The following is a 226,414-nucleotide window of genomic DNA, read 5'->3' as shown; positions in this document are numbered from 1 at the left end:
CACTCCGCCAAGGTGTACGGCAAGGCGGCCGTCGGCGCACCGCCGATGTCGGTCCCGCACCTCGACACGCGCGTCGTCGACGGCGAGACGAGCCTGCTGTTCGGGCCGTACGCGGGCTTCAGCCCGAAGTACCTCAAGACCGGCAGCTACACCGACATGTTCGAGACGATCAAGGTCCACAACCTGTGGCCGATGATCCGCGCCGGCCTCGCCAACCTCGGCCTCGTCGGCTACCTCGCGGGCGAGGTGTTCGCCTCGCGCAGCCAGCGCATGGAGGCGCTGCGCGAGTTCATGCCCGATGCCAAGGATGAGGACTGGCGCCTCATCACGGCCGGGCAGAGGGTGCAGGTCATGAAGCGCGACCCCGAGAAGGGCGGCGTGCTGCAGTTCGGCACCGAAGTCGTGACGGGCGCCGACGGCACGATCGCCGGCCTCCTGGGCGCCTCACCCGGCGCCTCCACCGCCGTGCACATCATGCTCACCATCCTCGAGCGGTGCTTCCCCGAGCGCATGGAGGCCTGGCGGCCGACGGTGCTCCAGCTCATCCCCAGCTACGGCACCAAGCTGAACGACGACCCGCAGGCGGCGCGCGACGTGCTCGACCGCACGGCGCGCACGCTGCAGCTGGTCGAGGTGCCGGAGCCCGCGCTCCCGGGCCTTGCGGTGAGCGCCGCGCCCTAGGAGGGCGGTCCCATGGCAGTGATGGATGTCGTGCAGGCGGCGCCCCGCTCCGTCAGCATCGTCGCGAGCGGTCCTCGCGGCGCGCTGCTGCGCGACGCGATCGCCGACGAGCCCGGTCTGCGGCTCGGCGCGATCGCGGGTCGCTTCACCGACCTCGTCGTCGAGGCCGCGTTCCCCGGGGACGTCGTCGTGCTCGCCGAAGAGCCCGGCAGGCAGCTCTTCGCGCACGCCGTGACCGCGGCGGCGGCCGGCGCCGTCGTCGTCGCCCACGCCGACGTCGACGAGCAGCTCCGCGAGGCCCTCGAGCACCTCGGCGTCGTCGTGCTGCCGCTCTCCGAGCCGGCCGACGCGGTCGCGCGCCGCATCGTCGAGACGCCGCCCACCAGGCCCCGCGGGCACGGCTTCCGCTCCGGGATCGCAGGAGACGTGCAGCGGCCGCGGCTGTCGGCCGGCGAGCGCCGGGCGCTCGCCCACTACGTGCAGGGCCTCACGACCGTGCAGGTCGCGGCCGAGATGGGCGTCGGGTACGAGACCGCGAAGACGTTCCTGCGCCGGGTGCGCGCGAAGTACGCGGCGATCGACCGCCCGGCCGGCAAGCGCAGCGAGCTCATCGTGCGCGCCGAAGAGGATGGCATCCTCTAGTCGTGGCGAAGCTCTACTTCCGGTACGGCGCGATGAACTCGGGCAAGTCGACCGGCCTCCTGCAGGCCGCGTTCAACTACGAGGAGCGCGGCCAGCGGGTGCTGCTCGCGAAGCCCGCGACCGACACCAAGGGCGAGCGCGACGTCGTCTCGCGGCTCGGCGTGACGCGCGCCGTCGACTTCCTCGTCGGCGCCGACGAGTCGGTGATCGAGGCGTTCGAGGCAGCCGCCTCCGAGGACGAGGCGCCCGTGGCATGCCTGCTCGTCGACGAGGCCCAGTTCTTCGCGCCATGGCAGGTCGACGAGCTGCTGCGGATCGCCGTCGAGCGCGGCGTGCCCGTGCTCGCCTACGGCATCCGCACCGACTTCCTCACCCACGCCTTCCCCGGGTCGGCGCGGCTGCTCGAGCTCGCGCATTCGCTCGAGGAGCTCAAGACCATCTGCCGCTGCGGCCGCAAGGCGATGTTCAACGGCCGTCGCATCGGTGACGGATTCGTCTTCGACGGCGACCAGGTCGCCATCGACGGCGAGGCGGTCACTTACGAGTCGCTGTGCGCGACGTGCTACCTGCAGGAGTCGGGCGGCCGGCTCGGCTCGTAGCTGGAGGGGCGCTCCGCTCCGCTCGCAGCTCGAGGAGCGCGCCGCTCCGCTCGCAGGTCGAGGAGCGCGCCGGCGGAGCCGGCTCGCGTCACGAGACCGACGTGGTCGCGTCCGGCGAAGCGGTGCTTCGCCGGGAGAAACGTCGCGGGTGACAGCGGCATCTGCACGGCTCGCGACCGCTCCGCGGTCGCTCGAACCGTCAGATCCCGTATGAACCTACGGTCCAAATCCTGCCAGGACAGCCCCTACAGACGACGAAAGGGCCCTTGCTTGCGCAAGGACCCTTTCGGCATCTGTCGGGGTGACAGGATTTGAACCTGCGACCTCGTCGTCCCGAACGACGCGCGCTACCAAGCTGCGCCACACCCCGGTGCTGCTCCGCGGGCCGACGCCCTGAGCAACCGCACCAGTCTACCCGATGTCGCGGGGCACGAGCGACACGACGACCGCCTCGGGGGGCGTGCCGAGCCGGAAGGGCGCGAAGATCGACGCCCCGATGCCCTGCGAGACGTTGAGCGGCACCGTGCGCCCGCCGTGCGACCACGCGGTGAGCCCGGAGGCCTGCTCGCGCGGGATGTCGCAGTTCGTGACGATCGCGTGCCCGCCCGGCACCCGCACCTGCCCGCCGTGCGTGTGGCCGGCGAGGATCGCATCCGCCCCGAGGTCGACGAAGGCGTTGAGGATGCGCTGGTACGGCGCGTGCGCGACCCCGAGCGTGACGCGCGGGCCGTCGCCGAGCTCGCGGCGCATGCGCGAGATCGCCGTCTCCGTCTCGTCGAGCCGATCCCAGTGCCGGTGGGGGTCGTGCACGCCGAAGCCCGCGACCGTGGTGCCGCGCACCTCGAACGCGCGGGCGGTGTTGTTGAGGCTCAGCCAGCCGAGCTCCTCGAAGGCGCGCTCGAGGCCGGCGGTGTCGAGCCGGGTCACCTCACTCTCGCCCGAGAGCGTCGAGGGGCCGCCGAAGTAGCGCAGCGGATTCTTCGCCTCGGGGCCGTACACGTCGTTGGAGCCGTGCACGAAGAAGCCCGGGATCCCACGGAAGACGCGCAGCGCATCCGCGAGCACCGGGAGCGCCGCCGCGTGCCCGAGGCTGTCGCCGGTGTTGACGATGAGGTCTGGCTCGACGGCGGCGAGGCCCTCGAGCCAGTCGAGCTTGGCCGACTGCCACGGCGCGAGGTGGATGTCGGCGAGGTGCAGCACGGTGATCGGGCGCGCGCCCGACGGCAGCACCCGCAGGGTCTCGTTGCGGATGCGGAAGGCACGCGGCTCGATCGCGGTCGCGTAGGCGGCGACAGCGGCGCCGGCGGCGAGGATGCCGCCGGCGACCGCGCCGAGCGCCCGGCTAGCAGCCAGGGTCGCCTCCGCCGGCGTTCGTGCCGACCACGACCGAGATCGGGTCATCGGGTCCGCCGGGGGAGCCCGGCTCCGGGTTCTGCGCGAGCACGCGGCACACGTTCGCCTCGCCGTGGTCCTGCCAGGTCACCTGCACGAGATCCGCGTTGAACCCCGCATCCGTCAGCGCCGTCCGCGCGTCGCCGAGGGACTTCGCCCGGACGTCGGGCCAGGTCTGCGCGCTCTCTGGCGGTGCCGTCTCCTGCGGCTGCGCGTCCGGGTTGAGCGCACCGTTGGAGGGGTACAGGATGATCGGCGTCTGCGTCGTCACGAGCGAGCCCGCACCGGGTGCCGTGTACTCGACGAGGCCCTCGGCCTGCACGCCGTCGATCGCGTCGGCGACCTGCACCTCGAAGCCCGCACCCTCGAGCGTCGCCGTGGCCTGCTCGATCGACTGGCCCGCGACGTTCGGCAGCTCCGAGGCGTTGCCGCGCAGCGTCTCCTGGTCGGGCGTGAGGAACTGGCCGCCGGGGTAGCGGGCGATCGCCTCGGCCATCGCCGTCCGGAAGATCGTCGACCGGACGTTCCACCGCGACTCGAGCGACTGGTTGCCGACGATGTTGCCGACCCACACCGACGTCGCGACGGTCGGGCTCGCGCCGTTGACCCACGTCTGCACGACGCCGTTCGTCGTGCCGGTCTTCGAGATCACGGGCGTGTCGCCCGGCGGGTTGTTGAGCGGGTTGCGGTTGGTCACCGTCTCGAGCACGAGCTGCATGACCGACGCCACCTCCGGCGTGATCGCCTGCTGGCACTGCTGGCCGGGAGGCGCGATCTCGCTGCCGTCGCGGGCGACGATGCGGTCGATCGCGATCGGCTCGCAGTGCACGCCGCCATTCGCGATCGTCGCGAAGGCCGAGGCCATGCCCATCGGGGTCACGTTCGAGCCCGAGCCGATGACGGCCGGCGCGAAGATCTCCCAGTCGCCGCCGTTCGCCGGGGTCGTGCCCATCCGCGCCGCGGTGTCGTGGATGTCGCACAGGTCGAGCTGGCTCGCCATCTGCACGACGCCGGTGTTGACCGAGTTCACCATGATCTCGGTCGGCGTCATGCGGGTGTACTGGTTGCCCTCGTTGTTCTGCAGCTGGTAGCGCTCCGAGATGAGGCCCGTGCACGAGGCCTTGAACGTGCCCTGCGGGTAGTCGTCGACGCTCGCGTCGAGCTGCTCGTTCACGGAGTGGCCGTCGATGATCCACTGCGCGAGCGTGAAGATCTTGAAGCCCGAGCCCGGCTGGAACCCGCCGGAGCGGCCGTGCGCGTAGTCGGCGTTGAAGTTGATGCTCGTCGCCGTCGGCGGGGCGTTCTCGGTGGGGGAGTAGTCCTTGTTCTGCACCATCGCGAGGATGCGGCCGGTGCCGACCTCGAGCTGCGTCACCGCCGCGCCCGACTGCCATCGGGTCTCGGTGTTGGGCACGAGCTCGTCGACGGATGCCTGCACCGCGTCGTTGAGGTCGAGGTCGATCGACGTGTAGATGCGCAGGCCGCCCTCGAACAGCGCCGCCCGGTTGTCGGCCTGCGATGCCCCGAGGATGTAGGCGCCGTCCTCGGTGCCGTCGATCGTGTCGTTCTGCAGCACGCGCTGCACGTAGTCGCAGAAGAAGCGGGTGGACTCGTACCCGGCGATGCAGCCGTTGCGCGCGGGCTGGATGTCGACGAACTCCTCGTCGACCGGGATGGCGAGCGCCGCATCCCGTTCCTCGGCCGTGATGAAGCCCTCGTTCGCCATCGCGCGGATGATCACATCGCGGCGCTCCTGGTTGCGCTCCCAGTTGTCGGGCTTGAAGAGGTTGCGCGTCGAGGGGTTCTGCACGGTGGCGATGAGCGCCGCCGACTCGGCGATCGAGAGCTCGGAGGCGGGCTTGTTGAAGATGCGCTGCGCGCCCGACTCGATGCCGTAGACGTTGCCGCCGAAGTTGGCGATGTTCAGGTAGGCGAGGACGACCTCGTTCTTCGTGTAGCGCTGCTCGAGGCCGATCGCGAGGCGCATCTCGGCGAGCTTGCGCTGGTACGACTCGGAGTACTGCGCCGCGCACGTCTCGGCCGCGGCCTCGTCGTCCGACAGGCACGCGTCGATCGCGATCTGCTGCCGCACGAGCTGCATCGTCAGCGTCGAGGCGCCCGAGTCGCCGCCCACGCCGAGCTGCGACATCGCCGCGCGCACGACCGACGGGGCGTCGACGCCGCCGTGCTGGTAGAAGCGGCGGTCCTCGCCCGCGACCAGCGCATCCACCGCCGTGCGAGGCACGTCGGACCACTCCAGCACCTGGCGGTCCTGCGCGTAGAACTGCGCGATCTCGACGGGCTTGCCGTCGCGGAGGCCGTAGATGCGGTTGCGCTCCGACTGCTGGTCGATCTGCGCGTACGACGGCAGGCTCTCGAAGAGGTCGAGGCCGCTGTTCGCGGTGCTGCTGGCGACGGCGAGGGCGGGCGTGAGCGTGGCGGAGACGAGCACTCCGGCGATCACGCTGAGCCCGAGGAGCCCGGCGAGCGAGCCGAGCAGGCTCCCTGGCTTGTGACGTGTGGCGGCCATAGCATACGAGGGTACGGGAACAACCTATGAGGGCAGGGACGACAGACTGATGCCGAAGACCACCTGGGAGTACGCGACGACGCCGCTGCTCATCCACCGCGAGACCGCCATCCTCAACACATGGGGCGGTGACGGCTGGGAGCTGGTGCACGTCGCGAACGGTCCCGAGGGCGGGCTCGTCGCGTTCCTCAAGCGCCCCGTCGAGGGCTCGGCCGAGTGAGCGTCGCGGACCGCCTCGCCGAGCTCGGGCTGACCCTGCCGGCGGTCGTGCCGCCGGTCGCCTCCTACGTGCCGGCCGTCTCGCACGACGGTCTCGCCTTCACCTCCGGGCAGCTGCCGATGGTCGACGGCGCGATGCCGCGCACCGGCAAGGTGGGCGCCGAGGTGTCGCCCGAGGACGCCTACGCCGACGCGCGCCGGTGCGCGCTCAACGCGCTCGCGGCGCTCGACGCCGAGATCGGCTCGCTCGACCGCATCACCCGCATCGTCAAGGTCGTCGGATTCGTCGCCTCGGCCGAGGGCTTCACCGGCCAGCCGGGCGTCGTCAACGGCGCGAGCGACCTGCTCGGCGAGGTCTTCGGCGACGCCGGCCGGCACGCGCGCAGCGCCGTCGGCGTGGCCGAGCTGCCGCTCGGCGCACCGGTCGAGGTCGAGCTCGTCGTCGCGTACGCGTAGCGAGCTTCGCCGGTCGAGGAGCGCGCGCCGCAGGCGCACGCGTCACGAGCTGTCCGCTGCTCACAGCGACGGATCGGTCTCGAGACGCGTCCTGGCTGCGCCCGGGCGCTCCTCGACCGGCGGAGGGGGCGCGCGCTCCTCGGCGGGCGGAGGCTACGCCCCGCGGAACTGCTGCTGGATCGCGTCGACCACGCCCTGGTCGGCGAGCGTCGTCGTGTCGCCGAGCGCACGGCCCTCAGCGAGGTCGCGCAGCAGTCGCCGCATGATCTTCCCCGAGCGGGTCTTCGGCAGATCCGGCACGATGAACACCTGTCGCGGCCGGGCGATGGCGCCGATGTCCTTCGCGACGTGCTCGCGCAGGATCTGCTCGGCCTCCTCGATCGTGTGGTCGCGCGACGCCGACTGCTTCAGGATCACGAACGCGACGACCGCCTGGCCCGTGGTCGCATCCGTCGCCCCCACCACCGCCGCCTCGGCGACCCCGTCGTGCGCGACGAGGGACGACTCGATCTCGGCCGTCGAGAGCCGGTGGCCCGAGACGTTCATGACGTCGTCGACGCGGCCGAGCAGCCAGATCTCGCCGTCCTCGTCCTTGCGGGCGCCGTCGCCGGCGAAGTACTTGTCGCCGAACTTCTCCCAATAGGTCTCGCGGTAGCGCTCCTCGTCGCCCCAGATGCCGCGCAGCATCGACGGCCACGGCTCGGTCGCGACGAGCAGCCCGCCGTCGCCGTCGGCGACCGGCTGCCCGGAGTCGTCGAGCACGTCGACCTCGATCCCCGGGATCGGCACCTGCGCGCTGCCCGGCTTGAGCGTCGTGACGGCGGCGAGCGCGGAGATCATGATCGCGCCGGTCTCGGTCTGCCACCACGTGTCGACCACGGGCGTCGTGCCGCCGCCGATGACCTCTCGGTACCAGACCCACGCCTCGGGGTTGATCGGCTCACCCACCGTGCCGAGCACCCGCAGGCTCGAGAGGTCGCTCGACTGCGTGTGCTGGCGGCCGAGCTTCATGAAGGTGCGGATGGCCGTCGGGGCCGTGTAGAAGGTCGTCACGCCGTAGCGCTCGATGATCTGCCAGGGCCGCTCGGGGGTCGGGGTGTCGAACGTGCCCTCGTGCATCACCTGCGTGGTGCCGTTGGCCATCGGCCCGTAGACGATGTAGCTGTGGCCGGTCACCCAGCCGATGTCGGCCGTGCACCAGTAGACATCGGACTCGGGCTTGAGGTCGAAGACGTGACGGTGCGTGAACGACGTCTGGGTGAGGTAGCCGGCGCTCGTGTGCAGGATGCCCTTCGGGCGGCCCGTGGTGCCCGACGTATAGAGGATGAACAGCGGGTGCTCGGCGGGGAAGGCCTGCGCGACGTGCTCGGCGGGAGCCGCCGCCATCGCCTCGTGGTACCAGGTGTCGCGGGAGTCGTCCCAGTCGATCTCGTTCTCGCCGCGCTTGACGACGAGCACGTTGCGCACGCCGTGGCCCGGCTCGCGGAGCGCCTCGTCGACCGTGGGCTTGAGCGGGAAGACCTTGCCCTTGCGCCACGCGCCGTCGGTCGTGATGACGAGGGTCGCGCCGGCGTCGTCGATGCGGCCGCGCAGGTTGGAGGGGCTGAAGCCGCCGAAGACCGCGGTGTGCACCGCGCCGATGCGGGCGCACGCGAGCATCGCGGCGATCGCCTCGGGCAGCATCGGCAGGTAGATCGCGACGCGGTCGCCGGCCCTGACCCCGAGGCCCTCGAGCACGTTCGCGAGGCGCTTGACCTCGGCGGTCATGTCGGCGTACGTGAGGGTGCGGCGGTCGCCGGGCTCGCCCTCCCAGTGGAAGGCGACGCGATCGCCGTTGCCGGCGTCGACGTGCCGGTCGAGGCAGTTGACCGCCACGTTGAGGGTGCCGTCGTGGAACCACTTCGCGTGCGGCGGCTGCCAGTCGAGCACCTCGGTGAAGGGCGTCTCCCACTGCAGCTCGCGCGCCTGCTCGGCCCAGAAGCCGAGGCGATCCTGCTTGGCCCGGTCGTAGAGCTCGTCGCTGGTGGCCGATGCGCCGCGCAGCTCCTGCGGCGGGGCGAAGCGGCGCGTCTCGGTGAGCAGGTGATCGATGTGATCGGACACGTGGTTCCTCCAGACTTCCTCGTCGCGTCGAGCCTACCCACGCGGGCTGTCAGATTGCGTCGTGTTGCATCTCACCGGGTGAGAGCTTCCCGCCTACCATGGGCGGTGTCGGCCACGCCGACGTGAGCAGGTGCACGGCGGATCCCCCATCCGCCCCTCCTGCGGCGGCGCCCCCTCCCCCCAGGCGGGCGCCGCCATCCCCAGCCTCGCCGGCCTGGGCCGCGCTGGCCTGCGAGGGGGCCTCGCCCCGTCGCTCTCCACAGGCCGTTGCGCCGCTGCCGCGGCACGTGAGCGCGGCGCCGTACGGTGCCCGCCATGGCAGGAGGGGCGCACGCGGCGCTGGGGCGATCGACGGGGATCCCGTTCGTCGCCGGCGCGACGCGCGGCCATGCCGCGGTCGGCGGTGCTCCGGCACGCACCCGGGCCGACGGCGGTGCACTGCGCGAGTTCGCCGAGCTCGCGCCGCTCGTGGCGGAGGCGGCGGTCACGGATGTGTTCGTCACAGCCGGGCAGGTGTGGGTCGACCGGGGCGCGGGCCCGGAGCGCGCACCGCTCCGGCTGGACGCCGGGCGTGCGCGCGAGCTCGCCGTCGCGCTCGTCGCCGCGGGCGGACGCCACGTCGACGAGGCGACACCGGCCGTCGACGTGCGGCTGCACGACGGCATCCGCGTGCACGCGGTGCTGCCGCCGGTCGCCGTCGCGGGCGCGCAGCTGTCCATCCGGCTGCCGCGGGTCGCCGCGCTCTCGCTCGACGAGCTCGACGACGCGGGCGCATTCGACGCGGTCCCGCTCGAGCGCGTGCGCGCGCTCGTCGAGCGGCGGGCGAACGTGCTCGTCGCGGGCGCCGGCGGCTCGGGCAAGACGACGCTGCTCGGCGCGATGCTGTCCGACGCTGCGCCCGGGGAGCGCATCGTGACGATCGAGGACGTCGCCGAGCTGCGCATCCGCCACCCCCACGTCGTGGCGCTCGAGGCACGGCAGGCGAACGCCGAGGGCGCCGGCGCGATCGGCCTCGAGCAGCTCGTGCGCGAGGCGCTGCGCATGCGGCCCGACCGGCTCGTGCTCGGGGAGTGCCGCGGCGCCGAGGTGCGCGAGCTGCTCTCGGCGCTCAACACCGGGCACGACGGCGGGGCCGGCACGCTGCACGCGAACTCGCTCGACGACGTGCCCGCGCGCCTCGAGGCGCTCGGCGCGCTCGCGGGACTCAGCCCGGCGGCGCTCGCACGGCAGGCGGTGAGCGCGATCGACGCGGTGCTGCACCTCGAACGGCACGCGGGACCGGACGGGCCGGTGCGGCGGGTCGCCGCGATCGGCGAGCTCGCGCTCTCGGGCGACCGGCTCGTGGTGCGGACGGCGTGAGCGTGACGTGGCGGCGCGGCTCCGCCGCCGCGCGCGCGGTCGAGTCGCGGACGGACGTGGCGAGGGCGGCCGCGACGCGTGAGGACGATGCCGCGGCGACCGTCCACCGGGTGGCGGCGCTCGTCGCGGGCGGGCTCCCGCTCGAGCGCGCGTGGGCGGTGCTCGGCACGGATGCGGGCGCGGTCGCCGAGCGCGCCGGTGGCGCGCTCGTCACGGCGGTGCTCGACGTCGCCCGGCGCACGGGCGCGCCGATGGCGCCGACCCTCGAGCGGCTCGCGGGGCTGCTGCGCGAGCAGGCGGCGCAGCGGCGCGCGCTCCAGACGGCGCTCGCCGGGCCCAAGGCGACCGCCCGGCTCGTCATGGTGCTGCCGGTCGTCGGCCTCGGCTTCGGCCTCGCGCTCGGGCTCGACGTGCTCGGCGCGGCGCTCGGCGGCGGGCTCGGCACGATGTCGGTGCTGGCCGGCGCTGCGCTGCTCGTGGCGGCCTGGGCGTGGTCGCGGGCGATCGTCCGTCGAGCCGCGCGCGGCGACCCGGCTCCAGGCATCGCGCTCGACCTCGTGGCGGTGGCGCTCGCGGGCGGGGGCGCGGCGGATCGCGCGCGCGCCGTGGCGGCATCTGCGCTCGCCGATGCGGGCGTCGTCGCGGGTGGCTGGGACGAGGTCGACGCGGCGCTCGATCTGGCGCGCCGCGCCGGCGTGCCAGTGCGCGGGCTGCTGCTCGCGGAGGCGACCGCGGCGCGCATGCGGGCGAGGCTGGACGGCGAGGCGCGCGCGCAGCGCGCGGCCGTGCAGCTCGCGCTGCCGCTCGGCGCGTGCGTGCTGCCAGCCTTCTCGCTGCTCGTGATCGTGCCGCTCGTCGTCTCGATGCTCGAGGGCGCGCTGACGCCGCTGGGTTGAGGGATGGACCCCGGCGGATCCCCCGCGACGCGCGCTACAGTGCGGCCATGCGGAACATCTTCAGCGCGGTCGTCAACTGGTGCACGGCGCTGTTCGCGTCCGCGACGGGGGCGCCGCACGCGATCGTCGCGACCGACGGCGTCGAGCCCTCACCGTCGCCTGCGGCCGAGCAGCCCCGCACGGCGTCCTCCGCGCCGTCCCCGGCGAGGCCGGAGCCCGCGCCCGAGCGCTGAGCGCCGCGACCGTCGAGCCGCGTCATCCACAGGCAGCGTCCGCCGTCGCGCGCGCGACGGCCTCGCTCCCGCACGCTGGGCCTCCCAACGAGAGGAGGCGAGCATGCGGATGCTCGAGAGGCTGGTGCACGAGGAGGACGGCGCGGCGACCGCCGAGTACGTCATCGCGACGATGGCGGCGGTGGGCTTCGCCGGGCTGCTGGTGGTGATCCTGCGCTCCGACGAGGTGCGCGGGATCCTCACCGACATGGTGCAGCGCGCGCTGTCGGTGCAGTAGGCGCCGATGCGCCGTCGCAGCTGCGACCGTCGTGGCGAGCTCGGGGCGGTGACCGCCGAGCTCGCCGCGGCGCTGCCTGCCGCCGTGCTCGCGATCGGCATCGCCATCGGCGCCGTCGCCGCGGCGGCGACGCAGGTGGCGCTCGAGCAGACCGCCGGAGCCGCGGCACGGGCGGCGGGGCGCGGCGACGATCCGGCGGCCTACGTCGACGGCGCGGCGCTGCGCATCGAGGTGCAGGGGGAGCTCGTGTGCGCGGTGGTGTCGAGAGACGTGCTGCACGGCGCCCTGACGCTCGTCGCTCGCAGCTGCGCGCACGGAGGCGGGCGGTGATCGAGGCGGGGTCTCGTGACGGCAGCGGCCCTGCGGGCCGCGGCCTCCTCGACCGACGGAGTGGGCTCCCCGACCGACGGAGTGGGGTGCTGCACTGCCGGGTCGGCGCCCGCAGATGGGCGGACGAGCGGGGTGCGGGGGCGGCGCTCGCGCTCGCGGTCGCCACCGGGGCGCTGCTGCTCGCGCTGCTCGTCGTGGGCGCCGGCACCGCCGCGATCGCGCAGGCACGGGCGGCGGCCGCCGCCGATGCAGCCGCCCTGGCCGCCGCCGACGCGGTCTCCGGGTACGCCGACGGGAGCCCGTGCGGGCTCGCGCAAGCGGTGGCGACGGCGAGCGGCGCGGCGCTCGCGGCGTGCCGGATCGACGGGCTCGACGCGCGCGTGACGGCCACCGTCCCGGTCGGGCCGCTCGCCGCATCCGTCACCGTCAGGGCGGGCCCGCCGCCGTGAACCGAGCCGCCGCCGCGCAGGCTGACCGCAATGGCTCTATGTGTATTGTGTCGACTCGTGGCCCGGTCGGGCCCCGTGATCGGTGTGCCGCAGACGGCCCGATCAGCAACCAGCATGAGAAGCAGTGAGCGTGAGCATGGGCAAGAAGCTCGTCATCGTGGAGTCCCCGGCGAAGGGCAAGACGATCGAGCGGTACCTGGGCGATGAGTACCAGGTGCTGGCGTCGGTCGGGCACATCCGCGACCTGGTGAGCCCGCGCGACCTGCCGGCCGACCTCAAGAAGGGCGCCTACGGCAAGTTCGCCGTCGACGTCGACAACGGCTTCGCCCCGTACTACGTCGTGAGCGACGAGAAGAAGAAGACCGTCGCCGAGCTCAAGCGCGCGCTCAAGGACGCCGACGAGCTCATCCTCGCAACCGATGAGGACCGCGAGGGCGAGGCCATCGCGTGGCACCTCCTCGAGGTGCTCAAGCCCAAGGTGCCGGTGAAGCGGATGGTGTTCCACGAGATCACCGAGGACGCCATCCAGCAGGCCAAGGACCAGATGCGCGAGCTCAACATGCCGCTCGTCGACGCGCAGGAGACCCGCCGCATCCTCGACCGCCTCTACGGCTACGAGGTCAGCCCGGTGCTGTGGCGCAAGGTGCGGCAGGGCCTGAGCGCCGGCCGCGTGCAGTCGCCGACCGCGCGCCTCATCGTCGACCGCGAGCGCGAGCGCATGGCGTTCATCCCCGCCGACTACTGGAGCCTCACGGCGCAGTTCGAGGCCGAGGGCTCGCGCTTCGGCGCGCGCATGGTGCGGCTCGACGGCGCGCGCGTCGCGACCGGCAGCGACTTCGACGACCGCGGTCAGATCAAGGGCGTGCGCACGATCCTCGACGCGGCCGCCGCGGAGTCGCTCGCGACCGAGCTCGAGCAGAGCGCCTTCCGCGTCTCGGGCGTCGAGTCGAAGCCCTACCGCCGCCGCCCCTCCGCGCCGTTCACGACCTCGACGCTGCAGCAGGAGGCGGGCCGCAAGCTCAAGCTCTCGGCGAAGCAGACGATGTCGGTCGCGCAGTCGCTCTACGAGCAGGGCTACATCACCTACATGCGCACCGACTCGCCCTCGCTGTCGAAGCAGGCCATCGCTGCCGCCCGCGCGCAGGCGACCGCCCTCTACGGCAAGGACTCCATCCCGCAGGCCGCGCGCCACTACGCGGGCAAGTCGAAGTCGGCGCAGGAGGCGCACGAGGCGATCCGCCCGTCGGGCGAGAACTTCCGCACGCCGGCCGAGGTGCGCAGCGCCCTCACGCCCAACGAGCAGCGCGTGTACGAGCTCATCTGGAAGCGCACCGTCGCGAGCCAGATGATCGACGCGACCGGGCAGACCGCGACCATCACCATCGCGAGCGAGAAGACGTCGCGCGGCGTGGCCGAGTTCACCGCATCCGGGACCGTCATCACCGAGCCCGGCTTCCTGCAGGCGTACGAGGAGTCGAAGGACCAGTCGCGCTACGCCGACGAGCAGGCGGCGGATGCGTCGGCCGACGAGTCGAGGCTGCCGGACGTCAAGGAGGGCGGCGCGGTCGGCCTCGCCGAGCTCGAGCGCAAGGAGCACGTCACGACGCCCCCGCCGCGCTACACCGAGGCGAGCCTCGTGAAGGCGCTCGAGGAGCTCGAGATCGGCCGCCCCTCGACGTACGCGTCGATCATCGACACGATCGTGCGGCGCGGCTTCGTCACGCAGCGCGGCGGCGCGCTCGTGCCGAACTGGATCGCGTTCTCGACCATCAAGCTGCTCGAGGACAACCTGGGCGACTACGTCGACTACGACTTCACCGCCGAGATGCTCGCCGACCTCGACCGCATCGCCGACGGCGAGCTCGACCGCAAGGAGTGGCTGCAGCGCTTCTACTTCGGCGCCGACGACCGGCCGGGACTGAAATCGACCGTCGAGAACCTCGGCGACATCGACGCGCGCGCGGTGAACTCGATCCCCGTCGCCGACGGCGTCACGCTGCGGGTCGGCCAGTACGGGCCGTACCTCGAGGGCGAGGGCGCCGACGGCGAGGTCAAGCGCGCCAACATCCCCGAGGACCTCACGCCCGACCAGCTCACGCCCGAGAAGGCGCAGGAGCTCTTCGCCGCCGAGCCCGTGCAGGATCGCGTGCTCGGACCCCACCCCGAGACGGGGCTCGACGTCGTCGTGAAGAACGGCCGCTTCGGCCCGTACATCGAGGAGGCCCTCCCGGTCGAGCTCGACGACGAGGGCAAGCCGGTCGCGCCGAAGAAGGGCAAGACCGCGCCCAAGCCGCGCCGCGCGTCCCTCTTCAAGTCGATGGAGCCCGAGTCGGTCGACCTCGAGACGGCGCTCAAGCTGCTGAGCCTGCCGCGCGTCGTGGGCGTCGACCCCGAGTCGGGCGAGGAGATCACCGCCCGGCCCGGCCGCTACGGGCCGTTCCTGTCGAAGGGCACCGACACGCGGTCGCTCGACGACGAGGAGCAGATCTTCGCCATCACGCTCGAGCAGGCGCTCGAGAAGTTCGCGCAGCCGAAGTACGGCGCCCGGAAGGCCGCGACGGCGCTCAAGGAGTTCGACGCCGACCCCGTCTCGGGCAAGCCCGTCAAGGTGCGCGACGGCCGCTTCGGCCCCTACGTGACCGACGGCGAGACGAACGCGACGATCCCGCGCGGCGAGGACGTCGAGGCGATCACGTTCGAGCGCGCGATCGAGCTGCTGCAGATCAAGCGCGAGAAGGGGCCGGCGAAGAAGCCCGCGCGCAAGCCCGCCGCCAAGAAGCCCGCGGCGAAGAAGCCCGCCGCGAAGAAGGCGCCGGCGCGGAAGCCCGCGGCCAAGAAGACGCCGCCCGCCGAGGCATGAGCGACGCGGGGACTCCCGGCGCCTTCATCACCCTCGAGGGCGGCGACGGCTCGGGCAAGACCACGCAGGCGGCGCTGCTGCAGGGGTGGCTCGAGCGCGAGGGGCGCACCGTCGTGCGCACGCGCGAGCCCGGCGGCACGCCGCTCGGCGTCGAGATCCGCCGGCTCGTGCAGCACACCGAGGGCCACATCGCGCCGCGCGCCGAGGCGCTGCTCTACGCCGCCGACCGCGCCCACCACGTCGCGACCCTCGTGCGCCCGGCGCTCGAGCGGGGCGAGGTCGTGCTGCAGGACCGCTACCTCGACTCGTCCGTCGCCTACCAGGGCGCCGGCCGCGAGCTCGACCCGCAGCAGGTGCGCGACCTCTCGCTCTGGGCGGTCGACGGGCTGCTGCCGCACCTGACGATCCTGCTCGACCTCGATCCGGCCGCCGGTCGCGCGCGGATGGCCGAGCGGGCCGACGCGCCGTACGACCGCCTCGAGGAGACCGGGCTCGACTTCGCCGAGCGCGTGCGCGCCGCATACCTCGACCTCGCGGCCGCTGAGCGCGACCGCTTCGCCATCGTCGACGCATCCGCCGACCCCGACGCGGTGCACGCGAGCGTGGTGTCGCACGTGCGTGCGATGCTCGACGCGCGGCGCTGAGCGCCGAGTGCTGACGGGCGGATGCGGACGGTGGAGGAGCGCATGACGGGCGGCTGGAGCGGGATCGTCGGCCAGGCTGACGCCGTCGCGCAGCTGCAGCGCGCGGCGAGCGCCGACGCCGGCGCGGACGCCGGGGGCGCGATGACGCACGCGTGGCTGCTCACGGGACCGCCGGGCTCCGGGCGCTCGAACCTCGCGTACGCGTTCGCCACGGCGCTGCTCTCGCCCCCCGACGGCATCGACCCCGAGGTCGCGACGCTCGTCGAGGCGCGCACGCACCCCGATCTCGTGACGCTCTCGACCGAGGGCGTGCTCATCACGATCGCGCAGGCGCGCGCCGTCGTGCAGCGCGCTTCGCTCGCGCCCTCGACCGCGCGCTACCGCGTCGTGGTGGTCGAGGACGCCGATCGCATGGCCGAGCGCACGTCGAACGCGCTGCTCAAGGCGCTCGAGGAGCCGCCGCCCGAGACGGTGTGGATCCTGTGCGCGCCGAGCGAGGCCGACCTGCTGCCGACGATCCGCTCGCGGGTGCGCACGCTCACGCTGCAGGTGCCCGATCCCGCCGAGGTCGCCCGGCTGCTCGTCGAGCGCGACGGGGTGGATGCGGCGGTCGCCGAGCGCGCCGCCCGCGAGGCGCAGAGCCACATCGGCATGGCGCGCCGGCTCGCGACGAGCGACGAGGCGCGCGCCCGCCGGGCCGAGACCCTCGACATCGCCATGCGCGTGTCGACCGCGTCCTCCGCGGTGCTCGCCGCCGCCCGCTACGTCGAGATCGCGACCGCCGACGCGGATGCGCTCTCGGCCGAGCGCGACGAGGCCGAGCGGGCGCAAGCGCTGCACCAGCTGGGCATCGAGCCCGGCGGCACGGTGCCGCCGCAGCTCAAGCGGCAGATCAAGGAGCTCGAGGACGCGCAGAAGCAGCGCGCGAAGCGCGGCATGCGCGACGGCGTCGACCGCATCCTCGTCGACCTGCTCTCGCTCTACCGCGACATCCTCATGACGCAGCTCGGCGCCGGCCGCGAGCTCGTGAACGAGGCGATGCGGCCCACCGTGCAGGCGGCCGCCGACTACCTGCGGCGGGCCGACGTCATCGACGTGCTCGACGCGATCCGGCTCGCGCGCGAGCGCATCGAGGCGAACGTGCCGCCGCTGCTCGCGCTCGAGGCGATGCTCGTGCGCGCCGCTCGCGCGGCGCAGCGCCGCTGACGACTCGTCCGTCACGGCCCGTGCTGGGCGAGCGCTGGGCGAGCCGCCGTAGCCTGGAGGCATGCATCGCACCCGTCGCGGCCTGGCCGCCGCCGCAGCCCTCGCCGTGACCGCGCTCGCCCTCACCGGCTGCATCCTCCCGCCGCCCGGGAACGCCGTGACGCCGGGCGACCCGGGCGCGCAGGGCGAGCCGCAGTGGGCGCCGACGGGCGAGCAGGTCGACGCGGAGCTCGCGCCGTTCTTCGGCCAGCAGGTCGACTGGAGCGACTGCGGCGCCAACTGGTGCGGCACGGTCACCGCCCCGATGGACTGGGACGACCCATCCGCCGACAGCATCGAGCTCGCGGTCACGGTCGCCCCGGCGACGGGGGAGCGCCGCGGCGCGATCTTCTACAACCCGGGCGGGCCGGGCGCATCCGGCGTCGAGTATGTGCGCGACTTCGGCGACTACCTGCTCGCGCCCGTCGTGCGCGAGCACTACGACCTCGTGGGCTTCGACCCCCGCGGCGTCGGCGCCTCGACCCCCATCAGCTGCTACGACGACCCGGCCGAGCTCTACGACTGGCTGTGGGAGATCCCACCGGGCCCGGCGCCGGAGCCGCTGAGCGACGCGGACCTCGAGCAGCAGCTCGAGTCGTCGCAGTGGTTCGCCGACGCGTGCCTCGAGCACACCGGCGCCTTCCTCGAGTTCGTCGGCACCGAGCAGGTCGCCGCCGACCTCGACCTGCTGCGGGCCCTCATGGGCGAGCAGCAGCTGCACTACCTCGGCGTCTCCTACGGCACGCTCATCGGCTCGACCTACGCCGACCTCTTCCCCGAGCATGTGGGGCGCATGGTGCTCGACGCGGCGGTCGCCCCCGACGCGACCGATGTCGAGGGCACGCTGCACCAGGCGGCCGGCTTCGAGCTCGCCTACGGCAACTTCGTCGCCGACTGCCTGCGCCAGCGCGACTGCCCGTTCGACGGGGATGCGGCGAGCGCGCTCGCCGAGACGCGCGCGCTCATCGACCGCGTCGACGCCGACCCGATCGCGGTGCGCGACGGCCGGCAGCTCGGCTCGAGCGCGCTCTTCATCGCGATCGCCGCGAACCTCTACAGCGACTTCCAGTGGCCGACGCTGCGGCAGATCCTCTCCGACGTCTCCGCCGGCAGCGGCGAGAGCGCCTTCGCAGCGGCCGACGACTACTACGGCATCAACCCCGACGGCACGTTCGCCGACAACTCGCTCGAGGCGCTCATCGCGGTCAACTGCCTCGACCAGCCCTCGGTAACGGACTTCGACGAGGTGCGCGCGAACGCCGAGCAGATCATGGCCGCGGCCCCGACGCTCGGCCCCGACTTCGTCGGCCTCAGCTCGTGCGCCGCGTGGCCGTTCGAGGCGACGCGCACGCCCCACGAGATCACGGCCCCCGGCGCCGATCCGATCATCGTGATCGGCGGCCTCAACGACCCCGCGACGTCGTACCAGCAGGCGGTCGACCTCGCCGGGATGCTGGAATCGGGCGTGCTCATCTCGGTCGACGCCGAGGGGCACGGGCAGTACAACAGCGGCAACGGCTGCGTCGACGGCCCCGTGAACCAGTACTTCCTCACCGGCACGGCCCCGACCGGCGACCTCGACTGCTGAGGGCGGCGCGGCGCCGACGCTCGCTCAGCCGTCGGCGCCGCGCCCCCACACCCAGTCGGCGACCTCGGGGATGTCGATGCCGTGCTCGCGCGTGTGCGCCTTCGCGCGGTCGCGCGCCTCGACGAGCTCCTGCCGCACGCCGGCGTGCGATTCGGCGAGCCCCGCCCGGTCGAGCACGGCGATCGCGAGCGTGTAGCGGTCGAGGCCGTTCATCATCACCATGTCGAACGGGGTCGTCGTCGTGCCGCGCTCGAGGAAGCCGTGCACGTGCAGCTGGTCGTGGCCGGCGCGCCGGTAGGTGAGGCGGTGGATGGTCCACGGATAGCCGTGGTACGCGAATACCACGGGCTTGTCACGCGTGAAGATGCGGTCGTACTCCGCATCCGGCAGCCCGTGCGGGTGCTGGTCGGCCTGCTGCAGCCGCCCGAGGTCGACGACGTTGACGACCCGCAGCGAGAGCTCGGGCACGCGCTCGCGCAGCAGCCACGCGGCGGCGAGCGCCTCGTGCGTCGGGACGTCCCCGGCGGCCGCGAGCACCGCATCCACCGGCCGCTCCTCGGTCTCGGTGCCCGCCCACTCGAGCACGCCCAGTCCGCGCTCGCAGTGCGCCTGCGCCTCGGCCATCGTGAGCCACTGCGGCGACGGGTGCTTGCCCGCGACGATCACGTTGATGTGGCCGACCGAGCGCAGGCAGTGGTCGGCGGTCGACAGGAGCGTGTTCGCGTCGAACGGCAGCACGACGCGCACGATCTCGGGGCTCTTGTTGAGCGCCACGTCGATGAAGCCCGGGTCCTGGTGGCTGAAGCCGTTGTGGTCCTGCCGCCACACGTGGCTCGAGAGCAGGATGTTGAGGCTCGCGACCGGCTCGCGCCACGGCACGTGCGAGGCCGACTCGAGCCACTTCGCGTGCTGGCCGAGCATCGAGTCGACGATGTGCGCGAAGGCCTCGTAGGTCGTGAACAGGCCGTGGCGGCCCGTGAGCAGGTAGCCCTCGAGCAGCCCCTGGCAGAGGTGCTCGCTCAGCACCTCGAGCACGCGCCCGGTCGGCGCGAGGTGCTCGTCGATCGGCAGCGTCTCGGCGTTCCACTGCTTCGCGGTGGCCTCGTAGACGGCGGGAGCGAGGCGGTTGGATGCGGTCTCGTCGGGCCCGAGGATGCGGAAGGTGTGCGGGTTGTCGCGCAGCACGTCGGCGAGCCACTCGCCGAGCGCGGCGGTGGCGCTCGACTGCTCGGCGCCGCGCGCCTGCGGGTCGACCGCGCGGGCGTGCGCGGCGGTGTCCGCGAGCGCGAGGTCGCGGCGCAGCAGCCCGCCGTTGGCCACCGGGGTCGCGCTCATCCGCAGGTCGCCCTCGGGGGCGCCCGCGGTCACGATCGATCGGGGCGCACCGGTCTCGTCGAAGAGCTCGTCGGGGCGGTACGAGTGCAGCCACTGCTCGAGCAGCTCGCGGTGCGCGTCGTCCTCGCGCACCCGCTCCAACGGCACCTGGTGCGAGCGCCACGTGCCCTCGACGGGCAGGCCGTCGACCTCGGCGGGGCACGTCCAGCCCTTGGGGCTGCGCAGCACGAGCATCGGCCACGCGGGCCGCCCGCGGAGGGTCCCCTCGACCGCGGCGGCCTTGATCGCTGCGATGCGGTCGAGCGCGTCGTCGAGGGCCTCCGCGAAGCGCGCGTGCGAGACGGCGTGCTCCTCGCCGCGCTCGCCGACCGTGACGAGGATCGGGTCGTGCCCGTAGCCGCGCATGAGCGCGAGCAGCTCTTCCTCCGGGATGCGCGCGAGCAGCGTCGGGTTCGCGATCTTCCAGCCGTTGAGGTGCAGGATCGGCAGCACGACGCCGTCGGCCGCGGGGTTGAGCAGCTTGTTCGCGTGCCAGCTCGCGGCGAGCGGACCCGTCTCTGCCTCGCCGTCGCCGATGACGCACGCGACGAGCAGGTCGGGGTCGTCGAGCGCGGAGCCGTACGCGTGCGCGAGCGAGTAGCCGAGCTCGCCGCCCTCGTTGATCGAGCCCGGAGTCTCCGGTGCCGCGTGGCTCGGGATCCCGCCGGGGAAGGAGAACTGGCGGAAGAGCCGCTGCATCCCGCGCTCCGACCGCTCGATGTCGGGGAACCGCTCCGTGTAGGTGCCCTCGAGCCAGGCGCACGCGACACCGCTCGGGCCGCCGTGGCCCGGGCCCATGATGAACAGCGTGCGCTGCTGGCGCTCGCGGATGACGCGGTTCAGGTGCCCGTAGACGAAGTTGAGGCCGGGCGTCGTGCCCCAGTGCCCGAGCAGCCGCCGCTTGATGTGCTCGGGCGCGAGGGGCTCGCGCAGCAGCGGGTTGTCGAGCAGGTAGATCTGCCCGATGCTGAGGTAGTTCGCCGCTCGCCACCACGCGTCCACCTGCTCGAGTGCCGCCTCGGTCGCCGGTCGCTCCGCGCGCTGCCATCCTGTCGCCGTCATGCCCCGAGCCTGGCGGCGCGGTGCGGGATGGGTCAAGCGCGGCGGATGCGCGGGCTCGCGGCGCTGCGCGCGTCGCCGCCTGCGGTGCGCGGCACGGTCGCCGCAGCGCGCACCGATGCGCTATGATCGTTGATCGTGCCTCGGCACGCCGCCTTAGCTCAGTCGGCAGAGCGATTCACTCGTAATGAATAGGTCCGGAGTTCGATTCTCCGAGGCGGCACCAGCAGAGAACGACCCCTGATCCGGCTTCGTGAGAAGCACCGGTCAGGGGTCGTTTCGTCGTCAGCGCCACTGACGAGCCATGGTCGCGGCACGCGGGGCACGCGGGGCGCCGGACGCAGACCCTCGCCGGCTTCACTCGCGGGAGTGCTCCTCAGCGATCCGACGCAGCGCCTCGCCGGAGACGGTGGTGTGCCAGGTGGGAGCGTGCGAGAACGAGCCTGAGCGGCGCACCGTCCTGCGCGCGATCGCTTCGAGGTCGACCGTCTCCGGGTCGACGCCGATCGCCCGCAGCGCGGGGATGAGGCTGTGGTCGACCGCTTCCTCGCGGGTCCGGTGGTGCGACATGGCGGCGCTCGGGCTGGATGCGAGGCGCGGCTGCGGCTACAGCGCGCGCTCCCACGTGCCGTCGAGCAGCATGAGCACGACGCGGTCGTCGTGCGAGTCGCGCTCGGCGAGCCGGATGTAGACGAGCGAATGCGTCGCAGTGAGGCGCTCGACGCCGACGGCCGAGGCGGCGGCCCAGGTCGGCAGCGAGGCGGCGGTGACCGCCTCGTGGTTGAGCTCGAGCAGGAGCTCCTCGATCTGCGCATCGGTGTAGCGGACGTTCGGGGCGTGGCTGGTGGCCATGCCTGAAGGTTAGCCGCGCTGGCTAGCCTTTCCCAGGCCCCACTTCTCGCGTCGTACGCTGGCCCCATGACCTCTGGGCTCCTCATCGTCGACGTGCAGAACGACTTCACCGAGGGCGGCGCCCTCGGGACGCAGGGCGGCGCGGCCGTCGCCGCGGCCATCACCGAGCACCTCCGCACCCACCGCTACGCGCTCGTCGCGGCGAGCCGCGACTGGCACGATGCCGAGGGCGACAACGGCGGGCACTTCGCGGCCGGGGAGCCCGACTTCGTCGACACGTGGCCCGCCCACTGCGTCGCCGGCACGCCGGGAGCGGAGTACCACCCGGCGCTCGACGCGCTCGCGATCGACGTCCACATCAAGAAGGGGCAGGGGAAGCCTGCCTACTCGGCCTTCGAGGGCACGACCGACGACGGGGAGACGCTCGCCGAGGTGCTCGAGGAGCAGGAGATCGACCAGCTCGACGTCGTCGGCATCGCGACGGACTACTGCGTGAAGGCGTCGGCGCTCGACGCGGCGCTCGCGGGGATCTCGGTGCGCGTCATCGACCGGCTCACCTCGGCGGTGTCGCCCGAGACGCGGGCGACCGCCCTCGACGAGCTGCGCGACGCGGGGGTCGAGGTCGTCACCGCATGACGGGGTGAGGAGGCCGGGGTGCACTCCGACGCATCCGATTGCATTCTCTTAGCCAGTGACAAGTAGTCTGTCTGCATGACTTCGTCGCCGGCCTCCGCATCCACCCGTTTCCGCGTGCCCGTCTGGCTGCGCGTGCTGCTGCCCGTGCTGCTCATCCTCGGGTGGCTCGCGGCCGCCGGCGTCGGCGGACCGACATTCGGCAAGCTCTCGACCGTGGTCTCGAACGATCAGTCGAGCTTCCTGCCCGCGAGCGCGGAGTCGACCACCGTGCAGGATGCGCTGCCGGAGTTCCTCGGGGCCGACGAGGTCCCCGCGATCGTCGTGGTCGCCGCCGACCGCGACCTGACCGAAGCGGAGCTCGCCGACCTCGACGCGCTGCAGCAGCAGATCGCCGAGCTCGACGGCGTCGTCGAGACGTCGCCGCTCGTGCCGAGCGAGGACGGCGAGGCGGTGCAGATCGTCGCCCTGCTCGACAGCTCGGGCGAGGTCGCCGACGACGTCGAGCGGCTGCGCGCGCTCATCGCGGATGCGGGACTCGGCGACGAGCTGCAGGCTGCGGTCACGGGGCCGGCCGGCTTCAGCGCCGACATCGGCGAGGCCTTCGCGGGCATCGACGGCATCCTGCTGCTCGTGGCGCTCGCGGCCGTGCTCGTCATCCTCATCATCGTCTACCGCTCGCCGCTGCTGCCGCTGCTCGTGCTGTTCACCTCGGTCGCGGCGCTCTGCCTCGCGATCCTCATCGTCTTCGAGCTCGCGAAGGCCGACGTGCTGACGCTCAGCGGCCAGACGCAGGGCATCCTCTTCATCCTCGTCGTCGGCGCCGCGACCGACTACGGCTTGCTCTACACGGCGCGCTTCCGCGAGGCGCTCGGCCAGACGCGCTCCCGCTGGCAGGCGACGCTCGCGGCGCTCAAGGGCTCCACCGAGCCGATCGTCGCCTCGGGCGGCACCGTCATCGCCGGCCTGCTCTGCCTGCTGCTGAGCGACCTCGTCTCCAACCAGCAGCTCGGTCCCGTCGCCGCGATCGGCATCGCGTGCGCGATCGTCGCGGGCCTCACCCTGCTGCCGGCGCTGCTGCTGGCGTTCGGCCGCGTCGCCTTCTGGCCGGTCGCGCCGACGCCCGAGCGCCCGCGCGTGAAGCCCGACGGCAAGGGCCTGTGGGGAGCGGTGTCGCGCCTCGTCGAGCGCCGCACGCGGACCGTGTGGATCGTCACCGCGCTCGTGCTCGGCCTCGGTGCCCTCGGCGTCACGCAGCTCCAGGCCGAGGGCGTCCCCTCGAGCGAGTTCGTCGTCGGCGAGTCGCAGGCGCGCGACGGCCAGGCGCTGCTCTCCGAGCACTACCCGGGCGGCTCGGGCACGCCTACGCAGGTGCTCGCGCCCGAGGGCGACCTCGACGAGGTGGCCGAGGCGCTCGCCGACGTCGACGGCGTCGACGGCGTGGCGGTCGTGAGCGAGGACTCGCCCTCGGGCACCATCCCGCTCCCCGTCGATCCGCGCTCGCCCTTCGCGGCCGCCGAGCCGACGGTCGTCGACGGCCTCGTGCTCGTGCAGGCGACGCTCGCCGACGCGCCCGACTCCGACGCGGCGCAGGAGACCGTGCGGCAGATCCGGGATGCGGTGCACCCGATCGCGCCCGAGGTCGCGGTGGGCGGCACCACCGCCATCGCCATCGACACCAACGTCGCGTCGAGCCACGACCGCGCGCTCATCATCCCGATCGTGCTCGTGGTGATCTCGCTCATCCTCATGGCGCTGCTGCGCTCGATCGTCGCGGCGCTCATGCTGCTCGTCACGACCGTGCTCTCGTACTACACGGCGCTCGGCGTCGGTGCCCTGATCCTGCAGGCGATGGGGATCCCCGAGATGGATCCGGCCGTGCCGCTGTTCGCCTTCGTCTTCCTCGTCGCGCTCGGCGTCGACTACAACATCTTCCTCATGACCCGCGTGCGGGAGGAGGTGGGGCGCCTCGGCCACCGCGAGGGGGTGCTCCGGGGCCTTCGCGTCACGGGCGGCGTCATCACCTCGGCCGGCGTCGTGCTCGCGGCGACCTTCGCCGCGCTCGGGGTCATCCCGGTGCTGTTCCTGCTGCAGCTCGCGATCATCGTCGCGCTCGGCGTGCTCATCGACACGACCCTCGTGCGCTCGCTGCTCGTGCCGGCGCTCGCGCTCGAGATCGGGCCGAAGACCTGGTGGCCGTCGAAGCTCGCGCGCGAGCGGCGCTAGCGTCCACCGATCGCGCGCACCTCGCGCGGCGACTTGCCTCCCGGTGTATGACGGTATTACGGTAATACGTGATCGAGGAGGTCGGCATGACGCTGGAACGACGGGCCGCGCCGCTGCGCGAGCAGGCGGTGGAGGCGATCCGCGCATCGATCGTGCGCGGCGAGCTGCAGCCGGGAGCGCGCATCACGGAGAAGGCGGTCGAGCAGCGCCTGGGCGTCAGTCGCACGGTGGTTCGCGAGGCGCTGCGCCAGCTCGAGAGCGAGCGCCTCATCCGCATCCAGGCCGGCAGCGGCCCCGTGGTCGCCGAGCTCACCGCCGACGAGGCTCGTCAGCTCTACGAGGTGCGCGCGGCGCTCGAGGCAGCAGCCGCGCGCCTGGCGGCCAAGCGCGCGGACACTCAGCGCATCGGCGCCTTGCAGCAGGCGTTCGCGCGCATCGGCGACGAGCCGCCCGCGACGCTTGAGGAGCTCCTCGAGGTCAAGAACGACTTCTACGACGCGCTGATCGCGGCGAGCCACAACGCCATCATCGGCGAGCAGCTCGCCAACGTGCAGGCCCGCATCAGTCAGCTGCGTGCGGTCACGCTCTCCTCGCCGGATCGCCACCGAGCGATGCGCGCCGAGCTCGCGGCCGTGGTCGACGCCATTGCCCGCGGCGACGTGGACTCCGCCTACGACCTTTCCGTCGCTCACGTGATGGCCGCATCCGCGATCGCGCTCAAGCACCTCGACGACCGCGAGGAGGTCAGTGCATGAGCGCCACCCTGTTCCTCGGCCTCGGTCGGATGGGCGCCCCGATGGCGCGTCTGCACGCCGCGGCCTTCGCGACCCGCGTCTTCGACGTCTTCCCCGCGGCGGCCGAGGCCGTCGCGGCCGACTCCGCCGCTGAGGCGCTGAGCGACCTGGCCGACATCGGCGACGACGTAGCGTCGGTCATCCTCATGCTGCCGACCTCGCACCATGTTGAGGAGGTGCTGCGCGGCAACGCTGGTCTCCTCGCGCGGCTGCCGCGGGGCGCGCTCGTCATCGACATGGGCTCGAGCGAGCCGGCGAGCACCCGCACTCTCGCCGCCGAGGCCGCCGCGCTCGGCATCGATTACGTCGACGCCCCGGTCTCCGGCGGCATCGCCAAGGCCGAGACGGGCTCGCTCACGGTCATGGTCGGGGGCACGGCGGATGCGGTGGCGCGCGCGATGCCGCACGTGCGCACCGTCGGCTCGTCGATCGTGCACGTCGGCCCGGCAGGTGCCGGGCACGCGGCGAAGGCGCTCAACAACCTCGTGAGCGCCACGAACATCGCCGCCGCGACTGAGGCGGTGACGGTTGCGAAGCACTTCGGCATCGAGCCCGCCGCGATGGTCGAGGTGCTCAACGCCTCCACCGGTATGAGTCAGGCGACGCGGGTGAAGTTCCCCGACCATATCCTGCCCGGCACCTACGCGTCGCGGTTCGCCTACGACCTGATGCTGAAGGACATGGGCATCGCGCGACGCATGGCCGACGAGGTCGGCTACGCGCCGGTCACCGGTGCCGCCTTTGACGCGCTCAGCTCGGGGCGCGTCGGCCTCGGCGACGACCCAGACCACACCGAGATCGCCCGCGTCTACGCGCAGGCGACCGGCATCTCCATTGACGAAGGGACCGCAGCATGACCACCACGACCATCGACCCGCAGGACTACATCGACGACATGGCCCGCAAGCGCGGCTACGTGCTCGACTACCACAAGGTCATGGCCAAGCAGGACTTCCCCGTGCTGCAGGCGGCGAATCACATGGTCTCCGCGGCGTACCTCGACCAGCGCACGCTCGACCGCAAGACCAAGGAGCTCATCTTCATCGTCTCGCTCACGGTGATGCGGGCGTCGAAGGGTCACATCCAGTCGCACATCCGCGTCGCGCTCGACCTGGGTCTGACGCCCACCGAGATCCTGGAGGCGATCGAGATCGCGCTGCCGGAGGCTGGCATCGTGGCGTTCCAGACCGGCTTCGAGGCATGGCGCGAGGTGATCGGCGCCGACGGCATCGAGCCGACGGTCGCCGTGCACGAGGGCGGCTCCGGCTCAGGCGAGTGACGCCTGCCGCGCCGAGACTGGAGACGATCGCATGACGACGCAGCGCCCCTGGGAGATCGTGACCGTGCGCCACGGCACGCGCGAGACGCGGCGGAGCGAGGTGTTCCTCAACTACCCGTTCTACGGCGAGGAGGACGGCCCGTTCACGCTCGACTACTTCCTGTGGGTGCTGCGCCGCGGCGACGAGGCGATCGTCGTCGACACCGGCTACTCCGAGCGCGGCGGCACGTCGCGCGGGCGCGCGGTGCTCATCGACCCGCTCGAGGCCCTGCGTCGCCTCGGCATCGATCCTGCATCCGGCGTGCCCGTCGTCGTCACGCACGCACACTACGACCACATCGGCAACCTCGGCGCCTTCACAGCGTCCCCCGTGCACATCGCGCAGGCCGAGCTCGACTTCTGGGTCAGCGACATCGCGACCAGGCCGCTGTTCTCGCACTTCGGCGACCCGGACGAGGTCGACGAGCTGCGTCGCATCGAGGCCGAGGGGCGGTTGCGGCCGTTCACGGGCTCGGCGCGCATCGTCGACGGCGTCGAGCTCATCGAGGTCGGCGGGCATACGCCCGGCCAGGCGATGGTGTCGGTGCGCACGAGCGAGGGCGTCGTCCTCATCGCTAGCGATGCCGCGCATTTCGTCGAGGAGCTCGAGCGCGACATGCCGTTCGTCTCCATGGCTGACGTGCCACAGTCATACCGGGTGCTCGACCGCATCCGGGAGACGGATGCCGTGCATGTGCTGACCGGGCACGACGCGGGCACGCTCGACGCGCTCGAGCCGCTGGGCGACCCGCTGCCCGGGCTCGCCGGCGTCATCGGCAGGCAGCCGTGACGCTGCCCGCCAACCTCGCAGCGGCCTGCCGCGACGACATGCGGCTCCGCACCGCGGCACGCGGCGCCGACGTGACGCTCGCGCTCGCTGACGAGCGTGGCGCGCAGGCAATCCGCGTGCGCGACGGCGAGATCCTCGCCGGCGGCGAGCCCGCGTTCACGCTGCGACTCGGTGACGCCGAGTGGGCGGCGCTGCTCGAGGACGCTCCAGAGCCGGGCTGGCAGCACGTGCTGCCGATGCTGCGCGACGGCCGCGCGCGGGTCGACGGCGACGCGCTCGCCTTCGATCAGCACCTGCACCTCGTGCGGCGACTCGTCGAAGCGCTGCGGCCCGCATGCGCGGGTGCTCCGCGACATCCGCGCCCGCTCTCGCTGCGAGGCGAGTACGTGCGCATCGACGGACCGCTGGGCACCTCCGACGTCTACGTCGAGCGGGCGGGGGAGGGGCCGCAGCTGCTGTGCCTCGCGACCGCCGGCAGCGATTCGAGCCAGTACCACGGGCTCGTCACCGACACCGACCTCACCGACCGCTTCGAGCTCGTCGCCGTCGACCTGCCGTGGCACGGCAAGTCCACGCCGGTCGCCGGCGTCGATCCGGCGGGCTACCGGCTCGACCCCGAGGCATACACGCGCACCATCGTCGCGATCGCCGACGCGGCCGGGCTCGAGCGGCCGATCCTCGTCGGCCCGTCGATGGCCGGCGCGGCCGTAGTGCGGGCCATCGCCACGCATCCGAGCCGGTTCCGCGGAGCCGTCTCCTGCCAGGCAGGGCCGAGCGTGCGGGGTCGCCGCACCGCCGCTCTGCGCTCGCCGCTCGTCAACCAAGCGCTCCACGTGCCCGAGTGGACGTACGGCCTCATGAACCCCGCTTCGCCCATCGAGCATCGCGACCGGGTGTGGTGGGGGTACTCGAGCGGCGCCTTCGGCGTCTACGAGGCCGACATCGCCGGCTACGAGCAGTGGGATCTCGACGAGGTCGTCCACCTGCTCGACGCCGACAGCCCGCACATCGCGGTGCTCTCCGGGGCCTTCGACACGAGCGTGCCGCCGGAGCAGTCCCGAGCGCTCGCCGACCGCATCCCGAACGCATCGTTCGAGCTCATGCCCGAGCTCGGGCACTTCCCGCACGCCGAGGATCCGGCATGCTTCGCCCGATACCTTGAGCGAGGCGTCGCGCGCATTCTCTCTGCCCGCTAGACCCCGCTTCGTATACGATTACGACATCCCCCGACGAAGGAGTCCCACAATGAGTGCGACCACTGCGACCATCGAGACCCAGGTGCTCGACGGCGTCCACGGCCAGCTGTTCATCGGCGGCGAGTGGATCGACGGCGAGCAGGGCACGATCGACGTGCGCGATCCCGCGACGGGCGAGGTCATCAAGCAGATCGCGAACGGCTCGGTCGCCGACGGCGTGCGGGCGCTCGACGCCGCCGTCGCGGCGCAGGAGGAGTGGGCTCGCACCCCCGCGCGCGTGCGCGGCGAGATCCTGCGCAAGACCTTCGACCTGCTGCAGGAGCGCAAGGAGGAGTTCGCGCTCCTCATGACGATGGAGATGGGCAAGCCCCTCGCCGAGGCCCGCGGGGAGGTCGCCTACGGCGGCGAGTTCCTGCGCTGGTTCTCGGAGGAGGCGGTGCGCATCGACGGCCGCTACACGATGACCCCCGAGGGCACCGGTCAGATGATCGTGACGCACCGCCCCGTGGGCCCGTGCTTCCTCATCACGCCGTGGAACTTCCCGCTCGCGATGGCCACGCGCAAGCTCGGCCCGGCGCTCGCCGCCGGCTGCACCGCCGTCGTCAAGCCCGCGACGCTCACGCCGCTCACGACGCTCGCCCTCGTGGCGCTGCTCGAGGAGGCCGGGCTTCCGAAGGGCGTCGTCAACGTCATCACGACGAAGTCGACCGGCGCGCTCTCCGAGACGCTGCTGGCCGACCCGCGCCTGCGCAAGGTCTCGTTCACCGGCTCGACGCCCGTCGGCGTGAGCCTGCTGAAGCAGGCCGCCGACAACGTGCTGAAGTCGTCGATGGAACTCGGCGGCAACGCCCCGTTCGTCGTGTTCGACGACGCCGACCTCGACAAGGCCGTGGAGGGCGCGCTGCTCGCGAAGTTCCGCAACATCGGCCAGGCGTGCACCGCGGCCAACCGCTTCATCGTGCACGAGTCGGTCGCCGACGAGTTCGCCCAGCGAGTGGGGGATGCCGTCAAGGCCATGAAGATCGGCCGCGGCACCGAGGAGGGCGTCACGATCGGGCCGCTCGTCGAGGACAAGGCCGTCGACAACGCCGTGCGGCTCGTCGAGTCGGCGGTCGCCGACGGCGCCACGCTCGTCACCGGCGGCAAGGCGATCGAGGGCCCGGGCTCGTTCTTCGAGCCCACGGTGCTCGACGGCGTCGACGCCTCGATGGCCGTCTCGATCGAGGAGATCTTCGGCCCGGTCGTCGCGATCCAGCGCTTCTCGACCGAGGAGGAGGCCGTGCGCCTCGCGAACGCCACCGAGTACGGCCTCGTCGGCTACGTCTTCACCGAGGACACGAAGCGCGGCCAGCGCATGATCGACCTGATCGACACGGGCATGATGGGCCTCAACGTCGGCGTCGTCTCGAACGCCGCCGGCCCCTTCGGCGGCGTCAAGCAGTCGGGCCTCGGGCGCGAGGGCGGCGCCGAGGGCATCCACGAGTACCTCGAGACGAAGTACACGCTCATGCCGAACCCGTTCGCGTGAGCCGCCGCCGCCGTTGATCGTCGCTTCGCCGCCTCACATCGAGGCGGCGAAGCGCTTCAGGTTGTCGCGCAGCCAGACGCTCTCCGGGGCGGTGTCCGTGCGGGTCCCCCAGATGGCGGAGATCGAGAACCGCGGGGTCTCGATCGGCACGGGGCTCGTGGCCAGCCCGGTCGTTGCCGCCAGCGCTCTGGCCGCGTGCTCGGGGATCGTCGCGACCGCCGGCACCGAGCGCAGCAGCGGTGCGAGCCCCGCGAAGTGGCTGATCGTGCAGAGCGCCTTCCTGGCGTGGCCGAGCGAGGCGAGCCGCTCGTCCACCCACCCACGCTGGAGGTCGAACGCGACGCGCACGTGGTGCCCCTCGAGGTACTGCTGGCGGCTGATCGTCCGGACCCCGAGCGCGTCCGCGTCGAAGAGGCACAGGTAGCCGCCGGAGAACAGCGACTCCGACTGGAACGATGCCGCCCTCTCAGCCGGCGACAGGCACACGACGGTGTCGATGCGACGATCCTCCAGCGCCTGGCGCCAGCGAGCGCTGCTGGTCTGGTGGATGGCGAAGTCGACCGCCCAGCCCTGCGCGAGCCGCTCTCGCACGAGCCACGGCCCGAGCACCATCTCGAGGTCGTCGGACATCGCCAGGTGGAACACGTGCTGCGAGCGGTGCGGATCGAACGCCACATCCTCGAAGATGAGGTCGACGAGGGAGGCGAGGGTCGGCCCCACGCGCGACGAGATCGCGAGCGCCTTCGACGTCGGCACCATGCTGCTGCGCTCCCGCACGAACAGCGGGTCGTCGAACAGCCTCCGGAGGCGCGCGAGCGCGGCGCTCACGGCGCTCTGGCTGAGGTTCAGCTTGACCGCCGTCCGCGTCACATGGCGCTCCTGGCAGAGCACCTGGAAGACGACGAGCAGGTTCAGGTCGACGCGGCGGAGATCGACGGTGTTCATAGTGCCCATGATACGTATCGATGCGGCAGGACGGTATTACCGTATGACGATAGCGTGGCCTCATTGCCTGCTCCGTGGACGAGGGAGATCACCATGCAGCACACCACGTTCGACCAGCCTCCGATCGATCAGCGCCAGCCGCGTGAGCTGAGCCGGGGCGACCGGCGCAAGCGCATGCTCGCCGTCGGCATCGGCAACTTCATGGAGTGGTTCGACTTCGCGATCTACGGCTACTTCGCCGCCATCATCGGCGCGCAGTTCTTCCCCTCGGGCGATGCGACCGCCGAGATGCTCTCCGCGCTCGCCGTCTTCGCTGTCGGCTTCGTCTCCCGCCCGGTCGGCGCGCTCATCCTCGGGCCGATGGGCGATCGACTCGGTCGGCGCGCGGTGCTCATCATCACCGTCATGGGTATGGGCATCATCACCGCGCTCATCGGCCTCGTGCCGTCGTACGCCGCCATCGGGATCCTCGCCCCCATCGCCATCGTCGCGCTGCGGCTGCTGCAGGGCATGATGGTCGGCGGCGAGTGGACGAGCGCTGCGGCGTACATCGGCGAGAGCGCGCCTGCTCACCGCCGCGGCCTGTACGCGAGCGTGGTGACCGCCACCGCCGGCCTCGCGTTCCTCGTGGGCACTCTGACGGCAGTCGTGCTCACCGCGACCATGGATGCCGACGCGCTCTCTGCCTGGGGCTGGCGCGTACCCTTCATCGCCTCGTTCCTGATGGCGGTCGTGGCGGTCTACATCCGCCGCAAGCTCGAGGACACCCCGGTCTACGAGGAGCTCGAGCGCAAGCGGAAGGAGGGCTCGGTCGAGCCGACCACTGCGGGGGAGAAGGGCAAGGCGTTCGTGCTCACCCTCGCGTTCGCCGGCATCTTCGGCGTGAGCCTCTACTACCTGGTCACCTATACGAACAACTACCTCACCGGCGCGGTCGGCATGGAGCGCTTCGACGCGCTGTGGTCGACGGCGGTCGTGATGGTACTGTACGTCGCGTTCAACCCGCTCATGGGAATCGCGGCCGACCGTTGGGGCCGACGGCCGGTCAACCTCGCCGGTGTCATCGGCCTGATCGTCTGGGCTGTGCCCGCCTTCTTGCTGATGAGTGTCGGCAACCCGTGGCTCGTGATCGTCGCACTCGTGCCGTTCGCGCTCTGCGTCGCCGCGGTCGCCGTCACCAACAACGTGCTGCTCGTCGAGGTCTTCCCGGCCTCGGTGCGCGCCACCGGCTCGGCGATCGGCTACAACGTCGCCTACGCGCTGCTCGCAGGCCCCGGTCCGTTCATCGCCGCGACGCTCGTGGCGGTCACCGGCCTGCTGGTCTCGCCCGCGTTCTATGTGATCGCGGTCGGCATCGTGGCGCTCGCCGTGCTGTGGCCGCTGCTGCCGGAGACCAAGGGCCGCGACATCTCGCGCGGCTGATCGACGAGACGAGGAGCACGCATGTACAAGGTCGCAGTCGTTCAGGCAGCCGCCGTCCCGTTCGACGCCGATGCGGCGACGCGCAGGTCCGAGCAGCTGATCGCCGAAGTGGGTGCCGCGGGCGCCGAGCTCGCGGTCTTCCCCGAGGCGTTCATCGGCGGCTACCCGAAGGGCACCTCCTTCGGCACCGCCATCGGGATCCGCACCGAGCCGGGGCGCGCGGAGTACGAGCGCTACGTCGGTGGATCGGTGACGCTCGACGGCCCCGAAGTGGCCCGTCTGGCGGCGGCGTCGGCCGAGCACGGCGTACACGTCGTCATGGGCGTCATCGAGCGGCTCGGCAACACGCTCTACTGCACCGCCCTGATGATCTCGCCAGAGGGCGGCGTGGTCGGCAAGCACCGCAAGCTCATGCCGACCGGCTCCGAGCGCCTCGTCTGGGGCTTCGGCGATGGCTCGACGCTCGACACCATGGACACCCCGGGCGGCCGGGTGGGCACGGTGCTGTGCTGGGAGAACTACATGCCGCTGCTGCGGCAGGCGATGTACGCGAAGGGAGTGCAGATCTACTGCGCCCCGACCGCGGACGACCGGCCCACGTGGCAGTCGACGATGCAGCACATCGCCATCGAGGGGCGCACGTTCGTGCTCTCGAGCTGCCAGGTGATCACGAGGGACGCGTTCCCCGACGACCACCCGGTCGAGCACGCCGTGCCCGGCGGCGACACCCTGATGCGCGGCGGCAGCGTCATCATCGCGCCGTCCGGCGAAGTGCTCGCCGGACCGGTCTTCGACGAGGAGACGATCCTCTACGCCGAGCTCGACATGGGCGCCAAGACGAGGTCGCACCTCGACTTCGACGCCGTCGGGCACTACTCGCGACCGGACGTCTTCACGCTCACGGTCAACGAGGCCCCTGCAGACTCGGTGCGCTTCGTCCGCTGAGCTCGACCCGACCGAGGGGCGCGCGCCGCACGGCGCGCGCCCCTCGTCGCTACTCGGCGGGCGCGAGCAGCTGGTGCGCCGCGAGCTCGCGGTAGAGCGGCGACGACGTGAGCAGCTCGTCGTGCGTGCCCGTCGCGAGCACCCGCCCGCCGTCGAGCACGATGATCTGGTCGGCGTCGACGACCGTCGCGAGCCGGTGCGCGATCACGAGGGTCGTGCGGCCCTCGCTCGCCACGTCGAGCGCGACCTTGAGCGCGGCCTCGTTGCGGGCGTCGAGGTTGGCCGTCGACTCGTCGAGCAGCAGGATGGGCGTCGCGGCGAGCAACGCGCGGGCGATCGCGAGCCGCTGGCGCTCGCCGCCCGAGAGCAGCACGCCGCCCTCGCCGACCTCGGCGCGCAGGCCCTGCGCCGAGCGGCTCGCGAGCCCGCCGAGGTTGACCGACTCGAGGGCCTCGAGCAGCTGCTCGTCGCTCGCGGTCGGTGCGCCGAGCCGCAGGTTGTCGCGCAGCGAGCCGGCGAGCACCGGCGCATCCTGCTCGACGTAGCCGATGAGCGAGCGCAGGGATGCGCGCTCGGCGTCGCGCACATCGGTGCCGCCCACGAGCACGCGGCCGCCGGTCGCGTCGTAGAAGCGCTCGATGAGCGCGAACGTCGTCGACTTGCCCGCGCCGGAGGGGCCGACGAGCGCGGTGCGGGTGCCGGCCGGCACCGAGAACGAGACGCCGTCGAGGACGGTCCGCTGCTCGTCGTCGCCGGGGTAGGCGAACGAGACGTCCTCGAAGGCGACCATCGGCGCTCCGGGGACGGGCGAGACCGCGGCCCCCGCATCCGCCTCGTCCTCGCTCGGCAGGCGCACGATCTCCTGGATGCGGCCGAGGGCGCCGAGGGCGACGCTCACCGCCGCGACCGCGCCTGCGAGCTGGGCGAGCGGCATCACCATGAGGAACAGGAACAGCAGGAAGCCGACGAGCTGCGAGATGGCGATCTCGCCTGTCGCCACCCGGAGGCCCCCGACGCCGAGGACGACGAGGAACGCGAGCTGCATCGCGACGCCGAAGATCGGCACGACGAGCGCCGAGATGCGGGCGACCCGCACACCCGCGCCGAAGGCGCCCTCGGCGCGCTCGCCGATCGCGGCGACCTCGCGGTCGGTGGCACCGGCGGCGCGCACGGTGCGCACCGCGCTGATGGCGCGCTCGAGGGCGCTCGTGAGGTGGCCGACCTGCTCCTGGGCGGCGCCCGAGGCGCGCGTGAGCATCGGCATGACGGCGAGCATCGCGCCGATCGCGACCGCGAGCACGAGCACCGTGAGCCCCAGCAGCAGCGGGTCGATGATGAGCATCGCGATGACGGCGCCGACGAGCGTCAGCACTCCGCCGACCGACTCGACGAGGCCCTGGGTGAGCACCGCGCGCAGGAGGGTCGTGTCGCTGCCGACGCGGCTCACGAGGTCGCCGACGCGCCGCTGGTCGAACTCGGAGATCGGCAGCCGCAGCATCCGCGCGACGAGCGTGCGGCGCGTGCGCAGCACGACGTGCTCGCCGAGGACCTGCAGGAGGAAGTGCTGCAGTCCGTCGAGCAGCGCGCCGACGATCACCACGACGAGCAGCAGCCACGGCAGCCACTCGAGCGGGCGCGCCTGCTCGACGCGCGCGATGAGCTCCTGCGCCATCGCGGGCTGGGCGAGCGCGAACGCGGCGCCGACGACCGACAGCACGATCGCGCCGACGAGCAGCCCCTTCTTCGGGAAGAGGTAGGGGAGCAGCTCCCTGACGCTGGCCCGCGGGCCGTCGTCGTCGCGTCGCCTGCCGAAGATCGCTCGTCGCTCGCTCATCTCTCGCTTCCTGCTCCGTGTGCACTGCGCCGCGGCGCGCACCCCGGGAGGGGCGGTCGCGCGTCAGGCGTACTCCTCCATTCTCCCGCGTCGCTCGGGAGCCGTCGCACCGGGCCGCGCGCCGCCGCGGATCGCTCGGAGCGCCCAGAGGATCGTCACGAGGTCGACCGCCTCCTGGGCGAGCGCGCCGATCGTCGCCGGGATCGCGCCGAGGGCGGCGATCACCATGAGCGCGACGCTGATGACGATGCCGATCCAGATGCTCTGGAGCGCGATCCGCTTCGTGTCCCGCCCGATGCGCACCGCGTCGACCGTGCGCGAGAGGTCGTCGATCGTGATGACGACGTCCGCGGACTCGCTCGCGGCCGTCGCACCCTTCGCGCCCATCGCGACGCCGACATCCGCCGCTGCGAGCACGGGCGCGTCGTTGACCCCGTCGCCCACCATGAGCACGGGCCGATGCGGCAGCGCCCGCACCGCCTCGACCTTGTCGCCCGGGAGGCACTCGGCCCGCACGGTCTCGATGCCGAGCTCGTCGGCGACGTGCCGCGCGGTGGGCCATGCGTCGCCGGTGAGCATGACCGTCTCGCGCGTGCCCGCCGCGTGCAGCGCGGCGATCGTCGCCGCCGCGTTCTCGCGCACGGGGTCGCGCGCCACGATGCTGCCGGCGAACCGCCCGTCGATGGCGACGTAGATGGCGAGCTCGCCCCGCGCGAGCTCGGTCTCGTGCGCGTCGGGCGCGTGCTCGCGCACGAAGGCGAGCTTGCCGATCACGACCTGCTGCCCGTCGATCGCCGCCTCGACGCCGAAGGTCGCGCGCTCCGACGCGCGGCTCGCGGGCCGCAGCGCCAGCCCGCGGTCGCGCGCAGCGCTCATGATCGACGCGGCGAGCACGTGGGAGGAGTACTGCTCGGCCGAGGCGGCGAGGGTGAGGAGCGTCGCCGGGTCGACGCCGGGCTCCGCGCGCACCGCGTCGACGGTCGGCGTGCCGGTGGTGAGCGTGCCGGTCTTGTCGAACACGGCGGTGCGCGCGGCGGCGAGCTGCTCGAGCACCCCGCCGCCCTTGACGATGATGCCGCGGCGCGCCGCCCGGCTCATGCCGCCCATGAACGCCACGGGCGCGGCGATGAGCAGCGGGCAGGGGGTCGCCACCACGAGCACCTCGGCGAAGCGCACCGGGTCGCCCGTCGCCCACCAGGCGAGGCCCGCGATCAGCAGCGCGACCGCCGTGAACGGCACCGCGTAGCGGTCGGCGAGCCGCACGACGGGGGCGCGGCTCTCCGCGGCCTCCTCGACGAGCGCGACGATGCGCTGGTACTGGCTGTCTGCCGCGGTCGCGGTGGCGCGGATGCGCACGGCCGCCTCGGCGTTGACCGAGCCGCTGAGCAGGTCGTCGCCCTCGTGCACCTCGACCGGGAGGCTCTCTCCCGTGAGCGACGACTGGTCGAGCGCCGTGCTGCCGCTCAGCAGCACCGCGTCGACCGGCACGATCTCGGAGGGCCGCAGCAGCAGCTCATCGCCCACCCGCACGTCGGTCGCGGGGATGTCCTCGACCGCGTCGCCGTCCACCACGCGGTGGGCGAGCTGGGGCGCGCGCTCGAGGAGCGCCGTCAGCTCGCGGCGCGCCCTGCCGGCGGCGTAGTCCTCGAGCGCTTCGCCGCCGGTGAGCATGAGCACGATGAGGAGGGTCGCGACGTACTCGCCCACGAGGATGGTCGCGACGATCGCCGTGACCGCCAGCACGTCGAGCCCCCAGTGGCCGCGCAGCAGGTCGCGCAGCATGCCCCAGCCCTGCATCGCGGCGACGACGACGCCCCAGCCCGTGCAGAGCCACTGCGCGACCTCGGGCATCCCCGCGATCCCGAAGGCGGCGCTCGCGACGCCGATGACGAGCGTGATGGCGACGAGGGGGTAGCGTCTGGCATTCGCGCGGACCCACAGCATGCCTCCATCCTGGCGAGCGCGGGAGCGGAAGGCCAGCGCGAGGCGAGCCTCCGCGAGCGCGGGGGACGCGCCCGTCGCGGATCGCGGTGCGGCGCGTGTGGGCGGCACGCAGTAGCGTTGTCTCCCGTGCCGACCACCGCATCCGCCCCGGTCATCGAAGCCAAGGGGCTCACCAAGCGCTACGGCGACTTCACCGCCGTCGACGGGATCGACTTCGCGATCGAGCCGGGGGAGGCGTTCGGCTTCCTCGGCCCCAACGGCGCGGGCAAGTCGACGACGATGCGGATGATCGCGGCCACCTCGACCCGCACCTCCGGCGAGCTCGCGGTGCTGGGCTTCGACCCGGAGAGCCACGGGCCCGAGATCCGGGCGCAGCTCGGCATCGTCCCGCAGGCGGACCAGCTCGACGAGGAGCTGCGGGTCATCGACAACCTCATCGTCTACGGCCGCTACTTCGGCCTCCCGCTGCCGTACGTCAAGCGCCGCGCCGAGGAGCTGCTGGAGTTCGCGCAGCTCACCGAGAAGCGCAAGGCCCGCGTCGACGGCCTGTCGGGCGGCATGAAGCGACGCCTGACGATCGCCCGCGGGCTCATCAACGCCCCCAAGGCGATGCTGCTCGACGAGCCGACGACCGGGCTCGACCCGCAGGCGCGCCACGTGCTGTGGGATCGGCTGTTCCGGCTGAAGGAGGAGGGCACGACGCTCGTGCTCACCACGCACTACATGGACGAGGCCGAGCAGCTGTGCGACCGGCTCGTCGTGGTCGACCAGGGCACGATCGTCGCCGAGGGCAGCCCGTCCTCGCTCATCCGGCAGTACTCCACGCGCGAGGTGCTCGAGGTGCGCTTCGGCTCGGCGCGCAACGAGGAGGCCGCGGCCGCCATCCAGGGCATCGGCGAGCGCATCGAGGTGCTGCCCGACCGCGTGCTCGTCTACGCCGACGACGGCGAGGGCGCCATGTCTGCCGTGCACGACCGCGGTCTGAACCCGATCACGAGCCTCGTGCGCCGCTCGAGCCTCGAGGACGTCTTCCTCCGGCTCACCGGCCGCAGCCTGATCGACTGAGCCGATGAGCATCGCAGCGCAGCGCGACCGGGTCGCCGACGAGGGAGGCGTCGACCACGGCGCCGTCGCGCGCCGAGCGCGGGTCTGGGGCTGGTGGTTCGTCGCCGAGCACCGCATCCGCGCCATGCGCGCGTACGTCGCCTCGTGGGTCGCGATCGGCGTCGGCTCGCCGTTCCTCTTCCTGCTCGGGCTCGGCCTCGGCCTCGGGCTGCTCGTGGATGCGAACCAGGGCGCCCAGGGCGTCGACGGCGTGCCCTACCTCGTCTTCATCGCGCCGGCCCTGTCGATGGCGACCGCGATGCAGACGGCCGCGCAGGAGAACACCTACGGCGTCTTCGGCGGCTTCAAGTGGTTCCCGATGTTCTTCGCCATGAACGGCACCCCGATCGGGCCCGCGCACATCGCCGTCGGCTTCCAGGTCTCGGTGCTCGTGCGCGTGCTGCTGCCGCTCGTGGCGTTCTCGGCCGTCATGATCGTCTTCGGGATCGGCACCGCGACGGGTGCGCTGCTGCTGATCCCGATCGGGCTGCTGCTGGCGACCGCAGCCGGCTTCGCCGTCATGGCGTGGGTGTCGACCCAGACCGAGGACCGCGGCCAGCTGTCGTTCGTCGAGCGCTTCGTGGTCGTGCCGCTCACGCTCTTCTCGGGCACCTACTTCCCGCTCGAGACGCTGCCGGCGTTCCTGCACTGGATCGGCTGGATCTCGCCGCTGTGGCACGCGGCCGAGCTCGGCCGCAGCGCCCTCTACGGCGCCGAGCTGCCGCCGGTGATGCTGCTCGTGCACCTCGGCTACCTCGTGCTCGTGGCGCTCGTCGCGTGCCTGCTCTCCATCCGCACCTTCCGACGGAGGCTCGACAAGTGACCGAGCTGCGCACACCTGAGCTCCTCGAAGCGCCCGCCCCGACGGTCCGCGGGCCGCTGCGCGGCATCTACGCCGGCAACACGCGCTCGGTGTTCCTGCGCGGCCTGCACGTGATGGCGCGCACCAACTGGGTGGTCGTGCTGACCGGCTTCTTCGAGCCCGTCTTCTACCTGCTGTCGATGGGCGTCGGCCTCGGCGCGCTCATCGGCACCGTGGAGTTCTACGGCGTCGACGTCGAGTACGCCGCCTACATCGCGCCCGCCCTCATGGCGGTGAGCGCGATGAACGGCGCCGTCTACGACTCCACGATGAACGTCTTCTTCAAGATGAACTTCGCGAAGCTCTACCAGCAGATGCTCTCGACGTCCCTCGGCCCGCTCGATGTCGCGCTGGGGGAGATCCTGCTCGCGCTCTTCCGCGGTCTGCTCTACGCGTGCGGGTTCATGCTCGTGACGACGATGATGGGCCTCAACCTCTCGTGGACGGCCGTGCTCGCCATCCCGGCGGCGCTCGTCATCGCCTTCGGGTTCGCCTCCTTCGGCATGGCGATCACGAGCTACATGAAGACCTTCCAGCACCTCGACTACGTGTACTTCCTGATGATGCCGATGTTCCTGCTCTCGGCGACGTTCTTCCCGATCGAGGTCTACCCGCAGGGCCTGCAATGGGTGATCCAGGCGATGCCGCTGTGGCACGGCGTCGACATGATCCGGCAGCTCACGACGGGGCTCATCCAGCCCTCGATCGGCATCCACCTGCTGTACTTCGCGGCCATGATCGTGCTCGGCCTGTGGTTCACCACGACGCGGCTCCGCGCGCTGTTCCTGCGGTGACGCTCCGCTGACCTCCAGGAGCCCTGCGTAGCGTGGGCGCATGGCTCGCGTGCTCATCTTCGCCCCCGCTCCCATGCTCACCGTGACGATCGAGGAGGTGCGCGGCGAGCCCGACGTCCACCTCCACGTGGGCGGGCAGGGCGTCTGGCAGGCGCGGATGCTCGTGGCGCTCGGCGTGGAGGTCGCGCTCGCGTGCACGGTCACCGGGGAGATCGGGGCGGTCGCGCGGCAGCTGCTCGAGCGGGAGGGCTTCGTCGTCGCGGCGATCGAGCGCGAGGGCATCAGCCCCGCGTACGTGCACGATCGGCGCGGGGGCGAGCGCGTGGCGGTCGTCGAGGCGCAGGGCGAGCCGCTCTCGCGGCACACGCTCGACTCGCTCTACTCGACCGTGCTGCGCGAGACGGCCGATGCGGATCTCGTCATCCTCTCCGGTCCCGAGGGCGACTCGCTCCTGCCGGCCGACGTCTATCGACGGCTCGCGAACGACGTGCGGGAGCTCGGCAAGCCCGTGCTCGTGGACCTCGCGGGCGACCGGCTCGAAGCGGCGCTCGACGGCGGGGTCGACGTGCTCAAGGTGAGCCACGAGGAGCTCGTCGCCGACGGCCGCGTCGAGGACGGCGACGACGAGCAGCAGCTGCTCGACGCGGCACGCGCGCTCGCCCGCGAGGGCATCGCGCTCGTGGCGATCACGCGAGCCGAGGAAGGCTCGATCGTCGTCGGCGAGCACGGAGCCTGGCGCGTCGCCGCGCCCGAGCTCGAGCCGGTCGACACGAGCGGCGCGGGGGATTCCTACACCGCGGGCATCGCGGCCGTCCTCGCGAGCGGCGGCGACCACGACGAGGCGGTGCGCCTGGGCGCCGCCGCGGGCGCGGTCAACGCGACGCGGCGCGGCCTCGGCACCGGCGACGCCGAGGCGATCCGCGCGATCGCCGAGCGGGTCGAGCTGCATCGGCTCGGCGACCACGACGAGGAGGACTGATGCGCGCACTGATCACGAACGACGACGGCATCGACTCGCCGGGGCTCGCGGCGCTCGCCGCCGTCGCGGCCGACGCGGGGCTCGAGGTGGTGATCGCGGCGCCGGCGCACGAGCACTCCGGCGCGAGCGCGTCCATCATCGCCACGCAGGGCACCGCGGTCACCGCGGCGGGCGGCAAGGGCACGGTGCGCTCCGAGCGCCGCGCGATCGCCGGCTTCGAGGGCGAGGCCTACGCGGTGCACGCGGCGCCGGCCCTCATCACGCTCCTCGCGCTGCACGGCTCGTTCGGCGAGACGCCCGACGTCGTGCTCAGCGGCATCAACCGCGGCGCGAACGTCGGCGGCGCGATCATGCACTCGGGCACCGTCGGCGCCGCGCTCACCGCGGGGCAGGGCGGCGTGCGGGCGCTCGCCGTCTCGCTCGACGTCGGGCTCGTCGAAGCGGACGAGCAGCACTGGGGCACCGCCGGCGCGGTCGCCCGCACCGCTCTCGCGACGCTGCTTGGCGCGCCCGCGGGCGCCGTGCTCAACCTCAACGTCCCGAACGTGCCCGACGCCCAGGGGCTCGAGCTCGTCGAGGCGCACCTCGCGCCGTTCGGCATCGTGCAGACGACGCTCACCGAGGTCGCGGGCGATGAGGTGCGGTTGTCCATCCGCGAGCACCGCGCCGACGACGCGCCCGGCAGCGACATGGAGCGGCTCGCCGCGGGGCACGCGACCATCACGCGCGTGCGCACCATCGCCGACCGCACGGTCTGACGACGAGCGGCCGGCCGCCCTCCTCGGGCGACCGGCCGCAGCATCCGTCGAGAGCGCTCAGCGCTCCATGTCGAGATCCTTCGTCTCCTTCGAGAGGAGCAGGGCGATGAGCGTCAGCGCGCCCGCGCCCGCGAGGTAGACGCCGACCCAGAAGACGCTGCCGCCGCCGGCGGTCCACAGCGCCACCGCGATGAACGGCGCGACCGCGGCGCCGAGGATCGACGACACGTTGTAGCTCACGCCCGAGCCGGTGTAGCGCACGTTGGTCGGGAAGAGCTCGGGCAGCAGGGCCCCCATCGGCCCGAACGTGAAGCCCATGAGCGACATGCCGAGGATGAGCCACAGCATGACGCCGAAGAAGCCGCCGCCGGTGAGCGGTACCCACAGCAGGCCGAACGCCATGATCGCGAGCGTCACCCAGATCAGGGTGTTCCGGCGGCCGAAGCGGTCGGCGAGCGGGCCGGAGACCATCGTGAAGATGCCGAAGAAGACGACGCCGACGATGAGCATGAGCACGAACGTCGTGTACGAGTAGCCGAGGCCCGGCACCTCCGCGTCGACCGGAGCCCGGCCGTACGTGAGCGAGAACGCCGTCATCAGGTAGAAGAGCACGTAGGTCGCGAGCATGAAGAAGGTGCCGAGGATGAGCTCCTTCCAGTAGTCGCGGAAGACGGTCGCGAGCGGCATGCGCTGGATGGTGCCGGTCGTCTTCGCCTTCTCGAACGACGTCGACTCGACGAGCTTCAGGCGCACGTAGAGGCCCACGATCACCATGACGGCCGAGAAGAGGAACGGGATGCGCCAGCCCCACTCGAGGAACGCCTCGGAGGGCATCGACGGGTCGTCGCTCGGCAGGAGCGCCGCGATGAGCAGGAAGAGGCCGTTGGCGATGATGAAGCCGATCGGCGCGCCGAGCTGCGGGAACGTGCCGTACCAGGCGCGCTTGCCGACCGGGGCGTTCTCGGTCGCGACGAGCGCCGCGCCCGACCACTCGCCGCCGAGCGCGAAGCCCTGCGCGAGGCGCATGAGCACGAGCAGCGCCGCGGCGATCCAGCCGACCTGGCCGTAGGTGGGCAGCACGCCGATGAGGAACGTCGCGATGCCCATCGTGAGCAGGGCGCCGACGAGCGTGATCTTGCGGCCGTGCTTGTCGCCGAGGTGGCCGAACACGACCGAGCCGATCGGGCGGGCGACCATCGCGGCGCCGAACGCGGCGAACGACGCGAGCAGGGCGGTCGTCTCGTCGCCGGTGGGGAAGAAGAGGTGCGGGAACACCAGCACGGCGGCGGTCGCGTAGACGTAGAAGTCGTAGAACTCGATCGTCGTGCCGATGAGGCTCGCGAAGATGACGCGGCCGCGCGAGTTGGCGGGCTGCTGCTGCGACGACGCTGCGGTCGCCTGGCTTGCGGAGAGGGACATGCTGCTTCCTGGTGGAGGATCGCGCGCGTCGGGTGCGGATGTGCTGCGCGCGGAGGGTTCGGCGCGCTCGTGACGCGCCGGCCGCGTCGGAGTCAGCTTCGGCTCCTGGGGGACGACACTCCAGTGTACCCGCCGGGCCGTGCGGCCCCGGGGTCGCATCCGCCGGAGACGACGCATCCGCCCGGCCACCATGGGTCGGGCGGATGCGTGGGGACGCGTCAGCCGTGCAGCGAGCGCAGCGCGAGGGCGGCCTCGACGACCGCCTCGGCGGCCTCGCGCCCCTTGTCCTCCTTGGAGCCCGGCAGGCCCGCGCGGTCGATGCCCTGCTGCTCGTCGTCGAGGGTGAGCACGCCGAAGCCCACGGGCTTGCCGGTGCGCACCGCGACATCCGTCAGCCCCATCGTGGCCGCCTCGGAGACGTACTCGAAGTGCGGCGTGCCGCCGCGGATGATGACCCCGAGCGCGACCGCGCCGTCGAAGCCCGCCTCGAGCGCGGCCTGCGCCACGACCGGCAGCTCGAACGAGCCCGGCACCGGCAGCTCGGTCACGTCGGCGCCCATCTCGGCGAGCGCGCGGCGCGCGCCCTCGAGCAGCCCGGTGGCGATCCGCTCGTGCCAGCGGCCGTGCACGACCGCGATCCGCAGCCCGCTCGCGTCCAGCCCGGAACCCTCCGGGCGTCCCTCTCCTGCCATGGCTCAGCCCTCTCCCTGCTCGTCGTTCTGCGTGATGCGGTCGGGCAGGCGGTGGCCCATCCGGTCGCGCTTGGCCGCGAGGTACTGCTCGTTGTGAGCGCCGACGCCCACGAGCAGCGGCACGAGCTCGCTCACCTCGATGCCGTGCTGCTCGAGCGCCTCGCGCTTGAGCGGGTTGTTCGAGAGCAGCTTGATGGAGCGCATCCCGCGCTCGCGGATGATCGCCGCGGCGGCGCCGTACTCACGGGCGTCGGCCGGCAGGCCGAGCGCGAGGTTGGCGTCGAGCGTGTCGAGGCCGTCCTCCTGCAGGCGGTAGGCGCGCAGCTTGTTGATCAGCCCGATGCCACGGCCCTCGTGGCCCCGCAGGTAGACGACCATGCCGCCGCCGGCCTGCTGGATCTGCTGCATCGCGTCGTCGAGCTGCGGGCCGCATTCGCACTTGAGCGAGTGCAGCGCCTCGCCGGTGAGGCACTCGGAGTGCACGCGCACGAGCGCGCCGTCGCTGAGCTCGTCGCCGGCGATGATCGCCACGTGGTCGGCGCCCGTCTGGCGGTCGCGGTACGCGGCGATGCGGAAGGTGCCGTAGCGGGTGGGCACGTCGGTCTCGACCTCGAACGAGACCCGCGCCGACTCCTCGTTGTCGCCGCCGCACGCCGTGGGCAGCCCGTCGGCGTCGAGGTAGTCGATGAGGTCGGCGATGGTGATCACGGGCAGATCGTGCTCCTCGCCGAAGGCGATGAGGGAGGGGAGGCGGCGCATCTCGCCGCTGTCCTCCACGAGCTCGCCGATGACGCCGACCGGCTCGAGCCCGGCGAGCTGCATGAGCTCGACCGCGGCCTCGGTGTGGCCGGCGCGGGCGCGCACGCCGCCCTCGACGGCGCGCAGCGGCACGATGTGGCCGGGGCGACGGAGGCTCTCGGGGGTGGAGGCCGGGTCGCCGAGCACGCGCAGGGTGTGCGCGCGGTCGTCGGCCGAGATGCCGGTGCTGGTGCGGTCGGCCGCGTCGACGGTGATCGTGTACGCGGTCTGCCGGGTGTCCTCGTTCTCGAGCACCATGAGCGGCAGGCCGAGCTCGTCGGCCCGTTCGGCGGTGAGCGGCGCGCACAGGTAGCCGGAGGTGTGGCGCACCATGAAGGCCACCCATTCCGCGCTCGCCAGCTGCGCCGACATGATCAGGTCGCCCTCGTTCTCGCGCCCCTCGTCGTCGACGACGATGACGGGCTTCCGGTCGCGCAGCGCCTTCAGTGCCACGTCGATGGTGGTGATGCTCATCGCTTGTCCTCCAGCTGCAGCATGCGCTCGACGTGGCGAGCGACGATGTCGGTCTCGATGTTGACGCGGTCGCCGACCGCGCGGAAGCCGAGGGTTGTGGTGGCGAGCGTCTCGGGGATCAGCGAGACCTCGAACCACTGCTCGGCCTCGTCGGGCTCGCTCACGGCCGAGACGGTGAGCGAGATGCCGTCGACGGCGATCGAGCCCTTGCGGACGACGAGGTGCGCGAGTGCGGGGTCGAGCGCGAAGCGCACCGTGCGCTGGCCGTCGCCGTCCACGACGGAGAGCACCCGGGCGGTGCCGTCGATGTGCCCCTGCACGATGTGGCCGCCGAGCCGGTCGCCGACGGCGGCCGCGCGCTCGAGGTTGACGCGATCGCCCGGGCGGCGGTCGCCGAGCGTGGACATGTCGACCGAGACCTGCATGACATCGGCGGTGAACGCATCCGCCGTCTGCTCGACCACCGTCAGGCACAGCCCGTTCACGGCGATCGAGTCGCCGTGGGATGCGTCGCTGACGGCCAGCGGGCCGCGCACGGTCAGGCGGTACGCGTCGCCGCCCTGCTCGGTCGTGTGGGGCTCGAACGAGACGATCTCGCCGAGCTCTTCGATGATGCCGGTGAACATCACTGCTCGCTCTCTGTCGTGGCCTCGACCAGCAGGTCTCGGCCGAGCTGCTCGAGCCGCGTCACCGCGAGGCGGCGCTGCTCGTCGATGGTGCTGACGCCGATGGCGTCGAGCGCGGTGCGCGGCCCCCCGAGGAGGGTCGGCGCGAGGTAGATGGTGAAGCGGTCGGCGAGCCCGGCGCGGATGAACGCGCTCGCGAGCGTCGGCCCGCCCTCGACGTAGAGGGTCTGGATGCCGTCGCCGGCGAGGTCGGCGAGCTCGCGCTCGAGCTCGTGCCCGGCCGTGCGCAGGCCCCGCGGGTGGCTGCGGAGCGCCGCGTCTGCGGGGATGGCGCGCTCGCCGAAGACGACGGGGACGGGCTGCGGCGCGTCGTCGATGCCCTCGATGCGGGCGGTGAGGCGCGGGTCGTCGGCGAGGACGGTGCCGGTGCCGACGGCGATCGCGTCGTGGGCGCTGCGCTCGCGGTGCACGTGGGCGCGGGCCTCGGGGCCGGTGATCCACTGGCTCGTGCCGTCGGCGGCGGCGGCGCGGCCGTCGAGGGACTGGGCCCACTTGACGGTCACGCGCGGCCGGCCGGTGCGCTGCACGAACAGCCAGTCGGCGATGAGGGCCTCCGCCTCGGCCTCGTCGGTGCGGGCGACGTCGACGCCGCCCTCGCGCAGCCGCTCGGCGCCGTTGCTCGAGGCCTCGCCGGGGTCGGCCGCGCCGTAGACGACGCGCGCGACACCCGCGTCGAGCAGCGCGACCGCGCACGGACCGGTGCGGCCGGTGTGGTTGCAGGGCTCGAGGGTGACGACCGCGGTCGCTCCGGCGGCGCCGCCGGAGGCGAGCTGCGAGAGCGCGTCGACCTCGGCGTGGGCGGTGCCGGCGCCGCGGTGCCAGCCCTCGGCGAGGGTGCGGCCGTCGGGGGAGAGGATGACCGCGCCGACCTGCGGGTTGACGCCGCGCGGACCGCGCAGGGCGAGCTCCCGCGCACGCGCCATCGCGGCGCGCTCAGCGGCGGTGATCTCCGACATCCGTTCCTCTCCGAACGCGCGCGGGGATCAGCGGGGTCGCGTGCGACCCCACGTGCGCCTCCCCTCCGGACTCTCACCGTCGGTGCTGGAATTCCACCAGCTCAGCCGATCGACCGCCTCGGACGAGACGGGCTCACGGGTCGCGGACTCTCACCGCCGGTTCAGACTTGCACTGACCCCGGGCACGTTGCACTGCCACCATACAACTGCGCGATCTCGCCGGGCATTCCCGACCATCCGCCCGCCCGGGGGTGGTCACGACGCGCCGTGTCGCGGCGCGGGCGCGCGGCGCGTCGTGACCACCCCAGGCGCCGACCACGGCGCGTCGTGACCACCCACGCGGCGGATGCGGTGGCGCGCGACGGTCCCGGAGCGGTTCCCCTCGAGCGGTTCCCTCGAGCGGGCCGTCGGGCGGGCGGTCGGGTCGGGTGCGTGGGCGCGCGCTCAGTCGAGCGGCGGCCAGGGGCGCGCGTCCGCGGGCGTACCGCCGGCGACGCGCACCGCGTGGTGCTGCAGCACCCGCTCGCCGCGATGCTCGGCCTCGCGCGTGCCGAGGTAGGTGAAGCCGGCCGCCTTCGCGACCCGCATCGAGGCGAGGTTGCCGTCGTAGCAGGCCCAATGCACCTCGGGCCACGTCAGGCAGCCCTCGGCGTGCCCGACCACCGTGCGCAGCGCATCCGACATGAGGCCCTTGCCCTGGGCGTCGGGGTGCAGCCAGAAGCCGACCTCGCCGATCTGCGTGCGCAGGCCGATCACGCCCGCGAGCGGGCCGCGCAGCGACTCGCGGATCGCCCACACGCGCTCCTCGTGCTCGCCGCGCCAGCCGGCGGGCGCGAACTCGCGCACGAAGGCCTCGGCGTCGGCGCGCGCGTACGGCCACGGCGCGTCGAGCCAGCGGCCGACCTGCGGTGCCGAGCACGCCTCGAGCACGCGGTCGACGTCGTCCTCGCGGAGCGCCGTCAGCACGACCTTGCGGCCCATCACCGGCAGCATCGGGCCCGCGAGCGGCCGATCCGCGTCGGCGCTCATCGCAGCCCCATCGCCTCCAGCGCGCGCCCGAGCGTCGCGTCGGCCACCTCGGCCGCGCGGTCGGCGTTGGCCGCGAGCAGCCGGTCGAGCTCGCCGCGGTCGGCGAGCAGCTCGAGGGTGCGCTCCCGCACCGGTGCGAGCTCGGCGACCACCGCATCCGCCACCGCCGTCTTGAACACGCCGTAGCCCTGGCCGGCGAACTCGGCCTCGAGCGATGCGACCGGCGTGCCCGTCATCGCGCTCAGGATGTCGAGCAGGTTGGTGACGCCCGGCTTCTCGGCCTTGTCGGCGCGGATCGAGCCCTCGGTGTCGGTGACGGCCGAGCGGATCTTCTTCGCGGTCTTGGCCGGCTCGTCGAGCAGCCAGACGATGCCCTTGTCGTTGTCGGCCGACTTCGACATCTTCGCGGTCGGCTGCTGCAGGTCGTAGATGCGCGCGCCGTCGGCGAGGATCTGCGGCTTCGGCACCGTGAACGTCGCGCCGAAGCGCTTGTTGAAGCGCTCGGCGAGGTCGCGGGTGAGCTCGACGTGCTGCTTCTGGTCGTCGCCGACCGGCACGATCTCGGCGTCGTAGAGCAGGATGTCGGCGGCCATCAGGATGGGGTAGGTGAACAGGCCCACCGAGGCCGACTCCTGCCCGCCCTTGGCGGTCTTGTCCTTGAACTGCGTCATGCGGCTCGCCTCGCCGAAGCCCGTGATGGTGCCGAGCAGCCACGCGAGCTGCGCGTGCGCGGCGACGTGCGACTGCACGTAGAGGCACGAGCGATCGGGGTCGATACCGCCGGCGATGTACTGCGCGGCGAGCGTGCGCACCTGCTCGCGCAGCACGTCGGGCGGCTGCGGCACGGTGATCGCGTGCAGGTCGACGATGGAGAAGAAGGCGTCGTAGTCGCTCTGCATCGCGCGCCACTGCTGGAGCGCGCCGATGTAGTTGCCGAGGTGGAGCGAGCCCGAGGAGGGCTGCATCCCCGAGTAGAGGCGGGGGTTGGCCATGGATGCGTTCCTCGTAGGTGTGGTCACAGGTCGTAGTCGACGATGACGGGAGCGTGGTCCGACCACCGGGTGTCCCACGCGCTCGCGCGCTCGACGCGGTAGTCGCGGGCGGTGCTCGCGAGCGCCGGGGAGGCCATGTGGTAGTCGATGCGCCAGCCCACGTCGTTGTCGAACGCCTTCCCGCGCTGCGACCACCACGTGTAGGGGCCGTCCTGGTCGGGATGCGCGGCGCGGCCGACGTCGACCCAGCCGTGCCCGCGGCCCCGCACGCCGTCGACGCCCGTCACCATGCCGGTGCCGAAGAAGCGGTCGAGGTGGCTGCGCTCCTCGGGCAGGAAGCCGGCGTTCTTCTGGTTGCCCTTCCAGTTCTTGATGTCGAGGGGCGTGTGGCCGACGTTGAAGTCGCCCATCACCACGACGTGGTCGGTGTGCGCGCGCAGCTGCGGCAGGCGCTTGCCCATCGACTGGAGGAACCGGAACTTGTCGTCCTGCTTGGGCGTGCCGACCTCGCCGCCGGAGTGCACGTACGCCGAGACGACCGTCAGCAGCGTCTCGCCGTGCAGGAAGTCGGCCTCGAGCCAGCGGCCCTTCGTGTCGAAGGTCTTGAGCCCGATGTCGGTGCGGTGCTCGATCGACGGCTCGCGCGAGAGCACGGCGACGCCGGCGCGGCCCTTCGCCGTCGCGGGGTCATGCAGCACGTGCCAGCCCGGCACGAGCGGCAGCAGGTCCTCGTCGAGCGCGCGCACCTCCTGCAGCGCGACGACGTCGAAGTCGCCTGCTTCGAGCCACTCGCCCATGCCCTTGCGGAACGCGGCGCGCACGCCGTTGACGTTGACGGAGGCGATGCGGACCATGCCACCGAGCCTACCGAGCGCCGCCGACGCCTCCTGCCTCGCCCGCCGTCCGCCCGTCGGTCGAGGAGCGCGCGCCGCAGGCGCACGCGTCACGAGACCCGCTTCTCAGCGGATGCGCTTCGCGAGCCGCTTGTGCAGCCGCACCTGATCGTCGCCCGCGCGCTCGCTCGCGTGCAGCTCGTCGAGCAGCTCCTGCGCCTTCTCGGGGCTGAGGCGCGCATCGATGCCGCCTGCCTGCACGAGGCGCGTGTAGGCGCGGCCGGTCGGTCCGACCGCGACGAAGGCGAGCACGAGCAGCAGGATCTGCATGATGAAGCCGAACCAGATGAGGATGATGACCGGCGCCGCGACGCCGGCGAGCAGCGGGTTGTTCTCGACCGCGCCGAACAGCAGCGTCGCGACCTGCTTGAGCACGAAGAACGCGACCGCGCACGCGAGGGCTGCGGGCACGACCTGCTTCGCCGGGAGCCGCAGCCGGCCGCCGAAGCGGTACAGCAGCAGCACGATCGTCGTGTCGAGCGCGAGCTGCACGAGGATGCCGATGACGGCGGCGGCCCAGCCGAGCCCCACCGCCTCCACGAGCGCCGTGGCGACGACCTGCACGCCGGCCGAGACGACCACGAGCAGCCCGATGCCGACCGCGACGCCGAGGTCGCCGAGCTTGAGCAGCACGAAGCTCGCCTTCGGGTCGTCGAGCTCGAACATCGCGCGGAAGCCCTCGCGGCTCACGCCGATCCACGCGATCGCCGTGAACACGATCGACACCGCCGCGATCGCGCCGGCCCAGCCGACGATCGCCGAGCCGGTGAGGGAGTCGACGTCGATCGCGGCGCCCTCGCCGATGAGGCCCGGCACCGAGCGCGAGATCGACTCGATCACCGCATCGCGCAGCTGCACGTTGCCGCCGAGCACGGCCATGAAGATCGCGAAGGCGACGAAGAGCGCGGCGAAGATCGACAGGAACGCCTGCAGCGTCATGCCCTGCGAGAGCACCGGGCCGTTCGTCGCGCCGTAGCGCTGCCAGGCGCGCACGGGTCTCCACTGCTGCACCCGCTCGATGAGCTGCTTCACGAGGACCCCTCTGCTGCGATGGCGACGGTTCGGCGGCCCAGCGTAGTGTGGCCGCATGAGTGCGCTCTCAGGAGTCGGAGTCGGTCGCGGCATCGCCGTCGCGAAGGTCCTGCGGATGCCGGAGCCCCTCGCGCCGCCGAGCGACGAGCCGCTCGAGGCCGACGCCGCCGCCGAGCACGAGCGGGTGCGCGAGGCGCTCGCGGCGGTCGCGGCCGATCTCGACGCGCGGGCAGCCGCTGCCGGCGGCGACGCGCAAGCGGTGCTCGAGGCGGCGTCGCTCATGGCGCAGGACCCGGCGATCCTCGACGACGTGCGCACGCGTCTCGACGGCGGGGCGAACGCCGAGCGCGCGACATGGGACGCGTACGCCGCGTTCCGCGACATGCTCACCGCGATGGGCGGCTACATGGCCGAGCGCGCGACCGACCTCGACGACGTCGCGCAGCGCGTCGTCGCGCGGCTGCGGGGGGTCCCCGCACCCGGCGTGCCCGTCTCCGACGAGCCCTTCATCCTCGTCGCGCGCGACCTCGCGCCCGCCGACACCGCGACGCTCGACCTCGACAAGACGCTCGCCCTCGTCACGCAGGACGGCGGCCCGACCTCCCACACGGCGATCCTCGCGCGCTCGAAGTCGCTCCCGGCGGTCGTCGGCGTCGTGGGCCTGCTCGCGGCCGCCGCAGACGGGCAGCGCGCGATCGTGGACGCGAAGGCCGGCACCGTCGTGCTCGACCCCGACGACGCATCCGTCGCCGCCGCCCGTGCCGAGCGCGAGATGCGCCTCGCCGCCGCATCCGCCCCCGTGACGCCCGGGGCGCTCGCCGACGGCACGCCGGTGCCGCTCATGGCCAACGTCGGCAGCGCGAAGGACGCGCCCGCTGCGGTCGAGGCGGGGGCGGAGGGCGTGGGGCTGTTCCGCACCGAGTTCCTCTTCCTCGGCGCCTCGACGGCACCGACGGTCGAGCAGCAGACCGCGGCGTACACGGATGTGCTGCGCGCGTTCCCGGGGAAGAAGGTCGTCGTGCGCGTGCTCGACGCCGGGGCCGACAAGCCGCTCGCGTTCCTGAACGACGCGCACGAGGAGAACCCGGCGCTGGGTCTGCGCGGCATCCGCGCGCTGCGGGCGAGCGAGCAGATCCTGCGCGACCAGCTGACCGCGCTCGCGGCGGCGCAGGAGGCCACCGACGCCGACCTGTTCGTGATGGCGCCGATGATCGCCGATCGCGAGGAGACCGAGTACTTCGTGCGGCTCGGGCGCGAGATGGGCCTGCGCAGCGTCGGCGCGATGGCCGAGGTGCCGTCGATCGCGGTGCTCGCCGACCAGGTGCTCGAGGTCGCCGACTTCGTCTCGATCGGCACGAACGACCTCACGCAGTACACGATGGCCGCCGACCGGCAGCTCGGCTCCGTCGCCGCGCTGCAGGATCCCTGGCATCCTGCCGTGCTGCGGCTCGTCAAGATGCTGGGGGATGCGGGGGCCGCGGCGGGCAAGCCCGTGGGCGTGTGCGGCGAGGCCGCCGCCGACCCGGCGCTCGCGGTCGTGCTCGTCGGGCTCGGGGTCACGTCGCTGTCGATGAGCGCGTCGGCGATCGCCGACGTGCGCGCCGAGCTGCTCACGGTGACGCGCGAGGAGGCGCGCGAGCGCGCAGCCCGCGCGCTCGCGGCGTCGTCCGCCGCCGCGGCGCGAGCCGCGGCCGCGGCGCGCTGACCCTGCTCCTCCTGCCCGCTCCGGCGGTGGCCCAGGGCTAGGGAGTGCGGCCAGCCGCGCGCGCGAGCGCGACGGCGAACTCCCTGGCGCGCTCGCGCTCGCCCTCGACTGGCAGCACGACGTGCTCCCGCGCGACGGCCCGCACCTGCGCGCGCAGCCGCCGCCGAGCCCGCGAGCGCCTCGCCGCCCCGACCGCGCCGCCGATGAGCGCGCCGAGGAGCCCGAGCACGATGCCGAGCAGCACGCCGCCGAGCAGCCCGACGAGCGGCACCGGCCAGCCGTCGAGCCACGTCTCCGTCTCCGCGACCTGCGGGATCGCCGGCGCGACCATGTCCCACAGCGGCAGCACGAGCGGCAGCAGCAGCCAGACCCCGCTCACGACCGCGACGATGAGCACGAGCCACTGGATCGCCGCGAGCAGCGGCCACCACCAGGAGGCGCGCGCGCCGAGGTCGGTGCGGGCGACCGCCCGGTCGAGCTCCGCCGGGAGCGCCTCGAGCGCATCCGCCGCATGCTCGCGGATCGCCGCCGACCAGCCGGCGCCGAGCCCCTCGGCGGCCGTCTCTGCGTAGGCGCGCACCGCGAGGCCGGCCTGCGCGCGCTGCGCCGCGGTCATCGGTGGCAGGCTCGTGCGGTGCACGTCGGCCTCGCGGCCGCGCTCGCGCCCGAACGCGAGGTGCAGGCGCCGCAGCGGATCGGGCGCGAGCCGCAGCATCCACGCCGTGAGCGGCCAGCCCGTCACCTGTCCCGCTCGCTTGCGGTACGAGCCCGCGACGGCGGCCGCGACGGCGTCGACGCCCGCAGCCGCGGCGAGCCCGCGCTCGAGCGCCTGCGCGTCCGCGCCCCGCAGCCGGCCCGGCGCACCCGCGGGCTCGAGCCGGGCGGCGACCGATCGCACGTCGGCGGTGAGCCGCTGCGACGCCGCCTGCCGCTCGGCGGCGAACGCGGCGATCCGCTGCCGCAGCGCGTCGATGCCCGTGCCCTCGGTCGCCGAGACCGCGAGCACCTGCACCCGCTCGAGCCCGTCGCGGCGCAGCAGCCCCTGCAGCGAGTCGACGACGTGGGGCACCTCGGCCGCGGGCAGTCGATCGACCTGGTTGAGCACGGCCGCGGTGACGGATGCGTGGGCCGCGAGCGGCGCGATGAACTCGCGGTGGATCACGGCGTCGGCGTACTTCTGCGGGTCGACGACCCAGACGAGCACGTCGACCTGCCCCGCGAGCCGCTCGGCGATCGCGCGGTGCTCGATCGCGACCGAGTCGAAGTCGGGCAGGTCGAGCAGGATGAGCGAGAGCTCCTGCGGCCGCCCGCGCGCATCGGTCGCGAACGGACGCTCGATCACCCGGCGGTCGTGCACCTGCAGCCAGTCGAGCAGGGCGGATGCGCCGCGCGGGTCCCAGACCGCGGCGAGCGGCACGGCGGTGGTCGGCCGCCGCACGTGCGTGCGCGCGATCGGCTCGCCGACGAGCGCGTTCATGAGCGACGACTTGCCCGATCCCGTCGCGCCGAAGAAGCCGACGACGGTGTGCTCGCTCGAGAGGGAGCGGCGCTCGCCGGCGCGCTCGAGGATGCGCCGCACGTGCTCGAGGTCGGCCTCCGGCACGCGGCCGGCGCCGAGCTCCGCCGCCTCGTGGAGCGCGCCGAGCAGGTGGTCCACCGCGGGCGCGCTCACCGCAGCGGCTCCTGCGGACCGTCGCCCGGGACGGCGCCGATGCCGGCACCGCCCGCCGCCACCTCGGCCATCGCCGCCTCGAGCCGCCTCGCCGCCTCCCGGAGCGTCTCGCCGTCGGCGCCCGCCTCGACGGGCGCGAGCAGCGCATCCCAGCGCCCCGCCTGCTCGCGCAGCAGCGCGTGCACGCGCGCGTCGAGGTCGTCGCGGGCCTGCGCGGCCAGGCGACGCACCGCATCCTCGCCGAAGATCGTCTCGAGCAGCTTCTGCCCGACGACCGCCGAGCCGCCCGCGATCGCGAGCTCGCCGCCGGTGAGGCCGCCGGTCGAGGCGAACACGACGACCATGAGCGCGACCGTGATGACGTTGAGCCCGAGCGACATCACGCGCGCCTTCGTGCGCTTGCCCGCCGCCTGCTCGCCGATCAGCTCGACGAGCGCCTGCTGCCACTCGCGGACGAGCCGGGCGGCGTGCTCGGAGACGTCGGGGGAGGGATGCGCGAGATCGGCGCCGTCGGTGAGGGCGCGGCCGACCGCGGAGTGGCGCACGCGCGCCCACGCGTCCGACGCCGCTCGGCCCGCCTCGTCGAGCATCACGGCGTGCAGGCCCGTCTCGATCTCGTGCTCGACCTCGATCGGCGGTGCGGGCCTGCCCTGGAACCACGCGGTCACGCGGTCGCGGGTGCGCGAGAACCACGACTCGAGCGTGCGGAAGACGTCGGAGGTGCCCACGAAGTCCTGCCAGCGCGCGAGCACCTCGCCGCGCAGCAGCACGCCGTCGCGCGTCGCGTCGCCGATGCGGTCGGCGGCGTCGTCGTGGGCGCCCAGCACCGTCTCGCGCAGGTCGCGCGCGACGGCGAGCTGCTCGTCGCGGGCGTCGGCGATGGCTGCCGCGGTCGCGGCGAGCCGGCCGACCGCGCCCGCGAGCGTGCGCCCCGCGACCCGCGCGCGCTCGGCCCGGTCGCCGGCGATGGCGGCGAGCCACGCGCGCACGCCCTCGGCGGCGTCCGCCGGCAGCATCCCCCGCTCGTCGAGCGTCGACTCCGCGATGACGAACACGGGGGCGGATGCGAGGCCCCGGGCCGCGAGCATCTGCCGCAGGTCGGCCTCGACCTCGTCCTCCGCTCCGGGCGGCACGCGGTTCAGCACGATGCCGACGGTGATGTCGCGAGACGCCGCATCGTCGAGCAGCCGCCACGGCACCGCGTCGGCGTAGCGATTGGCAGTGGTCGCGAACAGCCACAGGTCGGCGGCCGCGAGCAGCTGCGCGGCGAGCGCCCGGTTCTCGTCGGCGATCGAGTCGACGTCCGGGGCGTCGAGGATCGCGAGGTCCTGCGGCACGCGCTCATCGGCGACGAGCACGACCGAGCCGATCTGCCCGGCATCCGGATCCTCGCCCGCCTGCTGCGCCGGCGCATCCCGCACCGCGCCCCGCACGCGGGCGAGGCCGGGCAGGATGCGCGTGGACGCGAACCAGGCCGCGTCGCCCGGCGCGTGGAGCAGGATGGGCTGCCGCGTCGTGGGACGAATGACGCCGGTGCGGGTGACGGGGAGGCCGACGAGCGCGTTGACGAGCGTCGACTTGCCGGCGCCGGTCGAGCCGCCGACCACCGCGAGCAGCGGCGCCTCGAGGTCGCCGATGCGCGGTCCGACGTAGTCGTCGATCTGCCGCACCGCCGCCGCCCGCGCCTCGCGCGCCGCGTCCGCCGCCGCCGTCGGCAGCGGCAGCGGCACCGACTCGAGCGCCGAGCGCAGGACGTCGAGCCGGTCGAGCGCGGCGAGCGTGGCGTCGTTCACGCGGCCAGTCTGCACCACGCGGCCCCGCGCCGACCGGGGAGGGGCGTCAGCGCAGCGAGAGCAGCTCGGCGCCGCCGAGGGCGAGCAGGCCGAAGGCGGTGCCCCACGCCACGATCGAGATGCACTGCCACACGATGACCGCGTTGCGGGACGCGCCGAACGACACCATCGCGCCCGAGGTGATCTGGCTCGGCAGGACGGTCTGGCCGAGCAGGCTCACGCCCGGCACGCCGAAGCGGTCGAACATGCGCTTGAGCCGCAGCCGCCGCGGGCTCGGCTCCGGGCCGTCCTCACCGGCCCGGCCCGCCAGGACCTTGGTGCGCGCGGCATCCGCCGTGAGCACGAACACGAGCATCGACGCGGCGTTGCCGACGACCGCGGCGACGATCGCGACGACCGGGTGCACGCCGGCGAGCACGCCGATCGCGGCGCCGAAGTAGCTCTCGACGAAGGGGACGGCGCTGATCAGCATGACGCCGATCCACTGCGCCCAGGCGGGCAGTCCGGTCGTGAAGTCGGAGAGGGCGTCGAGCATGGGTTCCTCCAGTGCTGGTTCGGATGCGGGTGACAAGCGGACTTAACATGTCAAGCATGCTTGTCATCGCCTCCCGTGTCAAGTACGCTTTCCACATGGAGAGCCGCGTGCGGGAGCGCCGGCAGGCCGAGGGCCTGTCGCAGCAGGCGCTCGCGCAGGCGATGGGCGTCTCGCGCCAGACGATCAACGCGATCGAGACCGGCCGCTACGATCCCTCGCTCACGCTCGCCGTGCACCTCGCGCGGCACTTCGGGACGACCGTGGAGGAGCTGTTCGATGTCGACGCGTAGGTGGCTGCGGATGTCGTGGTGGAACGCGCTGCTGGTCGTCGCCGTGCTGTGCGGCGGGGTCACGCTCGCACTGCTCGACCGCTGGGGATCCGCGGGCATCCTCCTGCTCGTCGCGCTCTTCACCGGCGCGAGCGCGGTCTACGCGCGATCCGGGCGGGCGAGCGACGTGACGCGGCTCAACGCCGCCGAGTACGCGGACGAGCGCGACCGCGCCGCCGCGACGCGCGGCTTCGCCGCCGTGGGCGTGGTGGCGCTCCTGCTCTCGCTCGCGGTGCTCGTCACCGGCCAGGTGCTGCTCGAGCCCGGCAGCGCCATGCGCGTGGTGCTGTGGCTGCAGTTCATCGGGCTCGTGGTCGCATGGGGCGTCGCGAACGTCGTCGCGCTGCGGCGCTCGTAGCCCCGGAAGCGGCGAGGGCCGGCACCCTCACGGATGCCGGCCCTCGCCGAAGGCAGTCGCCCTAGCGCTTGACGCCCGTCATCATCGCCTGCTTGACCTCGGCGATCGCCTTGGTCACCTGGATGCCGCGCGGGCACGCATCCGTGCAGTTGAAGGTCGTGCGGCAGCGCCACACGCCCTCCTGGTCGTTGAGGATGTCGAGGCGCACCTGCGAGGCCTCGTCGCGCGAGTCGAAGATGAAGCGGTGCGCGTTCACGATCGCGGCGGGGCCGAAGTACTGGCCGTCCGTCCAGAACACCGGGCACGAGGTCGTGCACGCGGCGCACAGGATGCACTTGGTCGTGTCGTCGAAGCGCTCGCGCTCGGCGATCGACTGGTGGCGCTCCTTCTCGGGCTTCGACGAGGCCTGCAGGAACGGCTGGATCTCGCGGAAGGAGTCGAAGAACGGCTCCATGTTCACGATGAGGTCCTTCTCGAGCGGCAGGCCCTTGATCGCCTCGACGTAGATGGGCTTCGAGACGTCGAAGTCCTTCACGAGCGCCTTGCACGCGAGGCGGTTCTTGCCGTTGATGCGCATGGCGTCCGAGCCGCAGATGCCGTGCGCGCACGAGCGGCGGAACGTCAGCGACGGGTCGATCTCCCACTTGATGCGGTGGAGGGCGTCGAGGATGCGCTCGGTCGCGAACATCTGCACGTCGTAGTCGACCCAGCGGGGCTCGTCGTCGACCTCGGGGTCGAAGCGGCGGATGATCACCGTGACGGGGAAGCTCTGCGGCTCCTCGACCGGCTCCACGGCCTCGACCGGGCGGTCGTGGCCCTCCTGCGCGGAGTCGACGGGCGCCGGAGCGGTGGACTCGGCGCTCACGGCCTGCGCGTCGGTGTCGGTCGCGTCGACGGCGGCCTCGGCCTGGGCGCTCGGGCTCCCGGTCTCGGATGCGCCCTCGCTGCCGAAGCTGTGCTCGTTCTTCTGCTCGCTGTCAGCCATCAGTACTTCCTCTCCTGCGGCTCGTAGTGCGTCACGCGCACGGGCTTCCAATCCAGGCGGATCTCCTGCGGCACGCCGACCTCGCCCGCCGTGCGGTAGGCCATCGTGTGCTGCATGTAGTTCTCGTCGTCGCGCGTCGGGTAGTCGTCGCGCATGTGGGCGCCGCGCGACTCCTTGCGGTTGATCGCCGACACGACGACGATCTCGGCCAGATCGAGCAGGAAGCCGAGCTCGACGGCCTCGAGCAGGTCGGTGTTGAACCGGCGGCCGCGGTCGTGGATGCGCACGTTCGGGTAGCGCTGGCGCAGCACGGCGATGTCGGCGAGCGCGGCCTGCAGCGTCTCCTCGGTGCGGAACACCTGGGCGTTGCGGTCCATCGTCTCCTGCAGCGCCTTGCGGATCTCGGCGACGCTCTCGGTGCCGGTGCCCTCGCGCAGCTGGGCGAGCAGCTTCACGACGCCGTCGGCGGCGTCGCCCGGCAGGTCGACGAAGTCGGCGCCCTGCGCGTACGCGACGGCGTTGTTGCCGGCGCGCTTGCCGAAGACGTTGATGTCGAGCAGCGAGTTGGTGCCGAGGCGGTTCGCGCCGTGCACCGAGACGCACGCGCACTCGCCGGCGGCGTAGAGGCCCGGCACGACCGTGTCGTTGTCGCTGAGCACCTCGGCGTCGTTGTTGGTGGGGATGCCGCCCATCGCGTAGTGCGCGGTCGGGTAGACCGGCACGCGCTCGACGACCGGGTCGACGCCCAGGTAGGTGCGCGCGAACTCGGTGATGTCGGGCAGCTTCGTCTCGAGCACCTCGGCGCCCAGGTGGGTGCAGTCGAGGTAGACGTAGTCCTTGTGCGGGCCGGCGCCGCGCCCCTCGAGCACCTCCTGCACCATGGAGCGCGCGACGATGTCACGCGGCGCGAGGTCCTTGATCGTGGGGGCGTAGCGCTCCATGAAGCGCTCGCCGGAGGCGTTGCGCAGGATCGCGCCCTCGCCGCGCGCGCCCTCGGTCAGGAGGATCCCGAGGCCCGCGAGGCCCGTCGGGTGGAACTGGTAGAACTCCATGTCCTCGAGCGGCAGGCCCTTGCGCCACACGATGCCGACGCCGTCGCCCGTGAGGGTGTGGGCGTTCGAGGTCGTCTTGTAGATCTTGCCGAAGCCGCCGGTCGCGAAGATGACCGACTTGCCCTGGAAGACGTGGATCTCGCCGGTCGCGAGCTCGTACGCGACGACGCCCGCGACGCGCTGCACGCCGTCGACCTCTGCCATGACGAGGTCGAGCGCGTAGAACTCGTTGAAGAACTCGACGCCGTGCTTGACGCAGTTCTGGTAGAGCGTCTGCAGGATCATGTGACCGGTGCGGTCGGCCGCGTAGCACGCGCGGCGCACGGGCGCCTTGCCGTGGTCGCGCGTGTGGCCGCCGAAGCGGCGCTGATCGATCTTGCCGTCCTCCGTGCGGTTGAACGGCAGGCCCATGTTCTCGAGGTCGTAGACCGCGTCGATCGCCTCGCGCGTCAGGATCTCAGCGGAGTCCTGATCGGTGAGGTAGTCGCCGCCCTTCACGGTGTCGTACGTGTGCCACTCGTTGCTGTCCTCCTCCACGTTGGCGAGCGCCGCGGCCATGCCGCCCTGCGCCGCACCCGTGTGGGAGCGCGTCGGGTAGAGCTTCGTGATCACCGCCGTCGACGCCTTCGGCGCGGCCTCGATCGCCGCGCGCATGCCGGCGCCGCCTGCGCCCACGATGACGACGTCGTGCTGGTGGTAGTGGATGCCGTCGGTGACGGAACGCTGATCAGCCATGTACCTGGGGGTCTCCGGATTTCTTGCTTAGCGCTCTGCGCAGAACGACGGCAGCAGCGAGGGGTCCGCGTTCGGCGGGCAGGGGTCGAACGTGAAGGTGATGAGCGTGCCGAGGATGATGAGCACCGCGGCGGCGACGCCGATCGCGCCGAGGGCGACGCGGCGCACGGCAGGCTTGTGCACGTAGTCGTTCACGATCGTGCGCATGCCGTTCGAGCCGTGCAGGATCGCGAGCCACAGCATCAGCACGTCCCACCACTGCCAGAACGGGTTGGCGAGCTTGCCGCCGACGAAGCCGAAGTCGATCGCGTGGATGCCGCCGGGCGTCCAGAGCAGGTTGTAGGCGAGGTGGCCGAAGATCAGCACGATCAGCACGACGCCCGAGGCGCGCATGAAGATCCAGCCCGCCTTCTCGAGGTTGGGGCCGCGGCGGCCGCGCGAGCGCGCGGGGTAGGCGTAGTTCGGGTTCTCGATCGTGGTGGTCATCAGTGGCCTCCCTCGACCGGCGAGAACACGTTGATGAGGTGCGTCGGCGTGAAGTAGAGCATCAGCACGGCGACGGCGCCCATGACGATCCAGAAGAGCAGGCGCTGGTGGCGCGTCGCCCACGGCCAGGCGTCGACGAGGATGATGCGCAGCCCGTTCATCGCGTGCAGCACCACCGCCCCGACCAGCACGACCTCGCCGAGGCCCATGAGCGGGTTCTTGTACGTCGCCATCACTGCGTTGTACGCCTCGGGACTCACGCGGATGAGCGCGGTGTCGAGCACGTGCACCAGCAGGAAGAAGTAGATCGCCACACCGGTGATGCGGTGGAGCACCCACGACCACATGCCCTCGTTGCCGCGATACAGCGTGCCGCTGAACGTGGTCCTCCGAGGCGTGGGGTCGGGGAGGGTGAGGCTGCTCGATGTCTCAGACACGCGCGTTCCCTCCGTAGTTCGACCGGGCAAGGTGACTCCATCCTATGCCCGTGGCGAACACCGTCCCGGACCGCGCGCTGGAGGTGGGAGCGGAGGCGCTCTCGCGCGTCCGCCGCGACGCCAGCGCCGAGGCCCGTCTCGGGCCGAGGGCTCCGCTACGCCCCGACGAGGCCGTCCACGCCGCGGAGCGCGCGCACCGCGGCCGCCTCGTAGTGGCCGAGCAGCTGCTCGACGACCGCGGGCCACGACCGGCCGAGCACGCGACGGCGGCCGGCCTCACCCATCCGCCCCCGCAGGCCCGGATCGGCGACGAGCGCCTCGACGGCGGTGCGCAGCTCGGATGCGGCGTCGGGCTCGAAGAGGAAGCCGGTCGTGCCGTGCGCCACGAGGTCGATCGGGCCGCCCGCGCGCGGTGCGACGACGGGGAGCCCGCTCGCGGCCGCCTCCTGCAGCGTCTGGCCGAACGTCTCCTCGGCGCCGGTGTGCACGAAGACGTCCATCGCGGCGTACGCCGCGCGGAGCGCAGCGCCGGATCGCTGGCCGAGGAGGACGGGGCGCAGGTCGGCGAGCTGCCGGCGGGTCTCGGCCATGCCGGGGCCGTCGCCGACGATCGCGAGCCGGATGCCGGGCATGCCCGCGAGCGCGCGGAAGCGGTCGAGCCCCTTCTCGGGGGCGATGCGGCCGACGTAGCCCACGATCGTCTCGCCGCCGGGCGCGATGCGTCGGCGCAGGCTCGCGGCGGCGGGGCCCTGGCGGTTGTCGGGGTGGAAGCCTTCGAGGTCGACGCCGCGGGTCCAGCGGTGGACCCGCTTGACGCCCGCGGCCTCGAGGTCGGCGATCGCGGCGCTCGACGGCGCGAGCGTGCGGTCGGCGCTGTTGTGGATGAGGCGGATGACCTGCCAGGCGAAGGCCGCGCCGGCGCCGAGGCGGTTGCGGCGCGCGAAGCCGGCGACGTCGGTCTGGTAGACGGCGACGCTCGGCAGCCCGATCCGGGCGGCCTCGGCGATCGCCTGCCCGCCGAGCATGAAGGGGCTCGCGGCGTGCAGCACGTCGGGCTGGAAGCGGGACAGGAGCGCCGCGACCTGCGGGCTCGGCAGGCCGACGGGGAACTGCCGGTAGGCGAACGACGGCACCTCGTGCACGGGCACGCCGCGGTAGTGCACGGGCGCGCCGCAGCGCGGGGTGATGACGATCGCCTCGCGGCCGGTGTCGACGAGGTGGTCGAGCACCCGGCACACGGAGGTCGTCACGCCGTTGACGGTGGGCAGGAAGCTCTCGGTGACGATGGCCACTCGCTCGATGCGCACGACGTCACCGTACGACGGGGCAGGTGCGGAACCCGGGAGCGGGCGGTGAACGTGGCGTGAACCTTCGGTGGGAGATCGCTGGGAGGCGATGGCTAGGCTCGCTCCGTGGCCACCATCGACGACTTCATCAGCATCATCCCCGCCGGCGGCGTGGGCTCGCGCCTGTGGCCGCTCTCGCGCGCCGACGCGCCGAAGTTCCTGCACGACCTCACCGGCAGCGGCAAGACGCTGCTGCGCGCGACCTACGACCGGCTCACACCGCTCACGGGCCCCGGCCGCACGATGGTCGTCACGGGGCGCGCGCACCGCGCCGCGGTCGAGGCCCAGATCCCGGAGCTCGCGGACGCCGACATCGTGCTCGAGGCCGACCCGCGCGACTCCACCGTCGCGATCGCGCTCGCCGCGGCGATCCTCCGCCGCCGCGAGCCGGATGTCGTGATCGGCTCGTTCGCCGCCGACCACGTCATCGAGGACGAGCGGGCGTTCCGCCGCGTCGTGGCCGAGGCGGTCGTCGCGGCCCGCGCCGGCTACATCGCGACGATCGGCATCACGCCCACCGAGCCGGCGATCGGCTTCGGCTACATCCGCGCGGGGGAGCCTGCGGGCGTCGACGGCGCCCCGAACGCGGCCCTCGTGCGCGAGTTCGTCGAGAAGCCGTCGGCGCAGGTCGCGCAGGGCTACCTCGCCGGCGGCGACTACCTGTGGAACGCGGGCATGTTCATCGCCCGGGCCGACGTGCTGCTCGCCGAGCTCGCCGCCGAGGAGCCCGAGCTCGCCTCGCAGATCGAGGAGCTCGCCGAGGCGTGGGACGAGCCCGCGCGCCGCGGGCCCGCGGTCGACCGACTGTGGCCGCAGCTCAAGAAGATCGCGATCGACTACTCCGTCGCCGAGCCCGCCGCGCGGCGCGGTCGCATGGTCGTCGTGCCGGGCGACTTCGACTGGGACGACGTCGGCGACTTCTCCGCGGTGGCGAAGCTGCACAACAGCGGCCGTCGGGGGAGGCTCGCGATCCTCGGCTCCGAGGGCACCGTGCTCGCCGACTCCGCGAGCGGCATCGTCGTCTCGCAGTCGAAGCGCATCGTCTCGGTCGTCGGCATCCACGACGTCGTCGTCGTCGACACCCCGGACGCGCTGCTCGTCACCACGACCGACAACGCCCAGCGGGTCAAGCAGGTCGTCGACGCCGTGCGGCGCTCGGGCAACACCGACGCGCTGTAGCGCGGTCGCCCGGTCGGGCAGCCCCGACGCGCGCCAGCGTCGCGGGGCGCGCCCCGCGCGGGCGCGCGCGTGGGGCTACGATTGCGCCACCCCGAAGAAGGAGCCTCCCGTGTCCCGCACCCCCGCCCTCCCGGCGCTGGCCGTGCCCGCGCTCGCCGCGCTCGTCCTGCTGGCCGGCTGCGCCGCGCCGCCCGCCGCCGAGACCGATGCGCCCGAGCCCTCGGGAGCATCCGCGCTCGAGTGCGCGCAGATGGTCACCAACTCCGGCGGCCTGAACGACCGCTCCTTCAACGAGACGAGCTGGGCGGGCATGGAGCGCGCCGAGCAGGAGCTCGGGGTCACCGCGAACGTCCTCGTCTCGACCACCGAGAGCGACCTCGCGCCCAACGTGCAGGCGGCCGTCGACACGGGGTGCGGCTTCGTGCTGACCGTCGGCTACGAGCTCGCCGCGGCGACGGAGGAGCAGGCGACGGCGAACCCCGACGTGCAGTTCGCGATCGTCGACGAGATCGTCGAGGCCCCCAACGTGCGCTCGATCGTCTTCGACACCGCGCAGGCGGCGTTCCTCGCCGGCTACGTCGCGGCCTCGGTGAGCGAGACCGGCACCGTCGCGACCTTCGGCGGCGGCAACCAGCCGCCCGTCACGCTCTTCATGGACGGCTTCACGGCGGGCATCGACCGGTACAACGAGGACAAGGGCGCCGACGTCCGCCTGCTCGGCTGGGACCCGGAGGCGCAGGACGGCACGTTCACGGGCGACTTCGAGAACGTGAGCCTCGGCCAGTCGCAGACGCAGGCGTTCCTGTCGCAGGGCGCCGACGTCATCCTGCCCGTCGCCGGCCAGGTCGGCGAGGGCGCCTTCCGCGCGTCGCTCGACGCGGGCGGCGACGCACTCGTCATCTGGGTCGACAACGACGGCTACGACACCCTGCCGACGGAGTTCCGCCCGCTGCTGCTCACGAGCATCCTGAAGAACACCGAGGATGCGGTCGTCACCGCGGTCTCGGACGCCGCGGACGGCACGATCTCCGACGAGCCGATCATCGGCGACCTCGAGAACGGCGGCGTCGACATCGCCCCCTTCCACGACCTCGAGAGCCGCGTGAGCGACGACACGAAGGCCGAGCTCGAGGCGCTGCGGGCGCAGCTCATCTCCGGCGAGATCACGGTCGAGTCGCCCTCGAGCCCGTAGCCGCGCCCCGCGCATTGCAACGATTGCATTGCGGTCGTGCCGCCGCGCTCCTCGAGCGCGCGGCTCGGCCGTATGCTCGGGCATCATCCGCTCGGCCGTGTCGCGGCGAGCATCCTTTGCACTGGAGGATCCCTTGAGGAAGTTCACCCGTACCGCCGTGCGCGGCGGAGCGCTCGCCATCGGCGCCGCGCTCCTGCTCGTCGGCTGCGCCGCCGCACCGGAGGCGCCGTCCGAGTCCGCCGACCCGGGCGCTGAGGCGCCCGCCGTCGACATCCAGCCCTGCATCGTCTCCGACTCGGGCGGCTTCGACGACCGCTCGTTCAACCAGCTGGGCGCCGAGGGCGTGCGCGCGGCTGCCGAGGGCCTCGGCGTCGAGGCCATCGAGGTCGAGTCGCAGTCGGAGTCCGACTTCGCGCCCAACCTCACGAGCGTCATCGACCAGGGCTGCAACATGGTCGTCACCGTCGGCTTCCTGCTCGCCGAGGCCACCTCCGCGGCTGCCGAGGCCAACCCCGACATCAACTTCGCGATCATCGACGACAACTCGATCGACCTGCCGAACGTGCAGCCGATCGTCTTCGACACCGCGCAGGCCGCCTTCCTCGCCGGCTACGCCGCCGCGTCGTACAGCGAGACGGGCATCATCGCCACGTGGGGCGGCATCCAGATCCCGCCGGTGACGATCTTCATGGACGGCTTCGTCGAGGGCGCCGAGTACTACAACGAGCAGAACGACGCCGACGTGCAGATCCTCGGCTGGAACGCCGAGACGCAGCAGGGCTCGTTCACCGGCAGCTTCGAGGCCGGCGTCGAGGCCAAGTCGATCGCGGAGACCTTCATCGGCCAGAACGCCGACGTGCTCATGCCGGTCGGCGGCCCGATCTTCCTCTCGGCCGTCGAGGCCATCCGCGACGCGGGCGAGGACTCGGGCATCACGATGGTCGGCGTCGACGCCGACCTCGTCGAGACGTCGCCGGAGAACGCCGACATCTTCCTCACCTCGGTGCTCAAGGGCATGGCGCAGGGCACGCAGACGGTCGTCGAGCAGGCTGCCGCCGGCGAGTTCTCGAACGAGCCCTACATCGGCACGCTCGAGAACGACGGCGTGGGCATCGCGCCGTTCCACGAGTTCGAGGACGCGGTCGACTCCGAGCTGCAGGCGCAGCTCGACGAGATCCGCGCGGCGATCATCGCCGGCGAGATCGAGGTCACCTCGCCCGCCAGCCCCCAGTAGGCAGGCATCGCGCGCGTGGGGGTCGGCTCCTGCCGGCCCCCACGCGCGTGCCAGCCGAGCGAGCGTGCCGCGCCCGCCACCGGCTAGATTCTCCTGAGCCGTCAGCGTCGCCGAAGGAAGGCCCATGACCACCGAGCACTCGTCCCTCGAACTTCGTGGCATCACGAAGCGCTTCGGCGCGCTCACCGCGAACGACCACATCGACCTCGAGGTGCGCGCCGGTGAGATCCACTGCCTCCTCGGCGAGAACGGTGCGGGCAAGTCGACGCTCATGAACGTGCTCTACGGCCTGTACCAGGCCGACGAGGGCGAGATCCTGCTCGACGGCGTCGTGCAGCGCTTCGCCGGCCCCGGCGACGCCATGCGCGCGGGCATCGGCATGGTGCACCAGCACTTCATGCTCATCCCCGTCTTCACCGTCGCCGAGAACGTGCTGCTCGGCCACGAGCGGGCGCTCGGCGGCCTCGCGGGCGCGAAGCAGAAGGTGCGCGAGATCTCGCAGCGCTTCGGCTTCCACATCGACCCCGACGCCAAGATCGAGGACCTCCCCGTCGGCGTCCAGCAGCGCGTCGAGATCATCAAGGCCCTCTCGCAGGACGCCCGCGTGCTCGTGTTCGACGAGCCGACGGCCGTGCTCACGCCGCAGGAGACCGACGAGCTCATGGCGATCATGCAGCAGCTGCGCGACGAGGGCACCGCGATCGTCTTCATCACCCACAAGCTGCGCGAGGTGCGCGCGATCGCCGACAAGATCACGGTCATCCGCCTCGGCAAGGTCGTCGGCGAGGCGAGCCCGCAGTCCTCGAGCACCGAGCTCGCCTCGATGATGGTCGGGCGCCCGGTCGAGCTGACGGTGCAGAAGAACCCCCCGGTGCTCACCGACAACACGCTCGAGGTCGCCGGGCTCACGGTGCTCGACGCGCTCGGCCAGAAGGTCGTGAACGACGTCTCCTTCACGGTGCGCGGCGGCGAGGTGCTGTGCATCGCCGGCGTGCAGGGCAACGGCCAGACCGAGCTCACCGAGGCGATCCTCGGCCTCCAGCCCAAGGCATCCGGCTCCGTGCGCCTCAACGGCCGCGAGCTGCTCGGCAAGTCGGTGCGCGACGTGCTCGACGCGGGCGTCGGCTTCGTGCCCGAGGACCGGAAGGTCGACGGCCTCGTGGGCGAGTTCACGATCGCCGAGAACCTCATGCTCGACCGCTACCAGGGCGCCCCGTTCGTCTCGGCCGGCACGGTCGACCGCGGCGCGCGCGACGAGTTCGCGACCGAGAAGCTCGGTGCGTTCGACATCCGCGCGCAGGGCATCCACACGAACGTCGGGACCCTCTCGGGCGGCAACCAGCAGAAGGTCGTGCTCGCGCGCGAGCTCGGCCGCCCGCTCGCGCTGCTCGTCGCCTCGCAGCCCACCCGCGGCCTCGACGTCGGCTCGATCGAGTTCGTGCACAGCCAGATCATCGCCTCCCGCGACGCGGGCATCCCCGTGATCGTCGTCTCGACCGAGCTCGACGAGGTCGTCGGGCTCGCCGACCGCATCGCGGTCATGTACCGCGGCGGCGTGGTCGGCGTGGTGCCGGCCGACACGAGCCGCGACACGCTCGGCCTCATGATGGCCGGCGAGCGCCACACCCCGGAAGGAGCCGCAGCGTGACCGACAAGCCGCGCGACGCCGACGACCCGATCGAGCCGGACGCGCAGCCCCGCGCGGGCGGCTCGCCCGACTCCGGCGCGGCCCCGACCGTCGTGCACGCGCCCGCGGAGGCCGAGGTGCAGGCGCCGACCGTCGCGCCGCCCACCGACGACCGCCGCGTCGAGCAGGACGACCCGTGGGCGAGCGCCTTCCAGCGCATCATGGGCGGCAATCTCGTGATGGCGCTGCTCGCGATCCTCACCTCCCTCGTCGTCGGCGGCATCCTGATCGCCTTCACCGACGAGCGCGTGCAGGAGACGAGCGGCTACTTCTTCGCCCGCCCGGCCGACATGCTCTCCGCCACCTGGGAGGCCGTCTCGGGCGCCTACTCGGCGCTCTTCCAGGGCTCGATCCTCAACCTGTCGCGCGCCGACGCCGGCTTCGCGCAGCTCATCAAGCCGCTCACCGACACCCTCAACTTCGCGACCCCGCTCATCGCGGCGGGCCTCGGCGTCGCGATCGCCTTCCGCGTGGGGCTGTTCAACATCGGTGGCCGCGGCCAGATGCTGTGGGCCGCGGCGGCCGCGGGCTGGGTCGGCTTCTCGTTCTCGCTCCCGCCCGTGCTGCACGTGCTCGTCGCGATCGCGGTCGGCATCGTCGCGGGCGCCATCTGGGGCGGCATCGCCGGTGTGCTGAAGGCCTACACGGGCGCGCACGAGGTCATCGTGACGATCATGCTCAACTTCGTCGCGCTGTGGTTCATCACGTGGATGCTGCGCACGCCGGGGCTGCTGCAGAACCCGGGGTCGAACAACCCGATCTCGCCGCGCATGCAGGAGACGGCGGTGCTGCCGTCGCTCTTCGGCCCGCCGTTCTCGCTCCACTGGGGCTTCGTGCTCTCGGTCGCGGCGGTCGTCTTCTGCTCGTGGCTCATCAACCGCTCGAGCCTCGGCTTCCAGTTCCGCGCCGTGGGCTTCAACCCGAGCGCCGCGCTCAACGCGGGCATGAACGTCAAGCGCATCACGATGCTCGCGATGGTCTTCGCCGGCGGCTTCATGGGCCTCGCGGGCGCTCAGCAGGTGACCGGCTCCGTCACCACCGGCTTCACGTCGGGCATCGACGCCGGCATCGGCTTCGACGCGATCACCGTCGCGCTGCTCGGCGGCTCGACCCCGTGGGGCACGTTCTTCGCGGGCCTGCTGTTCGGCGCGTTCAAGGCGGGCGGCTTCCGCATGCAGGCCGCCGAGGGCGTGCCGATCGACATCATCCTCGTCGTGCAGTCGTTCATCGTCCTCTTCATCGCGGCGCCGCCGCTCGTGCGGGCGATGTTCGGCCTGCCGCAGCCCGGCAGGAAGACCCGCCGCCAGCGCCGCGACGAGGCGACGCTCGCGACGATGACCGACCGCCGCGCGGCGGAGGCGCAGGCCGAGCCGGCAGCGCAGGCCGAGCAGCAGAGGGAGCAGTCATGACCACGCAGCAGCCCGTCGCGCAGCCCCCGGCCGCCGAGACGATCGAGCTCGAGCGCGCCGTCGTCAAGCACTGGAAGGCGCCGATCTCGTACGCGGTGCTCACGCTCGTCGCGCTCATCCTGCTCGTCGGGCTCGGCCGCGACGGCAGCGCGACGCTCCGCCTCGCCACCGGCAGCGACCTCTTCCAGCTGCCCGACGCCGTCCTGCCGGCGCGCCCGACCGGCATCGTCGTGGTGATCCTGCTCGCGGCGCTCACCGCGCTCTCGTTCTGGGCCGCCGCGACCGTGCGCAAGGTCGGCGCGTGGCTGCCGGTCGTGTTCGGCATCGTCTTCGTCGTCGGGTTCCTGACGTGGGCGGGCGCCAACGCGATGATCCCGATCCCCGGCCTGCTGTTCGCGACCGTCGGCCTGTCGGTGCCGCTCATCCTCGGCGCCATGGGCGGCGTCATCTCCGAGCGCGCGGGCGTCGTCAACATCGCGATCGAGGCGCAGCTGCTCGGCGGCGCGTTCACCGGCGCCGTCGTCGCCTCGATGACGGGCAGCACGATCGTCGGCGTGCTCGCCGCGATGGTCGCGGCGGTGCTCGTCTCGATGGTGCTCGCGGTCTTCGCCATCCGGTACTTCGTCGAGCAGGTCATCGTCGGCGTCGTGCTCAACGTGCTGATCGTCGGCCTGACGAACTTCCTCTACTCGTCGCTGCTCACCGACAACCCCGCGCTCAACAGCCCGGTGCGCCTGCCGAAGATCCCGATCCCGATCCTCGAGGGCATCCCGCTCATCGGCCCGGCGCTGTTCAAGCAGTCGATCATCGTCTACGCGATGTACATCATCGTGCCGCTTATCGCGTGGGGCCTGTTCAAGACGACGTGGGGCCTGCGACTGCGCGCGATCGGCGAGCACCCGCTCGCGGCCGACACCGTCGGCATCAAGGTCACCAAGCTGCGCTTCTGGAACGTCGCGCTCGCCGGCGCCGTCGCCGGCCTCGGCGGCGCGTACTTCACGCTCGACTCGAACGGCGCCTTCACTCGCGAGATGACGAACGGCCTCGGCTACATCGCCCTCGCCGCGGTCATCTTCGGCCAGTGGCACCCGATCAAGGCGACGGCGGCGGCGCTGCTGTTCGGCTTCGCGTCGGCGCTGCAGCAGACGCTCGGCGCGATCGGCTCGCCGGTGCCGAGCGAGTTCATGCTCATGCTCCCGTACGTCATCACGATCCTCGCGGTGGCCGGGTTCATCGGGCAGTCGCGGCCGCCCGCGGCCAGCGGCAAGCCGTACGTCAAGCAGTAGCGATGACGGCGATCGACTGGCAGGAGCTGCACGCGCGCGCCGTCGAGGCGGCGACGAAGGCCTACGTGCCCTACTCCCGCTTCCCGGTGGGCGCCGCGGCGCTCGTCGACGACGGCCGCGTCGTCACGGGCGCCAACATCGAGAACGCCGCGTACGGCGTGACGCTGTGCGCCGAGTGCTCGCTCGTCAGCGCGATGGTCATGGGCGGCGGCGGCCGGCTCGTGGCGTTCGCGTGCGTGAACGGCGCGGGCGAGCGACTCATGCCGTGCGGGCGCTGCCGGCAGCTGCTCTCCGAGCACGCGGCGCCGGGGATGCTGCTCGACACCGTCAGCGGCATCCGCACCATGGACGAGGTGCTGCCGGATGCCTTCGGCCCGGCCGCGCTCGACCACTACGAGGCACAGAGGGAGACCGAGCACCGTGGCTGAGGCATTCGACGCCGTCGACATCATCCGCACGAAGCGCGACGGCGGCACGCTGTCGACCGCCCAGATCGACTGGCTCATCGACGCGTACACGCGCGGGTACGTCGAGGACCCGCAGATGGCGGCGCTCACGATGGCGATCCTGCTCAACGGCATGGAGCGGCGCGAGATCCACGACCTCACGATGGCGATGATCGCCTCCGGCGAGCGGATGGACTTCTCGTCGCTCGAGGCGCCCACGGTCGACAAGCACTCGACCGGCGGCGTCGGCGACAAGATCACGCTGCCGCTCATGCCGCTCGTGGCCGCCTTCGGCGCCGCGGTGCCGCAGCTCTCCGGCCGCGGCCTCGGGCACACGGGCGGCACGCTCGACAAGCTCGAGTCGATCCCGGGCTGGCGCGCCGACCTGACGAACGACGAGATGCTCGAGCAGCTGCGCACCGTCGGCGGCGTCGTGTGCGCCGCGGGCGCGGGGCTCGCCCCGGCGGACAAGCGGCTCTACGCGCTCCGCGACATCACGGGCACGGTCGAGGCGATCCCGCTGATCGCGTCGTCGATCATGTCGAAGAAGATCGCCGAGGGCACGGGCGCGCTCGTCCTCGACGTGAAGTTCGGCTCCGGCGCGTTCATGCAGGAGTTCGAGCGCGCCCGCGAGCTCGCGCTCACGATGGTCGAGCTCGGCCGCGACGCGGGCGTCGAGACGCGCGCGCTGCTGACGACCATGGACGCGCCGCTCGGCCTCGCGATCGGCAACGCAAACGAGGTGCGCGAGTCGGTCGAGGTGCTCGCCGGCGGCGGCCCGGCCGACGTCGTCGAGCTCACCGTCGCGCTCGCGCGCGAGATGCTGGATGCGGTGGGGCAGCCGGACGCCGACGTCGAGGCGGCGCTCGCCGACGGTCGCGCGATGGATGTCTGGCGCCGCTTCGTCACCGCGCAGGGCGGCGACCCGGATGCGCCGCTGCCGACCCCGAACGAGACGCACACCGTCGTCGCCGAGGCCGACGGCGTGCTCGCGCGGCAGGAGGCGCTGCCGTTCGGCATCGCCGCGTGGCGGCTCGGCGCGGGGCGCGCTCGCGCGAGCGACCCGGTCGTGCACGCCGCCGGCATCGACCTCCACGTCAAGCCCGGCGACGCTGTGCGGGCGGGGGACCCGCTCTGGACGATCTCGGCCGACGACGCGACCCGCATCCCGCGCGCGCTCGAGGCGCTCGAGGGCGCGTGGGAGCTCGCCCCCGTCGGCACCGAGGTCACGGTGCCGCCGATCGTGCGCGAGCGCATCGCCTGAGAGGCGGCCCACCCAGCCTGCGTCCAGGCAGCGTCCAGGGAGTCGTCGCCGGGACGTGCTTCGCTGGAGCCGACCCCGGCGACACAGAGCACCACGACACCGAGCACCAGGAGCCTCCCGTGACTGATCCGTACGCGACCGACCCCCACGCGCCGAGCGCGCATCCGCACCCCGCCGCATCCGGCGGCGACACGAAGACGCTCAGCATCGTGAGCCTCGTGCTCGGCCTCGCCTCGATCTTCCTCGGCATCTCGGTGCTCGTGCCCATCGCAGGCATCATCGTCGGCGTCATGGCCCGGAAGCGCGAGCCCTCGGGCCGCGCGTTCGCGCTGTGGGGCATCTGGCTCTCGGTCGCGTCGCTCGTGCTCGGCCTGCTCCTGTGGCTGCTCGTCGGCGGCGCGATCCTCGCCGCGGTCGGCCTCGCGGCCGCCGCCGGCTGATCCCCGCGGGCGTGCTGTGCCGGGGCGCGCGGCCGGATACGATCGAAGCCCCAGCACCCCGATGACGGAGGCGACATGAGCCGGTACGAGGTCGACGGCGTCGACATCCAGACGCTGCCCAAGGTCAGCCTCCACGACCACCTCGACGGCGGCCTGCGCCCGCAGACGATCCTCGAGCTCGGCGACGAGATCGGGCTCGAGCTGCCCGCGAGCGACGCCGCCGCGCTCGGCGCGTGGTTCGCCGCGCAGTCGAGCTCCGGCTCGCTGCCCGAGTACCTGAAGACCTTCGACATCACCACCGCGGTCATGCAGACCGAGCACGGGCTGCACCGGGTGGCGAAGGAGTTCGTGCTCGACCTCGCCGAGGACGGCGTGGTCTACGGCGAGGTGCGCTGGGCACCCGAGCAGCACCTGCAGCGCGGCCTCTCGCTCGACGCGGCGGTCGAGGCCGTGCAGGCGGGCATCGAGGAGGCCATGGTGCTCGTCGCGAGCCACGGCGGCCGCATCCGCGTGGGTCAGCTCGTGAGCGCGATGCGCCACCTCGACCGCGCCGACGAGATCGCCGAGCTCGCGCTGCGGCACCGCGACCGCGGCGCTGTCGGCTTCGACATCGCCGGCCCCGAGGACGGCTTCCCCGCCTCGCGCCTCGCCTCGGCGTTCGACATCCTCGCGCGCGCGCACTTCCCCGCGACGGTGCACGCCGGCGAGGGCGCAGGGCTCGAGTCGATCGCCGACGCGCTCTTCTCCGGGCGGGCGCTGCGCCTGGGCCACGGCACCCGCATCGCCGAGGACATCGTGGTCGAGGAGGAGACCGACGACGCGGTCGTCGTGCGGCTCGGCGAGCTCGCCGAGTGGGTGAAGGACCGCCAGATCGCGCTCGAGGTGAGCCCCTCCTCCAACCTGCAGACCGGCACGATCGCGCAGTGGGGCGACGCGCTCGACGACCACCCGATCGACCTCCTGCACCAGCTGGGCTTCTGCGTGACCGTGAACCCCGACAACCGCCTGCAGTCGGGCACGACCCTCACGCGCGAGCTCGGGCTGCTCGTCGAGGCCTTCGACTGGGATCTCGACGACGTCGAGCAGGTGATGCAGAACGCTGCGGCGAGCGCCTTCTGCTCGTTCGACGAGCGCGAGGAGCTCGCCGACGAGATCGCCGACGGGTTCGACGACCTGCGATGACCCTGCCGCTCGACCACGCGACCTTCTCGCCCGGGGTGCGCGCCGCCGACTGGCGCGCCGCCGTCCGCGCGGCGGGCGTCGACCTCGTCACCTCCCGCGCCGTCGGCCGCGCGTACGTCGAGGAGCTCGTGCAGCAGATCGAGGAGGCCGGCCCCTACTGCGTCGTCGCGCCCGGCGTGGCCGTGCCGCACGCGAAGGCGAGCGCCGTCGTGCGCCGCGATGCCCTCGCGATCGTCGTGCTCGACGAGCCCGTCGTCTTCGGCCACCCGCACCACGATCCGGTGCGCGTCGTCATCGGGCTCGCCGCGACGAGCCCCAAGGAGCACCTGCGCATGCTCGCCGAGCTCGCGAACGCGCTCGACGCGGCCGGCGTGACCGAGCGGCTCATCGCCGCGACGACGCGGGACGAGGCGGTCGCCGCGCTCACGACGCCGTAGCGCCGCGCCTCAGTCGAGCAGCGGCCGCACCGCCTCGGCGATCTCGGCGACGCGCGCGCGGGCGGCGCGCACGCGCTGCGCGGGCGGGCCCTCGGTCGAGGTCGCGTCGATGTAGACCTTGACCTTGGGCTCCGTGCCGCTCGGCCGCACCATCACGCGCGCGCCGTCGGCGAGCGTGAAGCGCAGGATGTCGCCGACCGAGCCGTGCTCGGGCAGCGCGAGGTCGTCGGCGGCGGTCACCGCGGCACCGGCGAGCTCGGCGGGCGGCTCGGCACGCAGCCTCGCCATGATCGCCGGGATGCGGGCGAGGTCGGTCACGCGCACGCTCACCTGGCCGGACTCGAACGCGCCGAACTCGGCGGCGAGCGCGAGCAGCTCCTCGGAGAGCGATGAGCCGCGCTCGTAGAGCTCGCTCGCGAGCGTCAGCACCCGCACGAGCGCCGAGATGCCGTCCTTGTCGCGCACGGTGCCGGGGTTGACGAGGTAGCCGAGCGCCTCCTCGTAGCCGTAGACGAGGCCCGGCACGCGCGAGACCCACTTGAAGCCCGTGAGCGTCTGCACGAACTCGAGCCCGTGCGCCTCGGCGATCGTGCCGAGCCCGGGGGAGGAGACGATGGATGCGGCGAGCACACCCTGCCCGCGGGCCGAGCGCGCGGCGTCCCACCCGAGCAGCAGGCCGACCTCGTTGCCCGAGAGCATCCGCCAGCCGGTCGGCGCCGCGTCGTCGGGCACCGCGACCGCGAGCCGGTCGGCGTCGGGGTCGTTCGCGAGGATGAGCTCGGCCTGCTCGGCGGTGGCGAGCGCCATCGCGAGGTCGAGCGCGCCCGGCTCCTCGGGGTTCGGGAAGTCGACGGTCGGGAAGGCGCCGTCGGGCCGGGCCTGCTCCGGCACCGGGATGACGGGCGGGAAGCCGGTGCGCTCGAGCACCGCCTCGACCGTCTCGAGGCCCACGCCGTGCAGCGGCGTGTACACGACCCGCGGGCCGGTCGCACCCGGGAGGCCCTGGTCGGCCTGGCTGATGGCCGCCGTCGACTCGACGTAGGCGTGCCAGACGCCGTCGCCCGCGATCTCCGGCTCGCCGCGCGGGTAGTCGGCCACGGGCGTCGCCGCCGCGCGCTCGATGAGCGCGGCGATCTCGCCGTCGACGGGCGGCACGATCTGGCTGCCCTCGTCCTCGTCGCCGAGGTACACCTTGAAGCCGTTGTCCGCCGGCGGGTTGTGGCTCGCGGTCACCATGACGCCCGCGCTCATGCCGAGGTGCCGCACCGCGAACGCGAGCACGGGCGTCGGCAGCAGCCGCGGCAGCAGCACGGCGCGCACGCCCGCGCCCGCGAGCACCTCGGCCGCGTCGCGCGCGAAGACCTCCGAGCCGCGCCGGCCGTCCCAGCCGATCACGATCGACGGATGCGGGCGGCGCTCGAGCAGGTAGGCCGCGAGGCCCGCGGAGGCCTGCTGCACGACGACGCGGTTCATGCGGTTCGGCCCCGGCGCGATCGCGCCCCGCAGCCCGGCCGTGCCGAACTGCAGGCGGCCGCGGAACGCATCCGCCACCTCGGCCATCGCGGCCTCGTCGCCCGCCTCGGCGGCGGCGATCGTCGCCTCGAGCTCGGCGCGGGTGCCGTCGTCGATGTCGGCCGCCGCCCACGCGCGCGCCGCGGCGAGCGCGTCGGTGCTCACGCCGCGCCCCCGATCGCCGCGACGACGTCGGCGAGCAGCCGCGAGATGCGGCCCTCGGCCTCGCGCCCCGCCTCGATGACCTCCTCGTGCGACAGCGGCGTCTCCTGGATGCCGGCGGCGAGGTTGGTGATGAGGCTGAGCCCCAGCACCTCCATGCCCGCCTCGCGCGCTGCGATGGCCTCGAGCGCGGTCGACATGCCGCAGATGTGGCCCCCGATCGCCTTCGCCATCTGCACCTCGGCGGGCGTCTCGTAGTGGGGGCCGCGGAACTGCACGTAGACGCCCTCGTCGAGCGACGCATCCACCCCTCGGGCCACCTCGCGCAGACGCCTCGAGTAGAGGTCGGTGAGGTCGACGAACGTCGCGCCCTCGAGCGGCGAGTCGGCCGTGAGGTTGATGTGGTCGCTGATGAGCACGGGCTGGCCGGGCTGCCACTCGCGCTTGATGCCGCCCGCGCCGTTCGTGAGCACCATGACCGTCGCGCCCGCGGCGGCGGCGGTGCGCACCGAGTGCACGACGCGGCGCACGCCGTGGCCCTCGTAGTAGTGGGTGCGCGCGCCGATCACGAGCGCGCGGCGGCCGTCGGGCGTCGCGACCGAGCGGATCGTGCCGACGTGGCCCTCGAGCGCGGGCTTCGAGAAGCCCGTCACCTCGGTCGCGGGGATCGTGTGCGTCGTCTCGCCGAGCAGGTCGGCGGCCCTCGCCCAGCCGGAGCCGAGGGTGAGGGCGATGTCGTGCTGGTCGACGCCGGTGATGCGGCGGATGTCGTCGGCGGCCTGGGCGGCGACCTCGCGCGGGTCGGCGGGGTGGTCGAGCGGGTGCGTCATGGCGCCCACTCTAGGGGCGGGCGGGGCGGCGCTCGCCTAGGCTTGGCGATCATGGCCATCGGCGCGACGATCCACACCTTCGACGTGCAGCTCTCGGATGTCGACCGCGGGGTCTACGAGTCGCTGACGCTGCGCGTCGCGCAGCACCCGTCCGAGACGCTGCCGTTCCTCGTGACGCGCGTGCTCGCGCTGTGCCTCGAGCACGAGGAGGGCATCTCGTTCGGCGACGGGCTCTCGGGCGGCGACGAGCCCGCGGTGCTCGTGCGCGACGCCACCGGTCGGCTGCTCGCGTGGATCGAGGTGGGCGCGCCCGAGGCCGAGCGCGTGCACCGGGGCAGCATGGCCGCCGAGCGCACCGCCGTCTACACGCACCGCGATCCCGACCGGGTGGCCGCGCGCTGGGCCGGCAAGCGCATCCATCGAGCGGATGCGGTGCGGCTCGTCTCGTTCGACCCCGGCTTCGTCGAGGCGGTCGCCGACGCCGTCGCCCGCCGCACGTCGATGTCGGTCTCGGTCACGGAGGGCACGCTCTACGCCGAGGTGAACGGCGTGAGCCTCTCGACGGCCGTGCACGAGCGCGCTGCGGCGTAGGTCGCGAGCGCCCACTGGAGCGGCTCGCCTGCCCGGGACCCGGGACGGGTCCCGGCGCTGGGGTCGCGGCGGAGCCCCGAAAGGGGCTCCGCTCTGGTGCTCCACCGCGCGAGGATGCGCGATGATGGAGCGCGTGAGTGCATTCGAGCGCAAGCAGCGCGTGGTGATCATCGGCGGCGGCCCCGGCGGCTACGAGGCCGCCCTCGCGGGGGCGCAGCTCGGGGCGGAGGTGACGCTCATCGAGCGCACCGGCGTCGGCGGCAGCGCGATCCTCACCGACGTCGTGCCCTCGAAGTCGCTCATCGCGACCGCCGAGTCGGCCGCCGCGATCCGCGACGCGAACCAGCTCGGCGTGCAGTTCTCGGTGCGAGGCGCCTCGGGCCGGCCGCAGAAGCCGGAGGTCGCCGTCAACCTGCGCGCCGTCAACCGCCGGCTGCTCTCGCTCGCGGCCAAGCAGTCGCTCGACATGAAGGCCGACCTCGAGCGTGCGGGCGTCACGATCGTGCAGGGGGAGGGGCGCCTCGACGGCCCCGGTCGCGTGGTCGTCTCGACCGGACGGCAGGGCGCCGACTTCGACGAGTTCGAGGCCGACACGATCGTCGTGTCGGTCGGCGCGACGCCCCGCCAGCTGGCCTCCGCGATGCCCGACGGCGAGCGCATCCTCACCTGGACCCAGCTCTACGCGCTCGAGGAGGTGCCCGAGCACCTCATCGTCGTGGGCTCGGGCGTCACGGGCGCCGAGTTCGCCTCCGCCTACTCGCTCATCGGCGCCGAGGTGACGCTCGTCTCCTCGCGCGAGCAGGTGCTGCCGGGCGAGGACGCGGATGCGGCCGCCGTCATCGAGGACGTCTTCCGCCGCCAGGGCATGCACGTGCTCTCGAAGTCGCGCGCCGAGCGCGTCGAGCGCACCGACGAGGGCGTCGTCGTGCACCTCACCGACGGCCGCTCCGTCGAGGGCTCGCACTGCCTCATGGCGGTCGGCTCGATCCCGAACACCGACGGCATCGGCCTCGAGGAGGCCGGCATCGAGACGAAGGACTCCGGCCACATCCTCGTCAACCGCGTCGCCCGCACGAACCTGCCGAACGTCTACGCCGTCGGCGACTGCGCCGATGCGCTCCCGCTCGCCTCGGTCGCGTCGATGCAGGGCCGCACCGCCATGTTCCACGCGCTCGGCGATGCCGTCGACCCGATCTCGATGCGCACGGTCGCGTCGAACATCTTCACGCAGCCCGAGATCGCGACCGTCGGCTGGACGCAGAAGCAGATCGAGGACGGCATCGCGCAGGGCGAGGTGTACCGCATCGACCTCGCGACGAATGCGCGCGCCAAGATGATGGGCATCGAGGACGGCTTCGTGAAGCTCTTCGCCCGCACCGGCTCGGGCACGGTCATCGGCGGCGTCATCGTCGCCCCGAAGGCGTCGGAGCTCATCTTCCCGGTGACGATGGCGATGGAGCACCGCCTGACGGTCGACCAGCTCGCCCGCGTCTTCCCGGTCTTCCCGTCGCTCACGGTGTCGATCGCCGACGCCGCCCGCGCGATGCACCGCGTCGAGGCCTGAGCCCGGCGCCCGGTAGGCGCCCGGCCCGGCTCAGGCGTCGGGCGTGATCGTGACGAGGTGGTGGCCCGAGGGCACCGTCTTGCCGACCGGGGCGTCGATCGCGGCCACCGTCCCGGCGATGGGGGCCGAGAGGGGCTGCTCCATCTTCATCGCCTCGAGCACGACGAGCAGGTCGCCCGCCACGACGCGATCGCCGACCGAGACCTCGGCCTTCACGACGGTCGCCTGCATGGGGGAGACGATCGCGCCGGAGCCGGCGCCGCCCTCGAGCGCGCGCCGGGTGCGGCGCGGGGCCGGACCCTTCGCATCCTTCATGTCGCTGAAGAGCCGCTTGGGCATCGAGACGGCGATGCGCTTGCCGTCGCTCTCGACCACGACCGTGCGGCGCGGCTCGGGGCCGCCGAGCTCGCCCGGCTCGCCGCCCCACGCGGGGATGTCGTTCTCGAACTCGGTCTCGATCCACGACGTGTAGACCGAGAACGGCTCGTCGCCCGCGGGCGCGAACGCCGGGTGCTCGACGATGCGGCGGTGGAACGGCAGCACGGTCGGCAGCCCCTCGACCTCGAACTCCGCGAGCGCCCGCCGCGAGCGCTCGAGCGCCTCGGCGCGGTCGCGGCCCGTGACGATGAGCTTCGCGAGCATCGAGTCGAAGCTGCCGCCGATGACGTCGCCCGCGACGACGCCCGAGTCGACGCGCACGCCGGGGCCCGAGGGGGTGCGGAAGATGCGCACGGGGCCGGGCTGCGGCATGAAGCCGGCGCCGGCGTCCTCGCCGTTGATGCGGAACTCGATCGAGTGGCCCGTCACCTGCGGGTCGTCGTAGCCGAGCGCCTCGCCCTCCGCGATGCGGAACTGCTCGCGCACGAGGTCGATGCCCGTGACCTCCTCCGAGACCGGATGCTCGACCTGCAGGCGCGTGTTGACCTCGAGGAACGAGACGGTGCCGTCGGCGCCGATGAGGAACTCGCACGTGCCGGCGCCGACGTACTTCGCGGCGCGCAGGATCGCCTTGGAGGCGCGCCGCAGCTCGGCGTCCTGCTCGGCCGAGATGAAGGGCGCGGGCGCCTCCTCGACGAGCTTCTGGTGGCGGCGCTGCAGGGAGCAGTCGCGCGTGGAGACGACGACGACGTTGCCGTGGCTGTCGGCGAGGCACTGGGTCTCGACGTGGCGGGGCTTGTCGAGGTACTTCTCGACGAAGCACTCGCCGCGGCCGAACGCCGCGACCGCCTCGCGGGTCGCGGAGTCGAACTGCTGCTCGACCTCATCGCGCGTGAAGGCGACCTTGAGGCCGCGCCCGCCGCCGCCGAACGCCGCCTTGATCGCGACGGGCAGCCCGTGCTCGTCGACGAACTCGAGCACCTCCGCAGCGCCCGAGACGGGCTCGATCGTGCCGGGCGCGAGCGGCGCGCCGACCGACTCGGCGATGTGCCGCGCGGAGACCTTGTCGCCGAGCTGCTCGATCGCCTCGGGGCTCGGGCCGATCCAGATGAGGCCCGCGTCGATCACCGCGCGGGCGAAGTCGGCGTTCTCGGCCAGGAACCCGTAGCCCGGGTGCACCGCATCCGCGCCCGAGCGGCGCGCGACCGAGAGGATCTTGTCGATCACGAGGTAGGTCTCGGCGCTCGTGGAGCCGCCCAGGGCGTACGCCTCGTCGGCGAGCTGCGCGTGCTGCGCATCGCGGTCGGGGTCGGCGTAGACGGCGACCGTGCCGATGCCCGCATCGCGCGCGGCGCGGATGATGCGGACGGCGATCTCGCCGCGATTGGCGATCAGGACCTTCGTGATGCGGGGCATGGTTCCTCAGCCTAAGCGCCCGCACGTGCCGGATGCGTGCACATCGCACACAGGGATGCCCCGATCCGCTGCGGATTCCCACAGTTGCCCGCGGCGGGGGCGGCTCGCCGCTTTCCCGCCGCGCGTGGCCGGCACGGCTTACGATGGCCGTGTGGATCCGGTGCTGGTGCTCGCTGCCGAGTGGTGGTGGGTCGCGCCCGCCGGTGCGGGCGCCGGCGCGATCGGCTGGGCCGGGCTGCGCCGCCGCGGTCCCGCGGGCCGCAGGCTCGCGCTCCAGGCCGCGCTGCACGACGTGCGCGAGTCGCGGCGCGCGGTCACCCGCGCGAGCGCCGAGCGCAAGCTCGCCCGAGCCGAGCTGCTGCGCGCGCAGGCCGAGCGGTCAGCCGATCGCGGCGTCCCCGGCGCGGTGCCGGATGCGCGGCGCAGGGTGCAGGCCGCGGAGCGCGCGGTCAAGGCCGCGGCGGCCGATCTGCGGGCGCGCCACGCGCAGGTGCGGGCCGCTTGCGCATCCATGCCCGATGCTCGCGCGCCGATCGAGGCGATGCCCCTCGCCCTCCTGCGAGCCGAGCACGACGCCGTCACCTCCCGCTGGATCGCGTACGAGACCGACCCCGCCAAGGCGATCGAGTGCCCGGCGATGAGCGACGCGTCGTCGCCCGCGCTGCAGGCGTTCCTGCGCGAGCAGCGCACGGCCCTCGAGCTGCGGCCCGCGAGCGCGGGCGCCGCGCTGACCCCCGCCGAGTTCGCCGCCTACCGCGACGCCGTGCGCCGCGCGTCGCGAGCGTTCGACGCCGCGGAGTCGGCCGCGCGACGCGGCGCCGGACGCGAGGGGCGCACGCCGCAGCTGGGCGAATGGGGCGCCCTCGCGCAGGATCTGCTCGACACCGCGCACGACGTGATCGCGCGCACCGCCGACGCGTGGCAGCGCGGCGACCACGACGGCTGGCAGCGGCGCACCTGAGGGGCGACGACGCGCCGAGCGCGCTTGGTGAGTGAGCGCTCACTCACGTACGATCGACGCGTGACCCCCGCCCCGCGCCTGAGCGCCGACGACCGCCGCGCGCAGATCGTCGAGGCGGTGACGCCCGCCGTGCTCGAGCACGGCGCCGCGATCACGACCCGGCAGCTCGCCGAGGCGGCCGGCGTCGCCGAGGGCACGCTCTTCAAGGCGTTCGGCGACAAGGAGTCGCTCCTGCTCGCGCTCGCGCAGCACCACCTCACCGTCGGCGGCCTCGCCGGCGAGCGCGAGGGCGCCGCCGCGGCCCCCGAGCTCGACACCCTCGAGGAGGTCGTCACGTGGACGGCCCGCGTGCTCGTCGACCGCATGCGGTTCGTCTTCCGCCTCGTCATGGCGCTCGGCCCGATCGGCCAGCGCGCGGCGCACGAGGCGCACGACGACTTCGAGGCGTCGAAGCACCGCCTCGCCGAGCGCTTCGAGCCGTTCCGCGACGAGCTGCGGGTCTCGCCCGTCGTCGCGGCCGAGCTCGTGCGCACCCTCGCGTGGGCCGCCGCCTCCGGCTGGGGCGACGCGCAGCCCGCGTCATCGGTCGATGACATCATCCAGGTGCTGCTCCACGGCATCGCCGCGACGGATGCCGCGACGCGCGCCGCCGCATCCGCACCTCGCACCGCCACCCCGGCATCCGCACTCGAGACCCAGAAGGCCTGATCCATGCTCTGGAAGCTCATCGTCCGCTACGTCAAGCCCTCGTGGCCCGCGCTGCTGCTGGTCATCGTGTTCCAGTTCGTGCAGTCGGTGCTCACGCTCATGCTGCCCACCATCAACGCCGACATCATCGACGACGGCGTACTGCGCGGCGACACCGACACCATCTGGCGGCTCGGCGGCCTCATGCTCGTCATGAGCCTCGGCCAGGTGGCCGCCAACATCCTCGCGATCCTCTTCGGCGCGCGCCTCGCGATGCGCGCCGGCCGCGACCTGCGTGCGGACATCTTCGGCAAGGTCGGCGACTTCAGCGAGCAGGACGTGCAGCGCTTCGGCGCCGCGAGCCTCATCACGCGCAACACCAACGACGTGCAGCAGGTGCAGATGCTCATCCTGATGAGCTGCACGATGCTGCTGTCGGCGCCGATGCTCGCGATCGGCGGCGTCATCATGGCCGTGCGCGCCGACGCGACGCTCTCCTGGCTCATCGCCGTCGCGGTGCCGCTCATGCTCGTGGTGCTCGGCGTGCTCGTCTCGCGCCTCGTGCCGATCTTCCGTCAGCTGCAGGAGCGCATCGACGCGATCAACAAGGTGCTGCGCGAGCAGCTCACCGGCATCCGCGTGATCCGCGCGTTCGTGCAGGAGCGGCGCGAGAAGGCTCGCTTCGCCGTCGCGAACGACGCCGTCACCGACGCGATGGTCCGCACCGGCAACCTCTTCGTGCTCATGTTCCCGATCATCATGCTCATCGTGCAGGTCTCGTCGATCTCGGTGCTGTGGTTCGGCGCCGGCCTCGTCGACACCGGCGAGCTGCAGATCGGCGTGATGATGGCGTTCCTGCAGTACCTCATGCAGATCCTGATGGGCGTCATGATGGCGACCTTCATGACGATCATGATCCCGAGGGCCGCGGTCTCCGCCCGGCGCATCGGCGAGGTGCTCGAGACCGAGCCGAGCGTCGTCCGCGCCGCGGGGGGCGTCGCGATGCCGACGCCCGGCACGGTCGAGCTGCGCGACGTCGTCTTCCAGTACCCGGGCGCCGAGACGCCGGTGCTCGACGGCGTCTCGCTGCGGGCCGAGCCCGGCGAGACGGTCGCGATCATCGGCTCGACGGGCGCCGGCAAGACGACGCTCGTCAACCTCATCCCGCGGCTGTTCGACGCGACGGCCGGCACGGTGCTCGTCGGCGGCGCCGACGTGACGCAGCTCGACGCGGAGGCGCTCTGGCGCAGCCTCGCGATCGTGCCCCAGCGCCCCTACCTCTTCGCCGGGACGGTGGCGTCGAACCTCCGCTACGGCAACGAGCACGCGACCGACGAGGAGCTGTGGCGAGCGCTCGAGATCGCGCAGGCGGCGGGCTTCGTGCAGCAGATGGAGGGCCAGCTCGACGCCCGCATCGCGCAGGGCGGCACGAACGTCTCCGGCGGCCAGCGCCAGCGGCTGTCGATCGCCCGCGCGCTCGTCGCCGAGCCCGACGTGCTCGTCTTCGACGACTCGTTCTCGGCGCTCGACCTCACGACGGATGCGCGCCTGCGGGCCGCGCTCGACCAGGCGGTCGGGCGCACCACGAGGATCGTCGTCGCCCAGCGGGTCTCGACGATCGTCGACGCCGACCGCATCGTCGTGCTCGACGCCGGCCGCGTCGTCGGCACCGGCACGCACGACGAGCTGCTCGCCGAGAACGACACCTACCGCGAGATCGTCGAGTCGCAGATGGCAGTGGAGGCCTGAGATGGCTGAGAAGAAGGCACGGACGCGCGAGGAGCGCGCCGCCCTGCGCGAGGAGCGCATCACCGCCCGGAAGGCGCGGTTCGCCAAGCCCGAGCCCGAGCTGACCGAGGAGGAGCGGATCGAGGCCGAGCAGGCCGAGGCCGCTCGCATCGGCGCCGGCGACTGGGAGCCCCCGCCCGGCAAGGCCAAGTCGTTCTGGGCGTCCGGCCGGCGCCTGCTCTCGCTCATGCACCCGTACCGCTGGTGGCTCGCGCTCGTGTTCGCGCTCGGCGCCGTCGGCGTCGTGCTCGTCGTGCTCGGCCCGAAGATCCTCGGCGAGGCGACGAACATCATCGTGCAGGGCCTCGTGCAGCGCGAGCTGCCGGCCGGCGCCACGCAGGCGCAGGTCGTCGAGGGGCTCCGGCAGGCGGGGCAGGACGACTTCGCCAACATGGTCGAGCGGATGCGCGACCTGCAGCCCGGGCAGGGGATCGACTTCGAGGCGCTCGGCGGCATCCTGCTGCTCGTGCTCGGCATCTACCTCGCGGGCAGCTTCTTCCAGTGGCTCCAGGGCTTCGTCATCAACCGCATCGTGCAGCGCACCGTGCAGGGCCTGCGCCGCGACGTCGAGGAGAAGATCCACCGCCTGCCGCTGTCGTACTACGACCGCACGCAGCGCGGCGAGCTGCTCTCGCGCGTGACGAACGACCTCGACAACGTCTCGCAGTCGGTGTCCCAGACCATGTCGCAGATCGTCACGGGCCTGCTCACCGTCATCGGCGTGCTCGTCATGATGCTCTCGATCAACGTGTGGCTCGCGCTCATCGCGCTCATCGCCGTGCCGCTCACCGGCATCATCCTCGGCGTCGTGATGGGGCCGGCGCAGGGCCTGTTCAAGGAGCAGTGGCGCCGGACGGGCCGGGCGAACGCGATCGTCGAGGAGGCCTTCACCGGTCACGCGCTCGTCAAGGTGTTCGGCCGCGAGGAGGCCGTGCGCACGCGGTTCCGCGAGGAGAACGAGGCCGTCTACCAGGCGTCCTTCAAGGCGCAGTTCATCTCGGGCCTCGTCTTCCCGCTCATGACGTTCGTCGGCAACATCGGCTACGTGCTCGTCGCGGTCGCGGGCGGACTCTTCGTCGCCGCGGGCCAGATCCTCGTCGGCGACGTGCAGGCGTTCATCCAGTACTCGCAGCAGTTCTCCCAGAACCTCGGCCAGATCGGGCAGACCGTCACGATGGTGCAGTCGGGCGTCGCGAGCGCCGAGCGCGTGTTCGAGCTGCTCGACGCCGACGAGGAGTCCTCCGACGCCGACGGCGTCGTGCCGCAGGACGGCCCCGGACGCGTGACGTTCGAGCACGTGCGCTTCGCGTACTCGCCCGACAAGCCGCTCATCGACGACCTCTCGCTCGAGGTCGAGCCCGGGCAGACCGTCGCGATCGTCGGGCCGACCGGGGCGGGCAAGACGACGCTCGTCAACCTGCTCATGCGCTTCTACGAGCTCGACGGCGGCCGCATCACGCTCGACGGCGTCGACACGGCGACGATGACGAGGGATGCGCTGCGGGCGCAGACGGGCATGGTCCTCCAGGACACGTGGCTCTTCGGCGGCACGATCCGCGAGAACATCGCGTACGGCCGGCCGGACGCGACCGAGGAGCAGCTCATCGAGGCGGCGACGGCCACCTACGTCGACCGGTTCGTGCACGCGCTGCCCGACGGCTACGACACGGTGATCGACGAGGACGCGACGAACCTCTCCGCGGGCGAGAAGCAGCTCGTGACCATCGCCCGCGCGTTCCTCGCGCAACCGAGCGTGCTCATCCTCGACGAGGCGACGAGCTCGGTCGACACGCGCACCGAGCTGCTGCTGCAGCACGCGATGGCGGCGCTGCGCAGCGACCGCACCTCGTTCGTGATCGCGCACCGGCTCTCGACGATCCGCGACGCCGACCTCATCCTCGTGATGGAGCAGGGCCGCATCGTCGAGCAGGGCACGCACGACGAGCTGGTCGCGGCGGAGGGCGCCTACTGGCGGCTGCTCAACGCGCAGTTCGAGCAGGCGGCGGCCGACCTCGACCTCGAGCACGAGCTCGCGCAGACCGGAACCATCCCCACGCAGCAGACCACGTAGCCCCGTCCGCTGATCGAGGAGCACGCGGCCGCAGGCCGCGCGCGTCACGAGATCAAGGAGCGAGCCGCGCCCACCCCGCCGCATCGTGCACCGCGACCCCGGCGAACCCGTCCCGCGCATCGAGCCGCGCGACCACCGCCGCGAGCTCCCGCTCGAGCACCGCCCGACCGTCGTCCGCGAACGTCTCCCGCGCGGCCGGCGCGGGCTCGCCCACCGGCGCCGTCTCGACCCCGATCCGCCACGGTCGGCGCGCGCCCGCCAGCAGCGCGCGCGCCCCGGCGCTCACGGCGAGGATGTCGTCGGCGCGATCGCGATAGGCCATCAGGGTCACCGCGTCCGCGCGACGGACGATGCGATCGAACGCGCTCGGATGCGTCTGGGCGATCCACGGCGCGAGGTCGATCTCGACGGGCAGGCGGGTGCCGCCCGCCACGTCGCGCACGCTGCGCTCGAGCCCGTCGAGCAGCCGCTGCTCGTTCCCCGGCCAGTCGGAGCGGCCCCACGGTTCGATGTCGAGGTGGATGCCGTCGAACAGCCAGGCCGCCGCGACCCGCCGCGCCCACGCGAGCGCCGGGCCGGGCTCCACCCACGCGGGGTCGCCGCCGAGCGCCGCGACCCGCGCTCCCGCGCCGCGCAGCGCCGCCACGAGCCGGTGGGTCGACGGCGTGGGCCCCGCCCACGGCACGCTGACGAACGCCTCGCTCACGCGCTCCCGCACGACGAGCGCGGCCAGCGCATCCGGGTCGGGCGGCGCAGCCTCGTCGGCCCACACCCACGTCGCGCGGCTCGTCACGCGGCCAGGCTAGCCGCCGAGCCCGTCAGCGCGTCAGGTCGGGCCAGGCGACCCCGAGCTGCCGCGCGAGTCGACGCACGGCCGGGATGCTCATCCCCACGACCGTCGACGGGTCGCCGTCGATCCGGTCGATGAAGGCGGCTCCGCGCCCGTCGATCGTGAACGCGCCGGCCACCTCGAGCGGCTCGCCGGTCGCGACGTAGGCGTCGATCTCGGCCTCGTCGATGTCGGGGGAGAAGTCGAGGTGCGTCGCGGTCGCGACCCCCGCGGTGCCGAGGATGCGGCCGTGCCGCACGCGCAGCATCCAATGCCCCGAGTGCAGGGTCGCGGAGCGGCCCCGCTGCGCGAGCCAGCGCTCGCGGGCCCGCTCGGGCGTGTGCGGCTTGCCGAGCATCGCACCGTCGAGCTCGAGCGACGAGTCGCCGCCGAGCACGAGGCCGTCGACGCCGGTCAGCGGATCCTCGTCGAGCAGCGCCTCCGCCTTGGCGCGCGCGAGCAGGAGCACGTAGTCGGCAGGAGCGAGCGGCCCGTGCTCGGCCTCGTGGGCGGCGATCAGCAGGTCCTCGTCCAGGTCGGTGGGCGTCACGGTCGGCTCGATGCCCGCCTGCCGCAGGAGCGCGAGGCGGGCGGGGGAGGCGGAGGCGAGGATCAGCTGCACCCGACGATCCTCGCACCCGTGCGCCGACTCGCGTGCTGCCCGGGACGCGCGCGAGCGGCGGCGCGCGCTCGATGGGCCGGAGCGAGGTGCCGGCTCGCCATGCGCGGTCGGCTGCGCGCTCAGGCCGACCTTCCGCTGTGGCCGACGTGCGCGACCGGCGGATGCGAGGATGGAGGCATGCCCGCACCCACGCCCCACGGGGACCTCCGCACCGGCCAGATCGTCGAGCTCACGATCGACAACGTCGCCCACGGCGGGCGCTTCGTCGGCCGGTACGGCGCCGGCGACGGCGAGCGCGGTCGCGTCGTGTTCGTGCCCGACACGATGCCGGGCGAGACCGTGCGCGCGCAGATCGTCGACGTCAAGAAGTCGTACGCCGCCGCGGTCGCCCTGGAGGTCGTCGAGGCGAGCGCCGATCGCGTCGACCACATCTGGCCCGAGGCGGCGATCGACCGCAAGCCGGCCGAGCGCGCCGGCGGCGCCGAATTCGGCCACATCGCGCTGCCGCGCCAGCGGCAGCTCAAGCAGCGCGTCATCGAGGACGCGCTCGAGCGCACCGGCGGCATCACCCGCGAGGTGCCGGTCGCCGCGGCGCCCGGCGACGACGAGCGCGGCGGCCTCGGCTGGCGCACGCGCGTGCGCCTGCACGTCGACGATCGCGGCCGCCAGGGCCCGTTCGCGCCGCGCAGCCACGAGGTGGTGCCGGTCACCGACCTGCCGCTCGCGACCGAGGGCATCCGGCGCTCGGCGCAGCTCGACCAGCGGCTCCCTGGCGTCACGGCGGTCGACTACGTCGAGTGGGGCGAGGGCGAGGTCGACGTGATCGCGATGGAGGGCGAGCCCGCGCGCGGCCGCACCGACACGATCGTCGAGACGGTCGGCGACCGCGAGTTCCAGCTCGACCGGGCCGGCTTCTGGCAGGTGCACCGCGAAGCGGCGGGTGTGCTGACGGACGCGGTGCGGCGGGTCATCGACACGGGCCGCGTCGACCCCGCGGGCTGGTCGCTCGACCTCTACGGCGGTGTGGGGCTCTTCGCCGCGACGATCGCGGAAGCGCTGGGGGAGCGTACGCGGATCACGAGCGTCGAGGCCGACGAGGTCGCGACCGACCACGCCTCGGAGAACCTCGCCGAGTGGATCGGTGCGAGCGCCGAGACCGGCCGCGTCGACCGCTGGCTGCGCGAGCTCGCGAAGCGCGCGAGCGCCTCGGAGCGCGAGCGGCTCGCGCGCGGGCTCATCGTGCTCGACCCGCCGCGCGCCGGCGCCGGGCGCGACGTCGTCGAGGAGGTCGTGGGCCTCGAGCCCGCGCAGATCGTCTACGTCGCGTGCGACCCGGTGGCGCTCGCGCGCGACGCGAAGCTGCTCGGCGAGCGCGGCTGGGAGATCGAGTCGCTCGAGGCGTTCGACCTGTTTCCGCACACCCACCACATCGAAGCGGTGGCGTCCTTCCGTCGCTGAGCTCCACCGCGCACACCCACCACATCGAAGCGGTGGCGTCCTTCCGTCGCTGAGCTCCACCGCGCACACCCACCACATCGAAGCGGTGGCGTCCTTCCGTCGCTGAGCGGGAGAGCGTCGGCGTTGAGCGGCGCTGGCGCCTCCGTGCCCGCGCCGCGTAGCATCCGGCAATGGCCATCGCCGACCTGCTGCACGAGCGCTTCGCGCGCGCCGACCGCCTCTGGCTCGACCTCGTCGAGCAGCTGACGCCCGAGCAGCTGGGCTCGCGCCTCGCGACACTGCCGTCGAACACCATCGGCGGGCAGCTGTGGTGCGTGCTCGGCGCCCGCGAGAGCTATCCGCGCGCAGCCCGGGCGCGGGAGTGGCAGGGCTTCACGAGCCCGGTCGAGCCCGAGCGCACCACCGACGCCGACGCGGTGCGCGCCGCGCTCGAGCAGACGGCCGCCGACGTCGCGGCGTGGCTGCGCGAGCTCGAGACCGACGACGACCACCGCTATGCGCTCGCGCTGCTTGAGCACGAGACGCAGCACCACGGCCAGCTCATCCGATACCTCTACGGGCTCGGCATCGCGCGGCCCGAGTCGTGGCAGCGGCAGTACGCGCTCGACGAGCCCGCCTGAGCGATCGGGCTCAGCGGGCCTTCGACACGCCGCCCGCCGCGCGCGCGACGAGCTGCGCGACGCCGGGCAGTGCCGCCGCGCGCCACATCGCCCGCTGCGCCTCGAGCTCGATCCGCGTGTGCGGCGCGAAGGCCGCCTGCGCACGGCGCCCGCGCGCCTGCTCGCGGTCGATCACCGGGCGCCAGTCGCGCTCGTAGGCGGCGAGCCCCGCAGCCACGTCGCTCGGGTGCCGGGCGAAGGCGAGCTCCTCGGCGAGCCGCTCGGCCCCCGCGATCGCGAGCGAGGCGCCCTGACCCGCGACCGGCGAGACCGCCGCGCACGCGTCGCCGAGCAGCACCGCGCGGCCCCGCACCCAGTCGTCGACGATCGTCTGCGCGACCTCGTCGACGTAGGGGTCGCGCGCGCTGCGCACGGCCCTGCGCCCGAGCACGCCGAGCTCCTGCACCGCCCGCCGCGCGCGCGAGGCATCCACGCCCCGCAGCACCGCGAATCCGGTCACCCCGCGCTCGCCGAGCGGCGCGACCATGAGCTGGCGGTCGAGCTCGACCTGCATCGCGACCATGCCCTCGAGGTCGGCGTTGAGCCCGGGGTCGTCGCCGATCCACGCGACCGCGAGCAGGTCGGCGACGGGGCGCACGTAGCGCTCGTGCGGCCCCCACACGAGCTGCCGCACGCGCGAGCCGATGCCGTCGGCGCCCACGAGCAGGTCGGCGTCGAGCCGCTCGCCGTCGCTCAGCAGCACCTGCGCGCGCGCCCCGTCGTCGTGCACGTGCTCGACCCGGGCGCCCCACCGCATCCGCACGCCCTCGGGCAGCGCCTCGGCGAGCGCCTCGACGATGCGGGGGCGCAGGATCGTGAGCCACCGTCCCGCCGTCGCCTGCTCGACCCGCGCGATCGGCAGCCGGCCCCGCACGCGGCCGCTCTCGTCGACGCTGCGCAGCTCGTCGAACGACTCGGCGCGCGCCCGCAGCGCCGGCAGCAGCCCCAGCCGCTCCGCCGCGTCGTAGCCCGCGCCGAAGAGGTCGATGAGGTAGCCGGATGCGCGGGGCGCGGTCGCGCGCTCGACGACCTCGACCGTCCAGCCGTCGAGCGCGAGGCGCCCCGCCAGCGCGAGGCCGGCCACGCCGGCGCCCGAGACGATCGCGTGCATAGGGCGACGCTAGCCGCTCCGGCTGGGCGAGCGCGGTGCCGGTTGCGGGCGCACCGGCGCGCCCGCGCACCGTTGCGCCCGCGGAGCCGTGTCGCCGCCGCTACCGCAGCAGATCGAGCAGCGCGCGCTCGCGCGAGCCGCGCAGCCCGATCGTCGCGCCCGCCTCGAAGCGCGCGAACACCTCGGGGTCGATGTAGCTCGCGCGAGCGACCGACGGGGTGTTGCCGAGCGCCTCTGCGACCTCGGCGACCGCCTCGCGCTCCGCCTTCCGCCTCGCCGTCTGGGTGCCGATGTCACGGGCGCGCGCGAGCGCGACGGCCGCGACGATCGTGCCGTGCAGCGTGCGGAAGTCCTTCGCCGTGAACTCGCCGCCCGTGGCCTGCCGCACCGCCTCGTTGAGGTCGACGTCGCGCAGCGGGTGGAAGCCCTGCTCGTCGCGCCAGGCCAGCAGCCGCGAGCGGCCCGAGCGGCCCTCGCGCAGCTCCTCGATGCAGCGCGCGAGCTCGGCGTCGTCGATCGTCACGTCGAAGCGCTGCCCCGACTTCGCGGGGAACCGCAGCCGCACGACGTCGCCCGAGACGGTCGCGTGCCGGCACAGCAGCGTCATGAGCCCGCGCGATCCCCGCTGCTCCGCGTACGCGTCGCCGCCCGCACGGATGGCGACGGTGTCGAGCATCCGCAGCGCAGCGGCGAGCACGCGCTCGCGCGGCAGGCCCTCGAGGGCGAGCTCGCGCGTCACCCGGCGGCGCATCGCCGGCAGCGCCTCGGCGAGGTCGAGCGCGCGCTCGTGCTTCGCGCGGTCGCGCCGCTCGCGCCAGTCGGGGTGGTACCGGTACTGCGTGCGCCCCGCGTCGTCGACCCCGATCGCCTGGATGTGCGCGAGCGGGTCGGCCGCGATCCAGACGTCGCGCCACGCGGGCGGCACCGCGAGCGACTCCGCGCGCTCGCGGTCGGCGGCCGAGACGGCGCGCCCGCCGTCGTGCCTGTAGGACCAGCCGCGACCCGCGCGGCGACGCCGGATGCCCGCATCCGACCCGGGGTTCGCCCGGCGCAGCCTCACCATGCGGGGATGCTAGCGAGCGCGCTCGTGAAGCAGCCGAGACGGCCGCGGGGGCGCAGGGCGCGGCGGCGGGGACGGTAGGCTGGGCGGTGCGCGTCGCCGCTCGGCGACGCGCTGCTGCGCTCACCGCGAGCCCCTGGAGCCGCGGGCATGCGCATGCCCTCGAGGGCCTCGCAGCGACGCGGGCTTCCGCCATGAGGAATCTTCCCCGTCGGCGCGACCCGTGCGCGCGAGAGAGGCCGTCCATGACCAGTGACACCCGCGTCGCGCCGTCCGCCGCCCGCGCGGCGTCCGTCCCCGCGCGGCGCCGGCGGGCCGACATCCAGGGCCTCCGCGCCATCGCGTCGCTGCTCGTCGCGAGCTACCACGTGTGGTTCGGCACCGTCTCGGGCGGCGTCGACGTGTTCTTCGCGATCGGCGGCTTCCTGCTCGTGCACAGCCTCGCGGGAGAGCTCGAGCGCTCGGGGCGCGTCGACGTGTGGGGCGGGATCCGACGGCAGGCCAGGCGGCTGTTCCCGATGGCCGCGATCGTGCTCGTCGTGGTCGGCGGCCTCCTGCTGGCGCTCGGTACGCCGCTCTCCGCGCAGCGCACGATCGTCGACGTCTTCGCCTCCGCCACCTACTGGGAGAACTGGCGCCTCGCGGCCGACGCCACCGACTACGTCGCCGCGGGCCACGACAAGTCGGCGTTCCAGCACTTCTGGGCGATGTCCGCCCAGGGGCAGGTGACCCTTACGCTGATCGTCGTGTTCGCGCTCCTGGGCGTCGCGGCCGCGACCATCCGCCGCTGGAGCGTCGTGCGCATCGCCGCTGTCACGCTCGCGGCCGCGACCGTCGCCTCGTTCGCCTACGCGCAGTGGCGCGTGGTCGTCGACCCGGCGCACGCCTACTTCGACACGTGGGCGCGGCTGTGGGAGCTCTCGCTCGGCGGTGTCGTGGCGCTCACGCTCGCCCGCCTCCCGCTCGGACGCGTCGTCCGCGCCGTGATGGGGGTCGTCGGTGTGGCCATGGTGCTGACCGCCGGGCTCCTGCCGACCGAGTGGCCGCAGCCCGGCCTCGTGACGCTGTATCCGGTCGCGGGCGCGCTGCTGATCCTCGTGGCCGGTTCGGGCGAACCGCTCCCTGGCCCCGCCGGCAGCCTCCTGCGCTGGCGGCCGCTCGTGTGGATCGGCGGCATCTCGTACGGCGTCTACCTCTGGCACTGGCCGCTGCTGAAGGTGTACCAGCTGCTCTTCCCGCAGCGCGGCGAGGTGATCAACGCGGTCGAGGGCGCCTTGATCATCGGCGGCGCGATGCTGCTGTCGTGGCTGTCGTTCCGGCTCATCGCGGCGGTCGCCGCAGCGCGCGACGGGTTCGCCCGCGTCGGACGCCTCGCGCTCGAGGTGTCGCTGCCGGTCGTCGCGGTCGTCGCGCTCGTCGGCACGCTCGTCGCGCCCGCCATGCGCGAGCGCGCGCTCGCCGAAGCCACCGCCGGCGCGGTCATCGCGCCGAGCGAGCAGCAGCTCTCGCGCTGGCTCGACCACGCCGCGTCCGAGCACCAGGCGATGGGCGAGGGCATGGCGCTCAACGTCGACGGCCGCCAGAGCGAGTGGGTCGACGACGGCTGCGCCACCGTCGACCGCTCCGAGGTCGCGCAGTGCACCTACCCCGCCGTCTCGCCGTCGTCGCTCGACGTCTGGATCGTCGGGGACTCGCACGCGGTGACGTGGGCGCCAGCGGTGCGCACCGCGCTCGGCGACGTCGCGAACGTCACGCTGCTGGGCCGCGAGAACTGCCAGTTCACCGACGCGCCGATCGTGGATCGGCACGTCGAGGCCGAGCACCGCGACCCGTGCCGCGCGCACATCCCGTGGGTGCTCGAGCTCGCCGAGCAGGAGCGGCCCGAGCTCGTGCTCATCAGCTACGGCGGCTGGTGGGTCGGCCCCGAGTTCGGCGACGAGCCGGATGTCGGCACGCAGCTCGCGGCCGGCGGCGAGGAGCACGTGCGGGCGCTCCAGCGCAGCGGCGCGCAGGTCGCGTGGCTCGACGCCCCGCCGTGGTGGTACGGCACGGGGGACTCCGCGTGCTTCGAGGAGTCGCGCGACCACCTGTCGGGCGAGCTGTGCGCCATGCCGCTCTCGCAGGAGCGCGTCGATCGCCACGACCAGCTCGGCGCCGCCTACGCCGCGATGGGCGCGCACTCGATCGACACGCTGCGCTGGTTCTGCGACGTCGAGGCGCGGAGCTGCCCGCTCATCGTCGAGGGCGTGCCGGTCTTCGCCGACCAGCGCCACATGGGGAGCGCCTACTCGCTGCTGCTCTCGTCACTCGTGGCGGGCGAGCTGCGGCCGCTCGTCGGCGTCTGACGCGGCTCCCGCGCGGCGCCTCGCCGCCCGCGGCTGCGGCTCAGTCCTGCTGCCAGCGATGCCCGCTCGGGGTGCGCGCCTTCGACTGCCACTCGCTCTCGGTGTCGAGCACGCGTCGGTGCTTCGTCTCGGCCCATTCGTCGGCCAGGCCGACGAGCACGGCCTCGACCGCGGCGGCCTCCTCGGGCGTGGGCGAGCCGCCCACGACGCGCATGAGGGGCTCGGATGCGTCGGGGGACGCGGGGTGCTGATCGGTCACGGCCGCTCCGTCACATCGGGATGTTGCCGTGCTTGCGCTCGGGCCGCTGCACCCGCTTGGTGCGCAGCGCCCGGAACGCCCGCGTGATCATGACGCGCGTCTCGGCCGGCTCGATGATGCCGTCGAGCTCGCCGCGCTCGGCGGCGAGGAAGGGCGAGGCCACGTTGTAGGTGTACTCGCTCGCGAGCCGCGAGCGCACCTCGGCGACGTCGTGCCCGTCGGCCTCGGCCTGCTTGATCTCGTTGCGGTAGAGGATGTTGACCGCGCCCTGGCCGCCCATGACCGCGATCTCGGCCGACGGCCACGCGATGTTGATGTCGGCGCCGAGCTGCTTCGAGCCCATGACGATGTACGCGCCGCCGTACGCCTTGCGCGTGATGACGGTCACCATCGGCACGGTCGCCTCGGCGTAGGCGTAGAGCAGCTTCGCGCCGCGGCGGATGACGCCCGACCACTCCTGGTCGGTGCCGGGCAGGTAGCCGGGCACGTCGACGATGGTGAGGATCGGGATCGAGAACGCGTCGCAGAAGCGCACGAAGCGCGCGGCCTTCTCGCCCGCCTCGATGTTGAGGGTGCCGGCCATCTGGTTGGGCTGGTTGGCGATCACGCCGATCGTGCGGCCCTCGAGGCGGCCGAAGCCGATCACGATGTTGGGCGCGTAGAGCGGCTGCACCTCGAGGAACTCGCGGTCGTCCATGAGCGTCTCGATGATCGCGAGCACGTCGTAGGGCTGGTTGGGCGAGTCGGGGATGATCGTGTTGAGGCGCCGGTCTGCGTCGCTCACCACGCGCTCGGCGGTGTGGTCGTACGCCGGCACCTCCGACTGGTTGTTGTCGGGCAGATAGGCCAGCAGCGCACGCACGTAGTCGAGCGCGTCGTCCTCGTCGGCGGCCAGGTAGTGGCTCACGCCGGAGACGGTGTTGTGGGCGCGGCCGCCGCCGAGCTCCTCGAAGCCGACCTCCTCGCCCGTGACGGTCTTGATGACATCCGGCCCGGTGACGAACATGTGGCTCGACTTGTCGACCATGACGACGAAGTCGGTGAGCGCGGGGGAGTAGACCGCGCCGCCGGCGGCGGGGCCCATCACGATCGAGATCTGCGGGATGACGCCGGATGCGGCGGTGTTGCGCTTGAAGATCTCGCCGTACTTGCCGAGCGCCACGACGCCCTCCTGGATGCGCGCACCGCCCGAGTCGAGCATGCCGACGATCGGCACGCCGACCTTCATCGCGTAGTCCTGGATCTTCGTGATCTTCTCGCCGGCCACCTCGCCGAGCGAGCCCCCGAAGGTCGTGAAGTCCTGCGCGTAGACGGCCACGCGCCGCCCGTGCACGGTGCCGATGCCGGTGACCACGGCATCGCCGAACGGTCGGTTCGACTCCATCCCGAACGCGGTCGTGCGGTGGCGCACGTAGGCGTCGAACTCGACGAACGAGCCCTGGTCGACGAAGCGCTCGATGCGCTCGCGCGCGGTCATCTTGCCCTTCGCGCCCTGCTTCTCCTTGGCGCGCGCCTCCTTCTCGGTCACCGCCTCGCGGTGGCGCTCGCGCAGGTCGGCGATGCGCTCGGCGGTGGTGGCGAGGGGGACCGGGGCGCCGGCGGCCTCGGTGCGGTCAGTCGCGGTGTCGTCGGTCACGGATGCCACTCTAGAGGTCGGCGCATGCGCGGCCTTTGTGGACTCCCACAGCGTCCTGCGCCGATCCGGTGGTGATCCTCTCCATCCCGTGGGGCGCGCATCCACCCGATCGCTCTAGCCTGGAGGCATGCTCTTCCCCGGCGCAGCGCGCATCGCGAAGGTCGTCGAGCTCGACTCGATCGCCTCGACCTTCGACGCCGTCGACGACCGCGCGCCGCACCTCACGACCTGGGCGACGCTCGACCAGCGCGCCGGTCGGGGGCGGCTCGGCCGCGAGTGGGTGAGCCCGGCGGGCAAGTGCCTCGCCGCGACCGTGCTCGTGCACACGGGCCGGATGCCGGAGGACGCGGTCGCGTGGATGCCGCTCGCCGCGGGCCTCGCGCTCGCCGACGCGCTCGACCCGCTCGTCGCCGACCGCGCCGGCCTCAAGTGGCCCAACGACGTGCTCGTCGACGAGCGGAAGATCGCGGGCATCCTGTGCGAGCGGCGGAAGGGCGCCGTCGCCGTCGGCTTCGGGGTCAACCTCACGCTCACCCGCGACGAGCTGCCGACCGACCGCTCGACGTCGCTGACGCTCGAGGGCGCGGAGGGCACCGCCGCCGTGCTCGCCGACGCGGTGCTGTGGCACATGCTGCGCTCGCTCGACGCGCTGCTGCCCGCGCTCGGCGGCGAGGAGCTGCGCACCGCCATCGCCGCGAGCCTCACGACGATCGGCCGCGACGTGCGCGTCGAGCTGCCCGACGGCGAGCTGAGCGGCAGGGCCGTCGGCCTCGGTCCCGCAGGCGAGCTGCAGGTGGACAGCGGCGACCGGATCGTCGACGTGCGGGCCGGTGACGTCGTCCACGTGCGCTGATGCGAGATGATCGTGCGGTGCCGAACGGCGACGAGCGAGTCATCGCGCGCATGCGACCCCATGGGCGCGCCCTCGTCGTGCCCGTGCTCGTGCTGTGGCTCGCGATCGGCGCCGCGGCGGCGCTCGTCGACCGCGTCGACTGGGCCTTCTGGAACATCGCCGTGCTCACCGTCGCCGCGATCGTCGTCGTGCTGCTCAGCGTCGTGCCGACGCTCGCGTGGCTCTCGCGCGGCTTCACCTTCACGACCGAGCGGGTCATCACCCGCACGGGCTTCGGCGGCACGCGGCGCGAGACGATGCTGGCGCGGGTGCACGACGTGACCGTGCGCCGGCGCGGCCTGCAGGCGCTCTTCGGCGCCGGCGACGTGCTGCTCTCCACCGGCGGCGACCGCGCCGTGATCCTGTCGGACGTGCCCGCGGCATCGCTCGTGCAGCGCATGCTCTCCGAGCAGCTGGCCGCGCGCGGCGCGGTCATGCCCGTCGACCTCTGAACCTGCGCGCCACGAGCGCGAACGCAACAAGGAAGGACTCCCATGAAGATCGCTGTGATCGGCTGCGGATACCTCGGTGCGGTGCACGCCGCCGCGATGGCGTCGCTGGGCTACGAGACGGTCGGCGTCGACGTCGACGAGGCGAAGATCGAGCGCCTGCGCCGCGGCGAGCCCCCGTTCTACGAGCCGGGCCTGCCCGAGCTGCTGCGCGCGGGCGTCGACGCGGGCACCCTGCGCTTCACGACCGATGTCGCCGAGGCCGCCGGGAGCGACGTCGTCTTCATCGCCGTCGGCACGCCGCAGCGCGCCGGCTCCGACGCGGCCGACCTCACGTACGTCGACGCCGCGATCGAGTCGCTGCTGCCGCACCTGACCGAGGGCACGCTCGTCGCCGGCAAGTCGACCGTGCCGGTCGGCACCGCGCAGCGCCTCGCCGACCTCGTCACCCCGACGGGGGCGCGCCTCGCGTGGAACCCCGAGTTCCTCCGCGAGGGCTTCGCCGTCGAGGACACCCTGACGCCCGACCGCCTCGTGTACGGCGTGGCCGACGCCGACGACGCATCCGTCGCACGCCTCGACGAGGTGTACGCCACGATCCTCGCGCGCGGCACCGACCGCCTCGTGGTGAACTTCGCGACCGCCGAGCTCGTCAAGGTGAGCGCGAACGCCTTCCTCGCGACCAAGATCTCGTTCATCAACGCGATGGCCGAGCTCTCGGAGACCGTGGGCGCCGACGTCACGCAGCTCGCCGACGCGATCGGCCTCGACGCGCGCATCGGCCGCCGGTTCCTCAACGCGGGCCTCGGCTTCGGCGGCGGCTGCCTCCCCAAGGACATCCGCGCCTTCCAGGCACGCGCCGAGGAGCTCGGCCACGGGCAGACCCTCGGGTTCCTGCGCGAGGTCGACCAGATCAACCTCCGCCGCCGCGACCGCATGGTCGAGGTCATCGACCGCGAGCTCGCCGCCGTCGGCGGCGACCGCGTCGCGATGCTCGGGCTCGCCTTCAAGCCCAACAGCGACGACGTGCGCGACTCCCCGGCGCTCGACGTGTCGCGCCGCCTGCAGGAGGGCGGCCGCGTCGTGAAGGCCTACGACCCCGAGGCCGCCGAGACCGCCCGCTGGGTGCTGCCCACGCTCGACATCGTCGGTTCGATCGAGGAGGCGATCCGCGGCGCCGACGTGCTCGCGCTCGGCACCGAGTGGCAGCACTTCCGCGACCTCGACCCCGCGGAGGTCGCCGGCATGACCGCGGCGCGCGTCGTGGTCGACGGCCGCAACGCGCTCGATGCCGCCGCGTGGGCCGCCGCCGGCTTCAAGGTCATCGGCCTCGGCCGCCCCGACACCGTCCCCGCAGCATGATCGTCGGCGTGATCGGCGGCGGGCAGCTGGCCCGCATGATGATCCCCGCCGCGCTCGCGCTCGGGATCGAGCTGCGCGTGCTCGCCGAGTCCGAGGGCATGTCCGCGTCGCTCGCGGCGACCGCCGTCGGCGACTACCGCGACGCATCCACCGTGCTCGCCTTCGCCGAGGGCGTCGACGTCATCACCTTCGACCACGAGCACGTGCCGCAGGAGGTGCTGCGGGCGCTCGTCGAGGCCGGCCACGCGGTGCACCCCGGGCCCGACGCGCTGCGGTTCGCGCAGGACAAGCGCGAGATGCGCGCGCGCATGGCCGAGCTCGGCGCCCCGCAGCCCGATTGGGCGCCGGTGGATGCGGTGGGCGACCTCGAGCGGTTCCTCGCCGACCACGGCGGGGTCGCGGTGCTCAAGACGGCGACCGGCGGCTACGACGGCAAGGGCGTGCGGGTCGTGCGCTCGGTCGAGGACGCCGCCGACTGGCTCGACGGCGCCGCAGCCGGCGGACCCCGGCTGCTCGTCGAGGAGCTCGTGCCCTTCCGTCGCGAGCTCGCGCAGCTCATCGCGCGACGGCCCTCCGGCGAGGCGGTCGTGTGGCCGCTCGTGCAGACGGTGCAGCAGGAGGGCATCTGCGTCGAGGTGCTCGCGCCCGCGCCGCACGCCGCCGTGATCCAGCCCGTCGTCGACGACGTCGCGCGGCAGGTGGCCGACGGCATCGGAGTCACCGGCGTGCTCGCGATCGAGCTGTTCGAGACGACCGACGGACGCGTGCTCGTCAACGAGCTCGCGATGCGGCCGCACAACTCCGGCCACTGGACGATCGACGGCTCGGTCACGAGCCAGTTCGAGCAGCACCTGCGGGCGGTGCTCGACCTGCCGCTCGGCAGCACGGCGCTCCTCGCGCCGGCGAGCGTGATGGTGAACGTCATCGGCGGCCCGACCTCGGGCTCGATGACCGACCGCTACGCATCCGCCCTCGCCGCGCACCCCGACGTGAAGGTGCACTCGTACGCGAAGTCGGCACGGCCGGGCCGCAAGGTGGGGCACGTGACCGCCGCTGGCGACGACATGGACGAGGTCGCGTACCGCGCCCGCGCCGCCGCCGCCCACTTCGACGCCTGAGCCGCGCCGCCTGACCGGCGCACGGCTGGCAACGACGCGCCGCCGAGGGCCGAGCGTGGTCACGACGCGCCGCACCTCGGGCTGAGGGTGGCCGCGAAAGGCCGCGGAGGCCGAGGGTGGTCACGACACGCCGCTCCTCGGGCTGAGGGTGGTCACGACACGCCGCTCCTCGGGCTGAGGGTGGTCACGACGCGCCGGAACGTCGTCGTGCCGAGCGGCGTGTCGTGACCACCCGCGTGGCCGGCTCGGGGTGCGGGCAGGGGCGGCGCCGCGGCGCTCGGCGGCAGCCGGATGCGGGTGCGGTCCCGCCGCGGCGGTCAGGGCCGGAGCGCGCCGGGGTCGAGGCACGTCGACCAGTAGCCGCGCAGATCTGGCGGCTGCACGGCCGCGAGCCGGGCGCGTTCGCGCACCTCCTCGGCGAACGCCACGAGCGCTTCGCGACGGCCCCGCAGGTGGTGCTTGGCGAACCGCCGCGTACGCCACCCGAGCAGGGCCGGCGCCTCGAGCCGGTCGAGGTCGCGGGCCGCTTGGCGCGGGTCGGTGAAGTGCTGCTCGCCGTCGTACTCCCAGGCGCAGCGCAGCGCTGGCCAGCCGCCGTCGGGGCGCATCAAGAAGCGTCGCTGCTCGTCGAAGACCGAGAAGTTGAGCTCGTCGGTGACGAGCCCGACGTCGGCGAGGGCCAGCCGGAACTCCGTCTCCTTCGGCGACTCCGCGCCCACCCGGCAGTCGAGGACCGCGCGTCTCGCGGCGACGCTGCGCGGCGAGCGTCCGCGCCGCTCGCAGTGCTCGAGCAGCGCTTGCGGTGTGACGCGCACAGCGCCGCGTCGGTGCGAGACGAGCCAATCGGCTACCGCGACGAGCGCCCCGTGGTCCAGCAACGCGGCGAGGTGCACGAACGTGTCTGCGGCCGCTTCGACGCGGAGCCCGTCGATCGTGACGGTCTCCGCGCGCAGCCGGTGCCCGATCACGCCGGGCCGGCGCATGCGACTGCCGCCGGTCGGCGCGGCGATGTGGATGCCGTCGCCCGGCACGGGTGCTCGGCAGCGGCATGCCGTGGATGCGTGCGGCGGTCGTGTGCGAGAAGAAGTGGTCGTCTCGGGCGACGAGGGCGAACGCGTCGAGCAGTGTCCCCTCGTCGGCGAGCGAGCGCAGCGCGCGCACCCCGCGAGTGGGGATCAGGAGCGCGCGGGAGCGCAGCCGCCGGGGCGCGATGCCGACGGCGCGCGCATCGGCGACGCGGAACAGACGCTGGTCGAGCACCCGCGCATCGTGCACCCATGCCGTCGACGCCCGTCGCGCATCCGCTCGACGCCGTGGACAACGCCGCGGACAGCGTCGCGCCCCGCGCCCGGATCTGGTGCGGAGCGTGGTCACGACGCGCCGCGCCGCCACCGCGGCAAGCGGCGTGTCGTGACCACGCTGGTTGATCGAGGCGGCGTGTCGTGACCACCCTGCTTGGCCGTCGCGGCGTGTCGTGACCAGCCGGGACGAGGGGGCGGCGCGGGGGGACCAGGCAAGGGCGAGGGGAGCGCAGGCGGGCGGCGGGGCGCGGTCGGGGAGCGATTCGCGAGCGCGTACCCTGGACGTCATGCCTGCGCAGGTCAGCATCATCATGGGATCCGACTCCGACTGGCGAGTCATGGAGGCGGCGAAGGCCGTGCTCGAGGAGCTGGGCGTCGACGCCGAGGTCGACGTCGTCTCGGCACACCGGACCCCGCAGAAGATGGTCGACTTCGCGCGCGGCGCCGCCGACCGCGGCGTGCGCGTCATCATCGCCGGCGCGGGCGGCGCGGCCCACCTGCCGGGCATGGTCGCGTCGATGACGCGGCTGCCCGTGATCGGCGTGCCCGTGCCGCTCGAGCGGCTCGACGGGCTCGACAGCCTCCTCTCGATCGTGCAGATGCCCGCCGGCATCCCCGTCGCGACCGTCTCGATCGGCGGCGCGCGCAACGCGGGCATCCTCGCGGCGCGCATCCTCGGCGCCTTCGACGACGATCTCGCCGCGCGCCTCGACGCCTTCGCCGCCGACCTCGAGCGGCAGGTGGGCGACAAGGCCCAGGCCCTGCGCGACCGCGTGGGCACCCGCGCATGACGCTGCTGGCCGCCGGCACCCCCATCCGCCACCCCGACACGGGGCGGCCAGAGGTGATGCAGCGGCGCGGCTGGTGGCTCGTCGCGATCGGCTTCCTGCTACCCGGCAGCGCCCAGGTGCTCGCGGGCAACCGGCGGCTCGGCCGCTTCGGCATCGCGATGACGCTGCTGCTGCTCGCGCTGCTCGCGGTCGCCGGCCTGCTGTGGCTCGTGTGGCGCAGCGCGCTGCTGACGATCGTCGCCAACTCGATCGGCCTGCTCGTGATCGAGGTGCTGCTCATCGCCTACGCGGTGCTGTGGCTCGTGCTCGGGTTCGACACCATCCGGCTCGCCAGGCTGCCGAAGGTGCAGGGCGGCGCGCGCGCAGCCATCGCGATCGTCGCCGTGCTCGCGACCGTCGCGCCCGCTGCGCTCGCGGGCTACGGGGCGTCGCTCGTCGACGCGACCCGAGGCCTCGTCGGCAACGTGTTCGACTTCGCCCGGCCCGCGGTCGAGCCGATCGACGGCCGCTACACCTTCCTGCTGCTCGGCGGCGACGCCGGCGACGACCGTGTGGGCCTGCGCGCCGACTCGATGACCGTCGTGACCGTCAACGCCGAGACCGGCGCCGCGACGATGATCGGCGTGCCCCGCAACCTGCGGAACGCCCCCTTCTCGGAGGGCTCGCCCATGTGGGGGCCGTGGCCGAACGGCTTCGACTGCGAGTCGAGCGACTGCCTGCTGAACGGCACCTACACCTACGGCGAGGCGCACCCCGAGCTCTACCCCGACGCCGAGGCGAACGGCTCGAGCCCCGGCATCGAGGCCACGCGCGACGCCGTCGAGGGCGTGACCGGGATCGAGCTGCAGTTCTACGTGCTCGTCGACATGCACGGCTTCGAGGACCTCGTGGATGCGCTGGGCGGCCTGCGGCTCGAGGTCACCCAGCGGGTGCCGATCGCGATCGAGGGCGAGCCGGTGCGCGAGTGGATCGAGCCCGGCACCCGCGTGCTCGACGGCCACGACACGCTCTGGTACGCCCGCAGCCGCGCCGGCACGAGCGACTACGACCGGATGGCGCGGCAGCGGCAGGTGCAGGAGGCGCTCATCCGCGAGTTCACTCCGCAGACGCTGCTGACGAAGTACACCGAGCTCTCCCGCGCGGGGCAGGACATGGTGCAGTCGGATGTGCCGCAGTCGATGATCGGCTCGCTCTCCGACCTCGCGCTGCAGACCCGCGACCTGCCGATCACCAACCTCGAGCTCGTGCCGCCCGCCGTCACGACCGGCGACCCGGACTTCGCGCAGATCCACGCGATGGTGCAGGAGGCGCTCGCCGAGGCCGACGCGATCGCGGTGCCGACCGAGACGCCGACGCCGTCGCCGTAGCGGCGCCCCGCCCAGCAACGCCGCGCGGTCGCCGGTCGCCCCCGGGCGCGCGACGGCCCGCTCGCGCGGGCGCCGGCTACAGGTCGGCGTGCAGCTGCCAGACCTGCTGCGCCGCGGCCTCCCACGTGAAGGCCTGCGCGCGGTCCTGCGCGTGCAGCCGCAGCCGCGCGAGCTCGTCGGGCGCGTCGAGCAGCGTCGCGAGCGCAGCCGCGAGCTCGGGCGCGCCGCCGTCGACCGAGACGCTCGCGTCGCCGGCGATCTCGTCGAGCGAGCGGTTCGAGAGGTGCACGGTCGCGGTGCCGAGCGCCGCGGCCTCGAGCAGCGTCAGCCCGAGCGCGTCGTGCTCGGCGACGTGCAGGTGCGCGAGCGCGCCCCGGTAGACCGAGGCGAGGTCGGCGTGCGAGAGGTCGCCGAGCATCACGAGCCTGCCCGCGGGGATGCCCGCCTCGACGGCGAGCGCCGCGAGCCGCGTCTCGTCCCACTCGACCGGCCCTGCGACGACGACCTTGACATCCGGCATCGCCGGGTCCGCGACCGTCTCGATGAGCCGCTCGGCGTGACGGAGTCCGCCGGGCTGGGTGAGCGCCAGCACGTACGAGTCCGGGAGGGTGAGGGCGCGCTCGGCAGGCGCGGCGGCGGCCGCGAGCAGCGCCGCCGACGGCGCGGGGTGCACGACCCGCACGATGTCGTCCGGCGCGCCGGCGGCCACGAGGTCCTCGGCCACCGCGGTGCTCGGCACGACGATGCCGTGCGCGCGCGCCACCGCGCGCCGCAGCGCCCGCTCGAACCAGCGCTGCTTGCGCTCGGAGCGGTCGGAGAACGACTCGAGCCCGTGGACGGTCACCGTCACCTGGTCGCCGGGCGCGGGGTCGCGCACGAGCGGCGCCATCAGGCTCGTCGCGTGCACGAAGCCGCGCACGGGGATCGTCGTGATCGTGTGGAGCCACGCCTCGCGGAGCTCGCGCGCGGGCACGGCCGTCTGCCGCAGCTCGACGAGCCCGGGCAGCAGCTGCTGCACCCGCTCGGCCCGCGAGTCGGTGATGCGCGCCGAGAGCCCGGCGACCTGGAAGCCCTCGGGAGCGGTCGCGATGAGCCCGCGCGCCATCTCGGCCGAGTAGCGCCCGACCATGGTCGTCGACTGCTCGGCGACCTCGTCGAGCACGACCGTGAGGCGGTCGGCGGGGTTCAGCGCCGCATCCGTCGCGTCGGTCACAGCGCGGCCCGCTCCTTGAGCGGCTCCCACCACGAGCGGTGGTCGCGGTACCACTGCACGACCTCGGCGAGCCCCTCGGCGAAGGGCACCTGCGGCGCGTAGCCGAGCTCGCGCGAGATCTTCGTGATGTCGACCGAGTAGCGCAGGTCGTGGCCCTTGCGGTCCTCGACGTGGCGCACGGCCGACCAGTCGCGCCCGGTGGCCTCGAGCAGGAGCCCGGTGAGCTCGCGGTTCGAGAGCTCGGTACCGCCGCCGATGTTGTAGACCTCACCGGCGCGGCCGCCCGCGAGGACGAGGGCGATGCCGCGGCAGTGGTCGTCGACGTGCAGCCAGTCGCGCACGTTCTCGCCGTCGCCGTAGAGCGGCACGTCGAGGCCGTCGATGAGGTTCGTGACGAACAGCGGGATGACCTTCTCGGGGAAGTGGTAGGGCCCGTAGTTGTTCGAGCAGCGGGTGATGCGCACGTCGAGGCCGTGCGTGCGGTGGTAGCTGCGGGCGAGCAGGTCGCTGCCGGCCTTCGACGCCGAGTACGGGCTGTTGGGCTCGAGCGGGCGATCCTCGCTCCACGATCCCTCGGCGATCGAGCCGTAGACCTCGTCGGTCGAGATGTGCACGAAGCGCGGCACGTCGTGCCGCAGGGCCGCGTCGAGCAGGCGCTGCGTGCCCACGACGTTGGTCTCGACGAATATCGAGGCGTCGCGCACCGAGCGGTCGACGTGGCTCTCGGCGGCGAAGTGCACGATCGCGTCGACGCCCGGCAGCAGCCGGTCGAGGAGGCCCGTGTCGCGGATGTCGCCGTGCACGAAGGCGTAGCGCGGATGCTCGGCCACGGGGGCGAGGTTGGCGAGGTTGCCCGAGTAGGTGAGGGCGTCGAGCACGGTGATCGACGCGCCCTCCAGCCCGGGGAGGCGCTCGCTGAGCGCCATGCGGACGAAGTTCGAGCCGATGAAGCCGGCGCCGCCGGTCACGAGGATCTGCACGCGTCGTTCCCTTTCTCGCACCGGCAGGCCGGCGCATGGCGCTCCAGTCTACGGGCGCGTGCCAGGCACCGGCGCCCGGCCGGCGGGCACGCGCACCGTAGACTCGCCGGGACGAGAGGGGGCCGGATGCGCGGCATCATCCTGGCGGGCGGGTCCGGCACGAGGCTGTGGCCGATCACGCGCGGCATCTCGAAGCAGCTCGTGCCGATCTTCGACAAGCCGATGATCTACTACCCGCTGTCGACGCTCATGATGGCGGGCATCCGCGAGGTGCTCGTGATCACGACGCCCGAGCACGCCGAGCAGTTCCAGCGGCTCCTCGGCGACGGCTCCGAGCTCGGGATGCGCATCGAGTACGCCCAGCAGCCGAAGCCCGAGGGGCTCGCGCAGGCGTTCCTCATCGGGGAGGAGTTCATCGGCGACGAGCCGGTCGCGCTCGTGCTCGGCGACAACATCTTCCACGGGACGGGCCTCGGCTCGAGCCTGCGGCGGCACCACGAGATCGACGGCGGCCTGATCTTCGCCTACCAGGTCGCGAACCCCCGCGACTATGGCGTCGTCGAGTTCGACGAGGCGGGCACCGCGGTGTCGATCGAGGAGAAGCCGGCGCAGCCGAAGTCGTCGTTCGCGGTGCCGGGCCTCTACTTCTACGAGGCCGGCGTGGTCGAGGTGGCCCGCGGCATCCGCCCCTCGGCCCGCGGCGAGCTCGAGATCACCGCCGTCAACGAGCACTACCTGCGCGAGGGGCGCCTGCAGGTGCAGACGCTCGACCGCGGCGTCGCGTGGCTCGACACCGGCACGTTCGAGTCGATGATGGCCGCGAGCGAGTACGTGCGCGTCATCGAGCACCGGCAGGGCACGAAGATCGGGTGCATCGAGGAGATCGCGTGGCGCGCCGGCTGGATCGACGACGCGCAGCTCACCGCGCTCGCCCAGCCGCTGCTCAAGAGCGGCTACGGGCAGTACCTCGAGCGGCTGCCGCAGCTCGCCTGACCGCAGCGCGCCCGACCGCGGCGGAGCCGGCGCGCGGCGGCGCCGCCACGATCACCGGGCATAGCCCCGAGGGTTGCCCGACTGCCAGCGCCACGCGTCGGCGACGGCCTCGTCGAGCGAGCGCGTCGCCCGCCAGCCGAGGCGCTCGTGCGCGAGCGCCGGGTCCGCCCCGGTGACCGCCGCATCCCCCGGCCGCCGCGCGGCGACCTCGTAGGGGAGCGGCCGCCCCACGGCGCGCTCGAACGCGCGCAGCACCTCGAGCACCGACGCGCCCTCGCCGGTGCCGAGGTTGACGGTCAGCACGCCCGGCTCGAGGTGCTCGAGCGCCGCGACGTGGCCGAGCGCGAGGTCGACGACGTGGATGTAGTCGCGCACGCCGGTGCCGTCGGGCGTGGGGTAGTCGTCGCCGAACACGCGCAGTCGCTCGAGCTCGCCGGCGGCGACCTTCGCGATGTATGGGGCGAGGTTGTTGGGGATGCCGTTGGGGTCCTCGCCGATCTCGCCGGAGGGATGCGCCCCGATGGGGTTGAAGTAGCGCAGCACCGCCGCGCGCAGGCGCGGGTCGGCGGCGGCCGCGTCGGCGACGATCGCCTCGATCATCGCCTTCGTCCGCCCGTACGGGTGCTCGAGGTCGAGGCCGACCGGGTCGTCCTCCCGCAGTCGCCCGCCTGGCTGCTCGTAGACGGTGGCGGTCGAGCTGAACACGAAGCGGTCGACGCCGCGCTCGGCCATCGCCTCGAGCGTCGCGATCGCGCTGCCGACGTTGACGCGGTAGTACGCGAGCGGATGCGCGACGGATTCCCCTACCGCCTTGCGGCCGGCGAAGTGGATGACGGCGTCGATCGCGTGGTCCGCGATCGCGCCGGAGACGACGGCCCGATCTCCCGCATCCGCCACGACGAGCGGGATCTCGGCGCCCGCGATGCGCGCCGCGCGAGCGACCGCCTCGGGGCTCGCGTTCGAGAGGTCGTCGAGCACCACGACGGCATGGCCTGCCTCGACCAGGGCGATCGCGGTGTGCGAGCCGATGTATCCGGCTCCGCCCGTCAGCAGCACGCGCACGGGGCCTCCTCGGGACAGGTACGAGGAACGCTACAGCGCGACGCCGCCGCCGAGGCTCACCAGATGCCGAGGCGCAGCACAAGGTCGAGCCAGCGCCGCTCGGCGGGCTCGCGGCGCAGCTCGGGCACGAGGCGCCGCAGCGCCGCGCGGGAGGCGAAGTCGCTGCGCTCGAACAGCGGCGCGATGCGCTCGAGCCGCTCGCCGGTCGGCCCGGTCGCCAGCGACGCGGCCAGCCGCGCGATCGCGGCGCACTGCGTGCGGTAGTCGCCGCTCGCGAGCCGCCGGGCGCGCGACAGCGCCGCGCGCAGCCCCTTGTTGGCGCCCGTCGCGTTGGCGCCGTGCTGGCGGTAGTCGATGGTCGGCGTCGGGTCGATGCGCCAGCGCCGGTCGGTCGCACGGGCGATCGCGTAGACGATCCAGTCGTGCGGCACGCTCTCGTCGACGAGCGGATGCGCAGCGACCACCTCGCGGACCGTCGCGAACGTGGACGCGGTGAGCACGAAGGTGCAGCCGGGGCCGGCCGACTCGAGCAGGTAGTCGAGCTCGACCTGCGGCTGCGACTTCTCGAGGTACTCCGTGACCTCGCTGCCGTCGGGCTGCGTCCAGAAGGCCGTCACGGAGGAGGAGATCGCATCCAGCCGGTGCTCGGCGATGAGCGCGAGCTGCCGCTGGAAGCGGTCGAGGTGCCAGCGGTCGTCCTGGTCCGCGAGCGCGACGGCCGTCGCCCCTGTGACGTCGGCGTCGCGGATGAGGCGCAGGAAGTTCGCCTGCGGCGTGCCGAAGCGGCCCGGCTCGAGGAGCGTGATGCGGTCGTCGCCGAACCCGCGCAGGATCTCGAGCGTCGCATCCGTCGAGGCGTCGTCGGAGACGACGATGCGCACCTCGACGCCCTGCTGGTCGAGGATCGTGCGCACCTGCTCCTCGATGAACTCCTCGCCGTTGTGCGTCGCCATCAGCACGGCGACGAGCGGCGTCGCCGAGGCGCGCTCGGTGTGCTCGTCAGTCATCAGGATGCCCTCCGTGGCGTCGGCGCGCGGGGCGCGATCCGATCGACCAGCGTAGCGCCGCGACCCTGGGCTCTCCCCGGCGCGGGCCCTGTGCCGCCGATGCGGGCGGATCGCTAGCCTGGGCCCGTGACTGCTGCCCCGCACCGACTCGCGATCGTCGCCCACCGGGACCCCCGCGGCGAGGTCGGAGCGCGCGTCGACCTGCTCGTCGAGGGCCTCCGCACGATCGTCGACCGCGTCGTGCTGGTCGCGGATGCGCTGAGCGCAGCCGGGCGGGAACGCGCCGACGCGCTCGCCGACCGGGTCGTCGTCGCGCCCGCGGGCTCGGCGATCGCGCTGCTCGCGGCGGGCCTCGCGTCGGTCGACGACGAGGTGCGCCAGGCGGCGTCGGTGCTCGTGACGGACACGGAGCGGTACGGGCCGATGCCGGGCGTGCAACCCGGCCTCGCGGCGCGCATCGCCCAGCGCCCGCGGGACGCGGCGGCGTGGACCTGGGCGCGCACCGCGCCGAGGCAGGCGCTCGAGCCCTCGCCCTGGATCTGGGCGGAGCCCGAGGTGCTCGCGCACCAGGCGTGGCGCACGTGGTGGTGGTCCGCCCGCGACGACGACGGGCGGCTCGGCATCCACGATCTGGTCGAGGCGCTCCGCGCCGGCGGCGTGTCTGTCGGTGCGCTCGCAGCCCCGGCCGACCCGCGGGTCGAGCGCGCGACGCTGGAGCTGAGCGATGGCGCGGCACCCTTCGTCGAGCGGGCGCTGCTCACCGGCGACCCCGTCGAGCTCGAGGAGCAGGCCCTCGACCCGGCCGGAGCGTGGCGCATGCTGCGGAACGGGGGCTATCCGATGCGGGTCGCCGCCGCCGACCTGGGCCGCGCCGCGCCCCCTCGCAGGATCGCCACCAACGCGGGCGCCATGCGCGTCCTGGCCGGACCGGGCGAGCTGTTCGGCACGGCTCCGCGCGTCGCCGTGCTCGCGCACATCTACTACCCCGACGCGCTCGCCGACCTGCAGCTGCACCTGCAGCACCTCCCGCCCGGCTGGAAGCTCATCGTGACGACGGGGAGCGAGGCCTCGAAGGCCGAGCTCGAGCGGATGATCCCCGTCCACTTCCGCTCGGAGACGCCGGAGCGGGTCCCGGAGTTCGAGGTGCGCGTCGTCGAGTCGAACCGCGGCCGCGACATCTCCGCCTTCCTGATCGGCTGCGCCGATCTCCTGCGGCCGCAGCCGGACGGCTCGTACGCCTTCGACGTGGTGCTCAAGGTGCACTCGAAGCGCTCGCCGCAGGATCCATATCCCCGCGCGAGCCGGTTCCAGCGGCACGTGCTCGAGAGCCTGCTGGGCGGGTCGGATGCGGCGACGGCGCTGATCCAGCTCTTCGTCGACGAGCCCGAGCTCGGCATGGCGATGCCCCCGCAGATCCACGTCGGCTACCCGACGCTCGGGCGCGCGTGGTTCGGCAACCGGCCGCTCGCCGAGCAGCTCGCGACGCGGCTCGGCATCGACGTGCCCTTCGACGAGGGGTCGCCGCTCGCGCCCTTCGGCTCGATGTTCGCCGCCCGCCCGGAGGCGCTGCGGCCGCTCGTCGACAGCCTCGGCTGGCACGACTTCCCCGACGAGTCGGGCTACCGCGACGGCGGCACCGCGCACGCGGTCGAGCGGCTGTTCGCCTACGCCGCGATCAGCGAGGGCTACGCGGTGCGCACCGTGACGACGCCCGAGATCGCCGCAGAGTCGCACCAGATGCTCGAGTGGAAGCTCCAGGAGATCCTCCGCGACGTGCCCGGCACCTCCCGCCAGCAGGTGCAGCTCGCGGCCGCCGCGACGCGCGCCGCCGCGCTGCCCGCCGCCGCGATCGTCCGCTCGGGGCGCGCCGCCGCGCAGGGCGCCGGCCGGCTCGGCGGCGCCGCTGCCCGCGGGGCGCGCGCCGCGCTCGCCCGCATGCGTCGCGGCGGGCGGTGAGGGCCAGGATGCGCGTCGTCGTCTTCCCGGCCTACCGCGAGAACCCCTTCCTCGGCATGATGCTCGGCGCGGCCGAGCGCGAGGGCGCCGAGATCGTCGACGCGCGCACGCTCGACGAGCTCGAGGCCGCGCTCGCCGAGCGGCCGGCCGAGACGGTGCTCCACATGCACTGGACGAACCCGATCGCGCAGTCGACGAACAACCCGGTCGTCGCCGCGCGGAACGCGGGCCGCTTCCGCCGCATGGTGCGCGGTGCGAAGCAGCGGGGAGCGCGCGTCGTGTGGACGGTGCACAACGTGCTGCCGCACGGGGCGAAGCACGCCCGGGTCGAGCGCGGCGTGCACCGCTTCCTCGCCGAGGCGGCCGACCGCATCCACGTCATGCACCCCGGCACCGCGGCGCTCGCGGCGCCCCACTACGCGCTGCCGGGGGAGCGCATCCGGCACATCCCGCACCCGAGCTACGCCGGCGCGGTTCCTCCGGCCGTCGACCGGATCGCCGCGCGCGAGCGCCTCGCGATCGAGCCCGAGGCGCTCGCGGTGCTCTTCCTCGGCCAGATGCGCGCCTACAAGGGCGTGCTCGACCTCATCGACGCCGCGGGCCGCGCGGCCGCGCAGCGCCCGCTCGTGCTGCTGCTCGCCGGCAACGCGACCCCCGACGAGACGGCGGCGATCGACGCGGCGCTCGCCGCGCATCCGCGCCTGCGGGCCGTGCGCCACCTGCGGTTCGTCGACCACGCCGAGCTGCCCGGCTGGTTCGCGGCCGCCGACGTCGTCGCGCTGCCGTACCGCCGCATCCTGAACTCGGGCAGCGTGCTGCTCGCCGCGACATACGGCGTGCCGGCGCTGCTGCCGCGCGAGGCGCACCTCGAGGCCGACTACGGCGACCAGGCGTGGGTCACGCTCTTCGACGGGGCTGAGGGCCTCGAGCGGGCGCTCGAGCAGGCGCGCGTCGACGACGGCGCGGCGCGGGCCGCGGCGCTCGCGGATGCGGCGGCGTGGACCCCCGAGGATGCGTCGCGCGCGCTCCTCGGCGTGCTGCGCGAGGCGCTCGGCGAGCGCTGATCGCGGCCGCGGGGGTAGGCCTGCGCCCTGCGACCGCTCCCGCCGGTGCGACGGTCCGGTCAGCGCGACCGAGCCGCGATCGCCTCGACCTCGTCGAGCAGCTCGACGAAGCCCACGGCCATCGCGTACGGCGAGCGCTCCTGCGCGTACGCGAGCGCTGCCGCGCGCACCGCGGGATCGCGGTACCAGTCGTCGCGGAGGAGCGCCGCGATCGAGCGCTGCGCGTCCGCGGGATCGAAGAAGCGGATCCACGCCTGGTCGCCGTAGTCGGCCGTGATCGTGTGCTCGTCCGGCAGGATGACCGGCAGTCCGTACGTGGCGGCGAGGTGCATCGAGCCCGAGTTGAGGATGTGCCGGTAGGGGAGCACCGCGACGTCGGCGGCCGAGAACCAGTCGGCGACCTCGTCGTCCTCGATGAAGCGCAGCGCGCTCGTGATCGCGACCTCGGTCTCGTCGAGCTCGTCGATCTGCGCGCGCAGCTCGGGCGTCGGGTTGCCCGCGAGCAGCAGCTCGACCGGGTGCTCGTCCTGCAGGTCGATCGCGGCGCCGAAGAGGTGCTCGAGGCCCTTGTAGGGGCGCATCTGGCCGAAGAAGAGCGCCTGCGTCGTGCCGGGCGCCGAGCCGATCGCCGCACGCGCATCCGACTGCTCGACGCGGGCGCCGTAGATGCCCGCGTACGACGAGTGCGGCAGCACGCGCAGCTTCTCCACCGGCAGCTCGTACAGGTCGCCGATCGCCTCCTGGGTGGTGGAGCCGAGCACGTGGATGAGGTGCGCGCGGTCGGCGATGCCCTGGTGCAGGCGGATGGCGGCCTCGCGGAAGCGCGTGTCGTGCGGCAGCACGTTGTGCACCGTCCACAGGATCGGTCGCCCCGCCGCGCGGGCGTGGTCGAGCGCCTCGAGCACGTCGTCGACGATCTCGCCGGCATGCTGGTCGTCGCGCGCCTTCTCCGTGATGGGGCTCGTCCACTGCACGTGCACGACGCCCGCGTGCCCCGACCGGAGCTCGCCGATGAGCGCACGCGGGTCGACGGTGCCGTCGAAGCGGTCGCCGCGCGCCCTCGCGGCCGTCTGCAGCATCGTGACGTACGGATTCGACATCCAGTTCGGGTAGGCGTACACGCGTCGGGCGGGCGCCTCTGCCGGGCTCGGGGCGAGCGCCGTGCCCCGTCGGCGCGCGACGCGGAGCGCGAGCGGCTCGGCGGCGAGCGGCTCGACCCGCAGCGCGACCTCCCCCGTGCCGCGCAGGGTTCCGGGGAGGGCGCGAGCGACGACCGGCAGCTCGACCGGGCCCCGTCCGCGCCGCTCACGGCGCAGCGCGACGGCGAGCGTGCGGTCGGCGGCGGCGGTGCCCAGCGCGATGCGGGCGCTCCAGGCGGTGACGCCGCCCTCGATCGCCCGCGCCCACGCCGGTGCGACCCGCGCGTAGCGGCCGTCGGTCGAGCGCACGGCGATCGAGAGGCGGTCGGCGAGGTGCAGCGGGTTCGAGAGCTCGACCTCGCCGCGCAGCACGAGGTGCTCGCCCTCGACGCGCAGCATCGTGAGCCGCGCGCGGCGCAGCGGCAGCCCGTCGAGCACCGCCCACGCAGCATCCGCCGTCGCGCTCTGCGCGCGGCGCGCCGGGGCGCTCGGGGGAGCGACCTGCTGGAGCGCGGCGCGCGGCACCCGCTCGAGCGCGGCCTCCGCGCGCCGGAGCAGGTCGGCGGCGTGGTCGCCGGTGACGAAGCCGTGCGCGACCGGCAGCACCGCGCGCGAGACGAGCAGCTCGGCGGCCATGCGCGCCTCGATCGCGTCGTCGACCTCGAGCATGCCCGCCGCGTCGAGCGCAGCCTCCGCGACGACGGGCGCGGTGCGCGGCGACGGCGACACGAGCGGGCTCACCACGACGTCGAACGACGTCGCGTCCCACGATCGCCGCGAGGACGAGCCGAGCCGGGCGAGCGCAGCCGGGAGTCCTGCCCAGCGCCGGCTCGCGCCGCCGGCTGCGAAGAAGCGCAGCGCCGCGGCGCGCACGGGGTCGAGCTCGTCGAGGTCGTCGCCGAGCACCTCGACCATGCGGGCCGCGAGCCGCTCGATGCCCTCGACGAGGGCACGGTCCTCGACGAGCGGCACGAGCTCGGCGCGCGTCCACCACTGCCCGAGGGTGTGCACGCCCACGTAGTGCTCCACCGCCGCGCGGTCGCCGTGGGCGACGACCTCGTCGATCGTCGCGGCCGCCTGCTCGAGCCAGTCCCCGAGGGTGCTCGGGCGCAGGTAGTCGGCGCTCACGGTGTGCTCGTGCCGCCGGTGCAGGTAGACCTCGACCGGGGCGACCGCGATGTCGTGGGCGGCGAGCTGCAGCCGCAGCATCGGCAGGATGTCCTCGCACTGCACCCCCTCGGGGAAGCGCAGGCCGATGCGGTCGATGAGCGAGCGCCGGAAGAGCTTTGCCCACACGACGTGGTCCTCGAGCAGCGGCGGCATCTGCGGCAGCGCGTACGTCGCCCAGCCACGGCGGAACTGCGGGCCGTGCATCGTCCAGTAGCGCGAGCGGCGGCGGCGCACCCCGCCCGGGAAGAAGTCGACGCCGATGGCGGTGGCCATCTCGGTGCCCGACGACTCGAGCGCTGCCACGAGCACCTCGATCGCGTTCGGCTCGAGCATGTCGTCGGAGTCGCAGAAGGCGATGAGGTCGCCTGCGGCGGCGTCGAGCCCGATGTTGCGCGCGCGGCCGATGCCGCCGTTCGGCGTCTCGATGACGCGGAACCGCCCGTCGCGAGCGGCGTACCGGTGGGCGACGGCCGCCGCTTCGTCGGGCGAGCCGTCGATCACGAGCACCGCCTCCCACGCGCTCCAGGACTGCGCCAGCAGGGAGTCGAGGAGCTCGGGCAGGACCGCCTCCGTGCCGTAGACCGGTACGATGATCGACACCAACGACTGGTCGTGCCGTGCGTCGGGCGACGTGGTTGCCAACATGTGCTCCTGTTCGTCGGGATGCATCAACAAGTCTAGGGAGCGTGCGTGAGTCCAGCCGGCGGAGCCTCGCAGGCGGTCGACCCCCAGCACCCAGTGGTCAGCGTCGTGGTGCCGATGCGCGACGTCGGCGAGTGGGTCTCGCAGACGGTCGAGTCGCTGCGGCGGCAGACGCTCGAGCAGATCGAGGTGCTGCTCGTGGACGACGGCTCGAGCGACGACACCGTCGCCCGCGCGCAGGCCGCGATCGACGGCGACCCCCGCTTCCGCATCCTCGCCGGCGAGGGCCGCGGCGCCGCGCGCGCCCGCAACCTCGGCATCGCCGAGGCGCGCGGCGACTACCTCGCGTTCGCCGACGGCGACGACATCATCCCGGCGGACGCCTACCGGATCCTCGCCGGCCAGGCCGCGAGCACCGACGCCGAGATGGTCGTCGGCAACCACCTCGTGATGGAGCCGCAGCGGCTCACGACGCGCGACCAGAGCCTCCCGATCTACGGGGAGGTCCGCACGGGCATCACGATCGTCGACGAGCCGCGCTTCCTGCGCGACCGCGTGTGCTGGAACCGCATCATCCGTCGCAGCAGCTGGCAGTCGGCGCGGCTCGCGTTCGCCGACGCCCGCCGCTCGAACGACATCCAGGCGATGACGCACGCGTACTGCGCGTTCGCGTTCGACGTCGTCCCGCAGCCCGTCTACGCCTACCGTCGCCGTGTCGGGTCGACCTCGATGACCTCGAGCAAGCAGCAGCCGGGGCCGCTGCGCGACCACTTCACGCAGGAGATCGCGTGCCGCGACGCGGTGCGCCGACTGCGCGACGACGCGCTCATCGAGCGCTACTTCGCCGGCATCCTCGAGTTCGACATCTGGGCGCACGGCGTCGCGGCGGTCGTCGACGAGTCGCCGGAGTTCGACGAGGCGCGCGACCTCCTGGTCGAGCTCGTCGCCTCCGCGCCGCGCGCGTCGTTCGCGGCGCTCGACCCGGTGCGGCGGCTCGCCTACGGCCTCATCGCGCGCCGTTCCTGGGCCCTTGCGCGCGCGATCGTCACGTCGCACGAGGGCACGATCGAGGCGTTCGCGACCCGCGACCTCGACGCCCAGATCGCGGCCGCGGTGCTCGCCGATCGGGAGGCGCACACCGCGCTCGCGGTCGTGCTGCGGAGCGAGCTCATCGTGCCGATGTCGATGCCCACGACGCCGGACGACGAGGTGGTGCGCCTCCACGCGCTGCTGCGCGACGTCGTCGGCGCCGGCATCGCGCCCGCCGCGCTCACCCGCCACATCCGCGCGCTCGTCGACCTCCCCGCCGAGGCGCCGCCCGCGACCCTCCGCGCCGCCGCCGCGCTCGCCGTGGAGGCCGGATCGCTCGGCACGAGCGCGCGCAAGCTGCGCGACGTCGCCGCTGCCGCCGCGCACGGCGACCTGCGCGGCGCCGCTCGCGCGGTCGGCAGCGTGCGCTCGCATGACGTGACGACGATCGTGACCGAGCTGCGCCCCCGGCACGTGCGCCTCGCCCTCCGCCGAGCGGCCCGCAGGATCCGCCGATGAGCGGCGGGGCACCCACGCGGATCGTCATCTTCCCCGCCTGGCAGGACAACCCCTACCTCAACCTGCTGCACCTGGCCACCGGCGGCGCCGGCTACTGGCTCGACCGCGTGAAGACGATGGAGGACGCCCTCGCGGCGATCGCCGAGGACCCGGCGGACACGATCCTGCACATGAACTGGACGTCGCCCATCTGCCAGGAGACGCCGGACCCGCTCGAGGCGCGCGAGCGCGTCGACGCGTTCGTCGGCGGCCTCGAGCGGGCGACCGAGGCAGGGCTGCGCATCATCTGGACGGTGCACAACGCCATGCCGCACGACGCGATCCACCGCGACCTGGAGCTCGAGCTCCACGAGGCGCTCGCGCGGCTCGCGCACGCGATCCACGTCATCAACCCCGCGACGCCCGAGGTGGTCGCGGAGCACTACGCGCTGCCGGCTGACCGCATCCGCTGCATCCCCCACAGCAGCTACCAGGGCGTCTACGGCTCGCCCATCCCGCGCGACCGCGCGCGCGCCCGCTTCGGCCTCGCCCCCGACGAGCTCGCCGTGCTGTTCCTCGGCCAGCTGCGCCCCTACAAGGGCGTGCTCGACCTGCTCGAGGCTGCGAGCGAGGCGCAGCGGATGCGGGGCGGCCGCGTCGTGCTCATGCTCGCCGGGAAGGTGCGGGCCGACGAGGTCGCGGCGCTCGACGCCGCGATGCCGCTCGACGTGCGCGTGATCCGCAGCTTCCGGTTCGTGCCGGACGGGGAGACGGCGTGGTGGTTCGGCGCCGCCGACCTCGTCGCGCTCCCGTACCGCAACATCCTCAACTCGGGCTCGATGCTGCTCGCCCAGACGTTCGGCGCGCCGGTGCTGCTGCCCGACGAGCCGCACGTCGTGTCGCACCACGGCGACGAGACGTGGGTGCGGCTGTATGACCGCACGCGTCCCGTCGAGGCGCTCGCCGAGGCGATCGCAGCGGCGCCGATCGACGACGAGCAGGCGAGGGAGGCCGCGTTCGACGCGGCGCGGGCGTGGAGCCCCTACCGGATGTCGCGCGCGTTCCTCGCGCTCGTGCGCGAGGTGCAGGCCGGTCGCGAGGAGCGCGTCAGCGCGGCATGAGCCGCGTGCTGCCCTCGGCGGCTCCGGTGCGCAGCTCGCCGAACCCCGACGGCAGGTAGAGCGTCCCGCCGCTCGTGGTGTGGTCGCCCCGCTCGACCCCGAAGCGCTTGCCGCCCCAGATCTTGTCGGCGGGCTCCTCGGCGCCCTCGGCGCGCACATCGGCGACGATGCGGTAGCCGCCCGCGCGCACGGGGAGCGAGGCGAGCTGGATCTCGACCGTGCCGTGGCCGCGCTCGAGCCGCTGCGGCAGCCAGTCGCGGTCGTGGCCCGTGATGTTGAAGACGGCCGTCTGCTGCGAGTCCCGGATCGAGATGGCGAAGTCGGGCCGCTCGATCGGCTCGTGGGCGTAGAAGGAGAGCCGCACGGTGAGCGGTCGCGTGGGGTCGACGGTGTCGAGCTCCTGCCCGTCGGTGCCGAGCAGCTCGATGTCGGTGAAGCGCACCTCGCCGGTGCCGAAGCGCTTGAGGCCCTCGACGCCCTCCACGGTGCCGGTGCTCGCGCGCCCGTCGCCCGTGTAGCGGTCGACGATCTCGCTCGCCGGCCCGACCGCCTGCAGCTCGCCGTGGTCGAGCCACGCCGCCTGGTCGCAGAACGTGCGCATCGTGCCCATCGAGTGCGACACCACGACGACGGTCTTGCCGGAGGCCTTCAGCTCGTCGAACTTCGCGAGGCACTTCGCCTGGAAGTCCTTGTCGCCGACCGCGAGCACCTCGTCGACGAGCAGCAGCTCGGGCTCGGTGTGGATGGCGACCGAGAAGCCGAGGCGCACGTACATGCCGCTCGAGTAGTTCTTGACCGGGTGGTCGATGAAGCGCTCGACGCCGGCGAAGTCGATGATCGACTCGAGCTTGCGGTCGACCTCGCGGTCGCTCATGCCGAGGATCGCGGCGTTGAGGTACACGTTCTCGCGCCCCGAGAGCTCCGGGTGGAAGCCCGAGCCCACTTCGAGCATCGCGGCCATCCGCCCGCGCGTGACGATGCGGCCCTCGTTGGGCTGCAGGATGCCCGCGATGCACTTGAGCAGCGTCGACTTGCCGGAGCCGTTGAGCCCGAGCAGCCCGAACGTCGAGCCCTCCGGCACCTCGAGCGACACGTCGCGCAGCGCCCAGAACTCCTCGTACTTCGCGCGGCCGCCCTTGAGCACCGTCGCCTTGATCGACTGGTTGCGGTCGTGGTAGACGCGGAACCTCTTCGAGACGCCGTGCACCTCGACGGCTGTGCCGGTCATCAGAGCTCCTCGACGATCTTGGCCTGGAAGCGGGTGTAAACGAACAGCCCGACGATGAGCGTGCCCGCGGCCCACAGCGTGAGCGAGAGCAGCAGCTGCCACTCGGGGAAGGCGAAGTCGTAGACGACGCGGCGGTACGCGGTGAGGAACTGGAACACCGGGTTGGCCTCGAACGCCGCCTGGAGCGGCACGGGGCCGCCGAGGAACCGGTAGCCGGACTCGTCGAGGCGCTCCTGCACGGTCGCGACCGTCCGCACCGGGATCATGACGCCGGATGCGTAGAAGAAGATCTGGGTGATGATGCCCCAGAAGTGCTCGATGTCGCGGAAGTACACGATGCCGATCGCGAGCACGAGGCCGATGCCGTAGATGAACACGACCGTCAGGGCGATGAGCGGCACGAGCATCCAGATGCGCAGCAGGATCTCCCAGCCGCCGAGGACGCCGCAGATCACGGCGACCGCAGCGATCTCCGTGAGGTAGGTCGCCGCGCGCGAGAGCACCTTCGAGGCGGGCAGCGTCCACCGCGGCAGCGCGACCTTCTTCAGCAGGCCCTGGTAGCCGAGGAACGACTGCATCGCCTCGCGGATGCCGACGTTGATGAAGCCCCACGTGACGATGCCGACGCCGAGCCAGAGGGCGAAGAGGTGGATGCCGGAGTTGATGCCCGGGTCGGCTTCGGCGCCGAAGATGAGGCCGAAGACGATGCCGTAGATCGCGACCTGCGCGAGCGGGTTGATGAGCGACCAGACCCGGCCGAGCGCGGTGCGCTTGTACTCGGAACGGATCTCCCGCAGCGTGAGGTTCTTGAGCAGGTTGAGCGTGATGCGCCGAGCCCCAGGGACCGCACGCTCAGCGCTCGCCGACATGCTCCTCCACTCGCCCGGCCCCGTTCCGGGCATCTGACGTCGACGAGGATATCACCGGGTTCACAGCCCGGCCGCGGCGCGGATGCGGTCGACGAGCTCGGGGCCGAAGCTGCGCATGTAGGTGCCCGTGGTGTGGCTCACGCCGTCGCGGTACACGACGACGCCACCGATGACGCCCGGGCACCCCGCATCCGTGCAGTACCGATCGGCCACTTCGACGAGGCCGGCGCGCGGCTCGAGCGCGGCCGCCGCGACGAGCGGGTCGGCCGGCTGCGAGGCTTCCGCGACCGGCGTGCTGCAGTCGAACGGGTCGCCGCCCACGCGCTGCAGGCAGGCGAGGGTCTCCTCGGAGACGGTCGGCACGTCGGCGACCGCGACGACGCGCGATCCCGCTTCGATCGCGTCCGCCCACGCCGAGGCGAAGCCCTCTGCAGCGCCGTCGCTCGTCGCCCATCGGGCCGCGCTCGTGATGATGAGGTCGTAGTCGCCGCTCGTGAGCCGCTCGTCGATCTCGGGCATGAGCGGTGCGCAGTCGCTCGCCTCGCCGCCGTCGCGCCACTGGCAGCCGTAGCCGAGGTAGGTGTCCATGCGCCAGTCGCGATCCTCGAGCTCGGGGAGCAGGCCGGGCATGAGCATCGCGGCGTGGCTGTCGCCGACGAGCGCGACGCGCAGCGCGTCCTCCGACTCGGACCCGTAGGTGCACGACTGCAGCGGGCCTCCCTGGACCCGCCAGCAGGCGTACGCACCGCCGGTGTCCTCGGCCATGACGTCGACCGCCGGCGTGATCTCGCCGGTGACGTCCTCCGGGGAGCAGCCGTTCGCGAGGTAGTTCGCGCCGAAGCAGTCCACAGGAGCGACGCGCTCGGGCTGCACCGCCTCTGCGGGCCGGGTGATCTCGGTCGTCACGAGCGCGCCCGCGCCGAGCACGACCGCGGCCCCGACCGCCCATCCCACGACCACGCGCGGCCGCCACCGCCAGTCAGAGGTGAGCCAGGAGGAGCGTCGCGCTGGGTCCTCGACCCACGCGTACGACGCCCACGACAGCAGCAGCGTCGCCACGAGCGCGAGCGCGAGGAACATCGGCGACTCCTGCGGCAGGAGCGCTGCGCCGAGGATGATCACCGGGAAGTGCCACAGGTAGAGCGAGTAGGAGATGTCGCCGAGGAAGTGCGAGACGCGGTTGGTGAGCAGCGCGTTGACGCGCTCGTAGCGCTCTCCGCCCTCCACGCCCGCCCAGATCACGAGCGCCGTCGAGAGCACCGGCAGCAGGCCGGCGGGCGCGGGGAAGCCCGGCTCCGGAAGCACCAGGAAGCAGCTCGCGATGATGCCCGCCGTGCCTGCCAGTCCGGCCCACGGCGCGATCGCGGGCGGGATCCGGAGCCTCGTGGTCTGCACGATGATCGCCAGCACCGCGCCGATGCCGAGCTCCCAGGCGCGAGCGAGGGTCGAGAAGTACGCGAACGAGGGGTTCGTCGCGGTCTCGAGCAGCGCCCACGCGAACGAAGCGACGGCGATGAGGCTCGCGGCCGCCAGCAGCACGCGGCGTCGCCCCAGCCGGTCGCCGCGGAGCCGTCCCGCGATCCACAGCATGAGCACCATCACGATGGGCCACACGACGTAGAACTGCTCCTCGACCGACAGCGACCAGTAGTGCTGCAGCGGCGACGGCGGCTGGCCGGCCTCGAAGTAGTCGGTGCCGACGACGGCGAGGCGCCAGTTGACCGTGAACAGCGCGGCGAACGCGGCATCGATCGCGGCGGCGATCGCGCGCGGCTGCGGCAGCAGGTAGACCGAGCCGATCACCGTCACCGCGAGCACGAGGAGCGCGGCGGGCATGAGGCGCTTGATGCGCCGGCGGTAGAAGTCGACGAACGAGATGCGGCCGGTGCGCTCGTGCTCGCGCACCAGGAGGCCGGTGATGAGGAAGCCGGAGATGACGAAGAACACGTCGACGCCCACGAAGCCGCCGACGGGCCAGCCCGCGAGGTGGTTGGCGATGACGCTCACCACCGCGATCATGCGGAGCCCCTGGATGTCGCGGCGCTGGACGCGCTTGGTGCTGGTGCCTGTGATGGTCGCCTCTTGCTCGGTCCGGGGACGGATCCCGTTCCATATACTCGTGGATCATGACGGATGCCGACGCCCTGGCGCGCGATGGAGCCACCAGCGAATCGATCGCCGGCGTCAGGATCCTGGTCGATGTGCGTGACGATCGTACCGGCAGCGCCGATGCGCCGCGGCGCGTCGCCGCGATGCTGCGCGCGGAGATCGTGCGCGCGCTCGCACCGGCGGGTGGCTCCGTCGCTCCCGGCTATCCGGGCCGGCTGCTCGTCGGCCCGCGCACGCTGCCCCACGCCCGCCCGGGAGACGTCGTCTGGGGCGGTGGCCTCGGCGATGCGCTCGAGCGGCGCCTGGTCGCCGTCGACGGCGTCGACCACCGCGGCGCCGCGGGTCCGATGGCCGATCGGGCGATCCGCGAGGCGGGCGGCGACGCGTCGCTCGGTGTCGTGGGCGACCCGCTGCTGCTGCTCGGCGACCTGTTCCCCGAGCGCGTCGGGGATCGCGGCGCCGCAGCGGGGATCGGCGTCGTCGCCGACGTCGACGACGCGGAGATCGAGGCGGTCGAGGGCGCGCGGCGGATCGTGCTCGAGGAGGATCCCTGGCGCAGCGCCGAGGCGCTCGCCGGCTGCGCGTCGATCGTGACGTCGTCCGCCGACGTCCTCGCCATCGCCGACGGGCTCGGGGTGCCGGTGCGCCTGGTGCGCGATGCCGGCACGCTCCGCGCCCACCTCGACGATCACGCGTTCGCGACCGGGCGTGGACGGACGGCCCTCGCCGCATCCGTCGCCGAGGCGATGCAGGACGAGCCGCTCGCGCCGGCGGCGTTCGACGCCGAGGCGCTGCGGGCCGCCTTCCCGGCCGAGCTGTGGCGCACGCCGCGCGTCTCGGTCGTCGTGCCGACCGCCAACGTCGCGACCTGGGTCGACGAGTGCCTCGACTCACTGATGACCCAGGAGCTCGACGACCTCGAGGTCATCGTCGTCGACGACCGCTCGTCGGACGACACGGTCGCGCTCGCCCGCGCGGCCGCGCGCCGCGACCGCCGCATCCGCGTCGTCGCCGGCGCCGTGGCAGGCGGTGGCAGCGCGCGCAACCTCGGCGTCGATCTCGCCCGCGGCGAGTACCTCGCGTTCGCCGACGGCGACGACCTCGTGCCCGAGGGCGCCTACCGCGCGCTCACGGAGGCGGGGGACCGCAGCGGGAGCGACCTGGTCCTGGGGCGCTTCCTGAAGTTCTCGGCGTCGAAGACATGGGATCCGACGCGCTCGTGGAGCGTCTTCAAGGAGGACCGAGAGGCGGTCGACCTCGTCGGCGAGCCCTCGATCATCCGCGGCCGCGCGTGCTGGAACAAGCTCTATCGCGCGAGCTGGTTCCGCGACGAGGGCATCCGGTTCCCCGACGTGCCGCGGTCGAACGACATCGTGCCGGTCGTCACGGCCTACGTGCGCGCCCGCACGATCGACATCGTGCGCGACCGCGTCTACCTCTACCGCGACCGCCCGGGCGGCACGTCGATGACGGCGAAGGCCGGCCAGCTGCGCGGGCTGCGCAGCTACCTCACGCAGGAGTGCCTGTGCCTCGACCTCGTGCGGGGCACGGGCGACGCGAGGCTCCTCGACGAGTACACGCGCATGATCGTGCAGTCGGACGGCTGGGTGCTCGTCACGCGCGTGCTCGAGGCGCTCACGGAGTCGTCCCCCGAGGACGAGGCCGCGATCGCCGACCGCATGCGCGCGCTCCTCGGCGGGCTCTCGCCGGATGCGCTCGCGACCCTCCCGATGGAGCGGGCCATCGTGTTCTCGCTCATCGCCAGCGGCGACCTGCGCGGCGCGAAGGCCGCGCACGCCGAGCACAACCTGCTCGACGCCGCCCGGGCCATCGGGGGCCTCGAGCGCCTCGTCGCCGCCTCCGACGCGCTCGACGCGGCCGATGCCGACCCCGCGCTGCACAGCGTGCTCGCCCTCGCATCCGCCCGGGTCGCGCTCGCCGAGGTGCAGTCGCGCGCCCGCGACGCCGCCTCCGCAGCTGCGGCCGTCGCGAGCATCGCGTCGCGCGCGCCCGAGAACGGCCCGCGCCGCGACCCGCGCATGGGCGTCGTGGTGGAGGCGAGCCTCGCCGGCCGCCACGGCGTGCTCGAGCGGCTGAGCGCTGTGGGCGGCGGTGGCGTGGTCGCGCGCACGGCGCGGCGCCTCGGCGGCGGCGTGCAGGTCGAGGGCGAGGCGCCGGTCGCCCTCGCCGGCGCTCGGCTGACCGTGCTCGCAGAGCCGGATGCGGGTGGTCCCGTGCACGCGCTCGGCCAGATCGAGATCAGCGACGTCGAGGGCGAGGGCTCGTGGTCGTTCGCGATCGGCCCCGGCGCGCTCGCAGACGGCGTCTGGCGCCTCCAGATCGCGGCGGGCGACGATGCGGCGGGCCCGGAGGCGGCGTTCCTGTCGCGCCTGCGCTGGTCGGCGCAGCCCTTCTCCGAGACGTCGTCGCGCGCCGACCGCGTCGCGGTGCACGGCCGCGTCGGGGAGCGCTACGAGGTGAAGCTGCACGCCTTCCCTGCGGCGCCGCGCCGCGCGGCGCGCGCCGTCGCGCGGCGCCTCGATCCGCGCCTGCAGCGCGTCGTCGCGCGCGCGATCACGGGCGCGAGGAGCGCCGCGGGGCGGATTCAGCCCAGCAGCGCGAGCGAGGCGAACCGCGCCGGCGACTGACCGGCGAACATGAGCGGCAGGCCGCGCTCTCCCGTGCGCCAGCGCGCGTTCTCGAGCACCTCGAGGTAGCGGTCGCGCACGGGCTCCGCCGCGAGCCGGTCGAGGCCGCGTCGCCCGAGCGACTCGGCGCTGTCGATCGTGAACGCGCCGGGCGCCTCCGCGGCGGCGAGGCGCATCGCGAGCGAGCTCGGCCCGAGCGGCACGTCGGCGGGGGAGCCGATGACGTCGAACGCCGCGTCGTCGACCGCGACCGGGCCGCCGAGCACGCCCAGGCGCTGCTCGACGACGTCGCGGTCGACGCCCACGTCGCGCTCGTACGCGTGCGACGCCGCCTCGGGGGAGAGGAGCGCGGCGAGGTCGGCGACCATGAGCGGATGGCCGATGCGCGGTCGCGGGTCGCCGGGCAGCGCAGGGTCGTCGCTCCACGCCGCGCGGCCGAGCCGCACGAGGTCGGCGCGCTGCAGCGGGTTGGAGGTGAGTGGCGAGAGGCCGACGTAGCCCGCGCCGCAGTGCACGCCGGCTCGATGCGCCAGGTAGTGGCTCTCGGTGGCGTCGTCGGCCTCGGCCCGCACGCCGACCGCCGCGAGCGCGCGGTCGGTCTGCTCGACGAAGGCGAGCTCGAGCTGCAGGGGGAGGTCGAGATCGTCGCGCAGCTGCCACCACGAGCGCCACCCGAAGTTGCCCTTGTACGTCTCGGCACCGATGCCGCTGATGCCGAACACCCCGTCGACGTCGGTGTCGGCGTCGATGCCGAAGCCGTCGTAGGTCCCCGCGAGCGTCGCGAGCCACAGCTCGAGCTGCCCCGTGTAGTCGACGTCGTCGGGTGCGATGGTCCGCAGCGCCATGCCAAAGCGATCCGCGAGCGACTGCGCGACGCGCGCGTCCCCGCGGTGCACCTCCGCCTGGTCCTGCACGACGAGCTCGGGTCGACGCGCGCCCTCGAGCGCGAGCACCGCGGCGAGCACGACGCGCGAGTCCTGGCCACCGGAGATGCGCAGCCGCGGCGTGCTGCCCTCGAGGCCGAGCACCGCGGCCACCTCGCCCGCGATCCCGCGAGCGGCGGCGCGCATCGTCGAGCGGTAGTCGGTGGTCGGGCCGCCCAGCAGCGCGGTCACGGGGCGCTCGATCGCATGCGCGCCGCGCGCGTCGAGCAGCACCGCCGTGCCCGAAGGGCAGAACGCCACCTCGCGAAGGCTCGTGCCGGAGCCGAACGCTGTCTGCGCGATCCCCGTGAGGGCGGTCCGCGCGAGCAGCTCGAGCTCGTCTGCGCTCGAGCGCTCGCCCATCGCGTCGCGGAGCCGGCGCAGCACGAGCATGGAGTCGCACGCGGCCGACCACCCCTCGCCCGCGGAGCGCAGCAGCGACTGGTTGCCCCAGAGGTCGCGGCGCACCTCGACCGCGCTCGCCCGCCAGCGCGCCGCCGCGAACGTGCCGCCGAGCGACCACGCGTCGTCGCGCGTCCCCTCCGGTGCGGCGAGCCAGCCGTCGACGCCGACCGCGAGCAGCGAGCGCTCGGCGTCCACCGCGAAGCCGCGGAAGAACGTGCCCTGCTCCCGTCGCACGGAGCGCTCGACGTCTCGGCTCACCACGACGACCCGGGCGCCGTCGTCGAGCGGGACGACGGCGACGTCCTGGGGGTCCGCCCAGTCGGCGACCCACGCCTCGACGGCCTCCGCGCGGCCGCGCTCGACGCGCACGACGAGGAAGTTCGACACCTCGACCTCCTCGTCCGCCCGGCGGGCCACTTCGCAGGATAGCGCGGGCCCCCGCAAGGAGCCTCCCGCGGGCCCCGCGCGCGACGCGCGGACGGAACTTTACCTTCGACGTAGGGTCGAAGGTTCGCTACCTTTGCTGTTGTCCCCTCTCCTGCACCGATCATTGGATGCCGTCCCATGCGCTTCCTCCGCCGTAGCCTCGCCGCCGCACTCGCGGTCGTGCTGGCAGCCGGATTCCTCGTCGCGACGCCCGCCACCGAAGCCGAGGCGGCCACCGCCGCCGACTTCAACCCGGGCAACATCATCAGCGACCAGAACTTCTTCGATGGCGACGCGATGTCGGCCTCCGAGGTGCAGTCGTTCCTGAACGCGCAGGTGCGTCAGTGCGAGACGGGCTACACGTGCCTCAAGGACTACCGGCAGAACGCGCCGTCGATGCCTTCGAACGCCTACTGTGCCGCGATGCCGGCCCGCGACAACGACACCGCCGCATCCATCATCACGCGCGTCGCGCAGGCATGCGACGTGAGCCCGCGCGTGCTGCTCGTGCTGCTCCAGAAGGAGCAGAGCCTCGTGAGCCTCACGCGGCCCACGCAGATCCGCTACGACCGCGCGACCGGCTTCGCGTGCCCCGATACGGCGCCGTGCGACTCGAGCTTCGGCAGCTTCTTCTACCAGGTGTACTACGCGGCCCGGCAGTTCCAGCGCTACGCGAAGCACCCCGAGAGCTACAACCACCGCGCCGGCCAGCAGAACCGCGTGCTGTTCCACCCGAATGCGGCGTGCGGCTCGAGCACGGTCTACATCGCCAACCAGGCGACGGCCGGCCTCTACAACTACACGCCGTACCAGCCCAACGCGGCGGCGCTGACGAACCTGTACGGCACGGGTGACAGCTGCTCGGCCTACGGCAACCGCAACTTCTGGCGCATGTGGACCGACTGGTTCGGCAACCCCGCCGGCGAGGTCAACCGCCTCATCGTGCGCGAGCAGGGCTCGTCCACCACCTACCTCGTCAACGGCACCTGGATCCACCCGTTCCCGAACGGCACCATCCTCAACGAGTACCAGCGCTCGCTCGGCGCGACCCAGGTGGTCTCGAACGGCGCGCTCGCGTCCTACACGAAGGGGCAGGCGGTCACCCGCTGGCTCCGCGACGGGTCCGGCGGCAACTACTTCGTCGACGACGGCAAGGCCTTCCGCTTCGCCGACTGCAAGCAGGTGGGCCAGTGGGGCCGCACGTGCAGCTACGGCATCGGCGCCTCCGCGGAGATCCACGCGGCGCTGCGCGACGGCGGCCAGCTGCGCAACATCGTCGGCTGGAAGGGCGAGTGGTGGTACATGGCCGACGGTCGCCGCCACCCGATCGGCGACACCGCCAACATCGGTGCCCGGGGGATGTCGTACGCGAACTCGTGGATGTCGCCCGGCGCGCTCGACGAGTTCGGCATGGGCATCCCGTTCCTCGCCGAGGGCTACGGCGCGCAGAACTACAGCGGCACCCAGGCCGTCATGCGCACCGGGAGCGGTCTCGTGTGGATCGACCCCGCCCAGATGGAGCTCGACGCGTTCGCCGACTTCGGCAAGGTGACCTGGCTCTCGATGAACGCGGCGCGCGCCTCCTCCATCGACCTCCCCAACCGCATCGCGGTCGGCACGCAGGGCTACGTCGTGACGAACCGCGGCCTCCTCGAGGTGCGGATGGCGGAGTTCGGCGGGACCAGCTTCTTCAGCCCGCTCACGCAGGCGAACGTGCGCGGCATCCCGTCCGCCGGGCGCGCGTTCGGCCAGCACTACCAGGCCGAGCTCGGCTCGTCGACGGTGTGGCTCATGCGCGATGGCATGCGCGAGCCCGTCACGGCGACCGATCGCTCGGCGGCCGCCGCGACGGTGCCGTCGACGATCCACCGCGGCGTGGAGGGCTACCTCGACTGGATCCCGGAGCGCTCGAGCTACAGCCCGGGCACCCTGCTGCGCGACACCGAGTCGGGCGAGCTGCTGCTGACCTCGCGGTCGACGACCGTGCGGGTCTCGGATGCCCGCGTCCTGAACCAGCTCGGCCTCGACAGCACGCCGACCGCGATCACGCCCTCGGTGCGCGCCGGCCTGCCGGCCGTGAGCATGACCCTCGACGCCGACTACGGCATCCGCTGCGGCGTCGACGGCATCGCGTCGTGGGGCCAGCTGCGGCCGTATGCGAACGCGACCGCGCGCCAGGCGTGGCGCCTGACGCACGAGCAGCTGCCGGCCGACATCTGCGCCCAGATCCCGCGGGGGAGCACGATCGACCGCATCGCGATCGACAACGACGGCAGCCTGTACCTCATCGAGAACGGCACGCGGCGGGCGATCGACTCGCAGCGGACGCTGCGCTACCACGGGTTCGGGACCATCGGCCAGTCGCGCATCTCGGGCTACGCCCTGCACGCGCGGCCCGCAGGCACGCCGCTGCGGCCGTACTACTACTCGGGCACCGTGGTGCGCTCGCAGAGCAGCGGTCAGCTGTACATCGTCGACGACCACCGCCTCCTGCGGACCAACGCGACCGTCGTCGCCGAGCTGCAGTCGCCCATGTCGGTCACCGTCTCCGACGCGGTGATCGCGACCTTCCCGTCGGCGGGGTCGATCACGACGACGCTCGTGGAGCGCGACGGCGTGCGCTACGCGCTCATCGACGGGCGCCTCGTGCGCTTCCCCTGGCAGGACGCGCAGCAGTTCGGCACCCAGCACTTCACGTCGATCTCTGCCACGCTGTTCTCCAAGATCCCCGTCTCCGGCTGGATGTCGCGGTGGATCGAGGACCCGCAGGGGCGCGTCTGGTACGTCACGAACGGCACGCGCAACCTCGTCGACACCGCGGCGGAGCGCGCTGCGGCCGCCGGCCAGCACATCCACCGGGTCGACGCCACGGTGCTGCAGCTGCTGCCGGTGCGCTGACCGGCATCGGGCACCACGGAGGCCATCTCAGCGGATCGCTGGGATGGCCTCCGTGCGTGGTGCCTGCGGCGCGATCTGCCGACGCAGCGGGCCGATCACGAAGATGACGAGCAGCATCATGCCGAACTCGATCCACGGCCGCGACTCGGCGAGGCCCTGCACGAGCAGCGCGACCCACAGCAGCAGCGGGATGGTGTTGAGCGCGCGCTCGCCGACGGGGGAGCGGTAGAGCGCGCCGAGCGTGTTCGAGGCCGCGCGGTACTGCAGCGCCGCCCACACGAGCACGCCGACGATGCCGAGCTGCATGAAGACGTCGAGCCACACGTTGTGCGCCTGCAGGTAGACCATGCCGTGCATCTCGCCGAGCGAGTCGAACGGCGGCACCCACGGCAGCCAGTAGCCGAGGTAGCCGACGCCGACGACAGGACTCGTGAGGCCGAGGTCGATCACGCGTCCCCAGATGTCGAAGCGTCCCGTCATGTCGGCGTCGCGGCCGAGGAACTCGGTCACCGACTCCCAGTGGGCGAGGATGAGGCCGACGCACACCAGCCCGACCGCGATCGAGATGCCGAAGATGCGGTAGAAGGTCGCGCCGCGCCACCGCACCCATGACACGACGAGGAACGCGAGCACCGCGACCATCCCGACGGCGAAGAGCACCGTGGCGCTGCGCGTGACGAGCTGCGCGACGACCGGGAGCGCGACCCACACCGGCCACCAGCGGTCGAGGCCGGCGGCGGCGCGGCAGCCCGCGATGACGAGCGCGATGAGCGCGACCATGCCGAGCAGGTTGGCGTTGCCCATGACGCCCTGCACGCGGCCGCCTTCGAACAGCAGCCCGCTCGACCAGTGCAGCTCGCCGCTGACGTCGGGCGGATAGTCGGCCCACAGCGGGAAGAGGGGCTTCCGCAGCACGAGGGCGACGAAGGCCTCGAACAGCAGCGAGGCGATGATGAGCCCCTGCATCGTCCAGTGCGTCAGGTCGAGGATGGTGCGGTACGGGAGCGAGGCGATGAGCACGGCGCTCGCGATGGTGCCGAGCAGCACGAGCGAGCCCACGAGCGACCACAGGGGCGAGATCGCCCAGATCGACGACACGACCGCGAGGACGGCGAACGCGACGACCGTGACGGGCATCCGCTGGAGCCGCACGCGCAGCAGCACGAGCTCGATCGCGACCCAGACGAAGGTCGCGACGACCAGGCCGGCCCACGCGGGGTAGCCGATGACGTTGCGCACCGCGTCGCCGCATGCGGCGTTGGCGACGATCCACGTCGCGAGGATCGTCCTCCTGGTCTGCCCGGGCACCGGACTATCGTGCCACGCTTCCGTCGGCCGGCACCCCGCGCCGTCAGCCCAGCGGCGCCCGCGTGTGCGAGGATTGCTCGCCGCCGTCGTCCACGAATCGGGAGCCACATGCGCGTCGTCGTCCTGGTGCCCACCTACAACGAGCTCGAGGCGCTGCCGGTGACGATGGACCGCCTGCTGAGCGCGGCGCCCGGGGTCGAGGTGCTCGTGATCGACGACGCGAGCCCCGACGGCACGGGCGCGCTCGCCGACGCGATGGCGGCTGCCGACGCGCGCGTGACGGTGCTCCACCGCGCCCGCAAGGAGGGACTCGGCGCCGCCTATCTGCACGGCATGCGCGTCGCGCTCGAGCGCGGGGCGGATGCGGTGGTCGAGTTCGACGCGGACGGGTCGCACCCCGCCGACGCGGTGCCGCGCATGCTGGCGCGCCTCGAGGCGGGCGCCGACCTCGTCATCGGCTCACGCTGGGTGCCCGGCGGGGGCATCGCCGACTGGCCGTGGCAGCGGCAGCTCATCTCGCGCGCCGGCAACCTCTACGCCAAGGTCATGCTCGGCTCGCCCGTGCACGACATGACGGCAGGGTGCCGCGCGTACACGGCCGAGCTGCTGCGACGCATCCCGCTCGCCGAGGTGCGCAGCCAGGGCTACTGCTTCCAGATCGACATGACGCGCCGCGCGCAGGAGGCGGGCGCGGTCGTCGAGGAGGTGCCGATCCTCTTCCGCGAGCGCGAGCTCGGCACCTCGAAGATGACGCCCGGCATCGTGCGCGAGGCGCTCACGAGCGTCACGGGCTGGGCGGTCGGGCGCGCCGCCCGCCGCTTCGCCGAGCTGCTCGGCGTCAGGCGAACGCCGACCTTCCGCTGATCGCCCGGCTACGCGCGGTGGAGCTGAGGGCGGAGGCCCGTTCGGGCCTCCGCCGCGACCCCAGCGCCGGTGCCCGTCCCGGGCGCCGGGTCGGCGCTCAGGCGAACGCCGACGTCCCGCTGATCGCCCGTCCGACGATCAGCGCATTCATCTGCGCCGTGCCCTCGTAGGTGTAGAGCGCCTCCGCGTCGGCGAAGAAGCGCGCGACGTCGTAGTCCGTGACGATGCCGTTGCCGCCGCAGACCTCGCGGCACCACGAGACGACCTCGCGCATCCGCGTCGTCGCATAGGCCTTCGCGAGCGCCGAGTGCGCGTCCTCCTGCCGGCCCTCGTCGAGCATCCGCGACACCTGCACGCACAGCGCGATCGACGCGGTGATGTGGCCGAGCGACTTCGCCAGCAGGTCCTGCACGAGCTGGTGGCCGGCGAGCGGCTTGCCGAACTGCTCCCGCTCGGTCGTGTAGCGCACCGCCGCCTCGTACGCGCCGATCATGACGCCGACGGCGCTCCACGCGACCTCGGCGCGGGTGAGCCGCAGCACGCGCGCGGTGTCGCGGAAGCTCGCAGCCCCCTGCAGGCGCATCGACTCGGGCACGCGCACGCCGTCGAGCACGATGTCGGCGTTCTGCACCATGCGGAGCGAGATCTTGCGCTCGATCTTCGTGGCGGTGAACCCGGGGCTGTCCGTGGGCACGATGAAGCCCTTGACCTGGCCGTCCTCGGTGTCCTTCGCCCAGACGACCACGACATCCGCGTGGGTCGCGTTGCCGATCCAGCGCTTGGCGCCGTCGATGACCCACTCGTCGCCGTCGCGGCGCGCGGTCGTCCGCAGGCCCTGGGCGGCGTCGGAGCCCGAGAGCGGCTCCGTGAGGCCGAACGCGCCCACGACCGAGCAGTCGGCGAGCCTCGGCAGCCACTCGGCGCGCTGCTCGGCGCTCCCGCACACGCCGATCGAGCCCGCGACCAAGCCGTTCTGCACGCCGACGAAGGTCGAGACGGATGCGTCGATGCGGCTCATCTCGAGGGCGACCCAGCCGCGGTAGACCGCCGAGTTCTCGAACCGGGCGCTCTCGGCCCACCCCGGCCCGACCACGCCCAGCGCCGCGATGCCGGGGATGAGCTGCATCGGGAACGCGTCGGCGTGCCAGTGCTCGTCGATCACCGGCCGCACCTCGTCATCCATGAAGGCGCGGATCTCGGCGAGCGAGGCCTGCTCGGCCTCGCTCAGGTCGGCGGCGAAGCCGTAGAAGTCGCTCGTGAGCGGCGTGAACGTCATCGGTCCTCGGTTCTGTCTCGGTGGGCGGCGGGCATCGCCGCGGTGCGCCCAGGCTACGGGCGGCGGGCGGGGAGCGGCCGGGCCGTTGGTACGCTCGTGCCAATCTGCCGGAAGGAGACCGCGGCGTGTTTGTGCCGATCGCCAACGAGCCGAGGGCCTATGCGTGGGGCAGCCCGTCGCTGCTCGCCGAGTACCTCGGCCGCACCCCCTCCGGCGGCCCCGAGGCCGAGCTGTGGCTCGGCGCGCACCCGGGCTGCCCCGCGCGGGTGACGGCGGGCGCGCACGCGGGGCGCGAGCTCGGGCAGGCGATCGCCGCGCACGGCGGGCGAGAGCCCGCGATGCTGCTCAAGGTGCTCGCGGCGGCCGAGCCGCTCTCGCTGCAGGCGCACCCGGATGCGGCTCGCGCGCGAGCGGGATTCGCGCGCGAGGACGCGGCGGGCGTCGACCGCGACGCGCCGCACCGCAACTACCGCGATCCGTTCCCCAAGCCCGAGCTGATCGTCGCCGTCACGCCGTTCGAGGCGCTGAGCGGCTTCCGGCCAACGGGCGAGGCCGTGCGCGTGCTCGAGGCGCTCGCGCGCGCCGACGCGCGGATCGTGCCCGTCGTCGCGCACGCGCGCTCGGGCGACGCGCTCGCATGGCTGCTCTCGGGAGCGCCCGAGGTGGCGCCCGCCGTCGCGGCCGCGCCGGCCGCCGCGCTCGCGGTCGCGGGCGAGCTGCCGGTCGAGGCCGACACCGTCGCGCGGCTCGCGGCGACGCACCCCGGTGACCCCGGCATCCTCGTCGCGCTCCTGCTCAACCGGCTCTCGCTCGCGCCCGGCGAGGCCCTCTACCTGCCCGCCGGCAACCTGCACGCGTACCTCGAGGGGCTCGGCATCGAGCTCATGGGCCCGAGCGACAACGTGCTGCGCGGCGGGCTCACGCCCAAGCACGTCGATGTCGCCGAGCTGCTCGCGGTCGTCGACCCGACGCCGCTGGCCGACCCCCGGCTGCCCGCGGTCGAGCTCGACGGTGCCATCGCCTACCGGCCCGCCGCGCCGTTCGAGCTGCGTCGGGTGCACGGCGAGCACCGCGTCGCCGAGGGTCGCGCGCTCGTGCTCGCGGTGCAGCCCGCGCGCGTCGAGGTCGACGGGGAGCGCCGCGAGCTCGCGTCGGGCGAGGGCGCATGGATCGACAGCGGCGCGGCGTGGGTGGTCGACTCGGGCGAGGCTTGGGTGGCCCTCGAGCGCGACACGCCGGACGTCGCTGCGGGCTAGGATGCCGCGACACTCCTATGATCCTCGACTTGACGCGAGGCGAACTACACCGGTGTAATTGGTGGAACGCGGGCCCGGCCGGGGTCCCGCAGAAACCGGGGGAGCCATGCGAGAGGGAGTGCAGCGCAGCACGACAGCAGCGCGAGGCATCGAGGAGGGCTCGCTGCGACGCGGTGTGCCCGGCGACTGGTTCGTCGACCCCGTCATGCTCGGAGTGCCGGGCGTCCGCAACGACGCGGACGACCACCCGCTGGCATGGCAGGCCGACGCGCTCTGCGCCGAGACCGACCCGGAGGCGTTCTTCCCGGAGAAGGGCGGCTCCACGCGCGACGCCAAGCGCATCTGCGAGACGTGCGACGTGCGGCAGCAGTGCCTCGAGTATGCGCTCGAGAACGACGAGCGCTTCGGCATCTGGGGCGGGCTCTCCGAGCGCGAGCGGCGCAAGCTGCGCAAGCTCGCCTGAGTGCGGACGACCGTGAGGGTCGTCCTGACGATGATGGTCCGCGATGAGGCGGACGTCATCGCAGCGACCATCGAGCACCACCTCGCCGAGGGCATCGACCGCATCCTCGTCACCGACAACGCCTCCGTCGACGGCACGCGCGAGATCCTCGCCGAGTACGCGCGCATCGCTCCCGTCACCGTCTTCGACGATCCGGAGCACCGCAAGCAGCAGGCCGAGGTCGTCACGCGCATGGCGCGGCAGGCCGCGACCGAGCACGGCGCCGACTGGGTGATCAACGGCGACGCCGACGAGTTCGTGCTCGCGCGCGAGGGCACGGTCGCCGAGGCGCTCGCGGCCGCGCCGACGGCGATCGGCGCCTTCCCGGCGCCGGTGCACAACCTCGTCGGCCCGACCGCCCGCCGCGGCTCGGGTCTCGCGACGCGCATGCACTGGCGCGACGAGCGCTCGCCCGAGCAGCTCGCCGCCGCCGGTGTGCAGGCGCAGCCGACGCCGAACGCGATCCACGTGGCCGACCCGTCCGTCGAGGTCGCGCAGGGCAACCACTTCGTCTCGACGCCGCAGCGCTTCGCCGCCGAGGGCGCCTTCGGGCTCGAGGTGCTGCACGTGCCGTGGCGCTCGTGGGAGCAGTTCGAGCGGAAGACCGTGAACATGGGGCGCGGCTACGAGGCGTCGCCATCGCTCGACCCGAGCCCCAACCACCACGGGATGCGCGACTGGCGGCGCTGGAAGGCCGGCATCCTGCTGCCGTTCTACCTCGCCCGCACACCCGTCGACGACGCCGACTTCGGCGCGGGGTTCGTGCGCGACGACCGGCTCGCCGAGCGGCTCGCGGGCCTCGACGCGCTCCTGCCCGAGCGGCTGGCCGAGGCGATCGACCCGGCGCGCGACGAACCCTTCGACCGCGACGAGGTGCGGGCGATGCTCGCGCGCGAGCGCGACCTGCACGAGCTCGACGAGGCGTTCCACACCGCGATCGCCGGCGAGATCGCGCGGCGCCAGGCGCTCGAGCGCCGTGCCATCACCCCCGAGCGCCTCGCACGGGGCGTGCGCCGGGTCGGGCGCGAGATCGCCCGCCGCATCCGCCGCTGATCGCGTTCGGCGGCACACCGATCGCAACCGCGGTCCGCGGTGGGGACCGCACCTAGCCTTGCTGGGTGCATCCGAGGGTCTTCGCCGTGCTCGCGGCCAGCAATGGCGCCGCGTACCTGCCGGCGACCCTCGCGGCGATCGAGGCGCAGACCGCGGCGCCCGAGCGGCTCATCGCCGTCGACGGCGCGTCGAAGGACGGCACGCGCGCGATCCTCGAGTCGTCGACCGCGCGAGGCGTGCTCGCCGCCCAGCGCCTCCCCTACGGGCAGCTGATCGGCAAGGGCGTCGCGTCGCTGCCGCCGGCGCAGGAGGGCGACTGGCTCTGGCTGCTCGCCCACGACGCGCGACCGCACCCGCGCGCGCTGCAGGCGCTGCTCGCGCACGTCGACGCCAACCCGAGCGTCGCGGTCGTCGGCCCGAAGGTCATGCGCGCCGACGAGCCCGATCGCTTCGCCGAGTACGGCCAGACGATGACGCCCTTCGGCCGCAGCCTGCTGCTGCACGAGGGCGAGCTCGACCAGGGCCAGCACGACGACGAGAGCGACCGGCTCGGGGTCGCCGAGTCGGGACTGCTCGTGCGGCGCGACGTCTTCGACGCGCTCGGGGGCTTCGACCCGGCGCTGCGGTCGATCGACGCCGGCCTCGACCTCGGCGTGCGCGCGCGGCTCGCCGGGCACCGCGTCGCCGTCGAGCCGCGCGCCCGCGTGCGGCGCGCGGGCGGCCCCGAGCACTTCGCGGCCCGCTCGGTCAGCGATGCGCAGCGCGTCGCCGCCGCCCGCCGCGCGCAGCTGCATCGCCGACTCGTCTACGCCAACCCCGTCGCGATGGTGCTGCACTGGCTCGTGCTGCTGCCGCTCGCGGTGATGCGCAGCCTGCTGCACCTGCTGGCCAAGCGCCCGGCCGCGGTGCTCGCGGAGTGGCGCGCGACCCTCCTCGCGCTCGTCGGCATCGCGCCCGTCGCGCGGGCGAGGCGGCGCATCGCCGCGACGCGACGCGCAGGCTGGCGCGCGCTGCGGCCCCTCCGCGCATCCTGGCGATCGGTGCGCTCGCGGCAGCGGGCGATGGGCGACCCGTCGCGCATGCGGCTCGCGGCGGACGAGCGCGTCGGATTCGTCGAGGGCGCGGGCCTGTGGGTCACGGCGCTCGCGGTGATCGTCGGGATCGTGCTCTCGCCGCAGCTGCTCGGCGCCCAGGCGGCGACGGGCGGCGCGATGTTGCCGCTCTCGGGCTCGCTCGCGGAGCTCTGGTCGCACGCGCTCGCCGGCCCGCGCGACGCGCTCGGCGAGGTCGTCGGACCGGCCGACCCCTTCGTCCTCGTGCTCGCGCTGCTCGGCACCGTGACGCCGTGGGCGCCGTCGACCGCTGTCGTGCTGCTGCTCCTCCTCGCGCCCGCGATCGCGTCGGTCACCGCGTTCTTCGCGGTGCGCCGGATGACGACGTCGCGCTGGGCGCCCGCGGTCGCCGCCGCGGTGTGGGCGCTCTCGCCCATCCTGCTCGCGGCCATCGTCGACGGTCGGCTCGGCGCCCTGCTCGCCCACCTCGCGCTGCCGCTCGCCGTCTGCGGCATGCTGCGCGCCCACACCTCGTGGCGCGCGGCCGGCGCCGCCGCGATCCCGCTCGCGATCGTCGTCGCGGGCGCACCGGTGCTGCTGCCGGCGATGCTGCTGCTCGCGATCGTGGCGATGGGCTCGGGGTGGCGATCGCCGCTGCGACCGCTCGCGGCGCTCGTGCCCGCGGCCGCGCTGCTCGGTCCGGTCGTCGTCGCGCGCTGGATCGAGGGGGTGCCGCTCGCAGCGCTCGCCGACCCCGGGGTGCCCAAGGCGTCGGCCGTCCCCGACCCGATCGATGTTGCGCTGCTCGCGCCCGACGCGACGCTCGCCGCGCTCGAGGGCGTGGTGTCGTCGCTCGCACCGGATGCGGACGCCGGGTGGTTCGCGCTCGGCCTGCTCGCGCCGCTCGCGCTCGCGGCCCTCGCGGGCGTCGTCCTCCGCCCGGCGCTCGCGTGGCCGTGGCTCGCGCTGCTGCTCGCGGGCTACAGCACCGGGATCGCGTCGACGCGCCTCGCGCTCACGAGCCTCGCGGGCGAGCCTGTCACCGTCTGGGCCGGCAGCGGCGCCTCGCTCATGCTCATCGGACTGCTCGGGCTCGCGCTCGTCGCCGTCGAGGTCGACGACCGGCGCGGCGCGGTGCCGGGCGGCTTCGTCGCCCTCGCCGCGATCGTCGCCGCGCTCCCGATCATCGCGACGTCGTTCCTGGCACCCGCGACCGTGATCGCCGCACCCGAGCGTCGCATGCCCGCGTTCGTGGACGCGGCCGCGGAGCGCGACGCCGCGGTCGGGACGGTCGTGCTGCAGCCGCTCGCGGAGGGCGTGCTCCGCGTCGACGTCGAGCGCGGCCGCGGCATCGCGCTCGACGACTTCTCGACCTCCGAGCTCGTGCGGCAGGACGCGGGCGCGACCGAGGCGGCGCTCGCGCAGGTGGCGGTCGACATGGCCGCCGGCGGCGACTCGGACGTCGCCGGCCTGCTCGACGAGCACGGCGTGCACTTCGTGCTGCTCGAGGAGGGCCGCGAGGGGGCGGCGGGCGTGCACGACCGCGCCCAGCGCTCGCTCGACGCGCGCGGCGACCTCCAGGCGATCGGCCAGACGAACGCGGGGCTGCTGTGGCAGCGCGTCGACGCCGCCGGTGCGCAGCCGCTCGAGCGGCCCGACTGGGCGGGATGGCTGCTGCTCGGGCAGCTCGTCGCGCTCGGCGGTGCCGTCGTCGCCGCCCTGCCGTCGCTGCGCCGGGGCGCGCGCGTGCGCACGCGGCGGCTCGAGGAGACGGGGGAGTGGCGATGACCGGCACGGATCGGGACCTGGGCCCGCTCGACGACTCGCAGGAGTTCGACGACCCCTCGCCGATCGAGGACGGCGAGCCGCCGCGCGCGCACCGCCCCGCGCCGGAGGAGCTCGCGCTCGAGGCCGACGCCGCCGAACGCGCCCCCGCGGAGGGCGACATCGCGAGCGACGTCGAGCTCACCGACCGCGAGGCGGCGGCGAACGCGGCTGCCGAGGAGCGCCGCGGGGTCGAGCGCCGCGACGTCGTCCGCTGGAGCGCCCGCGCGCTCGCGGGCGTCGCGGCCGTCGCGCTCGGCGTCGGCGCCGTGCTCGGCGCGGGCGCGGTGCCCGAGGACGCGCGCGTGCGCGCGGAGCCGCCCTCGACGCACGTCCAGCCCGCGTCGCCGCTGCAGTCGCGCGCGTGCGCGGGGCCGGCGCTGCGCGTCGGCACCTCCGACGGGGACGACGCGCAAGCCGTCGCGCAGGTCGCCGAGCCCGAGGTCGTGGTCGGGAGCCTCGGCGGCGACGTGGAGCGCGCCGCGACGACCGTGCCGGGCGACGACGGCGTGGACGGCGGCGAGAGCGTCGTGCAGCGCGGCGAGTCGTCGACCCTCTCGGCGGCCCAGAGCGTGTCGGTCGACGTCGACGCCGTGCGCGGCTACGCCGTGAGCGAGTGCAGCGAGACCCGGCTCGACCAGTGGCTCGTCGGCGGATCCACCCGCACGGGTCGGCAGGCCGTGCTCACGATCGCCAACGCATCCTCGGTCGGCGCGAGCGTCGACGTGACGGTGTTCGGGCCCGACGGCCCCACCGAGACGGTGGGCTCGACGGGCATCGCGGTCGCGCCGGGCACCGTCGAGGTGCTCGACCTCGCCGCCATCGCCCCCGGGGTGCCGGATGCGGTGGTGCGGGTGTCGTCGACGGGCGCGCCGGTCGCCGCGCACCTGCAGCAGACGGTCACCCGCGGGCTCGACCGGGGCGGGTTCGACGTCGTCGACCCGGTGACGGCGCTCACGAGCGCCGTGCTGCCGGCCGTCGCCGTGACGGAGCCCTCAGGGCTCGAGACGCAGCCCGACTACGACGACGCCGTGCCCGTGCTGCGGCTCCTGTCGCCCGCCGGCGGCGCCGTGCGGCTCGCGTTCGAGTCGTCCGACGGCTCGACCGTCGAGTCGGAGGGCGTGCTGGAGGCCGGCCGGGTGACCGACTTCCCCCTCGAGGAGCTGCCCGTCGGCACGCTCGCGATCCGGGTCGAGGCGGACTCGCCCGTCGTCGCGGGGGCGCGCGTCGTCGCGATCTCCGGCGAGGGCAACGACTTCGACTGGATCGCAGGCGGCCAGCCGCGATCAGGCACCTCGGCGATCGCCGTGCCGCCCGGCCCCGGCGCGACCGTGCACGTCGTGAGCGCCGCCGACGCCGACCAGGAGGTCGTGGTCGACGGCGAGGCGCTCGCGCTGCCGGCCGGTGGGATGCTCGAGCAGCGCGTCGAGGGCGGCCGCGCGGTCGAGGTGACGGGCGACGACGTCGTCGTCTCCGTCGCCTATCGCAGCGGCAGCGACGTCGGCGGCTTCACCGCGAGCCCGCAGGGGCCGACCGCCCAGGGCGTGCTCGTGCTCCACTGAGCGCGGCACGTCGAGAGAACCCTGTGCGGAGCGGGTCTCGCGACGCCTGCGGCCCGCCGGCCGCGGGCTCCTCGACCCTGAGCCCTCCGCGCTCACCGCGAGGGTGAGCGCTCCGGGCTCAGCTCAGTGGTGGCGCCAGCGGTCGGGCGCGATCTCCCACGGGTCGCGTCCGATGAGCTCCGCCGCGGCGCGGAAGACGGCGCCCTCGATCGCGATCTGCCGGTGCCAGGGGTCGTCGATGTGCACCCGCGGCAGCCGCTGCAGCGGCAGGCGGAAGATCGTGATGACGCGCCGCTCGGGGTCGACCGCCCACTCCGGCACCTCGTCGATCCGGCCGGCGAGCGCCCGCGGGGGCATGTCGGCCCACTGGAAGCGCACGTCGCCGAGCTCCGACGGCCACAGCGCCGTCACGTAGTCGGCCGCATCCGCCGCGATGTCCTCGAAGCGCGTTTCGCGCGACGAGAGGAACGGCAGCACGGGACCTGCGACGGAGGAGCGGATGCCGCGGCCGTGCCGCGATCCGCGGGATCGTGGACGGGCGGGCATGCCGCCATCCTACGTGTCGTCCGCCCGCGCGCCGCCGCGGCACTACCCTGGATCGGATGGACGACAGGGTGTGCTCGCGGCCCGGCTGCCGCCGGTACGCCGACCGCACCGTCACGGTCGACTACGCGGAGCAGCTCCTCGTCGTCGGCCCCCTGCAGCCCGCCAGCAGGCGCGGCGCGATCGAGGGCAGCTACGACCTCTGCGAGGAGCACGCCGATCGCCACGCGGGGCCGAGCGGGTGGCGGGTCGTCCGCCACCAGCCGGGCGACGCGAGCGCCGGAGCCCGACCCGGGCCCCGGCCAGTCCCCAGCTCCGGATTCGACAAGCGATAGAGGAACCATGGCGCTCAGCGAGATCGTGAAGGCGTACGACGTGCGAGGGCTCGTCGACGGCCAGCTGACCGAGGAGGTCGTGCGAGCCCTCGGCGCCGCGTTCGCCGACGAGGTCGGCACCGGCAGCCCCATCGTGATCGGCCACGACATGCGGCCGTCGTCGCCCGCGCTCGCGGCCGCGGCAGCCGACGGCGCGCTCGCGCGCGGCGCCGACGTCGTGCTCATCGGCCTGTGCTCGACCGACGGCACCTACTTCGCGTCGGGCTCGCTCGACGCTCCCGCGATGATGTTCACCGCATCCCACAACCCCGCCGCCTACAACGGCATCAAGTTCTCGCGCGCCGGCGCGCGCGGCGTGAGCCTCGACACGGGGCTCGCCACCATCCGCGACGGAGCGCAGCGCTACCTCGACGAGGGCCTCGTCGAGGTCGCCGAGCGCGGCACGCTCACCGAGCGCGACGTGCTCGCCGACTACGCAGCGCACCTGCGCTCGCTCGTCGACCTCTCGCGCATCCGGCCCCTCAAGGTCGTCGTGGATGCGGCGAACGGCATGGGCGGGATGACGGTGCCGGCGGTGCTCGGCGAGGCCGCGGGGCTGCCGGCGCTGCCGATCGAGATCGTGCCGATGTACTTCGAGCTCGACGGCACGTTCCCCAACCACGAGGCCAACCCGCTCGACCCGGCGAACCTCGTCGACCTGCAGGCGGCGGTCGTCGAGCACGGCGCCGACATCGGGCTCGCCTTCGACGGCGACGCCGACCGGTGCTTCGTGATCGACGAGCGCGGGGGAGCGGTCTCGCCCTCCGCCGTCGCCGCGATCGTCGCCGAGCGCGAGATCCGCCGCGTGCAGGCCGAGGGCGAGCAGGACGTCGTGGTGATCCACAACCTCATCACGAGCCGCGTCGTGCCCGAGGTGATCGCGGCCGCGGGCGCCACCCCCGTCCGCACGCGCGTGGGCCACTCGCTCATCAAGGACCGGATGGCCGAGACCGGCGCGGTCTTCGGCGGCGAGCACTCGGCGCACTACTACTTCCGCGACTTCTGGGGCGCCGACAACGGCATGCTCGCGGCGATGCACGTGCTCGCGACGCTCGGCGCCGACGACGAGCCCATGAGCTCGCTCGCGGCCCGCTACACGCCCTACTTCGCCTCCGGCGAGATCAACTCGACGGTCGCCGACGTGCCGGCCGCGTACACGCGGATCGTCGAGGCCTTCGCCGGCCGCGGCGAGCTCGACGAGCTCGATGGGCTCACGGTCACCTCGCCCGACGGCGCGTGGTGGTTCTCGGTGCGCCCGTCGAACACCGAGCCGCTGCTGCGGCTCAACGCCGAGGCCGAGCAGGACGCCACGATGCAGGCGATCCGCGACGAGGTGCTCGCGCTCATCCGCGCCTGACGCGGGCGGGCGCGCGCCGGGTCAGTCGGCTGGGTCAGTCCGCCGCCGCGAGCGCGTCGAGCCGCGCGTCGATGCGGTCGGCCATGAGCAGCAGCCCGTCGGCGGTCGGGTGGATGCCGTCGTCGGTGATGAGCTCCGGCCGGTGCCGGAAGAGGCCGCCGAGGTCGACGTGCTGCGCACCGATGCGCGCCGCGGCGCGCTCGACCCGCTCCTGGATCGGTTCCAGCTCGGGCGGCGGCGGGCCGTCGCTCCAGATCGGCGACGTCACGATGATCTCCTCGGTCGGGAACGCCGAGCGCAGGTCGTGGTAGAAGCGATCGATCGCAGGCCCGACGATGCGGAGGTCCAAGCCGGCGTCGTTGCGGCCGCCCGAGACGACGACGACGTCGGGGTCGGCGGCGAGCGCGTCGGCGATCACGCCCGGGTAGGCGACGCATCCGCCCGCCGGGCACCACGAGAGGTCGTGCGACTTGGCGTAGCCGGTGCCCGAGACGGCGAGGTTCACCGGCTCCCAGCCGCGCAGCTCCGCGAGCCGCTCGGTGAAGCCCACGCCCTCGAGCGGCGTGTTCTGCCCCGTGGTGTACGAGTCGCCGATGAAGACCGCGACGGGCGCCTCACCCTGCGGCTTCGGGTCGGCGGACTCCATGTGCCCGCCCGCGGGACTGTCGCCGCCCTGCACCTCGCTCGCCGCGAGCATCGGCGGCTCCGGCTGCTCGACGGCGCGCGCGCCGTAGGCGACGACCGCGGCGCCCGCGATGGCCGTCGCGACGAGCGCCGCGGTCAACCGCCGCCGATGGCCCCTCGACTCCCGCGCACGCATGCATCCATCGTACGGCGGGCGGCGGCCCGGACGGCCCGGCGTTCGCCGCGTGCGCACCCGGCACAAGTAGCCTGTTGCCCATGCCGAGATCCGTCACCAAGGCCGTCGTCCCCTCCGCTGGGCTCGGCACCAGGTTCCTCCCCGCGACCAAGGCGCTCCCGAAGGAGATGCTGCCGGTCGTCGACAAGCCCGTCATCCAGTACGTCGTCGAGGAGGCCGTGCGCGCGGGCCTGGGGGATGTGCTGTTCGTCACGGGGCGCAACAAGAACGCGCTCGAGAACCACTTCGACCGGGCGACCGAGCTCGAGGCCATCCTGATGAAGAAGGGCGACGAGAGCCGGCTCTCGCGCGTCGCCGAATCGACCGACCTCGCGAACGTGCACTACGTGCGCCAGGGCGACCCCAAGGGCCTCGGCCACGCCGTGCTGCGCTCGAAGGCGCACGTGGGCGCTCACCCCTTCGCGGTGCTGCTGGGCGACGACATCATCGACAGCCGCGACCTGCTGCTCGAGCGCATGCTCGACGTGCAGGAGCAGCGCGACACGACCGTCGTCGCGCTCATGGAGGTCGACCCGGCGCTCGCGCACCTCTACGGCATCGCGACGGTCGAGGCGACCGACGAGGACGACGTCGTGCGGGTCCGCGGCCTCGTCGAGAAGCCGGAGCCCGGCACCGCGCCCTCCAACCTCGCGATCGTCGGCCGCTACGTGCTCAAGCCCGAGATCTACCCCGTGCTCGAGCGCACTGAGCCCGGCCGCGGCGGCGAGATCCAGCTGACGGATGCGCTGCTGACGCTCGCCGAGGACGACGCGGCCGGGGGTGTCCACGGCGTCGTCTTCCGCGGGCGCCGCTACGACACGGGCGACCGGCTCGACTACATCAAGGCCAACGTGCAGCTCGCCGTCGAGCGCGACGACCTCGGCCCCGACCTGCGGGCGTGGCTGCGGGAGTTCGTCGCCGGGTTCGACCGCTGAGCCGGGGCGGCGGCATGGAGACGGGCAAGCAGCTCGGGGTGCGCGAGACGCCGATCCCGGGCCTCGTGGTGGTCGACCTCGCGGTGCACGGCGACAGCCGCGGCTGGTTCAAGGAGAACTGGCAGCGCGAGAAGCTGCTCGCGCTCGGGCTGCCCGACCTCGGGCCGGTGCAGAACAACATCTCGTTCAACGCCGAGCCCGGCGTGACGCGCGGCATCCACGCCGAGCCGTGGGACAAGTACGTCTCGGTCGCGTGCGGCCGCGTGTTCGGCGCGTGGGTCGACCTGCGCGAGGGCGCGTCCTTCGGCGCGACGTTCTCGATCGAGATCGACCCCTCGATCGCTGTGCTCGTGCCCCGCGGGGTCGGCAACGCCTTCCAGGCGCTCGAGCCCGGCACCGCCTACGCCTACCTCGTGAACGATCACTGGTCGGCCGCGGCGCAGGGCGAGTACACGTTCCTGAACCTCGCCGACGAGACGGCCGCGATCGACTGGCCGATCCCGCTCGAGCGGGCAGTGCTGAGCGAGAAGGACAAGGCGCACCCGCGGCTCGCCGACGTGACGCCGATGCCGCCGCGGCGGACGCTCGTGCTGGGCGCCGACGGGCAGCTCGGCCGCGCGCTGCGGCGGCGCTGGGCGGGCCGCTCCGACGTCGACTTCGCCGGTCGCGGCCGCATCGACCTCGCGCGACCCGAGACGCTCGAGGGCATCCGCTGGTCGAGCTACGGCACGATCGTCAACGCCGCGGCGTTCACGGCGGTGGATGCGGCCGAGACCGACGAGGGCCGCCGCGACGCGTGGGCGGTCAACGCCGCCGGGCCCGCGCTCCTCGCCCGCATCGCGACCGAGCACCGGCTCACGCTCGTGCACGTCTCGAGCGACTACGTCTTCGACGGCACGCTCGAGGAGCACCGCGAGGACGAGCCGATGAGCCCGCTCGGCGTGTACGGGCAGTCGAAGGCGGCCGGCGACCTCGCCGTCGCCACCGCCCCGCAGCACTACATCCTGCGCACCTCGTGGGTCGTGGGCGAGGGCCGCAACTTCGTCGCCACGATGCGCGGCCTCGCCGAGCGCGGCGTCGACCCGCGCGTCGTCGGCGACCAGGTCGGGCGCCTCACCTTCACCGACGACCTCGCAGCGGCCGTCGACCACCTGCTGGCCGTCGGCGCGCCCGCCGGCACCTACAACGTCTCGAACGGCGGCGAGCCGCTCACGTGGGCGCAGATCGCCCAGCGCGTCTTCGAGCGCGCCGGGCACGACCCCGCGCGCGTCACGCCGGTGAGCACCGAGGAGTACGACGCCGGGAAGGCCGGCATCGCACCCCGGCCGCGCCGCAGCGCCCTCGACCTCGCCCGCATCCGTTCGACGGGCTTCGAGCCCGCCGACCAGCTCGAGCGGCTCGACGCGTACGTCGCGGCGCTCGCCGACGGCTGACGGCGCTCCGCGCGAGTGGGAGGATGGTCGCCATGACCGACATCGCTCCCCGCACGCTCGAGCACGACGTCCGCGACCTGGGCCTCGCCGAGGCCGGCCGCCACCAGATCCGCCTCGCCGAGCACGAGATGCCCGGCCTCATGGCGCTGCGTCGCCGCTACGCAGAGGCGCAGCCGCTCGCGGGGCAGCGCATCGCCGGCAGCCTGCACATGACCGTGCAGACCGCCGTGCTGATCGAGACGCTCGTCGCGCTCGGCGCCGAGGTGCGGTGGGCGAGCTGCAACATCTTCTCGACGCAGGACGAGGCCGCCGCCGCGGTCGTCGTCGGCTCCGGCACCCCGGACGCCCCCGCCGGCGTGCCGGTGTTCGCGTGGAAGGGCGAGACGCTCGAGGAGTACTGGCGCTGCACCAACCGCATCTTCGACTTCGCCGAGGGGCCCACGCTCATCCTCGACGACGGCGGCGACGCGACGATGCTCGTGCACCGCGGGCGGGATGCGGAGCTCGCGGGCGCCGCGCCCGTCACGCCCGAGGGCGCGCCGGACGAGCTGCACGTCTTCGACGCGCTCATCGGCGGCACGCTCGCCGAGGATCCCCAGCGGTGGACGCGCATCGCCGCGGGGCTGCGCGGCGTCACCGAGGAGACGACGACGGGCGTGCACCGCCTCGAGCAGCTCTTCGCCGAGGGCCGGCTGCTCTTCCCGGCGATCAACGTGAACGACTCCGTCACGAAGTCGAAGTTCGACAACCGCTACGGCATCCGCCACTCGCTGCCCGACGGCCTCAACCGCGCCACCGACGTGCTGATCGGCGGCAAGACCGCGTTCGTCGTCGGCTACGGCGACGTCGGGAAGGGCGCCGCCGAGGCGCTCCGCGGCCAGGGCGCGCGCGTGATCGTCTCGGAGGTCGACCCGATCTCCGCCCTGCAGGCGGCGATGGACGGCTTCCAGGTCGCGCGGGTCGAGGACGCGCTCGAGATCGCCGACATCTGGATCACGACGACCGGCAACGAGCACGTCATCACGCTCGAGCACCTGCAGTCGATGAAGCACCTCGCGATCGTCGCGAACGTCGGCCACTTCGACAACGAGATCGACGTCGCCGCGCTCGAGCGCTCGGGTGCCGAGCGGGTCGAGATCAAGCCGCAGGTGCACGAGTGGCGCTTCGCGTCGGGCCGCTCGATCCTCGTGCTCTCCGAGGGCCGGCTCATGAACCTCGGCAACGCGACCGGCCACCCGTCGTTCGTGATGTCGAACTCGTTCTCGAACCAGGTGCTCGCGCAGATCGAGCTCGCGACCTCGGACTACGAGCTCGGCGTCTTCCGGCTGCCGAAGGTGCTCGACGAGGAGGTGGCCAGGCTGCACCTCGACGCGCTCGGCGCCCGCCTGACCGAGCTGACGCCGCGCCAGGCGGCCTACATCGGCGTGCCCGTCGAGGGCCCCTTCAAGCCCGAGCACTACCGCTACTGACCCGATGACGGCCGAGACCGCGCGTCCGTCGCTCCTCGTGCTCGCTGGCCTGCCGGGCGTCGGGAAGAGCGCGGTCGCGGAGTCCATCGCGGCGTCGATGCCGTGCACGATCGTCTCCGTGGACCCGCTCGAGGCCGCGATGCGGCGCGCCGGCGTGCCGCGCGACGCGCCCACGGGCCTCGCCGCCTACGTCGTCGCCGAGGCGGTGGCCGAGGCCCAGCTGCGCCTCGGCGGCGCCGTGGTGGTCGACGCGGTCAATGACCATCCGGCGGCGCGCAAGCAGTGGTACGACCTGGCCGCACGCACCGGCGCGCGGCTGCTCTTCGCCGAGGTGCGGCTCGACGATCGTGACCTCCATCGGCAACGGCTGGAGTCCCGAGTGCGCGACCTCGACGGCTTCCCGGAGCCGACCTGGGCCGAGGTCGAGTCGCGACGGCCCGCCTTCGACGAGTGGCGCGACGAGAGGGTCCGCCTCGATGCCGCACTGCCTGTCGGGCAGCTGTCGAGCAGGATCCTGACGGAGCTGTCGGCGAGCGCCTCCTAGAGCATCGCGTCGGCGAGCACGCGCAGCAGCTCCGCCAGGCGCGCCTGATCATCGGCGGGGATGTCGCGCAGCAGTCGCCGCTCGGCCTCCAGCAGCGCGTCGAGCGCGACGTCGACGCGGTCCACGCCCTCGTCGGTGAGCGCGACGAGCCGCACGCGGCGATCGCTCGAGCCCTCGACGCGCTCGACGAGGCCGGATGCGACCAGGTTGTCGATGCGGTTCGTCATCGTGCCGCTCGTCACCATCGTCTGGGCGATGAGGTCCTTGGGGCTCAGCGGTCCACCCTCGCGGCGCAGGGCCGCGAGCACATCCCACTGCCACGGCTCGAGCCCCGCCTGCTGGAACGCCTCCGCGCGGACGCGGCCGAGCTGCCGCGAGATGCGGGTCATGCGGCTGAGCACCGCGAGCGGCGTGACGTCGGCGTCGGGCCGCACGCGCATCCACTGCGCCATGATGCGGTCGACGTCGTCGACGTGCTGCTCTGCCATGGCGCCATCCTGGCACGGCGGGGGGCGCGCCCCATGCGGGCCGCCCGGCGGCCGGTCCACACCGGAAGATCCACGCTCCTGGGCGCACTTGGCTGGATAGTGCGGCTGAGTGCTCGCCCAGCGGGGATTCCTCCGGGGATCGTGCCGCCTCGGTCGCGACCGGTGCTCGTGTCGGGGCGGTTCGCCACGGTCGCTCCGCCCTTTTTCGCTGCGCTCGGAACTGGCGGCGTCGCAGACGACACGTCAGTGTCGGCTGCTCCGCCCTCGCTCGCTGCGCTCGGAACTGGCGGCGTCGTAGACGACACGTCAGTGTCGTCTGCTCCGCCACCAGGATTCGAACCTGGACAAACGGCTCCAAAGGCCGCTGTGCTGCCGTTACACCATGGCGGATCGCGGCTTCCAGGGTAGTCGCCGTAGACACCCCTCCCCGGCAGAGGTGCAGCGAATGGCGCTCGTCGCGCACGCTCGGGCGCCGAGCGCTGCAACGCTGCGCTGCCACGCTGCGCCGAGCGCGCATCCGGCAGACTGGGCGCATGCCATCGACCGCCGCCGACGTCGTCGCCGTCGCCGTCGCCTACCGGCCCGACGAGTCCGCGATCGGCGAGGTGCTCGAGCGCGCGGCCGCGCAGGTCGGCGCGCTCGTGGTGCTCGACAACGACAGCCCCGAGACCGACGGCGCGCACTGGAGCGAGCGGGTCGCGATGCCCGCCGGCGTCGCGCTCGAGCGCAGCGCCACCAACGTGGGCCTCGGCGCCGCCTACAACCGCGCCGCCGCGATCGCCCGCGAGCGCGGCGCCCGCTTCGTCATGCTGCTCGACCAGGACTCGCTGCTCGAGCCCGGCTGCGTCGCCGCGCTGCTGCGGCACGCCGACGCCCGCGCCGCCCGCGGCCCGCTCGGCGCCGTCGGCCCCACGTTCGTCGACGGTCGCAGCGGCGAGCGCGCCCCCTTCGTGCGCTTCGGCTTCCCCCTCAACCACAAGGTGCACGCGCCGGCCGGTGGCGACGTCGACGCCGACTTCCTCATCTCCTCCGGCTCGCTCATCCCGCTCACCGCGCTCGAGGTCGCCGGCGCGTTCGACGAGGGCCTCTTCATCGACAGCGTCGACATGGAGTGGTGCTTCCGCGCGAAGGCCGCCGGCCTGCAGCTCGTGGGCGTCGCCGACGCGCGCATGCTGCACACCATCGGCGACGAGCTCGTGCGGCTGCCCGGCGGCGGCACGATGTTCGTGCACTCGCCGCTGCGGCTCTACATGATGACCCGCAACCGCGTCGCCCTCTGGCGCCGCGCGGGCACCCCGCGCGTGTGGACGGCCCAGGACGTGCCGCGGATGCTCTTCAAGCTCGGGCGCATGACCGCGTTCGCCGCGCCCCGCATCCGCAACGCCCGGGCGATGCTGCGCGGCGCTCGCGACGGCTGGGCCGGCAGGCAGGGGCCGCCGCCCGCGCAGCGCCGCTAGCCTGGATCGGAACCGTCCGCATCCGATGGGAGGCCGTGTGCCCCAGGTCGCCGTGATCGTGCTCGCCGCTGGAGCGGGCACCCGCATGAAGAGCCGCACCCCGAAGCCGCTGCACCACCTCGCGGGCAAGCCGCTCATCGCCCATGTGCTGAGCACCGCGGGCGAGCTGCACCCCGAGCGCATCGTCACCGTCGTGCGCCACGAGCGCGACCGCATGGCCGAGGCGGTGCTCGAGTTCGCTCCGCACGTGCTGATCGCCGACCAGGACGACGTGCCTGGCACCGGCCGCGCCGTCGAGCAGGGCCTCGAGGCGATCGCCGGCTTCGAGGGGCACGTCGTCGTGCTCTCGGGCGACGTGCCGCTCATCGACGCCGACACGCTGCGCGGGCTCATCGAGCGGCACGAGCAGGAGGGCAACCAGCTCACGCTGCTCTCGGCCCACCTCGACGACCCGAGCGGCCTCGGCCGCATCGTGCGCGACGACGCGGGCGCGTTCGTGCGCATCGTGGAGCAGAAGGACGCCTCCGACGACGAGCGCGCCATCGACGAGGTCAACGGCGGCATCTACGTCTTCGACGCGGCCGCGCTCCGCGCCGCGCTCGCGACCATCGACCGCGACAACGCGCAGGGCGAGATGTACCTGACGGATGCCGCGGTGCGGATCCAGTCGACCGGCGGCAGGATCGCGGCCGTCGCCGCGAGCGACAGCTGGGCCATCTGGGGCATCAACGACCGCGTGCAGCTCGCCGCCGCGGCGCACGAGCTCAACGACCGCATCATCCGGCGCTGGCAGCGCGCGGGCGTCACCGTCGTCGACCCGGCCTCGACCTGGATCGACGTCGACGTCACGCTCGCCGAGGACGTCACGCTGCTGCCGGGCACGCAGCTGCACGGCGCGACCGCGGTCGCCGCCGGCGCGACGATCGGCCCGGACACGACGCTCGTCGACACCGAGGTGGGGGAGGACGCGGTCGTGAAGCGCACCGACGCGACGCTCTCGGTCATCGGCGCCCGCGCATCCGTCGGCCCCTGGGCCTACCTGCGCCCGAACTCGGTCATCGGCGAGGACGGCAAGGTCGGCACGTTCGTCGAGACGAAGAACACGCAGCTCGGCGCGGGCAGCAAGGTGCCGCACCTGTCGTACATCGGCGACACGACGGTCGGCGAGGGCTCGAACATCGGCGCCGGCACCATCACCGCCAACTACGACGGGGTCGAGAAGCACCGCACGACGGTCGGCTCGCACGTGCGCACGGGCAGCGACAACGTCTTCGTCGCGCCCGTGACGATCGGCGACGGCGCCTACACTGGTGCGGGCACGATCGTCCGCAAGGACGTCGAGCCGGGGGCGCTGGCGATCACGGTCGCGCCGCAGCGCAACATGGCCGGCTGGGTCGAGGCGAACCGGCCCGGCTCGAAGGCAGCCGACGCGGCAGCGGCCGCGCAGCACGACGCACCTGACGCCTAGGAGGCACCCGAGTGGGATCGATCGTCGCGAAGAACCGCAAGCACCTCGTGCTCGCGACCGGCAGGTCGCACCCGCAGCTCGCGGCTGCGGTGGCCGAGGAGATCGGCACCGAGCTCATGGACGTCGACAGCCGCACCTTCGCGAACGGCGAGATCTACGCCCGGTTCCAGGGCTCGGTGCGCGGCTCCGACGCGTTCATCCTGCAGTCGTACTGCCGGCCGGTGAACGAATGGCTCATGGAGCAGCTCATCATGGTCGATGCGCTCAAGCGCGCGAGCGCGAAGCGCATCACCGTGGTCATGCCGTACTACCCGTACTCCCGCCAGGACAAGAAGGGCCGCGGGCGAGAGCCGATCTCCGCGCGCCTCGTCGCCGACCTGTTCAAGACCGCGGGCGCCGACCGCATCATGTCGATCGACATCCACGCGTCGCAGATCCAGGGCTTCTTCGACGGGCCCTTCGACCACCTGTTCGCGATGCCCGTGCTGCTCGAGCACTTCCAGCACACGCTCGACACCGACACGCTCACGGTCGTCTCGCCCGACATGGGCCGCGTGCGCGTCGCCGACGTCTGGAGCGACAAGCTCGGCGTGCCGCTCGCGATCATCCACAAGCGCCGCGACCCGCTCGTGCCCAACCAGGTCTCGGTGCACGAGATCGTCGGCTCGGTCGCGGGCCGCACGTGCCTGCTCGTCGACGACATGATCGACACGGGCCGCACGATCGTGAAGGCGGCCGAGGCGCTCAAGAAGAACGGCGCGACGAACGTCGTCGTCGCGGCGACGCACGCGATCTTCTCCGACCCGGCGTCCGAGATCCTGAACTCCGACGTCATCGACAAGGTGGTCGTCACCGACACGCTGCCGCTGCGCGACGACCAGCGGTTCGAGAAGCTCGAGGTGCTCTCGATCGCGCCGCTGCTCGCGCGCGCGATCACCGAGGTCTTCGAGGACGGCTCGGTCACGAGCCTCTTCGACGGCGCAGCCTGAGTCCATCTCCGCCGGTCGAGGAGCGCGCGGACGGAGTCCGCACGCGCGAGACCGCCTACGCTGACCAGATGCCGACGACCGAGCGCGAGCCCGGGGCCCGGGACGGGCCCTCACCCCGCGATCTCGACTGCGCCTACTTCGACGCCTGGCGCTGCCGCTCGTGCACCCTGCTCGACACGCCCTACGCGCGGCAGCTCGCCGACAAGCAGGGGGGCGTCGCGGATGCGCTGCCCGCGATGCGCTGGCACGCGCCGTTCGCGAGCGCCCCCGGCGGCTTCCGCAACAAGGCGAAGATGGCGGTCGCCGGCACCCTCGAGCGGCCCACCATCGGGATCCTCGCCGCCGACGGCACGGGCATCGACCTGCAGGCGTGCCCGCTGCACGAGCGGCCGATCGTCGAGGCGATGCCCGTGCTCGAGGACTTCGTGCGCACGGCGCGGCTGACGCCCTACGACGTGCCGAGCCGGCGCGGCGAGCTCAAGCACCTCATCGTCACCGCGTCGCCCGACGGCGAGCTCGCGCTGCGGCTCGTGCTGCGCTCGAGCGAGGCGCTGCCGCGCGTCGCGAAGCACCTGCCCGCCCTCGCCGACGCGCTGCCGCTCGCGAGCGCATCCGTCAACCTGCTGCCCGAGCACAAGGCGGTGCTCGAGGGGGAGCACGAGACGGTGCTGCTCGGCGGCACGCTCACGATGCGCGTGAACGAGGTGCCGCTGCGCCTCAAGCCGCGCAGCTTCTTCCAGACCAACACGGCCGTCGCCGCCGGGCTCTACCGCCAAGCGACGGCGTGGATCGACGCGGCGGACCCCTCGAGGGTGCTCGACCTCTACTGCGGCGTCGGCGGCTTCGCGCTGCACGCGGCGCGCCCGGGTCGGGCCGTCGCGGGCGTCGAGGTCGCGGCCGACGCGATCGACGCGGCGCGCGAGACCGCGGCCGAGATCGGCGCGGGAGCGTCCTTCGCGGTCGGCGACGCGGGCTCGGTCGACCTCGAGGGCGCGCAGGCGCCCGAGCTCGTCGTGGTCAACCCGCCGCGCCGCGGCATCGGGGCGCTCGCGGCACGGCTTGACGCATCCGCCGCGGAGCGCGTGCTCTACTCGAGCTGCAACCCGGTCTCGCTCGCCCGAGACCTCGCGGCGATGCCGCACCTGCGGCCCGTGCAGGGGCGGCTGTTCGACATGTTCCCGCACACCGGGCACGCGGAGGTGCTCGTCGAGCTCGAGCGCCGATGACGCCCCGCGGGCCGGCTGCGCGATCCTGTCGATTGGCCATGTACGGCGTTTCATGACACTGTGGGGGCACTGGCCGACGGCCGGCACCGGATCTTGAGAGACGCCTCGCCCGAGTCGCATGCAGCTGCATCGCAGACCCGCGGAGCGCGGATCCGGTGGTGCTGCGGGAGATGCCCGCACGATCGAGCCGGGCTCGAGCAGAGCCCGTGATGCGCGGTGCCGTTTTCCCTGGCCGCGCGGTCCGATCGTTGCCGTCCGACGAGAGGAACCGCATGCCGCCCGCACAGGAACTCGCCCAGCTGGGCCTCGGAGCCGTGATCGTGCTCCTCGTCGTCTTCTACGGCGGCACGCTCCTCATCACCCTCGGCATCGGCCGCAGGCGCGAGAACGCCGACGGCTACATGACCGCCGGCAACGGTCTCGGCTTCGGCATCTCCGCGGCCTCCATGACGGCCACCTGGATCTGGGCGTCCTCGATGTACGCCTCCGCGACCGCCGGCTACACCTACGGCGTCTCCGGCCCCATCCACTACGGGCTCTGGGGCGCGCTGATGATCCTGTTCATCTACCCCTTCGGCAAGCGCATCCGCCAGGTGGCGCCCCGCGCCCACACGCTCGCCGAGGTCATGTACGCGCGGCACGGCCGCTCGTCGCAGCTCATGCTCGCGGGCTCGAACGTGCTCGGCTCGCTCATCTCGCTCACCTCCAACTTCATCGCCGGCGGCGCGATCATCTCGATGCTGTCGCCGCTCGACTTCGGCGCCGGCATCCTCGTCGTCGCCGGCGGCGTGCTGCTCTACACGCTCTGGTCGGGCTTCCGCGCGTCGGTGCTCACCGACTTCGCGCAGGTGCTGTGCATGCTCGGCGCGGCCGTCATCGTGATCCCCGTCATCTTCTTCGCAGCAGGCGGCCCCGGCATGTTCGAGGCGGGCGTCGCCGCGGGCAACGTGACGCCCCAGCAGCAGGACTTCTTCTCGTCGGATGCGTTCCTCAACCAGGGTGCGCCGTACATCGCCGCCGTGCTCGCCTACGCGATCGGCAACCAGACGATCGCGCAGCGGCTCTTCGCCGTGCGCGAGGACCTCATCAAGCCCACGTTCATCACCGCGACCGTCGGCTACGGCGCGACCGTCATCGGCATCGGGATGCTCGGGGTCATGGCGCTCTACCTCGGCATCCAGCCGATCGACGGCGACGTCAACAACCTCATCCCGCAGATGGCCGCGACCTACCTGCCGTGGGTGCTGCTCGCGCTCGCCTTCGTGATGATCATCGGCGCCCTGTCGTCCACGGCCGACTCCGATCTCGCGGCGCTCTCGTCGATCGTGATGGCCGACATGTACGGCCAGTCGGTGGGCAAGGAGCGCGCCAACCCGCGCACGATGCTGCTCGTGGGCCGCATCGCGATGATCGTCGCGACGGGCGCGGCGCTGTACTTCGCGACGAGCCAGCTCAACATCCTCGACCTGCTCGTGTTCGTCGGAGCGCTGTGGGGCTGCCTCGTGTTCCCGGTGATCGCGTCGTTCTACTGGAAGAAGGTGACGAACCTCGCGTTCACGGCGGCGGTCATCGCGGCGCTCGCGACGTTCCTGCCGGTGCGCTTCGAGTGGATCCCGCTCGACGGCGTGCTCGCGCTGCCGATCGAGATCCTCGCGACGATCGGCATCGGGGTCGTGCTGGGCATCATGGCGTTCGGCTTCTTCGGCCTCCGCGTCGGAATCGCCGTCGGCGCCGTCGCAGCGCTCGCCGCGGCACCCTTCACGCTGTTCTTCCTGCGCGACTACACCGTGCTCACCGCATCGCTCGTCGCCTATGCCGTGTCGTTCCTCGTGTGCTTCCTGCTGTCGTTCCGCTCCCGGCGCGACTTCGACTTCGACACGATCAAGGACGTCACGGGCGACTTCGACCGCCGTCCGGGCGCCGCCCCGGCACCCGCATCCGACGCGACCGCGCCCGCCGCAGCGCGGCGCGACTGACCTGAGGAGGCACCATGACCATCGCACTCACCCTCTACGTGCTCATCTGGCCCGTCGTCGTCGCCGGTGTGCTGCTGGCCATCTCGCGCGGCTTCCTGCGCGATGTGCGCCAGGCCAAGCGGGAGGGGCGCCCGATCATCTGACCCGCTCGTGCACCGTCCGTTCACCCGGCGCGGCTAGCGTCGCCAGCATGACCCAGCTGGAGCGCCGCATCGGCGTGCCCGGGGCGATCGCGATCGGCCTCGGCGCCATGATCGGCGCGGGGCTCTTCTTCGTGTGGGCGCCGGCGGCCGCACTCGCCGGCCCCATGCTGCCCGCCGCGATCGCGCTCGCCGGCGCGATCGCGGTGCTCAACGCCCTCTCGACCGCGCAACTCGCGATGGAGCATCCCGTCTCCGGGGGCGCCTACGCCTACGGGCGCGCCGAGGTGGGGGAGCGCGTGGGCTTCACCGCGGGCTGGATGTTCCTCACCGGCAAGACGTCGTCGGCCGCGGCCATCGCGGTGATCGCGGGGCAGCACGTGTGGCCCGAGCACGCGGGGTGGGTCGGCGCCGCGGCGGTCGCCGTGCTCGCCGCGCTCAACATGCTCGGCGTGCGCGTGACCGCCTGGGTCTCGAGCGGCATCGTCGCGGTCGTGCTCGTCGTCGTGCTCGCGGTGCTCGCCTGGGCGGCGCTCGGCATGCCGGTCGCCGCGGGCGCGGGCGACTTCGGCTTCGTCGGGGGCTCGCAGGGCGCCGGCGCCGAGCCGGGCCCGCTCGGGTGGCTCACCGCCGCCGGCATGCTGTTCTTCGCGTTCGCCGGCTACGCCCGGATGGCGACGCTCGGCGAGGAGGTGCGCCGGCCCCGCCGCACGCTGCCCATCGCGATCGTGCTGGGGCTCGCCGTCGTGCTCGCGCTCTACGCCGCGGTCGGCTGGGCGACGAGCGAGCGCCTCGGCCCGGCGCTCCCGACCGCGACGACGCCGCTCGCGGATCTCGCCGGCCACCCCGCGCTCCACGCGGCGGCGCTCGGCGCCGGCGCGCTCGCGTGCCTCGGCTCGCTCATGGGCATCCTCGCTGGCCTCAGCCGCACGGGGCTCGCGATGGCGCGGAACGGCGACCTGCCCGGCCCGCTCGGCCGCATCGCGGCGCGCACCCGCACGCCCGTCGTCGCGGAGGCCACCACCGCGGCCGCCGCGACCGCCGCTGCCCTCGTGCTGCCCGCGGGCGCCCTCGTCGCCTTCTCGTCGACGTGCGTGCTCACCTACTACGCCGTCGCCCACCTCTCGGCGATCCGGATGCGGGCCACGAGTCGCGCGGGCACGCGCGCGGACGGCGCGGCGCGGCTCTGGCTGCCGCGCTGGATCCCCTGGCTCGGCGCCGCCGCGTGCCTCGGCGTCGTGCTCACGCTGCCATGGCAGGGCGTCGTCGGCGCCCTCGCGTGGCTCGCGATCGGGCTCGGCGCGCGCGAGCTCCTGCGGCGGCGCAGCGCCCGGCGCCCCGCATAGCCGACGGCAACCCGCGGCCGGTACCGTGGCCGGCTCCCGTGCCTGGAAGGAGCCCCATGACCGTCCTCGACCTGCTCGCCCTCGCGGGCATCTCCGTCGGGATCTCCCTCGTCGTCGCCGCGGCCGCGAGCCTCGTGCTGCTCGCCGGCGCCGCCGCCGCGACGCGCTCCCGCGCCCGCATCGCCGAGGTGCGGAAGCCCCTGCGCTGGCCGGTCGCGGCGCTGGCCTTCACGGTCGCGCTCTCGGTCACGACGGGCGCCACGGGGCTGCAGGCCGCGATGGGCGGCGGGGGCCCGGTGCTCGCGCAGCTGCTCGTCATCGCGGGCATCGCCGCGGGCGCGTGGCTGCTCGTGCGGCTGCTGGGCGTCGCGAGCGCCGCGGTGCTTGGGCGCTTCGCCGCTGCCGACGCCGGCCGGCGCGCCCGCAAGGTGCACACGCAAGTGGGCATCCTGCGCCGCGTGCTCTCGGTCGTGGTGGTCGTCGTCGCGTTCGGCGCGGCGCTGTTCACCTTCGAGGCCGCGCGCGTCGCCGGCACGAGCCTGCTCGCATCCGCCGGCCTCGCCTCGCTCGTCGCGGGCCTCGCGGCGCAGTCGCTGCTCGGCAACGTCTTCGCGGGCATCCAGCTCGTCGCGTCCGACGCGATCCGCGTCGACGACGTCGTCGTGGTCGAGGGGGAGTGGGGCACGATCGAGGAGATCACCCTCACCTACGTCGTCGTGCGCATCTGGGACGACCGGCGGCTCGTGCTGCCCTCCACCTACTTCACCACGACGCCGTTCGAGAACTGGACCCGCACGTCGAGCGAGGTCATGGGCGCGGTCGAGCTCGACGTCGACTGGAGCGTGCCGGTCGAGCGGATGCGCGAGGAGCTCGCGCGCATCCTCGACGGCCACCCCCACTGGGACGGGCGCGACTCGGTGCTGCAGGTGACGGATGCGGTGGGCGGCGTCGTGCGGGTGCGCGTGCTCGTGACCGCGGCCGACGGGAGCGAGCTCGCGTCGCTGCGCGCCGATGTGCGCGAGCGGCTCGTCGCGTGGCTCCGCGAGGGGCACGCCGAGGCGCTGCCGCGCCAGCGGTTCGAGGCGGTGCCCCTCGTGCGCACCGAGGAGCGGGCCGACGCCTGACCGGGACGCGCTCCCAGCAGCCGGAGAGCACGAGTCGGCGGATGCACGAGCGGGCCGCCCCGGCAGGGGAGCGGCCCGCTCGCGCGTGCGCGTCAGTGCGTGTCGACGGCCTCGACCTCGGAGCGGTCGCCCGACCACTGCGTGTGGAAGGTGCCCTCGCGGTCGACGCGGCGGTAGGTGTGCGCGCCGAAGAAGTCGCGCTGGCCCTGCACGAGCGCGGCCGGCAGGCGGTCGGCGCGCAGGCCGTCGTAGTACGACAGGCTCGACGAGAACGCCGGCGAGGGGATGCCCGCCTGCGCCGCCGCGACCACGACGCGGCGCCATGCCTCCTGCGTGCCGGCGAGCGCGTCGCGGAAGTAGGGCGCGAGCAGCAGCGCCGGCAGCTCCGGGTCGGCCGCGTACGCGTCGGTGATGTCGTTCAGGAAGCGGGCGCGGATGATGCAGCCGGCGCGCCAGATGCGCGCGACCTCGCCCTTCTGGATCGCCCAGCCGTGCTCGTCGGCGGCCGCGACGATCTCGTCGAAGCCCTGCGAGTAGGCGATGATCTTCGAGGCGAACAGGGCCTGGCGCACGTCCTCGACGAACGCATCCGCGTCGTCGACCTGCCACGCGGCCGACGGCCCGGGCAGGTCGGTCGCCGCCGCGCGCTGGGCGAGCTTCGACGAGAGCGAGCGGGCGAAGACCGCCTCGGCGATGCCCGAGACCGGCACGCCCAGGTCGAGCGCCGTCTGCACCGTCCAGGCGCCCGTGCCCTTGGCGCCCGCGGCATCGAGGATGACGTCGACGAGCGGCTGGCCGGTCGCGGCGTCGACCTGGCGCAGCACCTCCGCGGTGATCTCGATGAGGTACGACTCGAGCTCGCCCCGGTTCCACTCGTCGAAGATGTCGGCGATCTCGGAGGGGCTCTTGCCCGTGCCGCGGCGGATGAGGTCGTAGGCCTCGGCGATGAGCTGCATGTCGGCGTACTCGATGCCGTTGTGCACCATCTTCACGAAGTGGCCGGCGCCGTCGCTGCCGACGTGCGTCACGCACGGCTCGCCCTCGGCGACCGCCGCGATCGAGCGCAGGATCGGGCCGAGCGTCTCGTACGACTCCGCCGTGCCGCCGGGCATGAGCGAGGGGCCGTTCAGCGCCCCCTCCTCGCCGCCCGAGATGCCGCAGCCGACGAAGTGGATGCCGGTCTCGCGCACGGCCGCCTCGCGGCGGATCGTGTCGGTGAAGAGCGCGTTGCCGCCGTCGACGATGATGTCGCCGGGCTCGAAGACCGAGACGAGCTCGTCGATCACGGCGTCGGTGGGCCGCCCGGCCTTGACCATGATGATCGCCGTGCGGGGCTTCTGGAGGCTGTCGGCGAGCTCCTGCATCGTGGCGGCCTTGACGAAGCCGGCCTCGGGATGCGCGGCGATGAGGTCGTCGGTCTTCGCGGTGGTGCGGTTGTAGACGGCGACGGTGTTGCCCTCGCGGCTGGCGAGGTTGCGGGCGAGGTTGGAGCCCATCACGGCGAGGCCGACGACGGCGATGTTGGCTTGGGTCACGCCTCTCAGCGTAGTCCGGGGCCGGATGCGCCCCAGGGCGCGGGGAGGTCGCCCATTGCCCGCTCCGCCCGGCTGTGCGAGGTTCGGGGGCATGCAGATCGGGTACAAGCTCTTCGCCGAGGACGTCGCTCCGAAGGAGCTGATCCGCCGGGCCGTCGAAGCCGAGCGGGCGGGCTTCGACTTCGTCGAGATCAGCGATCACTTCCACCCCTGGCTGCCGGAGCACCGGCACTCGGGGTTCGCGTGGTCGATCCTCGCGGCGATCGCGGCGAGCACCGAGACGCTGCGCCTCGCGACCGGCGTCACGTGCCCGTCGATCCGCTACCACCCGGCGATCATCGCCCAGGCGGCGGCGACGACGCAGATCATCAGCGACGGCCGCTTCACGCTCGGCATCGGCGCAGGCGAGCGCTTGAGCGAGCGCATCGTCGGCGCCGGCTGGCCCGAGGTGGGCGACCGCCACCGGCGGCTGCGCGAGGCGCTCGAGATCATCCGGATGCTGTGGGGCGGCGAGACGAGCGCGTACCGCGGCGAGTTCCTGCGCCTCGAGGACGCCCGGATCTACGACCTGCCCGACGAGCTGCCGGCGATCGTGGTCGCAGCGGGCGGCCCGCAGGCGGCCGAGCTCGCCGCCGAGCTCGGCGACGGCATCTTCGCGACCGATCCCGACGCCGAGCTCGTCGGCGCGTGGGAGGCCGCAGGCGGCAGCGGGCCGCGCTACGGCGAGGTGCCGCTCGCCTTCGCCCCTGACGAGCGCGCCGGGGCCGAGGCGGCGCACCGGCGCTTCCGCTTCGGGGCGCTCGGCTGGAAGGTGCTCGCGGAGCTGCCCGACCCGGCTGCGTTCGACCAGGCCACGCAGCCGGTGACGGTCGAGCACATGCAGGAGGCGTTCGCGTGCGGGCCCGATGTCGAGCGCCATCTCGAGGTCGTCGCACCCTTCCGGGAGGCCGGCTTCGACCACCTCGCGCTCAACGACGCGGGCGACGACCCCGACGGCTTCTTCGCGTTCTTCGCCGACGAGCTCGGTCCGCGCATCCGATCGGAGGCGGCCGCGCGGCCGTGAGGCGCCGGCGCCGGGCCGGGAGCGCCTGCTCGAAGGCGTAGTCTGATATCGAAGGAGGCCCAATGCCGTACCGCTCGCTGCAGGTCGCTGCCGCCGTCTCGATCGACGACGCATCCGCCGCCCGCATCCAGCAGCTGGAGCCTCGCATCCAGCTGCTCCGCGACCCCTCGCTCACCCGCCCCTGGCGCTGGCACGGCGACTGGGAGGGCGACCCCGACTGGCAGCGCACCCCCGAGCAGCAGCGCGCGTTCGAGGCGATGCTCGACGAGGCGGATGCGCTCTTCGGCATCCCGGACGTCTCCCCGCCCGCGCTCACCCGCGCCGTGCGCGCGAACGAGCGCCTCGCGTGGGTGCACACGACCGCCGCCGGCGGCGGCGGCCAGGTGAAGGCGGCTGGCCTCACCGCCGACGAGCTCGAGCGCGTGACGGTGACGACGAGCGCCGGGATGCACGCCTCGACCCTCGCCGAGTGGGCCGTCTTCGGCGTGCTCGCGGGCGCGAAGGGCCTGCGCCGCCTCGAGGCCGACCAGGCCGCGCGCGTGTGGGGCGACGGCCGCCGCATGATGCGGCACGTGAGCGAGATGACGGTGCTCGTCGTCGGCACCGGCGGCATCGGCAAGGTCGTCGCCGAGCGCTTCGCGGCCCTCGGCGCGACGGTGTGGGGCACGAGCCGCCGCGGCGAGCCCGTGCCGCACGTCGACCGGCTCGTGCCGATGGACGAGCTCGTGGCCGCGGCCGCGCAGGCGGACGCGATCGTCAACACCCTGCCCGGCACCGAGCACACCGCCGGGCTGATCGGCGCCGAGCTGCTCGGCGCCGTGCGCGACGACACCATCCTCGTCAACGTCGGTCGCGGCACCGTCGTCGACGAGGCCGCGCTGCTCGACGCGCTCGACGCCGGGCGCATCGGCTTCGCGGCGCTCGACGTCACCGCGATCGAGCCGCTGCCGCAGGAGAGCCCGCTGTGGGCACACCCCGGCGTGCTGCTGAGCCCGCACACCGCCGCGCTCTCCGCGCAGGAGCCTCGCCGCATCGCCGAGCTCTTCGCCGCCAACGCGACCCGCCTGATCGACGGCGAGCCGCTCCAGAACGTCATGAGCACCAAGGAGTTCTACTGATGGACACGCGCTCCGCCCCCGCCGGATCGGCGCTGTTCGACCTCACGGGCCGCACCGCGCTCGTCACCGGCTCGAGCCAGGGCATCGGCCGCGCGCTCGCGCAGGGCCTCGCGGAGGCCGGCGCGACCGTCGTCGTGCACGGTCGCGACCGCGCGAAGGCCGAGCGCGCCGCCGCCGAGATCACCGAGTCGACCGGCGGCGAGGCGCACGTCGCGCTGTTCGACGTGACGGATGCGTCGGCCGTCGACGCCGGGATCGCCGACGTCGAGGCGCACCTCGGCACCCCCGACATCCTCGTGAACAACGCCGGCATCCAGCGTCGCGCTCCGATCGCGGAGTTCAGCGACGAGGACTGGCACGACCTCGTCGCCACCAACCTCACGAGCGCGTTCCTGCTCTCCCGCCGCGTCGCCCGCGGCATGATCGCGCGCGGCTCCGGCCGGATCGTCTCGATCGGCTCGGTGCAGTCGCAGCTCGCGCGCCCGTCGATCGCCCCGTACAGCGCCACCAAGGGCGCGATCGTCATGCTCACGAAGGGCCTGTGCGCCGACCTCGCGCCGCACGGCATCAGCGTCAACGCGCTCGCGCCCGGCTACTTCGCGACCGAGCTCACGCAGCCGCTCGTGGACGACCCCGACTTCTCGGCGTGGGTCGCCCAGCGCACCCCGGCCGGCCGCTGGGGAAGGGTCGAGGACCTCGTCGGCGCGCTCGTGTTCCTCTCGAGCGACGCGAGCGCCTTCGTCAACGGCCAGACCGTCTTCGTCGACGGCGGCATGACCGCGGTCGTCTGACCGCCGACCCGGGAGCATGATCGTGACCGACAACCTCGCACTCGTCGCCCACGCCAAGGAGGACGTGCGGGTCGAAGCGCTGCCCGAGCCGCAGCCGGCCGCCGACGAGGCGGTCGTCGAGATCGCCTACGGCGGCATCTGCGGCTCCGACCTGCACTACTGGCTGCACGGCGCGGCCGGTCAGTCGATCCTGCGGGAGCCCATGGTGCTCGGCCACGAGATCGTGGGCACCGTGCGCGCCGCAGCGGCCGACGGCACCGGCCCCGCCGCGGGCACGCGCGTCGCCGTGCACCCCGCGACCGAGATCGACGACGGCTCCGCGCCCTACCCGGCCGACCGCCCCAACCTCAGCCCCGCCGGCACCTACCTCGGCTCCGCCGCCCGCATGCCGCACACCGCGGGCGCGTTCGCGCGCCGGGTCGCGCTGCCCGCCCGCATGCTGCGCCCGATCCCCGACGGGCTCGACCTGCGGCTCGCGGCGCTCGCCGAGCCCGCCGCCGTCGCGTGGCACGGCGTCGGCCAGGCGGGCGACGTCGCCGGCCGCCGCGTGCTCGTCATCGGCACCGGCCCCATCGGCGCGCTCGCGATCGCGGTCGCGCGGCACCACGGCGCGAGCGAGGTCATCGCGACCGACCTGCACGAGCACCCCCGCGCCCTCGCGACGCGCCTCGGCGCGACCGCGATGGACGCGACGGATGCGGCGGGCATCGCCGCCGTGCACGCCGACGTCGTCATCGAGTCGTCGGGCACCGTGCCCGGGCTCGCGGCCGCCATCAGCGGCGCGCGCCGCGGCGGCACCGTCGTGATGCTCGGGCTGCAGCGCGCGGGCGACATCGCGGTGCCGATGGCCACGGCCATCACGCGCGAGCTCACCCTCGTCGGCTCGTTCCGCTTCACCGACGAGCTCGACGACGTGCTCGCGGCGCTCGCCGACGGCTCGCTCGACGCGGGCGCCGTGATCAGCCACGAGCTGCGGATCGAGGAGGGGCTGCGCGCCCTCGAGGTCGCGCGCGACGCGTCCGTATCCTCGAAGGTGCTGCTGTCGTTCTCAGCGGCCGACGACGACCGAGGAGCAGACGCATGAACGAGACGCGGTACCCGTCGATGATCATCATGGGGGTGCAGGGCTCGGGCAAGTCGACCATCGGCGCCGCGCTCGCGGAGCGCCTCAACATCCGCTTCATCGACGGCGACGACCTGCACCCGAAGGCCAACAAGGACAAGATGGCCGCCGGCCATCCGCTCACCGACGAGGATCGCGTGCCGTGGCTCAAGACCATCGGCGAGACGATCGCCGAGGGCCGGGCGAGCGGGCGCGTGACGATCGTCGCGTGCTCGGCGCTCAAGCGCTGGTACCGCGAGCTGCTGCGCGCGAGCGACCCGTCGGTCGTCTTCGTGCACCTCGTGGGCGAGAAGGGGCTGCTCGCCGATCGGCTCGCGCACCGCGACCACGAGTTCATGCCCACGACGCTGCTCGACAGCCAGATCGAGACGCTCGAGCCGCTCGCCGAGTGGGAGCACGGCATCGCCATCTCGATCGACCAGACCCCGGCCGCCATCGTCGACGAGGTGAGTCGCATCCTCATGGCCCGGGCTGCGGGCCGCCCGGTCGAGCCCGGCCCGGGCTCGACCCTCACGGGCTCGATCGAGGTCCTGCCCGCCTGATCCCGCGGCCGCCCGTCCTCGGGCCGCCCGATCCCTGCGCCGCACACCCGCGCCGCAGCCCCTCCGCACCGCACATACGCACACAAGGAGCACGTCCGATGGAAGATCTCGTCCTCAACTGGGACCTGGGCACGGGAGGCCTGCTGCTGCTCGCAGCCGGGTCGATCGCGTTCCTGCTGGTCCTCATCATGGCGTTCAAGATCCACGCCTTCCTGGCGCTGATGATCACGAGCCTGCTGACCGCCGTCGCAGCGGGCATCCCGTTCGACCAGCTGCTCGCCGCGATCGCCTTCGGCTTCAACCCGACGCTCGGCAACGTGATGCTGCTCGTGGCGCTCGGCGCGATGCTCGGCCGCATGATCGAGGTCTCGGGCGGCGCGAGGGTGCTGACCGACCGGCTCATCGCCGCGTTCGGCGAGCAGCGGGCGGCCATGGCCGTCGGTGTCGCGAGCCTCCTCATGGGCTTCCCGATCTTCTTCGACGCCGGCCTCGTCGTGATGATGCCGATCATCTACGCGGTCGCGCGTCGTCTCGGCGGGTCGCTGCTGACCGTCGCGTTCCCCGCGGCGCTCGCCTTCAGCTCGATGCACATCTTCGTGCCGCCGCACCCCGGCCCCGTCTCGGCCTCCGCCATCCTCGGCGCGGACGTCGGCCTCGTGCTGCTGCTCGGCCTCGTCGTCGCGATCCCCGTCTGGTACATCGTCGGCGTGCTCTTCGGCGGCTGGGTCGGCCGCAGGTACGACATCGCCGTGCCCTCGATCCTCGACGGCACGACCGACGAGCACCGCGAGATGGAGTCGAACCCCGCGTTCGGCAAGATCGTCTTCCTGCTCGTGCTCCCGCTCATGCTCATCCTGCTGAACACCGGCCTGAACATGTACGCCTCGACGACCGACGACCCGGATGCGTTCAAGGCCGAGCCCGTCGTCGCGTTCCTGCGGGTGCTCGGCGAGACGCCCGTGGCGCTCCTCATCACCGTGATCATCTCGATGTGGCTGCTCGGCTGGGGCATGGGCAAGGCCGGCTCGCTCGTCGAGAAGGTCGCCGACAGCGCGCTCGGCCCGATCTGCTCGGTCGTGCTCGTCACCGGTGCCGGCGGCATGTTCGGCGGCGTCCTGCGCGTCACGGGCATCGGCGACGCGATCGCCGACTCGCTCAACTCGATCGGCATGCCGGTCATCGTCGCGGCCTTCCTCATCTCGCAGATCGTGCGCATCGCGCAGGGCTCGGCGACGGTGGCGCTCACGACCGCGGCCTCGCTCATGGCGGGCGTCGTCGTCGACGGCGGCTTCAACCCCGTCGAGGTCGCCGCGATCGTGCTGGCGACGGCCGCGGGCTCGGTCGGCTTCAGCCACGTGAACGACTCGGGCTTCTGGCTCGTCAGCAAGTTCTTCGGCCTCGACGTCAAGACGACGCTGAAGACCTGGACCGTCGCGCAGGGCCTCATGGCCATCGTCGGCTTCATCCTGTCGTACGCGATCTTCCTCGTCGGCGGCCTGTTCGGCTGACGACCGCCGGCACCGCAGCAGGCGGGCGACCCATGGGGTCGCCCGCCTGTGCTGTATGCTCGGAGGCTGAACTTCGGCGAGGGATGCGCAGGCATCCGTGATCGACGCGGTGGCGGCAGCAGACACGGTCTACAGCAGGTCCTCACGCGTGACGCGTTCGAGTCGACACCACGACGGGCTGCGGCCCACAGAGGAGCACTTCCATGAGCACCGAGTACGACAAGCTCGACACCGAGATCCGCGAGTCCTTCGGCAAGGGCGCGGCGCGCAAGCTGCGCGCCGCCGGCAAGGTCCCCGCGGTCCTCTACGGCCACGGCACCGAGCCCCAGCACCTCGCGGTCGACGCCCACGCGCTCTTCCTGCTCGTGCGCCGCTCGAACGCGATCATCGACCTGCAGATCGACGGCAAGTCGCAGCTCGCCCTCGTGAAGGACGTGCAGCGCAACCCGGTGCTCCAGGGCATGCCGGCCATCGAGCACGCCGACCTCGTCATCGTCAAGCGCGGCGAGAAGGTCATCGTCGACGTGCCGCTGCACTTCGAGGGCGAGTCGGCCCCCGGCACGATCTCGAACCACGAGACCGTCGCCCTCTCGATCGAGGTCGAGGCGCTCCACATCCCCGACGCGATCACCGTCTCGGTCGAGGGCCTCGAGGAGGGCGCGCACGTGCTTGCCGGCGACGTCGAGCTGCCCAAGGGCGCGACGCTGCTCACCGACCCGGAGACGCTCGTCGTCGGCATCATGGTGCCCGCGGCGCCCCAGCTCGACGACGAGGCCGCGCCCGCCGAGGGCGAGACCGCCGAGGCAGCGGAGCCGGCCGAGGAGCCCGCGGAGTAACCACCGGTCGACGACGCCGGCATGGCGCAGACGTGGCTCGTGGTCGGGCTCGGGAATCCCGGGCCCGACTACGCGCGCACGCGCCACAACATCGGCCAGATGGTCGTGGCCGAGCTCGAGCGACGCGCGGGGGCGAAGCCGAAGCGGCACGGTCGCGCCGACGCGCTCGTGGCCGAGTCCCGCGTCATCGGCGGCCCGAAGGTCGTCACGGTCTTCCCGCTCTCGTACATGAACCGCTCCGGCGGACCCGTCTCCAAGCTCATGGACTGGTACGGCGTCGACCCTGAGCACGTCATCGTGCTGCACGACGAGCTCGACCTCCCGCTCGGCGCCGTGCGGCTCAAGCAGGGCGGGGGCCACGGCGGGCACAACGGCATGCGCGACATCATCGCCGCCCGGGGCCCCGACGTGCTGCGCGTGCGGCTGGGCATCGGCCGGCCGCCCGGCAGGCAGGACGCCGCCGACTTCGTGCTGCGCCCGTTCGCGAAGGCCGAGCAGGCCGAGGCCGACCTGCTCGTGCAGCTCGGCGCCGACGCCGTCGAGCGCATCATCGACGAGGGCTTCCTCGCGGCCCAGCAGCGCGTCCACGCCCCGGCATAGCGCCCGGTCGCCCGCCGCTAGCATGGAGTGCCGATCGGAAGGAGGGTGCTCGTGCGCGCTGGTTCGGTGATGACGGCCGCGGTCGCGGCGATCCTGGTGCTCGCGGGGTGCGCGAGCGCCGAGGAGCCCACCGGTCCGCAGGGCCCGAACGGCTACACGGCATCCGCGTCCTTCGACGACGGCTCGGTGCTCTGGTGGGATCGCAGCCCTGAGTCGGGCATGACCGATCTCGTGCTCACCGACGACGCCGGCCGCATCCTCGCGAGCTGCCTCTCGGCCAAGCCGCTCTACTGCGTCGCGGGGCCCGAGGACCAGACCGGCGTGCTCGTCATCGCCCCGGCCGGCGCGGAGCGCGCCGTCATGCAGTGGTTCGGCGAAGAGGTCGAGCTCGAGCGCGGCGAGCTGGGCAGCGATGCCGGCGAGGATGCGCTACCTGTCTTCGCGGGCGTCATGCCCGAGGTCGGGGATCCCGATCAGGGCTACCACCTCGACGTGCTCGACGGCGCGGGAGAGACCGTCTTCAGCTCGTGAGCCTGCAGCCCCTGCTCGAGCTGCTCGAGCGCGGCGCGCTCGCACCGGTCGTCGAGGCCTCGACCGGCGGGGCGCTCACGGGCATCGAGGCGATGCGGGCGCCGGTCGTCGCGGCGCTCGCCGCGCGGCACGAGCGACCGCTGCTCGTCGTCACCGCGACGCGGCGCGAGGCCGAGTCGGTGCGCGACGACCTCTCCGCCTGGCTGCCCGAGGCCCGCATCCTCGACCTGCCCGCGTGGGAGACGCTCCCGCACGAGCGGCTGAGCCCGTCGGCGGAGACCGTCGGCCAGCGAGGCGCGACCCTGCGCGCGGTCGCCGATCGCGACGACTCGCGCCCGACGGTCGTCGTCGCCTCGGTGCGCGCGGCGCTGCAGCCCGTCGCCGACAACCTGCTCGACGTCGAGCCCGTCGAGCTCGTCGCGGGCGCCCGCGGCGTCGACCTCGCGACGCTCTCCCGTCGCCTCGTCGATCTCGCGTACGCGCGCGTCGACATGGTCACGCGGCGCGGCGAGTTCGCGGTGCGCGGCGGCATCGTCGACGTCTTCAGCCCCGCCGAGGACTACCCGGTGCGTGTCGAGCTCTTCGGCGACGAGGTCGAGCAGATGCGCTGGTTCCACGTCGCCGACCAGCGCTCCGACCCCGCGCCGGTCGAGCGCGTGACGCTGCCGCCGAGCCGCGAGCTGCTGCTGACGGAGGCCGTGCGCGCGCGGGCGCGGCAGCTCGCGCCCGAGTTCCCCGGCATCCAGCAGATGCTCGAGAAGATCGCCGAGGGGATGCCCGTCGAGGGCATGGAGTCGCTCGCGCCCGCGCTCCTGCCGCGACTCGTGCCGATCACGCACTACCTGCCCGGCGCCGCTGTCGTCGTGCTCGGGCCCGAGCGCATCCGCGACCGGGTCGCGAGCCTCAACGAGACCAACCAGGAGTTCCTCGAGGCGGCGTGGAGCGTCGCGACCGCCGGGGGAGCGGCGCCCGTCGACCTCGCCGGCGGCTTCCTGAGCCTCGACGAGCTGCGCGCATCCGTCGACGCCCCGTGGTGGAGCTTCTCGGTGCTCGCCGCGGACGACCTCGTGACCGCGGTCGAGGGCCAGCCGGTGCCGAGCTTCGCCGGGCGCGCCGACGGTGCCGTCGAGCACCTCGCCGAGCGCGTGCGCGAGGGCTGGCGCGTGGTCGTGACGGCGGCCGGCCACGGCATGGTCGAGCGCGCGGCGCAGGTGCTCGGCGAGCACGGCGTGGGCGCGCGCGTCGTCGAAGCGCTGCCGGCCGAGCTCGACACGGGCGTCGTGCACGTGACCCAGGCCTCGATCGAGCACGGGTTCTCGCTGCCCGACGAGCGGATCGAGCTCGTGAGCGAGGCCGAGTTCTTCGGCCGCGCCGTCGGCGTCGACGCGCGCCAGTCGCGGCGGCTCGCGGGCCGGCGCCGCTCGGTCGTCGACCCGCTGCAGCTCAAGGCCGGCGACTACGTCGTGCACGAGACGCACGGCGTGGGCCGCTTCGTCGAGCTCACCCAGCGCACCGTCTCGACGGGCGGCCGCAACCCCGTCAAGACCACGCGCGAGTACCTCGTGATCGAGTACGCGCCCTCGAAGCGCGGCCGCCCGGGCGACCGCCTCTCGGTGCCCACCGACCAGCTCGACCAGCTGAACCGCTACGTCGGCGGCGACGCGCCGCAGCTGTCGAAGATGGGCGGCAGCGACTGGCAGCAGTCGAAGGCGAAGGCGCGCAAGGCGGTGCGCGAGATCGCCGTCGAGCTCGTGCAGCTCTACTCGAAGCGCATGGCGTCGAAGGGGCGCCGCTTCGGCCCCGACACCCCGTGGCAGCGCGAGCTCGAGGACGCCTTCCCCTACGCCGAGACCCCCGATCAGCTCACGACGATCGAGGAGGTCAAGCGCGACATGGAGCGCGAGGTGCCGATGGACCGGCTGCTCTCGGGGGACGTCGGCTACGGCAAGACCGAGGTCGCGGTGCGCGCCGCGTTCAAGGCGGTGCAGGACGGCACCCAGGTCGCGGTGCTCGTGCCGACGACGCTGCTCGTGCGGCAGCACTTCGAGACCTTCGCCGCGCGCTTCGCGGGCTTCCCCGTGCAGGTGCGCGCGCTCAGCCGGTTCCAGACCGACAAGGAGGTGCGCGAGACGGTCGCGGGGCTCGCCGACGGCACGGTCGACGTCGTGATCGGCACCCACCGCATCCTCTCGGACGCCGTGCGCTTCAAGGAGCTCGGCCTCGTGATCATCGACGAGGAGCAGCGCTTCGGCGTCGAGCACAAGGAGCAGCTGAAGGCGCTCAAGACCAACGTCGACGTGCTGTCGATGTCGGCGACGCCCATCCCGCGCACGCTCGAGATGGCGGTCACGGGCATCCGCGAGATGTCGACGCTCGCGACGCCGCCCGAGGCGCGGCACCCGATCCTCACGTTCGTCGGCGCCTACAACGAGCAGCAGGTGGCCGCCGCGATCCGCCGCGAGCTGCTGCGCGAGGGCCAGGTCTTCTTCGTGCACAACCGCGTCTCGAGCATCAACCGCATGGCGGCGCAGCTCGCCGAGCTCGTGCCCGAGGCCCGCATCGGCGTCGCGCACGGCAAGATGGCCGAGTCGCAGCTCGAGCGCGTCATCGTCGACTTCTGGGAGAAGCAGTACGACGTGCTCGTCTCGACGACGATCGTCGAGACCGGTCTCGACATCCCGAACGCGAACACCCTCATCGTCGACCACGCCGAGCGCTACGGCCTGAGCCAGCTGCACCAGCTGCGCGGACGCGTCGGCCGCGGGCGCGAGCGCGCGTACGCCTACTTCCTCTACGACGCCGAGAAGCCGCTGTCGGAGACCGCGCACGACCGCCTCGAGACGATCGCGGTGCACAACGAGCTCGGCGCGGGCATGCAGGTGGCGCTGAAGGACCTCGAGATCCGCGGCGCCGGCAACCTGCTCGGCGGCGAGCAGTCGGGCCACATCGCGGGCGTCGGCTTCGACCTCTACCTGCGGATGGTCGGCGAGGCCGTCGCGGTGTTCAAGGGCGAGGAGGACGAGGGGCCGCGCGAGCTGCGCCTCGAGCTGCCCGTCGACGCGGTGATCCCCGAGGACTACGTCGACTCGGAGCGGCTGCGCCTCGAGGCCTACCAGAAGCTCTCCGCCGCAGCGTCGGCGCGCGACGACGACGCGATCGACCACGTGCTCGACGAGCTGCGCGACCGCTACGGCGAGCCGCCCGCGCAGGTCTCGGCCCTCGTCGCGATCGCGCGGCTGCGGCGCAAGGCGCAGGCCGCGCGCCTCTCCGAGGTCATCACCGTCGGGCCCAACCTGCGCGTCGGGCCGGCGGAGCTCGCCGACTCGGTGCAGCTGCGCCTGCGCCGCATGTACCCGGAGGCGAAGCTCAACACGACCGCGAAGACGCTCGTCGTGCCGATCCCGACGGCGGGCGGCGGCCGGCTCGCGGGCACGCAGGCCGAGCCGCTCGCCGACGCCGACCTCATCGCATGGGTCGACGCGCTGCTGACCGCGATCTTCCCGCCGCCGAAGCCCGAGCCGGAGGCCGCGGCATGAGCGCCCTCGACGAGCTCGTCGCGGTGATGGCGCGGCTGCGAGCGCCCGGCGGCTGCCCGTGGGACGCCGAGCAGACCCACGCCTCCCTCGTGCCCTACGTCATCGAGGAGGCGCACGAGCTCGCCGAGGCGATCGAGGCGCGCGACGCGGGCGACGGCGACGACGAGCACCTCCGGGAGGAGCTCGGCGACGTGCTGCTGCAGGTCGTCTTCCACGCCGACATCGCGCGCGCCGAGGGCCGCTTCGACCTCGACGACGTCGCCCGCTCGCTCACCGAGAAGCTGCGCCGCCGCCACCCGCACGTGTTCGCCGACGTCGCGGTCGACGGCGTGGCCGACGTCGTCGCCAACTGGGATGCGATCAAGCAGGCCGAGAAGCCGCAGCGCGGCAGCGCGCTCGACGGCATCCCGGCCGGCCTCCCGGCGCTCGCGCGCGCCGAGAAGCTGCTCTCGCGCGCGAGGCGGGCGGGGCTCGTGCCCGGTGAGGCCGAGGCGGCGGATGCGTCGGCCCCGGCCTCCGAGGAGGAGCTCGGCTGGGCGCTCCTCGCGCTCGTGCGCGACGCGGCCGCATCCGGGCTCGACGCGGAGCGCGCGCTCCGCGGCGCGGCGCGCGAGCTCGAGCGCGACCTGCGAGGCGTCGAGGCCGCGCGCGCCGCCGGGAAGCCCTCCGCGCCATGACCGGAGCCGCGGGCGAGCCCGGCATCGACGCGCGCCTGCGCCGTCGGCGCCGCGCGCTCGGCGCCGCGCTCGCGGTCGCGGCCGCGACGACCGTCGTCACGGGCTGCGCGCACGCGCTCGGCGGCGGCGCCGCGCCCGACGCGCTGCTGCTCGCGACGGCCGCGATCGTCACGCTGCTCGTGCTCGGTCCGGTGCTCGGCGAGCGGGCCAGCGGGGCACGCCGCGTCGTGGGCGTCGCGATCGCGCAGCTGCTGCAGCACGTGCTCTACTCGCTGCCCGGCACGGCTGGCTCCGGCGGCCACGTGCACGACGCGGGCGCCGCGCTCCAGGCCGCGACCGTCGGCCACGCGCATGCGAGCATGCCCCTCGCGCACGTCGCAGCCGGGCTCATCACCCTCGGGCTGCTGCGCGCCGTGCCGCGCGCCGTCGACGCGCTGCTCGAGGCGATGTCGCTGCGTCGGGCCGAGGCGGCGCTCGACGCCCCGCTGCCCGCGCCGCGGCACCGCGCATCCGTCATCGCCGCCGTCCGCCGCCCGTCGGCGCTCGACGTGCTCCGCTCCGCCGTGCAGCGGAGGGGCCCGCCGCTCCCGGTCGTCTGAGCCCCGCCGCACCCTCGAGTGCGTAGGGCGCGCCGCTCGGCGCGCCCGCAGTCGGCGACCGCGTCCCGCGGCGCCGCGCAGACGACTGCGCCGCGACGGCGGCGCAGCCCAGACGACGTGCCGCGCGACCGCGGCGCCGCACAGCAAGGAGCATGACCATGACCGCATCCACCGCATCCGCCGCCCGCCGCCGCTGCGCGGCGACCGCCGCCACCGCCCTCGCCGCGGCCGCCCTCGCGCTCGCCGCGCCGGCGGCCGCGAGCGCGCACGTCCACGTGACGCCGTCCGACACCGCGGCCGGCGCGACCGCCGAGCTCGCCTTCTCGTTCAGCCACGGCTGCGACGGCTCGCCCACGACCGCTGTCGAGCTCGCGATGCCCGACGAGATCGCGTCGGTCGCGCTCATCGCGAACCCGGGCTGGCAGGTCGCGTCCGAGGTCGTCGACGGCGCGCGCACCGTGGTGCTGACCGCCGACCGGCCCGTGCCCGACGGCGTGCGCGAGACCCTCGAGGTCGAGGTCGCGCTGCCCGACGCGCCCGACGGCACCGTGCTCGCCTTCCCGGCGCTGCAGGTGTGCGAGGCGGGGGAGACGCTGTGGGGCGACCTCGATCCCGCGGCGGACACCCCTGCGCCGACGCTCACGATCGGCGACGCCGGGGGCGCGCACGGCCACGGCGATGCGCCCGCCGGTGCCGATGCGGCAGGCGACGCGGCTGGGCACGGCGACACCGATGCGCATGCCGCAGGCGCAGGCGGCGGCGGGGACGCCGCGGCGCGCGCCGACGAGGCCGGATCGTCGCCCGCGATGGCGACCGCCGTCGCGGCGCTCGCGATCGCGGTCGCGGCGGCTGCGCTCGCCGGGTTCTCGCTGCTGCGCCGGCGCACCGCCTGACGCCCCGCGGGCCGGGGGCGCCGCACGAGGCGCCCCCGGCCTACGGCGCGACGACCACGTTCCCGACCTTCCGTCGCGAGTCGACGATCTCGTAGGCGCGCGCGATCTCGGCGAGCGGCATCGTCTCCTGGATCACCGGGTCGAGCTCGCCCGATGCGAGCAGCGCCAGCAGGCGCCGCATGTGCTCGGGCCGCTCGCCCGCGACGCCCGTCTTGACGTCGCGGCGCACGTTCAGCATGTCGCGCAGGCCTCCCGCGATGAGCACGAGCGTGCCTCCCGCGCGCAGCAGCGGCCGCCCGCTCGCCGCGCTGAGCGTGCCGACGGTGTCGAGGATGACGTCGAAGCGCTCCTCGAGGCCCGCGACGGGCGTGCGCGCGTAGTCGACCACGCGCTCGGCGCCGAGCCTGCGCACCAGCTCGGCGTTCCGCGCGCTCGCGACAGCCGTCACGCGGGCGCCCGCGATGCGGGCGAGCTGCACGGCGCTCGAGCCGACCGAGCCCGACGCTCCGACGACGAGCACCCGCTGCCCGGCCGCGAGGCCGACCGCATCGAGGAAGTGCAGCGCGGTGAGGCCGCCGAAGAGCACCGCCGCGGCGGCCTCGTGCGAGACGCCGTCGGGCTTCGGCACCACCCGCGTCGCGTCGACGGCCGCGAACTCGGCATGGGCTCCGAACCGAGCGCCCGTCGTGCCGGCGACGGCGTCGCCGACGGCCACGTCGCGCACGCCCTCGCCGACCGCTGCCACCTCGCCGGAGAACGACATGCCGAGGATGGGTCGGCGCGGGCCGCGCACGCCGAAGCCGAGGCGCGCGGCCCAGCCCATGCCGACGGGGAACGCGGCGCCGCGCACCCGCGCATCGCCGGTGGTGACGCCTGCCGCGCGCACCCGGACGAGCACCTGGCCGGCGGAAGCGCGGGGATCGGGGGCGTCCGCCATGCGTGCGACGCTCGGGGGGCCGTACTGCTCGACGACGATGGCTCTCATGCTCGTTCCTTACAGGTGTAAGACTGGGGTCGCGTCGAGCGTAGCCTTACACTCGTAAGGAACGCAAGCATCACCGCGACCGCTGCAGCGAGAGGAGCTCCCGTGCCGAAGCGAGGCGTCCGGCCCGTGCTCACGCCCGAGCGCATCGTCGAGGCCGCGGCGGCGGTCGCCGACCGCGAGGGGCTCCCGGGCGTCAGCATGCGCGCGGTCGGGCGCGAGCTCGGCGTCGAGGCGATGTCCCTCTACCACCACGTCGCGGGCAAGGAGGCGCTGCTCGACCTCCTCGCCGGCTGGATCATGGAGCGCATCGAGCCGCCGCGGCCGGGCGAGGGCTGGCGCGACGGCATGCGCCGACGGTCGCGCTCGGCCCGCGAGGTGATGCGCGCGCACCCGTGGGGGCTCGGGTTCGTCGAGTCGCGGCGCGCGCCCAACGACGCGCTGCTGCGCGGCCACGAAGCTGTGCTCGAGTGCCTGCGCGCCGACGGCATGCCCGTGCGGCTCGCCGCCCACGCGTTCTCGGTGCTCGACGCCTACGTCTACGGCTTCGTGCTGACCGAGCAGTACCTGCCCTTCCAGGAGGACGGCGGGGCGGAGGCCCTGGTCGCCGAGATGGCGCTGCCCGCCGACCGCTACCCGCGCATGACCGAGCTCATGCGCGAGGTCGTCGTGGGGCAGGACTACGACTACGGCGCCGACGAGTTCGAGGTCGGGCTCGAGCTCGTGCTCGATGCGCTCGCGGCGAGGCTCGACGCCGAGCGGCGAGGCGGCGCCGACGGCCCCGACGAGCCCGCGGACGGCACGGGTGGGCGGTAGCGCAGCCGCCCGACGCTCGCGACCACGAGGATGCCGACGAGGAACGCGATGAGCACCTGCCCGGTCGGCCACACGAGCCCCGCCCAGCCGCCGTGCTCGCCGGGGTCGAGGAACGGGTAGGGGAACCAGCCGTCGACGAGCCCGCCGCGCAGCCACGCGCAGCCGAGGTACGCGACCGGGTACGCCATCCACCAGCCGGCGCGGGCGACCCGGATGCGGCGGGCGGTCGGCACGAGCAGCCAGTCGAGCCCCACCATCCAGGGCACGAAGCGGTGCTGCGCGGCGTTCGTGAAGTCGATCGTCCACGACCACACCTCGTCGGGCTCGGCCAGCAGCACGGCGTAGACGAGGCCCGCGAGCACCACATAGGCGGTGATCGCGCCGCGCACGTGGTCGAACCACGCGGGCCTGCGCGCCTCCGGCACCGCGAGCATCCACAGCATCAGCACGATGACGAGCAGGTTCGACTGCACCGTGAAGTAGGCGAAGTGCTCGCTCGCGCGCTCGCCGGATTCGAGCATGTTCTTGATGTTCCACGCCTCGGCGAAGGCGGCGAGGAGCAGGATCACGATGCGCCAGGCGACCACGGGGGTCGCGCTGTCGTGGAGCGGCCAGCGGCGGTGCACGGCCCCATGATGGCACCGCCGCGCACGACGGGCGGATGCGGCGCGGCGCCGGGCGCGCACGGCGTGCGGGAGAATGGGCACCATGGCAACCCAGGTGCACCCGCCGCGCGGCATGCGCGACTTCCTGCCCGTCGACAAGCGCGCGCGGGAGCGTGTGCTGCGCGTCATCCGGGGCGCCTACCAGGACCACGGCTTCGAGGAGATCGAGACGCCGGTCGTCGAGGACGCCGAGCGGCTGCACGCGGGCCTCGGCGGCGACAACGAGAAGCTCGCGTTCGCGGTCATGCGCCGCGGCCTCACCGTCGACGACCTGCGCGAGGCCCAGGCGCCGCTCGAGCTCGCCGACCTCGGGCTGCGCTTCGACCTGACGGTGCCGCTCGCGCGCTTCATCGCGACGCACCGCGCGAGCCTGCCGCCGGTGTTCCGCGCCATCCAGATCGCGCCCGTGTGGCGCGCCGAGCGCCCGCAGCGCGGCCGCTACCGCCAGTTCATGCAGTGCGACATCGACATCGCGGGGGAGCCGGGGATCGCCGCCGAGCTCGAGCTGCTCGCCGCCACGGGCGACGCCCTGACGCGCCTCGGCATCCCGGACGCCTTCATCCGCATCAACGACCGCCGCATCCTGCTCGCCGCCCTCGACCACGCGGGCGTCGCGGCCGAGCTGCACGAGCCGGCGCTCATCACGGTCGACAAGCTCGACAAGATCGGGCCGGAGGGCGTGACCGCCGAGCTCGCAGAGCGCGGCGTCGACGGCGCGCGGCTGCTCGCGGTAGTCGACGCGATGCGCGAGGGCGAGGTGCCGGGCGGCATCGACCCCGCCGTGCTCGAGCCCGTCCGCGATCTCCTCGGCGCGAACGTCGGCATCCGGCTCGAGTTCGACCCCACGCTCGTGCGCGGCATGGGCTACTACACCGGCCCGATCTTCGAGATCGCGCACCCCGACCTGCCCTTCTCGATCGGCGGCGGCGGCCGCTACGACGGCATGATCGGCCGCTTCCTCGGGCAGGAGCTGCCGGCCGTCGGCATCTCGCTCGGCTTCGAGCGGCTCGTCGACCTCGTCGAGCTGCCGGTCGAGCCCGGGGCCGAGACGGTCGCGCTCCTCGTCGACAAGGCCGTCGAGCCGGCCGCAGCGCTCGCGATCAAGCGCGACCTCGTCGCGGCCGGGCAGGCCGTGCGCATGCAGCGCCGCACGAAGAACGTGACGGGCCTGCTCGAGCAGCTCGCCGCATCCGGCGCGACCCACTTCGCCTTCGTGCGCCCCGGCGACACGGCCGAGAGCCTCGAGGTCAAGCCGATCGGCTGAGGGCTGCGCGCTCCGCGCGCGGCGGCGGGCGGATGCGGTGAGGCCGGTGGCGTGCCGCCACGCGGTCGGGGCTAGGCTCGACAGCGGCCATCCCCTGATCCCCAAGGAGCATCCGTGGCACTCATCGACACCCTGCAGGCTCGCGAGATCCTCGACTCCCGCGGCAACCCGACCGTCGAGGTCGAGGTGCTGCTCTCGGACGGCTCGGTGGGCCGCGCGGCAGTGCCCTCGGGCGCCTCGACCGGCGCCTTCGAGGCCTACGAGCTGCGCGACGGCGACAGCGCGCGCTACCTGGGCAAGGGCGTCGAGCAGGCCGTCGACGCCGTGAACGAGGAGATCGCCGAGGCGATCGAGGGCATGGTCGCCGACGACCAGCGACTCATCGACTCGACCCTCATCGAGCTCGACGGCAGCGACAACAAGAAGAACCTCGGCGCCAACGCCATCCTCGGCGTCTCGCTCGCGGTCGCGAAGGCCGCCGCCGACTCGTCGCGCCTGCCGCTGTTCCGCTACCTCGGCGGGCCGAACGCCTTCCTGCTGCCGGTGCCGATGATGAACGTCATCAACGGCGGCGCGCACGCCGACACGGGCGTCGACATCCAGGAGTTCATGATCCTGCCGATCGGCGCCGAGTCGTTCCGCGAGGGCCTGCGCTGGGGCGCCGAGACCTACCACACGCTCAAGTCGATCCTGAAGGAGCAGGGCCTCGCCACCGGGCTCGGCGACGAGGGCGGCTTCGCGCCCGACCTGCCGAGCAACCGCACTGCGCTCGACCTGCTCGTGCAGGCGATCGAGAAGGCCGGCTTCACGCCCGGCACCGACATCGCGCTCGGCCTCGACGTCGCCGCGAGCGAGTTCTTCGAGAACGGCGTCTACCGCTTCGAGGGCCAGGACCGCTCGAGCGCCGACATGGCCGACTACTTCGCCGAGCTCGTCGACTCGTACCCGCTCGTCACGATCGAGGACCCGATGGACGAGGACGACTGGGACGGCTGGGCCTCGATCACCGAGCGCCTCGACGAGCGCGTGCAGCTCGTGGGCGACGACCTGTTCGTCACCAACCCCGAGCGCCTCGTCGACGGCATCGAGCGCGGCGCGGCCAACGCGCTGCTCGTCAAGGTCAACCAGATCGGCACGCTCTCGGAGACCTTCGACGCCATCCGCATCGCGACGCAGGCCGGCTACGGCTCGGTGCTCTCGCACCGCTCGGGCGAGACCGAGGACACGACGATCGCCGACATCGCGGTCGCCGTGAACTGCGGCCAGATCAAGACCGGCGCCCCCGCCCGCAGCGAGCGCGTCGCGAAGTACAACCAGCTGCTGCGCATCGAGGAGGACCTCGGCGAGGCCGCCGAGTACGCCGGCGCGGGCGCCTACCCGCGCTTCGAGGGCTGAGCCCCGGCAGCACGAGCACGGGCGGTTCTGCCGCCAGGGGAGGGCACCCGCCGGTAGCATCGGCGGGTGCCCTCCTCGCAAGACGTCGCCCTGGGGCAGCTGCGCGTGTCGTGGCTGCTGCTGGTCGTCGTCGGCCTCGTGGTGGCGGGCTTCGTCGTGCTCGCCCCGACCGTCGGGCTGCTGCTCGAGCAGCGGCGCGACATCGACGCGCTCGAGGCGCAGGTCGCCGCGCAGCACGAGAACGTCGACAGCCTCGAGTCCGAGGTCGCGCGATGGGACGACCCCGCGTACATCGAGGCGCAGGCGCGCGACCGGCTCTTCTTCGTCTACCCGGGCGAGACGAGCTTCGTGCTGCTCGACGACCGCACCACCCTCGAGACCGCGGAGGCCGAGGTGCCGTCCGCGACGCTCGAGGCCTCCGGCAGCGACTGGCCGTCGGCCGCCGCCGCCTCCTTCCTGATCGCGGGCCTCACGACGCAGGCCCCCGAGTCGACCGCGCCCGCCCCGGAGCCCCAGTGAGTGCACGAGCGATCGAGCCCGCGAGCGAGCGCGACCTCGAGATCATGGCGCTGCAGCTGGGCCGCACGATGCGCGGCGTCCTCGGCGTCGGTGCCCGGTGCGCGTGCGGCGCCCCCACCGTGGTCGTGACGAGCCCGCGGCTGCCCGACGGCACCCCGTTCCCGACCTTCTACTACCTCACGCATCCGGCGGCCACCGCATCCGCCTCGCGCCTCGAGGCCGACGGCACGATGGCCGAGCTGCAGGCCACGCTCGAGCGGCCCGAGGTCGCCGAGGCCTACGCGGCCGCCCACGCGGCCTACCTCGCCGACCGCGAGGCGCACGGTCACGTCGACGAGATCGCCGGCATCTCGGCGGGCGGCATGCCCTCGCGCGTCAAGTGCCTGCACGCGGTGCTCGCCCACGCCCTCGCGGCCGGGCCGGGCGTGAACCCCATCGGCGACCGCACGCTCGAGCTCGGCGACTGGACGCCCGAGGTCTGCGCGTGCGCGCCCGACGCTCGCGGCGCGAGGCTCGCCGAGGAGCATCCGGACGAGCGGTAGACTGGACGCACATCCACATCTGATAGCGGGAAGAAGTGCGTCTGTGAACAAGATCCTGATCGTCGGAGGCGGCTACGCCGGCCTGTACACGGCACGGGGGCTCGAGCGGCAGCTGGGTGACTCGGAGGCCGAGATCATCATCGTCGATCCGCTGCCGTACATGACGTACCTGCCCTTCCTGCCGGAGGTCGCCGCAGGCTCGATCGAGCCGCGCCACGTGGTCGTGCCGCTGCGCCGCCACCTGAGCCGCACGCGCATCATCCAGGCGAAGGTCACCGGCATCGAGCACGCGAGCAAGGTCGCGACCATCCAGCCCGAGGTCGGCGAGGCGTTCACGCTCGACTACGACGTGCTCGTGATGACCGCGGGCTCGGTCTCGCGCACGTTCCCGATCCCGGGCGTCGCCGACGAGGCGATCGGCATGAAGACGATCGAGGAGGCCGCTGCCGTGCGCGACCGCCTCATCGCCAACTTCGCGAAGGCCGCGGCGCTGCCCGAGGGCCCCGAGCGCGACCGCCTGCTGACCGTCACGGTCGTCGGCGGCGGCTTCGCCGGCATCGAGACGGTCGCCGAGCTGCGCGACTTCGCGACCCACCTGCTCTCGCGCTTCCGCGAGATCCGGTTCGAGGAGGTCTCGTTCCACCTCGTCGAGGCGATGGGCCGCATCATGCCCGAGGTCAGCGCCGAGACCGCCGACTGGGTCGTCGAGGACCTCCGCAAGCGCGGTGTCGACGTGCACCTCGAGACGCAGCTGCAGAGCGCCGTCGACGGCGTGTGCGAGCTCTCGACCGGCGACCGCTTCGCCTCCGACCTCATCATCTGGACGGCCGGCGTCATGGCCAACCCCGTCGTGCGCGCGACCGACCTCCCGCTCGACGAGCGCGGCCGCGTGACCGCGCTCGCGACCCTGCAGGTCGCGCGCGACGGCGTCGTCGTGCCGGATGCGTGGACCGCCGGAGACGTGTCGGCCGTGCCCGACAAGTCCAAGACCCCCGGCCCCGGCGGCTTCGCCGTGCCGAACGCCCAGCACGCGGTGCGCGAGGCCAAGCTGCTCGCGAAGAACATCGTCGCGGTCCTCCGCGGCGAGGCGCCCCGCGAGTACATCCACGACAACCAGGGCGCCGTCGCGGGTCTCGGCCTCTGGAACGGCGTGTTCCAGAAGGGCAAGTTCGCGATCAAGGGCCCCATCGCCTGGCTCATGCACCGCGGCTACCACGGCCTCGCGATGCCGATGTGGGAGCGCAAGTGGCGCGTCTTCGGCGACTGGTGGAGCCAGTTCTGGCTCGGCCGCGACATCGCCGAGCTCTCCGAGCGCGAGCAGCCCCGCCTCGCGTTCGAGACGTACGCGTCGCGCCCGAAGCCCAAGGTCGAGGTCGAGGCCTAGGCCGACACGACCCACGCACAGCGCCGCGCTCCCTCCCGGGGCGCGGCGCTGTCGTATGGTGGGTCGCGGACGTTCGTCCAAGTGCTGCGGCGGGCGGAGGATCATGGCGAGGAAGCCGGCGGCCGAGCGGCGCGCCCAGCTCATCGAGGCGGGGCTGCGCGTCATCGCCCGCGAGGGGATGCACGGCGCGACCGTGCGGGCGATCGTCGCAGAGGCGGGCGTGCCGCTCGCGACGTTCCACTACGTCTTCGCCTCCCGCGACGAGATGATCGGCGAGGCGTACGCGTTCATGGCCGCGCCGACGGCGGCCGACCTCCAGGGGCTGCCCGAGGATGCGACGCCCGAGGCGGCCGCGCTCGCGATGCTGAGCGCGTGGTTCGAGGCGTTCGTCGCGCATCCCGAGTACGAGCTCGCGGTGATGGAGATCATGGCCTACTGCCGACGGAGCGAGACGCTCGCGCACCTGCCCGCGCTCGTGCAGGCGCGCTATGTCGAGGCCGTCGGCGAGGTCGTCGAGGCGCTGCGGCAGCGATTCGGCACCGCGCCCGGCGCGCCGACGGCCGAGGAGGTCTCGCAGCTCGTGCTGCACGTGACCGACGGGCTCACGTACCACTGGCTGCGTACGCGCGACAGCGACGCGTCCCGCCGCTGGCTCGACGCATCCGCCCCGATGCTCGCCTCGGCGATGCTGGGTCGCGCATGAGCCTGCCGCTCGCCGACGCCGGGCCCTGGTCGGCCGACGGCCACTGGGAGCGGCTCGACGCCGCGACGTCGGCGATCGACGGACCCTTCGCGGCGCTGTCGCTCGAGGCGCTCGCCCACAACCTGCGCGACATGGTGACCAGGGCCGCCGGCACGCCCCTGCGGCTCGCCACCAAGTCGGTGCGCTCGCGCCCGGTCATCGAGGCGGTGCTGCAGCAGCCCGGCTGGCGTGGCGTCCTCGCGGCGACGCTGCCCGAGGCGCTGTGGCTCTCGGCGACGGTCGACGACGTGCTGCTCGGCTACCCGACGGTCGACCGGGGAGCCCTGCGGGCGCTCGTCGCCGACGAGCGTGCGCTCGCTCGCGTCACGCTCATGGTCGACAGCGTCGAGCACCTCGATGCGATCGACGCCGCCGTGGCCAGGCACCCCGAGCTGCGCGTGGCGGTCGAGCTCGACTCGGCGCTCGAGGTCGGGCCGATGCGCTTCGGCGTGCGCCGCTCGCCGCAGCGCGCGCCCGCCGCGATCGGCGCGCTCGCCCGGGCGGTCGCCGCGCGGCCCGGCTTCCGGCTCGTCGGCCTCATGTCGTACGAGGCGCAGCACGCGGGCGTGCCCGACGCGCAGTCGCGCGGAGCGAGCCCAGCCTTCCTGGTGCGCGCGATGCAGCGGATGTCGGCCGCCGAGCTGCTCGACCGTCGCGCCGCAGCGGTCGCCGCCGCGCGGGAGGTCGGCGACCTCGAGTTCGTCAACGGCGGCGGCACGGGCTCGATCGAGACGACCGCTGCCGATCCCGTGATCACCGAGATCGGCGCGGGCAGCGGCGTCTTCGGGCCGCACCTGTTCGACGGCTACCGCAGCTTCTCACCCGCCCCGGCGCTCGCGTTCGCGCTGCCGGTCGTGCGTCGGCCCGGGCCGGGCGTCGTCACGCTGCTCGGCGGCGGCTGGATCGCCTCCGGACCCCGCACGATCGACCGCGACCCCGTGATCGCGTGGCCTTCGGGCTTGCGCCTCGCATCGGAGGAGGGCGCCGGCGAGGTGCAGACCCCGGTGCTCGGCCGGCGCGCGGATGCGCTGCGGCTCGGCGACCGGGTCTGGATGCGGCACGCGAAGGCCGGCGAGCCGTGCGAGCGCACCGACACGCTGCACGTCGTCGCCGGAGATCAGGTCGTCTCCACCCTCGCCACGTACCGTGGCGAGGGGAGGACGCTGCTGTGACATGGAGGAACTGGGCGAGATCGCACCGGGCTGAGCCGAGCGTCGTGCTCGAGCCCACGACGATCGACGGGGTGCGCCGGGCGGTCGAGCGCGTGCGCGATGCGGGCGGCACGCTGCGGCCGGTCGGCACCGGCCACTCCTTCTCGGCGGCGGCGCGGCCCGACGACGCGCAGCTCGACCTCGGCGCCCTCACCGGGCTGGTCTCGCTCGACCTCGCGCGGCGCCGCGCGACCGTGCTCGCCGGCACCACCATCCGCGAGTGCTCGGCGCTCCTCGCCGAGCACGGGCTCGCGATCGACGCGCTCGGCGACGTCGACGCGCAGACGATCGCGGGCGCCATCTCCACCGGCACCCACGGCACGGGCATCCTGCATCAGTCGATCGGGGCATCCGTCGTCGCCGCGACCCTCGTGACCGCAGACGGCGGCGTGCTGCGGGTGAGCGAGACGCAGCGGCCCGACCTGCTGCCGGCGGTGCGGCTCGGCCTCGGCGCGCTCGGGGTGCTCGTCGACGTCACGCTGCAGGCGGTGCCGGCGTTCGCGCTCGAGGCGGTCGAGGCGACGGTGGGGCTCGAGCCCGTGCTCGACGACTGGATGGGGCTGCTGCGCCGCACCGACCACTTCGAGTTCTACTGGTTCGCCGGCACGGCGCTCGCGGTGACGAAGTCGAACACGCGGTGCGACGGGCCGCTGCAGCCGCGCTCGCCGATCGGCCGCTTCGTCGACGAGCGGCTGCTCACCGACCTCGGGCACCGGGCGCTCCTGACGATCGGCGCGCTCGCACCGGCGTCGTCGCGCATCCTCAACGAGGTCGCGGCCCGCGGCATGGCGCGTGGGCGCTTCGTCGAGCCGAGCCACGACGTCTTCGTCGCCGATCGCTCGGTGCGGTTCCGCGAGATGGAGTACGGCATCCCGGTCGAGGCGATGCCCGCGGCCCTGCGCGAGATCGACCGCGCGCTCCGGCAGGCCGACGTCGTCCCGACGTTCCCGTTCGAGATCCGCGCGATCGGCGCCGACGACGCACTGCTCTCGACCGCGCACGGGCGCGACACCGCGTACATCGCGGCGCACCGCTGGTGGCGTGAGGATCCCCGGCCGCTGTTCGACCTCGTCGAGCCGATCCTGCTCGCGCACGACGGCCGGCCCCACTGGGGCAAGCTGCACTCGCTGCGCGCCGAGCAGCTCGCAGAGCGCGTGCCGGGCTTCTCCCGGTTCGTCGAAACTCGCGACGAGCTCGACCCCGAGCGGCGCTTCGCGAGTGCGTGGACCCGGAGGGTCCTGGGCGCCTGAGCGGCCTACAGTGGAGGCATGGACCCTCTGCTCACCTGGATCCTCGTCGGCGCCGTCGCGGCCCTCGTCGTCATCGCCGTGGTCGTCGTGCTGGTCTCGCGCTCGTCCATGCGCCGCCTGGGCGCCTCGGTCGACGAGCGCTGGGCGTCGCTCGCCGCGACGCTCGAGAGCCGGCAGGGGGTCGCCGCGCCGCTGCTGGCGGCCGCGGGCGAGCAGCAGCGCCGGCAGGCGGCGGATGCGTTCGCCGCGCTCGAGCGCGCCGCGACGCCCGGGGCCAAGGCCGAGGCCGAGGCGGAGGTGCAGCGCGTGCTGCGGCCGCTCGTGCAGGCCGCGGCGTCGCAGCCGGTCGGGTCGGACGCCGCTGAGGCGCGCACGGCCCTCGCGGCCCTCGACGACGACACGCAGGCGCGCCGCCGCGACTACAACACGAGCGCGCGCGAGCTCAACGCCCGGGCACGGCGCTTCCCGACCTCCGCGTGGGCCGGCTCGGTCGCAGCCCCCCGCGAGTTCTTCGAGGTCGACCAGTCCGGCGCCGTCGCGGAGCCGCCCCGCATTCAATTTTGATGGCGTAGGGCGCAATGCGACGACGTCGCGTTGTGTCCGGAGCCATCAAGGTCGAGGAGCGCGCGGCCTTCGGCCGCACGCGTCGCGAGACCCGAGCTGACGCGGTCGTCCCACGCCGCCGATCGAGGAGGCCGCGCCGCGCAGCGGCGCTGCCGTCACGAGATCAGAGGCGGCGAGGGATCCCGGTCTCGAGACGCGTGCGGGCTGCGCCCGCGCGCTCCTCGACCTGCGGGGGAGCGGGCTGCGCCCGCGCGCTCCTCGACCTGCGAGGGAGCGCTGCGCCCGCGCGCTCCTCGACCTACGAAGGGGCGGCGGCGCTCGCGAGCGCCGACTCGACCTCCCGCGCCCACGTGCCCGGACCCGTCACCGCGACCTCGCCGAGCCCCTGCCACGCCGCCGCCTCCGCGAGCGCCGGCACGAGGCGCTCCGCGAGCTCACCCGCGCGATCCGCGTGCCCGGGCTCGATCGTCGCGTGCTGCACTCGTAGCACGCCCGCCGCGCGGTCGCTCTTGAGGTCGACGCGCCCCACGAGCTCGTCGTCGACGAGCACCGGCAGCACGTAGTAGCCGTGCTCGCGCTGCTCGGCCGGCGTGTAGATCGATATGCGGTACGCGAAGCCGAACATCCGCTCGGCCCGCGGCCGGAACCACACGAGCGGATCGAACGGCGACAGCAGCGCCGTCGCGCGGACGCGCCGCGGCAGCCGGGCGCCCGCGGCGAGGTAGGCGGGCCGCCCCCACCCCTCGACCTCGACCGGCTCGAGCTCGCCCGCGTCGACGAGCTCGGCGACGGCGGCCTTCGCGTCGGCGACCTTGAGGCGGTGGTAGTCGGCGAGGTCGTCGAGCGTCGCGACGCCGTACGCGCGCGCGGCGCGGCGCACGAGCTCGCGCTGCGCATCGGCCCGCTCGACGTGGGCGCGCGCGGCGGGCGGCAGCACCGCGTCGGCGGCGGCGTAGCGGCGCTCGAAGCGCGTGCGGCCCACGGTGACCAGCTGCCCTCGGTGGAAGAGCACGGTCGTCGCCCAGTACGCATCCGACTTGTTCCACCACCCGCCCGGCATGCGCTCGTGGGCGGGATGCTCCATCTCGCTCGGCCGCAGCGGCCCGCGCTCGGCGAACTCGGCGAGCACGTCGGCGATGAGCGGCTCGTGCGCCTGCGCCCACGCCTCGCCGGAGCGCAGCGGCTGCTGCCGCTTCCAGGCCCATAGCGGCCAGTCGGCCGTCGCGATCACCGCGGCCTCGTGCGCCGCGTACTCGGTGAACGCCCCGAGCGCGCGGCCGTGGTCGTGGTGCAGCAACCGGTCGAGCGAGCGCCGCTCGTAGGGCCCGAGGCGCGCGAGCAGCGGCAGGTAGTGGCTGCGCTCGAAGACGTTGACGGAATCGAGCTGCAGCAGGCCGAGCCTCTCGATCGTCCGCTCGAGCGTGCGGGGCCCCGTGCGGCCGCGCTCGCCGGGCACCGCGCCGTCGAGGCCGGTCGCGGCGATCGCGATGCGGCGCGCGAGGGATGCGGAGATGCGGCGAGCGGTCACGCTCCGGAGGCTAGCAACGGCCGCCGACGCATTCGCCGCCGGCACAGCCCGCGACCGTAGGATCGACGAATGCTGCTCCGTCGATCCAAGCGCGACCGCGCGCGCGTGCTGCCCGTGAACGCGCTGGCAGCCGGCGAGGACTCGGTGCCTCGCGGCATGCAGATCGCCGGCGCGTGGGCGTGGCGCTTCGTCGCGGTGGCCGCCGCCGCCGCGATCGTCATCTGGCTCATCGTGGTGTTCCGCATCGTGGTGATCCCGCTGCTCGTCGCCGCCCTCATCACGACCGCGGCGCTGCCCGTCGTCGAGGCGCTCGTGCGCGCCCGCTGGCCGCGCGGGCTCGCCGTCGCGACGACCGTCATCGGCCTGCTCGTCGCCGTCGTCGGCCTCGGCTGGCTCGCGATCTCGCAGATCCGCAACGAGTACCCGACGCTGCAGGCGCGCGGCGTCGAGTTCTGGGACGAGACGCAGGCGTGGCTCATGTCGCTGCCGTTCGGCATCGACGCGGCCGACCTCGCCGGCTTCGGCGACAACATCCTCGGCACGCTGCGCGACGACATCTCGTCGATCCTCTCGAGCGCCCTCTCGGTCGGCTCGTCGGTCGGCCACTTCGTCGCAGGCGCCCTGCTGACGCTCTTCGCGCTCATCTTCACCCTGCTCGACGGCGCGCGCATCTGGCGCTGGATCGTCGGCGTGCTGCCGAGGATCGCGCAGCCCGCGACCGACGGCGCGGCCCGCGCCGGCTGGGTGACGCTCGGCAGCTTCGTGCGCGTGCAGGTGCTCGTGGCGTTCATCGACGCCGTCGGCATCGGCCTCGGCGCCTTCATCCTCGGGCTGTTCTTCGAGGGCGGGATGCCGCTCGTCATCCCGATCGCGATCCTCGTCTTCCTCGGCTCGTTCATCCCGATCATCGGCGCCATCGTCACCGGCGCGATCGCGGTGCTCGTCGCCCTCGTCTCGTTCGGCTTCTGGCCGGCGGTCATCATGCTCGGCATCGTGCTGCTCGTGCAGCAGATCGAGAGCCACGTGCTGCAGCCCATCATCATGGGCACCGCGGTCAAGGTGCACCCGCTCGCCGTCGTGCTCGCGGTGGGCGCCGGCTCGACCATCGCCGGCATCGCCGGGGCGTTCTTCGCGGTGCCGGTCGTCGCGTTCCTCAACAACTTCATCAAGACGATCGCGACCGGCTCCTGGCGCGCGAACCCCAACCCGACGATCGAGGACGTGGTCGCGTGAGCGCGCTGCCCGAGCCCGCCCAGCCCACCGCCGCGCTCCCCGGACCCACGCTCGCCGACTTCGAGGCGGCCCGCGCGCGCCTCCAGGGGATCACGCAGGAGACCCCGATGGAGCGCTCCCGCTACCTGAGCGGCATGCTCGGCGCCGAGGTGCACCTCAAGTGCGAGAACCTGCAGCGCACCGGCGCCTACAAGATCCGCGGCGCCTACAACATGCTCACGAAGCTCACCGACGAGCAGCGCGCCCGCGGCGTCGTCGCGGCCTCCGCGGGCAACCACGCGCAGGGCGTCGCGTTCGCCGCGACCGAGCTCGGCGTGCGCTCGACGATCTTCATGCCGCTCGGGGTCGCCCTGCCCAAGCTGCAGGCCACGCGCGACTACGGCGCCGACGTCGAGCTGCGCGGCCTCGAGTTCGGCACCGCGCTCGCCGCGGCGATCGAGCACGTCGAGCGCACGGGCGCCACGTTCGTGCCGCCCTACGACCACCCCGACATCATCGAGGGCCAGGGCACGCTCGGGCTCGAGATCCTCGATCAGGTGCCGGATGCGGCCACGGTCGTCGTGCCCATCGGTGGCGGCGGGCTCGCGGCCGGCGTCGCATCCGCCATCCGGCAGCGCGCCGCGCGCGACGGCCGCAGCGTGCGCATCGTCGGGGTGCAGGCCGAGCGGGCCGCCTCCTACGTGCCGTCGCTCGAGGCGGGGGAGCCCACGACGATCCAGGCCGAGCCGACGATCGCCGACGGCATCGCCGTCGCACGTCCCGGTGCGCTGCCGTTCGCGATCATCCGCGAGGCGGTCGACGAGATCGTGACGGTGAGCGAGGACGACATCGCGCGGGCGCTCATCGTGCTGCTCGAGCGCGCGAAGCTCGTCGTGGAGCCGGCCGGAGCGGTCACGACCGCCGCCATCATGACCGGGCTCGTCGCATCCGACGGCCCGACCGTCGCAGTGCTCTCCGGCGGCAACATCGATCCGCTGTTCATGGAGCGCGTGATCGGACGCGGGCTCGCCGCGTCGCAGCGCTACCTCAAGGTGCGGATGGCGCTGCCCGACCGACCCGGGCAGCTCGCGATCATCGCGCAGATCGTCTCGGACGAGCAGGCGAACGTGGTCGAGGTGCTGCACTCGCAGCACGACGCGTGGACCTCGATCGCCGACGTGTCGATCGACATCTCCGTGACCACCCGCGGGCCCGAGCACGCCGAGCGGGTGCTCGAGGCGCTGCGCCGCGCGGGCTACGAGCCCGTCGTGCTCTGAGCCGTTCGGCGATCGCCGTGCCCGCAGCGCGCGCCGCCTGAACGCGACGATGCCCCGGCGACCGATCGCCGGGGCATCGTCGCGAGCGTGGGGACTAGGCCCGGTAGGTCTGCACGTCCTTGATCTCGACGTCGATCGTCGCGCCAGAGGGCGCCTGGTACGAGGTCTTCTCGCCGATCTTCTTGCCGAGGATCGCCGCGCCGAGCGGGCTCGCCTCGCTGTAGACGTCGAGGTCGTCGCCGGCCTCCGCGATCTCGCGGTTGCCGACCAGGAAGGTCGTCTCGTCGCCGGCGATCGTCGCGGTGACGACCGTGCCGGGCTCGACGACGCCGTTGGCCGTGGGCGCCTCGCCGACCTTGGCGGTGCGCAGCAGCTGCGTGACCTGCGCGATGCGGGCCTCGATCTGCGCCTGGTCGTCCTTGGCGGCGTGGTAGCCGCCGTTCTCCTTGAGGTCGCCCTCGTCGCGGGCCTCCTCGATGCGCTTGGCGATCTCGGCGCGCACGGGACCCTGGAGGTGCTCCAGCTCGGCCTGCAGGCGGTCGTAGGCCTCCTGCGTGAGCCAGGTCTGAGCGGTGCCGTTCATGTCGTCTCCTGATATGCACAGAACCGGCCCCGAGTGGGCCGGTCCGTCATCCATGCTATGTCACCCAGCACTCGGAGACCAATCCGGTGGTCGCCAGCTCGCTCGTGCGCACCTCCACCCGGTGCGTCGAGGTGAACTTGTCGGAGGCGGGGAGGTCGACCTGCGCCCACCCGACGATGCTGTACGCGGTGTTGAGCGCCTCGACCCCGCACGTGACGGGCGTGCCCGGATCCACGGACACCTCGAACAGCACCACGACCGTCGTCTCGTCGACGATCTCGTGGCCGATGTCGCGCGACTGCAGCTGCGTCGAGGCGGGATCCGTGCCGACCCACCACACCCACAGCACCGCCGCGAGGAGGATGCCGATGCCGACGGTCCAGCCGAGCATCCGCTCCCTGCGGGTGCGCGATCGCGTTCGCCCGTAGCGGGCTTCGAGATCGGTCATGCGTGCCTGTCCGTGGGATGATGGAGACCGTTCCAGCCTACCGTCGCGCCGTCGCGCGCAAGCCGCGCGCTGGACGGGAGGGAGGGTCCGTGCGACGTCTGCTCGCGGTGCACGCGCATCCGGATGACGAGTCGAGCAAGGGCGCGGCCACGCTCGCGCGCTACGCCGCCGACGGCGCGCAGGTGACGGTCGTCTCCTGCACCGGCGGCGAGAGCGGCAGCGTGCTCAACGAGCGCTTCGAGCCGCTCCACCGCGCCGCCCGCGACATGACGGGGCTGCGCCGCGTCGAGATGGCGCAGGCGCAAGCGGCCCTGGGCATCGACCACGTGTGGCTCGGCTACGTCGACTCGGGCCTGCCCGAGCCGGGCGAGCCCGTCCGGGCGCTGTCGTTCGCGACCATCCCGCTCGAGATCTCGGGTCGGCCGCTCGTGCGGCTCATCCGCCGCCTGCGGCCGCAGGTCGTCGTCACCTACGACGAGACGGGCGGCTACCCGCACCCCGATCACATCCGCTGCCACGAGGTGACGATGTGGGCGGTCGAGCACTCGGCGTCCGGGATGCCGGAGCTCGGCGAGCCGTGGGAGGTGCAGAAGGTCTACTTCGACCGCACCATGAGCGGTGCGCGGCTGCGCGCGCTGCTCGGCGCGCTCGAGACCGCCGCGCCGCAGGACGAACGCCTGCCGTTCGTGCGCGAGTGGGTGGCGCGGATGGGCGACCGGGGCGAGACGATGACGACGCGCGTCGACGTCGCCGCCCACTTCGAGGCGCGCGACACGGCGCTGCGCGCGCACGCGAGCCAGGTCGACCCCGAGTCGCGCTTCTTCTTCTGGCCCAACGAGCTGCTGCGGCAGACGTGGCCGACCGATGACTACGAGCTGGTGCGATCGCGCGTCCCGCGCGCCGAGGGCGCCGCACCGGAGGACGACCTGTTCGCAGGCGTCGAGGAGGACTGATGCTGTTCCGCAGCCCCGAGGACCTCGGGTTCGACCCCAACCAGGTGACGCCCGGCTGGGTCGGCTTCACCGCGACCGCGGTGGTCGCGGGGGTGATCATCCTGCTGCTGTTCGACTTCTTCCGGCGCGTGAGCCGCATCAACGACCGCGCGGATGCGCGAGAGCGGCTCGAGGCCGAGCTCGAGGCTGCCGAGCGCGAGGCAGCGGAGCGGGACACGCAGGCTCGCGCGGCGGGCGAGGCGTCAGAGGACGCTGATCGCGGTGGCGCGCCAGCGACCGTCGAGCCCCTCGAGGCGGATCGCGACCGCCCGGGTGCGGCCGGCTGAGCGCACGACCACCGTCCCCTCCACGACGCCGTCGGCTGGATGGCAGGCGCGCACGCTGCTGATCGCGAAGCCCGGCACCTCGCGATGCTGCTGCGAGGCGCGAGCGCGCCGAGCGATGAGCGCTCGAGCCGTGAGCAGGTCGTAGGTCGGCTCGGTGACCCATCGGGCGACCTGCTGCACCTCGCGCACCCCGAGCAGGATCTCGATCACGCCCGTCGCGAGGTTCTCGAGCAGCGGCTCGGGATCCGGCAGGCCGGCTGAGGAGCAGGGCTGGAAGTCGAAGAACTCCTCGGCGTCCACCGTCGTCATCCGCTGTCTCGTCGCCCGCACGCTGCCCCCTCGCATCGCCTCTACCCTGAGGCCGCCCGCGCTGGCGCCGCCGTCCGCAGAACCTAGCCCGGGCCGTCGCGCCAGCGGGATGGGGAGTTCTGCCCTGTGGAGAACCGGCAACGTCCGCCGCGGCGCGGCGGTTAGATTCGCCCGCGTGCGCTTCGAGGACCTGTTCGACGACTTGGAGAGCCAGCTCGAGGCAGAGTTCGGCGCCGAGCGCCGCGACCTCGAGGCCGAGGAGGAGCGCTTCCGCATCGGCCGGCTCGAGCTGCGCGACCGCATCGCCGCTGCGCCTCGGCTGCTCGACCTCTCGCTGCGCTCGGGGGCCCGGCTGCGCATGCGCCGCATGGCGCTCGGTCGCGACTGGCTCAACGGCGTCGTGCTCGAAGGCGCCCCAGCCGAGACGGGCGCGGTCGTCCCGCTCCACGCGATCGTCGGCATCGAGCTCGACGGCGACGGCGCCGCCGCGTCGCTGCGGCAGCCGCAGGCGGGTGACCTGCAGGCGCGGCTGAGCTTCGCGTTCGCGCTGCGCGACCTCGCGCGCCGCCGGGCCCCCGTCATCCTCGAGGGACCGACGCCCGTGGCGGGCACTATCGACCGCGTCGGCCGCGACCACCTCGACCTCGCGGTGCACGAGCCGGGCGAGCATCCGCGGCTCGGCACCGTGCGGTCCTGGCGCATCGTGCCGTTCACGGCGTTCGACTGGGTGCGGCTGCCCTGAGCCGGAGGGGCCGGCGCGCCGGCCGATGATCCCACCGAGGGCGCACCGCCACCGGGCTCGCCGGCGACGACGGTCAGCGCTGGCCGAAGAGGTCGGCGATGCTCGCCGACTGCGCCTGGCGCCAGAGACCGCGGCGCCGCTCGATCTCGAGCTCGCGGTCGATCCACGCCTGCACCTCGTCGTCGGCGACGCGCCAGGCACCGCGCAGCCGCACGCCCCTGAGGTCGCCCGCCTCGAGCAGGTCGACGACCGCGTCGGGCGTGGTGCCGAGCACGTCGGCGACATCGGCGACGGCGAGGAGGCGGCGGGGCTCCAGCGGCATGGCCCCATTGTGGGGCACTCGAGTGCCGGCCGAGCGGACCCTGTGGAGAACTTCAGCGAGGTGTCGCGCCGACCTGCCAGGTTGATCCCGTCGACGAGGGAGGACGACATGGTCGCACGCCGCACGTGGATGGATCCGAGGCTCGTGATCGGGGTGCTGCTCGTCGCAGCCTCCCTCGTGGGCGTGTGGTTCGTGGTGCAGCAGTCGTCCCGCACCGAGACGGCGTGGGCGGCGACGCGCACGCTCCTGCCCGGGGAGGCGGTGGCCGCCGGCGACGTCGAGCAGGTCGAGGTGCGGCTCCCGCAGTCGCACCAGCACTACCTGGCCGCCGCGACCGATCCGGTCGGCATGGTGGTGGCGTCCCCGATCGGCGCCGGCGAGGTGCTGCCCGTGCGCGCGCTCGGGGATGCCGCGGGCACGGGCCGCGCCGCGGTCGTGATCGACGTCGAGGGAGCGCTGCCGCGGGCGGTGCAGCCGGGATCGCTCGTCGACGTCTGGACCGCGGCGCCGAGCGATGAGGGCTACGACGCTCCGGCGGTGCTCGTCGACGACGCGATCGTCGTAGGCGTCGTCGAGGACGACGGCATCCTGGCCAGCAGCGCGCAGCAGCTCGAGCTGCTCGTCGCCGACGACGAGACCTCGGTGCTGCTCGAGGCCGTCTCGAACGAGCACGCGCTCAGCGTCGTGCCGCTCGCGCAGCCCGTCGAGGCCGCGCCGTGATCGGCATCGCGGTCTCGGCGCCGCTCGAGCGCGAGGATGCGATCGTCCGCGAGGCGGCCAGGCACGGCCACCGCGTGGCGATCCGCGCCGCCACCGCCGACGACCTCGTCGAGCGGCTCGCAGCTCGGCCCGCAGACGCCGAGCCGCGCATCGACCTCGTGCTCGTGGTCGCCGACGAGCGGCATGCGAGCCGTGCGCTCGTGGCCGCGTGCGACGAGCGGGGCGTCCGCCTCGTGGCGCTCGCCGACGACGCGGCCGAGCGCGCCCGCGCGCAGACGCTCGGCATCGACGCCGTCGCGTGGGCCGACGGCTTCACCGCTGTGGAGGCCGCCGTGCGGCCGAGCGCCGACGCCGGGCGCGAGCCCGCGCGCTCGCGCGGTCGAGTGGTCGCCATCTGGGGGCCGGCCGGCGCGCCCGGCCGCACGACCGCCGCGATCGCGCTCGCGGCCGAGCTCGCGCTGCTGGGGCGGCGCACCGCGCTCGTCGACGCCGACACGACGAGCGCCACGATCGCTCCAGCGCTCGGCCTGCTCGACGAGTCGCCGGGCTTCGCCGCCGCCGCGCGGCTCGCGCGAGCCGGCAGCCTCACCGTCGACGAGCTCGACCGCATCTGCCAGCTCGTGCCGACGATGGGCGGCACGCTGCGCGTGCTCACGGGCATCGGGCGCGCGAGCCGCTGGCCCGAGCTCGGCGGCGAGCGCGTCGCCGAGGTGCTCGAGCGATGCCGCGACTGGGTCGATGTGACGGTGGTCGACGTCGCTGCGAGCCTCGAGCGCGACGAGGAGATCTCGAGCGACCTGTTCGCGCCGCGCCGGCACGCGGCGACGCTCGCCGTGCTCGCGGCCGCCGACGAGCTGGTCGTCGTGGGCGGCGGGGACGCCGTCGGCGTCGCCCGGCTCGTGCGGTCGCTGCCCGAGGCGCGCGAGCTCGCCCCGCAGGCGCGCTGCCGCGTCATCGTCAACAAGGTGCGGGCCGCGGCGATCGGCCTCGCGCCCGAGCGCGCGGTGCACGAGACCCTGCGGCGGCTCGCGCAGGTCACGCCCGAGGCGTGCTGGCCGTTCGACGGGCGCGCGGCCGATGCGGCGCTGCTCGAGGGCAGGCCGCTCGTCGACGTCGCGGGCCGCTCGCGCCTGCGCAGGCGTGTGCAGGAGCTCGCCGTCGCGCTCGCGCCCGCCGAGCAGCCCGCGAGCCGAGCGTCGCTGCGCGCGGCCGAGCGGCCGCGGCGCCGCTGGCTGCCCGCGCTACGCTGAACCGGTGACCAGCCTGACCTCGATCGCGGAGCGCTACGGCCGGTTGAGCGACGAGGACATGCGGTGGCTGCACCGGCTCGTCGGCGACTTCCAGCTGCTCGCCGACCTCGCGATCGGCGACATCGTGCTGTGGCTGCCGACCGGCGACGAGGACGGCTACATCGCCGCGCAGCACGCTCGCCCCGCCGGCGCCGCGACGCTCTTCTACCGCGACGTCGTCGGCCAGCCGGTGCGGAACGCCTGGCGCGAGCAGGTGGGGCGCGCGTTCGAGGAGGGCGTGACGCTCGACGCCGACTCGCCCGAGTGGGGCGTCGAGTTCGACGCGAAGGTGCGCGCGATCCCGGTGCGCCGCCGCGAGAGCGAGCCGTCGGTCGCCGTCGTGAAGCAGCCGATCGCCGTCATCACCCGGCACGCGAACCACGCCGACACGCGCAGCGCGGGTCGCCTCGAGCGCACCTTCCGCGAGTGCGCGGCCGAGCTGTTCCGCATGATCGCCGAGGGCGACTTCCCCGACCGGGCAGCGCCCACGGGCACGCGCAGGGGCGCGGCGCGCGCATCCGATGGCCTCATCCGCCTCGACCAGACGGGAGTGGTGACCTTCGCAAGCCCCAACGCGCTCTCCGCCTTCACGCGGTTGGGCTTCCGCGGCGAGCTCGAGGGGGAGTCGCTCGCCGAGATCACGACCGAGCTCATCGACGAGTCGCAGGAGGTCGACGAGGCGCTGCCGCTCGTCGTCACGGGCCGCGCGCCGTGGCGCACGGACATCGAGACGCGGCTCGTGACGCTCTCGCTGCGCGCGGTGCCGCTGCGGCAGCGCGGCGCCAGGCTCGGGGCGATCGTGCTCGTGCGCGACGTCACCGACATGCGCGCGCAGGAGCAGACGCTCATCACCAAGGACGCGACGATCCGCGAGATCCACCACCGCGTCAAGAACAACCTGCAGACGGTCGCGGCGCTGCTGCGCATCCAGTCGCGGCGCACGAAGAGCGAGGAGGCGCGCACCGCGCTGCAGGACGCCGAGCGACGCGTCTCGTCGATCGCCGTCGTGCACGACACGCTCTCCGAGGGCCTGAGCCAGTCGGTCGACTTCGACGAGGTGTTCGATCGCGCGATGAAGCTCACGAGCGAGGTCGCCTCGATCCACGGGGCGCATGTGCGCACCGAGCGGAACGGCTCGTTCGGCGTGCTGCCGAGCGGCTACGCGACGCCGCTCGCGCTCGCGCTCACCGAGCTCGTCACGAACGCCGTCGAGCACGGGCTCGCGGGGCGCGACGACGGGCTCGTGCGCATCACGGCCGTGCGCGAAGAGGGGTGGCTCACGGTGCAGGTGTGCGACAACGGGGCGGGGCTCCCGCCGGGCCGCGTCGGCTCGGGGCTCGGCACGCAGATCGTGAAGACGCTCGTCACCGGCGAGCTCTCGGGCTCTATCGACTGGGGCGCCCGGGCGGTCGAGGGCACGGAGGTCACCGTGAAGGTGCCGCTGTCGTACATCGCGAAGGACGACGAGCTGCGCTGAGCCGCCGTGCGCACCAGAGGGGCCGTGCGCATCCGGCTGGGCCGCGCAACCCGCCGCGCGCGCATCCGCCCGCACAACACAGCAGCGGGGCCGCCTCTCGGCGACCCCGCTGGGTGTCTGTGCTGCGTCAGCCGGCGCGGCGGGCGCGCGCGGCGCGACGCTTGAGGGCGCGGCGCTCGTCCTCGGAGAGGCCGCCCCACACGCCCGAGTCCTGGTTGGTCTCGAGTGCGTACTGCAGGCACATCTCGGTCACCGGGCAGGTCGCGCAGACGGCCTTGGCCTTCTCGATCTGCTCGAGCGCAGGACCGGTGTTGCCGACCGGGAAGAACAGCTCGGGGTCCACCGTGAGGCAGGCAGCGTCATCACGCCAATCCATACATGTGCTCCTTGTACATTGGAGGGGGAAGTCGCGCTCAGCGGGTACCGCGGCGCAGAAGTCTCAGGGCGCAGCTTCGGTGCCGCCCGACATTCCATGCTTCCACAGCGCCCCCAGAGAGGCAAGGGTTTCTTCTGTGAGCGATCACTCCAGCCAACGTCCCGCGACCGCCACGTGGGCCGGGATCCTGCTGCTCGTCGAGGCGCTCGGGATGCTCGGCGTCGCCGTCTGGGGTGTGTTCTCGGCGCTCACCGGTGACCCGACACACATCCCCGGCGGACTCTTCCTCGCGGCGCTGGCCGCGGGGGCTGCATTCTTCCTGCTGCAGGCCGGCCGGGCCATGCTCGACGGCCGCTCGTGGTCGCGTGCGGCGGCGGTCGTGTGGCAGGTGCTGCAGATCGGCGTGGCCGTCGGCACCTTCAACGGCGGCGAGGGACCGGTGTGGCTCGCGCTGCTGCTCGCGGCGCTCGCCGCGGTGACGATGACGCTCGCGCTGCGCCGCACCGTCACCGTCTGGCTGCACCGCGAGGACTTCGCGCCCTCGGACGACGACGAGGCCGGCCAGCCGACGCCGTAGGGGAGCGGGGCCGCTCGGCCGTCGGCGCCCGTCAGTGCCGTCGGTCGAGGAGGGCGCGGCCGCAGGCCGCACCCGTCACCTCCGTCGGTCGAGGAGGGCGCGGCCGCAGGCCGCACCCGTCACGAGACCCTCAGCCCGAGAACCCCAGCCGCTTGTCGAGCATCTCGAGGTGCCCCTTGGCCTTCGTGTTGTAGAAGGCGTGCGTGATCACGCCCTCCTCGTCGAGCACGAAGGTCGAGCGGCGCACGCCTTCGACGATGCGGCCGTAGCTGTTCTTCTCGCCGAACGTGCCCCACGCGCGGTGCACCGCGAGATCCTCGTCGCTCAGCAGCGGGAACGTGATGCCGTCGAGGTCGCGCGCCCGCGCGAGCTTCTCGACGGGATCCCGAGAGATGCCGACGACGGCGTAGCCGTGCGACGAGAGGTCGGGCAGCCGGTCGCGGAAGTCGCACGCCTGCTGCTTGCACGCGACGGTCATCGCCTCGGGGTAGAAGTACACGATGGCCTTGCGCCCGCGCAGGTCGGCCAGCGAGACGGATGCGCCGTCCTGGTCGGGCAGCGTGAACTCGGGAGCGGGCATGCCGGGCTCGAGATGCGTCATGCAGCCATCCTCCCAGTAGGCGAGCGCGCCCGAGGTCTGCTAGAGTTGTTCCTCGGCCGGTGAGGCCATGCACCTCTAGCTCAATTGGCAGAGCAGTTGACTCTTAATCAATTGGTTCCGGGTTCGAGTCCCGGGGGGTGTACAGCGAGAAGGCCCGGCGAACGCCGGGCCTTCTTCATGTCCGCAGCGGCTGGAAGCGCGCCTGCGACAGGCGTGGTCACTGCGGGTTGCGCAGCGCCCCGAGCTCGTCGGCGATGAGGTGCAGTGCCTCGGCGATCGCGCCGAAGGCGTCGTCGGCATCGTGCGAGAAGCTCTCGACGTCGGCGGCGAGCTGGCTCAGGCGCTCGACGGGGTCGCGGCTCGGCGTGGCGGTGTCCATGCGGGGGAGCGTAGGCCAGGAGTCTCCAGGATTGCCGCGCAGACCCTGCGGGCCTACCGCATCCGCCTACTGCCGGTAGGACGCCAGGAAGTTGCCGATCCGCTCGACCGCGAGATCGAGGTCGCGCTTCCAGGGGAGCGTGACGATGCGGAAGTGGTCGGGCGTCGGCCAGTTGAAGCCCGTGCCGTGCGTCACGAGGATCCGCTCCTGCCGCAGCAGGTCGAGCGCGAACTGCGCGTCGTCGTGGATCTCGTGCACCTCGGGGTCGAGCCGGGGGAAGACGTAGAGGGCGCCGAGCGGATTGACGACGCTCACGCCCGGGATCGACCGCAGCCCCTGCACCGCTGCATCTCGCTGCTCGAGCAGTCGGCCGCCGGGCAGGATCAGGTCCTCGATCGACTGGTGTCCGCCGAGGGCGACCTGGATGCCGTACTGCGCAGGCACGTTCGGGCACAGCCGCGTCGAGGCCAGCAGCGTGAGCCCCTCGAGGAAGCCGCGCGCGTGCTCCTTCGGCCCGGTGATCGCGAGCCACGCGGCGCGGAAGCCGGCGGCGCGGTAGGTCTTCGACAGCCCGTTGTACGTGAGCGTCAGCAGGTCGGGCGCGAGCGTCGCGATCGAGACGTGCTCGGCGTCGTCGTAGAGGATGCGGTCGTAGATCTCGTCGGCGAGCACGAGCAGCGAGTGCTCGCGCGCGAGGTCGACGATGCCCTGCAGCACCTCGCGGGAGTAGACGGCGCCCGTGGGGTTGTTGGGGTTGATGACGACGATCGCCTTCGTGCGCGGCGTGATCTTCGCCGCGATGTCGTCGAGGTCGGGCGCCCACCCGTTCGCCTCGTCGGTGAGGTAGTGGATGGGCGTGCCGCCGCCGAGCGACGTCATCGCCGTCCACAGCGGGTAGTCGGGCGCGGGGATCAAGACCTCGTCGCCCGCGTCGAGCAGCGCCTGCATCGTCATGGTGATGAGCTCGCTCACCCCGTTGCCGAGGTAGACGTCGTCGACGGTCAGCGGCGGGAAGCCCTCGACGCCCTCGTAGCGCGTGACCACCGCACGGCGCGCCGAGAGCACGCCCTTCGAGTCGGAGTAGCCCTCGGCGAGCGGCAGGTTGGCGATCATGTCCTGCACGATCGTGTCGGGCGTCTCGAACCCGAACGGCGCGGGGTTGCCGATGTTGAGCTTGAGGATGCGGTGCCCCTCGGCCTCCAGCCGCGCGGCCTCGGCGGCGATCGGGCCGCGGATCTCGTAGAGGACGTGCTTGAGCTTGGATGACTGGTCGAGCGACTTCAGCGGCATCACCCCATGCTAGGTGGGCCGGCTATCCGTCTCCGTCACGGAGGCAGCTGCAGCAGCCCGCCCGCGGCGCGCGTCGTGGCGGCCGCGACGGCCATCGCGCGCTCGAGCGGCCCCGCCCATCCGCCCTCGTGGTCACCGGCGGCGACGGATGCGGTGAGGGAGGCGAGCACGGCGTCCCCCGCCCCGATCGTGTCGACGATGGGCGCCGCGAGGTGGGGCACGGGCGCGTCGACGGTGCCTGCCGCGGTCGCGATGCGGGCGCCCGCCGCGCCGCGCGTGACGGCGACCGCGCCGGTGCCCGCGGCGAGCCAGCGGGCGGCGGTCTCGTCGGCGTCCTCACCGTAGACGAGCTCGGTGTCCTCGTCGCTCACCTTCACGAGGAGCGCCCGCGCGGCGAGCGCGTCGAGCCCGGCGGCGAAGCGCTCGCGCGCGCCGTCGGCGGTGAGGTAGCCGGGGCGCGCGTTCGGGTCGACGAGCAGCCGCTCGCGGGAGCGGTCGAGCTCGAGCAGCGGGGCGACCTGCGCCTCGTGCTCGAGCGCGAGGCACGAGACCACCACGAGGGGAGCCGCGCCCAGCATGCCGCCGAGCCCGGCGAGGTCGACGAACCGCCGCTGCCCCGCCTCGGTGAAGGCGTACCGCATGGTGCCGCCATCGCGCTCGGCGCGGGCGACCGCGGTGCCGTGGGGCGCATCCGTCGCGATCAGGTCGACGCCGTGGCGCTCGCAGTGCGCACGCACGAGCCGCCCGGGGCCGTCGTCGCCGACCATCGCCACGAGCCGCGCCGGCACGCCCAGCCGCGCAAGCCCGACGGCGACGTTGAGCGCGGCGCCGCCGACGATCGACGCGCCGTCGACCTCGTCGACGAGCGCATCGCCGATGACGACGACCGGCTCGGGCATGGCGCTGGGACCTCAGCGCCGCTTGTCGGCGGCCTTGCGCAGCTCGCGCTCGAGCTCCTCGCGGCGGATGCCCTCCTCGCGCTGGTTCACGGCGCCGATCGCGAGCGCGACGCCGATGCCCCAGCTGGCCCAGAGCAGCGCGAGCCGCCAGTCGCGCGGGCCCGTGCGGGTGGCCTTGAGGACGGCCATGCCGCTCGTGAGCGAGCTGATCACTCCGGCGTTCAACAGGTACTTGCGCATTTCGCCTCCTCGTCGGCGACCAACGTACTGCGCTCCCCTGAGCGCGGCGCGCGAGCCGCCGCATCCGCCGCCGCCGAGCCCGCCGAGAGAGAATCCTGACCGATCGGTCGACTTCTGACCGATCGGTCAGTACAGTGGTGCGACGTGACCACCCGCGACGAGATCATCCGGGCCGCGCTCGAGCGCTTCGCCCGCTTCGGCTACCTCGGCTCCTCCATCCAGCAGATCGCCGACGACGTCGGCACCTCGAAGTCGTCGGTGCTCTACCACTTCGACTCGAAGGAAGCGCTGCTCGAGGCGGCGATGCAGCCGACGATGGATGCCCTCACCGAGCTCATCGAGGCGCTGCCCGAGCTGCACGACGACAAGGTCGCCGCCGCGCCGGGACTCGTCACGCGCTTCGTCGACACGCTCATGGCGCACAGCGCCGCCGTCTCGATCTTCGTCACGCAGCGCGGCGCGCTGCGCGAGGTGCCGGCGATCGTGCGCGGCAACGCGATCGTCGACGCGATCGCCTCGACCCTCGTGCTGGAGGCCCCCACGACGCGCACGCTCACGCGGCTCTCGATCGGCCTTGCCGGCGTCGCGTTCATCCTCGCCGATGCGAGCGAGACCGCGCACGAGCACCCGAGCCCCGAGGAGATGCGCGAGATCTTCATCGAGACGCTGCTCGAGCTCTGCATGCCCGACGCGCTCCCGGCCGCGGCCGGGAGCACCCGCACCGAAGGGGAGGACGCCTGATGTCCACCTGGCTCGCCCGCATCGGCGCCGCATCCATGCGCCGCGCCTGGCTCGTCATCGTCGCCTGGATCGTGCTGCTCGGCGGCGTGCTCGGCGGTGCCCTCGCGCTCGGGCCGAACATGCAGGAGTCGTTCGAGATCCCCGGCACCGAGTCGCAGGAGGCGCTCGACCACCTCGGCAGCGTCTTCCCGCAGGTCGCGGGCAGCTCGGTGCAGGTCGTCGTGCGCGCCGACGACGGCGTCGCTGCGCACCGCGACGCGATCATCGAGCAGGCCGAGGCGATGGCCGACGTCGAGCTCGTGGCGCAGGCGGTCGACCCGTGGAGCGAGTACGCGAACGAGCAGATCTCCGCCGACGGCACGGTCGCCTACACGCGCGTGCAGTTCGAGCCGACCGACGGCGCGAAGCCGTCGACCCTCGACGAGGTGGTGGCGACGGCGGATGCGCTGCGTGCGGACGGAGTCCAGGTCGAGTTCGCCGGGCAGGTCTTCCAGTCGCAGTCGGTGGGCGTCACGATCGTCGAGGTCTTCGGCGTCGTCTTCGCGGGCGTCGTGCTGTTCGTGACCTTCTGGTCGCTGCTCGCGGCCGGCATGCCGCTCATCACCGCGCTCGTCGGCGTCGGCATCACGATGGGCGGCGTGCTCGGCGCCTCGGCGCTCGTGACGGTGTCGAACTCGGCGCCGCTCATGGCGCTCATGATCGGCCTCGCGGTCGGCATCGACTACGCCCTGTTCATCCTCTCGCGCCACCGCTCGCAGCTCGCGCGCGGCATGGGCGTCATCGAGTCGGGTTCGCTCGCCGTCGGCACCTCCGGCACCGCGGTCGTGTTCGCCGGCATCACGGTGATCGTCGCGCTCGTGGGACTCCTCATCGTCAACATCCCGTTCCTCTCGGTCATGGCGATCGGCGCGGCCGGCTCCGTCGCGATCGCGATCGCCGCCGCGACGACGCTGCTGCCGGCGATCATGGCCCTCGCGGGCGAGCGGCTCCGGCCGAAGGATGGCGGCCGCGCGCACCGGCTCGCGCTCCGCGACGTCGATGCGCAGCCGACGCTTGGGATGCGCTGGGTCACGCAGGTCGCCAAGCGGCCCGTGCTCGCCATCGTCGGCGTCGTCGTCGTGACGGGCGTCGCGGCGCTCCCCGCCGCCTCGCTGCAGCTCGCGCTCCCGGACAACGGCCGCGAGGCCGCCGGCAGCACGCAGCGCATCGCGAACGACACGCTGCAGGAGGCCTTCGGCGCCGGCACGACCGGCCCCCTCGTCGTCATGCTCGACATCACCCAGGTGACCGACGTCATGGGCACGATCGACGCCGTCGCCGACGACCTCGAGCGGGTGCCGGGCGTCGGCCGCATCGCCGGGGCGTTCCCCGACGCGACGGTCGACACCGCGATCGTGCAGGTCATCCCGACGACCGGCCCCGCCGACCCCGCGACCGTCGAGGTCGTGCACGCGCTCCGCGCCATCGCCGCCGACGTCGAGGCGGAGCACGGCACGCCGATGTCGGTCACCGGCGCGACCGCCGTGCAGATCGACCTCTCGCAGCGCCTCGCCGACGCCCTCGTGCCGTTCGGCCTCGTCGTCGTGTCGCTCTCGGTGCTCATCCTGCTGCTCGTCTTCCGCTCGATCCTCGTGCCGCTGACCGCAGCGCTCGGCTTCGTGCTCTCGGTCGTCGCCGCGTTCGGCGCGACGGTCGCGATCTTCCAGTGGGGCTGGGGCGCCGACCTGCTGCACTTCGAGGAGGGGCCGATCCTCTCGTTCATGCCGGTGCTGACGATGTCGGTGCTGTTCGGCCTCGCGATGGACTACCAGATGTTCCTCGTCTCCGGCATGCGCGAGGCCTACGCGCACGGGCACGACGCCCGCAGCGCCGTGCGGCACGGCTTCGCCGCGAACGCGCGCGTCGTCACGGCCGCCGCGCTCATCATGTTCTTCGTCTTCTTCGCGTTCGTGCCCGAGGGCATGGCGATGATCAAGGCGATCGCCTTCGGCCTCGCGTTCGGCGTCGCCGTCGACGCGTTCCTCGTGCGCATGACGCTCGTGCCGGCGCTCATGACCCTCATGGGGGAGCGCGCGTGGTGGCTGCCGCGCTGGCTCGACCGCGCGCTCCCCGAGATGGACGTCGAGGGCGAGAGCCTGGGCCGGCACCGCGCCACCCTGGCGTGGGCGGCGGATGCGGGCGGTCACCTCGCGCTCGAGCGGCTGCGGCCCGAGATCGGCCACGACGAGCCCGGGGACGCGTCGTGGACGCTCGTCGCCCCGCGCGGCGCGGTCGTGCGCCTCGGCGGCCGCTTCGCCGATCGGCAGCGGCTCGCGCACGCGCTCGTCGCCGACATCCGCGCGGCCGGGCACGCCCACGTCGGCGGCGCGGCGCTGCCCGGCGACGCCGCGCGGCTGCGCGAGCGCATCGCCCTGATCGACCTCGACCTCGCCGACGGCAGCGCCGCCGGCACGGCGCACCAGGCGGCCCGCGCCGCGCTCGCGCTGCGCAGCCCCTTCGCCGTCGGTCCCGTGCTCGACCGCCGCGCCGCCGCGCTCATCGAGCGTGCGGCCGAGGCCGCGGGGACGCCGATCGACGCTGACGCGCCCATGGCGCGCCTCGCACCGCGCGAGCGCGCCGCGGTGCTGCTGGCCATCGCGATGGAGCGCACGCCGAGCGTCGTCTGGATCGACGCCGCGAGCGGTGCGCCCGCCGGCGCCGCTGCGATCGCCGCGCGCCTAGGAGGCGACGACATGACGATCGTCACGAGCGAGCCGGCGCCCGAGGCGCACGGCCGCCCCGCGCTCGAGCTCGTGCCCGCGAGCGCGGCGGAGGAGGATCGCGCCGCGGCAGCCGCCGCATCCGCCGCCCGAGGCACGGACCCCGACACCGACACCGGCGAGACGCCCACCGAGGCGCTCGCGACCACGGGAGCTGACCGATGACCACGCTCAAGAAGGCCGTCGCGCTGACCGCGGCCGCCGCCACGCCCTTCGCGATCGCCGCGCTCGCGGCCTGGTCGTTCGGCCCCGCCGCCGCGGGCGAGCGCGACGTGCCCGCCGCCGTCGTCAACCTCGACGAAGTGGTCACCGCGACCGGCGCCGACGGCGCCGAGACGACGATGTTCGCCGGTCGCCAGGTGGTCACTGACCTCGTCGGCGATGCGGACGACGGCTTCGACTTCCGCATCCTGAACGAGGAGGACGCCGCCGACGCGCTCGCGCTCGGCGACGTGCAGGCGGTCGTCACGATCCCCGCCGACTTCTCGCAGCGGGTGCTGAGCCTGCAGGGCGACGACCCGCGGCAGGCGGGCATCGAGATCGTCACCGACGCGACCTCGAGCGGGCTCGCGACGAGCCTCGCGACCGAGACGGGCGAATCGATCATGGCGTCCTTCGGCGACGTGGTCACGAACGGCTTCATCTCGGGCCTCTACGGCGGCCTCGGCACGATGGCCGAGCAGCTGGGCGCCGCGGCCGACGGGGCGGATGCGCTCGGCGACGGGGGTGCGGAGCTCGCGTCGGGCCTCGGCGAGCTCGCGGGCGGCATCGAGCAGCTCGCCGACGGCGCGGGCGCAGCCGAGCTCGGCGCGCTGCAGCTCGCCGACGGCGGTCGGCAGCTCGCGTCCGGTCTCGGCACCGCGCACGACGGGATCGGGCAGCTCGCCGACGGCGGCGCTGCGCTCAGCGGAGGCGTCGCGCAGTACACCGGGGGCGCCGACGCGCTCGCGGGCGGCGCCGCGGACCTCAGCGACGGCGTCGCGCAGTACACCGCTGGCGTCGACCGTTTCGCCGGCGGCGTGCAGCAGGCGGTCGGCCAGCTGCGCGACGGCCTCGACGGCGCCGTCGCGGCCGGCGGCATCGACCAGCTCGAGCAGGCCATCGGCTCGTCCTCCTCTGCGGCCGCGCAGCTCGTCGCCGCGCTCGAGGCCGACCCCGACGCCGACCCCGCGACGGTCGCGGCCGCCCGGCAGCTCGCCGGTGGGCTCGCGCAGCTCGACGAGCGCGACATCTCGGGCGAGCTGACCGCTGGCCTCGGTCAGGCGACCGCGGGGCTCGACCAGCTCGACGACGGCGCAGCCCAGCTCATCGCCGGGGGCGCCGGCCTGCGCGACGGTGCGGCCGGGCTCGCCGACGGCGCGGCCCAGCTCTCAGCCGGCTCGCCCGCGCTGCGCGACGGCGCATCGCAGCTCGGCGGCGGCCTCGCGCAGCTCGACGACGGCTTCGGCGCCTCGGTCAGCGGCGCCCAGCAGCTCGCCGACGGCACGGGCGAGCTCGCCTCGGGCCTCGGCGAGCTCGACGCGGGCGCCGTGCAGCTCGCCGCCGGCGCGCGCTCGGCCGAGAGCGGCGCCGCGCAGCTCGGCGACGGCGGCAGCGAGCTCGGCTCGGGCCTCCGCTTGGGGCTCGCGGCGCTGCCGCAGCTGAGCGACGGCGAGCTCGAGCAGCTCGCCGACGTCGCGACGAACCCGATCGGCTTCGACCTCGACGAGCGCGCCTCCGCCCCCTCGGGCGAGTCGCGCGTCGCGACGATCGCCGTGCCGATCGGCCTCTGGCTCGGCGCGCTCGCGCTCGTGCTCGTGCTGCTGCGCACCGCGCGCCGCACCCTGACCGCCGCGGCATCCGTCGGCCGGGTGCTCGCGACGCTGCTCATCCGCTCCTCGTGGGTCGTGGCGCTGCAGGCGGCGCTCGCGACGCTCGTCGTGCACGGCATCGGCGCTGTCCCGTGGGTGCAGGCGCCCGCGACCTTCGGCATCGCGCTGCTGTTCGCCGGCGTCGCGACCCTGGCGCACGTGGCGCTGCTGGCGTGGTGGGGCTCGGTCGGCGCGGTCGTGTCGCTCGTGCTGCTCGGGCTGCAGGCCGTCGCGGCCGGCGGTCTCGTGCCCCGCTCGGTGCTCGGCGAGGGCTTCGCCGCGATCGCGCCCGCGCTGCCGATGACGCACGCGGTGGATGCGCTGCAGGCGGTCGCCGCCGGCGCCCCCGGGGCGGGCGGTGCGGTCGCGATGCTGCTGCTGTTCCTCGCGCTCGGGCTGCTCGCCGCCTACCTCGCGGTGCGCAGCGCACGCCGGCGGGCGACGGGGGAGCGCATCCGCGCGCTCGACGCACTCGAGCCGGTGCCCGCCCCCGCCGCGCACGCCAGCTGAGCCGCGACCCCGCCCTCAACGGCCATGCACGACCGATGTGCCGCTCACGCGCACATCCGCGCTGCATGGCCGTTGAGTCGGGGAGCGCACGCACGTGGTGGCCCGCGACTTGAGCGAATCCTCTGCGTCACCTTCGTTGACGCCGAGAGGCTGGGGGACGACCATGGCGGTAGTCCGTCGGCGGACGCGCTGACGGCATGCCCCAGCACCGCGATGCTCCGCATCGCCCGCCGAGCGCGCTCGGCGCCCCGGTCCGCCCCGTGAGGGCGTCCCCGATTCCAACGGAGGAATCATGCGCACCGTCTACCGGGTGCTCGCCTTCGCCATCTGCGGCCTCGTCATGCTGCAGGCGGCCTCCCACGCGTGGGTCTCGGCGGGTCTCGCCGCCTTCCTGTTCGAGGGCGGCACCTTCGACCCGAACTCGCCGCCCGACATCCCCGAGGCGATGGGCTTCATGATCCACGGGATGAACGGCATGTACGTCATCCCCGTCGTCGCGCTCGCGCTGCTCGTCGTGTCGTTCTTCGTGCGCGTGCCCCGCGGCGTGATGTGGGCCGTGATCATCGTCGCGCTCGTCGCGCTGCAGGTCACGCTCGGCCTGCTCGGCCACACGATGACCGCCCTCGCGTTCCTGCACGGCGTCAACGCGCTCGCCCTCTTCGGCAGCGCGCTCTACGCCGGCCTGCGCGCCAAGGCGCCCGCCGTCGCCGAGGCGGCGCCGCGATCCTCGGTCGCGGTCGGCTGAACCGGCGTCCCGCGAGGAGAGCCCGATGCGCCCGGACCGCCCAGCGCGGGCCGGGCGCATCGCTCGCGTCGTCGGGGGGCTCGTCGCGCTCGCGCTCGCGGTCGTCGTCGGCACCGCGTGGTGGTCGAGCCTGCGCCCCGACACCTACTCGGCGCTCGCGATGGGCGTCGCCGACATCGGCGGCGGCGCCGTCATCGGCGGCGGGGGGCACGGCCACGGCGCCGTGGGGGACCCGGCGTCGCCCGACGCATCCGCCGTCTCGGTCACCGAGCTCACGGCCGACCCGATGCGCCCCGCTGACGTGCACGTCGAGCTGCGGGCGAGGGCCGAGCGCGTGACGCTGCCCGGCGGCGACGGGTTCGACGGCTACACGCTCAACGGCTCGACGCCCGGGCCGGAGATCCGCGCGCGGCAGGGACAGATGGTCGAGGTGCTGCTGCGCAACGAGTCGGTGCCCGGCGGCGTCACGCTGCACTGGCACGGCATCGACGTGCCGGGGGCGATGGATGGCGTCGCGGGCGTCACGCAGGACGCCGTCGCCCCGGGCGAGGTCTTCACCTACCGCTTCGTCGCCGAGCAGGCCGGCACCTACTGGTACCACTCGCACCAGGTGTCGCACGAGCAGGTGCACGCGGGGCTCTTCGGTGCGATCGTGATCGAGCCGGCGGCCGACGGGGCGGATGCCGGGACCGGGGAGGTGCCGCCCGGGGAGGCGCCTGCGGCCGCGGCGGATGCGGTGGTGCTGCTGCACACCTACCCGGGCACCTCGCGCACGCTCAACGGCGTCGCCGGCGAGGTGCGGCACGGCGCGGCGCCGGGCGCGCACGTGCGCGTGCGGATCGCCAACACCGACAGCACTCCCACCGCCGTGTGGGCCGAGGGCGGCTTCCGCGTCGTCGCGGTCGACGGCACCGACGTGCACGAGCCCGGCCTCGTCGAGGGGCGGAAGGTGCGCGTGACCGCGGGCGGCCGCATCGACCTCGAGGTGGTCGTGCCCGCCACCGGGGCCGTGCGCGTGCAGGCGCCGGGCGTCTCGCTGCTCGTCGGCCCCGACGACGCGACCGCCCCGACGCCGCCGTCGCCGCCGGAGTTCCTCGACCTGCTCGACTACGGCACGCCGGCACCGCTCGGCTTCGACCCGGAGCGGCCTGACCGCTCGTTCGCGTACGACATCGGGCGCGCGCCGGGCTTCCTCGCCGGCGTGCCCGGCATCTGGTGGACGATCAACGGGCGGATGGGCGACGACGTCCCGATGTTCATGGTGCGCGAGGGCGACGTGGTCGCGATGCGCATCACCAACGGCTCGGGGGAGGTGCACCCGATGCACCTCCACGGGCACCACGTGGTCGTGCTCGCGCGGAACGGCGTGCCCGCATCCGGCAGCCCCTGGTGGGTCGACTCGCTCGACGTCGACAACGGCGAGAGCTACGACGTCGCGTTCGTCGCCGACAACCCGGGGCTGTGGGCCGACCATTGCCACACGCTGCCGCACGCGGTCGAGGGCCTCATGACGCACCTGATGTACGAGGGCGTCACGACCCCGTTCCTGCTCGGCGCCGGCTCGGGCAACGAGCCCGAGTAGGCGCTCAGCGCTCGCGGGGGCTGTCGGCGACCGGGCCGGGCGCCGAGCGTGCCGACTCCGCCTCGGCCTCGACGGGCTCGACCGCGAGGTGCTCGCGCGCGAACTCGACCGTCTCGGTCAGCAGCCGCAGGCGGTCGCGCTCCGAGCGCGCCTGCCGGGTCTTGATCTCGGCGACCACCTGGCCGGTCCACTGCTGCTGCGCGAGCATCTGCAGCACCTCGGCGACGGGCTCGTTGCCGTGGCCGGGCAGCAGGTGCTCGTCGAAGACGCGCCCCTCATCGGCCGCGACGCCGTCGGTGAGGTGCAGGTGGCGCAGCCGGTCGCCGAGGTCGAGGGCGAGCTGCATCGAGTCGCGCTTCGCGAGCGCGCAGTGCGAGAAGTCGAGCGTGGCGTGGTCGACGTCCATCTCGCTCGGATCGATGCCCGGCAGGTAGGCCTGGCGGTCGATGCCGCCGGCCGCCCACGGGAACATGTTCTCGACCGCCACCTCGACGCCGTGCTTCTGCTCGGTCGCGCGCACCGCATCCGTGAACGTGCGGGCGTACTTGCCCTGCCAGCGGAAGGGCGGGTGCACGACGACGGTGGGCGCGCCGACCGAGACCGCGAGCTCGGCCGAGCGGTCGAGCTTCACGAAGGGGTCGCGGCCCCACACGAACGTCGTCAGCAGCACGACCGGCGCGTGGATCGCCATGATCGGCTGCTCGTAGCGCTCCGAGAGCTCGAGCAGGCGCTCGGGGCTGCGGGTCTTCGCGTCGGTGGTGACCATCACCTCGACCCCGTCGTAGCCCGCCTCGCGCGAGAGCCGGAATCCGTCCTCGACCCCCTTGGGGAAGACGGAGATCGTGCTGAGGCCGACCTGGATCATGCACACGACGGTAGACCCTCCGGATGGACGCCACGCATCCGATTCGTCCAGGACGGCGCGCTCGGTCGGGCGCGACCGTGATCAGACATGTCCCTGCGGCGTAGGATCGGGCCATGCCAGAGATCGACATCAAGCCGCGCTCGCGCGCCGTCACGGACGGCGTGGAGGCCACCACGAGCCGAGGGATGCTGCGCGCCGTCGGCATGGGCGACGGCGACTGGGAGAAGCCGCAGATCGGCATCGCGAGCTCGTGGAACGAGATCACGCCGTGCAACCTCTCGCTCGACCGCCTCGCGCGCTCGTCGAAGGAGGGCGTGCACGCCGGCGGCGGCTACCCGCTGCAGTTCGGCACGGTCTCGGTCTCGGACGGCATCTCGATGGGCCACGAGGGCATGCACTTCTCGCTCGTCTCGCGCGAGGTCATCGCCGACAGCGTCGAGGTGGTCGTGAACGCCGAGCGGCTCGACGGCACCGTGCTGCTCGCCGGCTGCGACAAGTCGCTGCCCGGCATGCTGATGGCTGCCGCGCGCCTCGACCTCGCGAGCGTCTTCGTCTACGCCGGCTCGATCGCGCCCGGCTTCGCGAAGCTCGAGGACGGCACGATCCCGCAGTCGATGACGATCATCGACTCGTTCGAGGCCGTCGGCGCGTACAAGGCCGGCAAGATCTCGGCCGAGGACCTGCACCGCATCGAGTGCGGCTTCGCGCCCGGCGAGGGCGCGTGCGGCGGCATGTACACCGCCAACACGATGGCGTGCATCGCCGAGGCGCTCGGCATGAGCCTGCCCGGCTCGTCGACGCCGCTGTCGGCCGACCGCCGCCGCGACCACTACGCCCGCAAGTCGGGCGAGGCCGTCGTCGAGCTGCTCCGGAAGGGCATCACCGCCCGCGACATCCTCACGAAGGAGGCGTTCGAGAACGCCATCACCGTCGCGATGGTGCTCGGCGGCTCGACGAACGCCGTGCTGCACCTGCTCGCGATCGCGCACGAGGCCGAGGTCGAGCTCTCGCTCGAGGACTTCCGCCGCATCGGCGCCCGCTCGCCGCACCTCGCCGACGTCAAGCCCTTCGGCGCCTACGTCGCGCAGGACTTCGACCGCGTCGGCGGCATGCCCGTCGTGATGCAGGCGCTGCTCGACGCGGGCCTGCTGCACGGCGACGTGCTCACCGTCACCGGCCGCACGCTCGCCGAGAACCTCGCCGAGCTCGACCCGCAGCCGATCGACGGCACCGTCGTGCGCGCGATCGACGACCCGATCCACGCCACCGGCGGCCTGACGATCCTCGACGGCTCGCTCGCGCCCGAGGGCGCGGTCGTCAAGACCGCCGGCTTCGACGCCGAGGTCTTCGAGGGCCCCGCGCGCGTCTTCGACCGCGAGCGGGCGGCGATGGATGCGCTCACGCGCGGCGAGATCCAGGCCGGCGACGTCGTCGTCATCCGCTACGAGGGCCCCAAGGGCGGCCCCGGCATGCGCGAGATGCTCGCGATCACCGCCGCCATCAAGGGCGCTGGCCTCGGCAAGGATGTACTACTCTTGACGGACGGCAGATTCTCGGGCGGCACAACCGGCCTGTGCATCGGCCACATCGCCCCTGAGGCGGTCGACTCCGGTCCGATCGCCTTCGTGCGCGACGGAGACCGCATCCGTGTCGACATCGCCGCTCGCTCGCTTGACCTGATCGTCGACGAGGCAGAGCTCGCCTCCCGGCGTGAGGGCTGGGAGCCGCTGCCCCCGCGCTACACGCGCGGCGTCCTCGCCAAGTACGCGAAGCTCGTGCAGTCCGCCGCCACCGGCGCGGTCACGGGCTGACGCACGCCAACGCTCAGGAGCGCCATGACGATCCCCATCCCACGGCCCGCGCCGCCGCGCAGCGCCGAACCGCCGATGCTCACCGGCTCCGGCGCCGTGCTGAAGTCCCTCGAGCTGCTCGGCGTCGAGGATGTCTTCGGCATCCCCGGCGGCGCCATCATCCCCTTCTACGACGAGCTCATGCAGCAGTCGGCGATCCGCCACATCCTCGTGCGCCACGAGCAGGGCGGCGGCCACGCGGCCGAGGGCTACGCCGCCGCGACCGGCAAGGTCGGCGTGTGCCTCGCGACCTCCGGCCCGGGCGCGACCAACCTCGTGACCGCGATCGCCGACGCGTACATGGACTCGGTGCCGATGGTCGCGATCACCGGCCAGGTCTTCAGCCACCTCATCGGCACGGATGCGTTCCAGGAGGCCGACATCACCGGCATCGTGATGCCCATCACGAAGCACACCTTCCAGGTGACGCGCCCCGAGGACGTCCCCGGCGCCCTCAAGGCCGCCTTCCACATCGCATCCACCGGCCGGCCCGGCCCCGTGCTCGTCGACATCACGAAGGACGCGCAGCAGGACTCGGCGCCGTTCGTGTGGCCCGACAAGGTCGAGCTGCCCGGCTACCGCCCGGTGACGAAGGCGCACGGCAAGCAGATCACCGCCGCCGCGCAGCTGCTCGCCGACTCGCAGCGCCCGCTGCTCTACGTGGGCGGCGGCGTCATCCGCGCGCACGCCTCTGACGAGCTGCGCGCGTTCGCCGAGGCGACCGGCGCACCCGTCGTGACGACGCTCATGGCGCGGGGCGCGTTCCCCGACTCGCACCCGCAGCACCTCGGCATGCCCGGCATGCACGGCGCGGTGCCCGCGGTGCTCGCCTTCCAGGAGTGCGACCTCATCATCGCGCTCGGCGCCCGCTTCGACGACCGCGTCACGGGCAAGGTCGCGGAGTTCGCGCCCGGCGCCAAGGTCATCCACGTCGACGTCGACCCGGCGGAGATCTCGAAGATCCGCACCGCCGACGTGCCGATCGTCGGCGACGTGCGCGAGGTGCTCGCCGACCTGTCGGTCGCCTTCCAGGAGCTCGCGACCGACCGCCGCCCCGACCTCACCGACTGGTGGGAGCGGCTGCAGGGCCTGCAGGAGCGCTTCCCGCTCGGCTTCACCGAGCCGAGCGATGGCCGCCTCGCCCCGCAGCACGTCATCCAGCGCATCGGCGAGCTCACCGGCCCCGAAGGCGTCTACGCCGCGGGCGTCGGCCAGCACCAGATGTGGGCGGCGCAGTTCATCAAGTACGAGCGGCCGAACGCCTGGCTCAACTCCGGCGGCGCCGGCACGATGGGCTACGCGGTGCCAGCGGCGATGGGCGCGAAGGTCGCCCAGCCCGAGCGCACGGTGTGGGCGATCGACGGCGACGGCTGCTTCCAGATGACCAACCAGGAGCTCGCCACCTGCACCCTGAACGACATCCCGATCAAGGTCGCGATCATCAACAACTCGTCGCTCGGCATGGTGCGGCAGTGGCAGAGCCTGTTCTACGAGGGCCGCCACTCGTTCACCGACCTCGAGACGGGGGCCGACGCCAAGATGATCCCCGACTTCGTGAAGCTCGGCGAGGCCTACGGCTGCCTCGCGATCCGCGTCACGAAGCCCGAGGAGATCGACCCGGCGATCAAGCTCGCGCTCGAGACGAACGACCGCCCGGTCGTGATCGACTTCATCGTCTCGAAGGACTCGATGGTGTGGCCGATGGTGCCGCAGGGCGTCTCGAACTCGTTCGTGCAGTACGCCAAGGATCACAGCCCGGAGTGGGGGGAGGAGTGATGAGCACGCACGTCCTGTCGCTCCTCGTCGAGGACAAGCCGGGTCTGCTGACCCGCGTCGCCGGGCTCTTCGCCCGCCGCGGCTTCAACATCGACTCGCTCGCGGTGGGCCGCACCGAGGTGCCGGGCCTCAGCCGCATCACCGTCGTCGTCGACGTCGACCAGCTGCCGCTCGAGCAGGTGACGAAGCAGCTCAACAAGCTCGTCAACGTCGTGAAGATCGTCGAGCTCGAGCCGGGCCAGTCGGTGCAGCGGGAGCACATGCTCATCAAGGTGAAGGTCGACAACTCGACCCGCTCGCAGATCCTCGAGGCCGCGACGCTCTTCCGCGCGCGCGTCGTCGACGTCACGACCGACGCGCTCGTGATCGAGGTCACGGGCGACTCGCCCAAGTGCCAGGCGCTGCTGAAGCTGCTCGAGCCGTACGGCATCAAGGAGATCGCGCAATCGGGCCTGCTGGCCATCGGCCGCGGCGGCAAGTCGATCAGCGAGCGCGTGCTCAAGGCCGACGGCCGCTGAACCCCAGAACGACCGGGCCGGTGCGCGTGACGCGCGCACCGCATCCGGAACCGCAAGAACCACGAATGAGGAGAGAGCATGACTGAGGTCATCTACGACGACGGTGCCGACCTCGGCATCATCCAGGGCAAGAAGGTCGCCATCATCGGCTACGGCTCGCAGGGTCACGCGCACGCGCAGAACCTGCGCGACTCGGGCGTCGAGGTGCGCATCGGCCTGCAGCCGGAGTCGAAGAGCCGCGCGAAGGCGCAGGAGGCCGGCTTCGAGGTGGGCACGCCCGCCGAGGTCGCCGAGTGGGCCGACGTCGTCGTGCTGCTCGCGCCCGACCAGTTCCAGCGCCACATCTACAACGACGAGGTCGCCCAGCACATGACCGAGGGCAAGACCCTCGTGTTCAGCCACGGCTTCAACGTGCGCTTCGGCTACATCACCGCGCCCGAGGGCATCGACGTCGTGCTCGTCGCGCCGAAGGGCCCCGGCCACACCGTGCGCCGCGAGTTCGAGGCCGGCCGCGGCGTGCCCGTCATCGTCGCCGTCGAGTCGGATGCGTCGGGCTCGGCCTGGCAGACGGCGTGGTCGTACGCGAAGGCCATCGGCGGCCTCCGCGCCGGCGGCATCACGACGACCTTCACCGAGGAGACCGAGACCGACCTGTTCGGCGAGCAGGCGGTGCTGTGCGGCGGTGTCTCGCAGCTCGTGCAGTACGGCTTCGAGACCCTGACCGAGGCGGGCTACCAGCCCGAGATCGCCTACTTCGAGGTGCTGCACGAGCTCAAGCTCATCGTCGACCTCATGTGGGAGGGCGGCATCGCCAAGCAGCGCTGGTCGGTGTCGGACACCGCCGAGTACGGCGACTACGTCTCCGGTCCGCGCGTCGTCGACCCGCACGTCAAGGAGAACATGCAGGCGGTGCTGAAGGACATCCAGTCGGGTGCCTTCGCCGAGCGCTTCATCGGCGACCAGGACGCCGGCGCCCCCGAGTTCAAGGAGCTGCGCGCCAAGGCAGAGGGCCACCCCATCGAGGCGACCGGCAAGAAGCTGCGCTCGCTGTTCGCGTGGGAGCAGCCGGACGCCGACTACGTCGACGGCAGCGCCCAGCGCTGACCCACCGCCCGCTGGTCGAGTAGCCGCCGCAGGCGGCCCTCGCTGGTCGAGTAGCCGCCGCAGGCGGCGTATCGAGACCACACCGTCCCGCCGGTCGAGGAGCGCGCGCCGCAGGCGCTCGCGTCACGAGACCCATCGCGCAAGGGCGGGGACCTTCACAGGTCCCCGCCCTTGTGCGTGCCCGCCCGCTCGCGTTGAGTGGGGGACATGACGTCGCTCTGGCAGGCCACCGCTCCCACGATCGGCTTCGACGAGTCCTCGCCGCGGCGCCCGGATGCCGTCGTCGTCGGTGCCGGCCTCACCGGCCTCGCGACGGCGGCGCTGCTGGCCGAGCAGGGCGCGACCGTCGTGGTGCTCGAGGCGCGCGTGCCCGGAGCTGTCGCGACCGGCGGCACGACCGCGAAGCTGAGCCTGCTGCAGAGCGACCGCCTGCACCGCATCCGGCGGCTCGCCGGCGGTGCCGCGACGCAGGCGTTCGTCGACGGATCGCTCGCCGGCCAGGCGTGGCTGCTGGGCCTGCTCGAGCGCCTCGGCGCGCCGGCCGAGCCGCGCAGCGCCGTCTCGTTCGCATCGGGTGACGAGGGCGCCGCGTCGCTCGAGCGCGAGCTCGAGGTCGCGCGCGAGCTGGGCCTGCCGGTGCGCGAGGGCGGAGCGGAGCACCTGCCGTTCCCGACGGCCGCGGCGCTCGAGCTGCCCGATCAGGCGCAGCTGCACCCGCTCGCGACGCTCGCCGCGCTCGCCGCGCACCTGCGCGCCCACGGCGGCGCGATCATGCACGCGAGCGTGCGGCACGTCCGCCGCGCGGGGAGCGGCGTCGAGGTCGAGACGGATGCGGGGGCATGGCGGGCCGGTTCCGCCGTGCTCGCGACGGGCGCGCCCGTGCCCGCGCGCGGCACCTCGGTGCTCCTCGAGGCGCATCGCTCGTACGCCGCCGCGTACCGCGTGCGCAGCCTCACTGCGGAGGCGGCCGCAGTGCTGCCGATGGCGCTCGGCGTCGACGCGCCGACGCGCTCGCTGCGCACCGCGACCGCGGCCGACGGCACCCCGCTGCTCATCGCCGGCGGCGTGGGGCACGTCGTGGGCCGTCACCGGGACCCGCGGCAGCTCGTCGCCGAGCTCGACCGCTGGGTGCTGCGGCACTGGCCCGACGCCGCGCGGACGCACGCGTGGAGCGCGCAGGACTACCGCACACCCGACCGGCTGCCGTGGATCGGCGCCCGGCCCGGGAGCCGCGGCCGCGTGCTGCTCGCGACCGGCTTCGACAAATGGGGGATGACGGGTGGCGCGATGAGCGCGCTCGCGATCGCGGGCAGGCTCGGCGGCGCCGAGCCCGACTGGGCGCGGGCGCTCCGCCGACGGGGCACGACGCCGGCCGCGGCGGGCAGCCTGGTCGGCAGCCTCGGAGCGGTCGCCGCCGCGCAGGCTCGCACCGCGCGCGCAGCCCTGTCGCCGACGCCGCCACCGGGCGAGGGGCAGGGCAGCCTCGGCCGCCGGGGCGCGCGGCTCGTGGCGACGTCGACGGTCGACGGCCGCACGCGCGAGGTCTCGGCGCATTGCCCGCACGTCGGGGCGCTCGTGGCGTGGAACGCGCAGGAGCGCTCCTGGGACTGCACGGCGCACGGCTCCCGGTTCGCGCCCGACGGCACCCGCTTGGAGGGTCCGGCCGCGTGCCCGTTGCGCGCGCTGCCGCGCTCGGTGGACGAGCGCGCCGGCGGAGCCGGCATACAGCCGTAGGTCGAGGAGCGCGCCGGCGGAGCCGGCACCCAGCCGCAGGTCGAGGAGCGCGCCGGCGAAGCCGGCACCCAGCCGCAGGTCGAGGAGCGCGCCGGCGAAGCCGGCACGCGTCACGAGACCGGAGTCCCCGCGGCCGGCTCCGGTCTCGAGACGGCTGCGACCTCCGGTCGCGGCCTCCTCGACCTGCGGGGTGCGCGCCCGACGACATCGCGGCCTCCTCGACCTGCGGGGCGCGCGTCCCGCCGGCATCGCGGCCTCCTCGGCCTGCGGGGTGCGCGTCCCGCCGGCATCGCGGCCGCCTCGACCTGCGGGGCGTCCCACGTCGTGGCAGGGTGGGCGGGTGGAGAGCGCGACCGACGACACGAAGGTGTGCGACGCCTATCTGCGATGGGCGCGCGTCGAGGCCGAGGAGCGCTCGCCGCGCTACGCCGAGTGGGCGCGCGGCGTCGCCGCCGATCAGGCGCTGTGCGCGGCGATCGCCGAGCTCGAGCCGGTCAAGCGCCAGCCCAACCTGCTGTTCGCCGCCGCTCGCTTCGAGGGCGTGCCGCTGCAGCCGTGGAGCGCGGTGCGCGACGCGGTGCACGCGGCGTGGCCCCGCATCCGCTCGACGATGCTCGCGCGCATGACGCAGACCAACGAGGCGCGCCGCATGGCGACCCTGCTGCCCGCGATCGCGCACCTCGAGGGGCCGATCGCGCTCGTCGAGGTGGGCGCGTCGGCGGGGCTGTGCCTCTACCCGGATCGCTGGCGCTACCGATTCGGCGCCGGCAAGTACGTCGGCGACGCCGGCCTGCCGCTGCTCGAGACCGACGCCTCGCCGTCGACGCCCCTGCCCGAGCGGCTGCCGGAGGTCGCGTGGCGCGGCGGCATCGACCTGCAGCCGCTCGATCCCGACGACCCCGACACGCGAGCGTGGCTCGAGGCGCTCGTGTGGCCGGATGCGTCGGGTGGCATCGACGGCGCCCGCGTCGACCGGGTGCGCACCGCGATCGCGATCGCCCGGCGCGAGCGCGCGCACGTGCGCCGCGGCGACCTCAGCGTCGACACCCGCGCGATCGTCGAGGAGGCCGCCCGGCACGCGCCCACCGTGGTGGTGTGGCACTCGGCGGTGCTCGCCTACGTGTCGGCCTTCGAGCGCGCGGGGTTCGCCGACCTCATGGCCCAGCTGCCGGTCACGTGGGTCGCCAACGAGGGGGCGACGCTCGAGATCGGACCGCCCGCGCCGTGGGCGTCGCCGGGCGGCTTCGTGCTGCGCCGCGACGCGGAGCCGCTCGCGATCACCGACCCGCACGGCGGCGCGATCACCTGGCTCGACGACATCCCGCGGTAGCGAGCGCGGCGCACTCCGGTGGGCGGCCTCGTCTCACGGCAGCGGCACCGCGTGCGGGATGCCGTCGATGCGCACGGGCATCACCGCGCCGCGCTCGATCGCGACGGCCGAGGGCATCCGCATCAGCACGGTGCCCGGCACGCCGTCGACCGAGGCGAGCAGCAGCCGGTCGTGACCCGAGTACTCGACGTCGTCGACGGTGATCGGCGTGCCCGCCGCGTAGGGCTTCAGCTGCTCCGGCCGCACGACGAGGAGCGCGCGCTCGGCATCCGTGGCGCCGGGCGCCGCGGGCACGCGCCCGAACGGCGTCGCCCACGCGTCGCCCTCGCGGCGGGCAGGCACGAGCGTCGACTCTCCGAGGAAGGTCGCGAGCCACGCCGAGCGAGGCCGGGCGAAGAGCTCCTCGGCGGTGCCGGTCTGCTCGAGCCGCCCGTCGCGCAGCACCGAGACGCGGTCGGCGAAGGCGAACGCCTCCTCCTGGTCGTGCGTCACGAGGAGCGCGGTGGCGCCGGCGTCGCGCAGGATGCGGCCGATCTGGCGCCGGAGGCCCACCCGCAGCGAGGCGTCGAGCGCCGAGAACGGCTCGTCGAGCAGCACGATGCCGGGTGCCGGCGCGAGCGCCCGGGCGAGGGCCACCCGCTGTGCCTGCCCGCCCGAGAGATCGGCGGGGGAGCGGTCGCCGAAGCCGGTCAGCTCGACGAGCTCGAGCATCGACCGCACGCGCTCCCCGCGGGGATCGCGCTGCCCGCGCGGCAGCCCGAAGGCGATGTTCTGCGCGACGCTCAGGTGCGGGAAGAGGGATGCGTCCTGCGGCACCCAGCCGACGCCGCGGCGCTCGGGGGGCACGGTGCGGCGGCGGCTCGAGACCACCTCGCCGCCGACGGCGATCTCGCCGGAGCGCAGCGGCAGCAGGCCGGCGATCGCGAGCAGCAGGGTCGACTTGCCCGAGCCGGAGGCACCCAGCACCGCGTCGACGCCGCCGAGCGGCACGTCCAGCGACACCCCGTGCACGACATCGCTGTCGCCGGGGTGGCCGATGGTGGCCTCGGAGACTCGGAGCCCGCTCACGGTGCCGCGCTCCGACCGCCGAGGTCGGCATCCTGGTCCCGCTGCACGGAGGTCACGAGCACGAGCATCGCGGGCACTGCGGCGCACGCGATGAGCGCGAGCGCGAAGGGCGCTGCCGCCCCGTACTCCGAGACATCGGTGCGCGCCCAGAGCGCGGTGGCGAGCGTGTCGACACCGGTGGGTCGCAGCAGCAGCGTCGCGGGCAGCTCCTTGAGCGCGGCGACCGCGGCGAGCAGCGCCGCGACCCCGACGCCGCCTGCGGCGATGCGACCCGTGGTGCTCGAGAAGGCGGCCGCGCGCCGGCGCCCGAGCGATCGGGCGAGGTGCTCGTAGCGCATGGGCACCCGCTCGAGCGCGGCGCGCACCCCGCCGACCGCGCGCGGGGCGGCGAGGAGCGCGTAGGCCGCGATGAGCACGCCGACGGTCTGGTAGGCCCACGGCACGAGCGCGAGCGAGAGGAACACGAGCGAGAGCCCGACGACGATGCCCGGGAGCGCGTGCGCGATCGTCGCGGCTCCCTCGAGCGCGCGACTGACGGGGGACGGATGTCGCGCGGCGAGCAGCGCGATCGGTGCGGCGAGCACGGTGGCGAGTATGCCGGCCGCGATCGCGAGGGAGACCGAGGTGCCCGCCGCCTGCAGCAGCTCGGCCCACTCGAGCGTCCGCACCGACTGGGCCTCGAGCGCGCGCGTGACGAGCGTCGCGACGGGCACGCCGATCGCGACGATCGGCGTCGTGAGCACTGCGGCGACGGCGACCGGCGTCCAGCGGCCGACGTCGATCCGCGGCGGTGCGGCCGAGCGCACCCGCGCCGCGGGGACCGCGCGGCGCACGCGCTGCTCGAGCAGCACGAGCGCGATCGCGGCGGCGACGAGCACGAGGCCGAGCAGCGCAGCGTAGGAGCGGTCGAAGCCCGCGCCCATCGCTCGGGCGATGCCGGTGGAGAGCGTCTCGACCCGCATGAGCGAGACGACGCCGAAGTCGGCGAGCGCGTAGAGCCCGGCGAGCAGCGCGCCGGCGGTCGCCGCGGGGCGCACGATCGGCCAGGTCACCTGCCGCAGCGCGGCGAGCGGTCCTCGCCCGAGCGAGCGCGCCGCGATCTCGAGGCCGGCGGGGGCGGAGCGGAGCGCCGCGTGGACCGGCAGCGTCACGTAGGGGGTGGACACGATCGTCAGCTGCAGCCACGCCGCCCAGAAGCCCTGCATCGAGGGCACGAGGCCGAGCCAGCCGAAGGCCGCGACGTACGACGGCATGGCGAGCGGCAGCGCCGCGAGCGCGAGGAGGGCGCGCGAGGCGGGCAGTCGCAGGCGCGCGAGCAGCAGCGCCTGCAGCGTGCCGAGTGCGCCGACCGCGACGGCGACGAGCAGGGCGAGGGCGAGGCTCGTCAGCAGCAGCTCGCCGGTGCGGGGTCGCACGACGAGCGGGAGCGAGGCGAGCGGGTCCGCGCCGAATGCACGGACGACGAGGTAGACGACCGGCGCCGCCAGCAGCGCGACGGAGCCGGCGCCGAGCAGCGCCAGCACGCGCGCGCCGCCCGCGAGGGGGCGACGCGCGCGTGCGGGCGCGCTCAGCACTAGAGGAGGCCGTGCTCGGCGAGCATCGCCTGCGTCTCGGCGAGCGAGGCGAGGTCGGCCAGGTCGAGGCCCTCGATGGCGAGCGAGTCGATCGCGGGCAGCTCCGGGGCGGCCTCGACGCCGTCGACGAGCGGGTACTCGAAGGTCTCGGTGACGAAGTACTCCTGCGCCTCGGGGGAGACGAGGTGCTCGATGAACGCCAGCGCATCCTCGTCGCCCGCGGCGCCCGCGAGCAGGCCCGCGCCCGTGACGTTGACGATGCCGCCGGGATCACCGGGCAGGAACTGCAGCTGCGCGCGCATGTCCTCGGCGCCGAGCTCGTTCGCGTCCTCGAACCAGTAGTAGTGGTTGATGAGGCCGAAGTCGGCCTCGCCGGACTGCACCAGGTCGAGCGTCTGGCCGTTCGACTCGGTGAGGATCGGCTCGTTGTCCGCCATCGCGGCGACCCACGCGTCCGCCGCTTCCTCACCCTCGAGCACGCGCATCGCGGTGACGAACGACTGGAACGACGCGTTGCCGGGCGCGAACGCGACGCGGCCCGCGTAGGCGGGGTCGGTCAGCGCTGCGATCTCGGTGGGCACCTCGCTCGCGTCGACGTCCTCGCTGTCGTAGGCGATGACGCGCGCGCGCCCCGTGACGCCGACCCAGCTGCCGTCGGACGAGGTGAACTCGGCGGGGACGAGGCCGGTGATCTCCTCCGGCAGCGGCGCGAACATGCCGGCGGCCGAGACCGCGCCGAGGCTCCCGGCGTCCTGCGACCAGAACACGTCGGCGGGGCTGCGGTCGCCCTCCTCGAGCAGCAGCGCCTCGAGCTCGGTCGAGGAGGCGTAGCGCACCTCGACGTCGATCCCCGATTCCTCCTCGAAGGCGGCGATGAGCGGCTCGACGAGGTCTTCGCTGCGCCCGGCGTAGAGCGTGAAGGTGCCGTCGGCAGCGCTGCTCGCGCCCTCCGTCTCGGAGGTCTCGGGCGCGGCCGAGGTGCATCCGGCGAGCAGGACTGCGAGGGCGACGGCTGCGGCGGGCGCAGCGGCGCGCGAGAAGGGACGGTGCAAGAGCGACTCCAGGGGTGTGGGATCCGATCGGGCCAGCGCCCGGGTTCGGCAGGTAAGGCTATCCTAAGTCGCGTGCTCGACGCTCGCGCTCCGCGGTCGCCGGTAGGCTTGCAGCGATGAGCCGCGACGAGGACGCCCTCCGCTGGGAGGGCGACGACGAGCTCGATCGCGCGACCCCCGACGACGCGCAGGACGACCGCGCGCCCGCGCCCGCCGCATCCGCCCCGGTCGTGCGCGAGTCGCGCCCCCGCGGCCCGCTCGGCTGGCTCGCCTTCGTGCTCGCGCTCGCCGCCACCGCCGGGTGGGTCGTCATCATCGTCGCCAACCCCGTGCAGCAGCCGAGCCTCATCGGCCTCGCGCTCTACCAGCTGGGCGAGCTGCTCGCGATGCTGACGCCGCTGATGTGGTGGTTCGTCGTCGACCGCGTGGCTCCCTCGCGCCGCCGCGCGACCTGGTGGCTCGCGGGCATCCTCGTGACCGCGCCGTGGCCGCTCGTGGCAGGGGTCGTGGCGTGAGCGCCGACGAGCGGGGCGACGTGCCCCAGGACGCCGCGGACCAGGCCGCCGTCGCGCGCGAGCCACGTGAGGAGCGCCCCGGCGACAGCTGGATCGTCGCGCTGCTGTTCGCGATCCTGTTCGGCTTCGACACCTACGAGGCGATCATCAACCTGCAGCAGCTGCCGATGCTCTACCTCGGCATCGAGTCGCAGATCCCGTGGTGGCTGCTCGTCGCGGCGGTCGCGGCGCCCCCGCTGCTGTTCGCCGGCGCGCTCGCCATCGGGCGACGGATGCGGCTGGTGCCGAAGGCCGGCGTGCTCCTGGTCGCGCTCGGCGTCAGCGCCCAGCTGAGCCTGCTCGCCGAGCAGCTCGCGGGCCAGATCACGCTCGCCGCGCTCGGCGGCTGACGCATCGCGCGCCGGGCGACCGGCGCGGAGCCCGCGCGTCAGATCACCGCGACGAGGATGAGCAGCCCGAGCACGATCTGGCCGATCGCCCGCGGCACGATCGGCACCGCGACGGCGCCGAAGCGCTTCGGGTCGCGGGCGGCCTCGGCGTTCGCGGGGAAGACGGCGACGAGCACGGCGATGAGCACGAGGCCGGCGGCGAAGCGCACGCCCCACCAGGGGGCGAGGAGGCCGAGGCCGCCGAGGATCTCGACGACGCCGGTCGCCGTGACGAGCATCGGCGCCCAGCGGCGCTCGCGGCCCGCGAACCCGGCGGGGATCATCGCCCCCATCGTGCGGCGCGCGCGCGGCACGAAGTGCGCGGCGCCCATCCCGATGAAGAGCACGGCGAGGAGGATGCGCAGCACGAGCTGCGCGATTGCGAAGGCGTCCATCGCCTCCATTCTCCCGCATCCGCCGAGCGGGCCCGTCCGTGCCGGCCGGGGCGCGGCACGCGCACATGCCCGCCGGTAGGCTGGCCCCGAGGCACGACGACGTGCTCCCCGACCCCACTTGCGATTCCGCAGCACTCAAGGAGCCCCGCATGTCCAAGCCCGTCGTCCTGATCGCCGAGGAGCTCTCGGCCGCCACCGTCGATGCCCTCGGCCCCGACTTCGACGTGCGCCACGTCGACGGCACCGACCGGCCCGCGCTCTTCGCGGCGCTCGCCGACGCATCCGCAGTGCTCGTGCGCAGCGCCACGAAGGTCGACGCCGAGGCGATCGCGCACGCCCCCAACCTTCGCGTCATCGCGCGCGCCGGCGTCGGCCTCGACAACGTCGAGATCCCGGCGGCGACCAAGGCGGGCGTCATGGTCGTGAACGCGCCGACGTCGAACATCGTCTCGGCGGCCGAGCTCGCGATCGCGCACCTGCTGGGCCTCGCGCGCCACATCCCGGCGGCGGATGCGTCGCTCAAGGCGGGCGAGTGGAAGCGCTCGGCGTACACGGGCGTCGAGCTCTACGAGAAGACCGTCGGCATCGTCGGCCTCGGCCGCATCGGCGTGCTCGTCGCCGAGCGGCTCGCGGCGTTCGGCACGAAGCTCATCGCGTACGACCCGTTCGTGAGCCCTGCGCGCGCGGCCCAGCTCGGCGTCGAGCTGCGCACGCTCGACGAGCTCATGGCCGAGAGCGACTTCATCACGATCCACATCCCGCGCACGCCCGAGACCGTCGGCCTCATCGGCGAGGAGCAGCTCGCGCTCGCGAAGCCGACGCTGCGCATCGTCAACGCCTCGCGCGGGGGCATCATCGACGAGGCCGCGCTCGCCGCGGCGCTGCGCGCGGGCACGATCGCGGGCGCCGGCATCGACGTGTTCGTCACCGAGCCGCCGACCGACGACGCGCTCACCTCGGCCCCCAACATCCAGGTCACGCCGCACCTCGGCGCCTCGACCGACGAGGCGCAGGAGAAGGCCGGCATCGCCGTCGCCAAGTCGGTGCGCCTCGCCCTCGCGGGCGACCTGGTGCCGGATGCGGTGAACGTCGCGGGCGGCGTCATCGACGAGTACGTGCGCCCCGGCATCCCGCTCGCGGAGCGCCTCGGCCAGTTCGCCGCCGGCCTCGCGGCCGGCCCCGTCGAGGCGGTCGACGTCGCGGTGCACGGCGAGCTCGCCGCCTACGACGTCAAGGTGCTGCGCCTCGCCGCGCTCAAGGGCTTCTTCTCGTCGATCGTGAGCGAGCAGGTGACGTTCGTGAACGCGCCGGTGCTCGCCGAGTCGCGCGGCGTCACGAGCGACCTCTCGGCCGACGAGCGCAGCGACGAGTACCGCAACGTCATCGAGATCGTCGTCGCATGCAGCGACGGCCGCCGCGTCACCGTCGAGGGCACGCTGACGGGCCCGAAGCAGATCGAGAAGATCGTCGGCGTCAACGGCCAGTCGGTCGAGGTGCCGATGGCCGAGCACTTCGTCGTGATGCAGTACGTCGACCGGCCGGGCGTCGTCGCGGCGTACGGCGCCGCGTTCGGCGACGCCGGCATCAACATCGCCGGCATGCAGATCGCGCGCACGGAGGCCGGCGGCGAGGCGCTCTCGATCGTCACGATCGACCAGGCCGCGCCCGAGGAGCTCATCGAGCAGCTCGGCACCGCGATCGAGGCGACGGCGATCCGGCAGATCGAGATCCGCGAGCTGTAGGCCCCGCCGGTCGAGGAGCGCGCGCCGCACGGCGTCCCCTCGACGGTCGAGGAGCGCGCGCCGCACGGCGTCCCCTCGTCGGTCGAGGAGCGCGCGCCGCAGGCGCTCGCGTCACGAGACCCTCGCGGCGAGCGGTTCTCGGTCTCGATACGCCGGCTGCGCCGGCTACTCGACCAGCGGATTGCCGTCCCCTCGTCGGTCGAGGAGCGCGCGCCGAAGGCGCTCGCGTCACGAGACCGCCCCGGCGAGCGGCTCTCGGTCTCGATACGCGGGCTGCGCCGGCTGCTCGACCAGCGGGTTGCCGTCCCCTCGTCGGTCGAGGAGCGCGCGCGGCAGGCGCTCGCGTCACGAGACCGCCCCGGCGAGCGGCTCTTGGTCTCGATACGCGGGCTGCGCCCGCTGCTCGACCAGCGGGTCGCGCCGGCTGCGGCGGCTACTCGACCAGCGGGTTGCCGTTCCCTCGTCGGTCGAGGAGCGCGCGCCGCAGGCGCTCGCGTCACGAGACCCTCGCGGCGAGCGGTTCTTGGTCTCGATACGCCGGCTGCGCCGGCTACTCGACCAGCGGGTCGCGCCGGCTGCGCCGGCTACTCGACAAGCGGGTTGCCGTCCCCTCGCCGGTCGAGGAGCGCGCGCCGCAGGCGCTCGCGTCACGAGACCGCCCCGGCGAGCGGCTCTTGGTCTCGGTACGCCGGCTGCGCCGGCTACTCGACCAGCGGGGCGCGTGCCGCTACGGCCGCAGCAGCTCGCCGAGCCGCTCGATGACCCGCTCGACCGAGTCGCTCTGCAGCGAGCCGGTGCCGCCGAGCGCCGAGCGCAGGTAGATGCCGTCGCTCAGCCGCACGACGAGCAGCGCGAGGTCGCGATCCCCGAGGCTCGCCTCGAGCGCCGCGAGGTAGTGCTCGTCGAGCCGCAGCAGCGCGTCGCGCGCCGCCTCGTGCTCCTCGATCTGGCCGAGCCGCAGCAGCGCGACGATCGTGCGGTCGATCGGGTGCTCGGCGGCGACGGACTCGCGCAGGAAGACCGCGACGGCATCCGGCATGGGGGAGAGGCGCTCCTCCTCCTCCTGCCCGAAGCGCTCGAGCCGCTCGGCGAGCCCGTCGACGAGAGCCGCCTTCGAGCCGAAGTGGTAGAGCAGCCCGCCCTTCGAGACGCCCGCCGCCTCGGCGGTCGCCGCGAGCGTCGCCGCGCGCTCGCCGAGCTCGAGCACGATCGACTCGAACGCGTCGAGGATGCGCTCTCGAGTGCTGGCTGCCTTGCCCATGCTCCGATCGTACATTGCTAGCAAACCGTCCAGACGGTACAGTAATCGCTCGGAGAGGACACCGAGATGACGCACGACACCCGGATCGACGCGGCCGCACCCCAGAGGGCAGGAGCGCGCGCGTGGGGCGCGCTCGCGGTGCTGATGCTCCCGGTGCTCCTCGTCTCGATCGACATCACCGCGCTCAACTTCGCGCTGCCCGAGATCGCGCGCTCGCTGCAGCCGACCGCGAGCCAGCAGCTCTGGATCGTCGACGCGTACTCGCTCGTGCTCGCGACCCTGCTCGTCGCGATGGGCAACCTCGGCGACCGCGTCGGCCGTCGGCGCCTGCTGCTCATCGGCGCGACCGGCTTCGCCGCGGCATCCGCGCTCGCGGCCTTCGCACCCACCGCTGAGCTGCTCATCGCGGCGCGCGCCGCCATCGGCCTCTTCGGCGCGACCCTCATGCCCGCGACCCTCGCGCTGCTGCGCACGATCTTCCTCGACCGCCGCCAGCGGCGGCTCGCGGTCGCGATCTGGGCGACCGCGTTCTCGGTCGGCTCGGCCGCCGGGCCGATCGTCGGCGGCGTGCTGCTCGCGCACTTCCACTGGGGCTCGATCTTCCTGATCGCCGTGCCGGTGCTCGTGCCGCTGCTCGTCCTCGGGCCGCTGCTCGTCGACGAGTCCCGCGATCCGGCCCCCGGTCCGATCGACCCCGTGGGCATCCTGCTCTCGATGCTCGCGCTGGGCGGCCTCGCCGCGGGCGTCAAGGAGCTCGCCTCGCACGGCCTCGACCCGCTCGGCGTCGCGCTCGTCGCGGTCGCCGCCGTGGCCGGGTGGCTCTTCGTGCGGCGGATGCGCCGGGTCGCGGCGCCGATGCTCGACGTCGGCCTGTTCCGGGTGCCGCAGTTCGGCGGAGCGCTGCTCGTGAACCTGCTGAGCGTCATCGCGCTCACGGGGTTCCTGTTCTTCGTCACGCAGCACCTGCAGCTCGTCGAGGGCATGGAGGTGCTCGACGCCGCGCTCGTGCTCGTGCCGGGCGTGCTCGTCATGATCGCCTCGGGCCTGCTCGTCGTGCGCGTCGTGCGCCGCGTCGACCCGGGCATCGCGGTCGTCGTGGGCCTCGGCGCCTCGCTCGCCGCGTACGGGATGCTCGCGGCGCTCGGCGAGGACGTCTCTGTCGCGGGCATCGCGACCGCGTTCGCGCTGCTGGGCCTCGGCATCGGCGCGGCCGAGGCGATCTCGAACGACCTCGTGCTCACCGCCGTGCCCCCGGCAAAGGCCGGCGCCGCATCCGCCCTGTCGGAGACCGCGTACGAGTTCGGCGCGGTGCTCGGCACGACGCTCCTCGGCGGCATGCTCACCGCCGTCTACCGCGCGACACTCGTGGTGCCCGCGGGCACCGACGCGGCGATGGCGGATGCGGCACGCGAGACCCTGGGCGGCGCGGTCGCGGTCGGTGAGGGCGCGGGCGCCGCGGGCGAGCGGCTCGTCGAGGCGGCGCGCACCGCGTTCGACCACGGCGTGATCGCCACGAGCATCGCGGGCGCGCTCCTCATGCTGCTCGCGATGGTCACCGCGTGGCGCACGCTGCGCGGCACGGGCGACTGACGCCCGGCCTGCCGACACCTGGGGTCGCTACGGTCGGCTCGTGAGCGCCGCATCCGACTACGCCCAGCACCTGCCCGCCGGTCGTCGCGCCGCGGCGCGCCACGAGCCGACCGAGCGTCGCTGGGCGTGGCGCCGGCACGACGTGTG

Annotated in this window: 203 protein-coding genes, 4 tRNA genes, 1 pseudogene and 1 riboswitch (2 of these 209 cut by a window edge); of the genes and pseudogenes, 136 read left to right on the top strand and 72 right to left on the bottom strand. The window is 73.5% G+C overall.

Features of this window, described 5'->3' with window-relative positions:
- The 3 genes in view from BLT67_RS04835 to BLT67_RS04825 are tightly spaced (at most 12 nt apart) and all read left to right on the top strand, a layout consistent with a single transcriptional unit that may run on beyond the window.
- Positions 1 to 681, top strand: the final stretch of a protein-coding gene (locus BLT67_RS04835) for a malate:quinone oxidoreductase (RefSeq protein ID WP_269456975.1). 837 nt of this gene lie to the left of the window's left edge; the window shows 681 of its 1,518 coding nt (coding positions 838-1,518); the start codon falls outside the window, past its left edge; it ends in the stop codon at positions 679 to 681.
- Positions 682 to 693: 12 nt separating this feature from the next.
- Complete coding sequence (locus tag BLT67_RS04830) at positions 694 to 1,323, top strand: helix-turn-helix transcriptional regulator (protein WP_157674180.1); 630 nt, start codon at positions 694 to 696, stop codon at positions 1,321 to 1,323.
- 2 nt (positions 1,324 to 1,325) lie between these two features.
- Entirely contained in the window at positions 1,326 to 1,922 is a 597-nt protein-coding gene (locus BLT67_RS04825) for a thymidine kinase (protein WP_092665968.1), read from the top strand.
- Positions 1,923 to 2,218: 296 nt separating this feature from the next.
- Here the strand turns inward: BLT67_RS04825 and BLT67_RS04820 are convergent.
- The 3 genes from BLT67_RS04820 to BLT67_RS04810 form a co-directional block, all read right to left on the bottom strand.
- Positions 2,219 to 2,292 (bottom strand) — tRNA-Pro (locus tag BLT67_RS04820).
- A gap of 41 nt (positions 2,293 to 2,333) precedes the next feature.
- A complete protein-coding gene (locus tag BLT67_RS04815) occupies positions 2,334 to 3,323 on the bottom strand; it encodes a metallophosphoesterase (RefSeq protein ID WP_092665967.1) in 990 nt (329 codons plus the stop codon).
- Positions 3,265 to 5,844 (bottom strand): transglycosylase domain-containing protein, encoded by a 2,580-nt coding sequence (locus tag BLT67_RS04810; RefSeq protein ID WP_092665966.1) that lies wholly within the window; start codon positions 5,842 to 5,844, stop codon positions 3,265 to 3,267. Before BLT67_RS04810 ends, BLT67_RS04815 begins: the two co-directional genes overlap by 59 nt.
- 49 nt (positions 5,845 to 5,893) lie before the next feature.
- On the opposite strand from BLT67_RS04810, the gene BLT67_RS13510 reads away from it, so the two are divergent.
- Positions 5,894 to 6,064, top strand: a complete 171-nt coding sequence (locus BLT67_RS13510) for a hypothetical protein (RefSeq protein WP_172801983.1) — start codon at positions 5,894 to 5,896, stop codon at positions 6,062 to 6,064.
- Positions 6,061 to 6,519, top strand: a complete 459-nt coding sequence (locus tag BLT67_RS04805; RefSeq protein ID WP_092665965.1) for a RidA family protein — start codon at positions 6,061 to 6,063, stop codon at positions 6,517 to 6,519. The genes BLT67_RS13510 and BLT67_RS04805 overlap by 4 nt, the downstream gene beginning before the upstream one ends.
- Before the next feature lie 153 nt (positions 6,520 to 6,672).
- Here the strand turns inward: BLT67_RS04805 and acs are convergent, their stop codons facing one another.
- The gene (gene acs / locus BLT67_RS04800; RefSeq protein ID WP_092665964.1) at positions 6,673 to 8,622 is read right to left on the bottom strand and encodes an acetate--CoA ligase; all 1,950 of its coding nucleotides are present in this window, start codon (positions 8,620 to 8,622) and stop codon (positions 6,673 to 6,675) included.
- A gap of 315 nt (positions 8,623 to 8,937) precedes the next feature.
- Here acs and BLT67_RS04795 point away from each other — a divergent pair, with 315 nt between their 5' ends.
- The 10 genes from BLT67_RS04795 (at position 8,938) to BLT67_RS04750 (ending at position 18,503) form a co-directional block, all read left to right on the top strand.
- Complete coding sequence (locus BLT67_RS04795; protein WP_092665963.1) at positions 8,938 to 9,981, top strand: TadA family conjugal transfer-associated ATPase; 1,044 nt, start codon at positions 8,938 to 8,940, stop codon at positions 9,979 to 9,981.
- The gene (locus BLT67_RS04790) at positions 9,978 to 10,877 is read left to right on the top strand and encodes a type II secretion system F family protein (protein ID WP_092665962.1); all 900 of its coding nucleotides are present in this window, start codon (positions 9,978 to 9,980) and stop codon (positions 10,875 to 10,877) included. The genes BLT67_RS04795 and BLT67_RS04790 overlap by 4 nt, the downstream gene beginning before the upstream one ends.
- Before the next feature lie 47 nt (positions 10,878 to 10,924).
- Complete coding sequence (locus BLT67_RS13360) at positions 10,925 to 11,110, top strand: hypothetical protein (protein WP_157674178.1); 186 nt, start codon at positions 10,925 to 10,927, stop codon at positions 11,108 to 11,110.
- A gap of 103 nt (positions 11,111 to 11,213) precedes the next feature.
- Positions 11,214 to 11,387, top strand: a complete 174-nt coding sequence (locus BLT67_RS04780; RefSeq protein WP_092665960.1) for a DUF4244 domain-containing protein — start codon at positions 11,214 to 11,216, stop codon at positions 11,385 to 11,387.
- Positions 11,388 to 11,393: 6 nt separating this feature from the next.
- On the top strand, positions 11,394 to 11,717 hold the full coding sequence (locus tag BLT67_RS04775; RefSeq protein ID WP_092665959.1) for a hypothetical protein: 324 nt from the start codon (positions 11,394 to 11,396) through the stop codon (positions 11,715 to 11,717).
- 86 nt (positions 11,718 to 11,803) lie between these two features.
- The gene (locus BLT67_RS04770) at positions 11,804 to 12,166 is read left to right on the top strand and encodes an Rv3654c family TadE-like protein (RefSeq protein WP_231945589.1); all 363 of its coding nucleotides are present in this window, start codon (positions 11,804 to 11,806) and stop codon (positions 12,164 to 12,166) included.
- A 136-nt stretch (positions 12,167 to 12,302) separates the two neighbouring features.
- Entirely contained in the window at positions 12,303 to 15,026 is a 2,724-nt protein-coding gene (gene topA / locus BLT67_RS04765) for a type I DNA topoisomerase (protein ID WP_407922520.1), read from the top strand.
- Positions 15,023 to 15,670 carry a dTMP kinase gene (gene tmk / locus BLT67_RS04760; protein ID WP_092665958.1) on the top strand — a complete coding sequence of 216 codons (648 nt, stop codon included), beginning with the start codon at positions 15,023 to 15,025 and terminating at the stop codon, positions 15,668 to 15,670. Before topA ends, tmk begins: the two co-directional genes overlap by 4 nt.
- A gap of 21 nt (positions 15,671 to 15,691) precedes the next feature.
- The gene (locus tag BLT67_RS04755) at positions 15,692 to 16,876 is read left to right on the top strand and encodes a DNA polymerase III subunit delta' (protein WP_407922516.1); all 1,185 of its coding nucleotides are present in this window, start codon (positions 15,692 to 15,694) and stop codon (positions 16,874 to 16,876) included.
- Positions 16,877 to 16,937: 61 nt separating this feature from the next.
- Positions 16,938 to 18,503, top strand: a complete 1,566-nt coding sequence (locus tag BLT67_RS04750; RefSeq protein ID WP_092665957.1) for an alpha/beta hydrolase — start codon at positions 16,938 to 16,940, stop codon at positions 18,501 to 18,503.
- 24 nt (positions 18,504 to 18,527) lie between these two features.
- On the opposite strand, the gene BLT67_RS04745 is transcribed toward BLT67_RS04750, so the two are convergent.
- Positions 18,528 to 20,939, bottom strand: a complete 2,412-nt coding sequence (locus tag BLT67_RS04745) for a phosphoketolase family protein (protein WP_092665956.1) — start codon at positions 20,937 to 20,939, stop codon at positions 18,528 to 18,530.
- 147 nt (positions 20,940 to 21,086) lie between these two features.
- Between BLT67_RS04745 and BLT67_RS04740 the strand changes: the two genes are divergently transcribed.
- Positions 21,087 to 21,162, top strand: a tRNA-Thr gene (locus tag BLT67_RS04740).
- Between the two features lie 131 nt (positions 21,163 to 21,293).
- Here the strand turns inward: BLT67_RS04740 and BLT67_RS04735 are convergent.
- Together BLT67_RS04735 and BLT67_RS04730 are read right to left on the bottom strand one after the other, a co-directional pair.
- Complete coding sequence (locus tag BLT67_RS04735) at positions 21,294 to 21,506, bottom strand: hypothetical protein (protein ID WP_092665955.1); 213 nt, start codon at positions 21,504 to 21,506, stop codon at positions 21,294 to 21,296.
- 36 nt (positions 21,507 to 21,542) lie between these two features.
- Positions 21,543 to 21,788, bottom strand: coding sequence for a hypothetical protein (locus BLT67_RS04730; protein WP_092665954.1), 246 nt, complete (start codon positions 21,786 to 21,788; stop codon positions 21,543 to 21,545).
- 66 nt (positions 21,789 to 21,854) lie between these two features.
- On the opposite strand from BLT67_RS04730, the gene BLT67_RS04725 reads away from it, so the two are divergent.
- From BLT67_RS04725 to BLT67_RS04690, 8 genes are all read left to right on the top strand, one after another.
- A complete protein-coding gene (locus tag BLT67_RS04725; RefSeq protein WP_092665953.1) occupies positions 21,855 to 22,424 on the top strand; it encodes an isochorismatase family protein in 570 nt (189 codons plus the stop codon).
- 75 nt (positions 22,425 to 22,499) lie between these two features.
- Positions 22,500 to 24,647 (top strand): MMPL family transporter, encoded by a 2,148-nt coding sequence (locus tag BLT67_RS04720; RefSeq protein ID WP_092665952.1) that lies wholly within the window; start codon positions 22,500 to 22,502, stop codon positions 24,645 to 24,647.
- Between the two features lie 86 nt (positions 24,648 to 24,733).
- Positions 24,734 to 25,402: a GntR family transcriptional regulator gene (locus BLT67_RS04715; RefSeq protein ID WP_157674176.1), complete on the top strand. Its 669-nt coding sequence runs from the start codon at positions 24,734 to 24,736 to the stop codon at positions 25,400 to 25,402.
- Positions 25,399 to 26,298, top strand: coding sequence for an NAD(P)-dependent oxidoreductase (locus tag BLT67_RS04710; protein ID WP_092665950.1), 900 nt, complete (start codon positions 25,399 to 25,401; stop codon positions 26,296 to 26,298). Before BLT67_RS04715 ends, BLT67_RS04710 begins: the two co-directional genes overlap by 4 nt.
- The gene (locus tag BLT67_RS04705) at positions 26,295 to 26,720 is read left to right on the top strand and encodes a carboxymuconolactone decarboxylase family protein (RefSeq protein WP_092665949.1); all 426 of its coding nucleotides are present in this window, start codon (positions 26,295 to 26,297) and stop codon (positions 26,718 to 26,720) included. Before BLT67_RS04710 ends, BLT67_RS04705 begins: the two co-directional genes overlap by 4 nt.
- Before the next feature lie 31 nt (positions 26,721 to 26,751).
- Positions 26,752 to 27,549 carry an N-acyl homoserine lactonase family protein gene (locus BLT67_RS04700; RefSeq protein ID WP_092665948.1) on the top strand — a complete coding sequence of 266 codons (798 nt, stop codon included), beginning with the start codon at positions 26,752 to 26,754 and terminating at the stop codon, positions 27,547 to 27,549.
- A complete protein-coding gene (locus BLT67_RS04695) occupies positions 27,546 to 28,745 on the top strand; it encodes an alpha/beta fold hydrolase (protein WP_092665947.1) in 1,200 nt (399 codons plus the stop codon). Before BLT67_RS04700 ends, BLT67_RS04695 begins: the two co-directional genes overlap by 4 nt.
- A gap of 49 nt (positions 28,746 to 28,794) precedes the next feature.
- Positions 28,795 to 30,273: an NAD-dependent succinate-semialdehyde dehydrogenase gene (locus tag BLT67_RS04690; RefSeq protein WP_092665946.1), complete on the top strand. Its 1,479-nt coding sequence runs from the start codon at positions 28,795 to 28,797 to the stop codon at positions 30,271 to 30,273.
- A gap of 33 nt (positions 30,274 to 30,306) precedes the next feature.
- Here BLT67_RS04690 and BLT67_RS04685 read toward each other — a convergent pair whose 3' ends face one another.
- Complete coding sequence (locus BLT67_RS04685; protein ID WP_172801982.1) at positions 30,307 to 31,218, bottom strand: LysR family transcriptional regulator; 912 nt, start codon at positions 31,216 to 31,218, stop codon at positions 30,307 to 30,309.
- 93 nt (positions 31,219 to 31,311) lie between these two features.
- On the opposite strand from BLT67_RS04685, the gene BLT67_RS04680 reads away from it, so the two are divergent.
- On the top strand, positions 31,312 to 32,640 hold the full coding sequence (locus tag BLT67_RS04680) for an MFS transporter (RefSeq protein ID WP_197674433.1): 1,329 nt from the start codon (positions 31,312 to 31,314) through the stop codon (positions 32,638 to 32,640).
- Between the two features lie 21 nt (positions 32,641 to 32,661).
- Positions 32,662 to 33,585, top strand: coding sequence for a carbon-nitrogen hydrolase family protein (locus BLT67_RS04675; protein WP_092665944.1), 924 nt, complete (start codon positions 32,662 to 32,664; stop codon positions 33,583 to 33,585).
- Positions 33,586 to 33,634: 49 nt separating this feature from the next.
- Here the strand turns inward: BLT67_RS04675 and BLT67_RS04670 are convergent, their stop codons facing one another.
- Both BLT67_RS04670 and BLT67_RS04665 read right to left on the bottom strand, forming a co-directional pair.
- Positions 33,635 to 35,419 (bottom strand): ABC transporter ATP-binding protein, encoded by a 1,785-nt coding sequence (locus tag BLT67_RS04670; protein ID WP_092665943.1) that lies wholly within the window; start codon positions 35,417 to 35,419, stop codon positions 33,635 to 33,637.
- 63 nt (positions 35,420 to 35,482) lie between these two features.
- Positions 35,483 to 37,363 (bottom strand): heavy metal translocating P-type ATPase, encoded by a 1,881-nt coding sequence (locus BLT67_RS04665; protein ID WP_092665942.1) that lies wholly within the window; start codon positions 37,361 to 37,363, stop codon positions 35,483 to 35,485.
- A 126-nt stretch (positions 37,364 to 37,489) separates the two neighbouring features.
- Here BLT67_RS04665 and BLT67_RS04660 point away from each other — a divergent pair, with 126 nt between their 5' ends.
- Genes BLT67_RS04660 through surE form a run of 5 tightly spaced genes read left to right on the top strand, consistent with a single transcriptional unit; the run spans position 37,490 to position 41,860 of the window.
- Entirely contained in the window at positions 37,490 to 38,428 is a 939-nt protein-coding gene (locus BLT67_RS04660) for an ABC transporter ATP-binding protein (protein ID WP_092665941.1), read from the top strand.
- A gap of 4 nt (positions 38,429 to 38,432) precedes the next feature.
- Positions 38,433 to 39,290: an ABC transporter permease gene (locus BLT67_RS04655; RefSeq protein ID WP_092665940.1), complete on the top strand. Its 858-nt coding sequence runs from the start codon at positions 38,433 to 38,435 to the stop codon at positions 39,288 to 39,290.
- Positions 39,291 to 39,295: 5 nt separating this feature from the next.
- A complete protein-coding gene (locus tag BLT67_RS04650) occupies positions 39,296 to 40,123 on the top strand; it encodes an ABC transporter permease (protein WP_407922519.1) in 828 nt (275 codons plus the stop codon).
- 40 nt (positions 40,124 to 40,163) lie between these two features.
- Positions 40,164 to 41,102, top strand: a complete 939-nt coding sequence (locus BLT67_RS04645) for a 1-phosphofructokinase family hexose kinase (RefSeq protein ID WP_092665938.1) — start codon at positions 40,164 to 40,166, stop codon at positions 41,100 to 41,102.
- Positions 41,102 to 41,860 carry a 5'/3'-nucleotidase SurE gene (surE, locus tag BLT67_RS04640; protein WP_092665937.1) on the top strand — a complete coding sequence of 253 codons (759 nt, stop codon included), beginning with the start codon at positions 41,102 to 41,104 and terminating at the stop codon, positions 41,858 to 41,860. The genes BLT67_RS04645 and surE overlap by 1 nt, the downstream gene beginning before the upstream one ends.
- A gap of 57 nt (positions 41,861 to 41,917) precedes the next feature.
- Here the strand turns inward: surE and BLT67_RS04635 are convergent, their stop codons facing one another.
- The 9 genes from BLT67_RS04635 to BLT67_RS04595 all read right to left on the bottom strand — a co-directional run bounded on the left by BLT67_RS04635 (position 41,918) and on the right by BLT67_RS04595 (position 50,831).
- Entirely contained in the window at positions 41,918 to 43,279 is a 1,362-nt protein-coding gene (locus BLT67_RS04635; RefSeq protein WP_092665936.1) for an MFS transporter, read from the bottom strand.
- 218 nt (positions 43,280 to 43,497) lie between these two features.
- Positions 43,498 to 43,971 carry a 6,7-dimethyl-8-ribityllumazine synthase gene (ribH, locus tag BLT67_RS04630; RefSeq protein ID WP_092665935.1) on the bottom strand — a complete coding sequence of 158 codons (474 nt, stop codon included), beginning with the start codon at positions 43,969 to 43,971 and terminating at the stop codon, positions 43,498 to 43,500.
- 3 nt (positions 43,972 to 43,974) lie between these two features.
- A complete protein-coding gene (gene ribB / locus BLT67_RS04625; RefSeq protein ID WP_092665934.1) occupies positions 43,975 to 45,243 on the bottom strand; it encodes a 3,4-dihydroxy-2-butanone-4-phosphate synthase in 1,269 nt (422 codons plus the stop codon).
- Positions 45,240 to 45,869: a riboflavin synthase gene (locus tag BLT67_RS04620; protein ID WP_092665933.1), complete on the bottom strand. Its 630-nt coding sequence runs from the start codon at positions 45,867 to 45,869 to the stop codon at positions 45,240 to 45,242. The genes ribB and BLT67_RS04620 overlap by 4 nt, the downstream gene beginning before the upstream one ends.
- Entirely contained in the window at positions 45,869 to 46,885 is a 1,017-nt protein-coding gene (gene ribD, locus BLT67_RS04615; RefSeq protein WP_231945588.1) for a bifunctional diaminohydroxyphosphoribosylaminopyrimidine deaminase/5-amino-6-(5-phosphoribosylamino)uracil reductase RibD, read from the bottom strand. Before ribD ends, BLT67_RS04620 begins: the two co-directional genes overlap by 1 nt.
- A 48-nt stretch (positions 46,886 to 46,933) precedes the next feature.
- A riboswitch (FMN riboswitch) is annotated at positions 46,934 to 47,075 on the bottom strand.
- A 254-nt stretch (positions 47,076 to 47,329) separates the two neighbouring features.
- Positions 47,330 to 47,914 (bottom strand): GNAT family N-acetyltransferase, encoded by a 585-nt coding sequence (locus BLT67_RS04610; protein ID WP_092665932.1) that lies wholly within the window; start codon positions 47,912 to 47,914, stop codon positions 47,330 to 47,332.
- Positions 47,911 to 48,906: a tryptophan--tRNA ligase gene (trpS, locus tag BLT67_RS04605; RefSeq protein ID WP_092665931.1), complete on the bottom strand. Its 996-nt coding sequence runs from the start codon at positions 48,904 to 48,906 to the stop codon at positions 47,911 to 47,913. Before trpS ends, BLT67_RS04610 begins: the two co-directional genes overlap by 4 nt.
- Before the next feature lie 23 nt (positions 48,907 to 48,929).
- Positions 48,930 to 49,760: an exodeoxyribonuclease III gene (locus tag BLT67_RS04600; protein ID WP_092665930.1), complete on the bottom strand. Its 831-nt coding sequence runs from the start codon at positions 49,758 to 49,760 to the stop codon at positions 48,930 to 48,932.
- A 105-nt stretch (positions 49,761 to 49,865) separates the two neighbouring features.
- Positions 49,866 to 50,831 (bottom strand): YihY/virulence factor BrkB family protein, encoded by a 966-nt coding sequence (locus tag BLT67_RS04595; protein ID WP_157674174.1) that lies wholly within the window; start codon positions 50,829 to 50,831, stop codon positions 49,866 to 49,868.
- Positions 50,832 to 50,886: 55 nt separating this feature from the next.
- Between BLT67_RS04595 and ptsP the strand changes: the two genes are divergently transcribed.
- A complete protein-coding gene (ptsP, locus tag BLT67_RS04590) occupies positions 50,887 to 52,536 on the top strand; it encodes a phosphoenolpyruvate--protein phosphotransferase (RefSeq protein ID WP_092665929.1) in 1,650 nt (549 codons plus the stop codon).
- 37 nt (positions 52,537 to 52,573) lie between these two features.
- On the opposite strand, the gene BLT67_RS04585 is transcribed toward ptsP, so the two are convergent.
- Genes BLT67_RS04585 through BLT67_RS04575 form a run of 3 tightly spaced genes read right to left on the bottom strand, consistent with a single transcriptional unit; the run spans position 52,574 to position 56,536 of the window.
- Positions 52,574 to 54,208, bottom strand: a complete 1,635-nt coding sequence (locus tag BLT67_RS04585) for a GTPase (RefSeq protein WP_092665928.1) — start codon at positions 54,206 to 54,208, stop codon at positions 52,574 to 52,576.
- On the bottom strand, positions 54,205 to 56,001 hold the full coding sequence (locus BLT67_RS04580; RefSeq protein ID WP_092665927.1) for a dynamin family protein: 1,797 nt from the start codon (positions 55,999 to 56,001) through the stop codon (positions 54,205 to 54,207). The genes BLT67_RS04585 and BLT67_RS04580 overlap by 4 nt, the downstream gene beginning before the upstream one ends.
- A 46-nt stretch (positions 56,002 to 56,047) precedes the next feature.
- Positions 56,048 to 56,536, bottom strand: coding sequence for a hypothetical protein (locus BLT67_RS04575; protein ID WP_092665926.1), 489 nt, complete (start codon positions 56,534 to 56,536; stop codon positions 56,048 to 56,050).
- A 95-nt stretch (positions 56,537 to 56,631) separates the two neighbouring features.
- On the opposite strand from BLT67_RS04575, the gene BLT67_RS04570 reads away from it, so the two are divergent.
- The gene (locus tag BLT67_RS04570; RefSeq protein WP_092665925.1) at positions 56,632 to 56,826 is read left to right on the top strand and encodes a helix-turn-helix transcriptional regulator; all 195 of its coding nucleotides are present in this window, start codon (positions 56,632 to 56,634) and stop codon (positions 56,824 to 56,826) included.
- A complete protein-coding gene (locus BLT67_RS04565) occupies positions 56,813 to 57,223 on the top strand; it encodes a hypothetical protein (RefSeq protein ID WP_157674172.1) in 411 nt (136 codons plus the stop codon). The genes BLT67_RS04570 and BLT67_RS04565 overlap by 14 nt, the downstream gene beginning before the upstream one ends.
- A gap of 61 nt (positions 57,224 to 57,284) precedes the next feature.
- On the opposite strand, the gene BLT67_RS04560 is transcribed toward BLT67_RS04565, so the two are convergent.
- The 5 genes from BLT67_RS04560 to BLT67_RS04540 form a co-directional block, all read right to left on the bottom strand.
- Positions 57,285 to 58,208 (bottom strand): succinate dehydrogenase iron-sulfur subunit, encoded by a 924-nt coding sequence (locus BLT67_RS04560; RefSeq protein ID WP_231945587.1) that lies wholly within the window; start codon positions 58,206 to 58,208, stop codon positions 57,285 to 57,287.
- On the bottom strand, positions 58,208 to 59,995 hold the full coding sequence (gene sdhA, locus BLT67_RS04555) for a succinate dehydrogenase flavoprotein subunit (protein ID WP_092665923.1): 1,788 nt from the start codon (positions 59,993 to 59,995) through the stop codon (positions 58,208 to 58,210). The genes BLT67_RS04560 and sdhA overlap by 1 nt, the downstream gene beginning before the upstream one ends.
- 27 nt (positions 59,996 to 60,022) lie before the next feature.
- The gene (gene sdhD, locus BLT67_RS04550; RefSeq protein ID WP_092665922.1) at positions 60,023 to 60,481 is read right to left on the bottom strand and encodes a succinate dehydrogenase, hydrophobic membrane anchor protein; all 459 of its coding nucleotides are present in this window, start codon (positions 60,479 to 60,481) and stop codon (positions 60,023 to 60,025) included.
- Positions 60,481 to 60,918, bottom strand: a complete 438-nt coding sequence (sdhC, locus tag BLT67_RS04545) for a succinate dehydrogenase, cytochrome b556 subunit (RefSeq protein WP_407922515.1) — start codon at positions 60,916 to 60,918, stop codon at positions 60,481 to 60,483. The genes sdhD and sdhC overlap by 1 nt, the downstream gene beginning before the upstream one ends.
- Positions 60,919 to 61,073: 155 nt before the next feature.
- Positions 61,074 to 62,225 carry a glycosyltransferase family 4 protein gene (locus BLT67_RS04540; RefSeq protein ID WP_092665920.1) on the bottom strand — a complete coding sequence of 384 codons (1,152 nt, stop codon included), beginning with the start codon at positions 62,223 to 62,225 and terminating at the stop codon, positions 61,074 to 61,076.
- A gap of 105 nt (positions 62,226 to 62,330) precedes the next feature.
- Here BLT67_RS04540 and BLT67_RS04535 point away from each other — a divergent pair, with 105 nt between their 5' ends.
- From BLT67_RS04535 to BLT67_RS04485, 11 genes are all read left to right on the top strand, one after another.
- Positions 62,331 to 63,443 (top strand): mannose-1-phosphate guanylyltransferase, encoded by a 1,113-nt coding sequence (locus BLT67_RS04535; protein ID WP_092665919.1) that lies wholly within the window; start codon positions 62,331 to 62,333, stop codon positions 63,441 to 63,443.
- A 109-nt stretch (positions 63,444 to 63,552) separates the two neighbouring features.
- Positions 63,553 to 64,635 carry a BMP family lipoprotein gene (locus BLT67_RS04530; protein WP_231945586.1) on the top strand — a complete coding sequence of 361 codons (1,083 nt, stop codon included), beginning with the start codon at positions 63,553 to 63,555 and terminating at the stop codon, positions 64,633 to 64,635.
- A 133-nt stretch (positions 64,636 to 64,768) separates the two neighbouring features.
- Positions 64,769 to 65,869 (top strand): BMP family lipoprotein, encoded by a 1,101-nt coding sequence (locus tag BLT67_RS04525; RefSeq protein WP_092665918.1) that lies wholly within the window; start codon positions 64,769 to 64,771, stop codon positions 65,867 to 65,869.
- A gap of 124 nt (positions 65,870 to 65,993) precedes the next feature.
- A complete protein-coding gene (locus tag BLT67_RS04520; RefSeq protein WP_092665917.1) occupies positions 65,994 to 67,517 on the top strand; it encodes an ABC transporter ATP-binding protein in 1,524 nt (507 codons plus the stop codon).
- Positions 67,514 to 68,965, top strand: coding sequence for an ABC transporter permease (locus BLT67_RS04515; protein WP_231945585.1), 1,452 nt, complete (start codon positions 67,514 to 67,516; stop codon positions 68,963 to 68,965). The genes BLT67_RS04520 and BLT67_RS04515 overlap by 4 nt, the downstream gene beginning before the upstream one ends.
- A complete protein-coding gene (locus tag BLT67_RS04510) occupies positions 68,962 to 70,251 on the top strand; it encodes an ABC transporter permease (RefSeq protein WP_092665916.1) in 1,290 nt (429 codons plus the stop codon). Before BLT67_RS04515 ends, BLT67_RS04510 begins: the two co-directional genes overlap by 4 nt.
- A 2-nt stretch (positions 70,252 to 70,253) precedes the next feature.
- Entirely contained in the window at positions 70,254 to 70,679 is a 426-nt protein-coding gene (locus BLT67_RS04505; RefSeq protein WP_092665915.1) for a cytidine deaminase, read from the top strand.
- Positions 70,672 to 71,961 (top strand): thymidine phosphorylase, encoded by a 1,290-nt coding sequence (locus tag BLT67_RS04500; RefSeq protein WP_231945584.1) that lies wholly within the window; start codon positions 70,672 to 70,674, stop codon positions 71,959 to 71,961. Before BLT67_RS04505 ends, BLT67_RS04500 begins: the two co-directional genes overlap by 8 nt.
- A 119-nt stretch (positions 71,962 to 72,080) precedes the next feature.
- On the top strand, positions 72,081 to 72,401 hold the full coding sequence (locus tag BLT67_RS04495) for a DUF4190 domain-containing protein (protein ID WP_092665913.1): 321 nt from the start codon (positions 72,081 to 72,083) through the stop codon (positions 72,399 to 72,401).
- Positions 72,402 to 72,476: 75 nt separating this feature from the next.
- Complete coding sequence (locus tag BLT67_RS04490) at positions 72,477 to 73,583, top strand: adenosine deaminase (protein WP_092665912.1); 1,107 nt, start codon at positions 72,477 to 72,479, stop codon at positions 73,581 to 73,583.
- Positions 73,580 to 74,020 carry a PTS sugar transporter subunit IIA gene (locus BLT67_RS04485; RefSeq protein WP_092665911.1) on the top strand — a complete coding sequence of 147 codons (441 nt, stop codon included), beginning with the start codon at positions 73,580 to 73,582 and terminating at the stop codon, positions 74,018 to 74,020. The genes BLT67_RS04490 and BLT67_RS04485 overlap by 4 nt, the downstream gene beginning before the upstream one ends.
- A gap of 9 nt (positions 74,021 to 74,029) precedes the next feature.
- Here the strand turns inward: BLT67_RS04485 and BLT67_RS04480 are convergent, their stop codons facing one another.
- A complete protein-coding gene (locus BLT67_RS04480) occupies positions 74,030 to 75,697 on the bottom strand; it encodes a phospho-sugar mutase (RefSeq protein ID WP_092665910.1) in 1,668 nt (555 codons plus the stop codon).
- The gene (locus tag BLT67_RS04475; RefSeq protein ID WP_092665909.1) at positions 75,694 to 76,524 is read right to left on the bottom strand and encodes a purine-nucleoside phosphorylase; all 831 of its coding nucleotides are present in this window, start codon (positions 76,522 to 76,524) and stop codon (positions 75,694 to 75,696) included. The genes BLT67_RS04480 and BLT67_RS04475 overlap by 4 nt, the downstream gene beginning before the upstream one ends.
- 51 nt (positions 76,525 to 76,575) lie before the next feature.
- On the opposite strand from BLT67_RS04475, the gene BLT67_RS04470 reads away from it, so the two are divergent.
- On the top strand, positions 76,576 to 77,115 hold the full coding sequence (locus BLT67_RS04470) for a YaeQ family protein (RefSeq protein ID WP_092665908.1): 540 nt from the start codon (positions 76,576 to 76,578) through the stop codon (positions 77,113 to 77,115).
- 124 nt (positions 77,116 to 77,239) lie between these two features.
- Positions 77,240 to 78,679 carry an NAD(P)H-quinone dehydrogenase gene (locus tag BLT67_RS04465; protein WP_092665907.1) on the top strand — a complete coding sequence of 480 codons (1,440 nt, stop codon included), beginning with the start codon at positions 77,240 to 77,242 and terminating at the stop codon, positions 78,677 to 78,679.
- Positions 78,680 to 78,709: 30 nt separating this feature from the next.
- Here the strand turns inward: BLT67_RS04465 and BLT67_RS04460 are convergent, their stop codons facing one another.
- Positions 78,710 to 80,473, bottom strand: coding sequence for an acetyl/propionyl/methylcrotonyl-CoA carboxylase subunit alpha (locus BLT67_RS04460; protein WP_092665906.1), 1,764 nt, complete (start codon positions 80,471 to 80,473; stop codon positions 78,710 to 78,712).
- A gap of 151 nt (positions 80,474 to 80,624) precedes the next feature.
- On the opposite strand from BLT67_RS04460, the gene BLT67_RS04455 reads away from it, so the two are divergent.
- Genes BLT67_RS04455 through BLT67_RS04440 form a run of 4 tightly spaced genes read left to right on the top strand, consistent with a single transcriptional unit; the run spans position 80,625 to position 85,980 of the window.
- Positions 80,625 to 81,434: a hypothetical protein gene (locus BLT67_RS04455; RefSeq protein ID WP_092665905.1), complete on the top strand. Its 810-nt coding sequence runs from the start codon at positions 80,625 to 80,627 to the stop codon at positions 81,432 to 81,434.
- A gap of 60 nt (positions 81,435 to 81,494) precedes the next feature.
- A complete protein-coding gene (locus tag BLT67_RS13585; protein ID WP_231945583.1) occupies positions 81,495 to 82,142 on the top strand; it encodes a TetR/AcrR family transcriptional regulator in 648 nt (215 codons plus the stop codon).
- A 3-nt stretch (positions 82,143 to 82,145) separates the two neighbouring features.
- The gene (locus BLT67_RS04445) at positions 82,146 to 83,870 is read left to right on the top strand and encodes an ABC transporter ATP-binding protein (protein ID WP_092665904.1); all 1,725 of its coding nucleotides are present in this window, start codon (positions 82,146 to 82,148) and stop codon (positions 83,868 to 83,870) included.
- A gap of 1 nt (position 83,871) precedes the next feature.
- Positions 83,872 to 85,980, top strand: coding sequence for an ABC transporter ATP-binding protein (locus BLT67_RS04440; protein WP_092665903.1), 2,109 nt, complete (start codon positions 83,872 to 83,874; stop codon positions 85,978 to 85,980).
- Between the two features lie 52 nt (positions 85,981 to 86,032).
- Here the strand turns inward: BLT67_RS04440 and BLT67_RS04435 are convergent, their stop codons facing one another.
- On the bottom strand, positions 86,033 to 86,773 hold the full coding sequence (locus tag BLT67_RS04435; RefSeq protein ID WP_092665902.1) for a hypothetical protein: 741 nt from the start codon (positions 86,771 to 86,773) through the stop codon (positions 86,033 to 86,035).
- Positions 86,774 to 86,798: 25 nt separating this feature from the next.
- On the bottom strand, positions 86,799 to 87,431 hold the full coding sequence (locus BLT67_RS04430; protein ID WP_092665901.1) for a Maf family protein: 633 nt from the start codon (positions 87,429 to 87,431) through the stop codon (positions 86,799 to 86,801).
- Positions 87,432 to 87,608: 177 nt separating this feature from the next.
- Here BLT67_RS04430 and BLT67_RS04425 point away from each other — a divergent pair, with 177 nt between their 5' ends.
- Entirely contained in the window at positions 87,609 to 88,889 is a 1,281-nt protein-coding gene (locus tag BLT67_RS04425; RefSeq protein ID WP_092665900.1) for a class I SAM-dependent RNA methyltransferase, read from the top strand.
- Positions 88,890 to 89,059: 170 nt separating this feature from the next.
- On the top strand, positions 89,060 to 89,509 hold the full coding sequence (locus tag BLT67_RS04420; RefSeq protein ID WP_092665899.1) for a DinB family protein: 450 nt from the start codon (positions 89,060 to 89,062) through the stop codon (positions 89,507 to 89,509).
- A 10-nt stretch (positions 89,510 to 89,519) separates the two neighbouring features.
- On the opposite strand, the gene BLT67_RS04415 is transcribed toward BLT67_RS04420, so the two are convergent.
- Together BLT67_RS04415 and BLT67_RS04410 are read right to left on the bottom strand one after the other, a co-directional pair.
- Positions 89,520 to 90,659 (bottom strand): FAD-dependent monooxygenase, encoded by a 1,140-nt coding sequence (locus tag BLT67_RS04415; RefSeq protein WP_092665898.1) that lies wholly within the window; start codon positions 90,657 to 90,659, stop codon positions 89,520 to 89,522.
- Positions 90,660 to 90,759: 100 nt separating this feature from the next.
- Complete coding sequence (locus BLT67_RS04410) at positions 90,760 to 91,722, bottom strand: DNA topoisomerase IB (protein ID WP_092665897.1); 963 nt, start codon at positions 91,720 to 91,722, stop codon at positions 90,760 to 90,762.
- 242 nt (positions 91,723 to 91,964) lie between these two features.
- Here BLT67_RS04410 and BLT67_RS04405 point away from each other — a divergent pair, with 242 nt between their 5' ends.
- Positions 91,965 to 94,064 carry an acyltransferase family protein gene (locus BLT67_RS04405; protein WP_172801980.1) on the top strand — a complete coding sequence of 700 codons (2,100 nt, stop codon included), beginning with the start codon at positions 91,965 to 91,967 and terminating at the stop codon, positions 94,062 to 94,064.
- Between the two features lie 40 nt (positions 94,065 to 94,104).
- Here BLT67_RS04405 and BLT67_RS04400 read toward each other — a convergent pair whose 3' ends face one another.
- The gene (locus tag BLT67_RS04400) at positions 94,105 to 94,323 is read right to left on the bottom strand and encodes an acyl-CoA carboxylase subunit epsilon (RefSeq protein ID WP_092665895.1); all 219 of its coding nucleotides are present in this window, start codon (positions 94,321 to 94,323) and stop codon (positions 94,105 to 94,107) included.
- Between the two features lie 10 nt (positions 94,324 to 94,333).
- On the bottom strand, positions 94,334 to 95,959 hold the full coding sequence (locus tag BLT67_RS04395) for an acyl-CoA carboxylase subunit beta (protein ID WP_092665894.1): 1,626 nt from the start codon (positions 95,957 to 95,959) through the stop codon (positions 94,334 to 94,336).
- Between the two features lie 127 nt (positions 95,960 to 96,086).
- On the opposite strand from BLT67_RS04395, the gene BLT67_RS04390 reads away from it, so the two are divergent.
- From BLT67_RS04390 to BLT67_RS04375, 4 genes are read left to right on the top strand one after another with little or no spacing between them, the layout of a single operon-like run.
- Positions 96,087 to 96,812 carry a biotin--[acetyl-CoA-carboxylase] ligase gene (locus BLT67_RS04390; protein ID WP_092665893.1) on the top strand — a complete coding sequence of 242 codons (726 nt, stop codon included), beginning with the start codon at positions 96,087 to 96,089 and terminating at the stop codon, positions 96,810 to 96,812.
- A gap of 17 nt (positions 96,813 to 96,829) precedes the next feature.
- On the top strand, positions 96,830 to 97,303 hold the full coding sequence (locus tag BLT67_RS04385) for a PH domain-containing protein (RefSeq protein ID WP_157674168.1): 474 nt from the start codon (positions 96,830 to 96,832) through the stop codon (positions 97,301 to 97,303).
- A gap of 42 nt (positions 97,304 to 97,345) precedes the next feature.
- Positions 97,346 to 98,662 (top strand): UDP-glucose dehydrogenase family protein, encoded by a 1,317-nt coding sequence (locus BLT67_RS04380; protein WP_092665891.1) that lies wholly within the window; start codon positions 97,346 to 97,348, stop codon positions 98,660 to 98,662.
- A complete protein-coding gene (locus tag BLT67_RS04375; protein WP_092665890.1) occupies positions 98,659 to 99,780 on the top strand; it encodes a 5-(carboxyamino)imidazole ribonucleotide synthase in 1,122 nt (373 codons plus the stop codon). The genes BLT67_RS04380 and BLT67_RS04375 overlap by 4 nt, the downstream gene beginning before the upstream one ends.
- 317 nt (positions 99,781 to 100,097) lie before the next feature.
- Here BLT67_RS04375 and BLT67_RS04370 read toward each other — a convergent pair whose 3' ends face one another.
- Complete coding sequence (locus BLT67_RS04370; protein WP_092665889.1) at positions 100,098 to 100,811, bottom strand: hypothetical protein; 714 nt, start codon at positions 100,809 to 100,811, stop codon at positions 100,098 to 100,100.
- A gap of 557 nt (positions 100,812 to 101,368) precedes the next feature.
- Here BLT67_RS04370 and purE point away from each other — a divergent pair.
- Positions 101,369 to 101,872, top strand: coding sequence for a 5-(carboxyamino)imidazole ribonucleotide mutase (gene purE, locus BLT67_RS04365; RefSeq protein ID WP_092665888.1), 504 nt, complete (start codon positions 101,369 to 101,371; stop codon positions 101,870 to 101,872).
- Positions 101,869 to 103,239 carry an LCP family protein gene (locus BLT67_RS04360; RefSeq protein ID WP_092665887.1) on the top strand — a complete coding sequence of 457 codons (1,371 nt, stop codon included), beginning with the start codon at positions 101,869 to 101,871 and terminating at the stop codon, positions 103,237 to 103,239. Before purE ends, BLT67_RS04360 begins: the two co-directional genes overlap by 4 nt.
- A 76-nt stretch (positions 103,240 to 103,315) precedes the next feature.
- Here the strand turns inward: BLT67_RS04360 and BLT67_RS04355 are convergent, their stop codons facing one another.
- Complete coding sequence (locus BLT67_RS04355) at positions 103,316 to 104,452, bottom strand: glycosyltransferase family protein (protein ID WP_092665886.1); 1,137 nt, start codon at positions 104,450 to 104,452, stop codon at positions 103,316 to 103,318.
- Complete coding sequence (gene rfbB / locus BLT67_RS04350) at positions 104,449 to 105,432, bottom strand: dTDP-glucose 4,6-dehydratase (protein ID WP_092665885.1); 984 nt, start codon at positions 105,430 to 105,432, stop codon at positions 104,449 to 104,451. Before rfbB ends, BLT67_RS04355 begins: the two co-directional genes overlap by 4 nt.
- Before the next feature lie 126 nt (positions 105,433 to 105,558).
- Between rfbB and rfbA the strand changes: the two genes are divergently transcribed.
- Positions 105,559 to 106,425 (top strand): glucose-1-phosphate thymidylyltransferase RfbA, encoded by an 867-nt coding sequence (rfbA, locus tag BLT67_RS04345; RefSeq protein ID WP_092665884.1) that lies wholly within the window; start codon positions 105,559 to 105,561, stop codon positions 106,423 to 106,425.
- Between the two features lie 51 nt (positions 106,426 to 106,476).
- Here rfbA and galE read toward each other — a convergent pair whose 3' ends face one another.
- Together galE and BLT67_RS04335 are read right to left on the bottom strand one after the other, a co-directional pair.
- Positions 106,477 to 107,487: a UDP-glucose 4-epimerase GalE gene (gene galE, locus BLT67_RS04340; RefSeq protein ID WP_092665883.1), complete on the bottom strand. Its 1,011-nt coding sequence runs from the start codon at positions 107,485 to 107,487 to the stop codon at positions 106,477 to 106,479.
- A 56-nt stretch (positions 107,488 to 107,543) separates the two neighbouring features.
- A complete protein-coding gene (locus BLT67_RS04335; RefSeq protein ID WP_092665882.1) occupies positions 107,544 to 108,494 on the bottom strand; it encodes a glycosyltransferase in 951 nt (316 codons plus the stop codon).
- Between the two features lie 126 nt (positions 108,495 to 108,620).
- Between BLT67_RS04335 and BLT67_RS04330 the strand changes: the two genes are divergently transcribed.
- Positions 108,621 to 110,450 carry a rhamnan synthesis F family protein gene (locus tag BLT67_RS04330; RefSeq protein WP_092665881.1) on the top strand — a complete coding sequence of 610 codons (1,830 nt, stop codon included), beginning with the start codon at positions 108,621 to 108,623 and terminating at the stop codon, positions 110,448 to 110,450.
- Positions 110,451 to 110,458: 8 nt separating this feature from the next.
- A complete protein-coding gene (locus BLT67_RS04325; protein ID WP_092665880.1) occupies positions 110,459 to 111,514 on the top strand; it encodes a glycosyltransferase in 1,056 nt (351 codons plus the stop codon).
- Positions 111,515 to 111,573: 59 nt separating this feature from the next.
- Here the strand turns inward: BLT67_RS04325 and BLT67_RS13795 are convergent, their stop codons facing one another.
- The gene (locus tag BLT67_RS13795; protein ID WP_092665879.1) at positions 111,574 to 114,492 is read right to left on the bottom strand and encodes a glycosyltransferase; all 2,919 of its coding nucleotides are present in this window, start codon (positions 114,490 to 114,492) and stop codon (positions 111,574 to 111,576) included.
- A gap of 21 nt (positions 114,493 to 114,513) precedes the next feature.
- Between BLT67_RS13795 and BLT67_RS04315 the strand changes: the two genes are divergently transcribed.
- Both BLT67_RS04315 and BLT67_RS04310 read left to right on the top strand, forming a co-directional pair.
- A complete protein-coding gene (locus BLT67_RS04315; protein ID WP_157674166.1) occupies positions 114,514 to 116,013 on the top strand; it encodes a glycosyltransferase family 2 protein in 1,500 nt (499 codons plus the stop codon).
- On the top strand, positions 116,010 to 117,113 hold the full coding sequence (locus BLT67_RS04310) for a glycosyltransferase (protein ID WP_092665877.1): 1,104 nt from the start codon (positions 116,010 to 116,012) through the stop codon (positions 117,111 to 117,113). Before BLT67_RS04315 ends, BLT67_RS04310 begins: the two co-directional genes overlap by 4 nt.
- Here the strand turns inward: BLT67_RS04310 and BLT67_RS04305 are convergent.
- Genes BLT67_RS04305 through BLT67_RS04295 form a run of 3 tightly spaced genes read right to left on the bottom strand, consistent with a single transcriptional unit; the run spans position 117,100 to position 121,244 of the window.
- Positions 117,100 to 118,341 carry an ABC transporter ATP-binding protein gene (locus BLT67_RS04305; protein WP_092665876.1) on the bottom strand — a complete coding sequence of 414 codons (1,242 nt, stop codon included), beginning with the start codon at positions 118,339 to 118,341 and terminating at the stop codon, positions 117,100 to 117,102. The genes BLT67_RS04310 and BLT67_RS04305 overlap by 14 nt on opposite strands.
- Positions 118,341 to 119,210: an ABC transporter permease gene (locus BLT67_RS04300; RefSeq protein ID WP_157674164.1), complete on the bottom strand. Its 870-nt coding sequence runs from the start codon at positions 119,208 to 119,210 to the stop codon at positions 118,341 to 118,343. The genes BLT67_RS04305 and BLT67_RS04300 overlap by 1 nt, the downstream gene beginning before the upstream one ends.
- A gap of 60 nt (positions 119,211 to 119,270) precedes the next feature.
- Positions 119,271 to 121,244: an acyltransferase family protein gene (locus tag BLT67_RS04295; RefSeq protein ID WP_269456980.1), complete on the bottom strand. Its 1,974-nt coding sequence runs from the start codon at positions 121,242 to 121,244 to the stop codon at positions 119,271 to 119,273.
- Between the two features lie 167 nt (positions 121,245 to 121,411).
- Here BLT67_RS04295 and BLT67_RS04290 point away from each other — a divergent pair, with 167 nt between their 5' ends.
- Positions 121,412 to 123,967, top strand: a complete 2,556-nt coding sequence (locus BLT67_RS04290) for a glycosyltransferase family 2 protein (RefSeq protein WP_157674162.1) — start codon at positions 121,412 to 121,414, stop codon at positions 123,965 to 123,967.
- On the opposite strand, the gene BLT67_RS04285 is transcribed toward BLT67_RS04290, so the two are convergent.
- Positions 123,925 to 125,712 (bottom strand): hypothetical protein, encoded by a 1,788-nt coding sequence (locus tag BLT67_RS04285; protein ID WP_092665872.1) that lies wholly within the window; start codon positions 125,710 to 125,712, stop codon positions 123,925 to 123,927. The genes BLT67_RS04290 and BLT67_RS04285 overlap by 43 nt on opposite strands.
- A 147-nt stretch (positions 125,713 to 125,859) precedes the next feature.
- Between BLT67_RS04285 and BLT67_RS04280 the strand changes: the two genes are divergently transcribed.
- Positions 125,860 to 128,619, top strand: coding sequence for a hypothetical protein (locus BLT67_RS04280; RefSeq protein ID WP_092665871.1), 2,760 nt, complete (start codon positions 125,860 to 125,862; stop codon positions 128,617 to 128,619).
- Positions 128,620 to 128,646: 27 nt separating this feature from the next.
- On the opposite strand, the gene BLT67_RS04275 is transcribed toward BLT67_RS04280, so the two are convergent.
- Positions 128,647 to 129,927: an O-antigen ligase family protein gene (locus tag BLT67_RS04275; RefSeq protein WP_092665870.1), complete on the bottom strand. Its 1,281-nt coding sequence runs from the start codon at positions 129,925 to 129,927 to the stop codon at positions 128,647 to 128,649.
- Between the two features lie 108 nt (positions 129,928 to 130,035).
- Here BLT67_RS04275 and BLT67_RS04270 point away from each other — a divergent pair, with 108 nt between their 5' ends.
- Complete coding sequence (locus tag BLT67_RS04270) at positions 130,036 to 130,791, top strand: polyprenol monophosphomannose synthase (protein WP_092665869.1); 756 nt, start codon at positions 130,036 to 130,038, stop codon at positions 130,789 to 130,791.
- 97 nt (positions 130,792 to 130,888) lie between these two features.
- On the opposite strand, the gene BLT67_RS04265 is transcribed toward BLT67_RS04270, so the two are convergent.
- Positions 130,889 to 132,067 (bottom strand): acyl-CoA dehydrogenase family protein, encoded by a 1,179-nt coding sequence (locus BLT67_RS04265; RefSeq protein ID WP_092665868.1) that lies wholly within the window; start codon positions 132,065 to 132,067, stop codon positions 130,889 to 130,891.
- 125 nt (positions 132,068 to 132,192) lie between these two features.
- Here BLT67_RS04265 and manA point away from each other — a divergent pair, with 125 nt between their 5' ends.
- From manA to BLT67_RS04240, 5 genes are all read left to right on the top strand, one after another.
- A complete protein-coding gene (manA, locus tag BLT67_RS04260; RefSeq protein WP_231945582.1) occupies positions 132,193 to 133,323 on the top strand; it encodes a mannose-6-phosphate isomerase, class I in 1,131 nt (376 codons plus the stop codon).
- 205 nt (positions 133,324 to 133,528) lie between these two features.
- A complete protein-coding gene (locus BLT67_RS04255) occupies positions 133,529 to 133,786 on the top strand; it encodes a WhiB family transcriptional regulator (protein WP_172802039.1) in 258 nt (85 codons plus the stop codon).
- 30 nt (positions 133,787 to 133,816) lie between these two features.
- Positions 133,817 to 134,878 (top strand): glycosyltransferase family 2 protein, encoded by a 1,062-nt coding sequence (locus BLT67_RS04250; RefSeq protein WP_092665866.1) that lies wholly within the window; start codon positions 133,817 to 133,819, stop codon positions 134,876 to 134,878.
- Between the two features lie 65 nt (positions 134,879 to 134,943).
- A complete protein-coding gene (locus BLT67_RS04245; RefSeq protein ID WP_092665865.1) occupies positions 134,944 to 137,718 on the top strand; it encodes a glycosyltransferase family 2 protein in 2,775 nt (924 codons plus the stop codon).
- Complete coding sequence (locus tag BLT67_RS04240; protein ID WP_157674160.1) at positions 137,715 to 139,316, top strand: DUF5719 family protein; 1,602 nt, start codon at positions 137,715 to 137,717, stop codon at positions 139,314 to 139,316. The genes BLT67_RS04245 and BLT67_RS04240 overlap by 4 nt, the downstream gene beginning before the upstream one ends.
- Before the next feature lie 123 nt (positions 139,317 to 139,439).
- Here the strand turns inward: BLT67_RS04240 and BLT67_RS04235 are convergent, their stop codons facing one another.
- Positions 139,440 to 139,862: a hypothetical protein gene (locus BLT67_RS04235; protein ID WP_092665863.1), complete on the bottom strand. Its 423-nt coding sequence runs from the start codon at positions 139,860 to 139,862 to the stop codon at positions 139,440 to 139,442.
- Positions 139,863 to 139,918: 56 nt separating this feature from the next.
- Between BLT67_RS04235 and BLT67_RS04230 the strand changes: the two genes are divergently transcribed.
- Entirely contained in the window at positions 139,919 to 140,194 is a 276-nt protein-coding gene (locus tag BLT67_RS04230) for a DUF3499 family protein (protein WP_092665862.1), read from the top strand.
- A gap of 7 nt (positions 140,195 to 140,201) precedes the next feature.
- Positions 140,202 to 141,590, top strand: coding sequence for a phosphomannomutase/phosphoglucomutase (locus BLT67_RS04225; RefSeq protein ID WP_092665861.1), 1,389 nt, complete (start codon positions 140,202 to 140,204; stop codon positions 141,588 to 141,590).
- A 34-nt stretch (positions 141,591 to 141,624) separates the two neighbouring features.
- Here the strand turns inward: BLT67_RS04225 and BLT67_RS04220 are convergent, their stop codons facing one another.
- Positions 141,625 to 142,410: an SGNH/GDSL hydrolase family protein gene (locus BLT67_RS04220; RefSeq protein ID WP_092665860.1), complete on the bottom strand. Its 786-nt coding sequence runs from the start codon at positions 142,408 to 142,410 to the stop codon at positions 141,625 to 141,627.
- A gap of 80 nt (positions 142,411 to 142,490) precedes the next feature.
- Between BLT67_RS04220 and galU the strand changes: the two genes are divergently transcribed.
- From galU to BLT67_RS04200, 4 genes are read left to right on the top strand one after another with little or no spacing between them, the layout of a single operon-like run.
- Positions 142,491 to 143,384, top strand: coding sequence for a UTP--glucose-1-phosphate uridylyltransferase GalU (galU, locus tag BLT67_RS04215; protein WP_092665859.1), 894 nt, complete (start codon positions 142,491 to 142,493; stop codon positions 143,382 to 143,384).
- A 14-nt stretch (positions 143,385 to 143,398) separates the two neighbouring features.
- Entirely contained in the window at positions 143,399 to 144,817 is a 1,419-nt protein-coding gene (locus BLT67_RS04210; RefSeq protein WP_092665858.1) for a sugar nucleotide-binding protein, read from the top strand.
- A gap of 32 nt (positions 144,818 to 144,849) precedes the next feature.
- Positions 144,850 to 146,286, top strand: a complete 1,437-nt coding sequence (gene ahcY / locus BLT67_RS04205; protein ID WP_092665857.1) for an adenosylhomocysteinase — start codon at positions 144,850 to 144,852, stop codon at positions 146,284 to 146,286.
- 4 nt (positions 146,287 to 146,290) lie between these two features.
- Entirely contained in the window at positions 146,291 to 146,830 is a 540-nt protein-coding gene (locus tag BLT67_RS04200; RefSeq protein ID WP_092665856.1) for an AAA family ATPase, read from the top strand.
- Here BLT67_RS04200 and BLT67_RS04195 read toward each other — a convergent pair.
- Both BLT67_RS04195 and BLT67_RS04190 read right to left on the bottom strand, forming a co-directional pair.
- Positions 146,827 to 147,318, bottom strand: coding sequence for a MarR family winged helix-turn-helix transcriptional regulator (locus BLT67_RS04195; protein WP_092665855.1), 492 nt, complete (start codon positions 147,316 to 147,318; stop codon positions 146,827 to 146,829). The genes BLT67_RS04200 and BLT67_RS04195 overlap by 4 nt on opposite strands.
- Before the next feature lie 319 nt (positions 147,319 to 147,637).
- A tRNA-Gln gene (locus tag BLT67_RS04190) sits at positions 147,638 to 147,708 on the bottom strand.
- 143 nt (positions 147,709 to 147,851) lie between these two features.
- On the opposite strand from BLT67_RS04190, the gene BLT67_RS04185 reads away from it, so the two are divergent.
- The 8 genes from BLT67_RS04185 to BLT67_RS04150 all read left to right on the top strand — a co-directional run bounded on the left by BLT67_RS04185 (position 147,852) and on the right by BLT67_RS04150 (position 157,044).
- A complete protein-coding gene (locus tag BLT67_RS04185) occupies positions 147,852 to 148,775 on the top strand; it encodes a glycosyltransferase family 2 protein (RefSeq protein WP_092665854.1) in 924 nt (307 codons plus the stop codon).
- Between the two features lie 25 nt (positions 148,776 to 148,800).
- Entirely contained in the window at positions 148,801 to 150,243 is a 1,443-nt protein-coding gene (gene glmU / locus BLT67_RS04180; protein ID WP_092665853.1) for a bifunctional UDP-N-acetylglucosamine diphosphorylase/glucosamine-1-phosphate N-acetyltransferase GlmU, read from the top strand.
- Positions 150,244 to 150,254: 11 nt separating this feature from the next.
- Entirely contained in the window at positions 150,255 to 151,232 is a 978-nt protein-coding gene (locus BLT67_RS04175; RefSeq protein ID WP_092665852.1) for a ribose-phosphate diphosphokinase, read from the top strand.
- Between the two features lie 68 nt (positions 151,233 to 151,300).
- Positions 151,301 to 152,458 (top strand): methyltransferase domain-containing protein, encoded by a 1,158-nt coding sequence (locus BLT67_RS04170; protein ID WP_092665851.1) that lies wholly within the window; start codon positions 151,301 to 151,303, stop codon positions 152,456 to 152,458.
- A gap of 272 nt (positions 152,459 to 152,730) precedes the next feature.
- A complete protein-coding gene (locus tag BLT67_RS04165; RefSeq protein ID WP_157674158.1) occupies positions 152,731 to 154,434 on the top strand; it encodes a sodium:solute symporter family protein in 1,704 nt (567 codons plus the stop codon).
- Positions 154,435 to 154,448: 14 nt separating this feature from the next.
- Positions 154,449 to 154,577 (top strand): putative transporter small subunit, encoded by a 129-nt coding sequence (locus tag BLT67_RS13660; RefSeq protein ID WP_092665850.1) that lies wholly within the window; start codon positions 154,449 to 154,451, stop codon positions 154,575 to 154,577.
- Between the two features lie 47 nt (positions 154,578 to 154,624).
- Positions 154,625 to 155,920: an APC family permease gene (locus tag BLT67_RS04155; protein ID WP_092665849.1), complete on the top strand. Its 1,296-nt coding sequence runs from the start codon at positions 154,625 to 154,627 to the stop codon at positions 155,918 to 155,920.
- A gap of 56 nt (positions 155,921 to 155,976) precedes the next feature.
- Positions 155,977 to 157,044: a mechanosensitive ion channel family protein gene (locus BLT67_RS04150; RefSeq protein ID WP_092665848.1), complete on the top strand. Its 1,068-nt coding sequence runs from the start codon at positions 155,977 to 155,979 to the stop codon at positions 157,042 to 157,044.
- Between the two features lie 92 nt (positions 157,045 to 157,136).
- On the opposite strand, the gene gndA is transcribed toward BLT67_RS04150, so the two are convergent.
- A complete protein-coding gene (gndA, locus tag BLT67_RS04145) occupies positions 157,137 to 158,540 on the bottom strand; it encodes an NADP-dependent phosphogluconate dehydrogenase (RefSeq protein ID WP_231945624.1) in 1,404 nt (467 codons plus the stop codon).
- Positions 158,541 to 158,670: 130 nt separating this feature from the next.
- Between gndA and BLT67_RS04140 the strand changes: the two genes are divergently transcribed.
- From BLT67_RS04140 to BLT67_RS13580, 13 genes are all read left to right on the top strand, one after another.
- Positions 158,671 to 159,642, top strand: a complete 972-nt coding sequence (locus BLT67_RS04140; protein ID WP_092665846.1) for a TIGR03557 family F420-dependent LLM class oxidoreductase — start codon at positions 158,671 to 158,673, stop codon at positions 159,640 to 159,642.
- A gap of 62 nt (positions 159,643 to 159,704) precedes the next feature.
- The gene (locus tag BLT67_RS04135; RefSeq protein ID WP_092665845.1) at positions 159,705 to 160,760 is read left to right on the top strand and encodes a D-2-hydroxyacid dehydrogenase; all 1,056 of its coding nucleotides are present in this window, start codon (positions 159,705 to 159,707) and stop codon (positions 160,758 to 160,760) included.
- Complete coding sequence (locus BLT67_RS04130; RefSeq protein WP_092665844.1) at positions 160,760 to 161,551, top strand: glucose 1-dehydrogenase; 792 nt, start codon at positions 160,760 to 160,762, stop codon at positions 161,549 to 161,551. The genes BLT67_RS04135 and BLT67_RS04130 overlap by 1 nt, the downstream gene beginning before the upstream one ends.
- 16 nt (positions 161,552 to 161,567) lie before the next feature.
- Positions 161,568 to 162,635, top strand: coding sequence for a zinc-binding dehydrogenase (locus BLT67_RS04125; protein ID WP_092665843.1), 1,068 nt, complete (start codon positions 161,568 to 161,570; stop codon positions 162,633 to 162,635).
- Positions 162,632 to 163,216 (top strand): gluconokinase, encoded by a 585-nt coding sequence (locus BLT67_RS04120; protein WP_172801978.1) that lies wholly within the window; start codon positions 162,632 to 162,634, stop codon positions 163,214 to 163,216. Before BLT67_RS04125 ends, BLT67_RS04120 begins: the two co-directional genes overlap by 4 nt.
- Before the next feature lie 98 nt (positions 163,217 to 163,314).
- Positions 163,315 to 164,724 carry a GntP family permease gene (locus BLT67_RS04115; protein ID WP_092665842.1) on the top strand — a complete coding sequence of 470 codons (1,410 nt, stop codon included), beginning with the start codon at positions 163,315 to 163,317 and terminating at the stop codon, positions 164,722 to 164,724.
- A gap of 203 nt (positions 164,725 to 164,927) precedes the next feature.
- On the top strand, positions 164,928 to 165,560 hold the full coding sequence (locus BLT67_RS04110; protein WP_092665841.1) for a 50S ribosomal protein L25/general stress protein Ctc: 633 nt from the start codon (positions 164,928 to 164,930) through the stop codon (positions 165,558 to 165,560).
- 21 nt (positions 165,561 to 165,581) lie between these two features.
- A complete protein-coding gene (pth, locus tag BLT67_RS04105; RefSeq protein ID WP_092665840.1) occupies positions 165,582 to 166,160 on the top strand; it encodes an aminoacyl-tRNA hydrolase in 579 nt (192 codons plus the stop codon).
- Between the two features lie 51 nt (positions 166,161 to 166,211).
- Positions 166,212 to 166,691: a hypothetical protein gene (locus BLT67_RS04100; RefSeq protein ID WP_157674156.1), complete on the top strand. Its 480-nt coding sequence runs from the start codon at positions 166,212 to 166,214 to the stop codon at positions 166,689 to 166,691.
- Complete coding sequence (gene mfd, locus BLT67_RS04095) at positions 166,688 to 170,227, top strand: transcription-repair coupling factor (protein ID WP_456236380.1); 3,540 nt, start codon at positions 166,688 to 166,690, stop codon at positions 170,225 to 170,227. The genes BLT67_RS04100 and mfd overlap by 4 nt, the downstream gene beginning before the upstream one ends.
- Positions 170,224 to 170,904: a nucleoside triphosphate pyrophosphohydrolase gene (mazG, locus tag BLT67_RS04090; protein ID WP_231945581.1), complete on the top strand. Its 681-nt coding sequence runs from the start codon at positions 170,224 to 170,226 to the stop codon at positions 170,902 to 170,904. Before mfd ends, mazG begins: the two co-directional genes overlap by 4 nt.
- The gene (locus BLT67_RS04085) at positions 170,901 to 171,503 is read left to right on the top strand and encodes a hypothetical protein (RefSeq protein ID WP_092665838.1); all 603 of its coding nucleotides are present in this window, start codon (positions 170,901 to 170,903) and stop codon (positions 171,501 to 171,503) included. The genes mazG and BLT67_RS04085 overlap by 4 nt, the downstream gene beginning before the upstream one ends.
- Positions 171,504 to 171,661: 158 nt before the next feature.
- A complete protein-coding gene (locus BLT67_RS13580) occupies positions 171,662 to 172,396 on the top strand; it encodes a DUF1775 domain-containing protein (protein WP_092665837.1) in 735 nt (244 codons plus the stop codon).
- A gap of 40 nt (positions 172,397 to 172,436) precedes the next feature.
- On the opposite strand, the gene BLT67_RS04075 is transcribed toward BLT67_RS13580, so the two are convergent.
- Positions 172,437 to 173,381, bottom strand: a complete 945-nt coding sequence (locus tag BLT67_RS04075; protein ID WP_092665836.1) for an NAD(P)-dependent alcohol dehydrogenase — start codon at positions 173,379 to 173,381, stop codon at positions 172,437 to 172,439.
- Between the two features lie 102 nt (positions 173,382 to 173,483).
- Here BLT67_RS04075 and BLT67_RS04070 point away from each other — a divergent pair, with 102 nt between their 5' ends.
- Positions 173,484 to 174,194: a TetR/AcrR family transcriptional regulator gene (locus BLT67_RS04070; RefSeq protein WP_197674432.1), complete on the top strand. Its 711-nt coding sequence runs from the start codon at positions 173,484 to 173,486 to the stop codon at positions 174,192 to 174,194.
- Positions 174,195 to 174,226: 32 nt separating this feature from the next.
- On the opposite strand, the pseudogene BLT67_RS13655 reads toward BLT67_RS04070, so the two are convergent.
- A pseudogene (locus tag BLT67_RS13655) lies at positions 174,227 to 174,715 on the bottom strand (Pr6Pr family membrane protein); the annotation flags it as partial.
- Between the two features lie 187 nt (positions 174,716 to 174,902).
- On the opposite strand from BLT67_RS13655, the gene BLT67_RS04065 reads away from it, so the two are divergent.
- The 9 genes from BLT67_RS04065 (at position 174,903) to BLT67_RS04025 (ending at position 183,730) form a co-directional block, all read left to right on the top strand.
- Positions 174,903 to 176,123 (top strand): histidine--tRNA ligase, encoded by a 1,221-nt coding sequence (locus tag BLT67_RS04065; RefSeq protein ID WP_092665835.1) that lies wholly within the window; start codon positions 174,903 to 174,905, stop codon positions 176,121 to 176,123.
- 114 nt (positions 176,124 to 176,237) lie between these two features.
- Complete coding sequence (gene eno, locus BLT67_RS04060; protein WP_092665834.1) at positions 176,238 to 177,518, top strand: phosphopyruvate hydratase; 1,281 nt, start codon at positions 176,238 to 176,240, stop codon at positions 177,516 to 177,518.
- Positions 177,519 to 177,584: 66 nt separating this feature from the next.
- The gene (locus BLT67_RS04055) at positions 177,585 to 178,037 is read left to right on the top strand and encodes a septum formation initiator family protein (RefSeq protein ID WP_092665833.1); all 453 of its coding nucleotides are present in this window, start codon (positions 177,585 to 177,587) and stop codon (positions 178,035 to 178,037) included.
- The gene (locus BLT67_RS04050) at positions 178,034 to 178,579 is read left to right on the top strand and encodes a DUF501 domain-containing protein (RefSeq protein WP_407922514.1); all 546 of its coding nucleotides are present in this window, start codon (positions 178,034 to 178,036) and stop codon (positions 178,577 to 178,579) included. Before BLT67_RS04055 ends, BLT67_RS04050 begins: the two co-directional genes overlap by 4 nt.
- Before the next feature lie 43 nt (positions 178,580 to 178,622).
- Entirely contained in the window at positions 178,623 to 179,963 is a 1,341-nt protein-coding gene (locus tag BLT67_RS04045; RefSeq protein WP_092665832.1) for an NAD(P)/FAD-dependent oxidoreductase, read from the top strand.
- Positions 179,964 to 180,066: 103 nt separating this feature from the next.
- A complete protein-coding gene (locus BLT67_RS04040) occupies positions 180,067 to 180,666 on the top strand; it encodes a TetR/AcrR family transcriptional regulator (protein WP_172801977.1) in 600 nt (199 codons plus the stop codon).
- Positions 180,663 to 181,877, top strand: a complete 1,215-nt coding sequence (locus tag BLT67_RS04035; protein WP_092665830.1) for an alanine racemase — start codon at positions 180,663 to 180,665, stop codon at positions 181,875 to 181,877. Before BLT67_RS04040 ends, BLT67_RS04035 begins: the two co-directional genes overlap by 4 nt.
- Positions 181,874 to 183,166, top strand: coding sequence for a D-arabinono-1,4-lactone oxidase (locus tag BLT67_RS04030; RefSeq protein WP_092665829.1), 1,293 nt, complete (start codon positions 181,874 to 181,876; stop codon positions 183,164 to 183,166). The genes BLT67_RS04035 and BLT67_RS04030 overlap by 4 nt, the downstream gene beginning before the upstream one ends.
- 18 nt (positions 183,167 to 183,184) lie before the next feature.
- Positions 183,185 to 183,730 carry a LemA family protein gene (locus BLT67_RS04025; protein WP_092665828.1) on the top strand — a complete coding sequence of 182 codons (546 nt, stop codon included), beginning with the start codon at positions 183,185 to 183,187 and terminating at the stop codon, positions 183,728 to 183,730.
- A gap of 298 nt (positions 183,731 to 184,028) precedes the next feature.
- On the opposite strand, the gene BLT67_RS04020 is transcribed toward BLT67_RS04025, so the two are convergent.
- Positions 184,029 to 185,258 (bottom strand): winged helix-turn-helix domain-containing protein, encoded by a 1,230-nt coding sequence (locus BLT67_RS04020; protein ID WP_231945579.1) that lies wholly within the window; start codon positions 185,256 to 185,258, stop codon positions 184,029 to 184,031.
- A gap of 69 nt (positions 185,259 to 185,327) precedes the next feature.
- Between BLT67_RS04020 and BLT67_RS04015 the strand changes: the two genes are divergently transcribed.
- Complete coding sequence (locus tag BLT67_RS04015) at positions 185,328 to 186,491, top strand: AI-2E family transporter (protein ID WP_231945578.1); 1,164 nt, start codon at positions 185,328 to 185,330, stop codon at positions 186,489 to 186,491.
- 5 nt (positions 186,492 to 186,496) lie between these two features.
- Positions 186,497 to 187,747: a threonine ammonia-lyase gene (gene ilvA / locus BLT67_RS04010; protein ID WP_092667515.1), complete on the top strand. Its 1,251-nt coding sequence runs from the start codon at positions 186,497 to 186,499 to the stop codon at positions 187,745 to 187,747.
- A gap of 94 nt (positions 187,748 to 187,841) precedes the next feature.
- Here the strand turns inward: ilvA and greA are convergent, their stop codons facing one another.
- Both greA and BLT67_RS04000 read right to left on the bottom strand, forming a co-directional pair.
- Positions 187,842 to 188,330: a transcription elongation factor GreA gene (gene greA, locus BLT67_RS04005; protein ID WP_092665827.1), complete on the bottom strand. Its 489-nt coding sequence runs from the start codon at positions 188,328 to 188,330 to the stop codon at positions 187,842 to 187,844.
- A 55-nt stretch (positions 188,331 to 188,385) separates the two neighbouring features.
- Complete coding sequence (locus BLT67_RS04000) at positions 188,386 to 188,778, bottom strand: DUF4307 domain-containing protein (protein ID WP_092665826.1); 393 nt, start codon at positions 188,776 to 188,778, stop codon at positions 188,386 to 188,388.
- 89 nt (positions 188,779 to 188,867) lie between these two features.
- On the opposite strand from BLT67_RS04000, the gene mca reads away from it, so the two are divergent.
- Entirely contained in the window at positions 188,868 to 189,731 is an 864-nt protein-coding gene (gene mca / locus BLT67_RS03995; protein ID WP_231945576.1) for a mycothiol conjugate amidase Mca, read from the top strand.
- Complete coding sequence (locus BLT67_RS03990; protein ID WP_092665824.1) at positions 189,731 to 190,057, top strand: hypothetical protein; 327 nt, start codon at positions 189,731 to 189,733, stop codon at positions 190,055 to 190,057. The genes mca and BLT67_RS03990 overlap by 1 nt, the downstream gene beginning before the upstream one ends.
- Here BLT67_RS03990 and BLT67_RS03985 read toward each other — a convergent pair.
- Positions 189,974 to 190,366, bottom strand: coding sequence for an Rv3235 family protein (locus BLT67_RS03985; RefSeq protein WP_172801976.1), 393 nt, complete (start codon positions 190,364 to 190,366; stop codon positions 189,974 to 189,976). The two genes, BLT67_RS03990 and BLT67_RS03985, sit on opposite strands and share 84 nt — an antisense overlap.
- A 175-nt stretch (positions 190,367 to 190,541) precedes the next feature.
- On the opposite strand from BLT67_RS03985, the gene BLT67_RS03980 reads away from it, so the two are divergent.
- The gene (locus tag BLT67_RS03980) at positions 190,542 to 191,108 is read left to right on the top strand and encodes a hypothetical protein (protein WP_092665822.1); all 567 of its coding nucleotides are present in this window, start codon (positions 190,542 to 190,544) and stop codon (positions 191,106 to 191,108) included.
- Positions 191,109 to 191,181: 73 nt separating this feature from the next.
- Here BLT67_RS03980 and BLT67_RS03975 read toward each other — a convergent pair whose 3' ends face one another.
- A complete protein-coding gene (locus tag BLT67_RS03975) occupies positions 191,182 to 191,430 on the bottom strand; it encodes a helix-turn-helix domain-containing protein (protein ID WP_092665821.1) in 249 nt (82 codons plus the stop codon).
- Between the two features lie 108 nt (positions 191,431 to 191,538).
- On the opposite strand from BLT67_RS03975, the gene BLT67_RS03970 reads away from it, so the two are divergent.
- The 3 genes from BLT67_RS03970 to BLT67_RS03960 are packed head-to-tail and all read left to right on the top strand — an operon-like array spanning position 191,539 to position 194,916.
- Positions 191,539 to 192,150, top strand: a complete 612-nt coding sequence (locus BLT67_RS03970; RefSeq protein WP_092665820.1) for an SAF domain-containing protein — start codon at positions 191,539 to 191,541, stop codon at positions 192,148 to 192,150.
- Complete coding sequence (locus tag BLT67_RS03965) at positions 192,147 to 193,400, top strand: nucleotide-binding protein (RefSeq protein ID WP_092665819.1); 1,254 nt, start codon at positions 192,147 to 192,149, stop codon at positions 193,398 to 193,400. The genes BLT67_RS03970 and BLT67_RS03965 overlap by 4 nt, the downstream gene beginning before the upstream one ends.
- A gap of 4 nt (positions 193,401 to 193,404) precedes the next feature.
- Positions 193,405 to 194,916: a sensor histidine kinase gene (locus tag BLT67_RS03960; protein WP_092665818.1), complete on the top strand. Its 1,512-nt coding sequence runs from the start codon at positions 193,405 to 193,407 to the stop codon at positions 194,914 to 194,916.
- 127 nt (positions 194,917 to 195,043) lie between these two features.
- On the opposite strand, the gene BLT67_RS03955 is transcribed toward BLT67_RS03960, so the two are convergent.
- Positions 195,044 to 195,292: a WhiB family transcriptional regulator gene (locus tag BLT67_RS03955; RefSeq protein WP_072314150.1), complete on the bottom strand. Its 249-nt coding sequence runs from the start codon at positions 195,290 to 195,292 to the stop codon at positions 195,044 to 195,046.
- Positions 195,293 to 195,428: 136 nt separating this feature from the next.
- Between BLT67_RS03955 and BLT67_RS03950 the strand changes: the two genes are divergently transcribed.
- Complete coding sequence (locus BLT67_RS03950; RefSeq protein WP_092665817.1) at positions 195,429 to 195,869, top strand: hypothetical protein; 441 nt, start codon at positions 195,429 to 195,431, stop codon at positions 195,867 to 195,869.
- Between the two features lie 130 nt (positions 195,870 to 195,999).
- Here the strand turns inward: BLT67_RS03950 and bcp are convergent, their stop codons facing one another.
- Positions 196,000 to 196,470 (bottom strand): thioredoxin-dependent thiol peroxidase, encoded by a 471-nt coding sequence (bcp, locus tag BLT67_RS03945; RefSeq protein WP_092665816.1) that lies wholly within the window; start codon positions 196,468 to 196,470, stop codon positions 196,000 to 196,002.
- 69 nt (positions 196,471 to 196,539) lie between these two features.
- Here bcp and BLT67_RS03940 point away from each other — a divergent pair.
- A tRNA-Lys gene (locus BLT67_RS03940) sits at positions 196,540 to 196,612 on the top strand.
- A 75-nt stretch (positions 196,613 to 196,687) separates the two neighbouring features.
- On the opposite strand, the gene BLT67_RS13355 is transcribed toward BLT67_RS03940, so the two are convergent.
- The 4 genes from BLT67_RS13355 to BLT67_RS03925 form a co-directional block, all read right to left on the bottom strand.
- A complete protein-coding gene (locus tag BLT67_RS13355; RefSeq protein WP_157674154.1) occupies positions 196,688 to 196,849 on the bottom strand; it encodes a hypothetical protein in 162 nt (53 codons plus the stop codon).
- Between the two features lie 66 nt (positions 196,850 to 196,915).
- Positions 196,916 to 198,139: a pyridoxal phosphate-dependent aminotransferase gene (locus BLT67_RS03935; RefSeq protein ID WP_092665815.1), complete on the bottom strand. Its 1,224-nt coding sequence runs from the start codon at positions 198,137 to 198,139 to the stop codon at positions 196,916 to 196,918.
- A gap of 35 nt (positions 198,140 to 198,174) precedes the next feature.
- Positions 198,175 to 199,038, bottom strand: a complete 864-nt coding sequence (locus tag BLT67_RS03930; protein WP_092665814.1) for a PfkB family carbohydrate kinase — start codon at positions 199,036 to 199,038, stop codon at positions 198,175 to 198,177.
- A 12-nt stretch (positions 199,039 to 199,050) separates the two neighbouring features.
- Positions 199,051 to 199,278 (bottom strand): hypothetical protein, encoded by a 228-nt coding sequence (locus tag BLT67_RS03925; RefSeq protein WP_092665813.1) that lies wholly within the window; start codon positions 199,276 to 199,278, stop codon positions 199,051 to 199,053.
- Between the two features lie 144 nt (positions 199,279 to 199,422).
- Between BLT67_RS03925 and BLT67_RS13575 the strand changes: the two genes are divergently transcribed.
- The 5 genes from BLT67_RS13575 to BLT67_RS03900 all read left to right on the top strand — a co-directional run bounded on the left by BLT67_RS13575 (position 199,423) and on the right by BLT67_RS03900 (position 207,465).
- A complete protein-coding gene (locus BLT67_RS13575; RefSeq protein ID WP_092665812.1) occupies positions 199,423 to 200,019 on the top strand; it encodes a TetR/AcrR family transcriptional regulator in 597 nt (198 codons plus the stop codon).
- Positions 200,019 to 202,943 carry an MMPL family transporter gene (locus BLT67_RS03915; protein ID WP_092665811.1) on the top strand — a complete coding sequence of 975 codons (2,925 nt, stop codon included), beginning with the start codon at positions 200,019 to 200,021 and terminating at the stop codon, positions 202,941 to 202,943. The genes BLT67_RS13575 and BLT67_RS03915 overlap by 1 nt, the downstream gene beginning before the upstream one ends.
- Positions 202,940 to 205,138 (top strand): hypothetical protein, encoded by a 2,199-nt coding sequence (locus tag BLT67_RS03910; protein ID WP_092665810.1) that lies wholly within the window; start codon positions 202,940 to 202,942, stop codon positions 205,136 to 205,138. The genes BLT67_RS03915 and BLT67_RS03910 overlap by 4 nt, the downstream gene beginning before the upstream one ends.
- A gap of 292 nt (positions 205,139 to 205,430) precedes the next feature.
- A complete protein-coding gene (locus BLT67_RS03905; protein WP_092665809.1) occupies positions 205,431 to 205,883 on the top strand; it encodes a COX15/CtaA family protein in 453 nt (150 codons plus the stop codon).
- Positions 205,884 to 205,908: 25 nt separating this feature from the next.
- Positions 205,909 to 207,465: a multicopper oxidase family protein gene (locus BLT67_RS03900; RefSeq protein ID WP_092665808.1), complete on the top strand. Its 1,557-nt coding sequence runs from the start codon at positions 205,909 to 205,911 to the stop codon at positions 207,463 to 207,465.
- Between the two features lie 4 nt (positions 207,466 to 207,469).
- Here the strand turns inward: BLT67_RS03900 and BLT67_RS03895 are convergent, their stop codons facing one another.
- Complete coding sequence (locus BLT67_RS03895; RefSeq protein ID WP_092665807.1) at positions 207,470 to 208,330, bottom strand: sugar phosphate isomerase/epimerase family protein; 861 nt, start codon at positions 208,328 to 208,330, stop codon at positions 207,470 to 207,472.
- A gap of 113 nt (positions 208,331 to 208,443) precedes the next feature.
- Between BLT67_RS03895 and ilvD the strand changes: the two genes are divergently transcribed.
- The 6 genes from ilvD to BLT67_RS03865 all read left to right on the top strand — a co-directional run bounded on the left by ilvD (position 208,444) and on the right by BLT67_RS03865 (position 216,642).
- Positions 208,444 to 210,141 (top strand): dihydroxy-acid dehydratase, encoded by a 1,698-nt coding sequence (ilvD, locus tag BLT67_RS03890; protein ID WP_092665806.1) that lies wholly within the window; start codon positions 208,444 to 208,446, stop codon positions 210,139 to 210,141.
- Between the two features lie 24 nt (positions 210,142 to 210,165).
- Positions 210,166 to 211,956, top strand: coding sequence for an acetolactate synthase large subunit (locus BLT67_RS03885; RefSeq protein WP_092665805.1), 1,791 nt, complete (start codon positions 210,166 to 210,168; stop codon positions 211,954 to 211,956).
- Positions 211,956 to 212,474, top strand: coding sequence for an acetolactate synthase small subunit (gene ilvN, locus BLT67_RS03880; protein WP_092665804.1), 519 nt, complete (start codon positions 211,956 to 211,958; stop codon positions 212,472 to 212,474). Before BLT67_RS03885 ends, ilvN begins: the two co-directional genes overlap by 1 nt.
- A 78-nt stretch (positions 212,475 to 212,552) precedes the next feature.
- Positions 212,553 to 213,578, top strand: coding sequence for a ketol-acid reductoisomerase (gene ilvC, locus BLT67_RS03875; RefSeq protein WP_092665803.1), 1,026 nt, complete (start codon positions 212,553 to 212,555; stop codon positions 213,576 to 213,578).
- Between the two features lie 207 nt (positions 213,579 to 213,785).
- Positions 213,786 to 215,312, top strand: coding sequence for an FAD-dependent oxidoreductase (locus BLT67_RS03870; protein WP_092665802.1), 1,527 nt, complete (start codon positions 213,786 to 213,788; stop codon positions 215,310 to 215,312).
- A 340-nt stretch (positions 215,313 to 215,652) separates the two neighbouring features.
- On the top strand, positions 215,653 to 216,642 hold the full coding sequence (locus BLT67_RS03865; protein ID WP_157674150.1) for a DUF2332 domain-containing protein: 990 nt from the start codon (positions 215,653 to 215,655) through the stop codon (positions 216,640 to 216,642).
- A gap of 33 nt (positions 216,643 to 216,675) precedes the next feature.
- Here the strand turns inward: BLT67_RS03865 and BLT67_RS03860 are convergent, their stop codons facing one another.
- The 3 genes from BLT67_RS03860 to BLT67_RS03850 are packed head-to-tail and all read right to left on the bottom strand — an operon-like array spanning position 216,676 to position 220,336.
- Complete coding sequence (locus tag BLT67_RS03860) at positions 216,676 to 217,710, bottom strand: ABC transporter ATP-binding protein (protein WP_092665800.1); 1,035 nt, start codon at positions 217,708 to 217,710, stop codon at positions 216,676 to 216,678.
- Entirely contained in the window at positions 217,707 to 219,233 is a 1,527-nt protein-coding gene (locus tag BLT67_RS03855) for an ABC transporter permease (RefSeq protein ID WP_157674148.1), read from the bottom strand. Before BLT67_RS03855 ends, BLT67_RS03860 begins: the two co-directional genes overlap by 4 nt.
- Positions 219,234 to 219,283: 50 nt before the next feature.
- Entirely contained in the window at positions 219,284 to 220,336 is a 1,053-nt protein-coding gene (locus tag BLT67_RS03850; protein WP_092665798.1) for an extracellular solute-binding protein, read from the bottom strand.
- 116 nt (positions 220,337 to 220,452) lie between these two features.
- Between BLT67_RS03850 and BLT67_RS03845 the strand changes: the two genes are divergently transcribed.
- Both BLT67_RS03845 and BLT67_RS03840 read left to right on the top strand, forming a co-directional pair.
- Positions 220,453 to 220,851 carry a hypothetical protein gene (locus BLT67_RS03845; protein ID WP_092665797.1) on the top strand — a complete coding sequence of 133 codons (399 nt, stop codon included), beginning with the start codon at positions 220,453 to 220,455 and terminating at the stop codon, positions 220,849 to 220,851.
- Positions 220,848 to 221,240, top strand: coding sequence for a hypothetical protein (locus BLT67_RS03840; protein WP_092665796.1), 393 nt, complete (start codon positions 220,848 to 220,850; stop codon positions 221,238 to 221,240). Before BLT67_RS03845 ends, BLT67_RS03840 begins: the two co-directional genes overlap by 4 nt.
- A 38-nt stretch (positions 221,241 to 221,278) precedes the next feature.
- Here BLT67_RS03840 and BLT67_RS03835 read toward each other — a convergent pair whose 3' ends face one another.
- A complete protein-coding gene (locus BLT67_RS03835) occupies positions 221,279 to 221,674 on the bottom strand; it encodes a DoxX family membrane protein (RefSeq protein ID WP_092665795.1) in 396 nt (131 codons plus the stop codon).
- Between the two features lie 149 nt (positions 221,675 to 221,823).
- Between BLT67_RS03835 and serA the strand changes: the two genes are divergently transcribed.
- Complete coding sequence (gene serA / locus BLT67_RS03830) at positions 221,824 to 223,416, top strand: phosphoglycerate dehydrogenase (protein ID WP_092665794.1); 1,593 nt, start codon at positions 221,824 to 221,826, stop codon at positions 223,414 to 223,416.
- A gap of 727 nt (positions 223,417 to 224,143) precedes the next feature.
- Here serA and BLT67_RS13790 read toward each other — a convergent pair.
- Entirely contained in the window at positions 224,144 to 224,677 is a 534-nt protein-coding gene (locus BLT67_RS13790) for a TetR/AcrR family transcriptional regulator (protein WP_157674146.1), read from the bottom strand.
- A gap of 66 nt (positions 224,678 to 224,743) precedes the next feature.
- Between BLT67_RS13790 and BLT67_RS03820 the strand changes: the two genes are divergently transcribed.
- Positions 224,744 to 226,267, top strand: a complete 1,524-nt coding sequence (locus BLT67_RS03820; protein WP_092665792.1) for an MFS transporter — start codon at positions 224,744 to 224,746, stop codon at positions 226,265 to 226,267.
- Positions 226,268 to 226,307: 40 nt separating this feature from the next.
- Positions 226,308 to 226,414: the beginning of an alpha/beta hydrolase gene (locus BLT67_RS03815; RefSeq protein ID WP_197674431.1), read on the top strand. 811 nt of this gene lie beyond the right edge of the window; the window shows 107 of its 918 coding nt (coding positions 1-107); its start codon is at positions 226,308 to 226,310; the stop codon falls past the right edge of the window.

Origin of the sequence: Agrococcus carbonis (genome assembly GCF_900104705.1) — a bacterium.
Lineage (GTDB): Bacteria > Actinomycetota > Actinomycetes > Actinomycetales > Microbacteriaceae > Agrococcus > Agrococcus carbonis.
The sequence above is the reverse complement of the archived record's forward strand: the minus strand, read 5'-3'. Positions and strand labels throughout refer to the sequence as shown.

What these genes read in the sequence shown, in the direction of transcription:
- ribH (WP_092665935.1), bottom strand. Translation starts at nt 43,971, where the DNA reads ATGGCAGGAGAGGGACGCCCGGAGGGTTCCGGGCTGGACGCGAGCGGG.
- BLT67_RS04075 (WP_092665836.1), bottom strand. Translation starts at nt 173,381, where the DNA reads ATGAGAGCCATCGTCGTCGAGCAGTACGGCCCCCCGAGCGTCGCACGC.
- BLT67_RS04745 (WP_092665956.1), bottom strand. Translation starts at nt 20,939, where the DNA reads ATGACGGCGACAGGATGGCAGCGCGCGGAGCGACCGGCGACCGAGGCG.
- BLT67_RS04195 (WP_092665855.1), bottom strand. Translation starts at nt 147,318, where the DNA reads ATGGCAGAGCAGCACGTCGACGACGTCGACCGCATCATGGCGCAGTGG.
- BLT67_RS04255 (WP_172802039.1), top strand. Translation starts at nt 133,529, where the DNA reads ATGCTCGGAGTGCCGGGCGTCCGCAACGACGCGGACGACCACCCGCTG.
- BLT67_RS04025 (WP_092665828.1), top strand. Translation starts at nt 183,185, where the DNA reads ATGGACCCTCTGCTCACCTGGATCCTCGTCGGCGCCGTCGCGGCCCTC.
- BLT67_RS04775 (WP_092665959.1), top strand. Translation starts at nt 11,394, where the DNA reads ATGCGCCGTCGCAGCTGCGACCGTCGTGGCGAGCTCGGGGCGGTGACC.
- BLT67_RS04830 (WP_157674180.1), top strand. Translation starts at nt 694, where the DNA reads ATGGCAGTGATGGATGTCGTGCAGGCGGCGCCCCGCTCCGTCAGCATC.
- serA (WP_092665794.1), top strand. Translation starts at nt 221,824, where the DNA reads ATGTCCAAGCCCGTCGTCCTGATCGCCGAGGAGCTCTCGGCCGCCACC.
- BLT67_RS03845 (WP_092665797.1), top strand. Translation starts at nt 220,453, where the DNA reads ATGAGCCGCGACGAGGACGCCCTCCGCTGGGAGGGCGACGACGAGCTC.
- BLT67_RS04815 (WP_092665967.1), bottom strand. Translation starts at nt 3,323, where the DNA reads ATGACCCGATCTCGGTCGTGGTCGGCACGAACGCCGGCGGAGGCGACC.
- BLT67_RS04310 (WP_092665877.1), top strand. Translation starts at nt 116,010, where the DNA reads ATGAGCGGCGGGGCACCCACGCGGATCGTCATCTTCCCCGCCTGGCAG.
- BLT67_RS04655 (WP_092665940.1), top strand. Translation starts at nt 38,433, where the DNA reads ATGAGCATCGCAGCGCAGCGCGACCGGGTCGCCGACGAGGGAGGCGTC.
- BLT67_RS03975 (WP_092665821.1), bottom strand. Translation starts at nt 191,430, where the DNA reads ATGCCGCTGGAGCCCCGCCGCCTCCTCGCCGTCGCCGATGTCGCCGAC.
- BLT67_RS04335 (WP_092665882.1), bottom strand. Translation starts at nt 108,494, where the DNA reads ATGACTGACGAGCACACCGAGCGCGCCTCGGCGACGCCGCTCGTCGCC.
- ribB (WP_092665934.1), bottom strand. Translation starts at nt 45,243, where the DNA reads ATGAGCATCACCACCATCGACGTGGCACTGAAGGCGCTGCGCGACCGG.
- BLT67_RS04120 (WP_172801978.1), top strand. Translation starts at nt 162,632, where the DNA reads ATGAACGAGACGCGGTACCCGTCGATGATCATCATGGGGGTGCAGGGC.
- trpS (WP_092665931.1), bottom strand. Translation starts at nt 48,906, where the DNA reads ATGGCCAACCCCCGCCTCTACTCGGGGATGCAGCCCTCCTCGGGCTCG.
- BLT67_RS04715 (WP_157674176.1), top strand. Translation starts at nt 24,734, where the DNA reads ATGACGCTGGAACGACGGGCCGCGCCGCTGCGCGAGCAGGCGGTGGAG.
- gndA (WP_231945624.1), bottom strand. Translation starts at nt 158,540, where the DNA reads ATGGGCTCCAACCTCGCCCGCAACCTCGCCAGCCGCGAGGGCAACACC.
- BLT67_RS04280 (WP_092665871.1), top strand. Translation starts at nt 125,860, where the DNA reads ATGCGCTTCCTCCGCCGTAGCCTCGCCGCCGCACTCGCGGTCGTGCTG.
- BLT67_RS04675 (WP_092665944.1), top strand. Translation starts at nt 32,662, where the DNA reads ATGTACAAGGTCGCAGTCGTTCAGGCAGCCGCCGTCCCGTTCGACGCC.
- BLT67_RS04620 (WP_092665933.1), bottom strand. Translation starts at nt 45,869, where the DNA reads ATGTTCACCGGCATCATCGAAGAGCTCGGCGAGATCGTCTCGTTCGAG.
- BLT67_RS04600 (WP_092665930.1), bottom strand. Translation starts at nt 49,760, where the DNA reads ATGGTCCGCATCGCCTCCGTCAACGTCAACGGCGTGCGCGCCGCGTTC.
- BLT67_RS04155 (WP_092665849.1), top strand. Translation starts at nt 154,625, where the DNA reads ATGACCCAGCTGGAGCGCCGCATCGGCGTGCCCGGGGCGATCGCGATC.
- BLT67_RS04130 (WP_092665844.1), top strand. Translation starts at nt 160,760, where the DNA reads ATGGACACGCGCTCCGCCCCCGCCGGATCGGCGCTGTTCGACCTCACG.
- BLT67_RS13510 (WP_172801983.1), top strand. Translation starts at nt 5,894, where the DNA reads ATGCCGAAGACCACCTGGGAGTACGCGACGACGCCGCTGCTCATCCAC.
- BLT67_RS04150 (WP_092665848.1), top strand. Translation starts at nt 155,977, where the DNA reads ATGACCGTCCTCGACCTGCTCGCCCTCGCGGGCATCTCCGTCGGGATC.
- BLT67_RS04250 (WP_092665866.1), top strand. Translation starts at nt 133,817, where the DNA reads ATGATGGTCCGCGATGAGGCGGACGTCATCGCAGCGACCATCGAGCAC.
- BLT67_RS04610 (WP_092665932.1), bottom strand. Translation starts at nt 47,914, where the DNA reads ATGAGCGCCGACGCGGATCGGCCGCTCGCGGGCCCGATGCTGCCGGTG.
- BLT67_RS04000 (WP_092665826.1), bottom strand. Translation starts at nt 188,778, where the DNA reads ATGACCGATCTCGAAGCCCGCTACGGGCGAACGCGATCGCGCACCCGC.
- BLT67_RS04110 (WP_092665841.1), top strand. Translation starts at nt 164,928, where the DNA reads ATGAGCACCGAGTACGACAAGCTCGACACCGAGATCCGCGAGTCCTTC.
- BLT67_RS04575 (WP_092665926.1), bottom strand. Translation starts at nt 56,536, where the DNA reads ATGCTCGACGCCCTCTCCGACTTCACGACCGGACTGCCCGCCTGGGCG.
- BLT67_RS04440 (WP_092665903.1), top strand. Translation starts at nt 83,872, where the DNA reads ATGGCTGAGAAGAAGGCACGGACGCGCGAGGAGCGCGCCGCCCTGCGC.
- BLT67_RS03985 (WP_172801976.1), bottom strand. Translation starts at nt 190,366, where the DNA reads ATGACGACGGTGGACGCCGAGGAGTTCTTCGACTTCCAGCCCTGCTCC.
- BLT67_RS13580 (WP_092665837.1), top strand. Translation starts at nt 171,662, where the DNA reads ATGACCGCATCCACCGCATCCGCCGCCCGCCGCCGCTGCGCGGCGACC.
- BLT67_RS13795 (WP_092665879.1), bottom strand. Translation starts at nt 114,492, where the DNA reads ATGCATCCCGACGAACAGGAGCACATGTTGGCAACCACGTCGCCCGAC.
- BLT67_RS04405 (WP_172801980.1), top strand. Translation starts at nt 91,965, where the DNA reads ATGACCAGTGACACCCGCGTCGCGCCGTCCGCCGCCCGCGCGGCGTCC.
- surE (WP_092665937.1), top strand. Translation starts at nt 41,102, where the DNA reads ATGCGCGCACTGATCACGAACGACGACGGCATCGACTCGCCGGGGCTC.
- BLT67_RS04665 (WP_092665942.1), bottom strand. Translation starts at nt 37,363, where the DNA reads ATGCTGTGGGTCCGCGCGAATGCCAGACGCTACCCCCTCGTCGCCATC.
- BLT67_RS13660 (WP_092665850.1), top strand. Translation starts at nt 154,449, where the DNA reads ATGACCATCGCACTCACCCTCTACGTGCTCATCTGGCCCGTCGTCGTC.
- BLT67_RS03895 (WP_092665807.1), bottom strand. Translation starts at nt 208,330, where the DNA reads ATGATCCAGGTCGGCCTCAGCACGATCTCCGTCTTCCCCAAGGGGGTC.
- BLT67_RS04780 (WP_092665960.1), top strand. Translation starts at nt 11,214, where the DNA reads ATGCGGATGCTCGAGAGGCTGGTGCACGAGGAGGACGGCGCGGCGACC.
- BLT67_RS04470 (WP_092665908.1), top strand. Translation starts at nt 76,576, where the DNA reads ATGGCCATCGGCGCGACGATCCACACCTTCGACGTGCAGCTCTCGGAT.
- BLT67_RS03900 (WP_092665808.1), top strand. Translation starts at nt 205,909, where the DNA reads ATGCGCCCGGACCGCCCAGCGCGGGCCGGGCGCATCGCTCGCGTCGTC.
- BLT67_RS04475 (WP_092665909.1), bottom strand. Translation starts at nt 76,524, where the DNA reads ATGACGCACCCGCTCGACCACCCCGCCGACCCGCGCGAGGTCGCCGCC.
- BLT67_RS03930 (WP_092665814.1), bottom strand. Translation starts at nt 199,038, where the DNA reads ATGCCCGAGCCGGTCGTCGTCATCGGCGATGCGCTCGTCGACGAGGTC.
- BLT67_RS03870 (WP_092665802.1), top strand. Translation starts at nt 213,786, where the DNA reads ATGACGTCGCTCTGGCAGGCCACCGCTCCCACGATCGGCTTCGACGAG.
- BLT67_RS04505 (WP_092665915.1), top strand. Translation starts at nt 70,254, where the DNA reads ATGACGGCGATCGACTGGCAGGAGCTGCACGCGCGCGCCGTCGAGGCG.
- BLT67_RS04390 (WP_092665893.1), top strand. Translation starts at nt 96,087, where the DNA reads ATGCTCTTCCCCGGCGCAGCGCGCATCGCGAAGGTCGTCGAGCTCGAC.
- BLT67_RS04415 (WP_092665898.1), bottom strand. Translation starts at nt 90,659, where the DNA reads ATGCACGCGATCGTCTCGGGCGCCGGCGTGGCCGGCCTCGCGCTGGCG.
- BLT67_RS03820 (WP_092665792.1), top strand. Translation starts at nt 224,744, where the DNA reads ATGACGCACGACACCCGGATCGACGCGGCCGCACCCCAGAGGGCAGGA.
- BLT67_RS04755 (WP_407922516.1), top strand. Translation starts at nt 15,692, where the DNA reads ATGCGGACGGTGGAGGAGCGCATGACGGGCGGCTGGAGCGGGATCGTC.
- BLT67_RS04065 (WP_092665835.1), top strand. Translation starts at nt 174,903, where the DNA reads ATGGCAACCCAGGTGCACCCGCCGCGCGGCATGCGCGACTTCCTGCCC.
- BLT67_RS04140 (WP_092665846.1), top strand. Translation starts at nt 158,671, where the DNA reads ATGCAGATCGGGTACAAGCTCTTCGCCGAGGACGTCGCTCCGAAGGAG.
- BLT67_RS04240 (WP_157674160.1), top strand. Translation starts at nt 137,715, where the DNA reads ATGACCGGCACGGATCGGGACCTGGGCCCGCTCGACGACTCGCAGGAG.
- ahcY (WP_092665857.1), top strand. Translation starts at nt 144,850, where the DNA reads ATGACCGACATCGCTCCCCGCACGCTCGAGCACGACGTCCGCGACCTG.
- BLT67_RS03835 (WP_092665795.1), bottom strand. Translation starts at nt 221,674, where the DNA reads ATGGACGCCTTCGCAATCGCGCAGCTCGTGCTGCGCATCCTCCTCGCC.
- sdhD (WP_092665922.1), bottom strand. Translation starts at nt 60,481, where the DNA reads ATGACCACCACGATCGAGAACCCGAACTACGCCTACCCCGCGCGCTCG.
- BLT67_RS04730 (WP_092665954.1), bottom strand. Translation starts at nt 21,788, where the DNA reads ATGGCCACCAGCCACGCCCCGAACGTCCGCTACACCGATGCGCAGATC.
- BLT67_RS04300 (WP_157674164.1), bottom strand. Translation starts at nt 119,210, where the DNA reads ATGTCGGCGAGCGCTGAGCGTGCGGTCCCTGGGGCTCGGCGCATCACG.
- BLT67_RS04490 (WP_092665912.1), top strand. Translation starts at nt 72,477, where the DNA reads ATGAGCCGGTACGAGGTCGACGGCGTCGACATCCAGACGCTGCCCAAG.
- BLT67_RS13360 (WP_157674178.1), top strand. Translation starts at nt 10,925, where the DNA reads ATGCGGAACATCTTCAGCGCGGTCGTCAACTGGTGCACGGCGCTGTTC.
- BLT67_RS04510 (WP_092665916.1), top strand. Translation starts at nt 68,962, where the DNA reads ATGACCACGCAGCAGCCCGTCGCGCAGCCCCCGGCCGCCGAGACGATC.
- BLT67_RS04305 (WP_092665876.1), bottom strand. Translation starts at nt 118,341, where the DNA reads ATGACCGGCACAGCCGTCGAGGTGCACGGCGTCTCGAAGAGGTTCCGC.
- ilvN (WP_092665804.1), top strand. Translation starts at nt 211,956, where the DNA reads ATGAGCACGCACGTCCTGTCGCTCCTCGTCGAGGACAAGCCGGGTCTG.
- BLT67_RS03935 (WP_092665815.1), bottom strand. Translation starts at nt 198,139, where the DNA reads ATGCCGCTGAAGTCGCTCGACCAGTCATCCAAGCTCAAGCACGTCCTC.
- BLT67_RS13355 (WP_157674154.1), bottom strand. Translation starts at nt 196,849, where the DNA reads ATGGACACCGCCACGCCGAGCCGCGACCCCGTCGAGCGCCTGAGCCAG.
- ilvC (WP_092665803.1), top strand. Translation starts at nt 212,553, where the DNA reads ATGACTGAGGTCATCTACGACGACGGTGCCGACCTCGGCATCATCCAG.
- rfbA (WP_092665884.1), top strand. Translation starts at nt 105,559, where the DNA reads ATGCGCGGCATCATCCTGGCGGGCGGGTCCGGCACGAGGCTGTGGCCG.
- BLT67_RS03955 (WP_072314150.1), bottom strand. Translation starts at nt 195,292, where the DNA reads ATGGATTGGCGTGATGACGCTGCCTGCCTCACGGTGGACCCCGAGCTG.
- BLT67_RS04570 (WP_092665925.1), top strand. Translation starts at nt 56,632, where the DNA reads ATGGAGAGCCGCGTGCGGGAGCGCCGGCAGGCCGAGGGCCTGTCGCAG.
- BLT67_RS03970 (WP_092665820.1), top strand. Translation starts at nt 191,539, where the DNA reads ATGGTCGCACGCCGCACGTGGATGGATCCGAGGCTCGTGATCGGGGTG.
- BLT67_RS04360 (WP_092665887.1), top strand. Translation starts at nt 101,869, where the DNA reads ATGACGCTGCTGGCCGCCGGCACCCCCATCCGCCACCCCGACACGGGG.
- BLT67_RS04170 (WP_092665851.1), top strand. Translation starts at nt 151,301, where the DNA reads ATGCCGACGACCGAGCGCGAGCCCGGGGCCCGGGACGGGCCCTCACCC.
- mazG (WP_231945581.1), top strand. Translation starts at nt 170,224, where the DNA reads ATGAGCGCCCTCGACGAGCTCGTCGCGGTGATGGCGCGGCTGCGAGCG.
- BLT67_RS03905 (WP_092665809.1), top strand. Translation starts at nt 205,431, where the DNA reads ATGCGCACCGTCTACCGGGTGCTCGCCTTCGCCATCTGCGGCCTCGTC.
- BLT67_RS04520 (WP_092665917.1), top strand. Translation starts at nt 65,994, where the DNA reads ATGACCACCGAGCACTCGTCCCTCGAACTTCGTGGCATCACGAAGCGC.
- BLT67_RS04445 (WP_092665904.1), top strand. Translation starts at nt 82,146, where the DNA reads ATGCTCTGGAAGCTCATCGTCCGCTACGTCAAGCCCTCGTGGCCCGCG.
- BLT67_RS04680 (WP_197674433.1), top strand. Translation starts at nt 31,312, where the DNA reads ATGCAGCACACCACGTTCGACCAGCCTCCGATCGATCAGCGCCAGCCG.
- BLT67_RS04670 (WP_092665943.1), bottom strand. Translation starts at nt 35,419, where the DNA reads ATGAGCGAGCGACGAGCGATCTTCGGCAGGCGACGCGACGACGACGGC.
- BLT67_RS13790 (WP_157674146.1), bottom strand. Translation starts at nt 224,677, where the DNA reads ATGGGCAAGGCAGCCAGCACTCGAGAGCGCATCCTCGACGCGTTCGAG.
- BLT67_RS04230 (WP_092665862.1), top strand. Translation starts at nt 139,919, where the DNA reads ATGGACGACAGGGTGTGCTCGCGGCCCGGCTGCCGCCGGTACGCCGAC.
- BLT67_RS04725 (WP_092665953.1), top strand. Translation starts at nt 21,855, where the DNA reads ATGACCTCTGGGCTCCTCATCGTCGACGTGCAGAACGACTTCACCGAG.
- greA (WP_092665827.1), bottom strand. Translation starts at nt 188,330, where the DNA reads ATGAACGGCACCGCTCAGACCTGGCTCACGCAGGAGGCCTACGACCGC.
- BLT67_RS04735 (WP_092665955.1), bottom strand. Translation starts at nt 21,506, where the DNA reads ATGTCGCACCACCGGACCCGCGAGGAAGCGGTCGACCACAGCCTCATC.
- BLT67_RS04720 (WP_092665952.1), top strand. Translation starts at nt 22,500, where the DNA reads ATGACTTCGTCGCCGGCCTCCGCATCCACCCGTTTCCGCGTGCCCGTC.
- pth (WP_092665840.1), top strand. Translation starts at nt 165,582, where the DNA reads ATGGCGCAGACGTGGCTCGTGGTCGGGCTCGGGAATCCCGGGCCCGAC.
- BLT67_RS04645 (WP_092665938.1), top strand. Translation starts at nt 40,164, where the DNA reads ATGGCTCGCGTGCTCATCTTCGCCCCCGCTCCCATGCTCACCGTGACG.
- BLT67_RS04810 (WP_092665966.1), bottom strand. Translation starts at nt 5,844, where the DNA reads ATGGCCGCCACACGTCACAAGCCAGGGAGCCTGCTCGGCTCGCTCGCC.
- BLT67_RS04705 (WP_092665949.1), top strand. Translation starts at nt 26,295, where the DNA reads ATGACCACCACGACCATCGACCCGCAGGACTACATCGACGACATGGCC.
- BLT67_RS03990 (WP_092665824.1), top strand. Translation starts at nt 189,731, where the DNA reads ATGCTGTTCCGCAGCCCCGAGGACCTCGGGTTCGACCCCAACCAGGTG.
- BLT67_RS04200 (WP_092665856.1), top strand. Translation starts at nt 146,291, where the DNA reads ATGACGGCCGAGACCGCGCGTCCGTCGCTCCTCGTGCTCGCTGGCCTG.
- ilvD (WP_092665806.1), top strand. Translation starts at nt 208,444, where the DNA reads ATGCCAGAGATCGACATCAAGCCGCGCTCGCGCGCCGTCACGGACGGC.
- BLT67_RS04485 (WP_092665911.1), top strand. Translation starts at nt 73,580, where the DNA reads ATGACCCTGCCGCTCGACCACGCGACCTTCTCGCCCGGGGTGCGCGCC.
- BLT67_RS04690 (WP_092665946.1), top strand. Translation starts at nt 28,795, where the DNA reads ATGAGTGCGACCACTGCGACCATCGAGACCCAGGTGCTCGACGGCGTC.
- BLT67_RS04425 (WP_092665900.1), top strand. Translation starts at nt 87,609, where the DNA reads ATGCCCGCACCCACGCCCCACGGGGACCTCCGCACCGGCCAGATCGTC.
- BLT67_RS04235 (WP_092665863.1), bottom strand. Translation starts at nt 139,862, where the DNA reads ATGCCCGCCCGTCCACGATCCCGCGGATCGCGGCACGGCCGCGGCATC.
- tmk (WP_092665958.1), top strand. Translation starts at nt 15,023, where the DNA reads ATGAGCGACGCGGGGACTCCCGGCGCCTTCATCACCCTCGAGGGCGGC.
- BLT67_RS04220 (WP_092665860.1), bottom strand. Translation starts at nt 142,410, where the DNA reads ATGCGTGCGCGGGAGTCGAGGGGCCATCGGCGGCGGTTGACCGCGGCG.
- BLT67_RS04420 (WP_092665899.1), top strand. Translation starts at nt 89,060, where the DNA reads ATGGCCATCGCCGACCTGCTGCACGAGCGCTTCGCGCGCGCCGACCGC.
- BLT67_RS04210 (WP_092665858.1), top strand. Translation starts at nt 143,399, where the DNA reads ATGGAGACGGGCAAGCAGCTCGGGGTGCGCGAGACGCCGATCCCGGGC.
- topA (WP_407922520.1), top strand. Translation starts at nt 12,303, where the DNA reads ATGGGCAAGAAGCTCGTCATCGTGGAGTCCCCGGCGAAGGGCAAGACG.
- glmU (WP_092665853.1), top strand. Translation starts at nt 148,801, where the DNA reads ATGGGAGGCCGTGTGCCCCAGGTCGCCGTGATCGTGCTCGCCGCTGGA.
- ptsP (WP_092665929.1), top strand. Translation starts at nt 50,887, where the DNA reads ATGAGTGCGCTCTCAGGAGTCGGAGTCGGTCGCGGCATCGCCGTCGCG.
- bcp (WP_092665816.1), bottom strand. Translation starts at nt 196,470, where the DNA reads ATGACGCATCTCGAGCCCGGCATGCCCGCTCCCGAGTTCACGCTGCCC.
- BLT67_RS04085 (WP_092665838.1), top strand. Translation starts at nt 170,901, where the DNA reads ATGACCGGAGCCGCGGGCGAGCCCGGCATCGACGCGCGCCTGCGCCGT.
- BLT67_RS04710 (WP_092665950.1), top strand. Translation starts at nt 25,399, where the DNA reads ATGAGCGCCACCCTGTTCCTCGGCCTCGGTCGGATGGGCGCCCCGATG.
- BLT67_RS04015 (WP_231945578.1), top strand. Translation starts at nt 185,328, where the DNA reads ATGCTGCTCCGTCGATCCAAGCGCGACCGCGCGCGCGTGCTGCCCGTG.
- BLT67_RS04465 (WP_092665907.1), top strand. Translation starts at nt 77,240, where the DNA reads ATGGAGCGCGTGAGTGCATTCGAGCGCAAGCAGCGCGTGGTGATCATC.
- BLT67_RS04135 (WP_092665845.1), top strand. Translation starts at nt 159,705, where the DNA reads ATGCCGTACCGCTCGCTGCAGGTCGCTGCCGCCGTCTCGATCGACGAC.
- BLT67_RS04750 (WP_092665957.1), top strand. Translation starts at nt 16,938, where the DNA reads ATGCATCGCACCCGTCGCGGCCTGGCCGCCGCCGCAGCCCTCGCCGTG.
- BLT67_RS04635 (WP_092665936.1), bottom strand. Translation starts at nt 43,279, where the DNA reads ATGTCCCTCTCCGCAAGCCAGGCGACCGCAGCGTCGTCGCAGCAGCAG.
- BLT67_RS04410 (WP_092665897.1), bottom strand. Translation starts at nt 91,722, where the DNA reads ATGGTGAGGCTGCGCCGGGCGAACCCCGGGTCGGATGCGGGCATCCGG.
- sdhA (WP_092665923.1), bottom strand. Translation starts at nt 59,995, where the DNA reads ATGGCTGATCAGCGTTCCGTCACCGACGGCATCCACTACCACCAGCAC.
- BLT67_RS04325 (WP_092665880.1), top strand. Translation starts at nt 110,459, where the DNA reads ATGCGCGTCGTCGTCTTCCCGGCCTACCGCGAGAACCCCTTCCTCGGC.
- BLT67_RS04375 (WP_092665890.1), top strand. Translation starts at nt 98,659, where the DNA reads ATGATCGTCGGCGTGATCGGCGGCGGGCAGCTGGCCCGCATGATGATC.
- BLT67_RS03925 (WP_092665813.1), bottom strand. Translation starts at nt 199,278, where the DNA reads ATGCGCAAGTACCTGTTGAACGCCGGAGTGATCAGCTCGCTCACGAGC.
- BLT67_RS04125 (WP_092665843.1), top strand. Translation starts at nt 161,568, where the DNA reads ATGATCGTGACCGACAACCTCGCACTCGTCGCCCACGCCAAGGAGGAC.
- BLT67_RS04270 (WP_092665869.1), top strand. Translation starts at nt 130,036, where the DNA reads ATGCGCGTCGTCGTCCTGGTGCCCACCTACAACGAGCTCGAGGCGCTG.
- BLT67_RS04460 (WP_092665906.1), bottom strand. Translation starts at nt 80,473, where the DNA reads ATGCCCCGCATCACGAAGGTCCTGATCGCCAATCGCGGCGAGATCGCC.
- BLT67_RS04685 (WP_172801982.1), bottom strand. Translation starts at nt 31,218, where the DNA reads ATGAACACCGTCGATCTCCGCCGCGTCGACCTGAACCTGCTCGTCGTC.
- BLT67_RS04265 (WP_092665868.1), bottom strand. Translation starts at nt 132,067, where the DNA reads ATGACGTTCACGCCGCTCACGAGCGACTTCTACGGCTTCGCCGCCGAC.
- BLT67_RS04795 (WP_092665963.1), top strand. Translation starts at nt 8,938, where the DNA reads ATGGCAGGAGGGGCGCACGCGGCGCTGGGGCGATCGACGGGGATCCCG.
- BLT67_RS04700 (WP_092665948.1), top strand. Translation starts at nt 26,752, where the DNA reads ATGACGACGCAGCGCCCCTGGGAGATCGTGACCGTGCGCCACGGCACG.
- BLT67_RS04165 (WP_157674158.1), top strand. Translation starts at nt 152,731, where the DNA reads ATGCCGCCCGCACAGGAACTCGCCCAGCTGGGCCTCGGAGCCGTGATC.
- BLT67_RS04225 (WP_092665861.1), top strand. Translation starts at nt 140,202, where the DNA reads ATGGCGCTCAGCGAGATCGTGAAGGCGTACGACGTGCGAGGGCTCGTC.
- BLT67_RS04380 (WP_092665891.1), top strand. Translation starts at nt 97,346, where the DNA reads ATGAAGATCGCTGTGATCGGCTGCGGATACCTCGGTGCGGTGCACGCC.
- purE (WP_092665888.1), top strand. Translation starts at nt 101,369, where the DNA reads ATGCCTGCGCAGGTCAGCATCATCATGGGATCCGACTCCGACTGGCGA.
- galU (WP_092665859.1), top strand. Translation starts at nt 142,491, where the DNA reads ATGCCGAGATCCGTCACCAAGGCCGTCGTCCCCTCCGCTGGGCTCGGC.
- BLT67_RS04040 (WP_172801977.1), top strand. Translation starts at nt 180,067, where the DNA reads ATGGCGAGGAAGCCGGCGGCCGAGCGGCGCGCCCAGCTCATCGAGGCG.
- BLT67_RS03915 (WP_092665811.1), top strand. Translation starts at nt 200,019, where the DNA reads ATGTCCACCTGGCTCGCCCGCATCGGCGCCGCATCCATGCGCCGCGCC.
- BLT67_RS03910 (WP_092665810.1), top strand. Translation starts at nt 202,940, where the DNA reads ATGACCACGCTCAAGAAGGCCGTCGCGCTGACCGCGGCCGCCGCCACG.
- BLT67_RS04565 (WP_157674172.1), top strand. Translation starts at nt 56,813, where the DNA reads ATGTCGACGCGTAGGTGGCTGCGGATGTCGTGGTGGAACGCGCTGCTG.
- ribD (WP_231945588.1), bottom strand. Translation starts at nt 46,885, where the DNA reads ATGTCGGAGATCACCGCCGCTGAGCGCGCCGCGATGGCGCGTGCGCGG.
- BLT67_RS04035 (WP_092665830.1), top strand. Translation starts at nt 180,663, where the DNA reads ATGAGCCTGCCGCTCGCCGACGCCGGGCCCTGGTCGGCCGACGGCCAC.
- BLT67_RS04185 (WP_092665854.1), top strand. Translation starts at nt 147,852, where the DNA reads ATGCCATCGACCGCCGCCGACGTCGTCGCCGTCGCCGTCGCCTACCGG.
- BLT67_RS04560 (WP_231945587.1), bottom strand. Translation starts at nt 58,208, where the DNA reads ATGGCTGACAGCGAGCAGAAGAACGAGCACAGCTTCGGCAGCGAGGGC.
- BLT67_RS03885 (WP_092665805.1), top strand. Translation starts at nt 210,166, where the DNA reads ATGACGATCCCCATCCCACGGCCCGCGCCGCCGCGCAGCGCCGAACCG.
- BLT67_RS04115 (WP_092665842.1), top strand. Translation starts at nt 163,315, where the DNA reads ATGGAAGATCTCGTCCTCAACTGGGACCTGGGCACGGGAGGCCTGCTG.